Below are 227,767 nucleotides of genomic sequence, written 5' to 3'. Positions count from 1 at the left end.
TAAACCGGTGCTGCGGTGGGCCTTACGTGTCGTGTGCCGGGTTGCGTTCATACCTGGACGGTGCGACGCGTCGCACCGTCCAGGTATGACAACGGTGAGCCTGGATGTCGCGCAGGTCCGCATCGCGGCTTTGACCGCGGAACTAAACATTGCCCAAAGTGACCTACGCCGCCTCGACAACGCAGGGTCTGACTTGGATAACGACTACCGGGGCCACCTGTCGGCCCGGATCGCCGCGATCCAAGCAGACCTGGACATGTGGAGGATGCTTAGAACCGCACAGCCGTGACCACCACGTTGTCTTTGTGGTGCCCGCCTCGCAGGATGACTCCGCCGCAGGTGACCAGTTCCAACTTCATCGAGTCGCGGCCATAGAACACGTCCGCCGGTAGAGCAGACTTCGTCATCTCGGCGCGAACGGTCACAAGGAAGCGGTAGACCCTTCCGGCAGAATCGCTGACGTAGATGACCGTGCCCTTGGTCGCACGAGCAATCGGGGCCAACGCGCCCTTGTACCGGCCGTAAGACAGGGTGTGTCCCGCGATGACAGCCCGTCCGGTCTTTGCGCCATAACCAACCGAGCCGGTCCACCGACCCACCTTCGTCGCGCCGGGGACGACCAGTGCTCCAGCCTTGACCGGTGCCGCGACAATCGACGTGTTGATCCCCAACTTCGGCACGTAGAGCCGGTTGGCACCGAGCCTGGGCAGTTCGGAGGTGACGTTCATGACGGCGAAGCCGCCGCTGCTCCCGGCTGGGGCGCTACCGATAGCCACGACCGATGTCTGGGCGGTGGGCGCCTGAGTCGCTGCCCCAGTGGGATTGCTCGGAACCGGGGGTTCTTTCACGCTGCTGGGCACAGGAGTGGACACCTCGCTCGGCTCGGCCTGCGATGTCAACCTGGGTGTCGGTGTCAGGACGCGCGTGACCGTGGTCGCTGAGCTCGTTGGGTCGGCAGTCATTGGGGTCGTGTCCCCGGCAGTCGTGCGGGCCGAGCTCGAAACCACCACAGGCGAGGAGGTGCTGTGCGACGCGGTGGTGACGACCGGCCGCGAGCTGATGTTGCTGGTGGGTCCGCAGGCGGACAGTGCCGCGACCGAACACACTCCTACTGCACCGCCCAGAATGGACTGGTAGCGCTTCATCGGGAGACCTTCATACTTTCGGACTCGGAGGTACGTTCGTTGGGCACCAAGGCGCGGAACGCGTTGCGTAGCGCGCCGTCCCAGGTGTCGAGTGCTTGGTCAGGTGCCAGGCCGGCGTCGGTGAGTCGCTTGATCGCGTCGTCACGGGCGGCGTTCAAGTCAACGTTCAGGTCACCGGCCGCATCAAGAGCGCAACGTTCGACCTCCGCTGTCGCTGCGTCGATTTCAGGAACGTCGACCAGGCAAATATCGTCCGCCTCGCCAGCAACGTGGCCAGCGAACCGCCCGTCGGCGGCGTGGATCGCGCCAGTGGCATCAACTTTGTTCATCGCGGCTCACCAGCCCAGGGCATGGGTGGGATTCCGGCAGGTGGCCGCATCAAGCGGTGGGGCGAACCATGGGTCATGCCGGTTTGGTTGGCGGGCGTCGCAGTTTTGCGCCACTGCGTTTTAAGCCGCGCCATCGACTTGCACCGGCACGGCGCGCTGATCGACCGCTTCCAAAGGGGTGACGACGATCGTTGCGCCTTCCCGGACCGTGCGGTCGCACCAGCCCTTATCGGCGATGATGCGGACGACCTGGGAGTCATCGATATACACCCTGGCTGCGGTCAGGGCGTCAAGTACGGCTCGCCCCAGCTTGTCGGCGTCTCCGATAGCACGACTGGTGCAGTAGTCGGGGGCGGAGGGCCTCAGCCGGTGCTGGTTGCGGCCCGTTCCGTAGTGCGACTTGGGTCGGCAGAAGCTGAATCTGGCGGTAACGATGACGGCGCCAGTGAACGGCTGCCTCCCGGCGAGTGCCTCGACGGCAGCGTCGACGATGGTGCTGCGCCACGTCTTGACGTCGGAAGATTCCACCAGGACGCCCTTGCCAACGTGTCGCTTGGATCCCTGTGGCCGTGGATGCCCGACGGCTCGAAACGAAAACTCGGCCATCAACCGACATCCCTGCTGAGACCGTCCGAGCACGTCAGAACGATCCGAGGGCCAAGGCTGTGCACCAGGGCGTTGATGCCAGCCAAGGCGACAGCGACCGGGTCGATGTCATTCAGCACCCAGGTGACGGTGGCTGGATCCAGCCCGCGACGGCGCATCGAGATCGCCGCAGCCACCGGCAAAACCCCGGCGCCGCAGGCTGGATCGGCGAAGGTCTCGCCCTCGCCCAACGGGTTCATTTCGGCGAGCAACGAGGCCAGGTGCATTGGGGTGTAGAACGCTCCGCTGGAGCGTTGCGAGTTCGGGGAACGCAGGCTGCTGTAGACCGGCCCGAGGAGTTCGCCGCCGACCTGGTGGGCCGAGGCGGACCCGATCAGATCTACCTGAGCAAGCTCTGTGAAACAGGCCCGAGCGACCAGTGCGGCCTGGGCGTCGGGGCGTCCCGCCCAGCCAGTCAGGTGCGGCAGATGCTGGCGAAGGAAGGGCACCGATGATGCGGCCACCGTCCACAGTTCGTCCAATGCGACTGTGTCCGGCGCGGACGAGAAGGACGCCATCATGGGGCGAACCAGGTCCGGGCCGGTGCCGAAGAACAGCGCGCCAGTGGCTACCGCGGTCAACTGGATCGCCACAGCTTCCCGGTGGCCACCGACCACGGCGGTCGCGGTGCTCAGTCGCTGCGCCAAAACGTCCGGGGAAAGTACCGGCGCAGACTCCTTACCCTGCTTCACCCCTGGACGGTGCGACGCATCGCAGGCGTCGAGTTTTCCTCGCTCGCGCAAGCCGCCCATCAGTGCGCTCCGCAGGACGGCGACGAGCCAGTGTGGACGTATTTGGCGAGCAGCCGCTCCTGCAGGTCGTCAAGCTCCGCCACGACGACTTCTTCGTCGGGCACCGGATGAGCAACCTGCTGGGTTTTGGCTATTGCGGCGAGCTGGGCACGGATACGCCGGACGATGGCCGGGTCGACGTCGAGGCGGGCGCTGAGTGCCGCCAACGTTGCTGCCGCCTGCTTCGGTGCATCGGAAAGCATCTTGTGGGGCAACGGCTCGACCAATGTCGTCGTCATATGCGGGGCATTGCCACCACAGGCGAACGTGAGGCGGGGAAGCGTCACCTGGTCAATCGTCGGTTGCCACGACTCGCAGGTGATCCAGGCTCGGCCCAGCTTGTGCGCGACGGCGGCGGTGACACCGGACCCGGCGAACGGGTCGAACACCAGGTGGTCGGGGTCGGTGGCGATCTGGATGATCCTGGTGAGGAGTGCCTCGGGCTTCGGGGTGGTGAACCGAGCGCCGGTGGCGCGCTGGACTTCGTCGCGAGCGTCGCGGACGGTTCCGGCGAAACGGGCGTCCCACACGCTGGCGGGCGCAGCGCCTGTGGCCGGCAACGGGACTTTGCGGCGCGGACGGCCGCCCCCGGTTCGTCCGAAAAAGACCTCCGGCCAGGTGCCCGCAGCCATCCGTGCGGTGGCTTGACGCTGTGCCTGCGCCAGCCCGCCGGTCAGCATCAGTGCAGGACTGTCACCGACGTCGGAGCCGACGATGCGGCGGCGAGTCTCGGCGTCGGGCAGATGCTGCGGGAGATAGACCCCCCACGCGGCCAGCCGGGCCGTCATTTCGGTGCGGTTGTAGACCCAGTGCCGTCCCGGACCCGGGTAGTGCACGGTTGCGGTGAAGGGTGACTGGATCCCGTACACCAGGTCGGGGTGCCGGTCACCGCGTGGCCCGGTCAAGTCACCTGAACTCCATGGGACAGGGTCTCCGTCCCAAGACTTGAACCAGGTGTTTTCGTCATCGGTGCGCGGCGGACGACGCACGGTGAAAGCTGGCGACTTGGCCAGCACCAGGATGGGGTCGTGTTGTTCCCGGAAGCCGGTGTTGGCCACGGGAGCCGACCCGGTGCGTTGCCACCAGATAGTGCTCCGGTGCGCGGCCGACCCGAACACCCTCAGGGCGGACTGTTCGGCGTATCGGAGCATCGACCGGTTTCCGTCTCCGACGCCCAGGTGCAACCACAGGCTGCCGTGTTCGGGCAGGATCTCGAACGCGCCAGCGATGAGCCGGTTGATCATGGTCTGCCACGCCTGCCCAGCCGGGTCGGCGTAGTCGCCTTGGTGTCGGCCGGTGCCGAACGGCGGGTCGGCGTAGATCAGGTCTGGTTGTACGCCGAGCTGACGCAGCCGATCCATCGCCGTCAAGCCATCACCGGAGATCAACAAGCCCACGTTGATTTACATGGGCCATGTTCGCGAGGTCAGGGCTGAGGAAACATGACGCGAGGTTGACAGGGTCAGACCCCTACGCGCGTGCGCGCGCGAGGGGTGTGACTCTTCACCGGTCACGAGCCCGGCACCCGACCCCGCAGATAGTTGAAATCGAAAATAAAAGGGTCGACCCCCTCGCGTACACGCGCGCGAGGGGTATGACCCTACGCATCTTTTTCCGAAAACGTTGCTCGCAGCCCCGCCAGGAGAACCTAACCTGGACCGGATCGAAGGGGGATACCCCTCGCGCGCACGCGCGCGTAGGGGTCTGACCCTACCCATCGCGTCGCCAAAACCGCAACCGAGACCTTAGGAAACCGCGTCATTCCGGGAAACATCACCGTTTCTGGCTGCAACTGGCTGCAACTGGCCACACCGTGTGGTCAGATTTCGGCGGAACCTCGAAACACAAAACCGCAGGTCAGAGCCCTCTACTACTACTACTTACTACTACTTTTTACTGATCTGACCACTTGACCACACCGTATATACCCCCTTATGAGGATTCGCATACATTACTTCCGGGGAGATATATATATCCAAATCCCCTTATGGGGTTGTTGCGGGCGTGGCCATGTGGCCAGATTGCCGTTTTTTGACCCTCGAACCACCTCTGACCTGCGCAAACGTCGCTGAATAGTCTGACCACACGCGTGGTCAAGTGGTGGCGGATGCAGCCAGAACACCCACCCATCCCCGTTTTCGCGACACCAGGGGCAGGGTCAGACCCCTACGCGCGCGTACGCGCGAGGGGTATCCCCCTCCAACATTCCACGATCCGGAACTATTGGCAGCCGCGCAACCAGCCGACACGAACTGGCACCGAGAACTAAACCGACCCTGGCTCGCAGCCAGTGGCCCATGTTGGTGAGTGAACAGACTCTCGTCTTCGTCCTTCACCGAAAGGCACCCTCGCCATGCACCAGAGGCGCCCTGGGCTTAGTCCGGGCACATCGTTGATTCTGCCCAGCAATGTCGTCGACTACGTCGTCGCCTTCGATGACTTCGCCAGCGCTATCAGCGTCCCGGCCCCGTTCTTGATGGCGAGCCCGTTGATCGGGTTGCCGCTGCCGCCAGCAGGGTGGAGCCCACGGGATTTCGCACCCGAACTTTTGTGGCACCCGATGGCCTGGCTGCCGGAACGGTTGAAGCGGCCGTTGACCAACGGCGGCGACGTTGAACCCGACAACGGCTGGGTGTTGCGTGTAGGTCTTGAACTCCAAGAGTCCGGCCTGTACGACCAGGTGTCCGGGTCCTGGTTCGACGTTCTGACGCACCTAGGGATCGACCCAGTCAACCCCGACGACGCCCAACGCCTTTCCGCGTGGCTGGCTGGAGGCGCCGATCAGCAACTGGACGAGTTCGACCTGGACGAACTGATCTTCGTCCAAGATGCCCCCGAGTGGTCGTTGGAAGCCGCCATTGCCAGCCTGGAGCCGTTGGAGGTCGTCGCTCGCACCAAAGCCGCGCGACAGTTGCTGGCGATGTGCAACGAGACACTCACCGGCGATGGAGTCGATCCTGACGAGCAAGCCGAGATGGTCGAGATGATGCTCACCCTCGGCGTCTGGGCGACGTGCGGAGACGAGGCATTGAACACCCGCATCGAGCAGATCCGTGGACGCTTGGATTCATACACCGGAGGGCTGTCAGACGCAGGTTCGCCTGTGTTCGCTCTGTCCGCGATTTTCGCCGACATGGTCGACGCTGGAGAGCCGATCGAGAACGACCTTCTAGCGCAGTTCGAGCGGGTGCGCCGCGAAACCGGCCTGTCCGAGTTCGCCGCCAGCTAACGACGACAGGCGTCGCACCGTAAGCCCATGGCCGATTTCGTACACCTCCACAATCACACCGAGCACTCGCCTTTGGACGGCTTGCAACGGGCACGGGAGATGGTTGCTGCGGCCGCCGCGGACGGTCAGCGTGCGATCGCCGTGACCGACCACGGTTCTCTCGGCGGCACGATGGCCTTGGCCAGGGCGGCCGATGAGTTCGGGCTAAAGGCAATAGGCGGCTGCCTCCTGCGAGGTCAGGAGATCTACACGTCGGCCGGCGTGAAGGCGGTGGAGGATGTGGAGGTAGGGGACCTCGTGCTCACGCACCGCGGACGCTTCCGTCCAGTAGTGCGGACAATGACGCGCCGCTACGAAGGCCGCGGATTCAGGATGCACCTGTCGGGTCGGTACTCCCGCACGCTGACGCTGACCGAGGAGCATCCGATCCTTATCCGCACGCGCGACGGACGAGTCGATTGGACGAAGCCTGGTGAGATTGTTGCCGGCAGGCCCGGCAAACGCGAAGGCGCCTCCGCGTGGAACTCCTGGGTGTGCCTGCCAAAACTAGAGCAGAAGACGTACATCATCGACATGGCGACAGTCCTGCTCGCGTCTGACGGTTGGTCATTCCGACCAAACGCCGTGAAGTCCTATCGGCGTCAGCACGCTCCCTGTGAGTGGCCGGTACCTCGCATGCTTGAGATCGACTCGGATCTGGCATACCTCATGGGTGTGTATGCCGCTGAGGGGCACCTGGGCGTCAGGCAAGGCGAACCAAACGGACGGATCGGGACAACGCACCACATCAGCGAACAATTCATCGTGGATCGGATTGCTCGCGTCGCAAACCGGTTCGGTGCTCAACTCATTAGCCGTCCCCGGGGTGGCTATCGTGAACGCACGATCAACGCCGAGTTCAATTGCCTCCCCATCGCACTCCTGCTTGCCGACACCGTGAAGCGCGGAGCTTCATCCAAAACGGTACCTGCTGGAATCATGACGGCACCGCTCGATGTAAAACGATCTTTCGTACGGGGGCTGCTCGACGGAGACGGTCGAACCGTGGGTCTCCCAAGCAACACCAACAACCGTGCCGACCTCCGAACTACCTCTCCGCACCTCGCGTGGGGGCTGCGCGCGCTCTTGGCGGACGAGGGGTTCTTCCCCCACGTCGGACGCAAGTCCCGAGCGCCATTCCAGGACATCTACCAAGTTCCGTACAACCCACTAAGGAGTTACCCCTACGGGAAGCACGATGAGAGCTTCAGCTACCGTCCGGTGGCTCGGGTAGACGAGATCCGGATCGAAGACGATGTCTTCAACTTTGAGGTGGAAGAAGACAATTCATACGTCTCAGATTTCGTTCTCCATAATTGCGAGGGCTACCTGGCCATTGGCTCCCGGTTCGAGCAGAACACCGCCACGTCAGAGTCCGGCTTCGAGGGCTCCAAGGTGCGGCGCTACCACCACCTGACGATGCTGGCCGCGAGTCGAATCGGCTGGACGAACCTGGTGACGCTGTCCAATGAGGCCGCGAAAACGGTGTGGTACCAGCCGCGGATGGACTACGACCTGATGGCGCAACACAGCGACGGCCTGATCTTGGGCACCGGCTGCTTGGGTGGCCCGGTGATCGCCGCGATGCTGGACAACCCCGACGATGCCCTGGCCCGCGGCATCGCCGAGACCGAACGGCTGCTGGCGTGCGTCGGCGGCGACAAGGACCGGTTGTTCGTGGAAGTCATGGACCACGGCATTCCCGCTCAACGGGCCGTGATGGACAACCTGACCGCGATCGCCGCGCACTTCGGGTTGCGCATGGTCGCCACTAACGACGCCCATTTCACCCACGAGCACGAGCAGGCCGACCACGACCGACTACTGGCCGTCGGGGTCAACAAGTCGTTCGACGACCCGGACCGTTTCCGGTTCAACGGCACCGGCTACTGGCTGCGCACTGGTGCTCAAATGCGCCAGGTGTTTCCTGACCGGATTGGCGGCCAGGATGTCGTTGCGAACTCTCTGGCCATCGCCGAGCAGGTCGAAGACACTCTGTCGGCGTTCCTGCCGACCAGCCGGATGCGGCTGCCGAAGTTTCCGGTGCCGGCCAAGATCCAGCGGGCCAGCGAACGCCGCGGTGACCCCAGTCCGCAGGACACGCTGCTGCGGCTGTACGTGCTCGACGGCGCCAAGCAGCGCTTCGGGGAAACCATCCCGTCCGAGGTGACCGAGCGCATCGACTTCGAGCTCGGCGTCATTTCTGGATTCGGGTTCGCCGACTACTTCCTGATCCTCACCGAGTTGGCGCACTGGGTGCGTTCGCAAGGCCACAACCTCGGCCCCGGTCGCGGGTCGGCTGCCGGAAGCATGGTGGCGTTCTGCCTGACCATCACCGACGTTGACCCGATCGAGCACGGCTTGTTGTTCGAGCGATTCCTGGACGTGACCCGCAAGGGCATGCCGGACATCGACCTGGACTTCCCTCAGGAGTTGGTCGGGGATGTCGTCGCGCATCTACAGGAAGTCTGGGGCGAGAGGCACGTTGCGCAGATCGGCACCTACGGCACCAAGAAGGCTAAGTCGCTGGTGCGCGACATGACCCGGCTGGGCGGAGACCCGAGCCTGGGGGAGAGGCTGTCGGAGGCGATCCCGAAGATCAATAAGGGCCTGGCTGTATTGATGGACCCCACCCACGCCGATGGTGCCGCACTGCGCGACCTGGTGGGAGCGGACCCCAAGGCGGCCGCTGTCATCCAGCAGTGCCTGCCGCTGGAGGGCGTCAAGGCCAGCCCCGGCATCCACGCCTGCGGCATCGTGCTGTGTGACGAGCCCCTGGACGACCTGATCCCGATGCGTGTGGACTCCAAGACCGGCCAGTGGGTGACTACATGGGAGGCGGGCGAACTGGAGTCGGTCGGCTTCGTGAAGTTCGACCGACTGGCACTGAAAAACCTCGACGTCATTGCCGGGTGCACAAAGATGATCCAGGCAGCAACTGGTGAGATCGTCGACACCCGCTACGGGCACCTTCCGATGGATGGCGCGAGCGACCCTCGGGCCAAAGCCGCATGGGATCTGTTGGCCGCCGGTGACACTGCCGGCTTGTTCCAGGTGTCCAGCTCAGGCATGACGAAGCTGGTGAAAGGCATTGCACCGCAGAGTCTTTCCGAACTCTCCGATGCGGTGGCGTTGTACCGTCCCGGGCCGATGAGAGCGGGCATGCACGAGCGGTACGTGGCGCGTAAGCGCGGGGACGAACCAGCCACCTACGACTACCTGACCTCCGACCCAGCAGAGCAGGCCGCGTTGACGAGCGTCCTGGACGGGTCGATGGGGTTGATCGTGGTCCAGGAAGACCTGATGGCCTTGTCGCGGGCTGTGTCCGGCTTTGGCCCTGGCCGCCGTAACCGGCTGCGCAAGGCGTTCTCTAAGAAGCTGAAAGAGGAGATGGACGCGCTGTACGACGAGTTCATCGCGGGCGGTCTGGCTGTGACCGTGGACGATCCGGACAAAGATACCGAAGCTTCAATCCGATTCTCCCGCAAAACTCTTGACGCTTTGTGGACGACATTCTCAGCTTCGGCAGAGTATTTGTTCAACCGCTCGCACTCGGCGCCGTACGCCTACATCGCCTACCAGACGGCGTTCCTGAAAGCCAACTGGCCGGCGCACTACGCCGCCGCGCAGTTGGCCGTAACCGAGAAGGACTCCGACCGATTGCCGGTGCTGCACTCGATCCGTCACAGCGGTATCTCGGTGCTCGGGCCTGACCTATTGGGCGGCGGGTTGGACACTGCTGCCGTTGACGAACGAACGATCCGGATCGGTCTGTCGGAGATCGTGGGTGTCAAGGACAACGCTGCCGCCCTGCTGGCAGCCCGAGACTGCGACGGTCCTTTCACGTCGCTGGGCGACGTCGTCGCCCGAGCCAAGGCTGCCGATGGACGCAAGCTGCCGATCAACGTGATCGAAGGACTCATTGACGCCGGCGCACTCGACGGTCTCGGCCACCCGCGGATGGGCATGCTGGCCGTCGTTCGCGCGTTCGGTGCCGATGTAGCGGGCGACGATTTCGACGTGCCGGTGCCGGACATCGAGTTCTCCACGACCGAGCGAGCGGAGCGTGAACGAGCCCGGCTCGGGGTCGTCATCGGAACGCACCCGCTGACCGTCATGCAAACGCACGTCCGTGAATGGAACCCGACCGGCGACCAGAGCCCGTGCGTCCCGGTTGCGGGCCTGCGTCCGGCCGCGAACGTCGTCACGAAGGCGGTCGTGTCCGAATGGGTCGAGCGGCCCGCGCGAAACGGCGGCATGCGGGCCAACTTCACGCTGGAAGGATCGACCGGCGCGATCACCGGTGTGATCTGGCCGAACCGGCTGGCGGTTGCCACCGCAGCTAGTGGTGGAAGGCACCCGGTGCCCGGCGACATCATCGCCATGCGCGGACGGGTCAAAGTCGTCACGATGCGCAAGGACGACAACGACGACGTCGATGGTGAAACCGACGACGAGATCATCGAAGACTCGCAGGTGGAAATGGTCGGCGCCAACTTCTGGCTGGCCGACTTCGACGACCCCGCCAGGGACCAGTTGCCGCCGTGGCAGGCGCTTCGCCGACCGATCGAACTGGCTCCACGGCCGACGATCGCAGGCAACGCCGGCACGGTCACCATGACCGCGGCAGACACAGTGCTGGAGCTCGACGCCGAAATGGTCGACTCGACGGTCACGCTGCGCCGCCGAATGCGTCTGCGGTTCGGTCGGGTCGTCACTCGTGACGAGATGACCCGGGTCAGTCGGTTGTGGACGGACATGGAGCCAGGCGAAGCGATCGACCTGTCTACCAAAGGCTTTGAGGTTGCGCACGAGGTGCGGCTGATCCGGATGTAGTCGGCAGCGCCGGGACGCCGCAATCGGTCTCGTCTGTTCGTGCGAAGCCTGTGCGACGTAGCAAGCGCTGCGTCGCACCGTGCACGAGTGAGTGACTTTCCCACACTGATCGGCCTGTCCGGGTACGCCCGGTCAGGCAAAGACACGGCCGCGGCCTGCTTGAAGCCCTACGGCTACACGCAGGTTGCGTTGGCCGATCCGATGCGTGCCATCGCCTACGATCTGGACCCCTTGATGCCGTCCGGATTTCGGCTTTCCCAGCGCGTAGACGCCGTCGGCTGGGAAGGCATCAAGGCCGACCCGGTGGATGCTGCGGAGTTGCGCCGTCTGCTAATCCAGGTTGGGTCTGGTTGCCGACAGCATCTCGACCCGTTGGTGTGGGTAGGAGCCTTGCGGGCCCGGTTCGCTGCGCGCGGTCCGGGGGAGCGGTTCGTGGTCTCCGACGTGCGAATGGCCAGCGAAGCGCAGGCCGTGCACGACCTGGGTGGCGTTGTCATCCGGGTAATGCGTCCAGGGGTCGGGCCGGCGGTGCGGCATGTGACCGAGCAGCCGTTGCCGGAAGGCATGGTGGAGGCCACGGTCGTCAACGACGGCAGCGTGACTGACCTCGCCGGCCGACTGGTCGAGTTGCTCGATGCCATGTCGCTGGCAGGCTGGAAGGCACACCTCTAGCTGAAGGACCGGTTCTCGGCGAAGTGCCGTCGCACCGTACAGGTATGAATCCGTTCACCAGCCAGCCAGTCCTCGACGTTACGACCCCGGACACCACCACGGCCACCTTCGACGCTTCCGCGACTCCGGTGCTGATGGAGGCGCTGTACGCCCTCTACAGCGATCCGGTGGCCGCCGTCACCCGCGAACTCATCTGCAACGCGGTCGATTCGCACTTCGCCGCCGGGCAGCACGAACCGGTGCGTGTTGAAGTGCTGGATGCCGACGCCGGCCCGGACGGCCGGCCGCGGTGCGTACTGGTGGTCACCGATACCGGTCTGGGTTTGGACCGCGGCGGACTGATCCGCACGTTCTCTAGCTTCGGCGGTTCCGACAAGCGGGAAACCACCGAGCAGATCGGCGGGTTCGGACTCGGCGCGAAGTCTGCGCACGCCGTGACGCCAACCTTCACTGCGGAAGGCGTCAAAGACGACCGCCGCACCGTCGCGATGATGTCACTGTCGCCGGAGGGCGTGAGTCAGGTAAGCATCCTGGTGAACGCAGCACCGACAGGTTCGCCGAACGGGGTGACCGTGCGGGTCCCGATGGAGCGCAGCGCGCTCACGTTGGCGCAAGCGGTCGAGTCGGTAAGTAAGTGGCTGCCGACCGGCTCGGTCGAGTTCGACGGCGTGCTCAACGTCTGCACGCTGGACTCGGGCATCCGCCTGTCAGGCACGGTGACCCTGGTGCGGGATCAAACTCCGGCGGTGGTGATGGGCGGTGTCCGCTACCCGCTGACCAGTCGGCAGCGGAACGCGCTGGCCGAGTCGCTGGGCAACTGTGGTGTCCCCGTGAAGTCCTACCTGACCGGGCTGATCATCACATTGCCGTTGGGCGCGGTCCGCCCGGCGCCGGCGCGGGAAAGCATCCGGGACACCGCCGACACCGACGCGGTCCTGTTGGAAGCGACCCGCGATATCGGGACGTTAGTCAACGCCCTGGCGGACACGATGGACAACCCGGCGCCCCTGATCGACACCGCGCCGGTGCAGGTGACCTGGCGGGGAATCAAGACCTGGGACCGGGGCGACCCAGCGTTCGCCGGAACGGTCGTGGAACGCCGTACCGGCAGCGGGTTCGTGCTGCGCAGCAGCAACCTCGATCACCAGGGCGCGGTGAGGTCGCGGGTCCACGACACCGTTTCCGATCAGGTCCGGGTGTTTCTGACCTCCGGCGCGAACACCGTCGCCGTCGTCACCGACGGCAGCGTTGAGCAGGTGAAATACCTGCGGATCAACGCCCACCTGGTCTCGGCCGGGGCGGGCTCCACGCAGCGGTACGTCGTGGTGGACCAGCCCTGCGGCTACATCGGCTACTTGCCGTACGGACCGGGCGAGAACCAGATTACGACGTGGACCTTCGAGGAGTTCCGCTCGAAGGTGGTGCGCCCGACCCGCACAACCACGACCATCTTCCAGACCTGGCTGCCCGGCGGCGACGATGCGCAGCCGATGGACACCGCGAGCGTCAACGCGCTGTCCGGTCGGCTGTACGTCGTCGGGGAGAGCTTTGCGCGGTACAACAACGCCTGGCTGCGCGAGGCGGCAGACCACCTGGGCTGCCCGATCGTGGCCAACGGGGCCAAGAAGCCGTCACCGGGCCGGTTCGGCAAAGGCAAGAAGTCGACCCTCGACGTGCGGGTGCTCGACCTTGGCCTGGTCCGCGACAGCGTGTTCACCACGATCCCGCAGACGCACCTGGACAAGACCGCCATCGGCGAGGTGTTCTGCCGGGTACACCGCAGCGACTACGACAAACTGCTCGACCCTGTGGTGCGCGACGCGCTGGTGGACGCCCCCGACTTGACCCAGTTGACCCGGTTGCAGCGATGGGCACTGGAACAGAAGGCCGGGGCCACCGTGCGCGGCGGGGTGCCGCAGTGCTACGCGCACCTGCCACGCGGCTATGGCGCACGGCAGCTTGGGTCGGCGCAGTTCGTGGAACTCGCCAACGGGCTGTGGGCGCTTGACCAGTTCCGCCAGCATGACGCCGACCACGACCACGACAACCAGGAGGACGCCGCCTAATGTCCCGACCCGCCAAGACGACCTACGTCGCGCTCGACATCGAAACCGACACCAGTCCGCTGACCGAAGCAGAGCGAGCCGCTGGACTCGGCCCGCGCGGACTGGACCCTGGCCACACGCCGGTCACCGATGTCGCGTTCTGCGGCAAGGACTTCCACGAAGTGTTCACCGGCGACGAGGCCAGCGTGCTGGCCGACACCATGGAACTCATCTCGATGCTGGACGCGCACGAGCACCTGGTGACCTGGAACGGTTCGGTGTTCGACCTGCCGTTCCTGGCGGCCAGGGCTGCGGTGCACGGCATCGACGTTCCCTACGACCTGGTGCTCGACCCGGCGATCGTGCCCAAGTACGACCCGTGCCCCGGATTCGACGGCGGCTACCGGGCGCTGGTCGACGGGCGAGATCGGCACACCGACCTGGCCTATGTGGCCAAGCCGTTCGCGCAAGCCCTCGGGGTGCCGTGGTCGTTGAAGCCGTTCGCCGAGCACTGCCTGGGAGAGCCGCTGCTGTCGGTCGACCGGACCAGGATGCACGAGTTGAGTCAGACCCAGCGTCGCGCCTACGTGGCTAGCGACGCCGACGGGACATACCGGCTGGTGCCATTCCTGTTGGGGCGCAGGCAGATTCCGCGCCTCGACGCCAGCGCCCGTCTGTGATTGCCTGGTTGCGGCGCGACCCACTGGCTGCCGGGTTGTGGTCGGCGTGCGCAGTCCTACTGGCGATCAGTCTGACCTGCGGTGGAGTCCTGGCGTGGCAGTTGTGGGGTACGAACGTGGTTGCGGCACAGGAACATTCCGACGAGGTCAAGGCTCTACAGCGGCAGTGGAAGAACGGCGGCACTGCCGAACCGGGCAACGACCCGCGAGTCATGGCTCAACCGGACGCCTACGGCACCCCGTTCGCGATCATGCGGGTGCCGCGGTTCGGGGCGGACTGGATCCAGCCGATCGTGCAAGGCGCGAACCTGGATGAGTTGGCCGCCGGCATCGGCCACGCGGCGGGGTCGGCGATGCCGGGCCAGGTCGGCAACTTCGCTGTCGCCGGGCATCGAACCACGCACGACAAGCCGTTCAACCTAATCGCGACGCTACGGGCAGGCGACCTCATCACGGTTGAAACCGCCACGGACACCTACACCTACAAGGTCACCAGTCACGAGGTCGTGCAGCCAACAGATGTTGCCGTATTCGACCCGGTGCCAGGCAAGCCCGGCGCTCAGCCAACGGTGGCGATGCTGACGATGTCCAGTTGCCACCCGGAGTTCAGCGCACGGGAACGGTACGTCGTTCATGCAGTCCTGGTCGGTTCGCGCACGAAGACCGGCTAGCGGAAAGCGCCAAACCTGGCAAGAACCTGGAAGTTTGCCCCCAAGATCTGGTGGGCCGGTCACAGCGCCAACTTCACTGTTAGGTTCTGCAGCAGGTTGTGAGAATTGATGCCTCAAAGGTGGTTGCCTTGAAAACGCTTGGACTTGTCACAGTCGTTCCAGTCGTCGCCGCCGCTGCGATCTCGTTGTTGCCTTCCACCGCCACAGCCATCACCCCAATCGCGTCCCGAGACGCTCTACTGGCGGGTCGAATCCTCGGATCAGATGGCTCGGCGGCGAGCGGCACCCGCGTTCAGCTTCTGGCGTGGCCGCAGTCAATTCCTGTTGGGGGCAAGTCACTGCGGCTTCAGCAGATTGCTACCGCCACAAGTGGCGACAACGGCGCGTTCCGACTGTCCGTGGCCGCGGGAGACCTCTCTGGCGTTGCCGACCCCGCGCAGCAATCGTCGGAGATCAACGTCGACGTGGTCGCGTCCAGCAAACAGCAACTCAGCGTCTACGCCACGACGATCTACGTCCATCACACATCTGATGGTGAAAGTCTCTCGTTTGCGTCCGAGCCGGACCCCGCGAGCGAGGCGTCAGTCGGGTCGGCGCACCGCTTTGCTGAGGCGACTACGCAGCGCTCAACTGCCTTCACAGGCAGTCCAACCAACCAGGGCTTAGTCCTGCGGCTGGGGGTTAAGGCCCAGGGCCGAACCGGCAGTACACCCACAACAAGGAGCGTCCAACCATTTGCCCAGGGCAGCAGTCTCGTCGCGAACTTGGGAACAAAGGAGGTCATCGTCGGTGACCTCAGCAGCACCACGGGAGCGTCCGGCTATTCGGCTTACTGGACCTATGAGAAGTCCAGCACTTCGACCTTGGGTGTAGCGGTGAGTGACGACAAATACACCGGGTTTTCGTCGTCCGGACATTCAGTCGAATCGAGTACGGTTACTATGCCGTTCCCGAGCTTCCATACGCCGGGGATCCGCTACGCTCGCACTGGTATGCAGTACGGTAAGTTCCTCGTCTTCGATGACGGCGGCTCAGGTTACGTCAACACTTGGTACGAAGTTCGCGCCTACAAGTGGATTGGCGGCAGCAGCCAGGACACGCAGGCTGCGACAGCATTTTCACACTGCCGCAGGTATGTCGGGGGTGGTTATGGCCGCCCAGTCGAGAAAACTTCATCCTCTGCTACGACCTGGACAAACGCCGTCACCATTCCCGAGATTGGCATTAAGCTTTCCGCCGAGACTGGATTTAGTGGGACTGCTAAGGCAGACTTTGCTTTAGTGAACGGTCGCGTACTATTCCTGTGCGGCCGGAACGACTACTTCGCGTCTAACGACGCCTATTCAGTTGAGATTCGTGGGAGCTAAGAGTCGATTGGCCGTGGCTGTCATTGCGGTGGCAGTTGCCGTCATAGCAATGGTCGGTTGGCAGGCGAGTCAAGCATCGAGGGATGCTAGCGACAACTCGTTGCACTCGTTGGTCAGACAGGACGCTGGAGCAGACGTTACGACCCCGCTGTTGTTGTGGAACGGTCGCATTGCCGATGAGTCCGCTACCGTCCAGAACACCTCGTCGACCGTAGTGACAATCTCCTCAGTACGGTCAGCAAGCAAATCTGTCCATGTCACGAACTGGCAGGTGCTGACGGACGCACAAGCTGACCAGCGGGGAATCGGTTTCGTGTGGAAACCATTTGAGCCCTCGCCTGCGCCTTCGGTGCCCGGTGGGCAGCGACGCGTAATTTACGTAGAACTCGCGAGTGATAATCCGAACGATGTGGTCACGGTCGACGGACTCATCATCAGCTACCGTCAGGGTGGTGCTTCCGGCTCAGTCAACGCCGGGGTGAGGTTGACTGTTGGCCCGAATCGGAGCGGGCCAGCCCCGACCCTTTAGCGGGCACCTGCGAGGCGCAAGCATGATCGAAACCAGCCAACCCAGACCCGCTTGGGCTCTACCTCGTCAAGGCTGAAGCCGGGCGCTTCCCGCCTCAGTGCCCATCACGTAGAAGTTACATGCGACGGCGAGCAGGCCCGGGTCCGGCGCTGGGTCTAGTTCGAGTCGCCGGCCTATGAGGAACCTCGTCGCACCGTAGGGGTGGAAGGCAAACCCGCCGACCAAGTGCAGTGCCTCTACCAAAGGAATCCTCGAATGAGCAGCAACACCATCAACATCGCCGGCAACCTGACCAGCGACCCGGAGACCCGCTTCCTGCAGTCCGGTGTCGCCGTCACCAGCTTCACGGTGGCGAGCACGGACCGGAAGTTCGATCGGGACTCGGGCGCCTGGGTTGACGGCGACACCGTCTTTCTGCGCGTCTCGGCCTGGCGCAAGCTCGGCGAGAACGTCGCCGCGTCCCTGCGCAAGGGCAACGCCGTCATCGTCACCGGCAAGTTGAAGTCGAACGTCGTCGAGAAGGACGGTGCCAAGATCACCTACTTCGAGATCGACGCCGAGACGGTGGGAGTGTCTCTGGCGAACGCCACGGCCGCGATCACCCGTAACGCCCCCGCGGGCGGCGCGTCGGGAAACGCACAGGCCCAGCAGGCTTCGGCCGCTCCCGCTGGGCAGCAGTACGCGCAGCCGCAGCCCGTTCAGCAGGCCGCGCCGGTCGCAGCGTCGCAGCCCGCGTACACCGGCGGGCAGGACTTCTGATCGGAGGGTAGCCCGCAGTCGCCAACCGCGTCCGAGAAACACTCGGGCGCGGTTGGTTTGCGTCGCACCGTGCCTCGGTGAACGTTGACTCCCTCCTGCACCGCTGGCCGCACACGACTGGCGCGTTGTGGTGCGCCGCCGCGCTGGTGGTGTCGATCGTGCTGGCGTGCGCAGTCCGTCGAGTCCGGTCGCACCGCAGTTACCAGCGGGATCCGTTGCGAGTGTTCAGCCAGCAGGACAAAGCGACCGTCTCCGCGTGGTGCGGTGGCCGATGCGAGCACAAGCCGTTGTTGCTGCCCCGTTGCCGGGCGCGTGGGACCGCCGGCGATCACCTGGTCCCGCACTCCAAGGGCGGCCCGACCACGTTGGAGAACCTGCAGATGCTCTGCACGCGCCACAACCTGCGCAAGTCCAACAAGACACCGTCTCGGTTGTACCTGTACCGGTTGGCTGCTCGTCGGCACGCCTACTTTCCGGACGGACAACCCAGACTCCCTCGCCGCTAGCCCGCCGATCGGTGCGACGCGTCTCGGTGGTGCCCGCCAACCAACAAGGCGAGGAAAGCAGTAACTCGACCCTGGGTGTGCGGACCTGGCCCATGTAGGTCAGTGAGGCCGCAAAAAGGGGGCCGACCACCGACACGGAGGAAGTCTCGTGCGCATCACCAAAGTCCAGACCCTGGCCATCCAGGCCGAAGGTTCCACCTCGAACATGTCCGGTGCCTGGTCCGGCGTGTGGTCGAAGCTGACCAGTTCCGTGCCGAACCTCGGCACGCTGCTGACGTTGGTGGCGTTGGCGCTGGTCGCGTTCGCGATCATCAAGTACCTGATGGATCGGCGTCGCGGCGGCGGCGGCAACGCACAGCACTTGGCGTGGACGCTGGTGGCTGCCGGTGTGTTTGCCGCTCCCGGGTTGCTGTTCCCGCTGTTCCTGAAACTGGCCGATGGCGCGATTAACTGGGGTGGCTCAGTCCTGGGCGGCTGAATGGAAACGGTTCCCGCATTGGCTGTTTCGGGAACGGACGGCGCGATCAATTGTCGACGACCCTGCCCTCTCTCCGGGCTCGTTGACCAGACCAAGACATCAGTGATTTGGAGGTGACCAAGATGTCTACGTTGCACACGGGTGCGCGAACCCACCGGCGGGTGCTTCCTCAGCCTGCCGCTCTGGAATCGGTGCCAGCAGACAACCCCGGGGTAGGGACGAAACGGGGCACCGACATCCCGCGCACGGCGCAAGCCGGGCGGCGGGACACCGGTGTGCAACATGGTCGAGGGGAGACCACCGGGGGCGCACCTGTACCCGGCGGCGTAGCAGCAGTACCCGCAGGGCGTAAGCCCAGCAGCACCAAGCAACACAGCGCCACCCAGCAGAACCGCACCACCCGCATCACCAGCAGCCCCAAGCAGTCTCGGTTCACGGCTGACAACGCGGTCGTGTTCGTGCTGGACCGGCACAAGCGGCCGTTGATGCCGACCGATTGCAAACGAGCCAAGAAGTTGTTGGCGCGGGGTCGGGCGGTTGTGCACCGCAAGGTGCCGTTCACGATCCGGTTGAAAGACCGCACGGTCGATCAGTCGATGCTGGAACCGCTCGGACTGGGGATCGACCCCGGCTCCCAGCACACCGGACTCTCCCTCGACAAAACCGTGGAGGCTGTTGACGAGAGTACGGGAGAAGTGACCACGACCCGCACCGGGCTGTGGCTTGGACAGTTGGACCATCGCGGCCAGCATATTCACCTGCGTTTGGTGGCACGGGCCCAGCGGCGTCGGGGTCGACGTGGGCGAAACCTCCGCCATCGCGCAGCCCGCAATAGGAACCGGAGCGTGCGCGTTGGCTGGCTGCCGCCGTCGGTGCAGCACCGGGTGGACTCCACTATGACGTGCGTAACGCGACTCCAGTCGCTCGCACCGATCGCAAGTCTGCGGTTGGAACGCGTCAGCTTCGACACTCATGCGATGACCGCACCGGGCATTAGCGGTTTGGAATACCAGCAGGGCACGCTGGCCGGGACCGAAATCCGTGAGTACCTGCTAGCGAAGTTCTGTCACCGGTGTGTCTACTGCGACGCCACCGGCGTTGGAACGGGCTCGGTGCCGTTGAACATCGACCACCTGTTGCCTCGTGCCCGCGGCGGGACTAACCGAGTCAGCAACCTTGTCCTGGCCTGCGTCCGATGCAACCAAGCCAAGGGTGCCCGGTCGGTGGATGCGTTCGTAACTGACGGAGTGAGACGCGCTCGGATCAAAGCCGAGGCCAAAACGCCGCTGCGGGATGCGGCAGCCATGAACGCTTGCCGCAACCGGCTCGCGGCAGAACTAGACGCGACCGGGCTGCCGGTGGAGTGGGCCAGTGGCGGACGCACCAAATGGAACCGCGTGCGTAACGGTGTGCCGAAAGACCACAGCTTGGACGCGCTCTGCGTTGGCGCCGTCGACGTGATCGTCCGATGGGTACCCACAGTGCTGCACATTCAGTGTGTCGGGCGTGGCCGGTACCAGCGCGTAACGACAGACAGGTTCGGCTTCCCTCGTTCCCACCGGCCACGGCGGAAACAGCACTACGGGTTCATCACCGGCGACCTTGTGAAGGCTGTGATCCCAACGGGGCCGAAGGCGGGTGTCTACCGCGGCCGGGTCATCGTGCGATCCACCAGGACGTTCCGGCTTGTGACCCCAACGCACCGGTACGACGGGATCAACTGCAGATACATGACAACTATGCAGCGAGGTGACGGCTACTCATACAAGGCCAGACCGTCGCTGCAGCGCCGCCTCGCCCCGCATGGCGACCAAACGAAAGCAGCCTGACATGTACGTCTACGACCTTTCCGGGTTGACCCGGAGCCGCTCCGAAGACCGCCGGATGACCTGGCGCGGGTGGGATATGCCGCGCCGCACCTTCTACCTGTTGCTGGCCGTGTCGATTCCGATGCTGCCGATTACCGCGTGGGGTTACACCCTGATGGGCATTTGGGTGGTTGTTCCGGTGCTGGCCGCGTACGGGCTCATCTACTGGCTGGTCGAGACTCGCACCGCAGACGGCATGCGGCTGCGGCGCTATCACGCGCTCATGGACTACCAGCGATCCAACCGCGGCAGTTTCATCATGTGCGGCCAGCAGATCTCGCCCGGTGCCATTCGGCTGCACGTTCTACGTCAGGCCAATCGGCCCGCGTACGACGACACCGCCGAGGCGCTCAGCTCTGCCCGGGAACACACCGCTCCGGAGACAGTTTTCGGCTGACCCCACCACTGCCTCCCACTGCACCAACCAAAGGACCAGATCTTGTTGTCACGCAACGCGTTCCGTCGGGCTACTCGGTGGCTGACGCTGTTCGCTGTCGTCTTCACCGTCCTGCTGAGCACGGTCGGCGTCACCTCGGCCGTTGCGTCAGCGCCCAGCCACACGCTGGCGATGGGAACCGAGACCGTTGCAGGGCAGGAGACTTCATACCTGCCGGCGTTCCGCCCGATAAGCCCTGACGAAGGAAACGCGACCGCCCCGGTGTGCTCATCCAGCGGTAGTAGCGACGGCAGCACGAGCAGCGACCTACTGGCCGTGAACCGTTGGGCTCCAGTCACGTCCAACCTGCATTCCCGATTGGACGCGGACGCTTGGGGTGACATCAGCAACAAGGTGCAGCGCAACCAGGTCGACTCCACCATGCTCAGCGTGGGCAACACGATGTGGCAAGCCTCGACATCGCTGGTGGAGTTGTCGAACAACTTCTGCATCGCCGACGGCATCGGCTACACCATCGACAACAAGGCTGGCGAACTGGCCAAGACGTTGTGGGGTGACGGGTCGGCCGGCGGCGTCACGATCGTCCTGCTGCTGCTGATCGGTGCGATCGCGATGGCCGTGATGAGGGCACGCCAGTCGCCGGGGCAGTTCGGCAGAGCGGTCATCAAGCCGGTCATGGTCCTGGCCCTGTTTGCTGTCATGATGAACGGCGCGCTGAGCACGGTTCCCGGCAAGTTTGGCACGATGAGCCCGGGCTGGATGGTCAACGCGGCCAGCAACGTCGTGTCCGGGGTTTCTGGCGCGGTCGCGGCACCGATCGCCGACAACGCCTACGCGAACAGCTTCGCTACCCAGAACGCGCGTGATTCTGCCTCACAGAACGATGCGTCGTGCATCAACTACCTGTCGGCCATGCGTTCGCAGTATGAAAAGAGTTTCGGTGGATCCAGTGCCTCGTTGAGGTCGTCAGCGGCTGTGCCTCTGGCAATGGACTCGATGTGGCAACTCAGTGGGTTGTCCAGCTACGTGCGCGCCCAGTACGGGACGGACAACAACTACGGTTGGGCCAGCTTCTGCCGAGGACTTGAAGTCAACGCGGGATCCTCACTGGTCGACGACGCAAAGACAGGTGTCTCAGTTCCGGAACTGCTGGCGGCGCAAGGGATGAACGTGCCCAGCAGTGTGACGACGTCGTGGGCGTTCGCACCGGCCGACGGCACCACATGGGACGAGATGGCAGTCTTCTGGGCTGCCTGCCAGACCGGTGACGGTGGCAAGAGCTGGTCCGTTGCGCCGGGTTGGGAGACGGTGTCCAACAGCCACACAGACGCCAAAACTCTGGACGCCAAGCAGTGCCTGGACTTCTTCAACGGCACGGGCAGCAAAGACGACATGTTCTTCAACTGGCAGGACGATGCCAGTGCTGTCCAGACTGGGACGAAAGACGTCAGTTCGGCCGCGATCAGCAGTGGCAACAACCCGCGAGACTTCCTGAACGTCCTGCACGGCACCAGCACCGGTTCGGCGTCCACCGCGGCGATGCTCTATGCCATGTTCAGCGTCATCAACCTGTTCATCTTCGGGGTGATGGCCGGGATGATCTTCGTGCTCAAAACGCTGCTACTGGCGTTCGGCTTGTTCGTGTTCTTCGTGTTGCTGGTCGACGTCCTGCCGATCCACCGCGAGAGTCAGACGCTGCGCTATTTCAAGACGACGCTCGGCTTCGTCGTCGTCGCTTTCGGCTACAGCTTGGCGTTGTCGGTGATGATCCTGCTGACCAGCTTCATCCTGTCCATCGGCAACGCCATGGGGCTGTCTGGCTTCTTCGACGTCCTGTGGGTGTCGGCCGCCCCGATCATCGCGATCGTGGCGATGAAGTTGATCTGGAAGAAGATCGCCAAAGCACCGGACCCGTTCAGTGTCCGCGGAGCCAAGGGGTACATGTCCAGCGCCGCCTCGGGCATGATCGGCGGTGCCGCGGCGGAGGGCGTGTCGGGACTGTTCCAGCGTGGCAAGGAAGCGATACCGGGCATGGGTCGCAACCCGAACGCCGGTGGCGTCATGGGTGGTGCTGGCAGTGGATCGACGGTGGCCGGCGGCACCACCAACCCGCAGGGTGCTTCTGCTCGTTCCGGTGGTGCCGACCCGCTGGCGCGTGAAACCGACGGCAACGCGGCCGGGGGCTCATCCAGCGGGGGAGTCGACCCAGAGGTCGCCGAGCGTGCCGGTGCCGCAGGGTACGAGCTGGACAGCAATGGCCGGCCGGTCGCTGGCACCGGAGACGGCAGCCTGGATGATGAACTAGCCGCTGGCGCAGGCGTTGCGAGTGGTGTCGGTGCAAGTAGCGCCTACGACCACAGCAGCGTCGAACGTCGTTACGACCCGAAGGCTCAGCGCAAATCGCGTCGCGAGGGCGCCGCTCAGCGCCGCCAGTGGTACGGGGGCCGCGACGAGGTCGCCGGGGGAGCGAAGGCGAAGGTCGCCAACGAGCTCGCCGCTCGTCGTCAGCGTGCCATCCAAGCTCTACGCTCCAACCCGGTGAAGTCGACGCTGCACAGTCGCGGAGCCTGGACCGCCGTTGGTGCCGCGGGGCTCGCTGCCGGGGCCGTCACAGCGATGCCTGCGGCGTTTGCTGTGGCTGGCGCCGCGGGCCTGGTGGCTGCAGGGTCAACCCTGTCGCGCCGTGGCCGGGCACACCGTCAGTCGCGCAAACTGCTCGACAACCGAGAGAAGAACGCGTTCTTCGACTCGATGAACCGTCAGGCATCCGAGCGCAACAAGGAAGCAACCCGTCGCGCCGAGGAAGCCACGCAGCAGCGACAGCAGCAAGCCGCTGGTGGAAAGCCGAACAATGAGACTAGTGGAGGCCAGAGTCAGGGCGAGTCGGACAGTCCCGGAGGCCAGCAAACTCAGCATGGTGGCGTCGATCACGAGACTGACAAGCGGGCCCTGGCAGAAGATCGAGGGGTTGGAGGAATGAACCCTGCGGAGACCGCGTCAGGCCAGATCCCGGCGGGGGCCGACGCTCAGTCCGGACCACCCCGAGATGGCGCGTTGCCGAACGCCGACGATGGGGGAGACGACCAAGTCCCAGCGACAGTGGGGGCGCCTCCGGAGTACCTCGATGAGCGCGGTGGCGATACCTACACACCTGATCCAGCGGTGCCGCAGCCGAACAGCGCGCCGTCAACGGGCGGTGGTCCGGCCAAGAGCGAACCCGTGGGGGTGAAGCCCGGTGCCCAACACGCGCCATCTCGACCTGGGGAGACGCTTTCGCCGTCGGCAGAACCTAGCCAGTCCGCTCCGGAAGCGCCGCGGGACACCTCCGTCGCGCCGGCTCCGCCGACTCGGGCAGCGCGGCGCGAGTCGAAGCGGTGGTTTGGTGGTGACCGTCCCGCGGCGCCGCCTCGCGATGGTGGAGGCCAGGTGCCGCCAACCAATGGGGCATGAGCGAGGTGTTTGAGCCGTGACGACAGTCGATCAGCCGAGAGTCCCCGCAGGCGATCCCAACGGCGGTAGATTCGCGGCCGTGATTAGACCTGAGTCGCCAATCGAGTTGTCCGGTCCGCACGCGGGCGGAACATACAAGTTCCCGCCGAGGATCGTGGACGTCGACGAGTTGCTCGCTTTCTGGACTTCGGTCCCGATCTCCGACGAGGACTGCGAGACCTTCTGCGCCAACTACAAGGAGTACCGGGACCGTCAGGCTGGAGCAGCCAGCGCAAGGTACGGCGAGGCCAACCCGTATCCGCAGGCTGAAAAACCGTCCAAGAAGTACGCGGACGGAGTCAGCCCACAGGTCGCCGAGGCGCGCCGAATCTGGAAGGAAGGTCGCGACCTCGCGGTTACGGAGGAACGCAAGAAGGACCGGACCATCTATGACGTCGCCGCGCGAGACCTCTGTCGACTCCGCGGCCTCTGGGAGAACACCTGGGCGCTGAGTCCCGACGACCGAGAACTGCTGTCGCGACAGATGTTCGTCATCGGCGACGGGACGCAGGCGACGCTGGCCGATTTCGCGTCACGGTACGAGTTCGAGAACTTCGGCATCGCCTACAACGTGAAGAAGCGCCGCGCCGAGGAGGAAGCCCAGCGCCTTGCTCGGGAGACAGCCGCGGCGACGAAGGACGCCGCGTTCTGGACCAAGGATTCCGCGAGCTACCTGGGAGCGATCAACACCAACCAGGTGTCGCAGATGAACCCGTACTAAGCCACCGCGAAGACCCGAGAAGCGGCGCACCGGACTGGTCCCTGGTGCGCCGCCTCTCGCTGGGTGGCAGTAGTCGTGGGCTGATCTACTTCCCGTACACCCCGACGGCTGGGAAGTTTTTTGCACCTATGACGGCCCCGCCGTCTTCGAGGAAAGCGCTCGGCGCGTCGGAGTAGTCCGAAATCTCGGCGTTAGCGGCCGGCTCCGACGCGGCCAGGTAGAACGCCTTGACAGAACCGCCGCTACCCACGATCCCGTAGACGTCGCCATCGTTGCTAATTGCGGTGGCGACGGCTCCTGTGCTGTCGCCGGCTTTGACGTCGTGAAGGCATCGCGACTTAGCCAAGTCCTTGATGTTGAACGCAGCGCCCCCGAAGCCGAACCATTCACCGTTCGGGCTGACGGGTGCCAACGATCCCGCAGGAGAGTAGTAGCAGGCGAATCCTGAATCGACCTGCTTGCCGGACGAATCCACGATCAAGTAGTTGCGCGTCCCGTCGTTTGGCTTCTGCCAGTACGCGAGGAACTTGCCTTTGACCAATGGGAGGACAGCAGATACTCCTGCAGAAAGGTTGCTGTGGGACAGGTGGGCGAAGTCCACCTCGGGAACGGCGTCTACTACAGATCCGTCTGACAGCAGGCTGCTGACGTCGTTGGGATCGCCGTGAGGTGAAAACGTGACACCCATTGGCGTGTTGCTCACGCTATAGGCCCCCTTCAACGGGTTGGGCTCGGTTGGTCCGATCTGTTTGCCGGTCGCCGGGTCGTAGAGCGCCACTAGGTCAGTAGCGCCGCTCCAGGTCACGGCGATGGCCGTACCAGCGGGGAAAGCAGTGATCGTCGCGGTGCTGTCTGAGGCAGAGTTTCCTGGTGGAGTGGATACGTCGACCGAGCGGCCACTGCCGTCGTTCCAGACCAGCTTGTGGGGCCCTCCGATCTTGTCGACGAACGTAACCACGGCGTTACCATCGGCGCCGGCGAAAGAACCCTCATATGCGGACTTCATGGTCCCGGCCGACTTCGGCGCGTAGACACTGGTGGACAGTTCCGACTTCAATGACGCGTTTGCAGAAGGGGTCGTGGGCGCCGCCGACGCAGCCGTTGACGCGGTTGTCGTGCTGCTCGGCGGGTTGCCGCCACTGCCGCTGGCCGAGCCTCCGCTGCACGCGGCCATCGAGAGGCTGGCAGCGATAGCCAACGCCGTCACTGCCAACTTGGCGCTCGTCTTCATCTCGAACGGTCCTGCCTGGTCGTGGGCGGACCCGGTGGCCCGTCCTAGTTGGTTGTGGGCATCTGCGGGGCGGCTTCTGGCCGTTGTAGATGCTCCATGCGCTGGACGGTGCGACGTGGTGTTGCCGGGCTCCCGCGCGGGGCCCGGTTGGTGGTGTCCTGACGGTGCGACGCGAATAGTCGCCGGGAGCGTCGGTTCGAGCGATTGCATGACTAGTCCTTTCGACCATCCCTGGGGGTGAGGGTGGCCGCGGCAATCCTGCCTGCCGCTCGGGTTCGTGGGTCTGCGACGCGCCGAGCGCGGTCCGGTCGGCTTCCTTTCTTGGCGTGATCTACGGCGCAAAAAGTGCACAGAGCCGATCTTTCGATCGCGGCTGTGGGAACCTCTGCGCTCTGATCGATGACGCTGAGCACGGGGACCTGGCAGCCCTGGCCGAACTGACCCGCGTGCTCACCTTCCGCAACCTACGACTGCTTGAACTTGTGCGACAGGCCGAGGCGCCGGCGCTGCCTCGCGATCTTGGATACACCGCGGGCGACTTGAACGCCGCTGAGAAACTCCGCATCCTCGCCCGAGTGGGCCTGGTTCGCCCGGTCCCGACGAAGCCGCTGCGTTACATGATCGAGCCGGGTGTCCTGCCCCGGCTTGGCAAGCTCGTGGCTCGACTGGGCGCGAAGCAAGCCGTGGCGGTGGGGTCTGTTGCGGGCGCGTCTGGACCCACGAAATAGTTAAGGGGCTTTTACCTTGGGAATCGCCGACCCCCACGAAACGCCCACAAAACCCCCGCATATCTGCGCCGATCGGTAGGGTTGTAGCGGTTTCCCGAACCACCACAAAGCGCGGCATAGCGCGGTAGAGCGGCGATGACTCGTTCATGGCATGGAAGAGGTCAGGGGTTCGAATCCCCTATGCTCCACCAGATGACCGCAGGTCAGGGGCCGTTGGGCCCCTTTTCTTTGCCCGTTTTGTGGTGGTCGGTCCCACGGAATCATCCACAAAACTGCACCGCAGCGCGGCGACTGCAGCACCGGTGTCGCCGCTGCGGATCGTGAACTCGACGCGTTTCGTGGTGGCGGATGAGGCTGGTGCGGCCGACACCAGCCCACCCGCCGCCGCCATTGCGACAAGCACCGAGGTAAACGCAGGGACCATCGACATGGCGCCTCGTCCCCAGGGCTCATTCCGTGGCAGTGAGCGTAGGGGAGTCGGCGTACGGCGTTGGCTCCGTTGGGGTGTCCGCGGCTACGCGAGGTAGATCTTGCGCAGCGTTTCCCGGACGGTCCAGGTCGTGTGCTCACCCTCGTACAACCGGACCACCGAGCCGGGGCCGAGTTCGACGGCGGTGCCGTCCTCGAACTGGACCGTTGCGGACCCGCTCAACACCACGAATACCTCGTCAGTCTCCACGTCGGTGCACACGCCTGGCGTCATCTCCCAGACCCCCACCTCGGTATCCGCCACCGTGGTGAGCGGCACCGTCCCCGCCAACGGACTTCCCTGCAGGACCTGGTCGGCTGGCAGGGGTTCGAGCGGCATCGTCTGAGGTAGGGCTAGTTCGTGGTCCACCAACGCATTCTCTCCGATGACCGATCACGTAGGTTGTCGCCCATGACTGACTACTCGGGGTACTCCGACTACGGGCCGCCCCCGCCACAGCAGCCCGCGCCGTACGGGTTCTCCGGCCCGCCGGGTCCACCGTTCGTCGCAGGCAAGGTGCGCTCCACCGGAATGTGCTTCCTGTGGATGGTCGTGACCCTGGGTTTCTACTCCTGGTACTACTGGTACTGCGTCCACGATGAGTTGAAGACCCAGCGGGGCGGGCGCGGTCTCGGTGGAGGCCTGGCTCTGGTGCTGGCGATCTTCTTCCCGATCGTCCTGTACTTCATGACGCCGGACGAAGTCGGCAACGCCAGCCTGGAGCGGGGCCTGGGCAAACTGGTCAGCGCGATCTACGGCCTGTGGGTCTTCCTGCCGTTCATCGGCAACATCATCTGGTTCATCCAGGTCAACGATGCTCTCAACCGCTACTGGCGCTCGCTAGGCGCGGTTGGCTGAACGCTGCCCGCTCGCATCGGACCTCCCGGCCGGTCGTTCCAGCTGGCCACCACCTCGGCCAGCACCGAAAGCGCAATGGCCCCAGGGGTTTTCCCGCCGATGTTCAGTCCGGCCGGGAGGTGCAGGCGCGCCAGGTCGGTGTCGGTGAAGCCTTCGGAGCGCAACTGCGCCAGCACGGCGGCGCTCCGGGCGCGGCTGGCCAGCATCGCGACGTACCCGCATCCGGTCTGGAGCGCCGATCGCAGGACGAGGGACGCGTCGGGGGCGTCGTGATCGCAGAGCACCACGGCGTCAGCCGCAGACGGTGACAGGTCAGCAACGGCCGCCGCACCCGCTCCGTTCTCGTCCACGCCGACCAGCCGGGTCGGTACGCCGACGACGTCCGCCAGTGCCACCAGCGCGAGTGAGACGGGATTCTCGGTGAGCACGATGAGGCGTCGGTCGAGCGCCGGCTCATCGACCCACGGTTGTTCACGAGAGTTCTGCTGAGACATCGCCCCAGCCTAGATGCGTGGCTAGAGTCGACGATGTGAGTCGTCCGATGCCCGTACGTCGATCCGTCGCCCGAGGTCTGCTGAAAGCCGCCCGCTGGCGGCTGGTCGGCGACATGCCGGACACCGGGATCATGGTTGGTGCCCCGCACACCTCCGCCTGGGACTGGGTTGCCATGGTGGCGATCTCCTGGGCCAACTCCCGCCGTCCGCAGGTGCTGATCAAGAGCAGCTACTTCAACGGGCCCGCCGGCGCGGTGCTGCGGCACACCGGCGGCATCCCGTTGGATCGGGACAACCCCGGCGACACTATCCGGGCGCTCCTGGCCCAAGCGAAGAAGTCCGATTCCTTCCTGCTGGTGATCGCCGCCGAGGGCACTCGTAGCAAAGGGGAGTACTGGAAGCCGGGTTTCCTGCGGATCGCCCTGCAGACCGGCCTGCCGGTGACCATGGGCTTCATCGACGGACCGACCCGGACCATGGGCATGGGACCCACCTTCACCCCCTCCGGGGACGTCGCCGCGGACATGGACATCGTGCGAGCCTTCTACGCCGACAAGCATGGGATCCACCCGCAGAACCGCACCGAACCCCGACTGCGCGAAGAACTCACCGGCTTCCCCGAGTCCAAGCAGGTGTCCTAACCCAGGATGTTCGCGGCCGCGCGCTGACCGGAGCACATGGCCGCCGTCACCGTCGCCGGGTCATCGGTCCAGGTCGCCTCGCCGGCCAGGTGCAGCACGCCGTCACCGATCGGCGTGGCCAGCGCGTCGTGGTCGGCGGGGGAGCCGCCCACGCGTAGGTAGGCGTACGAGCCACGCGCGAATTCGTCGTCACGCCAACGGGTTGCGTCGATCTGAACCGGTGAGGGTACCGGCGCGCCGTAGATCTCACCGAGCGACGTCAGCACGGACTCTGCGATCTGCTCATCGGACCACGACCGCACCGCCTGCGCGCACGGTCCGGCGGCGAAGGTCAACAGCGTCGGCTCACCGTGCAACCGGGTCAGGTCGTAGAACGAGTGCCACCAGCGAGCGGCGGGCCCCTGTCGTCGGATTGCGTAGACGTCCGCATCCCAGAAACGCTCGTCGAACCGCAGGAACACCTTCTCGAAGTCGTTCATCGCCAGGTTCGACAATGCCGCAGTCACCGGCGCGGGCAGCGGGGGAGAGATCACCAGGTCAGCCGACTGCAGGACCCCGACCGGGACGGTCACCACCACGTGCCGTGCCGCCAGGCTCAGGTCCGTTGTCGTCACCCGGGCACCGGACGGGGACCAATCGATCCGCGTGACTGGCTGCCCCACGCGGATGTCCAGTCCGGTTGCGAGTCCCGTTGCCAATTGGTCGTATCCGTCTGGAAAGACCACCTCATCACCGTTGGTCTGGTCATCGTCCAAACCGTGCGCGTCCATGTCGGCGATCCACACGCCGTACTGCTCCTCGGTGCGATGTTGCAGGAACTCCCGCGCCCGCTGCACGCGGTCCGGTGCCCAGTCCAGGGCGTCCAGCGCGCGGTCAGCCACCTCGGCGTACGACGTGCCCGGACCGACCGAAGCCAGCAGGACTCCCAGTCGATCGTCAACGGTCTGCACGTCATCGATGAACGCGTCGGCCTGCTCCTGGCTGAGCCGGTCGCCCTCGGGTCCGTAGTAGGTGATCGGTCGGCCACCGGCCTGGTAGCTGCCGACGGTGAACTCGGCCGCTCGCATCCCCAACGCCTGCGTTGCCGCCCAGACCGGGCCGTCGTCGATGCCGTGGATCCACGATGCGCCCAGATCGGTGATGCGCCCATCGACCCGCGAGGTGTGCACCCGCCCGCCGATCCGTTCCCGCGCCTCGAGCACGACGACGCGTTGTCCGGCGTCGGTGAGTAGGCGGGCAGTGGTCAGGCCGCTGATGCCGGCCCCGACGACGACGGTGTCGATGTGGGCGTTCACCCCTGCAGTGTGGCAAAACAGGACCGGTCGGCGCTGCTCATGCCAGCCTTGTCCCAGTCGCGTCGGAAGGAGCACCGTGCTGGGCCTGGAGTTGATCGTCGTCCTGGGTGTGGCGCTGCTGTTATGTGGTGCGCTCGCGCGGCGTTACCCGGTGGCGCCCGCGATCCTGTTGCTGGTCGCCGGGATCGTCATCGGCTTCGTACCGCGGTTCCGGGAGGCGCAGTTGCCGCCGGAGGTCGTGCTGCTGGTCTTTCTTCCTGCCCTGCTCTACTGGGAGAGCCTGACTACCTCGTTGCGCGAAATCCGCAGCAACCTGCGAGTCGTGGTGCTGACCAGTACCGCGCTGGTCGTCGCCACCGCCGGCGCTGTCGCGTGGGTCGCGCACGCGCGCGGTTTGCCGTGGGGGCCGGCGTGGGTGCTGGGTGCCGCCGTCGCGCCGACCGACGCCACGGCCGTCGGGGTGCTCGCCCGGGCCTTGCCGCGGCGTACGGTCACGGTTCTCAAAGCCGAGAGCCTCGTGAACGACGGCACGGCACTGGTGATCTTCGCCGTGGCCGTCGGTGTCACGGTCGGGCAGGAGACACTGGCGCCGCTGCATCTGACCTGGTTGGTGGTGCTGTCCTACGCCGGTGGCATCCTGGCGGGCCTGGTCGTCGGCTGGGTCAGCAGCACCGTCCGCAAGCGGATCAGCGACCCCACCCTGGAGAACATCGCGGTGCTCGTCACGCCGTTCGCCGCCTTCCTATTGGCCGAATTGATCGGTGCCTCAGGGGTTCTCGCGGTGGTCACCTGTGGCCTCTGGATGAGTCAGAGCGCACCTCGCATCACCAGCGCAGCGGCCCGCCAGCAGATGGTCGGATTCTGGTCTCTGGCCACCACCGTGCTCAGTAGCGCGCTGTTCGTCCTGGTCGGACTGCAAGCGCAGTCCGCCGTCCGCAACCTGCGCAGCGAGTCCTATCAAGGCGCCGTCGTCGACATCCTCCTGGTCGGTGCGGTCGTGATCGGGACACGTTGGGTGTGGACCTACACCACGCCATACGTCATCCGGTTCTTTGACCGGCGCCCGTCCCAGCGGGCACGACGGGTCGGTGCCCGAGGGCGGATGGTGACGGCCAACGCCGGCTTCCGCGGTGCCGTCTCCCTGGCCGTCGCGCTCGCGATCCCGCAACGGCTCGACTCCGGTGCGCCGTTCCCGGGTCGGGATCTGATCATCGTCATCACCTGCGGCGTCATCGTGCTGACCCTGCTGCAGGCGCTGTGGTTGCCGCTCATCGTGCGGGCCGCGCGGTTGCCGCGGGACACCTCGGTCGACGAGGAACGCAAACTTGCCGAAACCACCACCGCCGACGCGGCGTACGACGCGATTGACGAGGTGGCCGCCGATCTCGGGAGCGACCAACACGTCATCGACCGGGTCCGGCACGAGATGGACAAACGGCGCCGGCTGCTGTCCGCGGCCGACGAAGGCAACGACGCCCTGGTGCAGCATCACGATCAATACACAGCGCTGCGCCTGGCACTGCTGGCGCGCGAACGCGAGACGCTGATCCAGTTGCGCGACGAGCGGCAGATCGATGACATCGTGCTGCGGCAGGTGCAGGCACGGCTGGACCTCGATGAGGTGCGTTTGTCCCGGTCCGCGCCCGCCGAGTGATCAACCCACCCGCACCGACAGGATCCGGTCGTCACCTTCGCGTGGCTCGCCGCGCCCGTCGGTGTTGTTGGTCAGGACCCACAGGCGCCCGTCCGGCGCCTGGGCGACATCCCGCAACCGACCGTACTCACCGGTCCAGATCGATTGGGACTGTGCGGGATTGGCTATCGGTACGGCGCGTAGCCGCTCTCCCCGAAGGTTGGCCAGGTAGATGGTCGAGCCTGCGATCGTCAGGCCGCTGGGGCTGGCTTCGTCGGTCGGCCACTGCTGCACCGGATCGACGAACCGGTCGTCGTCACTGCGGCCTTCGACCAGCGGCCAGCCGTAGTTGCCGCCTTTGTGGATCACGTTCAACTCATCCCAGGTGTTCTGGCCGAATTCCGATGCGTACATCGTGCCGTCCGCGGCCCAGGCCATCCCTTGCACGTTGCGATGCCCAAGGCTCCACACCGCAGACCCCGGGAACGGGTTGTCGGCCGGTACCTCGCCGGTGTCGGTGATTCGCAGGATCTTGCCACCCAGGTAGTCCCGGTCCTGCGCCCGCTCGCGCTGCTGGGCGTCGCCGACACTGACGTAGAGCAGGTCGTCCGGTCCGAACGCGATTCGTCCGCCGTTGTGGGTGCCGGAAGCGGGCAGCCCGGACAGGATCGTCACCGGGTCACCCAGGCGCAGCGCACCCGCGGACCCGGTCACGTCGTACCACTGCACGCGGTTGCCGTCCGCGCCGGTGGAGTACGCGAACAGCCGTTGGTCGCTCGGGTGCACCGCCAGTCCGAGCAACCCGCCCTCACCGCCGTGGACCACGCCACCAACGGTCCCGATCGATCGGCTGGTCCCATCCGGACGTAGTTCGAGGATGCGGCCGGAGTCGCGCTCGCTGACCAGCGCGATGTCGTGCCACCAGACCACCGACCAGGGCGCCTGGAGTCCGGTGGTGACCTCGGTCGGCGTACTGCGAAGGGCACTTTCAGTGCTGGGGGACGGCGACGGCGTCGACGTACAGCCGCCCAGCGCCAGGGCGGCAGCGACGAACAGCGCCGGCCAGCCTCTCATTCGTTGAGCTTAGTTCGCGCCCGGGCCGCCGTTCCCGCGAAAGGCGGTCGGTGCCAGGAGGGCCAGAATGCCCACGGCGAGAAGCAGAGTGGCCGCCACCACGGGCAGCCAGCCGATGCCGGCGTGCGACAGGACGAAGCCACCCACCACGGAGCCGCCGGCGATGCCCAGGTTGGCAGTGGAGTTGATCCACGCGCCCGCGACATCGGCCGACGCGACACCCGCGCGCACGGCAAGGGCCTGGAACAGTGACGGGATCGACCCGAAGGACCCGGTCCACAAGGTGACGCCGATCAGCACCGGTGCCAGCGCGGGGTAGCCCACGGCCACCACGATCAGGCCGATGGCCAGCAGAGCGGGGATCAACCGGGCACTACCCAGCGGACGCTGGTCGAGGTGCTGCGCGCCGATCCGCAGACCGATCAGGCCCATGACGCCGAAGACCAACAGCGCCGGACCGATCCAGTCCTGCCGCAGCCCGGCGGACTGCAGCAGCGAGGAGATGTAGGTGTAGGCGGTGTAGTGGCCCAGGAAGGCCAACCCGCAGGCCAGGATCACGATGACCAGTGGGCGCGGATCGCGACGGACGCGATGCTGCTCCACCGGCGGGACGGTCACCTCGGGCAGCACCCGCCACGCGACGGCGGCAATCAGCAGCACGCCGACGGTGAGGATCGCAAAGGCGGCACGCCATCCCCAGGCCGTGCCGATGACCGTCCCCAACGGCACTCCGAGCACGAAACCGGCCGAGCCGCCGACCGACATCAGTGCCATCGCCTTACCGGTGTGTGACGGCGGCGCCAAGCGGGCGGCATATCCGATGGAGATCGAGAAGAACAGGGCGTGTGCGATGCCGCCGAGTCCACGCGCGATCGCGAGGACCGCGAATCCGCTTGCGGTCGCGGCTAATACGTTGCTGACTGCGTATCCGAAGAGCGTCGCCAGCAACAACGGCTTACGCGGGAGGCGACGGGTGAGCACGGTCAACGGGACCGCCAGCACCGCGACCATCAGGGCGTAGACGCCGACCAGAAGTCCGGCGTGCTCCTCGGCGATCCCGAGCGAGTCGGCGATCTGCGGCAGCAGGCCGACGGGCAGCATCTCCGTGGTCAGTGCGCCGAACGACGCCAGGGAAAGCGTGACCAGGCCGACCCGGGCAGCGCGGAACGCCGCGTCACCCTCAACCAGGACCGATGGCGACCGGTCGGCCGTGGTGGATGGTTGCACTGACACTCCTGATGGCACCGGATAGTATTTCCTCGTGGTCCGAGAATATTCGCCGATGGGCGGCTCTGCCAAGTCGGCCGAGCCTGCCCCTGCGGTGATTCCTCGCACAGTGCAGCGCCGGTGGGAGGTCGCCGGGGAGGTCCTTCGCCTCATGCACACCGTCTCCGGCGTGACCCGATCGCACGCCGTCGAGATCCTCGGCATCTCCAGTGCCAGTGCCAGCGAACTGTTCGATCGCCTGCGGCAGTACGAGTTGCTGACCGAAACCCATGCTCCTGCAACGGGACCCGGCCGGCCCACCACGACGCTGGGTGCTGCGCCGCAGGGTCCGTTGATCGGCGTACTCGATCTGGCCGGCGACTCCTGGCAGATCCTGGTGGCCGATCTGGCCGGCGACGTCACCCCTCTGGAGGAGGGCACGTACGCCGATGCGACGCCCGCCCGCTTCATCCCGCACCTGGCGCGCCGGCTGGCCAAGGCGCTGTCGCCGTACGCCGATCGCGTCCTGGTCGTGTCCGTTGCCGTGGCGGGCACGGTGACCGGCGACCGCTTGCTGCAGTTCGCGGGGGAGCAACCACAACCAGCGGACCTGGCTCCGCTGCTGCGCGGACTGCCGCCGCACGCGTCGCTCCTGGTGGGTAACGACGCGACGCTGGGAGGTCTGGCCGAAGCCCGCACCGGTGCGGCGCGCGGCGCGGGCAGTTGTTTGCACCTGCTGCTGACCGGAGGCATCGGCGGAGTGATGGTCATCGACGGCGCGCCTGTTCTCGGCGCATCGGGGCCGCGGGAGAGTTCGGGCATCTGCCGTTCGGCGACCCCGCGTCGGCGTGCCCGTGTGGGGCTTTCGGCTGCTGGTCGCGACAGGTGGAGGCGACGGTCCTGGGCTCCGGCGATGCGATGGCGATCGCGACCACCGCCCGGGCGTTCGGTCGGGGGGTGGGCGCGTTGGTGAACGCGCTGGACCCCCAGGTGGTCACGGTGGGCGGGCTGGCGCCGGACCTGATTTCGGCCGATCCGACCGCTTTCGAGCGGGGGTACCAGAGCGGTTTGATGGCCTTCCGGCGTTCCGATCCGCCGCCGGTGCTGGCCGCGCTGCACCCCGACGGCCCCGTGACCGGCGCGATCAGCCGGGCCATCGACGAGCTGACCACCCCGGCCGTGTTGGAGCGGTGGATCGCGCGATGATGGCCAGATGAGTACCGCACTGCGTGTCGTCGACAACCCAGACCGGTCGCGGTATGAGGGGTGGTCCGGCGACGCCCTGATCGGGCTTGCCGACTACCGGTCGGCGGCTGATGGCGTCGTCGCCATCCCGCATACCGAGGTCGACCCCAGCCGTCAGGGCCAGGGGATCGCTGGGGCCATCGTGCAATTCGCGTTGGATGACCTGCGGGAGAAGGGTTTTCGCGTCATCCCGTCCTGTCCGTACGTGCGGCATTGGATCAACCAACACCCGCAGTACGCCGATCTGGTGGCCTGATCACCTGGTTTTGCCCTGGCGCGGATCGAGGCGTATAATTTCGATATAGAAATGTTCGGACTGCAACATATGTGGTCTGGATCACCGTATTGAAATCTGAAAGCAGAGCCCTAGCATGTCCCGCCTCACCCGCACCTTTGCCGCCCGCCGCGACGCCGCCCGTTCCATGCGCGCATTGCAGCGCGCGATCGACTCGGCACCGAGCCAGGGTGCCCGCGACGATCTGGTCGCGGCGTGGCAGCGCTCCGAGCTGCGGCACTGAAGCACTAGGTAGCCGACGCCGCCAGGAGGTCGGCCAGCGCGGCAGCGGTCGGGATGCTGTGCCCGTGGGTGCGCACGACCCGTGGCCATGCGTTGGACCAGGGCAGTCGGTCGTCACCAGCGGCACACACCAGGATCGCCTCCGGGTTCGCCAGGAGTGCGGCGCGCACCGTGTCGTCCTGGACCGGGTCCACGCCGAGGGTGCCGGTGAGCACGAGGTCGACTTCGGGGGAGGCCGGCAGTACGGAATCCGGTGCCGCATCGTCACCGTGGCCCTCTGGCGACTGATCCCGGGCGAAGGCGCGGATGACCACGGAGCCGGGCAGTCGGCGTGCGACCTCATCGAGCAGAACGTCGTTGAGCGCGCCCGCGGCGATGTTGCGCGCACGGCGCGCGTCCAGGATGCGTAGTGACGCAGACCGCAGTGCGCCGCGTGCGGTCAAGGATGCTGCGGCCCAGGCTCGTTCCTGCTCTGCGCTCGCCGCTGGCAGCGGCTGATGCGGCCCTGCGGCCCAGTCCCGCAAGGCCTGGAGCCGTCTGGCCGCGTGGTGCAGTTGCTCCAGGGCTAGCCGGCCGCTCTCCAGGGCAGTCGTGACCGCCGAAACCGCCTCTTGCAGAATGCCCTCCGGGCCTGCGGGGCCGCCGTTGAAGACGGCATTGCCGAGCGCGATCACGTCGGCGCCGGCCGCCAGGGCGCGCACGCAGCCCTCGCCCATCCCCATCCCGTCGCGAATGGCGCGCATGTCCAGTGCGTCCGTCACGATGACTCCTTCGAAGCCGAGGTCGTCACGCAACAGCGACAACGCCGCCGGGCTCGTGGTCGCTGGCTGATCGGGATCGACGGCTGCGAAGACGATGTGCGCGGTCATGATCGCCTGCACACCGGCGTCGACGGCCGCTCGGAACGGGACCAGCTCGACGGTGTCCAGGCGGGCACGGTCATGGTCGATCCGGGGGAGGCCGAGGTGGGAGTCGACGGCGGTGTCGCCGTGTCCGGGAAAGTGCTTCGCACATCCGGCTACGCCTTGTGATTGCAACCCTCGGACGTACGCCGCGATTTGCTCGCCGACCCGCGCCGGATCTGCGCCGAAAGACCGGATGCCGATGACCGGATTCAGCGGGTTGTTGTCGACGTCGGCGACGGGAGCGAAGTCCAGGTCGATACCCAGCGCGTGGACGTCCCTGCCGATGGCCGACGCAACCGCGGTGGTGACCGCGAGGTCATCGATGGCGCCCAGGGCTGCCGCGCCCAGGTGAGGGCTGCCGTGGTGCGTGCCCAAGCGACTGACCGTGCCGCCCTCCTCATCGACCGCGATGAGGCCAACGCCGCGCGCATGCAGGTCGTCCGAAAGTGCCCGGGTGTCAGCGGGTTCGGGGCTGATGTTGTGCCCGAAGTAGCAGACGCTGCCCAACCCGTCGTCGATGGCACTCTTGAGCCAGTCAGGAGCGGTGCGGCCGTCGAATCCGGGCATCAGCACCGAGAGGGCGAGCCGACGCAGGTCGCTCACTTGACCGACCCGGCCACCAGTCCGGCACCCATCCGCTTCTGTGCGAGCACGAAGATCACCACAACCGGGATCGTGACGATCGTCGAGGCGGCCATCAAACCGTTCCAGTCGTTGGTGTTCTGGCCGAAGAAGGATTGCAGGCCGACCCCCACGGTCAGGCGGTCGTCGCGGGAGAGGAAGGTCAGCGCGAAGGTGAACTCCTCCCAGGCCAGCACGAACGAGAACGCGCCGGTGGCGATCAGTCCGGGCGTGACCAATGGCAGCAGCACCGAGCGGAACATCCGCCACCAACCGCACCCGTCCAGATACGCAGCTTCCTCCAACTCCACCGGCACGGCCGCGACGAACCCACGCAGGTTCCAGATGGCGAACGGCAGCGAGAAGGCGATGTAGACCACGGCCAGCCCGATCAGCGAGTTCAGCAGGTGCCATTGCTTCATCTGCAGGAAGAGTGGGATGACCAACGCTTCGGCCGGCAGCATCTGGACGATCAACACGAGCACCAGAACCGTTGTGCGGAAACGGAATCGAAATCGGGCGATGGCCACCGATCCCAGCAGAGCCAGGAAGACCGACACGACCACGGTGATGACGGTGACGATCGCGGAGTTCACCAGGTAGGTGCTGAAGTGGCCCTTGGTCATCACGTCGGTGAAGTGCCGGAAGGTGAATGACGTCGGCAGCAGACTGTCCGCGCCCGAGGTGTTGGTGTTGCTCACGGCGGTCGTGAGCATGAAGTAGATCGGGAACAGCGTGAAGACCAGTAGCGCGATCGCGGCGGCGTACTTGCCGACCTTCATCGCAGGGGTGGAGTGGCTGTTCATTGCAGGTCGTCCTCCCGGAAGAGCAGTCGCAGATAGACCAGAGTGATGGCCAAGAGCACCAGGGTGAGGAGGACGGCGATCGCCGAGCCCAGCCCGTAGTTGGTCTGGTTGATACCCGTGATGTAGGACCAGACGCCCATGTTGAGGACGTCGGGGTTGCTGCCGTCACCGCCGGGCATCAAGTAGATCTGCGCGAACACCTTGAAGTTCCAGATCGTCGACAGGATCGTGACGACAGCGAAGACCGGGCGCAGGATCGGCAAGGTGATGCTGGTGAAGCGTTTCCAGGCGCTGGCGCCGTCCAATGCCGCTGCCTCGTAGAGGTCGTCGGGCACGGTGAGCAGACCTGCGTAGATGGTCAGCGCCACAAATGGATAGCCGTGGTGGATCACGTTGAGGGCGGCGATCGCATAGAAGCTGAGCCGGTCGAGGAACCAGTTGTAACCTTCTGGACCCAGCAGCCCCACACCTTGCAGCGCTTGGCGCACGATGCCGGCGTCGGGGTCGAAGATCCATCGCCAGATGTAGGTGCCCGTCACGGCAGGCAGCGCCCACGCGATGAGCATCGCGCCGATGATCACGCTGCGCCACTTCGGACCGAGGGCACGCAGCAGCAGCGCAACGAGCGTGCCCAACACCACCGTCCCCACGACGGTGATCACCGCGAAGACGACGGTGTTGGGCAGGATGATGCTCCACAGGTAGTTCGCCGGCAGCCCGGGGGAGCCGGAGAACACCTGCTTGTAGTTGTCCAGGCCGATCCACCGCGGGACGCCCGAAATGATCTCCTTCAGCCCGTAGGCGTGGAACGACAGGTAGATGACCCGATAGATCGGATAGAGCAGGAGGGCCGCGATGACCAGCAGGGGCGCGGCCAGCAACAGCCACGGACGACGAGTGGTACGGCGCATCTCAACTCTCGTTCAAGGTGGCAGTCAGCTGCTGGTTGGTAGTGTTCGTCGCCTCGTCGACGGAGGTGCCGGTCAGGATCGACTGCAACATCTGGGGGATGATCTTCTTGCCCTCGGCTGCGCCCCATTGCGGTGCGCTCGGCAGTGCACGGCCCTCTTCCAGCATCGCCTTGGCGAACGGCGCGGTCAGCGAATCGTTACTATCCGCAAAGCTTTTCAGACCTGACTTGGTGCTGGGAAAGAAGCTGCTCTCTTCAGCGAACTGCTTCGCGAGGGGGCCGGTCGTCATGAGCTCGATCAGTTGCCAGTCGAGGTCCTGGTTCTTGCTCGTGGCCATCGCCGCCAGGTTGGAGCCACCCACCAACGTCGGAGCAATACCGCCGTCTTTGCCGGGGATCGCGAAGGCGCCGATCTTGTCTTTCAGACTCGGGTCGGCCTGAACCGCCGCCTTGGGTGTCCAGTTGCCCTGGATGACCATGGCCGCTTTGCCCTTGGTGAAGGCGTCCAGCAGGTCGGTCTCCTTCCAGGTCGACGCGCCGGTGGTAGATGAGCCGTCCTTGGTGGCCAGGCCGGTGTAGAAGGACAGCCCCGCCCTCGATTGCGCACTGTCCAGGTGGCCGGTCCACCTGCCGTTGCGGTTGGTGGCGAAGTCGCCGCCCGCGCCCCAGATGAACGGTGCGGCGGCGTACTGCGAGGCGCCTGCGATCGGCATGGGAGCCATGCTCGGCTCCTTCTGCTTCAGGTCTTTCACCGTGGCTTCCAGTTCGGCCCAGTTGGTCGGAACCTTGATGCCGTCCTTGGCGAAGATGTCCTTGCGATAGACGATTCCGCGGGTCCCGGCGTACCAGCCCACGCCGTACTGCTTGCCGTCGTAGGTGGCTGAGTCCTTCAACGCCTGCAACTCATCGCTGCCCAACCCGGAGGAGGCGATCTTGCTGGTCAGGTCGGCCAGACCGCCGGCGGAGGCGAATTCGGAGTTCCAGGTGGCGCCGATCTCCGACACGTCGGGGCCGTCACCGCTGGCGAAGGAGCGCACCAGTTTGTCGTGGGCATCGGCCCACTCGACCTCGGTGATGTTGACCGTGGCACCGGTCTTGGCCTTGAACGCGCTCTTCAACGCGGTGTAGTAGCCGGACGAGTCGGGGTTGGTGCCCTTCATGACCCACAGGTTCACCGTCTTGCCGCCACCGGAAGCGCTGCCCGCAGCTGCCGGGTTCGACCCGTCGTCACCACAGCCAGCCAGGAGCACACCGGTCACCGCGATACCGGCGACCACCGTGGTCAGACGGCGGGCGGTGGTACGGCGCGTGGATCGAGTCATGTCTGCTCCTGGCTGGCGTGGATCGGCGAATCAGTTGGCGTTGAGGGTCGCGGTGATCGCCTCGCTGGCCTTGCTGGTCGCGTCATCGACCGAGGTACCGGTCAGAATCGACTGCAACATCTGGGTGATCGTCTTGTTGCCCTCGACCTTGCCCCACTGCGGAGCGTTGGGGACGTTGCGGCCGGCTTCCAACATCGCCTTGGCGAACGGCGCGACCAACGGGTCGGTGCTGTTGGCGTACGGCTTGAGCGCACTCTGGGTGCTGGGGAAGAACCCGGTCTCGTCAGCCCATTGCTTGGCGAGTTTGTCGGAGGTCATCAGGTCGATGAGCTGCCAGTCGAGGTCCTGGTTCTTGCTCTTGGCCATCACGGCCAGGTTCGAGCCACCCAGGAAGGTCGGAGCGATGCCACCATCCTTGCCCGGCACGGCGAACGCACCGATCTTGTCTTTCAGGCTCGGGTCGGCCTGAACCGCCGCCTTGGGTGTCCAGTTGCCCTGGATGACCATGGCGGCCTTGCCCTTGGTGAACGCATCGAGCAGGTCGGTCTCCTTCCAGGTCGACGCGCCGGTCGTGGACGAGCCGTCCTTGGTGGCCAGGCCGGTGTAGAAGGACAGACCGGCTTTGGACTTGTCGCTGTCGAGAGCCCCGGTCCACTTGCCTCCGCTCTCAGTGCCGAAGTCACCGCCAGCGCCCCAGATGAACGGCGCAGCGGCGTACGACGAGGCACCCGCGATCGGCATGGGAGCCATGCTCGGCTCCTTCTGCTTCAACGTTTTGACGGTGTCCTCCAGCTCGGCCCAGTTGGTCGGGACCTTGATGCCGTCCTTGGCGAAGACGTCCTTGCGGTAGACCACGCCGCGGGTGCCGGCGTACCAGCCCACGCCGTACTGCTTACCGTCGTACGTCGCCGAGTCCTTCAGCGCCTGCAGCAGGTCGTTGCCCTTGCCGGAGGAGGCGATCTTGCTGGTCAGGTCGGCCAGACCGCCGGCGGACGCGAACTCCGGAGTCCACGTCGTGCCGATCTCCGACACGTCCGGGCCGTCACCACTGGCGAAGGAACGCACCAGCTTGTCGTGTGCGTCCGCCCATTCGACTTCCTGGATGTTCAGCGTCGCACCGGTCTTGGTTTTGAATTCGCTCTTGAGCGCGTTGTAGTAGCCAGAGGCGTCCGGGTTGGTGCCCTTCATCACCCAGAGGCTGACGGATTTGCCGCCACCGGAGCCGCCGCTGGCTGCGCCGGTGGATCCCGTGCTCGAGCCGTCGTCACCGCAGCCGGCCAGGAACAGGCCGGCCACCGCGATCATGCCGACGGCGCTGAGCGCCGTCCGCGTCCGGCGGGTGGTGGTGCGAAGCTGATGTGTCATGAACGGTGCTCCTGCTCTGGTCCGGATGGTCTGGCCGACGCATTGACGCGCCCCCCGATGGAGAGCATACGTAAAGAACTCTCCGTATCGTGAACATGAATGGTAAAAACTTTCGCGTGCGGTGTTGCGGGCGTCAAACGTGCGTTCGCGGACGTGAGTCGGCCCACCCCGGAGGATCCGGGGTGGGCCGTCTCGGCGAGACGAGGTGCGACTACTTCAGTTCGCTGGAGGACAACTCCAACAGCCGTCGGGCGACGACGAGCAACTGGATCTGCTGGGTGCCTTCGAAGATGTCCAGGATCTTGGAGTCACGCGCCCACTTCTCCAGCAACTCCGTCTCGGCGTACCCGGTAGCACCGCAGAGCTCGACGCACTTCAGGGCGACATTGACACAGGTGCGGCCGGCCTTCGCCTTGGCCATCGAGGCCTCCATCGAGTTGGGCTGTCCGTTGTCGGCCATCCAGGCGGCGCGCAGCGCGAGCAGGTAGGCCGCCTCGAAGTCGGCTTCCATCTCGATCAGGCTCGCCGCGGCGTACGACTGGGTCGTGATCGGCGCATCCAGGTCAGGCTTCACGCCCGCTTGCGCGAGCAACTCGGTGGCGAGGTCAAGGGACGCGCGGGTCAGACCCACGGCCATCGCGGCCACCAGCGGCCGGGTGTTGTCGAAGGTCTGCATGGCGCCGCCGAAGCCGCCCTCGGTCTTGATCTCCGGATCACCCAGGAGGTCGACCGCGGGCACCCGGCAGTCCTGCAGGCTGAAGGCGGCGGTGTCCGACGCGCGGATACCCAGCTTGTGTTCCAGGCGGACCAGCTTCAGGCCGGGGTTCGAGCGCTCGACCACGAACGACTTGATGGCTTTCTTGCCCAAGGTGCGGTCCAGAGTCGCCCACACCACGACGAGTTCGGCGCGCTCACCGGCGGTCACGAAGATCTTCTCGCCGTTGAGCACGTACTCATCGCCGTCTTTGGTGGCGGTGGTGCGGATGGCACCCGAATCCGATCCGACGTCCGGCTCGGTGATGGCCATGGCCGCCCAGCGACCGGCGTACCGCGCCTTCTGCTCGTCGTTGGCGACAGCGGCGATCGCCGCGTTGCCCAGACCCTGGCGCGGCAGGGACAGCGTCAAGCCGACGTCACCGCGGCAGGTCTCCATGATGGACAGCACTGACGACAGATTGGCGCCGTTCTTGGCGCCGCCCTCGTCGACCTTCTCCGCGGCAGCCGCCTCCTTGGTCGCTCCCGTGGCACCGGCGCCCTGGGTGGCGCCGCTCTGGGACATGCCATCGATCAGCGCGGACATCAGATCCAGTTCGACCGGGTAGTCGTGCTCGGCAAGGTCGTACTTGCGGCTGATTGGCCGGAAGACCTCATCGGCCATCGATCCGGCCTGCTTGACCAGCGGCACGAACTTCCGGGGGATCTCGAGGTTGATCATGTTCTTCTCCTGAAAGTGGTGGGCCGGTCAGACGTAGAGCGTGCCCTCGAGGACACCGGTGGCGCGCAGATCGCGATACCACCGCTCGTTGTCGAATTCCTTGACGAAGCCGTGACCGCCGAGCATCTGCACCGCATTCGATCCGACCTCGGTCAGGTGGCGGGCGGCGAGGGAGCGGGCATGGGCGATCTGGGCGGAGGGGTCCTTGCCGGCGTCCAGTAGCGCGGCGGCCCGCAGCACAACCAACCGCAGCCCATCGACCTCGATCGCGATGTTGGCCACCGTGAAGGCGACCGCCTGCCGGTAGGCGATCGGCTCGCCGAAGGCCTTGCGCTCGCGGGTGTAGGACTTCAGCTGGTCAAGGACCGCCGTACCGGTGCCGACCGCCGCCGCCGCCCAGGCCAGGCGGGCTCGACGTACGGCGTCCACGTGGTCCTGCTCGGTGCCCAGGACGTTGCTCGCGGGGACGGTGACGTCCTGCAACACCAGCTGGCCGGTCTTGGCCGCCCGAATGCCCATGGCCGGGTTGTCGTCGTAGTGCAGGCCAGCTGTGCCCGCTTCGACGATGATCAGCCGGGCGGCCCCGTCCAGCAATGCGGACACGATGAACAGGTCGCTGCTGTCGGCACTGGGCACCAACGCCTTGCTGCCGTTGATCACCACCGTGTCGCCCTGGCGGATCGCGGTCGTCGCCGGTTTGGCCGGGTCGAAGAGCGGCTGCGGTTCCTGGATCGCCAGCGCCCCGGTGGCGGGGTCCTTCTCATCGGTGAATGGCGGCAGGAACGTCGCCTGCTGAGCCGCGTCACCGTAGTTCGCGATCGCGCCCGCAACTGCGGCACTGGACATCAGCGCAACGGCCAGGCCCATGTCGCCCCGGGCCAGTTGTTCGAGCACCAGCACACCGGTGACGGCCGAGGCTTCCTCGGCGATTCCCCCGAGCTCAGCGGGTACGCCGACCAAGGTCAGTCCCATCTCGGCGGCCTGCGCCCGCACCTTGTCCGGCAGCGACCGCTCCGTGTCGGCCTGAGCCGCGGCGGGCCGCAGCACTTCGTCGGCGATTTCCCGGGCGGCCCCGGCGATCATCGCCTGGTCCTCGGTCGGGTTCAGATCGAAGACAGCTCGCGGTTTGGTCGTTGTGGCGCGCACCGGAGCGCCGGAACCAGACTTCTTGGCGAACGCCTTGCCCGCCACCGTCTGCGCCTTGAAGCCCTGCTTGGCGCCGGCGAACAGGATCTTCTCCAGTCGCTTGCGCAGCGCGTCGTTCTTGACCGCATCCAACCCACCAGCCTTGGTGAGCAGCCGCATACCGTAGGCCTGGGCCTTGTCGGTCGGCGTCAGTTTGGTGTTCAGGATGCTCATGGCACACCTTTCAAATAAGCCGGGAACGTAGCGGACGATGCCCGGACTCGGTCCGCACTTACGACAGCGTAACCGATAATGGGTACGCACGGTACCGGGAACACCGAGTTACAGGTATTTAGCCCCTACGATCGACGACATGGCTTCTTCGGGTTGGCGTTCAGTCTTCGAGTCAGTGCTCTCATCGGTCAGGAAAGCGACCCAGGGCGCCGGGTCGCCGCGATCCGGGCGCGGTCCGGCCGCTGCGCAAACGCCGCCCGCCAGCGACTACCCCGGGGACTTCACGGGCATGCCGCCGATCAGCTACGCACCGCACGCGGACAACCGGTTCGATCCTGGTGAGATCGTGTGGGCGTGGGTGCCGTTCGAGGAGGACTACAGCCAGGGTAAGGACCGCCCCGTCCTGCTGATCGGCACGGACGGGCCGTGGCTCCTGGCGCTGCCGCTGACCAGCAAGGACCACGACCGCGACGCCGCGCAGGAGCGTCGTGCAGGTCGGTTGTGGATCAACATTGGGTCCGGGTCGTGGGACAGCAGTGGCCGGTCCAGCGAGGTGCGGGTCAACCGGACGCTGCGGATCGATCCGGCCCGGGTACGCCGGCAGGCGTGTGCGCTGCCGTCCGACCGCTTCCAGCAGGTGGCCGATGCAGTACGGGCGGCCTACCAGAAGTAGACCGCCCGTCCGCGCCGATGAGCCGCGGCAGGTCAGGACGCTGACTTGGCCAGGTCGGCGATCGAGGTGAGGTTGTACTTCTCAGCGGTGGCCTTCGTGACGACGATCGCGTCGGAATCCTGCGCCGGGGAGGACTTGAGGGCTTCCAGGTTGCTGGGCAGCGCCTTCGCCAACGCTACGTCCACCTCTTCGGTGCTGGTGGCCGTGGAGTCTTTGTCCAGGTAGCTCAGCAGTGCGCCGTTGTACTCCGGGAAGACGTCGATCGAGCCGGACTTCAACGCCGGGAAGTACTTCTCGCGGCTACCGATGTTCAGCTTCGTGGTGATGTTGGCTCCAGCCGCCTTCAAAGCATCGGCGTAGATCCAGGCGAGCACGACGTTCTCCGGGAAGTTGGCCGATCCGACCGTCAAGGTGACCCCCGAAGCGGCATTGGCCGGCGTGCCCAGCGGGTGGTCGGCCAGCCACTGCTTGGCGACCACCTCCGGGTCCTTCTTGTCGTTCTGGACGGCGCCGACCAGGTTGCCGAGGTCGGCGGTGGTCAGCTTCGCCGAAATGGAGTTCAGCACGTCCTTGACGCCCTGGGTCGCCTTGGCCTTGTTGACGATCGGGGTCACGTTCTGCGCCGCGAAGTTGGACTTCGGGTCGGTCAGGATGACGAAATCGTTGGCCTTGATCGAGGGGTCGGTGGTGAACAGGTTCGCGGCGTCGATCCGGCCGTTCTTCAGTGCGGTCACGGTGACCGGCCCGCCCGTGTCGGTCGTGATGAACTTGCTGAACGTGACGCCGTAGTGCTTGGTCAGTCCGGGCAGACCATCGGCGCGGGTCTGGAACTCGGCCGGACCGCCGAAGATCATCTGCGAGGCGATGGTGGCGCCCCCTGACCCGCCGGGCGAGGCAGAGTTGCCAGCGGCGCTGTCCTTGCCGCAGGCGGCCAGACTGAGGGCAAGTCCGGCGATGGTCGCAGCGGCGAGCGAACGTTTGATCATGACAACTCCAGGGCTAATTCGGTGGGGTCGGTTGACCCCTTCTGGTCCGAGGCGGTGGCCCGACGGAAGCGGCCGGATACCCCGGGTGAAACTACATAACGTTGGATTATGGCGAGCAAAATATCGGTGACCAACGCTAGTCCAGCGACCAAGACGCCACCACCGATCATCTGGGGGTAATCCTGTTGGGCCAGGCCGTCGTAGATGAACCGGCCCAGACCCCCGAGCGTGACGTACGCCGCGATCGTGGCCGTGGCGATGACTTGTAGTGCCGCCGAGCGCAATCCGGAGAACATCAACGGCAGCGCGTTGGGCACCTCCACCTTCCACAGCACCGACCGGCCCGTCATGCCCATCCCGTACGCCGCGTCGCGCACGCTGTCGTCGACGTTGTCGATGCCGGAGTAGGTACCGGCGAGCAACGGGGGAATCGCCAGGATGACCAGCACGATCAACGTCGGGATCAAGAAGCCGGCCGAGGTGCGACCGGTGAAGTGCGGCGCGATCATCACGACCAGCAGGATCAACAGACCGACGGTCGGGATCGCGCGCAGTGCGTTGGCAGCCGACACGACCCACTTGGCCCGGCCGGTGTGCCCGATCCACAGACCCAACGGCACCGCGATGAGGACACCGAAGAACATCGCGATCAGGCAGTACCAGATGTGGGTCAGCAATTGGGTGCGGATGCCGGTGTACGGGCCGATGTTGCGCCAGTGGGCCGGATCGTTCAACCACTCGAGGACCTGGCCGATCATGCCGGCGCTCCGATCGCTGAGTCTGCGCCGCGCCGCCACGGCGTGAGCAGTCGGGTGATCAGCACCACCAGCGCGTCCAACACCAGCGCCAGCAGGATGCACAGCACCAGGCCGAGCAGGATCGGCGGGTAGTAGGGCCCGTTGACCGACAGTTGGTAGCCCTGATCGAACAGCGAGCCGAGGTTGGTCATGCCGATCGTGCCGGCGACCGCCACGATGCTGACGTTGGAGACGACCGCGACCCGCACCCCGGCGCTGATGACCGGTACGGCGATCGGCAGGTCAACGGCGAAGAATCGCCGCGGACCGGTGTATCCGATGGCGGTCGCTGCGTTGGTGGTCGTTTCGCTCACCGAGCCCAGGCCGTCCGCGACGACGCGCACCAGCAACGCCACCGAGTAGATGGTCAACGCGATCGGAACCTGCAGCGGTGTCAGGGGATCCAGCCCCAGCAGCGGTGGGATCAGCACGAACAACGCGATCGACGGGATCGTGTAGAGCAAACCGGTCACGGTCATGATCGGCGGGTAGGTGAACGAATACCGTCGCGCGATCCAGCCCAGTGGCAGCGCCAGCAACAGCCCGATGACCACCGGCACGGTGGACAGCCAGGTGTGCGCCCACAACTCGGTCATCACCTCGGCGAAGTGATCGTGGAAGTAACTGAACATCAGGTCGGCACCTCCTGCGACCCGGCGGCATCGGCCTCGATCCTGGCGATGACCGTCTCCAACCGCAACGTGCCGACGAAGCGGCCGGCGTCATCGACGACGACGCCACGGCCGGACGGGGAGGACAGGCAGGCATCCAGCGCGCTGCGCAACGAACCGCCCTGTGTCGCAAGGGTTCCGCCCCGACGCAGAATGTCCGCGGTGACCTGGCCACTCGTCGTACGTCGATCGATCCAGCCCTGGGGCGCGTCGCCGTGATCCAGCACGAGCACCCACTGCGCACCGGAGCCGACATCGTCACCCAGCCGCACGGTCGGTTCGCCCGAAACCGGAAGGTCGGCATCGGCGAAACCCAATGCGCGGTAGCCCCGGTCGCGCCCGACGAAGCCGGCGACGAACGCGTCACCGGGTCTGGTCAGAAGCTCGTGCGGCGACGCGAGTTGCGCAAGGGTGCCGCCGACGCGCAGCACCGCGATCTGGTCGCCGAGCTTGATGGCCTCGTCGATGTCGTGGGTGACGAAGACGATGGTCTTGCCCAATTCGGCTTGCAGGCGCAGGAATTCGTCTTGTAACTGGTCGCGGACCACTGGGTCCACGGCAGAGAACGGTTCATCCATCAACATCACCGGTGGGTCTGCCGCCAGGGCCCGCGCGACACCGACCCGCTGTTGCTGCCCGCCGGACAACTGGGCGGGGTAGCGCTTGGCGAAATCGGGGGAGAGGCCGACCCGTTCCATCAGCTCCAGCGCCTGCGTGCGCGCCTGCCGACGACTGACTCCGTTCAGCACGGGCACGGTGGCGATGTTGTCCACGATGGTGCGATGCGGGAAGAGCCCGGCGTGCTGGATCACGTAACCGATCCCGCGCCGCAGTTTCGCCGCCGGCAGCGAGGCGGTGTCCTGGTCGTCGATCAACACCGTGCCCGAGGTCGGGGTGATCATCCGGTTGATCATCCGCAGGCTGGTCGTCTTCCCGCACCCCGACGGGCCGACCAGCACCGTTATCTTGCCCGTCGGCGCCGTGAGGTCGAGGTGGTCGACGGCGGTGGTCCCGTCGTCGTACTTCTTGGTCACTGCCTCGAAGCGGATCATGGCTGGCAGTCTTGCCTATTGGTCGGACACTTCGCGGGAGTCCGTGCGAAACCACTAAGAAGGGGTGGACATGCGCACCATCGTGCCGGGCGAACTCGATCTTCCTGGCGTCGCGGCCATTGCGCGGCGAGAGGCGACTCTGGTGCTCACCGACACCGCCCGATCGGCGATCCGCCATGCACACGCCGAAGCCGGGCGGATCAGTGCGCAGCGCCCGGTCTATGGGCGTACGACGGGGGTGGGCGCCCAGCGGATCGCGGCGGTCACCGACGACGAGGCCCAGCTACGCCGTCTGCTCACCTCCCACGCCACGACCACCGGAGCGATCCGGTCCCGTGAGCGGGCGCGGGCGTTGGTCGCGATCCGGATCGCCCAGTGCGCCGGCGGGCACGGCGGGGTACCGCTGGAGGTGGTGGACCGCTTGGTGCAGGCGCTCGCCGAGGACGACCTACCCGACGTGCACGAGGGTACGGCGATCGGTACCGGTGACCTGTCGGTGTTCGCCGAGATCGGCGTCTGGCTGCTGGCCGACCGACCGGGCCTGTTGCAGCCGGGGGACGGGCTGCCGTTGATCTCGAGTAACGCTGCCACCTTGGCCGACGCCGCGCTGGCACTGGAGCAGCTGCGCCACCTCAGTGACGCCTGGTTGGCGGTGACCGCGCTCAGCGCCCGCGCCAGCCGCGCCAATCCGGAGGCGTTCGGTCCGCAAGCGGCGACCGCAGCGCCGTACCGCGGGGTCTCGGTCGTCTGTGAGGTGCTCACTGCGCTCTGGCCGCAGGATCGCCGGGGTGCGCGGATCCAGGACTCGTATTCCTTGCGCACGGTTCCGCACGTGCACGGACTGTTGTTGGACGAGTTGGACTATGCGACGTTTGTCATCCAGCAGGCCATCCGCACCGGAAGCGAGAATCCGATGTTCGCGGCCGGGACCGTGGTTCATCACGGTGGCTTCTACACCAACTACTTGCGCGCCGCGCTGCGAGCGGTGGTGAATGCGCTCGCCGATGCGGCCCGGGCGGGCACCGCTCGCATCTGCGCCCTGGGTCAGCCAGCGGTGACCGGACGTTCGGCGTTCCTGACCGATGGCACCCCGGGGGCCAGCGGCACGATGCCGTTGGAGTTCCTGGCTGCGGCAGCCGCGGCGCAGGTGGCCGGGTGGGACGCGACGTACGGCGCCCTGTCGGTGCCGCTGTCGGCGGGGGTCGAGGAGTTCGCGCCCTACACCAGCCAGCTGGCCGCTGCGATGGTGTCGGGCACTGCTCACCTGAGCACGCTGATCGGCGCGGAGCTGGTCATCGCCGCGCGGGGGCTCGCCGACGCCGCCGATTGGCCGGAGTGGGCTGAGCTGGAGGGCCTGCGCACGGCGGCGCAGGACCGTGGCGACCGGGACCTCACCGCAGATGTGGTCACGGCCGAGGCGTGTCTGCCGCGTCTGGCCGCGCGGGTGGTCGACACGCGAACGGCGGGGTCGGTGCGGTAGGACCGCACCAACCCCGCCGTCGGGGAAAGCAGACTCAGGCGGCTGCGCCCAACGCGATGGTCACGTCGTTGCCCGGGCCGCTCGCGATCGCGTTCAGCAACGGGGTGAGCAGCAGACCACAGTTGGCGAACGCCGGGATGTCCAGCGTGCCCTTGAGGTTGATCGGGCCGAAGATGTTCAACGCCCCTTCGTCGTCCAAACCGATCGGTGCGGTCAGGTTCAGGGACGCCGGCTTGCTGCTGATGCAGGTGTTCGGGACGAGGTTGATCTCCTTGATCCCGATCGGCTCGACCCGCTGGATCTGGATCTTCAGTTTCTGGGTGACGGTGAGGTTTCCGCCGGAGCCGTCCGGGTTGAACGTGGTCTGGCCGGTGGCCGGACCGTCCGGCAGGATCGCGACCTGCATGGTGACGACTCGGATGACGCCCCCGAGGTCGATGCTGCCGCGGGCGGTCCCCGGAGTGATCGTGGAGCTCACCGCGAACGTGTTGGCGTCGACTTTCGTCACCTCGCTGGTCGGGAAGACCAGGTCCTGGTTCAGGGTCTTGAGGTGCGTGGTGATGGTGCCGGTGTGCTTCAGCGTCAGAGTGGCAGCGTCGGCGCCGGGCGAGAACGCCACGGCCGAGGCAACTGCCGCGACCGCGCTGGCGCCGACGACGACGGCGCTGCGCCCGGTCATTGTGGGACGAGCCATGAGGTGAACTCCTTCGTTCGGGGCTTAGTTACGGATCAGTAACCCGCCCTCGCACCATATGTGATGCCAGTCACCTTTTCAACCGAATCGCAGTAGTTGGCTCCGTTGGGTCTGCCCGGCGATCGCGGGCCGGGCGCCGGCAGGTCCGCTGCCGCCGCCCGGCCCGCTCAGGTCACCGGAATCGTCGTGCTCAGGATGCAGCGCCCAGTGCCACCGTCACGGCGTTGCCGGGGCCAGAGGCGATCGAGCTGACCAGGCCGTCGAACCCGTTGCAGTTGGTGAACTTGGGGATGTCCAGCGTGCCGGTGAGAGTCAGCGGTCCGAAGATGTCCGAGGCTCCCTCGTCATCGAGGCCGACGGTGCCGGACAACCGCAGCGTGGTCGTGGTGGCCGTCTTGCAGTTGTTGCCGACCAGGTTCGCGTTCCAGCCGAACGGCAGGACCTGCTTGACCTGGATGTTCAACGGCTGGTCGATCGTCAGATTGCCAGTGCCATCGGGGTTGAAGGTCACGCCACCGGTGGCCGGGCCGGTGGGCTGGATGGAAATCCAGAACTTGGCCAGGTTCAGGCCCACCGGCTTGAACCAGGCGCTGCCGTCGCTGGGGGTGATGGTGGAAGTCACGGCGAACGTGTTGGCGTCGACCTTCGTCTTCTCGGTGGTCTGGAAGACGATGTCCTGGTTTTGCGAGGCCAGGTGGGTAGTGATGGTGCCGGTGTGGTTCAGCGTCAGGGTGGCGGCGTCGGCGCCGGGCGAGAACGCCACGGCGGAGGCGACCGCGGCGACCGCGCCCGCCCCGATCAGTGCTGCCCGGGAGCCGGTGGGGATGCGTGATGCCATGGGAGGCCTTCCTCCATCGTTACCTACGGATCGGTAAGTCCGACCGCGCGCTGACACGTTAGGTGATCCAGATCACGTCCGGCAATACTCATGAGCGCAATTGTTCGGGCAGGGTGACTAGTGCTTTATTGGCAACGGGGCCCGGCATGGGACGATGGAGCCTTACCGGCCGAGTCGTCCCGAGGTGTTTGTTGTCCCCGTCCGCCCGTCACTCCCTTCCTCCCGCGGCAACCCCGCCGGAGGTCATTCGAAACTTCTGCATCATTGCCCACATCGACCACGGCAAGTCGACCCTGGCCGATCGGATGCTGCAACTGACCGGTGTGGTGGACGACCGCGCGATGCGGGCCCAGTACCTCGACCGGATGGACATCGAGCGCGAGCGCGGGATCACTATCAAGAGCCAGGCCGTCCGGATGCCCTGGGAAGTGGCCGGATCGACGTACTGCCTGAACATGATCGACACTCCGGGGCACGTCGACTTCACCTACGAGGTTTCCCGGTCCCTCGCCGCCTGCGAGGGCGCGGTCCTGCTGGTGGACGCCGCGCAGGGGATCGAAGCACAGACGCTGGCCAACCTGTATCTGGCCATGGAGAACGACCTGGCGATCATCCCGGTGCTGAACAAGATCGATCTGCCGGCAGCGCAGCCCGAGAAGTACGCCGAGGAGTTGGCGGGCCTGATCGGCTGCGAACCCAGTGACTGCCTGCAGGTCTCGGGTAAGACGGGTATGGGCGTCGAGGCTTTGCTGGACCAGATCGTCGCGGATATCCCTGCGCCGCAAGGAGATCCGTCGGCTCCCGCACGCGCGATGATCTTCGACTCGGTCTACGACAGCTACCGCGGCGTGGTCACCTACGTGCGGGTCGTCGACGGCGCACTCACTCCCCGTGAGCGCATCGCGATGATGTCGACCAAGGCGACGCACGAGTTGTTGGAGATCGGCGTCATCTCACCCGAGCCGGTGCCGTCCAAGGGCCTGGGTGTCGGTGAGGTCGGCTATCTGATCACCGGGGTGAAGGACGTACGGCAGTCGCGCGTCGGTGACACCGTGACCAACGCCGCCAAGCCCGCGACCGAAGCACTTGGTGGCTATCGCGACCCCAAACCGATGGTCTTCTCCGGGCTCTATCCGATCGACGGATCGGACTACCCGTTGCTGCGCGACGCCCTGGACAAGCTGAAACTCAACGACGCGGCGCTGGTCTACGAGCCCGAGACCTCCGCGGCGCTCGGCTTCGGTTTCCGGGTCGGCTTCTTGGGCATGCTGCATCTGGAGATCGTCCGGGAGCGGCTCGAGCGGGAGTTCGACCTGGACCTGATCTCGACGCTGCCCAGTGTTGTCTACGAGGTGAGACTCGATGACGGCACCACGGTCACGGTGACCAACCCGAGTGAGTTCCCGGACGGGAAGGTCGCCTCGATCACCGAACCCATCGTGCGGGCAACGATTCTCGCTCCTGCGGAGTTCATCGGCACGATCATGGAGTTGTGCCAGTCCCGGCGCGGCACGCTGCGGGGGATGGACTATCTGTCGCCGGAGCGGGTCGAAATGCGCTACACCCTTCCGCTGGCGGAGATCGTCTTCGACTTCTTCGATGCGCTGAAGTCACGGACCAAGGGCTATGCCTCGCTGGACTACGAGAACGACGGCTCGCAGGAAGCCGACCTGGTGAAGGTCGACGTCCTGCTGCAGGGCGACACCGTGGACGCGTTCAGCACCATCGTGCACCGGGACAAGGCGTACTCCTATGGCGTGATGATGGCGAACAAGCTCAAGGACCTCATCCCGCGTCAGCAGTTCGAGGTCCCGATCCAGGCGGCCATCGGTGCCCGGGTGATTGCGCGCGAGACGATCCGGGCGATCCGCAAGGACGTCTTGGCCAAGTGCTACGGCGGTGACATCACCCGCAAGCGCAAGCTGCTGGAGAAGCAGAAGGAGGGCAAGAAGCGGATGAAGATGGTGGGCTCTGTGGAGGTCCCCCAAGAGGCGTTCATCGCGGCGCTGTCCCAGGACGGTGGCGCGGCCGACAAGGCCAAGAAGTAGCCGATGTCTGCTGCGCCGCAGGTTGACTCGCGCCCGCCAACACCGACCCGCTCCTACACCCGCCGCGGCGGCCGGATGCCGCAGCGGCATCATCGTGCGCTGCAAAACCATTCGCAGGCCTACCTTCTCGACGTCCCGATGGACGGTACGACGGTCGCGGCGGGGGCGCCGTTCGACCAGCTGGCGGCGTTCGGGCGTCGGGCTCCACTGGTGGTCGAGGTCGGGGGCGGCGCGGGCGATTGCATCGTGGCAGCGGCAGCAGCTGACCCGGGTCGCGACTTCTTGGGGATCGAGGTCTGGCGTCCCGGCATCGCCCAGACCGTGGCGAAGGCCGCCCACGCCGGTGTCGAGAACCTGCGGTTGTTGCCGGCCGACGCGCTGCCCACGGTGCGCGACTTCCTGCCAGCAGGTGCTGTCGATGAGCTGTGGACCTTCTTTCCCGATCCCTGGCCGAAGACCAAGCATCACAAGCGACGCCTGGTGCAGGCAGAGTTCGCCGCCGTGGTCGCCCGCGTTCTCGTCGATGGCGGTAGCTGGCGGCTGGCCAGCGATTGGGCCGACTACGCCTGGCAGATCCGAGACGTCGTGGAGGGTGATCCGGACTTTGAGAACCCCTACCGCGGCCGCCTCGCCGACCCGGGCGACGGCGAGGTCGACCCGCGCGGCGAGCACGGCGGTTTCGCGCCGCGCTTCGACGGACGGGTGATGACGCGGTTCGAACGCAAGGGCCTACAGGCCGACCGCATCATCCGCGACGTTCACGTCCGCCGTATCCCACGAGAGAGAATCCAGTGACCGCCGTTTACGACGCTTATCGCAAGGCCTGTGCCAAACCCTTTGGTCGGCAGGCGTTTTCACTGGCCTACATGTTCAAGGCGCCGTACTTCTCAACCGTACGACCGTGGATCCAGCAGATGGAACCCAACCGGGCCGTCGTGCGCATCCGCAAACGGTGGCACGTGCAGAACCACATCGGCACGGTGCACGCGCTCGCCATCGCCAACGCGATGGAGGCGGCCATGGGTCTGGTCGCCGAGGCCACCATTCCGGCGGATCTGCGGTGGCTGCCGCGCGGGATCGAACTGGACTACCTGACCAAGACTCCGGGCGACGTCACCTGCACCGCGCAGACCGACCCCGCCGACTGGGCCAAGGAACCACCCTTCGACGTCCCGGTGCGGGTGACGGCCACGCTCGACGACGGGACGGTCGTGGTGCGCGGGGTGATTCCGATCTACGTGTCGCAGATCAAGACGGCGACCGAGAAGGCCGCCCAGCCCGCCTGATGCCGATCCTGCCCGAGGGTGAACCGGTGCCGGCCGACGGCTCCCTGCCTACGCACGCGTTGGACGGTTTGGCACAGCGCTCGTTCGGCATCTACCTGCACGTGCCGTTCTGCTCGGTGCGCTGTGGCTATTGCGATTTCAACACCTACACCCTGGGCGAGCTGGGACCAGGAGCCTCAATTGCGTCGTACGCCGATTCAGCCCTCGCCGAGGTCCGGTTGGCTCACCGAGTACTTGGCCAAACACCCCCCGTATCAACGGTATTCATTGGCGGCGGGACACCGACGATGCTCGCCGCCGACGACTTGGTGCGGCTGCTGGACGGGGTGCGTCAGGAGTTCGGCCTGAGCGAGGAGGTCGAAGTCACGACCGAGGCGAACCCGGACTCGGTGACGCCCGAGAGTCTGCAGCGGTTGGCCGACGGTGGCTTCACCCGGGTGAGTCTGGGGATGCAGTCGGCGGTGCCAGAGGTCTTGGCTACGTTGGATCGCACGCACGACCCGGCGGGGGTGGGCCGGGCGGTCGATGCCGCACGAACCGCCGGGCTGCAGGTCAGTCTCGATCTCATCTACGGCACGCCGGGGGAATCGCTGGCGGACTGGCAAACAAGCCTCGACGCCGCTGCTGCGTTGGAGCCCGATCACATCAGCGCGTACGCGTTGACGGTTGAGGACGGGACGGCGCTGGCGCGCAAAGTCCGTCGCGGGGAGTTGCCGATGCCGACGGGCGACGATGAGGCGGACAAGTATGAGCTCGCCGAATCAGTCCTGTCCGCAGCGGGTTTCGGCTGGTATGAGATCAGCAACTGGTCCCGCTCCGAGGCGACACGATGCCGGCACAACGAGGCCTACTGGTCGGGCGGCAACTGGTGGGGCGTCGGACCGGGGGCGCACAGTCACGTCGGGGGAGTGCGGTGGTGGAACGTCAAACACCCCGTGCGCTACGCGGCGCTGGTGCGCGACGGCGACAGCCCAGGTGCAGGGCGCGAGATCCTCGATGAGCAACAACAGGAACACGAGCGGGTCCTGCTCGGTATCCGCCGGATCGAGGGACTTGCTTTGCAATCCCTTGACCCGCAGGCGCGTTCGGCGGTCGCGGAGTTGATCTCGGACGGCTTGGTCGTCCCTGGTCCGGCGCTGCGTCGGCCGGGACGGGTGGTCCTGACCGTCCGCGGTCGACTATTGGCGGACACCGTCGTGCGTCGGCTGCTGGGGTGGTGACGGCGCATGCTCAGCATCGTTGACGCGGACTTCACCGACCCGCTATGACTCATCCGAGGTCGCGCAGGTCGAGACCGAGGTCAAGGCAGCGGACACTGTGGGTGAGCGCACCGACCGAGATCACGTCGACGCCGGCTTCGGCGAGCCCGCGCACGGTTTCCTCGCGTACTCCGCCGGAGGCCTCCACGACCAATGGCGCTGCGTGCGCCCGGACCATGCCGACGCCCTGGGCCAACTCTTCCGGTCCCATGTTGTCCAACAGCACGGCGTGCACCACGGGAGGACGGTCATCGGCGAGCCGTTGCGCGTCGTACTTCAACAGGGTCGCCAACTGATCCAGGGTGTCGACCTCGACCTCGACCCGCACCAGGTGCGATGCGTGCGCGGCGAGCCGATCCAGCACGGGAACCAGCCCACCGCCGAGGCCGATGTGGTTGTCCTTGACCAGGATCGCGTCATGCAGACCGAACCGGTGGTTGACGCCACCGCCCGCCACGACGGCCGCCTTCTCCAGGGCGCGCAGTCCGGGCGTCGTCTTGCGGGTGTCCGCAATGACCGCTTTGGTGCCTGCCACGAGCTCGACGAATCCGGCTGTGCGCGTGGCGATTCCAGTGAGGTGCCCGAGCAGGTTGAGTGCGGTTCGCTCGCCGGTGAGGATGGATCGGGCGCTCCCGGTGAAGGATCCGATGACGGTGCCAGCCTCGAAACGGTCGCCGTCCTGCACCTGCCAGTCGACGACGACCGAGGGGTCGACCTCTGCGAAGGTCGCGACACCCGTGGCAGTCCCGGCGAGCACACCGGGTTCACGAGCGACGACGTACGCCGTGCCGTGGGCCTCGGCGGGAACTGTCACCTGGCTGGTCAGATCGCCGACCAGTCCCAGGTCCTCCGCCAGTGCCGTTCGCACAACCCGCTGAAGTTCGGCGCTCATGCGCTCACCGCCAGCACCGGCTCGTCGGTGCGCCGATGGGCGCCGACACTCAACGGGTGGGCCAGGGCCGAGCGGGCGATCAACCACCCGACGTACGCCGCATCGCTGGTGCCGGTGAGCGGCGCCAATCGGTCGACCGCGAGTTGCAGCCCCTCGGCGTCACGCAGCACACCGCAGTAGGTGTCCAGCGTTTCGCGGACCGCAGCGAGCACGGCGGGGTCATGCTGCGAATCACTCGACGCCACAACGGAGTCCGGGTCAGCGCCGGCGCGGACCGGCCAGGTGCCATCGAAGGCATCGGCCGAAGCAGCCGCCGCTTGCCCGGTGACGACGGCTTCGAGTAGTGAGTTCGACGCCAGGCGGTTCGCGCCGTGCAGGCCGGTGCGGCTGCACTCTCCGACCGCCCACAACCCGGGCACGCTGGTGCGCGCAGCCGCGTCCGTGGTGATGCCACCCATGCTGAAGTGCAGCGCGGGCCGGACAGGCAGCAGGTCCGTCGCGATGTCCAGGCCATGCTCGGCCGCGAGAGTCGTGACCGAGGGGAATCGCGTTGTCACATCGGCGATCTCGCGAGCATCGAGCACGACGCGTCGACCCTCCGTCAACTGCTCCCAGACGGCCGCAGCGACGATGTCTCGGGGCTGCAACTCATCGACGAACCGGCGTCCGTCGGCCAGCAGCACCGCTCCGGCGCCCCGCAGCGCCTCGGTGAGCAACGGCATCGGATCGGCGCCGACGTCGAGGGCCGTGGGGTGGAACTGCACCAGGTGCAGGTCGTCGGTGCGGGCGCCGATCCGCGCGGCCAGCGCCACGCCGCGACCGGTGGCCGTGATCGGATTGGTGGTGTGTGCGAATAGGCCACCCACTCCACCGGTGGCGAGGACGACCCGGTCGGTGGGCAGGTGTTCGACAAGGCCAGTGCGTTCGTCGCGCACGTCGACCCCAGTGATACGACCGGCGTGAGTGGCAAGGGAGACGGCCGTGCTGAACTCGCGAACCGTCACGGACGGCAGGTCGGCGACGAGGCCGGCCATCACCCTGGTGATCGTGGCGCCGCTGTGATCACCAGCGTGGGCGACGCGGTGCCGGCCGTGGCCGCCCTCGAGGGCGAGGTCGAAGTCTCCACTCGGCGTACGGTCGAATGGCACTCCCAGCCGGGCGAGTTCGCGCACAACGTCGGGCGCGGCGGCGGTGATGCGGTCGATGACCTGCCGGTCGCCGTACCGCGCGCCGGCCACGAACGTGTCCTGCGCGTGCAGGGTGGGTCGGTCGTCGGCGCCCAAGGCCGCGGCCACGCCGCCCTGCGCCCACATTGACGCGGCGCCGCCGGTGAGTGGGCCGCTGGTGATCAGGACGCACGGCTGGGGAGCGAGCGCCCAGGCGGTGGTCAGTCCGGCCAGCCCGGACCCCACGATGACGACGGGTTCCATCAGCGCACCTCCAGCATCCGCTCGATGGCCCGCCGCGCCGGAGCCTCCAGCGCGGGGTCCAGGGTGATCTCGTGCTGACCGAGTTCCAGGCTGCGCCGGATCGCGGCCAGCGTGTTGCGCTTCATGTGCGGGCACAGGTTGCACGGTCGGACGAACTCGACGTCCGGGTTGTCGGCGGCCACGTTGTCGCTCATCGAGCACTCGGTGATCAGTGCGACCCGGCGCGGCTGGTTGCGGACCACGAAGTCCTGCATCTGCGCGGTGGATCCGGCGTAGTCCGCCTCGGCGACGACCGGCGGCGGGCACTCGGGGTGCGCCAGCACGGTCACGCCGGGGAAGTCGTCGCGGATCTGGCGGATGTCAGCGGGCGTGAAGCGTTCGTGGACCTCGCAGGCACCGGGGTGCGTGATGACCTCGACACCGGTGCGGGCGGCGATGTTCCGCGCCAGGTACTGGTCGGGGATCATGATGACCTTGTCAACGCCGAGGGACTCGATGATCTCGACCGCGTTGCCGGACGTGCAGCAGATGTCGCTGGCGGCTTTGACCGCGGCGGAGGTGTTGACGTAGGTCACGACCGGGACGCCCGGGTGCTGGCGGCGCAGCTCGGCAATGTCTGCAGGAGTGATGGATTCGGCCAGCGAGCAACCGGAGCGAAGGTCGGGCAACAGCACCCGCTTGCTGGGGTTCAGCAGTTTGGCGGTCTCGGCCATGAAGTGCACGCCGGCCAGCACGATGGTGCTCGCTTCGACGGTCTGTGCTTCGCGGGCCAGGGCCAGGGAGTCCCCGACGATGTCCGCGACACCGTGGAAGACCTCCGGGGTCATGTAGTTGTGCGCCAGGATCACCGCGTCGTGCTCGCGCTTGAGGGCCTCGATCGCCCGGATCTCCGGCTCGACCATGGCCCACTCGACCGGCGGGATGTGGCTACGGACCTTGTCGTATGTGGCGATGGACATTGCGCCCTCCTCGGCGACATGTGCTCAGTGTGAGCATTTGCTACGAGTGAGCATAACGCGGCCGGGTTCGCGCTGGCCAATCGGGCCGCCCGGTGCGTGTCGAGTGGTGGGCTGTGGTCGCGCTCGCCGACAACGGTCAGCGGGGCAGCGGCAGCTTGGTCCCGGCCTGCTCGCGCTCGGTGAAGACCTCGCGCCGGAACCGGTAGAGCGCTGCCGGTCGCCCGCCGGTCGAGCGGGTCGAGCCACCCGTCGGCTCGACGAGTTCTTGAGCGGCGATCGCGCGGCGGAAGTTCTGTTTGTGCACCCGGACACCGCCCAGCGCCTCCAAAACCTCCTGCAACTGACCGAGGGTGAACTCCGGGTCCATCAGCTCGAAGACCAGCGGCCGGTGCTGCAGGCGTGAGCGCAGACGCGACAGTGCCGTCGCGAGAATGCGCCGGTGGTCGGCCTTCATGGTGGGCCCGGTGAGGCTCAAAGCACCTGTGCCACAGGGGGATTCGAGAACAAGACCGGCTTCCCACAGCAGTTCGTATCGTTGCAGCGCGAGCTCGCTGCGCCAGCCGGAACCGTCCAGCCCGAACTGGTAGGCCACCCGCTCCTGCCGGACCACGTCGGTCCCTGCCCATCGGCCGAGCGCGGTGTGGATCTCCTGGGACAGCCGGTCGGCCGGTGCGTCGTCGGCCAGGTGGCGGCGATCCTCCCAGGGCAGCAGGTCGTAGATGCTGGCCCACCCGTCCTGTTGTTCGTCGGCGCGCGTCAGACCCAGATAGCTGATCGAGATCTCTCGTACCGCGTCGTCGGTGCGGCCCAGGTCGGCGAAGGTGTAGAGCTGCTCGACGTAACCCAGGGTCGCGCCGGTCTGGTCCCGGACGAAGGCGCGTGCGCCCTCCTGCAGCGAGTCGTGATCCGTGCGCAGCGGTCCCGACGGCAACGCGGGGGGACGGCCGCCGGCCAGGACTCGTGGCACCACCGCGCCGGTCGTGCCACCGGTGACCGCGACGACGACCGCAACGAGTTCGGCGCGAATGCCGGCGGCCGGGTCAGCCATCGCCGGGGTCGGTGACGAAGTCGATGAGTTCCTCGACCCGGCCGAGCAGTTCCGGTTCCAGGTCGGAGTAGCTGCGGACCGTGCCGAGGATCTTCTTCCAGCCGGTCGCCACGTCCGCCTGGGAGGAGTTCGGCCAGCCGAGCTGCGCCAGAACACCCTTCTTCCATTCGATGGAGCGGGGGATGACCGGCCAACTGGACCAGCCGAGGCGGTCGGGGCGGACCGACTGCCACACGTCCACGAACGGATGACCGACGACCAGGACGTCCGAGCCGCCGTACGCCGCCAGCGCCGAGCGCACCAGGCGATCTTCTTTGCTGCCGGTCACGAGGTGATCCACCAGCACCCCCATCCGGCGGCCGGGGCCGGGGGAGAAGGCGGCGATCACGTCCTGGAGATGGTCGACACCTTCGAGGAGTTCGACGACGACACCTTCCACCCGCAGGTCGTCTCCCCACACTTTCTCCACCAGTTCCGCGTCGTGGCGTCCCTCGACGAAGATCCGCGAGCCCACCGCGACGCGGGCGGCGGTGTCGACGGCCACCGAGCCACTCGCCGTACGGGACGGACGCGCGGGAGCCGAGGCGGCCCGGGGGGCGGTGAGGACCACGGGTTGCCCTTCGACCAGGAAGCCCGGACCGAGGCGGAACGCGCGGGTCTTCCCGTGCCGGTCCTCCAGGTGCACCACGTGCATGCCACCAGCCTTCTCGACGCGTACGACGGCGCCACACCAGCCGGTCTCCAGGTCCTCCACGACCAGGCCCGGATCGGCGCTCTGTTCGCGGGAGCGGGTTCGCCCGTGCGCCCGCCAGTCGCCGGAGAGGACGTCAGCGCCGTACCGATCGGAGGTCACGACGGCAACGGTAGAGCAACGCAGCCCTTTTTCAGACGTAGACTTGGCACTCGAACAACACGAGTGCCAACGACCAACTGGCGAAGGAGGATGCCGTGAGCGAAGAACGCCGTCTGGAAGTGCTGCGGGCCATCGTCCAGGACTACGTGGCCACCTCGGAACCGGTCGGCTCCAAGGCCCTCTTGGAGCGCCACCAACTCGGGGTGAGCGCGGCCACGGTGCGCGGCGACATGGCCGCACTGGAGGACGACGGGCTGATCAGTGCCCCGCACACCTCCGCCGGGCGAATCCCCACGGATGCCGGCTACCGGCTCTTCGTGGACCGGCTCAGCACCGTCAAACCGCTCAGCCGCGCGGAGAAGTCCGCCATCCAGACCTTCCTGGCCCAATCGGTGGACCTCGACGACGTGGTCGACCGCAGCACCCGGCTGCTTGCGTCGCTGACCAATCAGGTCGCCGTGATGCAGTACCCGTCGGTGACGTCCGCGAGCGTGCGGCACGTGGAGCTGGTCCCGATGGCCGGCAACCGGCTGCTGGTGGTGCTGATCTTGTCCACCGGGCGCGTCGAACAACGCGTCGTGCCGGTGCCCTCGGACCTCACCGATCAGACCGACCTGCTCGCCCAGCTTCGTACCCGGGTCAACGAGGCCGTCGTCGGCCGACGACGCACCGACGCGGTCAGCGCGATCAACGACCTCGCGGTGCCGCTGGCCCAGCAGCTGCCGCAGGCCGACCAGGGCATGCTCGGCCAGATCCTGGCCGAGGTGACCTCGGCGCTGCAGATCCTGGGCGACGAGCGGGTGGTCATGGCGGGCCGGGCCAACCTGGCCAAGTCCGCGACCGACGTACGCACCTTGGCGCCGGTGCTGGAGGCCCTGGAACAGCACGTCATCCTGCTGAAACTGCTCGGCCACCTCGAGGCAGACGGTGACAACTTGGTGATGGTGCGGATCGGCGCCGAGAACGACGTCGCCGACCTGCAGAGCACCTCGGTGATCAGCACGACTTATCAAACCGGGGGTCTAGGCGTCGTCGGACCGACGCGGATGGACTACCCCGCCACGATGGCCGCCGTCCGCGCGGTCGCCCGTTACGTCTCAGAGATTCTGGAGTGACATCAGTGAACGACTACTACGGCGACCTGGGCGTCTCCCGGGACGCTTCGCCGGAGGAGATCAAGCGCGCCTACCGGCGGCTGGCCCGCAAACTGCACCCGGACGTCAACCCGGGCGAGGATGCCGCCGAGCAGTTCAAGAAGGTCTCGCAGGCCTACGAAGTCCTGTCCGACCCCGAGAAGCGCCAGTCCTACGACATGGGCGCCGACCCGTTTGCGGCCGGCGGCGGCGGACCGGCCGGCTTCGGTGCCGGATTCTCCTTCTCCGATGTGATGGACGCCTTCTTCGGCGGCGCGGGCGCCGCCGGTGGTGGCGCCGGCCCGCGCTCGCGGGTGCAGCGCGGTCAGGATGCCTTGCTGCCGTTGGACATTGACCTCAAGGTCGCCGTCTTCGGTGGCGCCGAGGACCTGACCTACGACACCGCCGTGGTCTGCCAGACCTGCCACGGGGACGGTTCACGGCCCGGCACCGGTCGACGTACCTGCGACGTCTGCAAGGGCGCCGGGCAGGTCCAGCAGGTGCAGCGCACCTTCCTCGGCCAGGTCATGACCGCCCGGGCGTGCCAGGCGTGCCGCGGCTACGGCGAGGTCATCACCGACCCGTGCTTCGACTGCTCCGGCGAGGGCCGGGTCCGCGACCGCAAGACCATCTCGATCAAGGTGCCCGCGGGCGTCGACACCGGCACCCGGATCCAGTTGTCCGGGCACGGCGAGGTCGGCCCGGGCGGGGGACCGGCGGGCGACCTGTACGTCGAGATCCGGGTCACCAAGCACCCCACCTTCGAACGGCGCCGGGACGACCTGCACTGCAGCGTCGATCTGCCGATGACCGCTGCCGCGCTGGGCACGACGCTCAGCCTGGACACTCTGGACGGGCCGCGCGACGTCGCGGTCAAACCGGGCACCCAGGCCGGCGACGTCGTGACCCTCGCCGGGCTCGGCGTGACCCACCTGCGGACCACCAGCCGCGGCGACCTGATGGTGCACCTCAATGTGCGCACGCCCACCAAGCTGGACCCCGAGCAGGAGGAGTTGCTGCGGCAACTGGCCAAGGTTCGCGACGAGGAGCGACCCGAACCGGTCTTCCAGCGCGCCGACAAGGGTCTGTTCGGCCGGTTGAAGGACGCCTGGAAGTAGTCCGGTGACCGCACCGCTGTTCTTCGCCGACGACCTTGCCGGTTCCCGGGTCGGCGACCTGGTGCTGCTGGCCGGGGAGGAGGGTCGGCACGCTGCGGTCGTGCGACGGCTGACGGCCGGCGAACCCATCCAACTCGCCGACGGTGGTGGGCTGGTGCTGACCGGCGTGGTCGAGACCGTCGACGGACCGAGTCTGCAGGTGCGGATCCAGCAGGTACGCCGCGAGGCCGACCCCGCGCCCGCGTTCACCTTGGTGCAGGCGCTGGCCAAGGGTGACCGCGACGACCAGGCCATCGAGGCCGCCACCGAACTCGGCGTCGACACGATCGTGCCGTGGCAGGCCGACCGCAGCATCGTGCAGTGGCGCGGACCCCGCGGTGAGCGGGCCCTGGCCAAGTGGCGCAGTGTGGTGCGCGCGGCCGCCAAGCAGTCGCGTCGCGCGACCATCCCCGTCGTGGAGGCGCCGGTGGACTCCAAAGGCCTGGCCCGGCGTACGTCGAGTGGTCGGCTCACGCTCGTCCTGCACGAAGAGGCGACCACCCCCATCTCGGCCGTTGACCTACCTGCGGACGGGGAGGTGCTGGTCGTGGTGGGCCCCGAAGGCGGCATTTCACCTGCCGAACTGGCTGCGCTCACCGAGGCCGGAGCGATCAGCGTCCGGCTCGGACACACCGTGCTGCGCTCGTCCAGCGCCGGTCCCGCCGCGCTGGCGGTGCTGCTCGCGCGAACCCGGTGGACTGACGCACCGCATTAGAATGACGAGACGATGACCGATCAGGATCAGCCGAAAACACCCACCCACACCGTCGAGATCCCCGCCGGTGTCTCGATGGTCGCGCTGCTGGGCCCGCGCGATGAGTTGCTGCGGACCATGGAGCAGGCCTTCCCGCATCTGGGAATTCACGTGCGCGGCAACGCCTTCCGGTTGGAGGGGGACAGCGCCGACATGGCCCTCGTCGAGGAGCTACTCGACGAACTCGTCGCGATCGTGGACGCCGGCCAGCCGTTGAACCGGGACGCGGTCGAACGCTCCATCGCGATGTTGCGCGGTCAGACCCGCGAGCGGCCCGCCGATGTGCTGACGATGAACATCGTTTCCAGCCGCGGCCGGACGATCCGGCCGAAAACGCTGGGCCAGAAGGAATACGTCGACGCGATCGACGCCAACACGATCATCTTCGGCATCGGTCCGGCCGGCACCGGCAAGACCTATCTGGCGATGGCCAAGGCCGTCGCTGCGTTGCAGGCCAAGCAGGTCAACCGGATCATCCTGACCCGTCCGGCGGTCGAGGCCGGCGAGCGGTTGGGGTTCCTGCCCGGGACCCTCAACGACAAGATCGACCCCTATCTGCGACCGCTGTACGACGCGCTGCACGACATGGTCGACCCCGACTCCATTCCGCGGCTGATGGCCTCCGGCACGATCGAGGTGGCACCGCTGGCCTACATGCGCGGGCGCACCCTCAACGACGCGTTCATCATCCTGGACGAGGCACAGAACACCTCGGCCGAGCAGATGAAGATGTTCCTGACCCGCCTCGGGTTCGGCTCGAAGATGGTCATCACCGGTGACGTCACCCAGGTGGACCTGCCCGGCGGGACCACCTCCGGCCTGCGGATCATCCAGGACATCCTCGGAGACGTCGACGACATCCACTTCGCCTATCTCAGCGCGCAGGATGTCGTGCGCCACCGGCTGGTGAGCGCGATCGTCGAGGCGTACGGCTCCTGGGACGCGCACCATCCGCCGGCCTCGCTGCGACCGGCCGGTAAGCGCTCGTGAGCATCGACGTCCTCAACGAAACCGACGCAGACGTCGACCTGGAGGAGTTGCGCGACTGCGCGGCGTTCGTCATGACGCAGATGCGGGTGCATCCGCACGCCGACCTGTGTGTGCGGGTCATCGACGAACCGGCCATGGAGACCCTGCACGTGCAGTGGATGGATCTGCCGGGTCCGACCGATGTGATGAGCTTCCCGATGGACGAGTTGCGCCCCGGTCGCGACGGCGAGGACCCCGAGCCGGGCATCCTCGGGGACCTGGTCCTGTGTCCGAGTGTGGCGGCCAAACAGGCCGCCGAAGCGGGTCACAGCACCGAGGAAGAACTGTTGCTGCTGACCGTGCACGGAATCCTGCACCTGCTCGGCTTCGATCATGCGGAACCGCAGGAGCGGCAGGAGATGTTCCAGTTGCAGCGGACCCTGCTGTTGACCTTCCTGGCCAGTCAGGAGCGGCGCGAACCCACTCGGATCCAGCCGCCATCAGGGGAGTGAGCAGGTCGTGATCGTCCTGTTGGTCGTCGCGTTCGCCTCTGTCGTTGCCGGATTCTTCTTGGCGGCGATGGAGAGTTCGCTGGTCCGGATCAGCAAATCCCAGGCCCACGAACTGCTCGAGGACGGCCGCCGCGGCGCGGTCCAACTGGTGCGTCTGGTCGACCACCGCGGTGCGGTGGCCATGGTGCTGGCCTTTTTGCGGGTCGGCGCCGAGGCGACCGCAGCGGTGTTGGTCACGTTGGCGGCCGACCGGCTCTTCGACGACTTCTGGGTGACGCTTCTGGTCGCGATCGGGGTGATGGCGCTGGCGTCGTTCATCCTGGTCGGGGTCTCTCCGCGCACCTTCGGTCAACAGCACGCCACCGCGATGGCGTGCTTCGGCGCACCGATCATCAGCTTCTTCCTGACGGTCCTCGGGCCGGTCGCGCGCGGTCTGGTTGCTGTCGGCAACGCCGTCACCCCCGGCCCGGGCTTCCGCGACGGGCCGTTCGCCTCGGAAGAGGAGTTGCGCGACTTCGTCGACATGGCCACCGACTCCCAACTGATCGAGGCCGACGAGCGGCGGATGATCCACTCCGTCTTCGAACTCGGCGACACCGTGGCGCGCGAGGTGATGGTGCCGCGCACCGACATGGTGATCATCGAGAACACGAAATCACTGCGCTCGGCGATGTCGCTCTTCCTGCGGTCCGGCTTCTCCCGCGTCCCGGTCGTCGATGACGGCCCCGACGACATCGAGGGCCTGGTCTTCCTCAAGGATGTCGCCCGGCGGCTGACTCTCAATCCGGACAGTGCATCGCTACCGGTGACCGAGGTCGCCCGCGAGGTCGCGTTCGTCCCGGACAGCAAACCGATCGATGACCTGCTGCGCGAGATGCAGACCAGCAGGCAGCACTTCGCGGTGGTGATCGACGAGTACGGCGGCACGGCCGGCCTGATCACCCTCGAAGACATCATCGAGGAAGTCGTCGGCGAGATCGACGACGAATACGACCGCGTCGCACCGGGAGTCGAAGAACTGCCCGACGGCAGCGTCCGGATCCCGGCGCGAATGCCGGTGGACGACCTGGCCGAGTTGATGGACGTGACCTTGGAGGACGACGACGTCGACACCGTCGGCGGTTTGCTGGCCAAGCTGATCGGCCGGGTACCGATCCCGGGAGCGACCGCGCAGATCGCCGGTCTGCAGCTAACGGCTGATGAGATGGCCGGGCGCCGGCACCAGATTGCGACCATTCTGGTGTCACGGGTCCGGTCCGATGACGAGCCGTCCGTCGAGCATGAGGAGGTGGCAGCGCCGTGAGTGAGAAGCCGAGCGAGGACTACCACGCTGGATTCGCCTGTCTGGTGGGTCGGCCCAACGCGGGCAAGTCGACGCTGACCAACGCCCTGGTGGGGCAGAAGGTCGCCATCACCTCCAGCAAACCGCAGACCACCCGGCACACCGTGCGCGGCATCCTGACCACCGACCACGCGCAATTGGTGCTGGTGGACACTCCCGGCCTGCACAAACCGCGCACGCTGCTCGGGCAGCGCCTGAACGACGTGGTCCGAGAGACTCTGCTGGACGTGGACGTCATCGGCTTCTGCCTGCCCGCCGACCAGCGGATCGGCCCGGGGGACACCTTCATCGCCCGCGAACTCGCCGAGATCCGCCAGGGTCGGCGCCGCCCGGTCGTCGCGATCGCGACCAAGAGCGACCGGGTCGACAAAGACCGGCTCGCCCAGCACCTCGTCGCCATCGATCAGTTGGGCGACTGGGACGACATCGTGCCCTGCTCGGCGACCCGCGGCGACCAGGTCGATACCGTCGCCGAGGTCTTGATGTCACATCTGCCGGTGTCACCGCAGCTGTACCCCGCCGATGTGCACACCGACGAACCCGACGCGGTCATGATCGCCGAACTGGTCCGGGAGGCTGCGCTCGAAGGAGTGCGCGATGAGCTGCCGCACAGTCTTGCGGTGGTGGTCGAGGAGATCACCCCACGCGAAGGCCGGCCGGCCGATAAGCCGCTACTCGACGTACGGGTGAATGTGTTTGTCGAGCGCTCCAGCCAGAAGGCGATCATCATCGGCCGCGGCGGCTCGAGGCTGCGCGAGGTGGGCACCAACGCGCGTACGGCGATCGAGGAGCTGCTCGGTCAGCGCGTCTACCTGGATCTGCACGTGAAGATCGCCAAGGACTGGCAACGCGATCCCAACCAACTCAGTAAGTTGGGCTTCTGATGGCTGAAGATCCAGACACGCTCGCCTGGGCGGAGTTCGGGGAGTTCCTGCGCCAACCGGAGTCGTCCGAGGACTACATCGACCATGTTCCTTGGGACACAGCGGGTTTCGACACCACGCGTCCGTTGCTCGACATCGGTTGCGGTAGCGGTCTGACCACCCAGGTCCTTGCGCACCGCTTCACGGGCACCGAGGTCGTTGCGGTGGAGCCCGACCCGCTGATGCGCTCGCTGCTGATGCGACGGGTCGCCGACGATCAGTTGTTGCGCGAACAGGTGACGGTCGTGCCCGAGCCGATCACCGAGTGCTGGTTGCCGGCGGAGTCTGGTGGCGCGCTGCTGTTCAACGTCATCTACTTCCTGTCCGAGCCGGCTCGCGAGGCCTTCTGGGAGCGCATGTCGCAGGTGATGGTTCCGGGGGCGCCGATCCTGCTCAGCCGCTCCTACGGTGGCGTGCCGGTCACCGAGGTCCCGATGACGTTGTTGCGCAAGGCGACGATCGGCCGACAGGAGTACCAGCGCTGGTTCGCGGCCCGGCCGTTCTTCGACCAGCGCTCGCGGGAGGACCGCGTGGAGATCACCAACACCTACCGGGTGCTGCGCGACGGTGAGCAGGTCCGCGAGGTCGTCACCCGCATCACCCCGCAGGGACTGGACGAGGAAACCGTGCTGGGTGAGATCCCGATCGGTCGATTCAGTATCGAAGAGTTGGACGATCGCTACGTCGCCGTTCGCAGGGCCCCGGATCTTCGCCGCTGACGGGTGCGGAGCACACTGGGTGCATGACCGACTCCTTCATCGCGACCACATCCCTGGCCACTGCTGACGGCTCTCGCGACCTGCCTTTGGTGGGCCTGGGCACCTATCCGATGAAGGGTCAGGAATGCGCGGACGCCGTCGCTTCCGCGATCGGCGTCGGGTACCGGTTGATCGACACCGCCGCGCAGTACGGCAACGAGGACGGCGTCGGGCAAGGTATCCGTGACAGCGGTGTCGACCGTGAAACCCTCGTCGTGGCAAGCAAATTGCGAGGCAGCGACCATGGCACCGACTCGGTGCGACGCGGGTTGGAGAAGAGCCTGACCGCCCTTGGACTAGACTACCTGGACCTCTACCTGATCCATTGGCCCAACCCCAGCCAGGGCAAGTACGTCGAGTCCTACGCGACCATGCTGGAGCTGCAGTCGGAAGGTCTGATCCGGTCGGTCGGCACCAGTAACTTCGTGCAGGAGCAGCTGGCCGCGCTCTACGACGCGACGGGGGTGTGGCCAGCGATCAACCAGATCCAGTGCAGTCCGATGTTGGCCCGCACCCACCTGCGCGATTTCATGACCGACCGCGGCATCCTGACCGAGGCGTGGGGTCCGCTGGGTCTGCGGGAGAAGCTGCCGGAGTCACCGGTCGTAGCGGAGGTCGCCGCGGAGGCCGGTCGCTCGGTGGGCCAGGTCATCCTGCGCTGGCACGTCCAGCAGGGCATCATCGCGATCCCGAAGTCGGGCAACGCGCAGCGGCAGAAGGAGAACGCCGACGTCTTCGACTTCGAGTTGACCGACGCGCAGATGGAGAAGTTGTCGGCACTCGACCGGGGCGAGGACGCCGCCTGGGACTCCCGCACCCACGAAGAGTTCTAGCGTATATCCGCCTGGATATACTCGAGTATGTCCAAGGTGCTGGTCTCACTTCCCGACGACCTGTTGGCTGAAGTCGATGCCGAGGTACGCCGCCGGTCGACAAGCCGCAGCGCGTTTCTCGCTGCTGCTGCTCGTCGTGAACTCGGCCGACGCGATCCCATCGCTCTCGAGGCGGCGATCACTCGGTCGCAACAGCGCTTCGCGGAGACGGGTGCTTTTGAGTCCGCGGATCTGGTCCGCGGCGACCGTGATCGGCTTGGATGAGCAGCGTCCTTGTCGATACCTCGGTCCTCATCAAGTGGTTTCACGAGGAGGGCGAGCAGGAAGTTGCGGCAGCACGTGCACTCCGCGACGCGCACGCTGCGGGCGCGCTGGACGCGTATGTGCTCGATCTGGCGGTCTACGAGGTCGGCAACGTGCTAGCACGTGCCCTGGGCTGGGCCGGGCAGCGAATCCACGACCAGTTACTTGATTTGCTCGCGATCGTGGGTCCCCCGGTGTCGATGGACCCCTCGTGGCTGCGGACCGCAGCTGCCATCTCGGAGCAGCATCGCATGTCCTTTTACGACGCGAGGTGGGCTGCCTGCGGGCAGGAACTGGGTATTCCGCTGGTGAGCGCGGACCGGAGGCTCATCGCATCCGGACTCGCACTTGAACCCACCGCGGCCGAGCACCGTCTGCTGTCCTGACAACGCCGGGCCGTTGATCTGGACGCGGTCACAGCACTTTGACTGTTTTCCACGCGTCGCCGACTGCGTCCCGCTGACTGCTGCTGGCCCCAAAGAGTTGACCGGCGGTGTCGATGGTTGCCTGCGCAAACCCTTTGAAGTCAACGTCTTTGGCGAGTTTGCCGCCAGTGAGTACGGCGTACCAAACGCGCCCGGCGCCTTCCCAGCTGTTGCCCCCGATGCCGGTGGCGGCCAGGTAGAACGCGCGGTTCGGGATCCCGGAGTTGACGTGCACGCCGCCGTTGTCGTGCGCGGAGTCGTGCGGTAAATCCTGGTAGCCGGTCATATCGGCCGGCTGCGGGTCCTTGCCCAGGTGCGGATCGTCGTACGCCGTCCCGGGGGCCTTCATCGAGCGCAACGCCACCCCCTTCACCTTGGCGGTGAACAGGCCCTGGCCGATCAGCCAGTCCGCTTCGGCAGCGCTCTGGCCCAGCACCTGCTGTTTCACCATCGACCCGAAGCAGTCCGACATCGACTCGTTCAACGCCCCGGGCTGGGCGACGTAGGTCAGACCGGCGGTGTACTGGGTGACACCGTGCGTCAACTCGTGCCCGATGACGTCGACGGAGTCGGTGAACGAGCTGAAGTAGACACCGTCACCGTCGCCGAACACCATCTGCTGACCGTCCCAGTAGGCGTTGTCGAAATCCTTGTCGTAGTGGACGGTTGCGATCAGTGGCAGCCCGTTGCCGTCCAGCGAATTGCGCTGCAAGGCTTGCCAATACAGTGCGAACGTGTCCCCGAGGCCGTCGTACGCCTCGTTGGCCGACTCATCGGCCACGGGCCCTTGGCCTTCGGAGCGCACCTTCGTGCCCGGCAGGGTCGTGCCCTGCCCGGCGGTGTAGATCGTCCGCTGCGGTGCTGGCTCATCGGCTGCGGCTGGGCTGGTGACGTCGCGCAGTTCGGTGCCGGTGGTGCGGTGGGAGCGGGCGCGTTCGCGCAGCTGGGGTGGGATCAGTCCGGACTGGTCGGCGCGGGCCGCGCGGTACTCGCGCTGCACCGAGATGTCGACGCTGAGCTCGAGGGTGCGACGGGCCGCCTCGGCGACCTCGGCGTTGGCCGAGTCGGCCAGGTGTTGCAGCAGGTGTGGGGGGACGATGCCGTGCGGTTGGTGGTGGCTCATATCTCGAGCATGAACCACACCACTGACACTTCGGGGTCAGCGCGTCGCCGACTCCTCGTCGGCGACCTCCGGAGCGTTCGGGGTGACCGTGATCTGCCGCCCGTCGTCGTTGGTCAGGGTGATCTCGGCGAAGTCCGCCCAGGCGGGGTCCCAGCCTCCGTCGATCAGCGCCTGCCGGGCCATCTCGCGGGCATGGTCATCGCGGGTCGTCTCCGTCTCCCGCTGGCGCTGCTGGGTGAACTCCTCCGTCCAGATCAACTGGCGCAACGGGCCGATACCGGTGACCGCCCCGTTGCCGAGCGGGTGGTCGGCGTCGATCAGCGTGCCAGCGGGGGTCCCGTCACCGCCGATCGCCTTGTAGAACGTCATCTGCGGGTCGTACCACGCGTGCTCCAGCAGCGGCTCGAACTCGGGGAACATCGCGAACTGCTCCGGGGTGCCGGTGAAAACCGGGACCAGGTCGTAGCCGTCGGCCATCGCATGCGGCCACCAGCGGAACTCCTGTACCGTCTGAGAGCAGGCACCACAACCGGCCGAGAAGAACACCACGTAGGACGGCGGATCTTGCAGGTCCTTGATGGGCAACTGCTCGCCGTCGCGGTTTTGGACCGTGAGGTTGTCGATCAGGTCACGCTGCCCGCGGTTCTCTGCCCCGTTGCGGTAGAGCACCAGACCACCTGCGATTGCTGCCGCGAGGACCGCCGGGAGCACGTAGGCCCACCCGCCGAGCCGGTCGGCCGCCACGGTCGCCGGGGCGGCGTGCAGGATCAGCGCGAGCACTGCCAGCGCCACCAGTGCGATGTTGCGGGCGACGGTACGCGGCCCCACCTCGTCGGCGCCGAGACCGCCGAAACAGTTACACGAGGCAGGTACGGCGGAGCGCACCACCCGCACGATCACCACCAGGAAGGCGACGTAGAGTGCGGCCGCCAGCGCCAGCGGGACCATGTGCCACGACGTGGGCAGCAGCACGATCAGGGCGCCCAGGCCGATCTCGAGGAACGGAAACGCCTTGGCGAACGTGTAGTCGCGCAGCAACCAGGCGGGCAAACCCAGGGTTTGCATACTCTTGAAGAAGTCGCGGTGCCGACCGAGTTTGAGCGCGCCACTGCAGATCAACACGGTGGCAACGGCCCACGAGATGATCGCGCCGAGGATGTCCATCGGACCAGATTAAGTGACGGCGGCCACGCGCGGTGGTAGGTGCGCTAGTCTTGGGGACGTGCGTGCGGCGTACCAGCTCCTCGGTTGGGGACTTCTTGACTGCCGCGGCGAGGCCTAGTTCGACTCGGTCATCCTCGCCGCGGAGGTTTCCGTTGCGCGAGTGAGCAACGGCACGGACCGGGCGCCCCCTTCTTCGTTCAAAGGCGATACCCGTGATCCATCCCCAGCAGAACACCACCATGCCGATCGGCAAGTACGTGCCGTTCCACGAGCAGATCAAGGTCGACCTGCCCGACCGCACCTGGCCGGACAAGATCATCGACAAGGCCCCGCGCTGGTGCGCGGTGGACCTGCGTGACGGCAACCAGGCGCTGATCGACCCGATGAACTCCGAGCGCAAGCTGCGGATGTTCAAACTCCTGGTCCGGATGGGCTACAAGGAGATCGAGGTCGGGTTCCCCTCCGCCAGCCAGACCGACTTCGACTTCGTGCGTGAGCTGATCGACGGCCACCACATCCCCGACGACGTCACGATCCAGGTGCTGACCCAGTGCCGCGACGAGTTGATCGAGCGCACCTTCGAGGCCATCGCGGGCGCACCGCAGGCCATCGTGCACTTCTACAACTCGACCTCTGTGCTGCAGCGCCGGGTTGTCTTCGGCAAGGACCAGGACGGCATCATCGACATCGCCACCCAGGCGGCCCGGTTGGTGCGCAAGCTGGAGGAGACCGTCCCGGAGACGAAGGTCTACTACGAGTACTCCCCGGAGTCCTACACCGGCACCGAGTTGGAGTTCGCCGCACGGATCTGCAACGCGGTCATCGAGATCATCGACCCGACCCCGGACCACCCGATGGTCATCAACCTGCCGGCCACCGTCGAGATGGCGACCCCGAACGTCTACGCCGACTCGATCGAGTGGATGTCGCGCAACCTGGACCGCCGCGAGTCGATCGTGCTGTCGCTGCACCCGCACAACGACCGCGGCACCGGCGTGGCTGCCGCCGAACTGGGCTACCAGGCCGGTGCGGACCGCATCGAGGGCTGCCTGTTCGGTAACGGTGAGCGCACCGGCAACGTCTGCCTGGTCACCCTGGGTCTGAACCTGTTCGGCCAAGGCATCGACCCGCAGATCGACTTCTCCGACATCGACGAGATCCGCCGCACGGTGGAGTACTGCAACCAGTTGCCGGTACCCGAGCGCCACCCGTACGGCGGCGACCTGGTCTTCACCGCCTTCTCCGGCTCCCACCAGGACGCCATCAAGAAGGGCTTCGAGGACATGGAGCGGCAGTCCGCCGCAACCGGCAAGTCGATCGACGAATTGGTCTGGGGCGTGCCCTACCTGCCGATCGACCCGCACGACGTCGGCCGCTCCTACGAGGCCGTGGTTCGGGTCAACTCCCAGTCCGGCAAGGGCGGGATGGCCTACATCCTCAAGACCGAGCACCAGTTGGATCTGCCGCGCCGGTTGCAGATCGAGTTCAGCGGTGTCGTGCAGCGTCGCACCGACGAGGCGGGCGGAGAGGTGTCGCCGGAGCAGCTGTGGCAGGCGTTCAGTGACGAGTACCTGCCCGGCACCGGGGTCGGTGAGGCCGCGTGGGGTCGGTTCGCGCCGATCAACCACCGGGTCGAGTCGATCGACGACGAGCGGGACCGGATCGTCGCGACGGTGACCGATCGCGGCGAGGAGAAGGTCATCACCGGAGAGGGCAACGGCCCGCTGGCCGCCTTCATCGATGCGCTGCACTCGGTCGGGGTCGACGTACGCATCCTGGACTACAACGAGCACGCCCTGACCTCCGGCGGTGACTCGGCCGCAGCCGCCTACCTGGAGTGCGCGGTCGGTGACCGTGTCCTGTGGGGTGTCGGGATGTCCAGTTCGATCGTGAAGGCCTCGCTGACCGCGATCCTGTCGGCGGTCAACCGCGCCGACCGCGAAGCACGCTGAGTCCGACAACGTCGAAGGGGCCCGCCGGTCGGCGGGGCCCTTCGTGGTTGTCTCACCAGTTGCTGAGGGACTCCTCGAAGATCGCGGCGATGTCGTCCTCGGTGACCTCGCGCGGCGAAATCGACAGCAGCCGTTGCTGTTTCATCGTCCCGGGCACCAGCTCGGGGATGTCGGAGGCTTCGAAACCGACGCCCGAGATGCCGTTGGGGATACCGATGTCGCGCATCAGGTTGATCAACGCGGTCGGCAGCTTCTCCTCGTCGGGGGTGTTCGGGTCGAGGTCGGGCTGCAGCATCAGCGCCGCCTGCACGTGCCGCTCCGGCGCGCTGGGGTAGGTGAACCGGAACGCCGCCGGCGCGGTCAGCGACACCGACATGCCGTGCGGCACCATCGCCTCGTCCTGCGGGTAGTCCACCGGGTGGAAGTCCTTGACCATGCCGGCGATCGGGTAGGCGTTGGCGTGCGGGATGTGCACGCCGGCGTTGCCGAAGCCCATCCCGGCACAGGTCGCGGCCAGCATCATGTCCGAGCGGGCATCGACGTTGGCGCCGTCGCGCACCGCAGTCCGGAACGAGCGCGAGATCAGCGACAGCGCCTTCTCGCACCACAGATCCGCGACCGGGTTCGAGCCGCAGTAGGGCACGCGCTCCTCGGCCTTCTTGGCCGGGTAGTCCTCGAACGGCCGGGCGGTGAACGACTCCAGTGCGTGACACACGATGTCCATCCCCGACGACGCGGTCACCCCGGCCGGCAGACTGAGGGTGACCGTCGGGTCGATGACTGCCATGGTCGGTCGCAGCCGCCAGTGCCCGATCCCGGTCTTCACCCGCAGCGACAACACGTCCATGACGCACGTGCCGGTGCTCTCCGATCCCGTTCCGGCAGTGGTGGGTACGGCGATCAGCGGCATGAGCGGGCCACTGGGCGCCCTGCCGTCCCCGACCGGCTTGTTGAGGTACTCCGTGAGCTCACCGCCATCAGTGAGCAGGAGGTTGACGGCCTTGGCTGTGTCGATGGACGAGCCGCCACCAACGGCGACGTATCCGTCGAACGGTCCCTTGTCCTTGGCGAAGTCGACTGCTTCGCCCATGGACTTGTCGGTCGGCTCGACGTGACTGTGCTCGAAGACCTCGGTCTCGATGCCGTAGCGGTTCAGGGACGCCACCACCCGGTCGGCGATACCCAGGTGGGCCACGCCCGGATCGGTGACCACCAGCACGCGCTTGGCGCCGTGGGTGCTGATGTCGTAACCCACCTCATCGAGGGCGCCGGCACCGAATTTCAGTGGCGGCGCACCCCAGGTGAAGACGGTCTCGTTGGCCTGGCTCATCCTGACTCCCTTGTCCGGTAGGTGATGTCTGTTGTGATGTAGGTCTCAATCGATATCTTCAGCAACAGCGTAATCAAGGCTCCTCAGCGCATCCGGGTCGCCCGCGGTATCCACGGGTCCGGCCGGCCGATTCCACAGCCACAGCAGCAGATCCGCGCTGGTGCCACTGACGGTGGCGCTGACGTCCGGGCTAGCGTCCACGCGCTGGAACCCGTGCTCGTTGACCTCGACACCGTCCGGGGTGACCCCGCCGAAGCGGCCCAGTTGCAGGGTCCATCGACGCGGCACGTCCGTCGCGGTCAGCTCCACGATCCTGTCCGCGGCCGGCGTGAAGGACGCCCAGTCGGGGATCGCCCCGCCGCGGATGACGTCCACGACCTCATCGACGCCATCGGCGGCGAGTGCCGGATCGATCGGCGCGGTTGGCACGGCAGCGGTCAACTCGGCGTCCACCCGGTGGATCAGCGCTTCCAGCGCCTGGCGGCGGCTGATGTAGCCGACCGTGTGCAGCGCCGGGTCATGAGCCCACATGTAGCGCTGCGTGTCCGCGGGGTAGCGGCCCAACGTGCGGACCAGTTGGGCACTGGCTTCCTCCCCGAAAGCCAGCAACCCGGCGTACTCCGCAGGTCGCTCGGGGCGCTCCACACCCTCGGCCCGGTCCTCATCGGTGATGTCACGGCGTACGACGTTCTCCCAGAAGCTCTGCACCTCGCCCAGGTGCCAGACCAGGTCAGCCGCATCCCAGTCCGGACAACTCGGGACCTGTGTGGTCGGTGGGGTGTCGCGCAGCACGGACAGGAACCGGCCGGACTGCTCACGCACGGTGGCCACATAGTCGATCGCCATGGGCACCACTGTGCCCCATCAGCAGCGCCCGATAGCGTCCCCCTATGGGCAACTTCTGGCACCCCTTCTCGGATATGGCATCGGTCGAGGCGAACGGTGAGTTCGTCATCAGTCACGGTGAGGGCGTTCACGTGTGGGACGCGGACGGCAACAAATACCTCGACGCGACGGCTGGTCTGTGGTTCACGAACGTCGGGCACGGTCGTGTCGAGCTGGCCGAAGCCGCCGCGAAGCAGATGAAGCGGCTGGGGCACTACAGCACCTTCGGCGACTACGTCCCGGACGTCACGCTGGAGCTGGCCGACCGGTTGGCCGGTATCGCGCCGGTGCCCGGATCCAAGATCTTCTTCACCTCTGGCGGCTCCGACTCGGTCGAGACCGCGGCCAAACTGGCCCGTCGCTACTGGGTGGAGATGGGTCAGCCCGACCGGCGCTATATCGTCGGGCGGACCAAGGCATACCACGGAATGCATTACGCCGGAACGTCATTGGCGGGCATCCCGGGCAACATCGAGGGCTACGGCACGCTGGTCGCCGACCAGGCGCACGTCGTCTGGGACGACCCGCAGGACTTGCGGGCAACCATCGAGCAGTTGGGGGAGGAGAACGTCGCGGCCTTCTTCTGTGAGCCGGTGATCGGTGCTGGCGGTGTGTACCCGCCGCCGGCGGACTACCTCACCGAGGTGCGCAAGATCTGCACGGAGTACGACGTGCTGTTCATCGCCGATGAAGTCGTCACCGGATTCGGCCGGATCGGTGGATCCTGGTTCGCCTCAGGGCGATTCGGTCTGGAACCGGACATGATCACCACGGCCAAGGGGCTGACCTCCGGCTACCTTCCGATGGGTGCGGTCTTCGTGTCGCCGAAGGTTGCCGACCTGTTCTTCGAGCCCGGTGCGGGGCGCTGGTTCCGGCACGGCTACACCTATTCGGGCCACGCCGTCGCGTCCGCCGTGGCCCTGGCCAACCTGGACATCATCGAATCCGAGGGCTTGCTCGAGGAGTCGGCCCGCCTGGAGCAGACGCTGCACACCGCGTTCGCTGCGCTGGCCTCGCATCCGGACGTGGTCGAGATCCGTTCTGGCACAGGTGCTGTCGCAGCCGTGCAGCTGGCAGATGCGCCGACGGCGATGGCGTTCGCTACCAAACTGCGCCGGTTCGGCGTCGCGACCCGCGCAGCGGGCGCTGGTGCGATCCAGATCTCGCCGTCCTTCACGATGACCGATGCGCAGGTAGGGGAGTTGGTCGCCGCGATCGGCGCTGCGCTGGAGGCAGATCAACCGACTGGTTGACGCGGTGCGGCGTTCGGCGCCGCAGGCTGGAGTTATGGAACCAGCCATCACAGTGCGCGGCTTGCGCAAGGAGTATCCCGGTGGCCGCGGCGTGCAGGACGTGTCGTTCGACGTGGCCGCGGGTGAGATCTTCGGTGTCCTTGGCCGCAACGGAGCGGGCAAGTCGACGACCGTCGAGTGCATCGCGGGTCTGCGAGAGCGGGACGCCGGTCAGGTCACCGTGTGCGGAATCGATCCGGCCGCCGACGAGCCCGCTCTGCGAAGGGTTCTCGGGGTGCAGCTGCAGGATGCCGCTCTGCCGGAGAAGCTCACCGTCGACGAAGCGCTGAATCTGTACGCCTCCTTCTACGACGACCCGGCACCGATCGACCAGTTGCGCGATCGGCTGGGACTGACCCAGGTTCGCGGCAGCTACTTCGGGCGGCTGAGCGGGGGCCAGCAGCAACGGCTCTCGGTGGCCCTGGCGCTGATCGGTCGACCCAGAGTGGCGATCCTGGACGAATTGACGACCGGCCTCGACCCGCAGGCGCGCCGGGAGGTGTGGTCGATCCTCGAGCAACTGCGCGACACCGGGACGACCTTCTTGCTGGTGTCGCACTTCATGGAGGAAGCGCAGCGATTGTGCGACCGCGTCGTCGTCATCGACGACGGTCGCGTGGTCGCGCTCGACACACCGGGCCGGTTGGCGGCGACCCTCGAAGCCGGCCAGCGGATGAGCTTCACGCTCGACGCAACGCCGCCGATCGACGTACTGCAAGCCCTGCCCTCCGTGCGCGCGGCACGGGCCGAGGGCGGGGTTGTCCACGTGGAAGGCGACGCCGACGTCGTCACCGACGTCATCCTCGCGCTGGACGCACACGGCACCCGCGCACGGGATCTGCGGGTGGACCAATCGAACCTCGAGGACGCCTTCGTGGCGTTGATGGAGAAGCAGGAGGTACGCCGATGACCGGCTTGCGTGGACTGGTGCGCAGTGAAGCAATTCTGTTGCGGCGCAACCCTGCTGTGGTGCTGTGGGTGGCGATCTTGCCGCTTGTCGCCGCCATCGTGCTCGGCGCGATCCCCGCGACGCGGAATCCGGTGAAGGATCTGGGCGGGCTGAGTTGGTTCTCGACGTACCAGCCGATCTTGCTGTTCTTCGCGGTCGCGCTACTGGCGATCCAGGCGTTACCCGACGTGCTGACCCGGTACCGCGAGCAGGGTGTGCTCAAGCGGTTGCGGGCGACCCCAGCGTCCCCATCGGCGCTGTTGAGCGCCCAGTTCATCCTGACGGCAGCGGTCTCGTTGGTTGTCGGGCTGCTGATCGTGGTCGTGCCAGCTCTGCTGGGTGCCGGTTGGCCGGGCAATCCGATCGGGCTGCTGGTCGCCTTCGCGGTGATGACGCTGTGCTTGTTGTCGATCGGAATGGTCGTTGCCAGTGTCTTCACGCGCAACAAGGTCGCCGCGGCGGCAGGGACGGTGCTGTTCTTCGTGCTGGCCTTCCTCGGCGGATTGTGGTGGCCACGGCAGACCATGCCCGGCTGGATGCAGACCATCTCCGACCTCAGCCCGGCCGGTGCGGCTGTCGGGGCGCTGCAGGATGCCCTCGCTGGTGGCTGGCCCGGGTGGTCGCATCTTCTGGTGATGCTGGTGTGGACCGCCGGACTGTCCCTGCTCTCGGTGCGGTTGTTCCGCTGGGAGTGATGTCACGATGGAGGTCATGACATCGCAGACGGAGTCCGTGCAGGGACCGTACTGGGATCGGGTAGAAGGCCCGGTGACCGCGGTCCGATGGGCCCCGCTCGTGCTGCTGTCAGGCTCGTTGCTGTGCTCGATCGTCGTGCCCGTGGCTTCCGGCCGGCTCGGCTACCTGCTGCTGATCGTTCTGTCGGTCGCCAGTGCGCTGTTGGCCGGGTGGTGGATGCGGCGGCGGGAACTGTCGACGTCGTCACGGGTTGCGATCTGTGCAGCGCATCTGAGTATGACCGCCGCGATGATCGCGATCTCGCCGGTCTACGGCATCTTCGGGTTCTTCGGCTACATCATCGCGATGCTGCTCTTCGACGGCCCTGCCCTGATCGTGGCGCTCGGCCTCAACGCGCTGATCATGGCCGGGTCGCAGGTCGGCGGATTCGGGCAGGCGGTGTCGGACTGGCGGGCCTTCCTGGCTCTCAGCCTGGTCAATGCGGGTGTGGTCGCGGTGATCGTGCACTTCGGCATGAAGCGGGCGCGCGAGGTGCAGCAGCGGGAGGCGGCGGCGGACGCGTTGGCCGAGGTCAGTCGACGTAACCAGGAGCTGCAGGACCAGCTGCTGGAGCGGGCGCACGAGCAGGGCATCCTGCAGGAGCGGGAGCGGTTGTCCCGTGAGATCCACGACACCGTCGCCCAGGATCTGGTCGCCATCGTCAGCCAACTGGAAGCCATTGATTCGGAGGGGGATTGGCGCCCGCGGGTGGACGCGGCGAAGTCACTCGCGCGCGATGGGCTCGGGGAGGCGCGCCGGGCGGTCTCTGCGCTGCGCTCGCCCTTGCTCGACGATGCCTCTGCTGCGCAGGCGGTGCGTGCGCTGGTGGACGATTGGTCGTCCCGGCACCACATCCGGGCCCGGTTGACGGTGCATGGCACGCCGGCCCGCACCGAGCAGGACCAGGTCATTCTGCGGGTGTGTCAGGAGGCGCTGTCCAACGTCGCACGCCACTCCGGGGCCAGTTGCGTCGAGGTCGAGTTGCAATACACCCAGGACGGTCTGTTGCTCCAGGTCCGAGACGACGGTCGCGGTTTCGATCCGCTCCTGGCTCAGGCGGGGCACGGTTTGCGGAACATGCGTGAGCGCGTCGAAGCTGTCGGCGGCTCACTCGATGTCGAATCAAACTCCGGCGCAGGGTGTTTGATCGGTGTGGCGGCACCTGCGTGACAACTCACGATGTGGTCACTGTCCTGATCGTCGACGATCACCCGATCGTGCGCAACGGTATCCGCGGGATGCTCGACAGCCATTCCCAGATCGAGGTGGTCGCCGAAGCAGGGGGCGGGCCGGAGGCGGTGGCTCTCGTGCAGCGCCATGATCCGCAGGTGGTGTTGATGGATCTGCGAATGCCGGCGGGGGATGGTGTCGATGCCATCCGGGCGCTGCGCGCGCAGGACCCGGCCCGACCCGCGATCCTGGTGCTCACGACGTACGAGACCGATCGGGACATCACGGCGGCGATTGACGCTGGTGCTGACGGCTACCTGCTCAAAGCGTTGGGCCGAGAAGAACTCATCCAAGCCGTGCTGGACGTTGCTGCCGGTCGCACCGTCCTCGCGCCGGTCGCAGCGGAACGGCTGGTGGCCCGCCGCCGGGAGGAACAGCTCAGCGACCGCGAGGTCGAGGTGCTGCGAGCGATCGCGGACGGCGGCACGAATCACACTGTGGCGCAACAACTCTTCGTCAGTGAGGCGACGGTCAAGACGCACTTGCTGCACGTCTACAGCAAGCTCGGGGTGAGTGACCGGGCGGCCGCGGTGCGGGTGGCATTCGAGCGTGGTCTGCTGTAATCGTCACCGTGCGAGATCATTTCGACGACGTGACGCTAGCCGGTGACGGATTCGTTCTGCGGCCGGTGGAATTGTCCGATGCCGACGCCATCGTCGACGGTGCTTCGGATCCGCAGACGCTGCAATGGCTTCCGCTGCCGCGGCCCTATGAGCGTGAACACGCGGTGGAGTGGATCAACAACCACACTGCGCCCCCGGCGTTCCCGCGAGTGATTGGGGTGGGCAGTGCGTTCGCAGGAGTCATCGATCTGAAGAAGACCGACTGGCGGGGACGTACGACGGAGATCGGCTATTGGTTGCACCCCGCCTTCCGCGGCCGTGGGCTGATGGCCGATGCGGTGCGGCTACTGGGCGATTGGGCGCTGCGCACGCAGGAGATGGAACGGGTCGAGATCCGGGTGGCCACTGGCAACGTGGCTTCACAACGAGTTGCCCGCTCGGCCGGGTACGTGCAGGAGGGGACGCTGCGCAACGCCGGCTTCCTGCACGAGGGTCGGGTGGACCTGATCGTGTTCAGCCGGATCCGGGCCGACCTGAACTGATCAGACCTGTGCCACGCCCACGGTCAGGGCGCCGAACGACTTGGGTCGTGCTCCGTAGAACTGCTTGCTCTGAATGATGACCAGTCCGGCACGGGTGAGCTCTGCCGCGATGTCGCGGGTGAGATGGCAGCCGCCGGCGACGCGTTGCTCGATCGGGTCGAGGCGGTGCTGCCAACGGCGGACGTTCTCATCGGGGGCCAGACCGTGCTCCAGGAAGTGCACCGCACCACCGGGTTTGACGACCCGTCGCACTTCCCCGAGAGCCGTGGGCAGATCGGGCACGGTGCACAAGGTGAATGTGCTGAGGGCTGCGTCGAAGGTGTTGTCCGCGAACGGAATTCGGGCCCCGTCGAGTCCACCGCGCTGGATGGGGATCTTCGCGGTGGCGAGGCGGTCTGCGGCCATTGCCCAGGCGGCATCCGACGGCTCGATAGCGGTCACCTGAGTCACGGCGGCGGGGTAGACACCGACGTTCGCGCCTGAACCGAAGCCGAGTTCTACGACATGCCCCGTCAGCCCTTCGCAGGCCCAGCTGCGAATGGGGCGCAATTTCGCCGACCCGCAGGTCACGTCGACCAGGCGGGGCAGGATGCGTTCCCCGTAGAAGCCCACGTTGGCCACCTTAGTGGCGCACGCGGTTGGCCAACGCTCGCTCGATCGCGGCCGAGCCCGCGGCGGCCACCATGGCCGGCCCGAGCATCGCGGCATCCATCCGGGTCAGCTCGAAGACCAGCAGGATCGCCGTGGCCGGCATCCGTTGCGCCGCTGCCAAGAACGCCGCCGCGCCGATCAGCGCGTACGTCGTGACGATCGCCCCCGGGTTCAGGCCACTCCACAGCGTCCCGACCAGGGCGCCCAACAGGGAGCCGTTCGCGATGGCCGGCGTCAGCAGACCGCCCTGGCCGCCGCCGAGGAGGGCGAGACCGACGGCAACCACCCGCGCTGCCAGCAGGGCCAACAGCATCCAGAACCCGACCGTATGGTCGAAACCGACCTGTGCGGCGGCCTTGCCGTTTCCCAGGATCTGCGGCAGCACCATCGAGATGATCCCGACAGTCGTGAACGCAGCAAACGCCCGGGGGATGAGCTGCCAGTCCCGAGGAGCGGACGCCGCGCATCGCCGGGTGAACCAGCGGAACGCCCACGCGGCCAGACCGCACAGCGGTCCGAAGACGACCGCCCAGAACCACACCGACGTCGTGACCGGTGTGTGCCCGACGGTGTATTGCAGGTCGTCGGGCACGATGGCGGCGGCCACGCCGGCGGCGATGGCACTGCACGCCAGGGCAGGGATGACCGCCGACCACGCGAACGACACCAACAACACTTCAAGGGTGAACACGGCGCCACCCAGGGGTACGCCGTACACGGCGGCCAGACCGGCACCGGCCGCACTGGCAATCAGGACCCGCCGCGGATGCCCGAGGACGCCGAGCCACTCGGTGACGCGGTCGGCGATCGCTGCGGAGATCTCTCGCGGTGCGACCTCACGGCCGAGCGGAGAGCCGAGCGCGACGGTGACGATTTGCAGCAGACCGTGAACAACTGTGGGCCAGAAGGGCATTCGGCGGCCCTCAGTGTCTTCCCGCCCCAGGGCGGAACCGATGGAGACCAGAGGTTTGAACCACCGATACACCGCCCACCAACCGACGCCAGCGATCAGACCGGCCAGCATGAGGCAGACCAACCGGCGCCACGCGGGGGCTTGTTCGGAGCCGTAGAGGAAGAGGCCCTCGGAGTAGCCGAAGGCGAGGTGTTGCACCGCGTGGAGCAGGATGACGAGCAGGCCGCCGACCACTCCGGAGGTGACGCCGAGGACGGCGACGATCGCGGACATCCGGGCGAGGGCACGCACGGATCGATTATCTAACCCCCGCGGGACGGAACTGGATGCTGATCCGGGGACCGGTCGGCGTACTCGATTTGGGCACGGCGTGATCCCACGTTCGCTGGCAGCTGCCACCCATCACGATCAGGTCGCCGTGGCCGAGCAGGAACCGGCGGGACGGTCCGCCACCGGCCGGCCGCAGCAGCAGCGCGCGAGGTGCGCCGACCGACACGATCGCGACCATGGTGTCGTGCGTGGCACCGCGGCCGAACCGGTCGCCGTGCCAGGCGACGGAGTCGCGATGGTCGCGGTAGAGGCACATGCCGACGGTCGCGAACGGTTCGGCTCGGTAGTAGGCGGTCAGCGCCTCGCGTGCCTGCTCGATCACCGGATCGGGCAGGGGTTCGCGCTCGCGGTAGAACCGCAGCAGGCGTGGGGTGGGCAGTTCCTTGTCCCATATGACCCGTCGTTCGCCGCGCCATTCGACGCCGGCGCTGCCGCCGAGGTTGAGGCGCTCGAACAGGGTGTCCGCGCCGGTCACCCAGCCGGGCCGCAAGTCGATCCAGGCACCGTCGGTGAGTTCGATGCGCTGCACGGCACCGCCCAGTGTGCGCAGGCCGACTTCGTCGATCTGGTCCCAGAGCGAGCCCTGCAGCGCATGCATGTATCGACCATATGTTCGAACCTTTGGCCTGTCGAGAAGGCGGGTCATGTGTCATCTCTCAGGACATCGGTAACACTTCGGCCGGTCTTGGTGGTGACACTTGTGATCTCAGGCTTCGGGGGTGACTGGTACTGAACCCATTGATCCTCGTGTCCGTCTTGCGATCTCGCAGTGGCCTGATGACGCGCCGCGTGGCGCGGTGTCGACGTTCTGCGCGGAGCACGGCATTTCCCGTAAGTCGTTCTACGTCCTGCGTAACCGGGCGTTGACGGACGGTCCGGCGTCGGTGCTGGAACCACGGACCCGCCGCCCAGCATCGAGCCCTACCCGGCTCGACGATGAGGTCACGAAGCAGGCGTTGGAGGTTCGGGCCGCGTTGGAGGCTTCCGGGTTGGATCACGGCCCGATCAGCGTGCACGACAAGATGCACGCGATGGGCCTGGACCCGGTGCCCTCGACCGCGGCGTTGGCGCGGGTCTTCCGCCAAACCGGTGTGGCCCGGGTGGAGCCGCGCAAGAAGCCCCGCTCGGCGTGGCGACGGTTCGTGTACCCGGCCCCGAACGCGTGCTGGCAACTGGATGCCACCGAGTACGTCCTGACCGGTGGACGCAAATGCGTGATCTTCCAGCTGATCGATGATCACTCCCGGTACGCCGTGGCCTCCCATGTCGCCGACAGTGAAACTGCGCAGGCCGCGATCGCCGTGTTCGACAAAGCCGTCGCGGCGCACGGGGTGCCGCAACGGTTGCTGTCCGACAACGGGATGGCGCTGAACCCTTCCCGGCGCGGGATCCTCGGGCAGCTGGTGGAACACGTCACCGCGCTGGGGTTGCAGGCGATCACCGGTAAGCCGTATAAGCCCACCACGCAGGGTAAGAACGAGCGCTTCCACCAGACCCTGTTCCGGTACCTGGACAAGCAACGCTTAGCCAACACGTTGCAGGAGTTACAGGGTCAGGTCGATGCGTTCGACGACCTCTACAACACGATGCGCCCGCATCAGGGGCTGCCCGGGCGGGTGACACCGCTGGTGGCGTGGGAAGCAACAGCCAAGGCAGATCAGCCGCGGCCACGACCCGATACCTGGGAGGGCTTCGCTGCTCGCCGGCCGCCGAGCCGCTACCGGCGACCCAAGCAAGCCGTCCCGGCCGATCTGCCTGCTGACACGCGCGTGCGGAGTGTGGGCACACCCGGCACCGTGAGCGTGGACTCGGTGAGCTACAAGATCGACCCCGGCCACGTCTTCGAGAAAGTCCTCGTCATCACCGATGGCATCAACCCCGGCGACCGGGTGATCATCTCGACCCTGGACGGCGAAGTCATCGCGGAACACACCCGCCCCGCCCCAGGCATCACCTACGTCGGCAACGGCAAACCCCCAGGACCTCGGCCCAAAACGGCACAGCCCGCCCAGGCTCCCGGCAACAACGGCTGACAGCCAGTTTCACGACGGAAGAGGCGTGGCTCGACAGAGTATTGTTTGGTGGTTTACCGGCGTCGCACGATATCTGCCTGGAGCAGGGAAGGCACCTCTAGCCTTCTTCATGTGCCCAAAGCTGTGGCGATTCACGCGCATCCCGATGACGAGGTCTTCGCGAACGCTGGTGGCATCCTCGACCGCGTCAGCAGTGGTTGGAATGTCGTCGGGGTAGTTGCTACCGGCGGAGAAGCAAGTGAAATCAGGAGAGTCTCGGATGTGACCGAAGCTAGACGCACGAGACTCGCGAAATACGAGCGGAGCCTTGACCTACTAGGGGTTTCATCATGGGCGTGGCTTGGCGACGAGGCCGAATGGGAGGACCTGCCAGGCGGCCACACGGTGGCCTCTGAGGATCCCGACAAGTTGATCGCCGCCGTGATCCACGCCATCGAACGCACACAACCTGATGAGATTCTCACGGTCGGAGTCGACGGCTTGACCGGTCATCCAGACCACGTAGCCATTGGCCGAGCAGTGCACAAGGCAGCACACATCTACGGCGACGTGTCGGTGCACGCCGCCAGTCTGCCGAGGGCAGCCGTAAAGGCTGGCTACCGCCTCCTTGCGCAACTCGGTCACACGAATGCTGGGTCCGGGCGGGTCCGCGGGACCCATGCGGCCCTCGACCCGATCAGCGTCGGCCAGTGGGAAATCACGCGGCGCGCAGCAATGGACACCTACCGCACGGGTCTCGGCACCGCTGACATCGACTCGTTGGTGAACACGGGCAGCGTCGGCGACTCGCTCGTTATGCGGGCCATCTTCGAGTCCAATCATTGGGCTGATGAGTTCTACCAGCGCACTGTCGAAGAGAGCCATACGAATCACTCGCCCTGATCGTGAGGATTAGACGTCCAACTTCGCTGAGGGGTCAGGCCCCACTAGAGCTCGTTGGGACCAGACGCGGACGTTCGACAATGCTTCATGGCGGTTCGGCCCTGACCCCGCGAGCACCACGACCGGCGGGGTGGGCTGACCACGCACTGATCAGAATTCGTGAGGTTGAGTCCATAAGAGTGGTGTACGAGTCGGTGACCGTGTCGCTCCACCTGGGAGCGGTCCGCGAGAGAGGCGAATTCGTCGTCCGTCAGATGGGCGAGAGCAGGTACGCCGAGGGCGATCAGTCGGTCCAGGTCATCGGCGAGAGTCACGGAGAGTCAACGAGCTGGCCCCGTCGTGAGTTCCTTAGCGCCCAAGCGCCGCCATCGCTGCGTGGTAGCCACCGAGACCGGAAACCCCTCCGCCCCGGCGTGATCCGGCTCCCGCGATGAGGACCCCGTCGTACGGCGAGGTGACCCCCCAGCGCGCGGCCGGCGTACCCAGGTCTTCGTCGTCCTCCGCGAACGGCCAGGTGAGCGGCGCGTGGAAGATGTTGCCGCCGGGCATGCCGAGAGTCTCCTGAAGATCGCCGGTCGTCTTGGCTTCCACGCACAACCGCCCGTCGGGTTCGCGCATCAACACCTCCTCGATCGGCTCGGCCAGCACGCTCGATAGCGAGTCCAGGACCCGTCGCTCGAATTCCGCGCGCACCACGTCGGGGTTGCGACCGTCGAGCAGCCGGTGTGGGGTGTGCAGCGCGAAGATGGTCAGCGTCTGCGCGCCCGCCTCCTGCAACTGCGTCGACAGGATGCTCGGATCGGTCAGGGAGTGGCAGTAGATCTCTGCTGGAACAGGCGAGGGTGAGCGGCCGGAACTCGCTGCAGCATAGGCTGATTCGAGCTGTTCGAACGACTCGTTGATGTGGAACGTGCCGCCGAACGCCGCCTTCGGATCGACGCCGTCCTTGAGTTGCGGCAGGCGCTCCAGCAACAGGTTGACCTTGACCTGGGCGCCTTCAACGGTCGGCGGCTCGGCTCCCATGACCTGGTCGAGCACCGCGGGCGCCGCCGCCCACAGGATGGTCGGCGCCTGCGCTTGCCCGCCGTCCCAGGTGACCGTGCCGTCGCTGATCGAGTCCACGCGTACGCCGGTGCGCAGGTCCGCGCCGGCTTCCCGCGCAGCGCGTTCGAGGTCGCCGCTGACCGTTCCCATGCCGCCGACCGGCACATCCCAGTCGCCCGTGCCGCCGCCCATGACGTGGTAGAGGAAGCAGATGTTCTGGCGTAGATCCGGCTCGTACGCCGAGGCGAACGTTCCAATCAGACCATCAGTGAGGATCAGGCCGCGCACCAGATCGTTCTGCACGGACCGCTCGATGACCTCACCCAGGGGCCGCTCGACGAAGTCGGTGACGATCGAGTCGTCGGCGACCAATCGCCGTACGTCGCTGCGTGTCGGCAACGGACCGGTGACGGTTGGCCACAGCGCACGGCCCAGGACGCCAACCCGGTCGTAGAACGTGCGCCACCCGTCGATGTCGTCCTCGGCGCCGATCGCGGCGAACGATGCAGCGGTCGCGTCAGCGTCGCCGTGGTCGATGAGCAACCCGCGGTCGGTCCCGGGAAGTGGGGTGTAGGAGGAGAATCGCCTGCGCCGCAACGTGATTCGCAGACCAAGGTCGTCAATGATCTGTTGGGGGAGCAGGCTGACCAGATAGGAATAGCGGGACAGTCGAGCATCAAGGCCCTCGAACGGTCGCTGCGACACACTGGCGCCACCGAGGTGATCCTGGGCTTCGAGCAGCAGCACGCGTTTGCCGGCCCGGCCCAGGTAGGCGGCGGCGGTCAGGCCGTTGTGCCCGCCGCCGACGATGATCGCGTCGTACCTGTCGTTGGTCATGGTTCCACGGTATGCGGCGGTGATGAGTTCCATACGATCTGACCATGACGTGGTGGATCCTGTGTGCGCTCAGCGTTGTCGCGGCGGTGGCGAGCTTCCGCAAGGATCGACGGCAGTTGCGCATCGGGGTCGCGGCTGTTTTCGCGGTGCTCTTTGCGTGGATCGCTATCGGCCACTCCAACAGTAGGTTCGCGCAGATCTTGGTGGTGGTCCTCGCTGCCGGGCTGTTGCTCCTGACCCTCGGCACCGCGGTCTTCCTCATCCTCAACTCGGTGATCGTCATCCGTCGTGAGGGTCGATCACTGGCGAATCTGCTTCCGGCAGTCGTCGGGCTGTTCCTGATTGCTCTGCCGTTGCTTGCGGCGTTGCTGCTGATCCAGCGCTCGATCTGGTCGATCGGTCTGCTGGTGGCGTGCCTGTTGGTGGCGTTCTACATCACGCTCGTCTTCGCTGCTTTCCTCGCCTTTTCTGTCATCTATCGCGCATCCACCCGTCGACCCACGGCAGACGTGGTGCTGGTGCTCGGGTCAAAGATCTTCGACGGCAAACCGCCACCGCTACTGCAGCGCCGCATTGATCGGGCCATCGACGTCTACCGACAGCGTGAGGCAGCCGGAGAGTCGCTCCCGGTCCTGGTCTTCTCCGGCGGACAGGGCGCCGACGAATCGCGTTCAGAGGCGGCAGCCATGGCGGAATACGCTGAATCGCAGGGCATTCCGGCGGACCACGCCGTGCTGGAAGACCAAGCAGTCAACACCCGCCAGAACCTGCAGTTCGGGGTCGCCATCGCCCAACAAGTCCGCCCCGGCGGGTCAATGCTGATCGCCACGAACGACTATCACACGTTCCGCGCGGCGCTGATCGCCCGCAGCCTCGGACTGCGCGCCGAGGTGATCGCGGCGCCCACCGCTTCGTACTACGTGCCATCGGCGTACTTGCGTGAGTTCATCGCGGTCCTGCGTGACTACCTCTGGTGGCACATCGCGGTCGTAGTGTGCCTGGTCGGTTTCGTCGGATTCCTGGTGTGGGAGTCCTCTCGGCACTAGACCTCACGCTGGCCGCCACGTGCGATAGCCGGGTGCGCCAGGCTCGCCGCAGGTGCCACCGCGGGTGCTGACGAAAGCGCCACCAGTCGTGGGCTGGCCCCTTCTGGTTGACTCGTGGCGTGACAGAGCGGATCTCAATCGCCGTGGCGGCGCTCGTCCACGACGGCCGACTGCTGCTGGTTCATCGACATCCGCAGCGGGCCAACTATCCGGACTGCTGGGACCTCCCCGGCGGCCACGTCGAGCCGGGGGAGACTCCTCAGGAAGCGATCCGCCGCGAATGCCGGGAAGAACTCGCGATCGAGATTCTTGATGCCAGTCCCGTGCCGATGACGGTGTCTGACCCAGCCCTAGAGAAACACGCGTTCATCGTGACGACCTGGCAAGGCCAGCCGATGAACGTCGCGCCAGAGGAACACGACGATCTGCGGTGGTTCACTGCGGATGAACTGCCGTCACTGACGATTTCTGATCCCGCCAGCCTGGCCGACCTCGTCAACGCCTTTGGGGTCGCCAAAAGGCCGACCGCCGGCCGCTAGTCAGTCCGATGTGACGACACCAACTGGCTCGCTCGCTGAGGCGAGATCCCCATCAGTCGACCGATGTCTCGGACGGTCAAACCTGACTCTGCAAGAGCGCTGGCTGCCTTCCGGTTGGCGGCCGCTGCCTGTGCTTGAAGTAGTTCGGCTTGTGCGCGCAGGTCGGCTGCCTGACGTTTCGCTTGCTCGAACCCCTCCGGCAACACCGGTACGACCTCAATCTCGATATCCGCATCGGGGATGCCGGCGAGGTGAGCTACAGCTTCGCGAATAGCACCGTCGGCATGCTCAAGCCGTCGCACCTGGTCGACTGCGCCGTTCTCCGATTCGAGCATCCACCATCCGCGCGGGCTGCGTTCGGCTGTGACTCTGACCTTCATCGCCGCCATCCCTTCCCGCCGAGTTCTTCAGCGAACTGATCGAAGAACTTCCTCGCGGTCAGGTCGTCGATCTCGTGATGGCGGCCAATGGTTCGCGTTGTGCGACCCACTCTGACCGCCGTGTGGCCGGTGAGCTCGAACTGCTGGAACTCCACGTCGGCAGCTTTTGCTGCGCTACGAATTTTCTTGAGCACGGCAATGCGCTTCATACGTCAGTGCCTTTGGGATCTGTGTGCGAAGGAGATGGAGGGCGGCGTTGGCCTCGCGATGTACGTCAACAAAGTCACGAGTCGTGGGCTGAGATGGCGGTGGCACAGCGGGTGGTGACCAAAGAGCCACGAGTCGCGGTCTGGTCCGTAGATTGCCCGTCGGCCGATGATGGAGCTATGCCAGCGAACTTGACCTTCCGCGGGATTTCGATCGACGCAACCGACGTCGCCGCCCAAGCGCGCTTCTGGAGCGAGGTGCTGGGCTGGAACGCCCACCCGGCGCCGGACGGGACGGTCACGCTGGCACCGACCGACGGGTCGGCGTACGTCATCACGATCCGGCCGGTCGACACCCCCAAGCCTGGGCAGAACAAGATCCACTTCGACCTCACCACCGACTCCCCGGTCGCGATGGCCGCGACCGTGCAGCGGGCGCTCGACGCTGGCGGCCGGTTGATCGACATCGGGCAGACCGAAGCCGACGGCCACGAGGTGCTGGCCGATCCCGAAGGCAACGAACTGTGCATCATCGAGCCCGGCAACCGCTTCCTGGCTGACACCGGCACCATCGGTGCGATCAACTGCGACGGCACCCAGGCGCTCGGCTACTTCTGGAGTCAGGCGCTGGGATGGCCGCTGGTCTGGGACCAGGACGAGGAGACGGCCATCCAGTCGCCGGCCGGAGGTTCGAAGATCACGTGGAGCGGGCCGCCGCTGTTGCCGCGCTACGAGCGTGATCGGATCCGATTCGATGTGAGTACGACGGACCTGGACCAAGCGCGCACAGCACTGAGCGCGCTGGGCGCCACCGAGATCGATGCCAGCACGATGCGCGACCTCGACGGCAACGAATTCACGCTGACCCAGGTGCCGCCCGCAGGGTGATTCGTGACGACACCGCCATCAGTTGCTGGGTCGGTGGGCTGGAACACCACGATTGGTGACGACATCGCCAGAAGTTGCAGGTGAATCTGATTTCGCGCTCGCAGCACGTCGGTGATCGAAGTTGTCGGTGCGCCGCGCGACAATAGATGGATCATGCCCCTTTACCGTGATGCCGCCATCGTGCTGCGGACCCACAAACTGCGCGAGAGCGACCGCATCATCACGATGCTGACCCGCGACCACGGCAAGATCCGCGCGGTGCAACACGGTGCCCGCAAAACCCGCTCCCGCGCCGGTGCTCGCCTCGAGCCGGGGATGCTCGCCGACGTCCAGTGCTACACCGGCAAGACGAACCTGGACACGGTCAAAGAGACCGCGATCCACGCGGCGTACGGCGATCACATCGCCCGCGACTACGGCGCCTACACGGCGGCCAGTGCCGTCCTCGAAACCGCGGACCGGTTGACCGAGGAGCGCGAGACCAGCCGGCCCCAGTTCACCCTGCTGACCGGGGCGCTCGCAGCCCTCGCGCGCGGCGACCACTCGGCCGGCCTGGTGCTGGATTCCTATCTGTTGCGCGCCCTGGCGATCGGTGGCTGGGCGGCCAGCTTCACCGACTGCGCCGGCTGCGGGCAGCAAGGTCCGCACCGGGCGTTCAACCTGGCCAGCGGGGGAGCGGTCTGTGTGCAGTGCCGCGCACCCGGTTCAGCGGCGCCCCGCACCGAGACCTTCGCGTTGTTGGCCGCGTTGCAGACCGGTGACTGGGAAGCAGCGGACGCCAGCGACGAGCCGGAGCGACGTGAGGCACGGGGTCTGGTCGCGGCGTACGTGCAATGGCATCTCGAACGCGGTGTGCGATCCTTGCGCCTGGTGGAAACAGGATGACGAACAAACCCTTCCCGCACGTCAGCGGCGCGACGCCGCCGCAGATCCCGGCGCGGTTGATCCCCCAGCACGTCGCGATGGTCATGGACGGCAACGGCCGCTGGGCCAACCAGCGGGGTCTGCCGCGCACCAAGGGCCACGAGGCCGGCGAGGCGCAACTGATCGACGTCATCGCCGGCGCCATCGAGATCGGCGTGCCGAATCTGTCGGCGTACATGTTCTCCACGGAGAACTGGCGGCGCTCGCCGGACGAGGTCCGCTTCCTGATGGGCTTCAACCGAGATGTGATCCGCCGCCGCGTGGACCTGCTGCACTCCTGGGGAGTGCGCTGCCGCTGGAACGGCGAACGGCCGCGGCTGTGGCGCTCGGTGCAGCGGGAGTTGCAGCGCGCCGAGGAGCTCACCGCCGGCAACACGGTGATGACCCTGCAGATGTGCGTGAACTACGGCGGCCGGGCCGAGATCGCCCAGGCCGCGCGCCGGATCGCCGAGCAGGTGCAGCGCGGGGAGTTGAAGCCCAGCCGGATCGACGAGAAGACGATCGCGCGCAACCTCACCTGGCCGGATATGCCCGACGTCGACCTGTTCGTGCGCTCCTCCGGCGAGCAGCGCACCAGCAACTTCCTGGTCTGGCAGTCCGCGTACGCCGAGATGGTCTTCCTCGACACGTTGTGGCCGGACTTCGACCGCACCCACCTGTGGCAGGCGATCCAGACGTACGCCGAGCGCGACCGCCGGTTCGGCGGTGCGGTTGATCGGGCGACCACCCCCGCACCCGCTGACGCGGAATCCGCTGTCTGAGGGCGTCTACGCAACGGTTTCCATAGGGCGAGTCCATCAATTGGTTACGGATTTGTTGCGGGTGGCCCGTTTTCTGACAAAACCCTGAGTCGTCAGTCAGGCTGGGCGCACACCACCAGTCTGATTGAAGGGTCATCCATGTCGCGTTCCCGTCCGCCGGCAGATCCCCAGGTTCGCGCCGTCCTGGAAGCAGCACGCGGGAATCTCAGCCGCCGTACCTTGCTCGGTGGCGGAGCGGCCGCTCTCGTTGCCGGGCTTGCCGCCTGTGCCCCGCCGACCCCGCCAGCCTCTGGTGGTTCCGCGACCACCCAGGCGCTGCCGACGGACGTTTCGTCGACGGAGAAGATCGTCCGCTGGGCGAACTGGACCGCCTACCTGGACTACGACGACGCGACCAAGACCTACCCGACGCTCGAGGCGTTCAAGAAGAAGTACGGCATCAACGCGACGTACTCCGAGGACATCGAGGACAACGACAGCTACTTCAACAAGATCGCCCCGCAGTTGCGGGCTGATCCGCCGCAGGACATCGATCGCGACATCTTCGTCTTCACCGACTGGATGGCCAACCGGGTCGTGCGCGAACAGTTGGTGCAGCCCCTGGAACTGATCCGGATGCCGAACGCCAGCAACCTGCTGGACACGCTCAAGGACGTCAGCTTCGACCCCGGCCGAACCCACTCGTTGACGTGGCAGTCCGGGTTCGCGGGCATCGGCTACCACAAGAAGAAGGTCGGCCGGGAGCTGAAGAGTCTGGACGACCTGTGGGCCGATGACCTGAAGGGCAAGGTGGTCGTCCTCTCCGAATTCCGCGACACGCTCGGGTTGGTGATGCTGCGCGAGGGAGTCGACCCCTCGGGGCCGTTCACCAAGGCACAGTTCGAGACCGCGCTGGACGAGATCAACAAGCGGATCACCGACGGCAACATCCGCCGTGTGAAGGGCAACTCCTACCTGGAGGACCTGAAGTCCGGCAACGCGATCGCTGGAATCGTTTGGAGCGGTGACCTTTTTGTGCTGCGCTCGGAGACCGAGGATGACGACTGGGACTTCGTGATCCCGGAGTCCGGCGGCACGCTGTGGAGCGACAACATGATGATTCCGATCACCTCCACACACCGCCGCAACGCGATGACGTTGATGAACTACTACTACGACCCGGCCGTCGCCGCTCAGGTCGCTGCCTACGTGAACTACGTCTGTCCGGTCGTGGGTGCCCAGGCCGAGATGGAGAAGATCGACAAGGACCTGGCCGAGTCCCCGCTGATCTTCCCCTCCGCCGACTGGATCAAGAAGAACAACATCAAGGGGTTCCGGGCACTGTCGCCCACCGAGGACGCCGACTACAGCGCCCAGTGGGCGAAGGTCGTGGGGAACTGATGAGCCTGTTCACTGCCCAGAAGAGCGAGACCGGTCTGCGCGCCGCTCAGGGCGACCTGAGGTTGGAGGCGGTCACCAAATCGTTCGGCGATTTCACCGCCGTCGACGATCTGACCCTACGGGTGCCGCGAGGCTCGTTCTTCGCGCTGCTCGGCCCGTCCGGCTGCGGCAAGACCACGACGCTTCGGATGGTCGCCGGCCTCGAACAGCCCACGAGCGGAAGCATTCTCATCGGTGACACCGATTTGACCGGCTCGCGGCCCTACCAGCGACCGGTGAACACTGTGTTCCAGAGCTACGCGCTCTTCCCGCACCTGACGATCCGGGAGAACGTCGCGTTCGGGCCGAAGCGCCACGGTGAGAAGGACGCGATGGCCCAGGCCGACCAGGCCCTGGAGTTGGTGCAGTTGACGCATCTGGCCAGTCGTAAACCGGCCCAGCTCTCCGGTGGACAGCAGCAGCGGGTTGCGGTGGCCCGCGCGATCGTCAACAAGCCGGAAGTGTTGCTGCTGGACGAACCCCTGGGCGCCCTCGACCTGAAACTTCGCCGGCAGATGCAGGTGGAACTCAAGCGCATCCAGTCCGAGGTCGGGCTGACGTTCATCCATGTCACCCACGACCAGGAAGAAGCCATGACGATGGCCGACACCGTCGCGGTGATGAACGCCGGGCGCATCGAGCAGATGGACGATCCGGTCGCGCTCTACGACCTGCCGAAAACGGCCTTCGTGGCCAACTTCGTGGGTCAGACCAACATGGGGATCGGTGACATCACCGGCACCGACGGCGACTTCCTGGTGGCCGACATTTCCGGAACGACGGTCCGAATCCCCAAGTCCCGCAGCTCTGTTCAGGACGGGAAGGTCGCACTCGGCGTACGTCCGGAAAAGGTCACGATCCACGGCAAGCAACCCGAGGGTGCCGGTGACGACGTGCGCGCCACGGTCGTGGACGTGTCCTTCATCGGTGTCGCCACGCAGTATCTGGTGACCACCGCCAGCGGCTCCACCTGGAGCGTCTACGCGCAGAACCTCGACGTCGAACCGGAGAGCCTACGACCCGGCAGCGAGGTGTGGCTGCGTTGGCAGTCCGCACACGCCTTCGGGGTGCCGGTCGACGACGACGCCATCGCTGCGACGAAGGGCCCGGTCGTCGAGGACGAGTCGTGACCGCGCTGGCGCACACCGGCAGTACTGCGCCCGCTGGCGACCCGCCGAAGCGGAAGCGGTCCTGGGCGGCCTACCTGTTGCTGCTCCCGGCGACCATCTGGCTGATCGTCTTCTTCGTGGTCCCGCTGATCCAACTCTTCACGGTTTCGCTGCAGAGCGGGTATCCGGGCAACCCGGGCTACTACTACCGGGATCTGAACTTCGGGAACTACCTGACGGCGTTCACGCAGTACTGGCCGCATTTTGTCCGGTCGCTGCTGTTCGCCGGTCTCGCAACGTTTTTCGCCTTCGTGCTGGCCTACCCACTGGCCTATGCGATGGCGTTCAAGGCGGGCCGTTGGCGCAACGTGATGCTGATCTGCGTCATCGCCCCGTTCTTCACCTCGTTCATCCTGCGCACGATCGCCTGGCGGCAGATCCTGGCCGACGGGGGTCCGGTGATGGCGACCTTCCACTCGCTGCACCTGACCTGGATGCTGCCGGACGGCCGGATCACCGAAACGTGGATCGCTGTGGTGGCGGGGCTGACCTACAACTTCCTGCCGTTCATGGTGCTGCCCATCTACGCCTCGTTGGAGCGGGCCGATCCGCGGGTCATCGAGGCCGGGGGAGACCTGTATGCCAACGGTTTCACGACGTTCCGCACCGTGACCTTGCCGATGAGCATGCCGGGCGTGCTGGCCGGGACGCTGCTGACCTTCATCCCGGCGGCTGGTGACTACGTCAACGCTGACCTGCTCGGCTCGGACCGCAGCACCAAGATGGTCGGCAACGTGATCGAGTCCCAGTTCTTCAAGGTGCCGGGCGGATTCCCCACGGCCGCAGCACTTTCCTTCACGTTGATGGCGCTGATCCTGCTGTTGGTGTTCTTCTATGTGCGCAAGTTCGGGACGGAGGACTTGGTTTGAGCGCCGACCAAGCCGAGGAAACGAGCGCAGCGAGGCCCGGAGGCGAAGGCAGAGGCGCGACCATGAGGATGACGAGCGCAGCTATCTCCGCGCCCCGGGCAGGTGTCTCGCGGGGTCGGCGGATCAAGAACTGGTTTGCCGACCACTTCGCGATCCTCGCCGCGATCCTGGTGCTGATCTATCTCTTCGTGCCGGTCGCCTACACGTTCGTCTTCTCGTTCAACAACTACCGCAAGTCCAACATCACCTGGGTGTCGGAGGGCAGTCCGACGCTCAAGCACTGGCAGAACCCGTGTGGTGCGCCCGGCGTATGCGATGCGCTGGTGACATCTCTGAAGGTCGGCGCCATTGCCACGCTGGCGGCGACGGTGCTGGGCACGATGCTGGCCTTCGCCCTGGTGCGACACGTGTGGCGCGGTCGCGCGGCGGCCAGCACACTGGTCTTCATCCCGATGGCGACGCCCGAAATCGTCCTGGGTGCAAGCCTGTTGACCATCTTCGTGCAGGGTTTCAGCCGGTTCGGGCTGGACCTCGGCTTCTGGACGATCACCATCGCGCACATCATGTTCTGCATCAGCTTCGTGGTGGTCACGGTCAAAGCCAGGCTGCAGAGCCTCGATCCACGGTTGGAGGAGGCGGCAGCCGATCTCTACGCCGGGCCGGCAGCATCCTTCTGGCGGGTGACCTTCCCGCTGGTGCTGCCCGGAATCGTGGGAGCGGCGCTGCTGAGCTTCTCGCTGTCCTTCGACGACTTCATCATCACCAACTTCGTGTCCGGTGACGAGACGACGTTCCCGAAGTTCGTCTACGTGTCCTACCTACGAGGTATCCCTGCGCAGGCCAATGTGATCGGTTTCTCGATGTTCCTGATCGCCGTGATCCTGGTGATCCTCGGCCAGACGATCAGCAGCAGGCGCAAGAGTTAGCCGGCCGCCATCACCACGGCCACCGCCACGGTCAGTAGCAGCACCGAGAACCGCATCAGCCGTTCCAACGGCGTCAGCCGCGGCCAGCCCAGGTACAGAACGCAGACCAGCAGCAGGGCGATGATGCCGAAGGCGATCGCACCGATGACGTGTCGGGTGAGCACCCCGATGACCAGCAGGGCACCGACGACAACGAGCGGGATGGCCGGAGTCTGCATGGTGCGTTCGACGACGGGCGCCGCGAGGTGCTCCAGGCGGGCACGCCGCGGCGATACGCGGACCTCGGGCTGGGGTTCGTGGGACGGTGAGGACACCGCAGCAGCGTAATGGCTGAGGGTATGAGGTTTGTCATGCCCAGGTGATGACGTCCGCGCCAGGTCCGGATCGACGTACGGCGACAGGCTGGTCGCTATGAACTCCACTGTCACTCCACTGCACCGGTCCGGCGCTACGCCGACACCGGACGCGATCAGCCTGGACGGGGTCACCAAGAGCTTCGGTGACGTCCACGCCGTACGCGGTATCGACCTGCACGTCGCCCCCGGCGAGGTCGTTGCCTTTCTCGGTCCCAACGGTGCCGGCAAGACCACGACGATCGACATGATCACGGGTTTGTCCCAGCCTGACGCGGGTCGGGTCGAGGTCTTCGGGATGGGTCCGCGGGCAGCCATCGAGCGGGGCCTGGTGGCCGCGGTCATGCAGACCGGCGGTCTGTTGAAGGACCTCACCGTCGGGGAAACGGTCGATCTGACGGCCAGCCTCTTCGCCCAGACCCGCTCGAGGCAGGAGTGCCTGGAGCGCGCTGGCATCGCCGACATCGCCGACCGGCTGGTCGCCAAGTGCTCCGGTGGCCAACAGCAGCGGCTGCGCTTTGCGATGGCGCTGGTGAGCGACCCGGCGCTGATCATCCTGGACGAACCCACCACCGGCATGGACGTGACCGGGCGACGCGACTTCTGGTCGGCGATCCACGCCGACGCTCAACGCGGACGCACCGTGCTGTTCGCGACGCACTACCTGGAAGAAGCCGACCAGTACGCCGATCGCGTCGTTCTCGTGCGCCATGGCCAGATCGTGGCCGACGGCACGGCCAGCGAGATCAAGGCTCTGGCTTCCGGGCGGGTGGTCAAGGCCACGCTGCCGGAGGCGAATACCGCCGTGCTGAGCGCGATTCCGGGCGTCGAGAGTGTGGACGTGCGCGGCGACGTGGTCACGTTCGGGACCAAGGACTCCGACGCGCTGGCGCGTCACCTGCTCACCAACACCACGGCGTACGACCTGGAAATCACCAGCCAAGGCCTGGAGGCGGCGTTCATCGCGCTGACCGGCGACGACTTCGAAGGAGCATCGGCATGAGCACTGCAGCCATCACCCCGGGCGACGACCCGATCACCCTGGAGCGGCGAGTCCCCGCGCACGGCGGCCTCAATCTGCGCCTGCTGCGCATCGAAGTCCGCCGGCTCCTGCGCAACCGACGCACCATCATCTTCGCGACGCTCATGCCGCTCGCGTTCTTCCTGCTGTTCTCGACCGGCTCCTCCGGGCGGATCGGCCGGGGTGACTACAACGCCTACACGATGATCAACTTCGCGTTGTACGGCGCGCTGGTCGCCGCGTGTGCCATCGGCGCCAGTGTGTCGATCGAGCGGGCGCAGGGGTGGAGCCGCCAGCTGCGTCTGACCCCGCTCACGGGACGGGCGTACATCGCCACCAAACTCCTCACCGCTTTGGTGGGCAGCCTGGCTCCCGTGGTCATCCTCTTCATCGCCGGTGCGCTACGGCATTCGAGTCTGCCGACGGATGCGTGGCTCACCTCGTTCCTGTTGACCTGGCTGATGGGCGGCCAGTTCGCTTCGTTGGGGCTGTTCATCGGCTACCTGGTGCCCACCGAGAACGCCATGCAGATCCTCGGCCCGTTGCTGGCGATCCTGGCCTTCGGGGGTGGCCTGTTCGTCCCGTACGACGTCTTGGGCTCCACGATGCAGACCGTCGCCCGCTTCACCCCGATGTGGGGAGCCGGTGAGATCGCCCGCTGGCCGCTGATGGGCGGATCCTTCGAGATCGGCTGGTTGGTCAGTCTGGTGCTGTGGATCGGCGCGTTCTTCCTGGGCGCAACGTACTTCTTCCGCCGCGACACCAAGCGCGTCTGAGACGCTGGTCCTCGTGAAGCAGCACGTGAAAGCCGACGCCCTGGCCGACCGCCAGGGCGCCGGCGTGCGAGAGGACCGGGTCGGGCGCTTCTTCGGTCTCTTCTGGTCCTGCATCTGGCTGTTCTGGTTGTTGCCCGCGTTCGCGCAGACGTGGCGGCACCGCACCGAACCCTCGGCGTGGATCGGTGCCGCGGCGGTCCTGGCCTTCATGGCTCTGCACGTCGTCCACTTCTGGGCGAACAGCGCGGTCTTCGGCCCGGAGGACAAGGATCCGCGCTTCACGGGCGCGAACGCGCTGCGCTATTTCGCCCTGATCGCCCTGGCGGTGATCGCGTGTGCCACGTTGGGGCAGAGTGCTTCTGCGACAGTCGCGTTCGTCGGCATCGTTGCGTTTTGGACGATGCGGTACCGCTACGCGATCGCGGTGGCGATCCTCGTCGCGGCGGCCTACCTGTTCGCGTGCGCGCACGTCAGCGGCTGGACGGCGGACACCGGGACACTGGTCGGTCTCGCCTTCGGTTCGATCGCCGTCGGCTTCGGCCGCCTGGCCGGCCAGCGGCAGGACGCACTGCGGCGCAGTCGGGTTGAGAACGCCGACTTGCGGGTGCGCGAGGAACGCAACCGGATGGCCCGCGATCTGCACGACATCCTCGGGCACTCCCTGACGGTGATCACCGTCAAGGCTGAGCTCGCGAACCGGTTGATCGATGTGGACCTGGACCGGGCACGGGCTGAACTCGCAGACCTGGAGACGTTGTCCCGTTCGGCGCTGGCCGACGTACGTCGCGCGGTCGAGGGATACCGCGAGATCTCCCTGGCCGGTGAATTGGCCCGCGCCCGTGAGTCGTTGGCCGCCGCCGGGATCAAGGCCGAGTTGCCGAACACCGTCGATGAGGTGCCGGAGGATCTGCGTGAGCCGTTCGCCTGGGCGGTGCGGGAAGCCGTCACGAACGCGATCCGGCACAGCGGCGCATCGACGTGCCGCATCACCGTCAGTCCGCAAGCCGTCGTGATCTCCGACGACGGGCGCGGCATGGCGGCCACGGGAAGTGGCAACGGCTTGCGCGGTCTGCGGGAGCGAGCCGCCGCGGCCGGCGCAGTGCTGATCACCCGCTCAGCGAGGCCGCACGGATTCGAGTTGGCCATGGCCACACCCCAGGTCGCCGATGACCTGCCGTCCGTGACGATGAGCGAGGCATCGTGATCAAGGTGATGCTGGTCGACGACCAGGCGTTGGTCCGTGGCGCGCTGGCAGCCCTGCTGGAGTTGGAATCCGATCTCGAAGTGGTTGGCGAGGTCGGTCGTGGTGATGAGGTCGTCGCGGCGGCCCGGTCTGCAGCCCCGGACGTCGTCCTGATGGATGTGGAGATGCCGGGGATGGACGGCATCGAGGCGACGGCGGCACTACGGGCGGCGCTGCCGCAGATCCGGGTACTGATCGTGACGACGTTCGGTCGGCCCGGCTTTCTGCGCCGCGGGTTGCAAGCGGGCGCAGCCGGTTTCGTCGTGAAGGACACCCCCGCGCGCGAGCTGGCGGACGCCGTACGTCGAGTGCACCAGGGCCTGCGCGTCGTGGACCCTGCGTTGGCCACCGACTCGCTGGTCGCGGGGGAGTCGCCGCTGACGCAGCGGGAGACCGAGGTGCTGCGCACCGCCCGCTCCGGCGGAACGGTCGCGGACCTGGCCGGCACGCTGTTCCTCTCCGAGGGGACGGTGCGTAACCACCTGTCGTCGGCGATCGGCAAGACCGGCGCACGCACCCGCGCCGAGGCCGTCCAGATCGCTGACAACAACGGCTGGCTCTAGCCCGAGACAGATGGCCCGGACTCAGGTGAACGGGCTACGAATCTCGACGCCCTCGATGACTTGACCGGCGTTGAGATCCTCACTCCACAGCACGTCACACTCCATGCGGCTGGCGCTGAGCAGAATCATGGAGTCCCAGAATGAGAGTTGATGTGAATCCGCGAGGCTTGCTGCTGCCACGACATCATGGGCGGCGGGTGTATGCACGGCCCAGCGACTGAGAACACGCAGTCGGCTCTGCGCGCTGGAGGCAGTCAGCGGCACCGCGCACTTGCGGGTGACGTTGACGTAGAACTCCTGCAGCACCTGCACGCTGATCGCGCCGCGCCGCGACGTTCCCAACCTCTCGACAAGGTCGATTGCCATGCTGCGACGTTCGCCCGCGCCCTCGTCGTAGGCGTACAGAAGAACGTTGGTGTCGACGAACTCCAGCGTCACCGTTCGTGCAACTCGTCTCGGGACCAGGTGACGTCTCCGACCTGCAGTCCGCTGCCGCTTCTCATCAGCGCAACCTCGTCGCGCCATGCTGTGTCGAAGCGGGCTTCGCCGCTAGTGAGGCCCTCCACGAGTTCGGCGAGCAGGGCGGAAACCGAGGTGTCTCGCTCGGCGGCGATGATTTTCGCCTTGCGGACCAACTCCTCGGGGAGTGAGACCGTGAGGTTTCTGGTGGCCATGTGATCCAGTGTGGCACGGGATCACGGACGGCTCGAGTTTTTCAGCTGGGACATGGCGCACGCCAGTGTGCGGATGAGTCTTCGCCGCCCGCGCCTGGCGGAATGTTCCAGGCATCGCTACCGTTGAAGTAGTTGAAATCGCAACTACCTAGCGAAAGGCATGCACCATGCAGTTCGGAATCTTCACCATCGGTGACATCACTCCTGATCCGCTGACCGGTCGCGTGCCGACCGAGCACGAACGGATCATGAACACCGTGGCGATGGCCCAGAAGGCCGAGGAAGTGGGCCTGGATGTGTTCGCCACCGGGGAACACCACAACCCGCCGTTCGTCGCGCCGGCCAACCCCACCGTCTTGCTGTCCTACATCGCGGCGAAGACCAAGAACATCCAGTTGTCCACGTCGACGACCCTGATCACCACCAATGACCCGGTCCGGATCGCCGAGGACTACGCCTATGCCCAGCACCTGGCTGGCGGCCGGCTGGACCTGATGATGGGCCGCGGCAACACCGGTCCGGTCTACCCGTGGTTCGGTAAGGACATCCGCGAGGGCATCAACCTGGCCGTGGAGAACTACCACCTGCTGCGCCGTCTGTGGCGCGAGGAGGTCGTGGACTGGTCCGGTAAGTTCCGCACACCGCTGCAGGGCTTCACCGCCACCCCGCGCCCGCTGGACGGAGTGCCGCCCTTTGTCTGGCACGGTTCGATCCGCAGCCCGGAGATCGCCGAGCAGGCCGCGTTCTACGGTGACGGCTTCTTCCACAACAACATCTTCTGGCCGATGTCGCACACCAAGCAGATGGTCGACCTGTACCGCCGTCGCTTCGAGTTCCACGGCCACGGCGCCGCCGACACGGCCATCGTGGGCCTGGGTGGCCAGGTCTTCATGCGCAAGAACAGCCAGGACGCGATCAAGGAGTTCCGGCCCTACTTCGACGTTGCCCCGGTCTACGGCTACGGCCCCTCCCTGGAGGAGTTCGCCCGCGAGACCCCGCTGACGGTGGGTTCGCCGCAGCAGGTGATCGAGCGCTACGGCGCCTTCCGTGAGCAGGTGGGTGACTACCAGCGCCAGTTGTTCCTGATCGATCACGCGGGTCTGCCGATGGAGACCGTCCTGGAGCAGATCGAGATCCTCGGATCGGAGGTCGTTCCCGCGCTGCGCAAGGAAGCCGAGTCGCACCGCCCCGCACACGTGCCGTCCGACCCGCCCACCCACGCCTCGTTGGTGGCCGCCGGATCCGACAGCCCCAACGCGCACGTGCTGCCCGCCCGTCAGGGACAGGAGGCCACCAAGTGAGCCGTCGTATCGTCGCCATCACCGCTGGCCTATCGCAGCCGTCGTCCACCCGGCTGCTGACCGACCGCATCGTCGCGTCGGTGCAGCGGCAGGCCGGTGACGGTGTCGAGGTGCAGGTCATTGAGGTCCGCGACCTCGCGACCGACATCACCTCCCACCTGCTGACCGGCTTCCCGTCACAGCGCCTGGGTGCCGCCCTGGATGCGGTCGCCAGCGCGGACGCGTTGATCGCCGTCACCCCGGTCTTCACCGCGTCCTACTCGGGGCTCTTCAAGTCCTTTGTGGACCTGGTCGACAAGGAGGCGCTGCACGAGGTACCGGTGCTGATCGCCGCGACCGCCGGCACGTCCCGGCATTCGCTGGTCACCGAATACGCCCTGCGACCGTTGTTCAGTTATCTGCGGGCGCAGGTCCTGCCGACCGCAGTCTTCGCTGCGACCGATGATTTCGCCGACGACGCGTTGTCGCGCCGGATCGACCGGGCCGCGGGGGAGTTGGCCCGGGCGCTCGCCGTCGAGACACCGCGGGCGCGGGTGAACTCATGGTCGCTCGACACCGGGCCGGCGATTGCTGATGTCCCGGGCGCACCGGCCAGCACGCCGTACGACGAGGTGCCCGACTTCCGCGCATTACTGGGTGAGCAGGCTCGCTAAGTAGACTGGCCGACCGTGACCCTTGCTCCTGCCGTCGCGCCGCCGTTGCGCCTTGGTGACCTCACGATCGCGACACCCGTGGTGCTCGCGCCGATGGCGGGGATCACCAACCGGGCGTTCCGGCGGCTGTGCCGGCAGTCCGGCGGGGCGGACAGTCTCTACGTCAGCGAGATGATCACCTCGCGGGCTCTGGTCGAGCGCACCCCGATCACGATGAAGCTGATCGAGCACGACCCGGATGAGTCGCCGCGCTCGATCCAGCTCTACAGCACCGACCCGCTCACCACCGCCAAGGCCGCACATATCCTGGCCAGCGAAGACCGTTGCGATCACATCGATCTCAACTTCGGCTGCCCGGTGCCGAAGGTGACCCGCAAGGGCGGCGGCTCGGCGCTGCCCTGGAAGACCGAGTGGTTCCGAGCGATCGTGGCGGCGGCGGTCCGGGAGGCGTCGCCCTACGGGATCCCGGTCACCGTCAAGATGCGCGTCGGCATCGACGCGGAGCACCAGACCTACTTGGACGCCGGCCGGATCGCCGAGGCTGAGGGGGCGGCTTGCGTTGCGCTGCATGCGCGTACGGCGGCCCAGGCCTATTCGGGTACCGCCGACTGGTCTGCCATCGCTCGCCTGAAGGAAGCAGTCACATCCATCCCGGTACTGGGTAACGGGGACATCTGGTCCGCTGACGATGCGCTGCGAATGGTTGCCGAAACCGGTTGCGACGGAGTCGTGGTCGGCCGCGGCTGCCTTGGTCGCCCGTGGCTGTTCGCTGACCTGGCCGCGGCCTTCACCGGGAGCAGCGAGCGGGTGAGTCCGACCCTGCGCGAGGTGACGGACACGCTGCGCCGGCACGCGGCGTACCTCGTGGAGTTCTATGGCGACGAGATCAAGGGTTGCCGGGACATCCGCAAGCACATCGCGTGGTACCTCAAGGGTTTCCGGGTCGGGTCGTCCCTGCGCAACCAGTTGGCATTGGTGGATTCCCTTGCGGCACTAGACGATCTGATCGGCACGCTCGAGTTGGACCAGCCGTGGCCGGGGGAGGCCGCCGATGGTCCGCGTGGTCGCGCTGGCTCCGAGCGCCATGTCGTGCTCCCGGAGGGCTGGCTCGACAACCGTGACCTCTCACCGAAGCAGCAGGCCGAGGTGGCGGCGGCGGAGGAACACAACTCGGGAGGCTGACGAAGAGCGAGGCCGGAGGTGTCGCGAGCGCAGCGAGGGGCGCCGGAGGTCGAGGTCGAGGAAGCCGACCAATAGGTTCGGGAGGCTGACGAAGAGCGAGGCCGGAGGTGTCGCGAGCGCAGCGAGGGGCGCCGGAGGTCGAGGTCGAGGAAGCCGACCAATAGGTACCGGCGGTTGACCGTCGCTGTGCGACATGTGGCGTAGTCGTCGCCAGTTGAGGTGCTGGGGCTCGGGAGGGCCTCGATTGATGGCGGTTTCGTCGATTGTTGACCGATGATCGAGGCGCCACCGAGGTTGGTGAGTGATTGCCTGTTGTGAACCCCGAAGCGGGTCATCGGTATCAAACCCGTCCGGGGAAGGGACCGACCAGCTACGTCGCCACTGGGCGGTCTGGGTTGGTGATCCAGTCCGACCAGGAGCCGAGGTAGACCCCGACCGGCGACTGCACCCCGCTGGCTTCCAGGGCCAACGCCAGATGAGCGGCCTGCACCCCGGACCCGCAGTAGACGCCGACCGCTTCATGAGTCTCGACACCGAGTGCCGTGAACCGCAGGGCGAGGTCGTCGGCATCGAGGAACCGGCCATCGGGCCGCAGATTCGCCAGCGCGGGCGCACTCACTGCGCCGGGGATGTGTCCGGCGACGGGATCGATGGTCTCCTCGCGACCGTGGAAGCGCGGCGCCGGTCGACCGTCCAGCAGCAGTCCGGTGCGCGCCAACTCGCCGGCATCGTCGGCCGTCAGCAACACCTCCGCGCCGGGCGACGCCACGAAGTCACCCGATCGCTGTGGCGAGGGGCCGCTCTGGCTGGGTAGTCCGGCAGCCAGCCACGCGGCGTACCCGCCATCGAGCACTCGCACGTCCTGGTGGCCGAAGTAGCGCAACAGCCACCAGCAGCGCGACGCGGCCAACGAGTTGCCTGCGTCGTAGACCACCACGGAACTGTCACCGGACACACCGGCGGTCCGCATTGCCTCCTGGAAGGCCTCCAGTGTCGGCATCGGGTGCCGCCCACCACCATTGCCGTGGCTGGACAGGGCGGTCTCCATGTCGATGAAGGCGGCATCGGGAAGATGGCCCGCTTCGTAGACGCCCCGCTGGTCCTCGTCGCCGAGTGCCCACCGCACGTCGAGAAGGAGCGGCGCAGACTGCGTCTGGTTCGCCAGTTCGGCAACGCTGATCAGCGGAGTGGGAGTCGCAACCATGACCAGCACTGTGGCACCCTTCCCTGTCCGGTTGGAGCACGTCTCACACCACGAACCGAGGGGAGGTCCCCGTCGTGGCTGGTGTCCCGATAGCGTGGCGAGGACACGTTCATCTGACCGAGGAGTTGCTGATCCATGCTCGTACGACGTCTCGCCTACGCAGCCCAGGGCGCCCTGTTCATCCTCAGCGGTTTCGACGCGGTGAAGAACCCCGGCGGCCGGGCGCAGATGGCCGGGCCGTTCCTGGAGAAGGCAGTCAACGCGGCGCCGGACAAGATCTCCGACCCGCTGCCGAGTTCCCCGGAGCAACTGGTGCGGCTCAACGGCGGTGTCCAGTTGGTCGGCGGCAGCCTGCTGGCCATCGGCAAGTTCCCGCGGATCAGTGCGTTGGCATTGGCGGCGTCGTTGGTGCCCACCACGGTGGCGGGGCACGCGTTCTGGTCGGCACCCAAGGACCAGCAGGGTGCTCAGCGCAGCCAGTTCCTAAAGAATCTGGCCATCTTCGGCGGTCTGATCATCACTGCGGTCGACACCAAGGGGCAGCCGGGGTTGGCCTGGCGCACCGGCCACGCGGTTGAGTCGGCCAAGAGCAGCATCGGCGACCTGACCCAGTCCGCGACCGACACCGTCAGCGAGTTCGCGCACTCGGCGGAGAAGGCAATCGTCGATGCACAGTCCGCGGTAGCCGACAAGCTGCCCGGCTAGCGGGCTGCGCGCCACATTGCTTCACGCGCAGCCCACGAGATGTGGAACGCTAGGTGACATGTGTCGCAACATCCGCCCCCTGAACAACTTCGCACCCCCCGCGACAGATGACGAGATCGCGGCAGCCGCGTTGCAGTACGTCCGCAAGGTCGGTGGCTCGAGCCATCCGTCGGCCGCCAACCAAGCGGCGTACGACCATGCGGTCGAGGTGATTGCAGCCGCCACGCGGGAGTTGGTCGACGCCCTGGTGACCTCGGCGCCGCCGAAGGACCGGGAGACCGAGGCAGCGAAGGCGAAGGCACGGGCCCAGGCCCGCTACGGCGCTGCCTGATGGGCGTCCCGCTCACTGCGGGCCAGCGCATCCGGGCGATTGTCAACGCCGTCAACGGCTCGACCGCCACTGGACTGATGGTCGCGGTCGCGGGCCGCGCTGCCCTGCGCCGCGGGCCCCGTGGGTTGATCCTGGCCCAGGGCTACCGGCTGCCCGTTCCGCCGGCACCTGCGTTCACCCTGGGCAACGTGATCGTCGCCCGCTACGACTGGGATCTGCTGAACGAGCACCGGCCCCAGTTACTGGTCCACGAGGAGAAACACACCACGCAGTACGCCGTGTGCGGGGGCCTGCTGTATCTGCCCCTTTACGTGGCGGCCAGTGGGTGGTCGTGGCTGCGGACCGGCGACGTTGCCTCGCGCAACGTCTTCGAGCGCGGTGCCGGGTTGGTTGACGGCGGGTACCGAGAGCAAGCAGTGCGGCCGTTGTTCCGCCGGGACCGGCTGGCATGAGTCAGTACTCGCCCACCGACCGAGAGCGGTATCTCGGGGAGGATCCGGCGCAGAAGAGTGCTGACCGGGACGACTTCGCCCGGGATCGGGCACGCGTCCTGCACTCGGCTGCGCTGCGCCGGTTGGCCGCGAAAACTCAAGTGCTGCAACCAGGTAGCGATGATTTCATCCGCAACCGGTTGACCCATTCGTTGGAAGTCGCCCAGATCGGCCGTGAATTCGGAGCGGCCCTGGGCTGCAATGCCGATGTCGTCGACACCGCCTGTCTGGCGCACGATCTGGGCCATCCGCCGTTCGGGCACAACGGCGAGGACGCCCTCGCCCGGTTGAGCGCCGACATCGGCGGGTTCGAGGGGAACGCGCAGACGTTCCGGATCCTGACCCGGCTGGAGCCGAAGCGGAGCCTGCCCGACGGCCGTAGTGTCGGACTGAACCTCACCAGAGCGAGTCTGGATGCGGCGACCAAGTATCCGTGGGGGTCCGGCGAAAACCCCTACGGTGCAGTGAAATTCGGCGTCTACGAAGATGACCGCGACGTTTTCGACTGGGTGCGCAACGAAGCACCGATCAGCCGCGCCAGTCTCGAGGCGCAGGTGATGGACTGGTCGGACGACGTGGCTTATTCAGTGCACGACGTCGAGGACGGCGTCGCTGCCGGCCACATCGACCTGGTCGGGCTGCGCGACCAGGGACTGGCGGAGCAACTCCTCCCGTTGGCCCGGGAGCACTACGCGCCGGACCTGAGCGATGAGGTGTTGCGCGAAGGGTGGACCCAGCTGCTGGCCAGCGGCGTCCTGCCGCAGTCCTACGACGGAACTCGTGCCGCGCAGGCGCGGTTGAAGGACATGACCAGCCGATTGATCGGGCACTTCGTCGGGTCGGCGGTAGCGGCAACGCAGGAGGTTTACGGACACGGTCAACTCACGCGGTACGACGCCGATGTGGTCGTACCTGATCTGGTGCGCGCCGAGTGCGCCATGTTGAAGACGACTGCCCTACTCTTCGTGATGCTTTCGGATGTACGCGCTGTGTTGTTGGGCAAACAGCAGGAGATCGTGGCGGGACTGGTGACGGCGTACCAGAAAGATCCAACCCGGCTGGATCCGATGCAAGCAGAAGCATTTTCAAGCGCAACCAGCGATGCGCAGGCGCTGCGAGCGATCGTGGATCAAGTCGCCTCGCTCACCGATGTCCGCGCACATCTGTTGGCGGGGGAGTGGCTGTGACCTCACTGCTGCAGTCACTTGAACGGCGGGTCGTCGCCGCACCCATGGCCGGCGGTCCCACGACCCCCGAACTCGTCGCCGCGGTGGGCGCTGCCGGCGGATTGGGCTTCCTGGCCGGCGGCTACCTCACCGCGGACGCCCTCGCCGATCGGATCGCTGACACCCGCGACCTGACCGCCGTCCCGTTCGGCGTCAACCTCTTCGTCCCCGCGGACCTCGATCGAGACCGGGACCGGGCAGCGGTCCAGGAGTACGCCGATCGGTTGCGGTTCGGTGCCCGTCGCCTTGGCGCGAAGTTGGGCAGCATCGACTGGCACGACCGGGATCACTTCGAGGACAAGGTCACGCTGCTCCTGGATGATCCTGTCGCGGTCGTCTCCTTCACCTTCGGGATCCCCCCGAAGCACGTCATCGAAGCCCTGCACGCGTGTGGCACCGAGATTGTCATCACCGTGACCGACCCCGACGAGGCGCTCGCCGCCGCGCGCGCCGGTGCCGACGCCTTGTGCATCCAGGGCGCGGCGGCCGGTGGTCATCGCAGTACCCACGATGCCGCGGCCATTCCGAACGAGGACTCGTGGACGGAGTTGCTCCGCCGGTGCCGCAGTGTCTCGGCGCTGCCGTTGATCGTGGGTGGCGGGATCATGACGCGCGCGCAGGTCGAGTTCGCGGTGCAGTCCGGCGCTGCTGCCGTGCAGTGCGGCACAGCGTTCCTGCTCACTGACGAGGCGGGGACGTCGGCAGCGGCCCGAGCGGGCCTCAGCGACCGGACCCTCACTCAGTCCGTGGTCACCCGGGCGTTCAGCGGTCGGCCCGCGCGCGGCGTACGTAATGAGTTCATCGAGCAGTTCGATGACTTCGCGCCGCCGGTCTATCCCGTCGTCGACCAACTCACCAAACCGGTCCGCGCTGCGGCGGCCGCGGACGGGAACTATCAGTGGGTCTCGCTGTGGGCGGGTACGGGCTGGGAGGCGGCCCGCCCCGGGCCTGCGGCGGCGGTGGTCGAGGCGTTGCACCCGACCCGGTTGGTTCGTCCACAGGCCGTCAGCTCCGGTGGCGGCGCTGACCTAGACTGAGGCGGTGCCGGGGCGGATCCGAGCCGAGGACATCGAGCTCGTCAAAGAGCGCACCTCCCTGGAGAGTGTGGTGAGCGAGCACGTCACGCTGCGCCCCGCGGGCGGCGGATCGCTCAAGGGGCTGTGCCCGTTCCACGACGAGAAGTCACCGTCCTTCAACGTGCGTCCGCAGGTGGGTTACTACCACTGCTTCGGCTGCGGCAAGAGCGGCGACGTCATCACCTTCGTGCAGGAGATGGACCACCTGTCGTTCAGCGAGTCGGTCGAGCGGCTGGCCGCGAAAGCGGGCATCATCCTGCGCTACGAAGAAGGTGGTGCGCGGGAGGAGACCGGCGGGATCCGCCGCATCCGACTGGTCGAAGCACACCGTGCGGCAGCCGAGTTCTACACCGCGGCACTGCTCTCACCGGAAGCCCGCCCGGCCCGGGACTTTTTGCGCGCCCGCGGCTTCGATTCCGCCGCCTGCGAACCGTTCGGCGTCGGGTTCTCCCCGCGGGACGGTTCGGCGCTGGTGCGTGACCTGCGCCGGCGGGGGTTCACCGAGGAGGAGATGACGGTCGCCGGTCTGGCTTCGCAGGGTCGCGGGCTCTACGACCGGTTCCGCGGCCGGCTGATGTGGCCGATCCGGGACACGACCGGCGACACGATCGGTTTCGGCGCGCGCAAGATCTTCGACGACGACCGGATCCAGGCGAAGTACCTCAACACCGCCGAGACGCCGATCTACAAGAAGGCGACCGTTCTCTACGGGCTCGACCTGGCCAAGAAGTCGATGGCCTCGACACGGCGGGCGGTGATCGTCGAGGGGTATACCGACGTGATGGCCTGTCATCTGGCCGGCGTCGACCAGGCGGTGGCGACTTGCGGCACGGCGTTCGGCGCTGATCACCTCAAGACCCTGCGGCGGATCGTGCGCGATGAAGCCGACCAGGCGCCCGCCCGGATCATCTTCACCTTCGACGGCGACGCGGCCGGCCAGAAGGCCGCGATGAAGGCGTTCGAGCTGGACCAGCAGTGGGCGGCGCAGTCTTACGTCGCCGTGGCGCCGGAGGGTCAGGATCCGTGCGAGTTGCGACTGTCCGCCGGAGACGCAGCCGTGCGCGGGCTGGTCGAGGACGCGGTGCCGCTGTTCGAGTTCGCTGTGCGTACGACGATCGCCCGGTTCGATCTGACCGCCGCCCAGGATCGGGTGGCGGCGATGCGCGCGGTCGCCCCGATCCTTGCCGGAATCCGCGACGCCGCACTGCGCCCGGAGTATGTGCGGGCTGCGGCGGGTTGGCTGGGGGTCGACATCGAGCCGCTGGCCGCCGAAGTTGCCAAGGCCGGGCGAGTCACCCGGCGTGCCGAACCGGCCGCTGAGCCGCCACCGGAAGAGCAACCGACTGAGCCTGCGGGCATCCCGGCGCCGGACTTGCGCAACCCGGCGGTGCAGTTGGAACGCCAACTGCTGCAGGTGCTTCTGCAGTTCCCGGGCGCCCTGACCGTGGAGCAACGTGCCGAAGTCGGCCCGCAGGACTTCGCCGCACCGGCGCACGCGATGGTGTGGGGCGCGGCCGGTGATCCCACGGGGTTGTCGGGCAGTGCGTGGGTGCAATCGGTGATCGAGCGGGCGCCGCATCTGCAGCCACTGGTGGCCGATCTGGCGGTTGCCCCGTTACCGATCCGGTTGGCCGCGAACGGCGAACCCGATTGGCGCTACGTGCAATCGCTGGTCACCGGTCTGCACGAGGCCTCGTTGAAGCGCCAGATCGACGAAGCCATGAGCCGACTACGGCGCACGGAGGATCCGAGCGCGAGCCGGGCGATCGCCGTACGTCTGGCGGGTTTGCAGCAGGAGTTGTCCGCGCTGAAGGAACGGTCTGAGCCGTGAGGTGGCGCCGCAAGGGTCGGGTCGTGGAGCTGCCGAACGACGTACGTGCCAATCTCGGGTTGGGCCGCAAGGAGCGGGTGCTGGCCCAGGGGCAGGACGACAACACCGCCGCGTACGTCGTGGTGACCACCACTCATCTGGTGGTCGCCTCCGATGTGGGGCTGGTGCTGCGTCGACCCTGGCATGAGGTGGACGCGGGCTCGTGGTCGCCGGACACCTGGACGCTGTCGGTCACCTGGGTGGACGGTTCGCGGGCGCGGCAGTGGACCTTCCGGGACCAGACCGGGATGATCGCCGAGACCTTCCACGAGCGGGTCCAGGCCAGTGTGGTGCGGTCCGAACCGCTGGGGCTGAAGGGCCCGAACGGCAACGGTCGCGTCGTCGTACGTCGTGACCTGGCGACCGGCGAACTCTTCCTGCAGACGGTGCTCGGGCGGCGGGTCGACACCTCCAATCCAGCGGTCGATGCGGCCATCGAACGGGTCAGTGCGGGACTGCGTGACGACGTCGGCCTGTGAGCCGGATCGGTTTTAGCATCCGCGCGGGTTTTTGCTAAGGTTGCGGGGCTGCCACGGCAGCATGATCCCCTGTAGCTCAATTGGCAGAGCAGCCGGCTGTTAACCGGCAGGTTGTTGGTTCGAGTCCAACCGGGGGAGCGCAACGTGAAGGGCCCGACCAACTGGTCGGGCCCTTCGTGCGTCCTGTCGCTCAGGCGGTCTTGATGTAGCCGTTGGGGTTCAGGACGTACTTCTTGGCAGCGCCTTGATCGAATTCGGCGTAGCCCTGTGGGGCTTCGTCCAGGCTGATGGGGGTGGCGTTGACTGCCTTGGCGATCTGCACCTTGTCGTGCAGGATCGCCATCATCAACTGTCGGTTGTACTTCATGACCGGGCATTGTCCGGTCGTGAACGACAACGACTTCGCCCAGCCGAGGCCCAGGCGTAGTGACAACGATCCGACTTTGGCGGCCTCGTCGATGCCACCGGGGTCGCCGGTCACGTAGAGGCCGGGAATGCCGAGGGCACCACCGGCGGCGGTGAGGTCCATCAGCGAGTTGAGCACGGTCGCCGGCGCCTCGTGGCTGGCATCGCCACCGTGGCCGCGCGCCTCGAAACCGACCGCGTCCACACCCGCATCGACTTCGGGTACGCCGAGGATCTGCTCGATCTGCTCCTTTGGATCGCCCTTCGACACGTCCACCGTCTCGCAGCCGAAGGAGCGAGCCTGGGCGAGGCGATCCTCGTTCAGGTCACCAACGATGACGACTGCGGCGCCCAGCAACTGCGCACCGACTGCCGCCGCGAGACCGACCGGACCTGCGCCGGCGACGTAGACGGTGGAGCCCGGCCCCACCCCTGCAGTCACCGCACCGTGATAACCGGTGGGGAAGATGTCGGATAGCATCGTCAGATCCAGGATCTTCTCCAGCGCCTGATCCCGGTCCGGGAATTTCAGCAGGTTCCAGTCGGCGTACGGGACCAGCACGTATTCGGCTTGGCCTCCGACCCAGCCGCCCATGTCGACGTACCCGTAGGCGCTGCCGGGCCGGTCGGGATTGACGTTCAGGCAGATGCCGGTCTTGCCCTCCTTGCAGTTGCGGCAGCGGCCGCAGGCGATGTTGAACGGCACGGAGCAGATGTCCCCCACCTTGATGAACTCCACGTCCGGGCCGACCTCGATCACTTCACCGGTGATCTCGTGGCCCAGGATCAGACCTTCCGGAGCGGTAGTACGGCCCCGGACCATGTGCTGGTCCGAACCGCAGATGTTCGTCGACACGGTGCGCAGGATCGCGCCGTGGCCGACCTTTCGTCCCACGTTGGCCGGGTTCACCCCAGGCCCGTCTTTGAGTTCGAACTCCGGGTACGGCGTGTCGACGACCTCGACTACTCCCGGACCTTTGTACGCAACAGCTTTGTTGCTCGTCATCTGGCTCTCTCCTTGAAATTGACCCCCGAGGACCGCATCACGTGATGCTCCTCACACGTTTCCTTGCGGGTTGGGAGGCGTCAAATAGCGCGCGCCAATGGGGTGATAGGCATATCGATCACCCGGGTTTGCGCCCCACGGGAGCCGCACGCTCTGATCTGATGAGCCCATGAGTTCACCCTCGCTATCGGAATTCCTCACCCAGCCCGAGGTTGCGGGCCGGCCGCGGACCAGCAGCGCGACCGCAGCCGGGGTCGTGGCGGTGTCGCAGGCGTGCCGGGCAGTTGCCGGTCAGCTCGGCTTCGGAGCCCTACGCCCGGGGGATGCTCCCGTCGGTGAGGTGAACGTCCACGGCGAGCAGCAGCAGGCCCTCGACGTACTGGCTCATGGCTTGTTCGTCGAGGCCGCCGAGGGGTGCTCGCAGTTCGCCGGTGTGCTCTCGGAGGAGAGCGAGGAGGTCATCTCAGCCGATCCCGCGGGCACGCTGCTGCTGGCCTTCGATCCGCTGGACGGCTCGTCCAACCTGGAGATCAACGGCCCGGTGGGAAGCATCTTCTCGATCGTGGAACGCACCCGCACCGGCCCGGTGACGGCTGAGGAGTTCCTCGGGGTTGGGACTTCCCAGGTCGCTGCGGGGTACGCCCTCTACGGCAGTCATACGGTGCTGATGATCAGTGTCGGCGACGGCGTGCACGCCTTCACGCTCGACCCGGCCACAGGGCAGTTTCGGTTGAGCGGATCGAAGGTGCGGATCCCGGCCGCGACCCAGGAGTACGCCATCAACGCGGCGAACAGCCGGTTCTGGGAGCCGCCAGTGGCGCGATACGTCGCGGAGTGCTGCGCCGGCGCCACTGGACCACGCGGCAAGGACTTCAACACCCGGTGGATTGCGGCGGTTGTCTCGGACACCCATCGGATCCTGACCCGTGGCGGTGTCTTCCTCTACCCACGAGACGATCGCCCGGCGTACCGCGAAGGTCGGCTCCGCATCGCTTACGAAGCCAATCCCATCGCCTTCCTCGTCGAACAGGCTGGTGGGCTGGCCACCGATGGTTCCACGCGAATTCTCAGCCTTACCCCCACGACGGTCCACGAACGGGTGCCGTTGGTGTTCGGCAGCAGCGAGGAAGTGGCGTTGATCAGCGAATACCACTGCGAGGCATCGCGTTCCGGGTCAGCCGGTGCCGCGCAGCAAGCCAACGGCCGCTCGAGGGAGCCCAGCTAGGTGGTCGGTTCTGCGGCCGCCCCCTGGGTGGTGGGTTGTCCCGCCGTGTGGCCGCGACGCTTCAACCGTCGTTCCAGGTACTCGGCCAACTTGGTCAGCGAGTAGTTGATGAGGATGAAGATCACCGCGACCACGAAGACCATCGGGACCAGGTTGCTGTAGTTGCTGGCCGCGGTGTTTCCGGCGTTGAGCAGCTCCAGGTAGGTGATGTTGTAGCCCAGCGCGGTGTCCTTGAGGATCACGACCAGTTGGCTGACCAGGGTCGGCAGCATTGCCGTGATTGCCTGCGGCAGCAGGATGGTGCGCAGGGTCTGCCCAGGGCTCAGGCCGATCGACAGGCCGGCCTCGCGCTGGCCGCGGGGGAGTTGGTCGACGCCGGAGCGCAACACCTCGCACAGCACGGCGCTGTTGTAGAGCACGAGGCCGGTGACCGTGGCGGCTAACGGATTCAGCTCGGCGGTGAACACCCCGTTGTAGGCGTAGATGCCGAAGAAGAAGATCATCATCAGCAGCACCGGGATCGCGCGGAAGATCTCCACCCACACGGTTGCGATGGCCCGCAACCAGCGCATCCCCGACATTCGCGCCAGCGCCAGCAACGGCCCGAGGACACAGGAGATCACGATCGCCAGCGCGGCCGCTTTCAACGTGCCGAAGAGGCCGGGTAGCAGGTAGGCGTCCCAGAGTTCGGCGGTCAGGAACGGCTTCCACTTGGCGGCCTCGAACTGTCCCTTGCTGGCCAGGGTGCGGATCACCAGTACCGCGATCGCCAGTGCGATGACGCCACCAATGACCGTCAGGATCCGGTGGCGCGCCCGTGCCCGCGGACCGGGGGCGTCGAAGAGAACGTTCGCCTCGCTCATCGCTGCACCGCCCATCGCTTGGCCAGCCAGCCGGTGGCCACACCCATCGGCACGGTCAGGATCACGAAGAACGCCGCGACGACCGCGAAGGCGAGATTGAGCTTGTCCGTGGCGTCTTCGTTGACCTGATTGAGCACGTACGCCGACTCGACGACCCCGATCGTGATCACCACCGTGGTGTTCTTGGTGAGGGCGATCAGCGTGTTGCCCAGGGGTGTGATCGCGCCGCGGAACGCCTGCGGCAAAATGACCTGCCGCATCGACTGGCCGAAGGACAGTCCGATCGAGCGAGCGGCCTCGGCCTGGCCGAGCGGGATCGTGTTGACCCCACTGCGCAACGCCTCACACACGAACGCCGCGTGGTAGACGGCCAGGCCGAGAACGCCCATCCGGAAGTTGTTCTGCGTGACGAAGTCGGCGGCCTTGTCGTCCGCGAACGAAATGCCCAACTGCACGTAGAGCACGTAGACGCTGGCGAAGATGATCACCGTCAGCGGCGTATTGCGGAAGATGGTGACGTACGACGTGCCGATCGCCCGCAGCGACGTCACCGGTGACAGGCGCAGGATCGCGACGACCGTGCCGATGATGAGGGCGCCGATCGCACCGAACACCGTCAGCTGGATCGTCATCCCGAAGGCGCCCCAGAAGTCGAACTGGCCGAACAGTTCGCCCATATCAGCTGCAGGCGGCGGGGGTGGGCGGGTTCTTTGCGGTGTCGTACTTGTAGTCGGTGCCCAAGTTCTCCTCGACGATCTTCTTCCAGGTTCCGTCGTCGATCATCTTCTTGATCGCGTCGGTGACCTTGTTGCACATGGCGGTGTCACCCTGCTTCAGGCCGATCCCGTAGTTCTCGGTGGAGAAGGTGCCGCCGACGAGTTTGAACTTGCCCTTGTACGCCGCTTGGTTGGCGAAGCCGGCCAGGATCGTGTCGTCGGTGGTCAGGGCGTCGATCGCACCCGAGGAGAGCGCCTCAACGCACTTGGAGTAGGTGTCGAACTGCTGGGGGACAAGGCCGCTGACCTTCTCCTCGAGGTTCTTCACCGAGGTGGAACCGGTCACCGAACAGACCTTCTTGCCCTTCAGCGCATCGACGCTGTTGATGTCGCTGTCGCTACGAACCAGAACTGACTGTCCGGCAACGAAATACGGCCCCGCGAAGGACACCTCCTTCTTGCGCGCGTCGGTGATGGAGTAGGTCGCGACCACCATGTTGACCTGGCCGGACTTGATCAAGGTCTCGCGCTGTTTGGACGGCGCCTGGATCCACGAGATGCTGCTGGGCTCGTAGCCCAGTTCCTTCGCGACGTACGTGGCGACGTCCACGTCCATCCCGGTGTAGTCATTGCCGGACTTCAGGCCCAGACCGGGCTGATCGAACTTGATGCCGATCTTGATGGAGCCGCCGACGGAGGTTCCATCGCCGGAGGACGAACCTCCGCCGCACGCGGCAAGCAACAGGGCGACCGAGGCGGCGCTGGCGGCTACCGCGGTGGTGTGACGAAACATCTGATTCCTCCTGATTGGTGGGTGTGCGAAGTCAGTGGGCGAGGATCTTGCTGAGGAAGTCCTTCGCGCGGGCTGTCTGGGGGTCGGTGAAGAACTGCTCCGGGGGAGCCTGCTCGAGGATCTGACCGTCGGACATGAACACGACGCGGTCAGCGGCTTTGCGGGCGAAGCCCATCTCGTGGGTGACCACGATCATCGTCATCCCGTCCTTGGCCAACCCGGTCATGACGTCGAGGACCTCGGTGATCATCTCCGGGTCGAGCGCCGACGTGGGTTCGTCGAAGAGCATCACCTTCGGCTTCATCGCCAATGAACGGGCGATGGCCACCCGCTGCTGCTGACCACCGGACAGTTGCGCCGGATACTTGGCCGCCTGGTGCTGCACGCCGACGCGCTCAAGGAGTTCCTTGCCGAGCGAATCTGCCTCTGCCTTGGGCATTTTGCGGACCTTGACCGGTCCGAGGGTGACGTTCTCCAGGATCGTCTTGTGCGCGAAGAGATTGAACGACTGGAAGACCATGCCCACGTCGGCGCGTAGCTTGGCCAGCTCAGCGCCCTCTTCGGGCAACGCCTGCCCGTCGATGGTGATCGTGCCGGACTCGAACGTCTCCAGCCGGTTGATGACCCGGCACAACGTCGACTTGCCCGAACCGGACGGACCGAGCACCACCACTACCTCACCGCGCCCGACGGACAGGTTGATGTCCTGGAGCACGTGCAGATCGCCGAAGTGTTTGTTGACCGAGTCGACGACGATCAGCGGGCCGTCGCCTGGTGCAGGTGAGGTCATGGACGAACTGTAGACACCGTATTCAGCAAAATGACAGGAAGACGCAGGTTATTTTCAGGATCGTGATGTAGCCGTGTCGCGCGACGAGGCGCCGAGCAGCCGTAGAACACGCCCTCGGGGCGGCCGGATAGGGTTGGGCGCTGGTCGTGACGGTTCACGGCCAGGGGGCGGTAGCTCAGCCGGTTAGAGCAGCGGACTCATAATCCGTCGGTCCTGGGTTCAAGCCCCAGCCGCCCCACGGGTGTGTGTGCAGGTCAGAGGCGGTCGAGCCGTCCACGCCAGTGTGTGGCGTCGGCCGATCTGCTAACAGATTGCTAACCGCGGCATGAGTTGTGGTCATGAGAGGCCATCCGACCCATCTTCGACTGCGCCTAGTGCGTCGTACTCGGCTCGTTGCTGCGGGGTGAACGTCCGACCCCAGGCGTAGGTGACGCCGACGAACCACCGTGGATCATGGGTGTGTGGGCAGCGACGACGACCAGGACTGCGTGGAGCACATCTGGTCGCTGACCGGTGCGTCGTTCGCTGCGGACGGGGCACACCTGGAGTACCAATGCGCCGGCTGCGGAGCGGTCAGGCTCGTCGGGCCAGGTGAACGCGGCGGGGACTGGGTTAGCTAGCCGGGGCGGGATCGATGGGCGTCGCTGGTTGCCAGACCTGCTCGTAGTGGCTTCGCAGCATGGCGGACGCGTCTTCGCCGCGGGTTCGGGGACTTGGCGTACGCGTTGCTGCAACAGGGCGACGACGCAATGAAGACCGCGGCGTCCCTTGCACGGGGGTCATTGTCGGATCTGACGGTGGCTTCGAAGGGGTTGGCGAGGTCGAAGTCGTTGCAGCAGCAGTTCGATTCGTTGACGGGCCAGTTGTCGGGCACGGAAATTTCGGCCCGTCGCGACGCGAACGCGCAGTTGATGGCGTTGCAGGCCGCGAAGAACCAGTTGCGGGTTGGGTCTCAGACGATCGTGCATTCGCAAGGCATCACCGCCGACCAGGTGCAGCGGATCGTCACTGAGGTGGTGCAGCAGATTCCTTCGAGAGACATCTACATGGACAGCGAGAAGGTCGGGCATCGGGTCGCCGCCCCGGTTGCCCGGCAGCACCCGGATGATTACCGGCGCGCTTCGACGAGGCCGTTCTGATGGGTGAGTTCGACGAAGCAACGCGATCCGCTATGGACGCGGCAGCTCGGATTGTGAGTGCTTGCCAGGAACGTGGCTTGGACAGCGACACCTTGCGTTGATCCTCGACTCGCTCGAATCGGTCGAAGCTGCTCGCATGATGTGGTGGATGGCATCGCTGACGGTGCAGGCCGTCAACCAGTGGGCGCGCGAGACCAGCCGGGACGCAGGGAAACTCACTCGGCTGCTGTGCTCCTACTACCTCGGTGCGCTCGATAGCGACCAGGTCGACGATCCGGGCGCTTCCGAGTAGAGCGCTAGTAACGGCCGGCCCCGTGCGTCCGGTGTCGGACGAGGGGTAGCGCCGTCCATTGTTGTCGGTGGCCGACGTTACTGTCTCGGCATGGCAAGCGTGATCTACGAAGGCAAGTGGTCGAAGCTCCTCTGGACCGGGCGTCACGCAGCGCCCCAGTCGGTCGATCAGGCGTTTGAGCTTGCAGCGAAGGCGGCCGGCGGCGAAGTGCTGGGAGTCGTCGCGCAATGCACGATTAGCGAGGGTCATACGGCGTGGCGGGTCGTCGCCGCGGCCGGCCGACGGTTGGTCGTTCTAGATGCGGATGCACCCGTGGACGACTGGACGCGCGACAACGACGGTTACCGGAATGGGTCCCAGTCCTACCTCAACCTTGATGGACAAAGCATCAAGGTTCGGCTCCTACCCATCTCGAGCATTGCGGCTATCGAGGTGGCCGATCCGATCGGCAGGGTAATCAGCCGGACCAATAGCGAGCGCAGGCTGACAGGGCAGTGGACGATCGTCTTAGCGGACGAGAGATTAGTGCTCCCTCCCGCAGAACCGCATTCGCTGGACGGAGCCGACCCAACGGCCGATTTGGTGCAAGCGTTGACGCCGATGGTCTCGTGACCGGGGACACCTTCAGCTGCTTCTGGCGCGCACCCACTCAATGAGTAGCCCCATTATCTCAGGCTTCGTGATCGCGCACCCGCGGGAGGTGCTCCTGCTTGTCGGGATGGCCGTCGTCGACGCCATCGAGGACGGACAGACGCCAAGCGACGCACGTGCGTCTGCGGCCTCACCGAGGTCGACTCCTGCGTCGATGCCGTCGACTAAACTGATGGAGTGCTTCCTGGGGCATTACGCAGGCGGTGACGGCGCGGTCGGTGACCAAGCTTGGTCGTGGCCGAAGCAAACCCCAGGACCGAGCAGGGTGAGACGCCGGATGTCGACGGACCAGAGGGCGGGGCATAAGTGGCAGATGCATTCATGCGCCAGTTTCACTACAAGTGTGATCGGTGCATTGAACCGACGACGCCGCCAACCGATCGCATCGGGCCTTATGAGTACTACTGGCAGCAGCGGACGCGGCTCTGTCGCGGTTCCATTGTGGACTTCAACTTTCTCCTCTACTTCGCAATGCCAGGCGGCAAGCGCCGCGACATCAAGCAGCTCCGCATCTGCACATCCCCATTTCATGGAGGTACGGTGCATGTGCACCCGCATGAAGATGGGGTGGAGCTTGACGACATCTGGGACACTGGCATCAAGGCAACGCCTCGACAGATCCCGCTGGTGTACCAAGGTGTCGTAAATGCAGTTGCGACGCCGCCAGAGATACTCATCGCATGGAAGGAGCAGCAATGGATAAGCGCCCTCGGTCCTGGGTTGTGACATCGCTGCTAGCCGATGAGAGTTTTGTCAACTGGTTGAACCAGGTTTCCTCCTTGAACGATGGCGGTCAGTGCTTGGCTTTTGGGTTCGACAGCGATCAACCCGCGCTGGCCATCAAGCACGCGCTGCAGGCCCACGAGGGCGTCACATGTGCAGTGATCATGATCGACAAGGGTGCGATCGAGGCGCGCATAATCGTGCATCACAGCGGTGTAGAGGCGGCAGAGGCGTCCGTGTTGGATCCGGGGACCACCGTAGGGGACTTCTTCGGACTGATGCGCCTTTACGAGGGCGAAGAGCATGCATGGGAGGTCGCCGAAGGCCTGGCGGCTGTCGGCGCATCTGAGTTCACATCGCGAATTGCGACACCCGCCTGAGTCTGTCGGTGCTGCAACCTACCGTCTGGTGGCATGCTGCATCCGTGACCATGCCTTGGCCCGACGCCGACCTGTGGCGGCGTCGAGCCAAGGCGATCTGACGATCAGCGTCCACGGTCCTCTATGCGCCGTCGTGCGGTGGCCTTCTTGATGTCGTTGATCAGGGAGTCCGGTAGCGGGCCGCGTTCGCGCAGGATCCGGTCGGCGGTTGCCTTGGCTGCTTCCCGGATCACTTCGTCCTCGGTCTTCTTGGCCGGGGTGCCCTTGCGCGTGGTCATTTGTTCCTCCGGGGTCGGTTGCTGGTGGAATTGAGGTAGGCGTCGAGGTCGGTCTGGGTAGTGCGCCATCCGACCCTGGTGGAGGATGCTCGGATTTCGCCGCGGGCGAACATGATGCGCACGGTCTTCGGGGAACACCTCAACTGTTCTGCGACGTCTTGGACCGTCAGAAGCGGGTCAGTCATTTGGGCCACCCTCATCCGCAGGTCGACGCAGGTCGACGCAGGGCGACGTCTTGAAGGCGCGTCTCATGAAACGTGTTGTTCGCGTGTAGCAGACCCTGGATCATCCGGATCACCTGATCGTTGTCGAGATAAGCGATCTCGTCCGCGATGCGCAGCTGAACCTGCCAGTCGCCGTTGTCGTCGAAAGCAACGGCTCCGACCGCCCACAGCAATGGGTCGCCTTCCTGCGAGTAGTCCCGCTCCGATTTCCAGCCAACGTAGTGCCCTAACCGTCGTGATTGATACGGCGGTAGGCGCTATCGCACGGGAATCGGTGGCACGCGGCAGATGTGCTCATCGGGTGACCCCCCCATGTCGTTCAGAGCTGCGACGCCGGCCAGCAGGGCCGCAGCGGTGGCGACCGCTTCACCAGCGGTCACCTGCTGCAGACTGTCGTCGAGCGTGACCGTGGGCGCGTCCTGCGTGGGTGAACCGTCGGGCCAGGTCGTGAGCGCCAGGTGCGCTCCGGCGACCTCTCCGAGGTGGATGCAATGCCCGTCGAACTCGTTGAGCTGTTCGAAGTGCCACGCCCCGTTGTAGCGGCACCAGTCCGGGCAGACCACATCCTCCGGCGCCACGGGCGGCACGCCGAGCCAGAGCCCGGACCACTCGCGGGCCAGAGCACTGGCCGAGGTGATCGTTTCGCCGATAGCGGCCGCCACGCCCGGGTGGAGGGTCTCCGCGCCCGGGATTTGAATGAACACCGTTGCCGGGTCGGGCAGTTCGTTGTCGTCGAATGGTTCGCAGATCTGCACCTCAACCAACCACTCATCGCCGCTCTGGTTGCTGCCCTGGCCGGTGATGGCTCGGTGGAAGTACCAACTATCGCTACCGCTAGCCCGTTCCTCGTCGTGGTCGGTCGAGATGCACCCGGGCGGGCAGCACGGTGCTGGACGTGCGGCGATCTGTGCGGGTGTGTCCCTCATGCCTGCTCACCGCCCGTCGCGGCCTCGAGGTCCGCAGCGGCGAGGATCAGCGCCTCAGCGAGCTGGCGTGCCTCATCGGCGGTCAACTCGAATCCGGTCGCTTCACCGAGCCCGAGGTGCACGAGATGGTGCCTCGGTCCGAGGCGGGAGAAGGTGGCGTAGGTGGTGAAGTAGGCGTCAGCCCAGTCGTCGTCGCCGTAGCGGTCACGGTGGTAGCGCGTCGCCGGCACCCGGCGTTCGGTGCTGTGGCATGCCTCGTCGCTCGGGTCCTGGTACACACACCAGGACGGGCAGGGGATCACCCGGGGTTCACCGACGGTGCCTTGGTAGCGGCTCATCGCGCCACCCCCAGCGTGCGCTCGAAGGGACGCGCCAGGTCGTGCTTGCCGGCGCGGCGTAGCACGCGAGCGAGGCTGGCTTGGGTGGTGTAGCCGAGCCGGGCCACGATCATCTCTCGGCTCTCGCCGGCGGCTAACAGCCACTGGATGTCTTCGACCAGGTGGTCGAGGTTGTGCATGGTCCGCCTGCTCGAGGCGGTGGGTACGGTTGTGCTCATGATCCAGCCCTCCTGTGGCTGGTCATGGACCCTCGATCGGCGGCTACCGGTCGGGGTCGCATTTTGTTGGGGTGGTGGTGACGCTAGGTGCGTGCACCGACAACAGGCAGTCGTCGTGTTGCCGGTTTGCTAACGGCTTGCTACGCAACGCCCACGCACAGGCCGCTACGGGACGGGACGGGACGGGGGAGGACTCCGACCGCACCACTCCGGGCAATTCAGCACCCACCGCGACAGGTCAGGATGCCTTCGAAGCGACTCATAATCCGTCGGTCCTGGGTTCAAGCCCCAGCCGCCCCACGGGTGTTTGCGCAGGTAGAGCAGGGCTTGGAGCCTGTCTCGCGAAGGTCTCCGACAGTCCTCTGAGGCGAAATCCCCGTCAAAACCCCGCCACCCGTTCCCGTGCTTACCTGCGGCGATGTGCGCGACTGTGGATAACTTCTGCGGTCTGTCGGAGCTCCGGACTACATTGGTGTAGTTAGCTCGGACGTCTGTCCGGGTGGCCGCCGTTGCTCAAGGAGGCCCGCCGTGGCCGATATCGAAACCCTCCACCGACCCGTCACCACCGATTGCCGCTGCTGCGGCCTGCCGCGAGAGTTCATCTTCAAGTCCACGACCGATCAGGTGGTGTGCGACTTGTGCCTCCGCCACCAAGGCGACCAGACCGCCCGCGTCCTCCGCCGCGACCAACAGCACAAGAACTGGTGGGCGGAGTACCTGGACCAGCTAAGGCAGGAACGCACCGACGTCGTTGAGAACCTGGACGCCAGGCACGCCGCCAAGGTGGAGGCGTTAACCCAAGAGCTTAACGCCGAACGTCTGCGCGCATCCGCGATGGAAGCGGCGGTCAAAGACGGTTTCAAGCAGGTCAATCCGGTGGTGGCGGTTTGGCTGGACCAGGTGGCCATCGCCGCCGAGCGCGAGCAGAAGGAAAAAGCTCACCGATTCATCGCGGTGTTGTTGCGGGTGCTCTGGTACATCGACCAGAACCACCACACGCCCGAGAACTCCGACGACCGTGACTGTAGCTGCGGGGTACGGGCAGACAAGTGCCTGGACTTCTCGGCGTTAGCGTCGATCCGCAGCCGTCTGTACGAGTGGGAGGCGAACGAGACAGCCCGCGCCAAGCTCGGTCAGCACAACGAGTTACCTCGTGACCATCCCGAGGCTCGCCACTATGGCCCGAACGGGTGGCGCCGGGGAGCCTGAGGGCGCTCGGCCCGTCAGCCCTGGGCGGTGAGCGGGCGCAACGAAGTAGCGGGTGTCGCCGGGGCTGACCCCGCCACGAGCGCGCCGTACTGCGCGGCCTCGTCGGAGTAGTCGGCGGGGTACAGGTGCGAGTAGGTGCTGTCTGTGGTGGCGAGATTGGCGTGGCCCATCCACCGACTCACCTTGTAGGGCTCGATGCCCGCTGCGAGCCACCCCGAACACGCTGAATGCCGTAGGTCGTGCCAGCGCACCGCGCCCAGCCCCGCCCGCTCCACCGCAGGCCGGAAGTAGTTGCGGTTGAAGCTGCCCTAGTTGTACTGCCCCGGGACGTTAGGAACGGTTCTCGGCCTGTCGGCGTGACTTGAGGAAGACCTCCGGGTGAGGTGTGAAGCGACGAAGCAAACACATCCCCAAACCCGGAGGTCCTCATGGTCCACGCTAATGCCCCGCTTTCTGCGACTGGTCGCCTGCGCCTGGCGCGGTGCGTGGTGGACGATGGGTGGCCGTTGCGGCGGGCCGCAGACCGGTTCGGGGTCTCGGTCACCACCGCGCACCGCTGGGCGGCCCGGTACCGCCAGCATGGTGCGGCGGGGATGTGCGATCGTCCCAGCCGGCCCCAGTCATGTCCGCACCGCACCAGTAGGCGCCGGGAACGGCGAGTCCTGGGGTTACGGGTTTCGCGGCGGTGGGGGCCGGCCCGGATCGCCTACCACCTGGGGATGAATCCGGCCACGGTGCACCGCATCCTGACCCGGTACCGGTGTCTTCGGTTGTCCTGGACGGACCCGGCCACTGGTGCCCCGGTACGGGCCGGTCGTCGAAAGGTGGTGCGCTACGAACGCGACGCCCCGGGTGATTTGGTCCACGTGGACATCAAGAAGCTGGGCCGCATCCCCGATGGGGGTGGACACCGGGTCCATGGCCGCGCTGCGGGGAAAGCTAACTCCCGTGCTACCTCCAGCAGTGGGCGGGGGTATGCCTACCTGCACCACGCGGTCGATGACCACTCCCGGTACGCCTACTCAGAGATCCTGGCCGATGAGAAGAAGGAGACCGCGACCGCGTTCATGCAACGGGCGGTGGCGCACTTCGCGCAGGTCGGGATCACCACGGACCGGGTGATGACCGACAACGGGTCCTGTTACCGCTCCCACCTATTCCGGAACATGCTGCAGGACCATGGGATCACCCATAAACGCACCCGCCCCTACACCCCGAAAACCAACGGGAAAGTCGAGCGGTTCAACCGGACCCTGACCGAGGAGTGGGCCTACGCCCGCCCCTACACCAGCGAGACCGAACGCGCCGCCGCGTACGAGGACTTCCTGCACATCTACAATCACCACCGCGCACACACCGCGCTCAAAGGTGGCTCACCCGCAGACCGCGTACCCAACCTGGCGGGGCACTACACCTAGTCCCATTGCCGGGTGTAGTCCACGCGGGTGCGTGCCGGGTTCGCGGCCGGGCCACAACCGCGCGGCGGGGTCGGTGCGGGCGGGGTGCTCCGCCAGGAACGCCGCCAGGTCGTCTAGCAGCCCCGGATGCAGAATCGGGACGGTCCGCCGCGACCGCAGCGACTTCGGGGTGCCAGTGACCCACTCGCCCCGAATCCGCTGCACTGTCCGCTCCACCGAGACGGTGCGCTTGAACAAGTTGACGTCTCGGATCTGCAACCCTGTCATCTCCCCAGCGCGCAACCCCGTGAAGCTCGCAAACCGCACCATCAACGCCGCTGGGGGAGCGTCGGCCAACTCAGCCGCCACCCGCTCCACCTCGACCACCGTCAAGAAGCGCGGCTCAAACCGCTGCGCCCCGGCGGCGCTGGGCGACGGCAGCGCGTCCCGCCGGCGCCCTGGCGCACGGGCTCACCGCTATCCACTTGCGACGAACGGCCATCTAAATCGCCTTGTGCAACGCGACGAACACGTTGCGCACGGTCGCGTCGGCGAGGCCCGAGCTTCGCAATGCATATACCCATTTGTCGCCGTCCTCGGTGGTGAGCGCGTTCACGCGTCGCCCGCCGAACGCCGGCAACACATGCTGCGCGTACACCGCAGGTGAGGAATCCGGCGTGCGGGGTGTCCTGGCCAGGTCGCGCTAGCGGGCAGGGCCAAAACAGCCCGCCGCGCTCAGCGACGGGCGAGGGAGCTAACCGGATGCTAGCTGACGACCTCACGCCCCGCGACGATTGCGACGCGGGCGTTCGGATCGCGCGGGGCGCGGGATGCAGTGATCAAAGGTTCGGCAGCGGGGGCCGACTCAGCGGCGGCCACGGTGACAGCCGTCAACGCAGCCACGGCAGCGAGGTGAGTGGCGGGATCGGCCGCGTTTAGCACGGCGACCGCCCGGCGGTGCTCAGCGAGCAAGTCAGCCGTACCCAGCACGTTCAGCGTGCGGTAGGTCTGCTGCCGGCCAGCGGGTCAACCGCGCTGCGCCCCAGGCGTTGCGGGCCGCCAGCCCGCTCGTCCAAGGTGCGCACGTGCGAGTTGCGACGGGTAAGAGTCTGCATCGGTCCGGTCACCTCCTCGGCGCGTCTGGTCGGTTCGTTAGTGGGGACCGTACAGGCCCCCGGTTGGTCGCTGACAAGAACTCTACGCCAGCGTGCGCCCCGGTGCGCCAAGAACTTTCGCCGTGCGCCCCGCGACGCCGAATCGTGTTGCTGGACATGGCAACTCACCCTCCCAAACACGCGTATGGGGTTTTCCCGGGCGTTTGAACGCGTCTCAGTGCCGTTGCCCAGACCGGCCTGGAACTCTGGCGAGGATCGCGTAGGCGTGATCGGAGGGTCAGCGCGCGGCTGGTCGGTGAGCGGGTCAGGCTTGGGGGAGTGAGTTGGGTGGGACTACTCGACTGCAAGGTCTTTGCGGATGGCACGCACGTATGCGTCGCGGGCGGTCTCAAGATCGCGAATCTGCGCGCTGAGGTCATCCATGCCCACGTGGCGCTCGGCGAAGGCGTGCGCTTTGCTGCGGACAGCGTCGACTGCATCGATGACTTTCCTGTCGCCGAACATCTCGATGGGCGCACTGAACGGAGTTAGTCCGCCGTCGAAGAACTCGTCATTCGGGTGTGGCTCAGGCTCTTCGCGGAAGTTCGCGTTGTTGAGTGTCCACAGCAGACCGTCTGTGCGAGTCAAGAAGTTTTGGTAGGCGCCCAATCGCTGGTCCCGCACCCATCCCTGATGCGCGCGGCGGTCGGAGAGGGTGCCAGCGGCAATCTGTGCGAACCCGCCAAGGATCGCACCAACAATCACACCGACCAGTGCCCAGACCTCTGTGCTCATCCCAAGAGTCTGCCAGCGCGGGCCGGTGTGGAGAAGACCCCGCGAAATCCCCTCCAGAACTGCCACGCCCCGGCGATTCGGCGCGCGTCGAGGCGAGCCGGAATCCATTGTGCAGCAGACAGTTTCGGCGCTCCCCGGTGCGAGGGGGCGCAAACGGAAACAGTGGCGACTCAGGGGCAGCCCCGGCTCATAATCCGTCGGTCCTGGGTTCAAGCCCCAGCCGCCCTACTCACCTTCGATGCTTGCCCCGGTCCTCAAGTGTCTGAGACTCTCAGGCATGGACATCTCTAAGGGGTTGGCAGGCGCGGCCGACGCGGCCGCCCGCGGACACGGCGCGTTACCCCAGCGGGCTCTGCCCGATGCGGTGGCCGACCCGTCCCACGCCCTCGTGGTGCAGACGAACTCGTTGGCTATTCCGAGCACGACAGCGAGGACTCCGGCGCCAGCGACTCAAGACGTTGATCTGTCCCTCTACGAGCCCATCGCCGGACCGCGAGTCCACCAGGTAGGCAAGGGTCTGATGGTTCTGCTCGGGGCGCTTGCCGCGCTGCTGATCGTCGGTTTTGGCGTCGTCCTGTTCGCGTCCGGGGTGCCCGACACGATCAGTGAGTTCTTCAAGTAGAGCCGGCCACCGACGCCGTCTCCTGGGATCGGATGTCGGCAGCGGCAGTCTCCTGACGATCGCGACAGAGGCGCTAGTTTGATGCTGTGGGTACCTCGTCGGGCAAGGACATGGTCACCGAACTATTGCCGCTTCTCGGGCGATCAATGCAAATCGGCTTCAACGTCTTCGACGTGATGCGCCACGGCAGCCACGAGAAGCAGCTCTCCAACGTGTTCGCCTGGTTGCTGAATCCTGACCTGAAGGCAACGCACGGTCTGAAGAACCTGCCCCAGCAGATTTTCCTCTCGGAGATCAACCGCGGGCTTCCGGGTGCACGGCAGTTTCGGAAGACGTTCGAGATCGTCGTCCAGGAGCTCAACACGGCCGATGACGGCAACCCCTGGGACATCGCCGACATCGTTCTGGAGAACGACACCGAACGCGTCGTGATCGAGAACTACTACACCTCCGATGGTCACGGCCACAGCTACGCCGGCTACCTGGCGCACGCGGAGAGGGACGGCAAGCGTGGCGCGGTGGTCCTGCTCTGCCGGGACCAGGACAGCTCTCTGCAGAGCGATGGTTGGGAGAACGCCCACGTGGTCACCTACGGCGCCGTCGTGACGGAACTGCATCGGACTCTGTCGACCAACCATGGCTACCAGCGCGACCATCCCGACGCCTATTCCTTTATCGACCAGATGTACCGACGATTCGTAAAGGGCAGAGGACGCGTGGAAGACCGCCAACTTCTGGAGTTCATGACCGCTATGTGTGCAACGGGAGCCGCAGGCCGATATGCGCGGCAGGCACAGCAAGCAGCAGCTGAGGAGTTCGGCGACGCTATCCGAGACCAGGCCATCGAACGCTTCGGCGAAGGCCGAGAAGTTCTACAGCGAGTGAAGAACAAACTGAGGAGTTACAGCGAGCAAGTGCTGGGTCCTGCTCTGAACGAAACGTTCGGCGACGACTTCGTCCGCGGAGTCTCCGCGAACTACCGGTATAGCTACCAGTGGACTATCAACTTCGATGTTGACAGTGAGGGCGAGGGAAACAGCGAGGCCCCGCTGCAGCTGAAGTTCGGACCGTCCGCCTGGTTCGCCAACGAGAAGGACTCGGCGTCATGGAAGCGAGTGGTCGAGGATCCTGACTACTCTCGGGTGTTCATCACGCGGGCCAGCCGCTATGAAATCCGCCAGACGTCGGTCTCCCTCGCCGAAGTCCTCGACGGCCTACCGGCCAACGACCGCCGGTTGCACGACGCGATCATCGACCTGTGGCGGAGTCCGGGCGACGAGATGCACTGAAGAATCACAGCACCGGACAATCGCTCGGACGCCTTCCGGACCGCGAGTCCACCAGGTAGCCAAGAGTCTGATGGTCCTGCTCGGAGCGCTCGCCGCGCTGCTGATCGTCGGTTTCGGCGTCGTCCTTTTCGCGTCTGGAGTGCCCGACACAATCAGTGAGTTCTTCAAGTAGAACTGGCCGCTAGGCCTGGCCCGCGACGCCGGTCGGGTCGGTGCTCACGTATCTCATCGACACGGTTACGAATTCTGAGCGTGACGGCTCCCGCGGGTCTGGGGCAAGCCCATACAGCGCCGATCTGCACCGGGTGCGCCGGAGTCCAGGACGTCGCCCCAGCCACCCTCACGTCCACAGTCACAGTGCTCTGGCTGAAACCCACTGCAACGTAGTGGTCTGGGCGCAGGACAAGTTCGTAGGAGAACAGTTCCTCCGGCGGATCGCACCACGACTCATCGGCGCTCGTCGTCAGGTCGTTGGGAAAGCCGAGGCGATAGTTCCCCGAACCATCGACCTCCAGGACCACACCGGTATCGCCGACCGCAGCGCGGCGAACCAAGCGGGCCACGGCGGCTACTGGCTCGCGCTCAGCCCGGAGTGGATCACGCACGAGGACGTGGCACCGGACGCCGGGAAAGCGTTGGCCAAGGCACGCGCGATCCGCTCAGCGCGCTCCCGATAGCCGTGGCTGGTGTAGTGGATCTTGTCCGCCGGCTGGTACCAGCTGGTCTGCACCTCGCTGCGCCAGTCGAAGACCCGCAGGTTCGGGTACTTCTGGCAGGCCGCGATCAGCGCGCTCGACAGGGCCGGGAAGTTGGCATCGGTGTACGGACCCGAGGTGCGCAGCGTGCGACTGGTCAGCCACATCACCGGATTCGACCCGGCGTGTTGCATCATCAGGTCGATTCGCATGGACATCGGGCCGGCGCCGCCGACACTCATATTGGCCAGGTCGTTGTTGCCGATCGCCAGCACGTAACAGCCCTGGTAACCCTGCTTCTCGAACTTCTCGATCGCATCCAGGGAGTTCGGCTGGTTGTTCCAGTGCTCGATGATTGCCCGGGCACCGGAGATGTCGGTCGTGACGTTCTTGACTCCGACATCCTTGTACTGCGCATCGACGTCCCACGCCGGATTCTTCAGGAATCCGCCGGATGCGACCAGGCCGTCCGAGGTCGAATCCCCGATGTGCACCACCGAGGTGCACGACGTCTGCGGATACGGCACGGCGGCGGTGCTGGCTGTCCCCGTCGCGGTCGAGGAAGCCGACGGCGACCCTGACGCCGTGGCGGAGGTCGTAGACGACGGCGTGCTCGAGGTGCTGGTCGCCGAAGGCGACGAGACCGACGATGACGATGCCGACGACGAGACTGATGAGGACCGAGCAGACGATGTAGTGGACGTCGTCGACGTTGACGATGGTGCCGCCGACGTCCCGCCGCCACAGGCGCTCAGTCCCAGGGCCGCCACGGCGAGGACGGCACCAGAGCCGACCATCGACGTACGCCGAGTCACGCCTTTCCGGGTAACCGCCGTGTTCACTGGTTGGCCTTCAAACCCGAGTACACCAGGCAGGTTGAGGCTGGTTTGCCGTCCTTGGGGAAGGCGTTCGCCAAGGCGAGGGCGATGCGCTTGGCCCGCTCCTGGTAGCCCTTGGTCGTGTAGTGGATCTTGTCGTCGGGCAGGTACCAACTGGTCTGGACCTCACTGCGCCAGTCGAAGACGCGCAGGTTCGGCCACCGCTTGCAGGCGTTCTGCAGCGCTGTCGACAACGCGGGAAAGCCCTCGTCGCGGTAGGGGCCGACCGTGCGCAACGTGCGGCTGGTCAGCCACAGGGTCGGTTGGTTGTTGGTGTGCTTCATGACCATGTCGATGCGCTGGTCGAGAGAGTACGCAGCGCCGACGGACAGGTTCGCGACGTCGTTGTTGCCCAGGGCGATGACGTAGCAGCCCTTGTACCCGCTCTTCTGGAACTTCTCGATCGCGTCCTCACCGTTGGGCTGGTTGTTCCAGTGCTCCACGATGGCCCGGGCCCCGGAAATGTCCTCCTTGACCGTGGTGACGCCGACTTTCTTGTATTGCGCCGTGATCCGGTCGGCGGCATTCGGCAACGAGGCAGGGGACTCAAGTCCGATCGACGTGGAGTCACCGATGTGCGCAACCGACGTGCATGAGGTCTTGCCCGGGATGCCGTTCTTGACCGGTTTGCCGGTCTTCGTCGGGGGAGGGGTGTTGATCGCTCCCGGTTTGTCCGGCCCAGGGTCCGCAACCGCAGCGCCGCGGCCGAGTGCGGAAGCGCTGCCCAGCCCGACACTGGCGACCAGGCCGAGGGCGGCGAAGCCGGACACGATGACGGGCACGGCGCGCCGACGACCCTCGGCGTTGGCTGGCCGTTTGAACGCGGCGCGGAAACCGTTGCGCCGGATCGGGTCCTCCAGCAGGGTCCAACTCAGGGCCGACAGGATCAGCGTGATGGCCACCTGGCCGATGCCCACCAGCACCGCATGTGCGTCGATCCAACTCTGCGGGGTGAAGTAGATGACCGGCAGGTGCCACAGGTAGATGCCGTAGGAGCGCTCGCCGATCCACCGGAACGGCTGCGCACCGAGCAGGTTGCGCACGATCATCGAGCCGGGGTGGATGGCGCTGATGACCAGGATCGCGGTCAGCAACGACTGCGCGAGGATGCCCCAGGAGTACAGGGATTGCGGGTGCGAACCGCTGAAGTAGATGATCCAGCCCAAGCCGACCAGGCTGGCCAGACCCAGGATGTCCACCGGCACCTTCCAGGCACCCTGGGTCGCCCGGAAGGGTCGTTCGAAGAGCACGATGGCGAAGATGGCGCCGATGAGCAGGCCGCCGGCCCGGGTGTCGGTGCCTTCGTAGGCACGCGTGGTGCTCCACAACGCGGGCATCACATCAGCCGGCCGGATCGAGAATTTGTAGAGCAGCACGAAGCTGATCGCCGACAACACACCCGTTGCGACGGCCACGACGCGCAGGTTGCCGCGGAAGAGCACGATCATGCCGATCAGCAGCAACGGCCAGACGAAGTAGAACTGCTCCTCGACGGACAGTGACCACAGGTGATCCAGTGGGCCACCGTTACCGGCGGTGATCGCGAAGTAGTCTCCGCCCGCGGCGATCGTGTGCCAGTTGGCCACGTAGAACAGCCCGGCCAGGCCGTTGCCGACCGTGGCGCCGAGGTTGTCCCGGTCGGCAATGAGCGTGGCCACGATCACGACCGCAATCACCAGGACGACCGCCGGGAACAGGCGCCTTGCCCGGCGCAGGTAGAAACCGACCAGTCCCACTGAATTGGTGCGCGCCCAGGCGCGCAACAGAATCGTGGTGATCAAGAAGCCGCTGAGGGTGAAGAAGATGCCAACCCCGAGCAGGCCGCCGGACAGTCCGGGGACGTTGAGGTGGTAGAGCACCACCGCAGCCACCGCGATGGCGCGGATGCCGTCGAGGCCGGGTAGATAGGTGTCCTTGGCGGATACTGGGCGTGGCACTCGCTGGGGCTCCTGTAGCTCCGGAAACACGCAGCAACAGGGATCGTGCTGCCGCAAACCGGCGAGGTCGCTCCGCGTCCGGGACCACCTCGTTGTATTCCGATCCCGGCCAGTGTAAATGGCCCGCCGGAATCCGCCGCGCTGTTGGTTGCGGCGCGTCGAAGGCGGTAACGCCGTTGCCCTGTGTCAGCGCCGATAGCATCAGGGCATGTCGACAAACTCGCTCGGTCTTGGCGCAGCCGCCCGCAACACCGCGCTCAAACTCGAATACCCGATGTCCCTGGCCACCTACGCCACCTACCCGGAGGCGCAGAAGGCGGTCGACCTGCTCTCGGACAAGCAGTTCCCGGTGGAGAACTGCTTGATCGTCGGCTCCGATCTGAAGCAGATCGAGCGGGTCACCGGCCGACTCAACTGGAGCAAAGTCATCACCGCCGGCATCCTGTCGGGAGCCTGGTTCGGTCTGTTCATCGGCCTGATCTTCTCGCTGTTCGTCAAGAACATCACCGTCTGGCAGGTCGTGATCTACACCGCCCTTTGGGGTGCCGTGTTCGGTCTGATCTGGTCGGCGATCGGCTACGGGTTCACCCGCGGCCAGCGTGACTTCAGCTCCGTCAGCGCCATTGTCCCGAGCAGCTTCGAGTTGCTGGTCGAGCACAAGTTCGCCCAGCAGGCGGGCACGTTGCTCGACGAGGCGGGCCTGCGGGGACAGTCGGCGGGCACCCCCGTGCTGCCGAGCACACCGGCGGCGCCCAGCACCCCCACCGATCCGCCGGCCGCGCCGCCCACCGCGTAGGAGCGTCAGAATCGCATCGCCCAGGAGCACCAGTGGCTGTTGTGACCACTGGTGCTCCTGTGGCGTGTGGGGCACAATGGGGGAGTCCTTCACTGTTCGAGGCGTAGGGGAAGACGTCCTCGGTCCCGTGAAGGAGGCAGGTTATGTCGGCATCGCGCACGCGCGCCGTCGCTCGGGGTGTGGTGTTCATCCACTCCACCCCGGTTTCGTTGTGCCCGCATATCGGCTGGGCCTTGGAGAGCGTCCTGGGTCAGCCGGTCCATCTGGAATGGACCAAACAACCGGTGTCGCCCGGGTCGGTCCGCACCGAGTTCTCCTGGGCCGCCGAGCCCGGCACGGGCGCGCGGCTGACCACTGCGCTGCGGGGCTGGGAGGGCGTGCGCTACGAAGTCACCGAGGAGCCGACACCGGGATGCGATGGTTCGCGCTGGGCCAGCACGCCCGATCTCGGCATCCATCACACCTGGACCAACGCCTCCGGGGACGCCGTCGTCAACGAGGATCGGTTGCGGTCGGTGGTGATCGCCAGTGGCGGGGACCCCGAGCGGTTCCGGGCCGAGGTGGCCGAGTTGCTGGGCACGGCCTGGGACCAGGAACTCGAACCCTTCCGCTACGCCGGGGACGGCGCGACCGTCCGCTGGCTGCACCGCGTCTCCTGAACAAGCGCACTGCGCTCAGCGGGGTACTGCTCGCGCTGCTGATCGCCGTACTTTCGACCTGGGCTCCAGCCTCCGCCGCTAGCCAGGCGAGTACGACGACCGACAGCCAGGCGCAACAACTCGCCGACCGCTACGCGCCGGTGTTGGTCGTCCGCAAGCACACCACCCCCTGCGGCGACGGCGAGCCGTATCTGCCGATCTCGGTGGACGCGGTGCTCGGCCGCCAGGACGTCACCCTGCGCACGCCACACGGCACCATCGACGCGCCGACCGCCAGTCAGCTGGCGACGGCGGGTCCGGACAGTTATCTCGATCTGCCCGGTAACGCACTGCGGCCCGGGTGCAGTTACGAGAAGTGGTACGACCAGATTCGCGAGGGTCACAGCCCGAGCATCTACGCGCGCGTGGTCACCGACCAGGGCCACGTCGTCGTGCAGTACTGGTTCTACTACGTCTACAACGACTGGAACGACCGGCACGAGAGCGACTGGGAGATGATCCAGGTCGACTTCGATGTGCCAACGGTCGCGGCGGCGCTGCGCACCGAGCCGGTCCAGACGGCGTACGCCCAGCATGAGGGTTCCGAGGTCGCCGACTGGGGTGAGGACAAGCTGCGCCTGGTCGATGGCACCCATCCGGTGGTCTACCCCGGCCAGGGTTCGCACGCGTCGTACTACAGCCAGGAGCACTGGCTCGGCCGCGGCGCAGCGACCGGGTTCGGTTGCGACAACACCACGGCCCCGGGCACTCAGATCCGTCCCCAGGTGATCCTGCTTCCCAGCACGGTGCCGACCGACCCGAACGATCCGTTCGCCTGGCTGGCGTTCACCGGGCACTGGGGTGAGAAGCAACCGACCTTCAACAACGGACCGACCGGTCCGGCGACCAAGACCCAATGGAGTACGCCGATCGCCTGGGTCGACGACGAAGGTCGCCCGGCGTCGGTCGACCTTCCGCAAGTGCCGACCATGGCGACGACCGCTTTCTGCGGGATGGTGTCCCAGGGCTCGACGCTGTTCCTGAAGCTCCTGGCCCAGCCCGTGCTGACCGGAGGCCTGATCCTGGCCGCTGTGGCGCTGGCCATCTGGTTGGCAGCGCGCACCAAGTGGCGGCGCAGTGCACCCGGGACCGTTGACCGCGAGCGGAGCGTCGGCCAGATCCTGGCGGCGATGTTCGCGATCGCGTGGCGGTTGACGGCGCAACTGCTGCCGGTCGCGGGGGTGCTCTTCGTGAGCACCTACATCGTGCGGACCCTGACCCGTCTGGCCATCCACATCGGACCGAAGGGCACCATCACCGACCTGGATCCAGGGGTGAACGCCTGGTGGACCTGGGTGATCGCTGGCATCGGATGGGTGCTGGTCGCGATCATCGACGCGGTCTGTGCCGCCATCGTTCTCGATCTGCTGGAGCAACTGCGCGACGGTCACACGCCTGATGTGCGGGCCGCCGCCCGCGAGGTCAACGAGCACCGGACACCGGTCTACGTCTTCCTGGTGACGGTGCTGCTGGTCGGGACCGCGTTCATCACCTTCTGGCTCGCGCCGCTCGCACTGGTGATGCTCACGCTGTGGTCGGTGGCGATGGCCGCTGCGGCGGTGGAGGAGCGGCCACTGCGGGCCGCGTTCAAGCGCAGCGCGCAACTGGTCCGCACGCGACCGGTGAAGTCAGCGATCGTCGCGATGTTGCTGGTCCTCACCGCCGCCGGGGTGGGCCCGGTCATCGGCGGGGCACTGTTGTTGCTGACCGGCTGGCCGATCTGGATCGAGGATCTGATCGGCGGCCTGATGACCGCGGTGGTGATTCCCGCCGCGGTCATCGGCCTGGGTCTGCTCTTCTTCGATCTGCGCCGGCGCGCTGACCAGACGCAGTGATTCGCTCAGAGCGGGATGTTGCCGTGCTGTCCCCGTTGCGCCGGCGCGGCAGCCAACGCGGCTGCAACTGAGGTGCGGGTAGCCGAGGGCTCGACGACCTCGTCGATGACGCCGATCTCGAGGGCACGGGTGAGTCCGCCGGCGAGGACAGCGTGCTCTGCAGCGAGTTGGTTCTCCATCTCGGTGCGTTCCTCGCCTTCGGTCTCCGCGAGGCGACGACGGTGCAGAATCCGGACCGCAGCGACGTGACCCATGACGGCCAACTCGGCACCGGGCCACGCGAATACCTTTGTCGCACCGAGCGATTTGGCGTTCATCGCGATGTACGCGCCGCCGTACGCCTTGCGGGTCACGACCGTCACCCGCGGGACCACACACTCAGCGAACGCGTGCAGCAACTTGGCCCCACGGCGTACGACACCATCCCACTCCTGGCCCACGCCGGGTAGGTACCCGGGCACGTCGACCAGAACGATCAGGGGCACACCGAATGCGTCGCACATCCGCACGAACCGCGCGGCCTTCTCCGCCGACGAGGCATCAAGGCAGCCGCCGAGGCGGATCGGGTTGTTCGCCACGACACCGACGGTGCGCCCGCCCACACGACCAAGGGCGGTGGTGACGTTGGGGGCCCATCGGGGATGCAGTTCGACGCTGGTCTGCGGGTCGTCGAGGAGCTGCTCCACCAGCGGGTGCACGTCATACGCGCGCTTGGCGGATTCCGGCAGCAACGCGGCGAGGTCGCGGTCTTCGACCGAACCCCAATCACCCTGTGCGCCGAGCAGATTCGTGATCAGGCGACCGCGCTCGTAGGCCTGCTCCGAGGAGTCGGTGACGACATGGACCACACCCGAGCGCCGACCGTGCGGTTCCGGGCCGCCGAGCCGCAGGGCGTCGACGTCCTCGCCGGTCACCGAACGCACGACGTCGGGACCGGTGACGAAGATACGTCCCTCCGCCGCCAGGATGACGATGTCGGTCAGGGCCGGCCCGTAGGCGGCGCCGCCGGCTGCGGGACCGATCACGACGGAGATCTGCGGGATCTTCCCGGAGGCGCGGGTCATGATCGCGAAGACGTGGCCGACGGCGTCCAAGGACAGGACGCCCTCGGCCAGCCGGGCTCCACCGGAGTGCCACAGCCCGACGACCGGCACCTCGTCGGCCAATGCCCGCTCGTACGCCGCGACGATGACCTTGCAGCCAGCGTCACCCATCGCGCCACCCTGGATGGTCGCATCCGTAGCGAACGCGACCGCGGCCGCGCCATCGACCAGGCCGCGGGCCGCGAGGGCGCCGCTGGAGTCCTGCTCGGTAATCAGCTCGACAGTGCCAGGGTCGAAGAAGCTTTCCAGCCGCAGCAACGGGTTGCGCGGATCGTCGGCCGCGATGGTCCGTGCGCGGGCATGCGCCTCGCTGGAGGCGAGAGACGGTTGTCGGGTCACGAGACACTCCTGAGGACGGACGCCACGTTGTGACCGCCGAACCCGAACGAGTTGTTCAGCGCGGCCGTGGTGTCGGGCAACTTCCGGTGGTCGCCACGGACAACGTCGAGATCGACTGCAGGGTCGAGGTTTTCGATGTTGGTGGTGGCAGGGATGAGCCGGTGATAGATGCTCTGGATGGTGATGAGGGTCTCCAGGGCTCCCGCGGCGCCGAGCAGGTGGCCGGTCATCGACTTGGTCGCGGTCACGGGCATCGAATCGGCGGCGCTGCCGAACGCGCGTCGGATCGCCGCCACCTCAGCGACGTCACCGACGGGAGTCGAGGTGGCGTGCGCGTTGATGTGGTGGATGTCGGCGGGGGTCAGACCCGCCAACTCAACCGCCTCGAACATCGCGCGGGACGCACCGGCACCCTCAGGTTCCGGAGCCGTGATGTGATGCGCGTCCGCGGACATCCCGACCGAGGCGAACTCGGCGTAGATCCGGGCGCCCCGGGCGACCGCGTGCTCGTACTTCTCCAGCACGATCACCGCCGCACCCTCGCCCATCACGAATCCGTCGCGGTCGGTGTCATAGGGACGTGACGCGTGGGCAGGGTCGTCGTTGCGGGTCGACAGGGCTTGCATGGAAGCGAAGCCCGCCAGCGGAAGAGCGTGGATCGCGGCCTCGGCGCCACCAGCGACGACGACGTCGGCCCGACCCTCGCGGATCATGTCCGCCGCGTAACCCATCGCCTCGGCACCGGAGGCGCAGGCCGACACCGTGGTGTGGGCGCCGGCGCGGGCTCCGAGATCGAGCGAAACGCTGCCGGAGGCCGCATTCGGCATCAGCATCGGAACCGTCAACGGGTAGACCCGGCGCGGCCCCTTCTCCTTCAGCACGTCGTACTGGGCCAGCAGGCTGTGCACGCCGCCGATCCCGGTACCGATGGCGACGGCCAGCCGCTCGGGTTCGACATCGGGGCTGCCCGCGTCCTGCCAGGCTTCGCGCGAGGCGATCATGGCGTACTGCGCGAACGGGTCCAGCCGCCGCGTCTCCACCTTCGCCAGCCGCTCGGCCGGGTCCTGCTTCAACGACGCGGCGAAGGTCACCGGCAACTCGTACTGTGCCACCCAGTCCTGGGTGAGAGTCCGTGCGCCGCTGACCCCCGCCAGCAGCGCATCCCAGGTCGCGGGCGCGGTCTCCCCGATCGGGGTGGTCGCGCCGAGCCCCGTGACAACGATGCGCTGCGTCGAGGGCATCAGGCCTGAGCCTGCTGGATGAAGGAGATCGCGTCGCCGACGGTGTTGAGGTTCTTGACCTCGTCGTCGGGAATGCGCACGCCGAACTTCTCCTCGGCGTTGACCACGATGGTCATCATCGACAGCGAGTCGATGTCGAGGTCGTCGGTGAAGGACTTCTCGGGCTGGACCTGCGCGGTGTCGACACCGGTCTCTTCGTTCACGATGTCGGCAAGGCCGGCGAGGATTTCCTGGTCGCTGAGCGCCATCTGAGTGTCTCCTATGGGTTGTGGACGTTTACCTGGAACCGCCAGGTGCGGGGGATCAGGGGAGTACGACGACCTGGGCCGCGTAGGACAACCCGGCACCGAAGCCGATCTGCAGGGCGAGGCCGCCGTGCGGCGCCTCCCCTTCGCGCAGCATGCGCTCGGCGGCCAGGGGTATCGAGGCTGCCGAGGTGTTGCCGGTCTGGGCGATATCGCGGGCGACCGCGATGTCGGCGGGCAGGTGCAGTTGTTTGATCATCGCGTCGATGATCCGCATGTTCGCCTGGTGGGGGATGAAGGCGTCCAGGTCCTCGGCGCGGATGCCGGCCTTGTCGATCGCCTGCTGTGCGACCGGAGCCATCGACCACACCGCCCAGCGGAAGACCGAGGGTCCGGCCATGCTCATCGTGGACGGGTCGAGTCCGTCCTCGGACGCTGCGCTGTGGTCGCGGATGTCCCAGTACGACTCCCGCTGCCGGATCACGTCCCACTGCTGTCCGTCCGAGCCCCACACGGTGGGTCCGATACCGACGCTCCCGGAGGGTCCGATGAGCGCGGCTCCAGCGCCGTCGCCGAAGATGAACGCTGATCCTCGGTCGTGCGGGTCGACCAGTGAGGACAGCTTCTCGGCGCCGACGACCAGGACGTATTCCGCGCTGCCGCCGCGCACCATGTCCCCGGCCATCGCAACGGCGTGGCAGTAGCCGGCACAGGCGGCCGAGATGTCGAAGGCGGCGGCGTCCACACAGCCGAGGCGGTCGGCGACCAGCGGGGCGGCGGCGGGCGTCTGGAACGGGTGGGTGATCGTCGCGACGATGACAGCGCTGACCTGCTCGGGCCGGACACCGGCCTGCTCGAGGGCGGCGACGGACGCTGGCACCGACATGTCGACGACCGTCTCGTCCGGGGCCGCCCAGTGGCGGGTCACGATGCCCGAGCGTTCCCGGATCCACTGGTCGCTGGAGTCGATCCAGGTGCACACCTCAGCGTTGTCGATGACGCGCTGCGGCCGGTATCCACCGAGGCCGAGGATCGCCGCGTGGCGGGCGCCCTGCGGCTCGACGAGTTGACCAGTTCCCTTGGGCTGCATCACAGTTCGCTCGTTTCGGGGTGCAGTCGGAGCAACACCTGACCGGGGGACACCGGGTCGCCTTCTTCTGCGAGCCGTTCGATGACCGTGCCACCGTGCGGGGCGGTGACCGGGGTCGAGGAGCGGGGGGTCGAGACAGTTGCCACGACGGCGCCAGCCCGGACGTTCGCGCCGGTCTGCAGTTCGGCGTACTCGACGATGCCCTTGGCGGGAGCGACGATCAGCCGCCACGCCGGATCGAAGCTGCTACGCGGTTCACCGTGCTCACGCACCATTCGGTGCGCTGCCTCCAGGTCGTCGGGGGTCTTCAGGGCGAGGGTCTCCACACCGGGCATGCCGCGCTTGGCCAGCCCGGCGAGGGTGCCGGCCGGCGGGATCTCGATCAGGCCGGTGACGCCCATCTCGGTCATCGTGCGCATCGTGAGGTCCCAGCGCACCGGGCTGCTGACCTGCTGGACGAGGCGACGCAGCAGGTCGCGGCTGTCGTGGACGACGTGGCCGTCCTTGTTGCTCACCACGGGGACGCGCGCATCGTGGGTGGAGATGGCGCGCGCGTAGCGGGCGAGGTGCTCGACGGCCGGCGCCATGTGCTGGGTGTGGAACGCTCCGGCCACGCTCAACGGCACCACCCGGACCTTGGCGGGCAGGTGCTGGGGCAGCGCGGCGAGTTGGTCGAGCGTGCCGGCGGCCACGACCTGGCCGGCGCCGTTGCGGTTGGCCGCGGTCAGGCCGGCGGCCTCGATCGCGGCGTCCACCTGCTCGGGGTCGCCGCCGACGACGGCGCTCATACCGGTGGGGGTGACGGCGGAGGCAGCCGCCATGGCCCGGCCACGTTCGCGAACGAAGACCATCGCCTGCTCGGCGGTGAGTACGCCGGCCGCGGCCAGGGCGGTGATCTCCCCGACCGAGTGGCCGGCACCGACCCCGGTGACCCGGAATCCGTCGGAGGGATGCTCGAACAGGGCGAGCGCGGCAACCAACCCTGCGCCGACGATCAGCGGCTGCGCGACGGCCGTGTCGCGGATGGTGTCCGCATCGGAGGAGATGCCGTGTTCGACCAGGTCGACATCGGCGACGGCACCCAGCCAGCCCAACCGGTCCCGGAAGCCGGGCAGTTCCAACCAGGGAGCAAGGAAGCCGGGGGTTTGCGCACCCTGGCCGGGGCAGACAATCGCAAGCACGATCTCTACCCTGCCGAGGTGACCCCGCGATCAGCGACCGGTGACACCATGAGATTCGTCCGACGAATCTGTGGGGTTCCTACAAAGCCGCTCAGCGCTCGTCCCAGGCGGCGAAGGCAAACGCGATCCGGACCACGAAGGCCTCCCGCACATCGGTGAGGTCGTAACCGGTGGCCTCGGCGAACTGTCCGAGGCGGTAGCGCACGGTGTTGGCGTGCACGAAGAGCGCTCGCGCGGTGGCTTCCAGGCTGGGCTGGGCCAGGAAGCCGAGAGCGGTTTCGCGAAGGGCGTCTCGGTCGCGCAGCGGGCGCAGCACCCGATCCACCAGGGTGCGGCGGGCGTGGCTGTCGCCGTGCAGGGCACGTTCGGCCAGCAATTCGTCGGCCGGACACAGCCGCGGTGCGTCCGGCCAGGCGGGAGCAGCACCGTAGCCCGACAGGGCGGCCCGGGCGCTGCGGCCGGCGGCGAAGACGTGCGGGACGGTCGGCCCGAGCACGATCGGCCCGGGCGCCCAGTGCTCGGTCAACGGCTGGAGCTGGGCGAGGGGGTCGGTGACCCCGCCGATGATCGCGATCAGCGTGCGGCCCTGCACCGACACCAGTGAGTCGAGGTCAGCCCGGCGGGTATCGCGCCGCAGACCGTCCACGATCGCACTGTGGGCACCACTGGGTGCGCGGCCGACCGCGACCAGGACGTGGTGCACCTCATCCCAGCCGAGAGCGGCCACCCGCGAGCGGAGCGCTTCATCGGCCTCTGCGCGCAACACGGCGTCGATGACGTGCGCCTCCAGCCGGGCGTCCCAGGCGCCGCGCGCCTCCGCAGCCTGGGCGTAGACGGTCGCCGCCGCGAACGCGATCTCCCGCGAATAGATCAGGACTGCTTCGCGCAGCTCAACGCGGTCGGCGTCGTCGGCCAGCAGCGGGACCCGGTCCTCCACGACGCCGATGCTGGTCCGGATCAGATCCAACGTGTGGCTCAGGCTGATCGTCCGCGCCAACTCGGCCGGCGCCGGGTCGAAGATGTCGGTGGCCGAAGACGGCTCGGTCCCGTTGGTGCGGTACCAGTCGATGAAGCCACCGATACCGGCCTGGGCCACCATGCCCACCCAGGAGCGCTCCTCGGCGGACAACTCCCGATACCACGAGTGCTCCGCCTCCATCTGCTGGATCGCGGCGGTCGCCATCGCCCCGGCGGCCCCTTGCAGACGGCGCCAGGTGTGTTCCCGAGTGTTCGATGTGATTGTCATCTCAGCTGCACGATACCGGCCGCTGTTTGTGGATTCCCTCCACAGGACCTCTGTGCGCGCGGGCAGTGTTCACCAGCGGTTCCCTCCCGCGGCACCCTGGTGATGCCTCGACGTCGCGTTGGGCCGGTGAAGTCTGATCATGGTGGCCTACCGGCTGGACGAACCGCCGCTCGTGATCGGTCATCGCGGTGCGAGCGGCTACCGCCCCGAACACACGTTGCCCGCCTACGAACTCGCGGCGCGGCTCGGCGCGGACAGCCTCGAGGCAGACCTGGTGATGACGGCCGACGGCGTGGCGATCTGCCGGCACGAGAACGAACTGTCCCGCACCACGGACGTGGCCGCTCGCCGGGAATTCGCCGATCGGCGTACCTCCCGGGTTGTTGACGGCGTGGAGCGCACCGGTTGGTTCAGCGAGGACTTCACCCTTGCGGAGATCAAGACGTTGTGGGCCGTCGAACGACTACCCCGGTTGCGCCAGGCGAACACGATCTACGAACGCCGCCTGCGGATCCCCACCTTCGATGAGTTGCTGGCGCTGCGGCGTTCGCTCTCGCAGGAGTTGAGCCGCATCGTCGGGGTGAGCCCGGAACTCAAGCACGCGGCGTACTTCCGGGCTCGTGGACTGGATCTGGAGGGCGCCGTGACCCACGCGCTGCGTGATGCCCGCCTCGATGCGCCGAACGCACCGGTCTTCGTGCAGTCCTTCGAACTGACGAGCCTGATCCGGCTACGGGAGGATCTGGGGTTGCGCACCCCGCTGCTGATGCTCACCGAGCGGGAGGGCGCGCCATCGGACTTGGCCGGCACCGCGGACGCGCGCACGTACGCCGATCTGGTGACTCCGCGCGCGCTGCGCCTGATCTCCACGTGGGTCACCGGCATCGGCCCGAGCAAGGACCAGGTGATCGTGCGCCGATCCGACGGGTCCCTGGGCCGGCCCACCGACCTGGTGCGCCATGCGCACGACGTCGGCCTGCGCGTGCACGTGTGGACCTTCCGGACCGAAAACACTTTCCTGCCAGTCGATTTGCGCTCCAGCCGGGTCCCGCAGGAGTTCGGTGACGGACTGGCGGAGCTGGCGATCTTCGCGCGGGCCGGAGTGGATGCCCTGATCACCGACCACCCGGACGTCGCGGTGCACGCCCGGGCGGAGGTGTTCGCCCACGCCGGCTGATCAGGCCCGTCGACGACGCGGCAGCAGCACCGTCGGCACCGGGGAGGTGCGCACGATGCGGGTGGCGGTCGATCCGAGGAACACCCGGGCCAGTGGAGCGTGCTCGCTGGACCCCAAGACCAGCAGGTCGCCGGGCGACCAGTCGAACTGCTCGGTGGTGCGCGACCACCGTGATCCGACGAGCACTCCAACCCGAGAAATCGTCACCCCGGACTGCTCCAGCTCGTCGCTGATGCGTTGCTGGGCCGCCACGGCATCGGCTCGCCAACTGTCGAAGACGCCCTGGTCGGCGAACACCGTCAGGGCCGCCGAGTCACGGACCGCGAAGGTCACCAGAGTCGCCGGCACTGCGAGCCAGTTGCACAACGCGGCGGCTTCGTCGCTCAGGGCCAGGTCGCTGTGCCCTGGTCGCACGGCGAGGACGACCCGTTTGACGGTGTCCTCGCCGGGGCGGTAACCCCGCGGCGCCAGACCCACGGGCAGCGACGAACTGTGCACCAACCGGTCCGATGTGCTGCCAAGACTGATCTGACCCAACGGACCGGACGTCGAGGAACCCACGACCAGCACGCGGGCGCGCCGGGCGTCGCCCTCTCGCTGCAGAATTGCCGGGACCGACCGGCCGCTGCGGACCACCTCGGTCACGGGCAGGTCCGCGGGCAATCGATCTCGCGCAGCCGCCAGCGCTTCGGCGGCGGCTTCCTGGATCCGATGCTGCCATTCGCTGTCGATGCCGGCCGGGTCCCGCATGGCCGGTGACTCCGCCAAGCTCTGGATGATGCAGCACAACACGAGTTCGTCACCGGTGGTCCTCGCCAGTTGCGCGGCGAGGTACAGCCCCGAATTGGTCGAGGGGTGCGGTCCGAACCCGACAACGATGCTCATTGCGGACTTCCCGGGATGGTGCCGTCCTGCGTCAGCTCACCTGCGATGTCGATCTTCGCCAGCCGGGCGTGCTTGCGGCCGTAGGAGAAGTAGACCAGCAGGCCGATGGCCAACCAGACCAGGAAGCGGATCCAGGTCTCGACCGCGAGGCTGGCCATCAGGGCCAGACAGCATGCCGTAGCCAGGATCGGCACCAGCGGCACCAGGGGAGTGCGGAACGGGCGCTTCATGTCCGGCTGGGTCTTGCGCAGGACGATCACCGCGATCGAGACCACCACGAAGGCGAACAACGTTCCGATGCTGACCATCTCGGCCAGCACGCTGATCGGGACGAACCCAGCCAACACAGCCACCGTGCCGATGGTGAGCGCGGTCATCAGCACCGGGGTACCCCACGAGGGGTGCACCTTGCGGAAGATCGGCGGCAGCAGACCGTCACGGGCCAACGCGAAACCGATGCGACCCATGGCGATGATGTCCACCAGGATCACCGAGCTCAGTCCGGCAACGGCCGCGATGCCGATCAGGATGCCGGCCCAGCCGACCCCCACCTGGTGGAAGACGTCGGCGACGGCGTCTGCCTCGGAGAGGTCGCGGTAGTTGACCATTCCGGTCATCACCAGACAGACCCCGACGTACAGCAGGGTGCAGATGCCGAGGGTGCCCAAAAGGCCCAGCGGCATGTCGCGCTCGGGCTTCTTGGTCTCCTCGCCGAGGTTGGCGACCGCCTCGAAACCGGAGTAGGCGAAGAACACCACAGCCGCCGCGACGAGCACGCCGGCGATGCCGAAGTGGCTGGGGGTGACGCCCGTCAGGAACTGCCACAGCGGTGCGGTCAGTTCGGCGCCCGAGGACTTGGCGGGCTGGGCGGGCGGGATGAACGGGACCCAGTTGTGGGTCTTGACGTAGAACGCACCGACCGCGATGACGAAGATGCAGACGATGACCTTGATGGCCACCAGGCCGTTGGTGACCCACTTGCTCTCCCGGATGCCGCGTAGGGCGACGTAGCCGAGCAGCAGGGTGATGAAGATGGCGCCGATGTTGACGACAGATCCTTCTTCGGCGAACCACTTGGACGGCAGGTTGAACACGCCGGCGATATAGCCCGACCAGCCGCGCGCGACCACCGCTGCGCCCAAGGCGAATTCGAGGATCAGATCCCACGCGATGATCCAGGCGAAGATCTCGCCGATCGTCGTGTAGGCGTAGGTGTAGGAACTGCCGGCGGTCGGGACCGCGGCGGCCAGTTCGGCGTAACACAGCGCGGCCAGCAGGGATACGCCACCGGCAATCAGGAAGGAGATGACGATGGCGGGGCCGGCGTTGTTCTTGGCCTGGACACCGGTCAGCGTGAAGATGCCGGTACCGATGACGATGCCGATCCCGAACCCGATCAGGTCCCAGACACCGAGACTTTTGCGCAGACTGCCGCCGTGTTCTTCGGCTGCTTCCGGGTCCTCGTCGTTCTGGTGGATGACGTCGTCGACGCTCTTCTTGCGGGTGATGTCCATCGGTTCCCCTTCGGTTGACGGCCAGAGACCCTGAGATCAGCCGACGTTAGGGGAACTATCCACCGCAGTGGGCTACTCCACCCTTACGGGCGGGGACATGCAGAGCGCGACCAGCGGTCAATGACCGCCGGTCGCGCTCTGCCGGTCGAGCCCGGTTAAGACTCCCCACCCGCGTTGCCGGAGGTGCCTGCAGTGACATCCAACAACCGGTACTTCTCGGCGGCCTGCGCCGCCAGGGCGGGATCGACCTCGCCGCGGCGGCCCAACTCCTGCAGCGTGCGCACCGCCAGCGACGGTCCGTCGATGTGGAAGAACCGCCGCGCCGCGGCGCGGGTGTCGCTGAAGCCGAACCCGTCCGCGCCCAGCGTGACGTAGTCGCCGGGCACCCATTCGCGGATCTGGTCCTGGACGCCGCGCTCCCAGTCCGAGGTCGCCACGACCGGGCCCTGGGTGTCGGCCAGGCGCTGGGTGACGTACGCCGTGCGCGGCTCCTCCTGCGGGTGCAGGAAGTTGTGCTCGTCGCACGCCAGGCCGTCCCGGCGCAGTTCGTTCCAGGACGTCACCGACCAGACGTCGGCCGCGACACCCCAGTCGTCCTTGAGCAGTTCCTGCGCCTCCAGGGCCCACGGCACGCCGACGCCAGAAGCCAGCAACTGCGCCCGCGGCCCGTCGCCGGAGCCTTCGCTGATGCGGTGCATTCCCTTGAGAATGCCCTCCACGTCAACGTTTTCGGGCTCAGCCGGTTGGACCATCGGCTCGTTGTAGACGGTCAGGTAGTAGTACACGTTCTCCGGCTGATCGCCGTACATGCGGCGCAGACCGTCCTTGACGATGTGCGTCAACTCGTAGACGTACGCCGGGTCGTAGGCCACGACGGCCGGGTTGGTCTCCGCGAGCAGATGCGAGTGACCGTCCGCGTGCTGCAGACCTTCACCGGTCAACGTGGTCCGCCCGGCGGTCGCACCGATCAGGAAGCCGCGGGTCATCTGGTCCGCTGCCGCCCACAGGTAGTCCGCGGTCCGCTGGAAGCCGAACATCGAGTAGAAGATGTAGATCGGCACCATGTGGATCCCGTGCGTCGCGTACGACGTGCCCACCGCGGTGAAGGCTGCCGTCGAGCCACCCTCGTTGATCCCCAGGTGCAGGATCTGCCCGTCCACGGCTTCCTTGTAGGACAGCATCAACTCGTGGTCCACCGAGGTGTAGTGCTGGCCGTGCGGGTTATAGATCTTGGCGGTCGGGAAGAACGAGTCCATCCCGAAGGTGCGCGCCTCGTCTGGGATGATCGGCACCACGTGCTTGCCGAACTCCTTGTCGCGCATCAGATCCTTCAGGACCCGCACGAAGCCCATCGTGGTGGCGATCTCCTGCTTGCCAGAGCCCTTCTTACCGATCGCGTACGCCGCGTCGTCCGGCAGTTTGATCGCCGCCGCCCGGGTGCGCCGGTTGGGTAGCCCGCCACCGAGTTTGGCGCGGCGCTCCTTGAGGTACTGGATTGCCGGGTCGTCGTCGCCGGGGTGGTAGTACGGCGGCAGGTAGGGGTCAGCCTCCAAGACCTCGTCGCTGATCGGGATCTTCAACGAGTCCCGGAACTGCTTGAGGTCCTCCAGAGTCATCTTCTTCATCTGGTGGGTGGCGTTGCGCCCGGCGAAGTGGGTGCCCAGGCTGTAGCCCTTGATGGTGTGCGCCAGGATGACCGTCGGCTGACCGACGTGTTCGGTCGCAGCCTTGTACGCGGCGTACACCTTGCGGTAGTCGTGGCCACCGCGCTTGAGCTTCCACCAGATGTCGTCGTCGGACCAGTCTTCGACGAGTTTGCGGGTGCGCGGGTCGCGGCCGAAGAAGTGCTCGCGCACGTAGGCGCCGTCGTTGGCGCGGAACGTCTGGTAGTCACCGTCGGGCGTGGAGTTCATCAGGTTGACCAGGGCGCCGTCGCGGTCGGCGGACAGCAGCGGATCCCAGCCGCGGCCCCAGATGCACTTGATGACGTTCCAGCCGGCGCCCCGGAAGAAGGACTCCAGCTCCTGGATGATCTTGCCGTTGCCGCGCACCGGACCGTCGAGCCGCTGCAGGTTGCAGTTGATGACGAACGTCAGGTTGTCCAGGCCCTCGTTGCCGGCCAATTGGAGTACGCCGCGCGCCTCCGGTTCGTCCATCTCGCCGTCGCCGAGGAAGGCCCAAACCCGTTGCTGGCTGGTGTCTTTGAAGCCCCGGTTGTGCAGGTACTTGTTGAACTGGGCCTGATAGACGGCGTTCATCGGGCCGATGCCCATCGAGACGGTCGGGAACTCCCAGAAGTCCGGCATGTTGCGCGGGTGCGGATAGGAGGGGATGCCCTTGAGCTCACCGTCGACGATGTGTGACTTCTCCTGGCGGAAGCCGTCGAGCTGTTCAGAGGTCAACCGACCCTCGAGGAAGGCGCGGGCGTACATGCCGGGGGAGGCGTGACCCTGGAAGAAGATCTGGTCACCGCCGCCCTCGTGGTCCTTGCCGCGGAAGAAGTGGTTGAAGCCGACTTCGTAGAGGGTCGCGGCGCTGGCGTAGGTGGAGATGTGACCACCGACGCCGATCCCGGGCCGCTGCGCACGGTGCACCATGATGGCGGCGTTCCAGCGCAGCCAGTTGCGGTAGCGCCGCTCGGTCTCCTCATCGCCGGGGAACCACGGCTCGGCCTCCGGGCCGATCGTGTTGACGTAGTCCGTGGCGACCAGCGACGGGACCCCGACCTGCTGCTGACGGGCTCGTTCGAGCAACTTCAGCATCACGTAGCGGGCGCGGTTCTTACCGCCGTGTTCGATGACCTGATCCAGCGATTCCAGCCATTCGCTGGTCTCGTCCGGATCAGTGTCGGGTAGCTGACTCGGAATACCGTTCAGCAGTGGGCCCGGGTTCGCCGGGGTTACAGGGTCAGGTGTCATGAGTGGCTCCTCTCGTGCGACACCGTGAAGAGGCTTCCAACCATCGAAGCACTCCGAGAGTCCAGCGTGCAGGGCCGGGTGGGTTACTCGCCGGTAGTTCCCATTCTTCGGGAAATAGCGGCTCAGGGACCCTTTTCGCGCCGGTCGGGTTGCGAACGCCGGTGATACCTAGTGGACTACGCCCATGGTGAATAACGCCATCGACGTGGCCTTCTGGGAGAAACTGGGATTTGCGGACGGTCAGATCGTCCAGGAGATCGGCTGGGACGAGGACAGCGACGATGATCTACGCGCGGCAATCGAGGACGTCGTCGGCGCGTCCTTGGAGGACGAGGACTTCGACGGGGTCGTGGACGCCGTCATGTTGTGGTGGCGTGACGGCGACGGTGATCTCATCGACGACTGCGTCGACGCACTGACCAACCTGGCCGACAAGGGCTTCGTGTTGCTGTTGGTGCCGAAGGCCGGTCATCCCGACCACGTCGACGCTGCCGACATCCAGGAAGCCGCGCAGACCGCCGGGCTCAAGGTCGGTTCGACCAGCAAGGCCGGCCCGGAGTGGATCGCGGTCAAACTGGTCCAGGCCGGTCAGAGCAAGCAGCGATGAGTCTCGCCGTGGGGGACACCGCTCCCGACTTCACCCTCAAGGACCAGTTCGGTGCGCCGGTCACGTTGTCCGCTGTGCTCAGCACGAAGGCCGCGCTGGTCGTCTTCTATCCGTTCGCCTTCTCCGGCATCTGCACCGGTGAATTGTGCGGGGTCCGTGACGATCTGACCCGCTACCAGAACGACGCGGTGAGTTTCCTGGCGGTCTCCTGCGACCCGATGCCCGCGCTGAAGGCCTGGGGTCAGCAAGAGGGCTACGAGTTCCCGTTGCTGTCGGACTTCTGGCCGCACGGGCAGGTGGCCCGCGACTACGGGGTGTTCCACGAGGAGGCGGGGTTCGCCGTACGCGGATCGTTCCTGATCGACCAGGGCGGGGTGCTGCGCTGGTCAGTGGTCAACGGCCCCGGCGAGGCACGCGATTTCGGCGAAGCAGCGGACGCGATCGCGGGTTTGTAGCGCGGCACTGTAGTCTTGGGCGCCGCCCATCAGGGCCTGTAGCTCAGTTGGTAGAGCACCGCGTTTACACCGCGGGTGTCGTCGGTTCGAACCCGGCCGGGCCCACCCTTTCGATCCGCGTCTGGCTCACCGTGGCGATGCCTGCGGGTATCCGCGGCGGACCGTGCGATCCAGAATCCCCAGGGTGCCCTTCAGATTGGCCTCGGAGATCACCGGGAAGATGCCGGCGTCCCGCCACGTGGGCGCGATCTGCGACCAGTCGTAGAACGAGGTCACGAGGGTCGAATCGCCCTGCGGCTGCAGCGAATATCCGTAGACGTGACCGATCGGTGGGCGCACCGTGCCCAGGATGGTCCACGCGATCAGCGCATCCGGGACGAACTGGGTGATGGTGACCGTCACGTCGTACTCGCCCATGGGCAGGTCGCCCAGGGCCTCGCGGTCCATGTGGACGACGAACTCATCGCCCACGGCGGTCACGCGCTGCCCGTCGGCGCTCATCAGCATCCCGGATGCGTCGATCGCGACGTGCCCCTGCGGGTCGGTCAGCACCGCGAAGATCCGCGATGCCTCGGCCGGGATGGTGCGGGTGACTTCCAAGCGATCGCCCGTAGCCATCAGAAGGTGCCGGTGTCGTTGTAGGTGCCGTCGAGGTTGCCGCTGCTGGCGAGGGTGATCATGCCCACGATGAACAGCACCCACAGCGCGGTGACGATGATGCCGACGATGATCCCGGCCAGCGCCTGACCCGATCCGCCCTGCTGACCGCCCGTGCGGTCGATCTCCCGGCGGGCCAACACGCCCAGGATGACCGCTGGCACCGCGAGGAACGGTCCGAAACAGAAGATGCTGACGATCGCACACACCAGTGAAGCGGTGGCCTTGCCGTTCGTCGGCGCGACCGCGTAGGGCTGGTAGGGCCCGCCAGCGGGGTAGGGGTTGTACGCCGGTCCGGTCTGCGCGGCGTACTGCCCGTACTGCGGCGGCTGCTGCTGGTACTGGGGGTACTGATCCCACGGATTGGGGTACGTCGGATACGGGGACGACGTCGGTGCCGGTGCCGTCGGCGGCGTCGTCGGCACCGCCTGCGTCGCGGCCGGGTCGTAGGCCCACGGGTCTTTCGGATCGGACGGAGTGCTCACGCAGCAATCATGACTCAGGACTGCAGCAGTCCGCAGAAGGCCTCGACGCCTCGTTTGGGCCCGGACACGATCAACTCGTCGGTCGCCTCCAGGGTGGTTTGCGCGCTGGCCTGCTCGAACGCGGCGTCGGCGTGTTTGACGCCCAGGATGGTCACGCCGTACTTGCTCTCGGTGTCCAACTGCCCGAGTTGCCGGCCGGTGATGCGGGGGACGGCTCGGGTGCGAGCGATCGCGAAGTCGTCGTCGAACTGCATGAAGTCGATCATCGCGCCGGTGAGCTTGTGCGCGACGCGTTCGCCCATGTCCGACTCCGGTCGTACGACGTGGTGGGCCCCGACGCGTTCCAGGATGCTGGCGTGTTTGCGGCTGACGGCCTTGGCCCAGATCTCGGTGATCCCGAGTTCGGCCAGGCTGAGCACCGTCATCACGCTCGCCTCCAGATCGCTACCGATCCCGACGACGACGCGGGTGAAGTCGGCGGCACCGATCTGCTGGAGAGCCTCGGTGTCGGTCGAGTCCAGTGCCAGACATTGGGTGAACTCGTTGGCGTAGCGCTGCACGACGGTGGCGTCTTCGTCCACGGCAAGGATCTCGTGGCCCATCGAGGTCAGTGATGAGGCGACCGAGTAGCCGAACCGGCCGAGGCCGATCACCAGCACGGGGTCGACGGTGGGGTTGGAATCCTTGGGCACGGACACTCCTAGCCGATGATCGGCTGCTCTTCGGGCAGCCGGAAGCGGGATTTGCGGCGGCGCATCGCGAACGCGGAGGCTGCGGTAATCGTGCCCACTCGACCGACGAACATCAAGGCGATCACGACCAGCTGGGCGGGAATGCTCAGGTGTGGCGTCAAGCCAGTGGACAACCCCGTCGTGCCGAAGGCCGAGGTGGCCTCGAACGCGGCGTCCGGGAGCGTGCTGTCCGAGAGCAGCAGCAGCGCGAGCGTGCCGCCGACGGCCAGAGCGACGCCGATCAGGGCAATGGACAAGGCGGTGCGGATCGTCTGGGCGCTGATCGCCCGCCGGCCGATCCGCACCTGCTCGTCACCACGGATCTCGGCCAGCACGACGTAGGCCAGCAGGAAGAAGGTGGTCACCTTGATACCGCCGGCGGTACTGGCCGAGCCACCACCGATCAGCATCATCGCCACCGTGACCAGCATGGTCTCCGGTCGCACGTCTCCCCAGTTGAACGTCGCGAGCCCACCGGAGCGTGGCATCACACTGCCCTCCAGGCCGGTCATGATCTTGTGCGGCACGGATTGGGCGCCGATGGTGCCGGCGTTGGTCCACTCGAACCACAAGAAGAGCACCCAGCCGATCGCGACCAGCAGCAGGCTGCCCCACACGGTGAGGCGGGTGTGGATCGTCCAGGTGTCCGGCCGCCGCCACCGGTCCCGCAACTCGGCCAGCACGGGGAAGCCGACGGTGCCGAAGAGCACGGCGAAGGTGATGGTCAGGACGATGATGGGATCTGCGGCGTAGGCCGCCAGGCCGGTCGGTTGCAGGCTGAGGCCGGCGTTGTTGAAGGCCATGACGGAGTCGAAGATCCCGTGCCAGGCGGCGGTCGTGAAGCGGTCGAAGTACGTCATCCGATAGCGGACGACCAGGATGATCGCCGTCACGCCCTGGAAGAACAACGTGGTGAGCAGGATGCGCCGGAACAGCGGCCCGACCTGGCCCAGGCCGGTGACGTGCAGGTCGGTCTGGCTGGCCAGTTTCATCCGAAGGCCGATCCGGCCGCCTACCAGCACGCCCAGCGTGGTCGCGACCAGGATGATCCCGATTCCGCCGAATTCCGCCAGCAGCAGGATCACCAGTTGGCCGGGCCAGGAGAAATGGCTGCCGATGTCGACCGTCGCCAGACCGGTCACCGTGACCGCCGACGTCGCGGTGAAGAACGCCTGCATGAAACTCACCGACGCACCGGGGTCGTGGCACCAGGGCAACAACAGCAGGCCGGTCCCCAACAGGATGAACACGGCGAAGACCAGTGGGACGGCGCGCACCGGGGACAGGAGGGCAGCGGGCACGTGCCAGCGGTCGCGCAGACTCACAGCGGGAACGCTACCGGCGCCGAGCCCTCGGACACGGGAGCGGCGCCGGTAGCGTGGTGCGGGTGGATCAGCCGATCAACTGGGTATTGCCGAAGATCGCGGTCTGGTTGTAGCAGAAGATCGCGTGCTGATCGCTGGGGTCCAGCTTGTTCAGCACGATCTGCGCGACGTTCTTGGAGTAGGGCAGGCTGATGTGCTCGGAACCGTCGTTGGAGCAGACGTTCTGGATCGTGATGTTGTCCACGCTCGCACCAGGTCCGGCGGTGATCGCACCTTGGGTGTAGGGCGTGACCACCTCGTCGTTCTTGGTGAGGATGTTGGTGTATCTGATACCCGGGATGGTTTCCCCGGCGGCGCCGTTGACCTGTTGGTAGAAGGGCGCTTGCGGATTCGGGCTCTGGTCGGCCTGTTGGACGGCCGCGGGCATCTTGATCGCATCCAGCAGATTCATCGCTGGCGTGAACAGTCCGATCGTCTTGCCGAACTCGGTGATCCCGGACAGTGTGCTGGGATGGTTGGACGGTGCGAGGCCGATGACCTGGTCGACCTTGGCCGCACCCCCGATCTTGTTGGCGTAGTAGCGGATCAGGGATCCGCCCTGGCTGTGGCCGATCAGATCGACCTTGGCCGCGCCGGTCTGCGCGAGCACCTGGTCCACGAACGGCGCGATCTGGTTGGCGGACTCGATCATGTCGCCGGTTCCGTTGAGGAATGCGATGCCGGTGGTGTTGCCGTAATTGAGCGCGTAGACGCAGTACCCCTCGGCTTTGATCATCGGGGACAGGCCGTTCCAGTTGTCGTAGGCGTTCTCCCAGGTGCCGTGGACCAGCACCACCGGGTAGGGGTGTTTCGTGCTGGGTTTGCAGGACCAGTCGTTGGCGCCGGCGGGGCTCTTGGTGGGGTTGGCGATTGAGGTGGTGAGGGCGGCCGGGAACGAGTTGTCCTGGCCGATCGCGCCGTACTTCAGGACGCGCGGGATCGGACTGGTCCAGGCCTGGGCGGTGCCCGCTGACGCAGCGAACGCTCCGAGGGTGGCGACGACTGCGACGCCAGTGCGGAAGTACTTCACCGAAGCTCCTTTGGTCGGGAACGCGCGGGGGTCGGATGTGATGCGCGTCACGCAAACCTACCGAACAGTAAGGAGCCGGTCGAGATGCCAGCGCTGCGAACCGTTGTGGGCATCACACACTGAAGGCGGTACGACGGGTGGGCGCCTGCCGGTCGCGACCTACGGTTGTGGCATGACTGAATCCCCATCGAACGTCCCTGGAATCCAACTCAATTCAGGCGGCGTGATCCCGCAGCTGGGACTGGGCGTGTGGCAGGCCGACGACGACGAGTGCGCCCGCGCAGTGCAGTACGCGTTGGAGGTCGGCTACCGGCACGTCGACACCGCGGCTGCCTACGGCAACGAGGAAGCCGTCGGCCGCGGCTTGAGCGCAAGTGGCGTCGAGCGTGACGAGTACTTCGTGACGACGAAGCTCTGGAACGCCGACCAGGGGTACGAGCAGACGTTCCCTGCGTTCTCGGCCAGCCTGGACAAGCTGGGCCTGGACTACGTCGATCTGTACCTCATCCACTGGCCGCTGCAGGACGCCGAGCGCCGGCACCGCACCTGGGATGCCTTGGTCGACATCCAGGCGTCGGAGCGCGCCCGCTCGATCGGGGTGTGCAACTTCGAGCCGCACCACCTCGCCGAACTGCTCGAGCACACCGACGTGGTGCCGGCCGTCGACCAGGTCGAGCTGCACCCGCACCTGCCGCAGCAGGAGATCCGCGAGTTCGCCGGCCAGCACGGCATCGCAGTGGAGTCCTGGAGCCCGCTGGGCGGTTCGCCGCGTAACGGGAAGGCCAGCTCACTGCTGAGCGACCCCGTGATCACCGCGATCGGCGACCGGTACGGCAAGTCGCCGGCCCAGGTGCTGATCCGCTGGCACCTGCAGCAGGGCTTGATCGTGATCCCGAAGTCGGTCCACGAGGAGCGGATCGCCGCCAACATCGAGGTGTTCGATTTCGAACTGGATGCCGATGACCTGGCCAAGATCGACGGCCTGGACGACGGCCAACGGTTCGGCGCGCACCCGGACACCGCGAACTTCGGCGCACCCGACTGACCGGGCCGCCGGCTGTGCAAGGGTGAGCCCGTGGCCACCCTTGCTGATGTCGTGCAGGCGCTCGACGAGCTGTACCCGCCCGCCACGGCTGCGTCGTGGGACCAGGTCGGGCTGGTCAGCGGTGACCTGGCCCAGAGCGTCGGGCACGTCCGGTTCGCGGTCGACCCGACGTTGGAGGTCATCGAAGCGGCCCGCGACGACGGCGTCGATCTGCTGGTCACCCACCACCCGTTGCTCTTGCGCGGGGTGCACTCGGTTGCGACCACGCACGCCAAGGGCGCGGCGCTCACGTCGCTGATTGTCGCGGACGTCGCGTTGTACTGCGCGCACACGAACGCCGATGTCGCCCGGCCCGGGGTGAACGACGCGCTCGCGCAGGCGTGCGGGCTCACCGAGCTGCGCGGTCTGTCGCGTGAGGGCGACCAAGAACTGGGGTTGGTCGGCGACCTGCCCGAGTCAATCACCTTGCGAGACTTCGCGATCGGCCTCGCGGCGGCCCTTCCGCCCACCCCGGTGGGTCTGCGAGTGGCTGGCCCCGCGGATGCGCAGGTACGCCGAGTGTCCGTCCTGGGTGGCGCTGGCGACGACCGCTTCGAGCAGGTCCGATCCTGTGGCGCGGACGTTTACGTGACCGCGGATCTTCGCCACCATCCCGCACTGGAGGCGCGGCAGGAAGCCAGGGGAGGCGCGCCGTACCTCATTGACGCCGGGCACTTTGCCACCGAGTCGTTGTGGCTGGCACCGGCGGCGGCCCGGCTGGCAACGATGTTGGAGCAACGGGGCATTACCGTAGAGACTTCCGTGAGCGCGGTGCGCACCGATCCCTGGGACTTCCTGGTCGGGCAGCGCCCGGAGGATGTCGGGCAGCGCCCGCAGGACAAGGAGTCGCAGTGAAGGCAGAGCTGACCCGGCAGTGGCGGCTACTGGATTTGCAGCAACTCGACACGCGGCTGGCGCAGTTGGAGCATCGCGCTCGCAACCTGCCGCAGATCGCCGAGCTGGCGGCCGTGTCCGAGCAGCGTGACCGCGCCGCGGAGGACGAGGTGCTCGCGCGGGTGGCCGTCAGCGACGCGGAGCGTTCGGTGGCCAAGGCGGAGACCGACGTGGAGCAGGTGCGGGTGCGCACGGCTCGGGACCAGGAGCGGCTCGCGGCTGGGACGGGTTCGGCCAAGGACCTGCAGGGGTTGCAGCACGAACTCGAGACCCTCGCCCGCCGGCAGAGCGAGTTGGAGGACGTCGAGCTGGAGTTGATGGAGCAGGTCGAGTCGCTGCGCACGGACCTGGACCGGCACAGCGCGGCGGTAGCGCAGTTCGACGCCCGCATCGCGGAGTTGAGCGCGGCGCGCGACCAGGAACTGGCCGCGATCAGCGCCGAGCAGGACGTGGCCACGGGCGAGCGCGCGAACGTCGCGGCCGGCGTCGGCGCTGATCTGCTGGCGCTCTACGAACGGCTGCGCGACCAGCGCGGCACCGGCGCGGCCGCCCTGGTGGCCAAGCGGTGCACCGGCTGTGGTCTGGAGCTCAACGCCAGCGAATTGGTGCGGATCAAGGCGGCGGCCGAGGATGAGGTGCTGCGCTGCGAGGAATGCGGCCGGATTTTGATCCGGACGGCTGAATCCGGGCTATGAGCGCCGGCCGAGGTGAGGAAACGAGCGCTAGCGAGGCCCGGAGCCGAGGGGAGAGGCGCGACCAGAACGCACTGAGCCGGGCGCTTCGTCTTGAGGCGGACGGCGGGTCGCGCGGCAACCCCGGTGTCGCCGGTTACGGAGCGGTGGTCTTCGACGCGGTCAGTGGTGACACCCTGGCCGAGCGGGCCGCGCCGCTGGGGAAGGCCAGCAACAACGTCGCGGAGTACAGCGGTCTGATCGCCGGGCTCGAGGCAGCGATGGAGATCGACCCCAGCGCCCGGATCGACGTGGCCATGGACTCCAAACTGGTCATCGAGCAGATGGCCGGCCGGTGGAAGATCAAACACGAAGACATGCGCCGACTGGCGTTGCAGGCGCAGGACCTCGTGCGGCGGATCCGCGAATCCGGCGGCGAGGTCACCTGGACCTGGATCCCGCGGGAACGCAACAAAGCGGCCGACAAGCTGTCCAACGACGGGATGGACGGCGAGGTGATCACCTCGGACTACTGGCGGGACAGCCCAGCTGAAGCCGGAAGTCCCGCCCCTGAGCAGTTGACCCTGCTGATGCCGGACGAGGACGGTGAGCGGGCCGTACCCGAACCGCCGGTGGTCGTGCCCGTGCGCACCCCGCCCACCCCGCGCCGGATCGTGTTGCTGCGGCACGGCGTCACCGATCTCACCGTGCAGGGCCGCCTGGACGGTCGCGGCGGCATCGACCCCGAGCTCAATCCCGAAGGTCGCCGGCAGGCGTTTGCCGCTGCACAAGGTGTGCGCGACCAGATCCTGGGCGACATCCCGTACGTCGTGACCTCCTCCCTGGCCCGGGCGGAAGCCACGGGTGCGGCGGTGGCCCAGGCACTCGGCGTACCTGCACGGGTCGACGCGGACTGGGATGAACAGTCCTTCGGCGCCTGGGATGGCTTGTCCTTCAGTCGGATTCGCGACTTGGCCCCCGACGGTCTGACGTCGCTGCGTTCGGATCCGGACTTCTGCGCGCCGGGCGGGGAGAGTCATCGCGACTTCGTCGCCCGGGTGCTTGCGGCGTACCAGCGGCTGCTGGCCGATCTGGAGGAGGGTCAGACGGTCGTGGTCGCGACCCATCGCAAGCCGATCATGGCGGTGCTCGCCCACGTGCTGGATCTGGACATGGCCACCGGGTGGCGCCTGGGCTGCGGGCCGGCGTCGTTCACGGTCGTCGACGTCTTCACCGGTGCCGTCACGATCGAACGTCTCAACGACCAACACCACCTGTAACCAATCCCACCCGTTGTGGGAGAGTTTTTCCATGACTGAGTCCGCGCCGACGTACGCCGGGGACGTGACGCCCGCGGAGGCGTACACCCTGCTGGAGCAAGAGCCGAACGCCACGTTGGTCGATGTGCGCACCCGGGCCGAGTGGACCTACGTGGGTCTGCCCGACCTGTCCGGCATCGGCAAACAGGTCGTCACGGTGGAGTGGCTGAGCTACCCCGACGGTCAGGTCAACCCGGACTTCGTGGAGCAGGTGCGTGCGGCGACCCCGGACGGCGGGCCACTGCTGTTGCTGTGCCGCTCCGGAGTTCGCTCTGTCGCCGCGGCCGAGGCGCTGTCGGCCGCCGGCCTGCCGAACAGCTACAACATCGTCGAAGGCTTCGAAGGCGGCCTGGACGAGGACGGTCACCGCAGCGTCAACGGTTGGAAGCTGGCGGGTCTGCCGTGGCGTCAGTAGAGGATTGGGGCCGGGACACGCTCAGTGTCCGAGGAGGATTGGCGCGCAGCGGTTTTGAAGAGACGGCCGAGGCGCTCTATCTGACCTCGGGATACGTCTACGAGACCGCCGAGGACGCTGAGGCGGCCTTCAAGGGTGACGTCGACCGCTTCGTCTACAGCCGGTACGGCAACCCGACGGTCGCGGTCTTCGAGGAGCGGTTGCGCCTGCTGGAAGGCGCGGAGGCGTGTTATGCGACCGCCTCCGGCATGGGTGCAGTGTTCACGGCGCTGGCTGCGCTGGTAGGCGCGGGGGACCGGTTGGTCGCGTCCCGGGCGCTGTTCGGTTCCTGCTTCGTGATCGTCGACGAAATCCTGCCGCGCTGGGGTGTGGAGACCGTGCTCGTCGACGGCGCGGACCTGACCCAGTGGGAGGCGGCGCTGTCCGAGCCCACCGCGGCTGTGTTCTTCGAGACGCCGTCGAACCCGATGCAGGAACTGGTTGATCTCGACGCGGTCAGTGCCCTGGCGCACGCCGCCGGCGCGAAGGTGGTCGTCGACAACGTCTTTGGCACCCCGGTGATGTCACGGCCGCTGGAGCACGGCGCGGACATCGTGGTCTACTCCGCAACCAAGCACATCGACGGCCAGGGCCGCGTCCTCGGTGGCGCAATCCTCGGACCGCAGGACTACATCCACGGGCCGGTCGAGAACCTCATCCGGCACACCGGGCCAACCCTGTCGGCGTTCAACGCCTGGGTGCTGGTGAAGGGGCTCGAGACGTTGCGTTTGCGTGTCGAGCAACAGGCCCGATCGGCGTACGCCGTGGCGCAGGCCCTGGAGGCCCACCCGGCTATCCGCCGGGTCTGGTACCCGTTCCTGGCCTCGCACCCGCAGTACGAACTGGCCAAGAAGCAGATGCTCGGCGGCGGCACGGTCGTGACCTTCGAGCTCGACGGTGGCAAGGACGAGGCGTTCGCGCTGATGAATGCCCTTGCGATCGTTGACATTTCGAACAACCTGGGTGACTCCAAGTCATTGATCACCCATCCGTCAACCACCACCCATCGTCGCCTCGCAGAGGAGGACCGGCTCAAGGTCGGCATCACCGACGGCGTGCTGCGGATCTCGGTCGGGTTGGAAGATGCCGATGATCTGGTCGCTGATCTAACCCAGGCGTTGAAGGTTGCTACTGGTCAGTGAGCCCGGCTGCGACCGCTTCTGCGGTCTGCGCGTGCTGCAGGTAGCGGACCGGGTCGTGCGGGTCGGCGCCGTTGTCGACCTGGTGGCTTACACACGTTACGTCAGCGCCGGGGAAGTACGGCGCGAGGTCCAGGCGGGTGGCGATCAGATCGTCGGGATCGGCCAGGTTGGTCCAGGCGGTCTCGGTTGCCGGGACGTGCGGCGGTTGGACCGTCAGCCGCTCGTAGAACACGGTCGACATCCCCAGCGGTGAGCCGATCGTGACCAACGCGACCGGTTGGTTGAGCTCGTGCAGCACCTCGTAGGCTGCCACCGAGCCAAGCGAGTGCGCGACGACCACCTTGGTCTGGGCGCCGATTGCTGTGTGGATCCGTTGTTGCACAGCGGTTTTGACCTGAGCGTTCGCGCTGTAGAGCGCGGCCTCGCGCAGCGCGCGGTCGACCACACTGGCCGCATCGACGACGCCGGGGCGGAAGAAGTGCAGGTCGTTGAGGGCGTCGCTGAGGATGCGTAACCGATCCCAGAGGGACTCCTCGGTGGCGCCGAAAGCGAGGGCATCCTCGGCGGTCTCCCGGTCGCTCGGGTCACTCGACCGCGAGGCGGCCGTTTCCAACCACTGCTGGGTGAGTTCGGCGACCGGCTCGGTCAGGTCGGGATCGGTGGCCAAGGCCATGGCGTGCGCCGACTCGTAGGGTGCGAAAACGTCTGCGTAGTAAGCCATCTCGACGCCCCGGTCGCCGGGCCCGACCCGTAGCTCGTCGGCCAGATCTGAAGCCCCGGCGGCGCGAAGACCGGTCTGCAGTGCGGGCAGCCACTGCTGCGCCAGCTGCTGCGCGGTCGAGCCCGACTCGCCGATCCCGTGCACGAGCACTACGGCACTGCTGACATCCTCGTCGCTCATGGGTCGGTTCTACCAGGAAGGCCCGTCAGACGTACTGGACCGTCAGCCGCCATGGCTGGCCGCTGCGGCTGGGTTCCTCGAGATCCGCCGAAAACGCTGCTGAGACCACCGAATGCAGCGCCTCGGGCTGCGTGGCGTCCACTCCCGCCAGACACAGGTGTCGCGCCACGAGTCCGCGCGTGTGCTTGGCCATGTGGGTTGCTCCGAGGACGTTGACCTGCACCCAGCGATCGGCCAGGGCGCCCTGCGGACTCCAGGCCGCGGCGTACGTGCTGGACCGGCAGTCGACGATCACGCCACGGGCCAGGGTCGGCATCACGGTGTTCAACGCGGGCCGCCAGTAGCCGGCGAGCGGGCCGACGCCGGGCAAATTGACGCCCATCGACAGCCGGTAGGGCGCGACGCGGTCGGTCAGCCGCAGCACGCCGTACAGCGCCGATTGCACGGCGACCCACCGGTTAGCCCGACGCCGTGCGGCAGTCTCGAGCGAGGGCAGATCCAAGGCGTCGTAGAGGACCCCGGAGTACAGCTCACCGGCTGGCAATGCAGGGGCGGCGAGTAGCTCGACGTTGCGGGCGATTTCGTCGGTGAGGTTGGCGCTGACCTTCAACACGGATGCGGCATCGGGCCGGGCGCTGACCTCGCCCAGGGCCTCGATCGCTTGCTCGCGCAACGGGGTCAACTCCGGTGAGCTCAGCGTGTCCAGGTCCATGACCCGCCCGCGGCGACGGGTGGTCTTACCCTCCGACGGCGGCAACAGGATGAGCACTGCCGCAGATTACTGGCCTGCTGGTGGCGCGCCGTCGGTAGGGTGACTGCGTGCTGGCCCGCATCGTCAACGAAGACCCAGAGCCGGGAGCGCCCCTCAACGAGGCATTCGCGGCAATCCGCGCCGAGGTCGAGGTGTCGACCGACTACCCGGCTGATGCCCTCGCAGAGGCCCAACAGGCGGTCGCGAGCGTTCAGTTGCCCGACCGCGACGAGACGGCGGTGCCGTTCTTCACAATCGACCCGCCGGGTTCGACCGATCTGGACCAGGCGATGTTCCTGGAGCGGGACGGCGACGGGTACCGCGTGCGCTACGCGATCGCCGACGTGCCGGCATTCGTCACTCCGGGCGGGGCTCTGGACCGCGTGACCCGCGAACGCACCCAGACCCTCTATTTCCCCGACCAGCGGGTGCCGCTGCACCCGGCGGTGATCAGTGAGGACAAGGGCAGTCTGCTGCCGGATCAGGAGCGCGGCGCCTTCGTCTGGGACGTCCGGCTGGACGGTTCCGGCCAGCAGACCAGCGCGGAGGTCTACCTCGCGCGGGTGCGTTCGGTCGCGCGGCTGGACTACGACGGCGTGCAGGCATCCATCGACGACGGCAGCGCGCCGCAGGGGCTGATGCTGCTCAAGACGATCGGTGAGTTGCGGATCGCGTTGGAACGGGAGCGTGGGGGAGCCGACCTGCCGATCCCCGCCCAGGAGGTGGAGCGCGACGACAACGGGGACTACCACTTGCGGCTGCGGCCGCCGGTGACCTCCGAGGACTGGAACTCCCAGATCTCGCTGCTGACCGGGATGGCGGCGGCGGGCATCATGCTCGATGCCAAGGTGGGCATCCTGCGGACCATGCCGGAGGCGCCCCAGTTCGCGGTGGACCGCTTCCGGGGTCAGGCCAGGGCGCTGGGCGTGACCTGGCCGAAAGGCTTGGCGTACGGCGAGTTCCTGCGCACGCTGGACCGCAACGACCCGCACCACCTGGCGTTGATGTACGCCGCGGGCAGCCTCTTCCGCGGCGCCGGGTACACCGTGTTTGACGGCTCCGTGCCGGACCAGACGATGCAGGCGGCGGTCGGGGCGCCGTACGCACATGTCACGGCTCCACTGCGGCGGCTCGTGGATCGGTTCGGGTTGGTCATCTGCGAAAGCATCTGCGCGGGCCGGCCGGTGCCGGATTGGGCGCGTCAGTCGCTGCCCGAGCTGCCCAAGATCATGGCGGCCGGTGACCAACTCGCGCACAAGGTGGATCGGATGTGCACCGACGCCGTCGAGGTGGCGGTGATGTCGCATCACGTGGGGGATACCTTCGCCGCGACCGTGGTTGCCCGCACCAAGACCGGCGTCGAGGTCCAGCTCACCGACCGACCGGTGATCGCGACGCTGCCTGGTGATGCAGCGCCGGGGGATTCGGTGCAGGTGCGGGTGGGCAGTGCCGATCTGTCGACGCGGACGCTGGAGTTCGCGCTGGTCTGAGCATTCGCCTCGGCGGCGGTAGACTCTGGCCCGGATGAGCTGGCCAGGCGGCCGCGTCGAGACTCGTTCTCGCCGAGGAACGTCCGGGCTCCGCAGAGCACGGTGGTGGCTAACGGCCACCCGGGGTGACCCGCGGGACAGTGCCACAGAAAACAGACCGCCGGCCGCTTGCGGCAGGTAAGGGTGAAACGGTGTGTGTAAGAGACCACCAGCGGTGCAGGTGACTGCACCGGCTCGGTAAACCCCACTGGGAGCAAGGTCAGACAGCGTGCGTCCGAGGGCTGCTCGCCCGAGCACGCGGGTAGACCGCTAGAGGTGGCTGGCAACAGTCACCCGAGATGGATGGTCGCCCGCCGTCGTCAGTTCGCTGACGACGGTGACAGAACCCGGCGTATCGGCCAGCTCATCCTTCACCACGGGCCGAGCAGCGTGCTCTGGGCCAGCGTGTTCGCTAGTCGAGCGTTCGGATTCATCGGCTCTATCCACAGATTTGTTCGTGGCCGGTTGGCTGTCGGTGCTGGGTCGTAGGGTGGTTTTCAGGGGCAGGTTCGGGGCGCCGGGGAGGGGTGTGGCGGGCGTGAAGATCGATGAAAGCCGTTTGGGCAGTGGGCGACTCGGTGGGCCTGTGGTCGTGGCGTGTGCTCCGTCGAGGGTGGTACGACGCTCGGATGCCGCTGGTGATCCGGTGGGCGCATTGTTGGATGAGTTGCACGACGTGCTGGACCGGTTCGCCGCGTTGGATTCGTGGGACGGGTCTTCGGTGGAGGATGCGCGTCGGGCGTCGGGTCGGTTGGCGTCGGCGAAGGCGCGGATCGATGGGGTGCTGGTGTCGGTGGCGTCGGCGTTGCGGTCGGCGGTGACGTCGGCGGGTGGTTCGGTGGCTGAGGTGTCCTCGATCATGTCGGGTGAGTTCGGTGGGGACCGGCGGGATGCGCAGGCATTGGTCAACCTGGGGGAGCAGTTGCAGCACGCGCCCGCGACCGGATCAAGGTTGAGTAGCGGTGGGGTGTCTCGGGAGCAGGCGGGGGTGATCGCCCGGGGGCTGGCGGCGTTGCCGGACAGTGTGGCGCAAGCGGACCGGGACGCGGCGGAACGGGCGTTGTTGGAGGCGGCGCCCACGATGACGTTGGTGGATTTGCGGCGGCGGGCGACGCGGATGCGGGAGGCGTTCGAAGACGTTGCGCAGGCCGACGCGCACGAGGACGCGGTGTTGGTGGATCAGGAGCAGGCTGCGTGGGCGCAGGCGTCGTTCTGGATGCGTGAACACAAACCGGGATTGTTCAAGGGTGGGTTCACGCTGCCGGAGCTGCAGGCGCAGATGCTCAAGACCATGTTGGAGGGGATCAGTGCGCCCCGCCGGTTCCATCTGGAGACTGGCAACCACGGTGGCGGTGCTGGTCGCGCTCGGGCCAGCGGTGGTCGCGCCAACGGTCGTCGGGCCACGGGTTCGGGGGCTGCGGGCGGCGAGGGTCACGAAGGCGGACCCGTTCCGCCGGACTGGGCGCGCGGCAGCGAGGATGCCGTCGCGGAGCCGGCGCGTGGCGGCTGGGCGCGGACCGGGGCGCAGGCGGACGCCGAGATCGACGCCGCTGAACTGGCGGAGGCGGGTGGGTTGCCGATGGACACCGCACACCGCGAAGGTCGCGCCCTGGCGCAGTTGTGTGAGCACTTGCCGTTGGACAAGCTCCCGGGTGCCGGGGGTATCTCGGCGGTGCTGACGGTGAACCTGGACTATGAGACGTTGGCTGTGGGTGTGCGGGCGGCGACGTTGTCTACCGGGGGCAGGGTCAGTGCTGGTGAAGTGCGGCGACTGGCGTGCGGCGCCTCTTTGATCCCGCAGGTTTTCGACGGGAAGTCGTTGCCGTTGGATCTTGGCCGGGCGAGGCGGTTGTTCACGAATCATCAGAGACGGGCGGCGGAGAACCGGTACGGCGGGTGTGCTTTTCCCGGGTGTGATCGGCCACCGGGGTGGACCGAGGGGCATCACTGGCGAGAACCGTGGGCTGCTGGTGGCACCACGAACCTGGATGATCTGGCACCGCTGTGCGCTTCGCATCACCGCCGGGTTCATTACGAACACATTCCTGCCCGGCTGCGGGACGGGGTCCTGGAGTTCTTCGTGGCGCCCAGAGGCGGTGGCCCCAAGGAATGGCGAAGCAACAACCGGTGGCGCGTCGGCCCGCTCGCCCGGTGATTCGTGCAACCGGGGGCCCGCTCGGGTGGTGACCGTGGAGACGGTCCGCTCGCGCGATGACTGCAACCGGGGTCCGCTCGGGTGGTCTGCCCTCGTCGGATATCGCCACGCCCGGACGCATCACGCACGGCGCTTCACAACGACGGCGTACCGGCCGGCTGATGCGCACGATCGATCCACGCCGCCGGCGGCGTTACTGCCGTGTTACCGCGCGCTGATGGGGTGAGGGCATGAGAAATTCAGCGGCCAGCCTCGTAGCCGGCGTAACCCTTCTGACCTGCACCTGCCTGACCATGACCGCCTGCGGAGGTGGAAGTAGCGCGAGCGGCTCATCTGCCGGAGGCGGTGCGAAGCCAGCCGTGTCGTCGGCGCCATCCGCCGGCGGTGGTCCGGCATCCAGACTTGCCGGATGGTCGCCGAGCGCGGTCGCGGCCTGCGCCAGCACCTGCAACGCCCGCACTGCGAGGTCGTCGAGCGCGACGCGGTAGGGCGATAGCCAGGGCGCGTCTTCCTCTGGCAGTAACGCTGTGCCACGTACCGCGGCGACGGGCGCCGCGCAGTCCCGAGCCGCCGTGAAACGGCGCTGGGCAATCAGATCCTCAGCACGACGTACGGCGGCCTCGGCTTCGGTGACATCAACCGTCACGCCCGGCGCGAGACAGTACCCCGAAGGCACGGTCGCGACGACGCGTTCGCCATCGCCACCCACCGGCGCCAGGGCGGTCCGCAGGGCACGCACCGCTCCTCGTAGCGCGGTCGGCCACGTCGGCGGCGCGTCGTCAGCCCACAACGCTCGAGCCAACGTGTCACTGGAGGCGGCATGCTCGTTCAACGCGAGCACGGCCAGGATGACGCGCGCCCGGCGGCCGCCGAGATCCGCGCCGCTCACCACGCGGTCACCGTCTTCGACCGCGACGACATCGAGCAACTTCAGGTGCACACGCTGGAACTTATCGACCCCACCTGAACAGATGCCGCTCTCGCGAAAAGTGCACAGCGGCGCACACCGGGGCAGCAGAACGGCGTGGCGGACAAGATTGTTCGCCACGCCGTTCGTGCAGGTTCAGGCGACGAACACGCTCGCCTTGCGGGTCGCTGACTGCAACTGGTCCCACACGTCGACGGTCGAAGCTCGCAGGGAGCGGTAAACCTCGAAGAACTCGCTGTAGAGCGCCGCACGCTGCGGGTTTGGCTCGTACTCACGGGTGATGGTCACGGTCGCGTCGGCGCCCGCCTCATAAGAGTCGTAGATGCCCAGGCCCACGCCGCCGACGATGGCCGCACCCTTGGCGCCGAACTCGGTTCCAGCGGGGATGATGATCCGCCGGTTGAGCACGTCAGCGAAGATCTGGGACCAGACCGGGCTGTTCGCACCACCGCCAGCCATCCGCACGGTGTCCACCGGGGTCGGGATCGCATCGAGGCAGTCCCGGATGCCGTAGGCAACGCCCTCGTAGACCGATCGCAGCATGTGCCAGCGGTCATGGCCACCGGTCAGCCCGTTGAAGGAGCCGCGCGCGCTGGGCTTGACGAACGGCGCACGTTCACCACCGGGAGCCAGGTATCCGTGGAAGATGACACCGCCGGAGCCGATCGGAGTCTGCGCGATCTTCTGGTCAAGGTAGGAGAACAGCTGGCCGCCGGGTTGCGCCGCGGCCTCGCTGCGGAACGGCTCACCGAACTCGCGCAGGAACCAGTCGACGTTTGGTGTGCAGCAGTTCATGCCCAGCCCCCGGATCCAACTATCTGGGCCGTGCGGGATCACCCAGCCGACGTCCGGGGCAGAATGTCGCCGGATAGATCGTTGGTCGCCACCGTGACGATCCCCGCCGTACCGATGACCGCCATGCAGTCACCGGGCCTGGCCACGCCGACGCCCAATGAGGACGCGGTGATGTCCATCTGTCCTTTGAACACCGGCGTGCCCTCGATGAGGCCCGTCACGCCAGCCGCGTGGCGGGTGACCGTGCCGCACTGCTCGGTGGGGTTGCGCAACTTCGGGAGTACGTCACGGGTGCGCTGGTCGATGCCCAGGATGTCGAACACGTCCTCGGACCAGGTCCGGGCACGTACGTCGATGCCCGCGAGGCTGGCATCCGAGGGATCGGTGCTGAGGTCGCCGGTGAGGCCGTACTCCACCCAGTCCTTGCACCACAGGTTGGTGTTGCCCGGGGCAAGTAGCGACGGCTCGTTGTCCTGGCGCCAGCGCAACAGGGCGGAGGTGGTGCCGGCGTACGGACCGGTTCCGCTGATCGGGAATTGCTTGGCCACGGCCCCGCTGTCGTACCACTGGTCCAGCAGATCACCGGTGCGTCCATCGGTCCACAGGATCGCCGGTCCGGCGGGCTTGCCATCGGATCCGACCATCCAACTGCCGTCTCCTTGCCCGGTGGCGCACACGCCCAGAATCTCTTCGGCGCGTACGGATCCGTTGACCAGGGCGTCCTGGATGGCCCCCGCAGCGGCTTCCCACACCAAGTCCATGTCCTCCTCGGCGAGGTGCGGTTGTGGGTTGACGATGGGGACCGTGCGGGCCCCGCGACTCATCTCGTTGCCAGCCTGGTCGAAGATCGCTGCCTTCACGACCGAGGTGCCGGCGTCCAGTCCCATCAGGAACCCGTTGCTGGTTGGTGCGTTCATTTCGCCTCCGGAATTGATTGCGGTCGTGGGGAATTGCCCGGTTCTAAGAGGGCTACGAGGCCGCGATTCCGAAAGTGTGCCAGGTCACATCTTGTTAGTGCAATAGACAACCACTATCTTGTACATACTTGTATGACTCTTGGCCGCACACATCGCGGAAGGATGGCGCATGCGCGCGTTGCGAAAGACGGCTCCCGGGCCGGGAAATGTCGAGCTGGTCGAGGTGGACCCGCCGACGCTGAAGCCCGGTCAGATTCTTCTCGACGTCGCGGCGGTGGCGCTATGCGGCACAGATCGGTCCGCGATCACCAGATCCAGCGCGTACCCCGTCCCTCGGACGCTGGGTCATGAGGTCGCCGGTCGAGTGGCGGCAATCGCATCCGATGTGCAGACCGACCTCAAGGTCGGCGACCCCGTGACCGTTGAGACTGACGCCTATCGGTGCGGTCAGTGCGCGTATTGCCTTGTCGGACAGGCCAACCGGTGCCCTCACCGCAAAGGGATCGGCACGACCGTCGACGGCGGGCTGGCCGAGCAGCTCGCGATGCCGGCCGAGACCGTCCACCGGCTGCCTGACGACCTTGCCCTCACGGCCGGTGCGTTGACCGAGCCGCTGGCCATCGCCGTACACGCCGTCATCGAGCGCAGTCCGTCGCTGGCGGGAGAGGTAGTAGTGGTGGTCGGTCCGGGGGCCGTGGGGATGTTGTGCGCCCAAGTGGCACGGGCAGTCGGCGCGACGGTCGTCCTGGTGGGTCGCTCACGCCACCAGGCGCGGTTGAACCGAGCGCGTGCGATGGGTATCGACCACGTGGTGGCTTCCGATCAGGTGGACGTTGCTACCTACGTCGCCGATCTGACCGGCGGCTACGGCGCGCACAGCGTTTTCGAGTGCAGCGGCGCCGCATCGGCGTTGGAGGGCAGCGCCGACTACTTGCGAAAGGGGGGGCGCCTGGTGTTGGTGGCGTTCTACCACGACCGCCCCGCGGTCGACGTCACTCAACTGATCGAGCGTGAGTACGAGTTGGTTGGTTCGCGCGGGAAGGCGCCGTCCAGTTTCCGAATCGCACTGCGCCTCATGGCTTCTGGTCAGGTGGATCTCGACAGTGTTATTGGCGAGGTGCTCCCAGTGGCCGATTGGGAACATGCGCTGGAGTTGATGGCCGACGGTGTCAAGGTCGTCTTGACGATGGGGCCGAGGGAGGCACAGCCGGTCCGTGGACTGGCCACCGCCGTCGCGGGATAGCGCGCGACGACGAGGTCTCATAACAGTCACAAACCGCCACCGGCAGCGGCAGCGCGCTCCAGGACGCGATCAATGACGGCGTCGTCCCACCGACCGGTGAAGTAGAGCACGTCAGTCAGTGTGAACCGGTCACGCATGAGCGGCAGCGTCCGTAGTACCCACCGCACTCGATCCTCATCGACCGGCGGCGTCAGGTCGCGGAACCGGGTCGGAGCGCCCCACCGCCGCAGCACGGCCACGACCTCCTCGGGCGTGCGAACCAACGAGCGCAGCGCAGTTTCGTATCGTGCCCAGTCCGACCAGACCCGGCGCAGGGCACCGGAGCTGCGATGCTGGTCCCAACTGGCGGCCTTTCGAAGAACCGCGGTCAAGCACTCCTGACCTACCCGTCCGCTCTCATCGACAACCGACCACGAGGACAGCACCGCCTGTTCCAGGCCAGGTGGTGTCCCACAGAGGTCGGGGGACACGGCCCCGAGGTCGAGCTCGTCCAGGCTCACCTCCCAGAGGGCTGCACTCAGCACACTGGCGACGCCGACCTGGGCACCGTGCAGATCATGGTCTGTACCCCTGGCCATCGCGGCCATGTCCAGCAAATGACTCACGAGGTGTTCGGTGCCCGACAGTGTTGCTGTCGTGCCCGTGACGCCGATCGCCAGGCCACCGAGGGTCAGTGTCTCCGCCAGCGCCGCAAGGCCGCTCGGGCTTTCGGGGTCGACGGCCTCGAGTCGAGCAGCAGCGGACAGCACCGCATCCACCGCGTCCGATCGGTAGGCCGCGGAATCCAATCCGGTGGCGCACGCCAGATACCAGTCGGCCGGCGCACACCACGCCGCTATAGCATCGCCGACACCGGCACGGGTCTGTCGGTGTGGCGCCCCCGCCAGGATGTCGTGGTCGATGATCAGCGTGTGCGGCCAGGTCGACGGTATGGTCCGCTTCGCCCCGGAACGCACCAACACCGACAACGAATCGGAGTAGCCGTTCACCGAGGCAGCGGTCTGTACGAGGATCACGGGTACGTCGAGCGTCGCGCCAAGCTGTTTGGCCAAGTCGCAGATGGTGCCCGAACCAACCCCCAGGACCAGGTCGACGCCGGCGGCCCGAGCGACGACCGATTCCACCACGGTTTCATCGAGCGTGAGGCCATGGTCACCGGTCTGTACGACCAGTTCCCGGATGTTTGGCCCAGCGGGTAGCGCGCGACGTACGCAGTCCAGCACGTCACCGCCAGCGAACGTCTTGGCGACATCGTCGGTCAGCAGCGCCACCCGCGTGAACGGGCCGGCGCTGTCGAGAATCGTCGCGAGGTCGTGCACGGCGCCGGGCCGCGCGAGAACATGCATCGGCACCTGAGCGCCCGGGATGTCGAGTGCATGGCGGGAGGGGACCTCATCGCCGGCAATGGTCGATCGGAACATGGTCGTGCCTCCTTCAGGCGGGGCCCCGCAGCTTCGTCAGCCGCAGATGGTTAGTAGCTCGTCGATCCGGTCGAGAACGACATCGGGCGGATCATCGGCACCGTTGCGCGCTAGTAGAGCTCGATCGGTCTCGCCGGTCAGAACCAGGGCCGACGTCATGCCGCCCCGGTTCGCAAAGCGAATGTCAGTGGCGAGGCGGTCTCCGAGCATCACGGTCGATTCGGGGTGCAACCCGGTGAGGCTGATCATGATGTCCAACAGTCCTTGCTCGGGCTTGCCGAACACCGCCTCGCATCGCACCTGGGCGCAGGCCTCGATCGCCGCGATCACCGACGCGGCATCCGGCTCACCGCGGCCACCGGGGAAGGGGCAAAAGCGGTCAGGATTGGTGGCGACCAGACGAGCGCGCTTGTGAAACCACAACGCGTCGAAGGCAATCTGCAGTTTCCGGTAGTCGAAGGCCCGATCGTACGAAGCGATGACGACGTCGATCTGCTCCGGGTCGTCGCTCAGTTCGACGCCGGCATCGGTCAGCGCAGACTCCAGCGGCGCCTCCCCGATCGCAAAGACCTTGGCACCCGCCGCGTTGTCCTGGACCCACCGCACCGTTGCCGTCAGGCTCGTCACGACATCGGCAGGGTCAGTGGGCACTCCCAGCCGGGTCAGCTTCTCGGCGTACTCCAACGCCGTCTTCGTGGGGTTGTTGCTACAGAAGACGGTGCGCTTGCCGGAAGCGCGCAGCGCATGGATCGTTCGCTGCGCGCCCGGCAGGAGCGCGTCGCCGAGGTAAACGGTGCCATCCAGGTCGAAGACGGCCGTATCGACTCGGTCCAGCAGTAGCCCGGGCGCCGACGCGGTCATACCAGGAGCAACATTGGTTGTTGGAGCAACTGCTTGAAGCGGGCGAGCCACTGCGCCCCGAGGGCGCCGTCCACCGGGCGGTGGTCCACCGAGAGGACGACGGACATCACCGTGCCGACCTCGAGTTGGCCGTCATCTGCGACAACCGGCTTCGGGACGGCGGCGCCCACGGCGAGGATGCCGGCGTGCGGCGGATTGATGATCGCATCGAATTCCTCGACGCCGTACATGCCCAGATTGCTGACGGTGAGAGTGCCACCTTCCAGTTCGGACTGGTTGAGGCGACCTTCGCCAGCACGGTTGGCTGCATCCCTGATCCGGGCGGAAAGCGTTGAGAGGGAGAGCGATCCGGCGTCAAGGATGACCGGCGTGACCAGACCGCGCTCGGAGGCCACTGCGACGGCGACGTCCGCCCGCGGTGCCTGCAGGATCGCGTCGTCGGTCCACACCACGTTCATGCCCGGCACATCGAGCAGGGCAATGGCGGCCGCTTTGACGATGAAGTCATTGACCGAGATTCGCTGGTCGCGACTGTCGTTGATCTCGGCCCGCAGTGCGAGCACAGCATCCATCCGCACGGACGCGCGAAGGTAGAAGTGCGGTGCCGTCTGCTTGGACTGTTGAAGGCGGCTGGCCACGAGGCGACGCAGCTTGGTGTGCGGCACCGCCTCCCACCCGTCGTACGCCGACGAAACCGTTTGCGGGCTTGGCGCCGGCTGGGTAAACGGTGCAGCTGATGGGGCAGCGGTTTCCGGAGCGCTGCCGGCGGCCGCGGCCGCCTCGACGTCGGCACGCACGATCCGACCCCGCGGTCCGCTGCCGTCGACCCGATCGATGTCGACGCCGAGCTCGCGAGCAACCCGTCGCGCAGATGGGCTCGAGAACCGCCGTCCGCCGACCCCGACCAGTTCGCGCTCCGGGACCTGCGGCGCAGCGGCCGGTGGCGCGGGAGGGGCAGGCGCCGCAGCGACCGGCTGGGCCGGCATTGCGGGCTCGGGCGGTGCAGGCACCGCGAGCTCCGCCGCAGACGTGGGCTCGCTACCGAGCGCCGCGACCAACTCCTCTGCGGCAGCGGCAGGTTCGCCCACCGCCAGGATCACCGCAATCGGGTCACCGACAGGCACGGTCGCGCCGCCGTCGACCAGCAGGGTGTGCACGATGCCGTCGCTGTCGGCGGACACCTCGACCAGCGCCTTCTCGGTCTCAACCGTTGCGATCGTCTGATCCTTGCTGATCTCAGCGCCCGCCTCTACCATCCACGATTCGAGGATCGCCTCATCGGAGTCGGCTGAGACCCCTGGCATCCGGAAGTAGCTAGCCATCTGTCAATTCCTTTGTCGTTGAGGTAGATACGCGGGTCAGGCGGTGACGCGCCGTAGGCCGACGACGATGTCCGCCTCGTCCGCGAGCGCGGCGGCTTCCAACACCTTGGAGATGCTGGGTGATGACTCGCTGCCGTGGACCCGTTCGATCGGGGCATCCAACCAGTCGAAGTAGCGCCGCTGGATCTCATCGGCCAACCAGCCGCCGTACGACGTCTGCAGGGACCCCTGCTCGACGATCAGAACACGGTTGGTCTTCTTGATGCTGGCCTCGATGGTGTCCCAGTCGATACTGGCCCGGTCCAGCCATCGCAAGTCGACGACCTCGGCATCGATGCCACTACTGTCTGCTGCGGCGACTGACTTGTTCACCATGGACAGGTAGGACAGCACCGTCACCGCGGCGCCTATCCGGCGAATGGCGGCCCGACCCGGCGGCAGGATGAAGTCGAAGTCCCGCAGCGGTGCAGGGCCGACGGACTTGTAGAGGTCGGCGTCGTGCTCGAGCACCGCCACTGGATCCTTCAGGGCCATCGCGGCGTTGAGGAGGCCGACGTACTCCAGAGGTGACGACGGGGCGATGATGCGCCAACCGACGGAGGTGGCCAGAATGCCCGCTGGGTCCATGGAGTGTTGGGAGCCGTAGCCGGTGCCGGTGCCAATTTTGATCCGCAGCAACAGGGGCATGTCGTGATCGCCGCCGAACATGTGGCGCGCCTTGCCGATCTGGTTGAACAACTGGTCGGCAGCCACCCAGATGAAGTCGGCGTACATCAGTTCCACCACCGGATAGAACCGGCCATCTAGGGCCAGTCCGCCGCCCAGTCCGGTGAACGCCGCCTCAGATATGGGCGTGCCCAGCACCCGGTCCTCGAACTTCTCGGCCAGCCCCTTGGTGGCACCACGCGAACCGCCACTGAGTTTATGGACGTCCTCACCCATCACGACGATGCTCGGATCGGCGTCCATGCGTCGCCCCATCACCTCGGCGATAACGTCGACGAACTTCTGGTCACCGACCTCATCGGCGCCGAAATCCTTCTCCTCGCGGACAGTCCGGCCCTCGAGGGTCGTCAGGTCGCCGCGGATGCCGACGTCGATGCGAGCAGGATCCGGCCATAGCTCGGGGCGGATGCGGTTCTGCCCGGGCTTGCCCTGTGGGTCCTGCTCGATCAGACCGGCTCCGATCGTGGCCAGCTCCGCGCGGATTGCGCTGCGGATGGCGCTCAACTCATCGATGGTTCGCAGATTGCGGCGGACCAGGTGCGACTCGACCAAGGCGATCGGATCTCTGTCCCGCCAGTGGGTTTCCTCGTCCTTGTCGCGGTAGCCGAAGGCGCTCCCAGGGAACGGGCCGTTCTGGTGGAAGTAGCGATAGGTGTCCGCCTCTACGATCGTTGGACCGCCGCCTGCTCGCATGTGCGCGACCGCCTGCTCCATGGCCAACTTCACCGCGAGCACGTCCTGGCCGTCGACGCGCCAGCTGGGGATACCGAAGCCAAGACCGCGACCGGAAAGGCGTGCCTCGCCCGTGGCTTCCTGCACCGTGGTGGACACCGCGTACTGGTTGTTCTCGATGAAGAAGCAGACGGGAAGGTTCCACGCGGCAGCGAGGTTGAACGACTCCAGTACTGAGCCGATGTTGACTGCACCGTCACCGAAGTAGGTGACTGCGACGTTGTCGGTATCGGCGTGCCTGTCGGCCCAGGCGAATCCGGTTGCAAAGGGGACAGCCCCGCCCACGATGGCGTTGGTGCCCATCGCACCGGCTTCCTTCCACTGCAGGTGCATCGAGCCGCCGCGACCATGGCAGTACCCGTCGGCGAGACCGGCGATCTCGGCCATCGAACGGTGGAGGACCTCGCGCACTGCTGCGCCCAGCGGCTGCGCCGGATCGATACCGTCGGGAGCGACGAACCCCAAAGCTTTTGCGAGGAATTGGTGGTGGCCTCGGTGTGAGCCGTTGACCTGGTCGCCGGCGTTCAGAGGTAGACCCGACCCCACGGCACCGGCCTCTTGTCCGATGCTCGAGTGCGCCGGACCATTGATCAGCTTCTGGCCGGCCAGGACGAGTACTTCCTCCTCGAACGACCGGATGATGTTGAGTTGGGCATACATGGTGTCCAGTTCGTGCGGCGTGGCTGCGTCCCAGTCCGCGGTGGTGGTGGCGAGCTCGACCCAGGGGGCCAGGGGGTTGAGCGGCGTGGTCTCGGGCATCGGGATTACCTTCCGGTGTTCGCGTGGTTCATCAGGAGTAGCGCATCGATTTCGATTGTGGGGAGGAGCGGGGACGGCCAAGTACACACAGGTACAGCGTGGGTGCAGCCAAGCAAGCGCTCAGCCTGGTACCGTCGGCGAGGCCATGACTTCTTCTGCCGCCAGTGAGCTGCCCACATCGGCCACGATCCCGACCGTGCTCGATCGCGACGGCGCGACGCCGATCTATATCCAACTCGCTCAGGTGCTGCGTGCGCGCATCGAGAACGGCGAATGGCAACCGGGGCAACGCATTCCGTCCGAGAACGAGCTCAACCGGATGTACGGGGTGAGCCGGATGACCGCACGACAGGTCCTGGCGCAACTGGTCAATGAGGACCTCCTCTTCCGGGTCCAGGGCAAGGGCACCTTCGTCGCGCACCGCAAGATCTCCACTCGCTCGCCCGCCTACATGGGCATCCGCGAACAGTTGGAGGGAATGGGCTACGCGGTCCAGACCAAGATCCTCAAAGAGGGCATCGTGCCGGCCGACGGTCGGGTTGCCGAGGCGCTGAGGCTGATGCCGGGGGAGGACGTCTACGAGATCCGCCGGATCCGGCTCCTGCCGGACGACGAGCCGATCAGCATCCACACGTCGTACGTTCCGGCGGCGCTGGCTCCCGGACTTGAGGCGGCGGACCTGACGAGTCGGCAGTTGTGTGTCGTGCTGGAGTCGGAGCATGGCCTGCGAATGGGTCACATCGACGAGACCCTCGAGTCCACGCTGCCCTCGCCGGCCGCCGCGTCCGAATTGGGCATCAAACGCAGCACACCGCTGTTGTTGCTGAGCCACCAGATCTCCGATCCGGGCGGGAAACTCTTCGAATACTCGCGAATCCTCTTCCGGGGCGACAAGATTCGGTTGCAGTTCCACTACGACCTCTGAGTTCGAGGTGGTCGCCAGGCTGGTCACTGGGGCCACGGCCGGTCGGCCTTGTCGAGAATCAACTGAAGCGATGGCACGGTCACTGTGCCGTCAACGTCGCGGACGTCCAGACCCGAGCGATACTGCGCTGGTGCGTCGGGTTCGCCGAGGTCGCTCACTACGGTGGCCGCGGCCGGGAAAGAATCGTCGGCTGTCAACGAGCTGATTGTGACGATGTGCCGCAGCCCGGCAGCTGCTGCGGCGCGGGCACCTGACTCCGAATCCTCAACAACCACAACCATTTCCGGATCCTGATCCAGGTCCGTGAGGGTGCGCAGATAGATGTCTGGTGCTGGCTTCTTGGCGGCGACAATGTCGCCAGCCCACACGCCAGCCAGTCGGGACCGGGTTCGTTCGCCGACGGTTGCTCTCAAGACAGCTTCCACGCTGCGTTCGGCCGAGGTTGAGGCGACCGCTACCCGCCAACCGTCATCAAGCGCACTCTCGATGAGGCGGCGCACCCCCGGGCGTCCAGGCAACCGGCCAGCCTCCACCAGCCTGACGTAAAGCAGGCTCTTGCGCCGGTGCAGATCGGCAACGGTCTCATCCAGGTCAGCCTCGGAGACGCCGGCCTCAGGGTGGGTCCGCAGGTAGTGGCGCATGCGTTCCTTGCCACCGCCGATCTTCACCAGGTCGGCGTACTGCGCCACGCCCCACTCGATGTTCAGGCCCGCTTCCGCGAATGCTTGGTTGAAAGCGACCAAGTGACCGTCGCGTTCGGTATCGGCCAGGACGCCGTCGCAGTCCAGGATGAGCGCGGGCGAACTGGTTGTCATGCGCCCACCCCGGCGAGCGCCTGGGCCTTACCCGCTGAACCGAAGTGTTCGAAGTGCTCGGTGACCGTCGCGGCGACCGCCGCGGAGATCTGGTCGAACATCTTGACCGGCTCCCATTTGCCAGTCTCCTCCGCAGTGGCGATGTGCGCCTGGGCGGCCTTCATGTAGGCCAATTTGACTGTCGTGGAGATGTTGATCTTTGCGATCCCGTTGGCGATGAAGCGGTCGAAGTCGGCCTGCGACAGGCCGGTGCCGCCGTGCAGCACGATCGGAAGGTCGGTCAGCTGTCCTAGCTCCAGGACCCGATCGAAGGCCAGCACCGGCGAGGCCTTGTACAGACCGTGCGCCGTACCCAGTTGGGGCGCCAACAGATCAACACCGGTGTCGGTTGCCACGTCGACGAGTTGTCTGTTGGTGTAACTGTGCAGTGCTTCATCGGAGCCGACGCCGTCTTCCACGCCGATGATGTTCTCGATCTCGCTCTCGACGCCGACTCCGGCGGCGTGCGCTTCTGCGACGACTTCCGCAGTCTCGCGCCAGGCCTGTTCCAGCGGTCGGTCGGATGCGTCGAAGAGTACCGAGGACCAGCCCGTGCCGATGACCTCGGTGATGACCGCGCGGTCGGGACAATGGTCGAGATGCAGGCTGACTGGCACCGTCGCGGCCTCAGCCGCGTGCCGGAACGCATCGAAAAGGGGCTGTGCTCCCGTCGCTTTCACGGTTTTGACCGAGGTCTGGATGATCACGGGGGACTGGGCGGCCTGCGCTGCCTTCAGCACGGCGCGGAGCGACATTTCGTCGACGATGTTGACCGCGGGAACCGCATAACCGTCGGCACGGGCGGTTGTCACGAGGTCGACAGTGTTGGCGATGGCCATGAGCGGTCCTAACGTCGGGAGACGGGTACGGTCGGAGCGGTCAATAGGACAGCCCGACCCGCGATCGTGCAGTTACCATACATGTATATACGACCCTAGACAACCAGTCGCTCGCGGATGTTCCATACCTCGGCAGCGACCTTGGCGAAGCTGTCGGGATCAACGCCGGCGCGGCCGAGAAAGACGCCGTCCGGCACTGCCTGCGCATCGCACTGGGCGGCCTCGGCGATGGCGGTGAAGGTCCCCGGCTGTGCGCTGCCGCCGTACAGGACCCGCACCGAATCACCCCGGGGCGCAAGCAGATTCCGTAAGGCTCGCACAACGGCCGCGATGTGCTCGGCTGGTGCGGGACGGTCCCGTCCAATCGCCCACGCGGGCTCGTAGGCCACCACCAATCCGCCCGGGCAATCCGTATTGCCAACCACGGCTTCGATCTGAGCGCTGACGGCCGCGATGGCGGATTCGCCTTCTATCGCCTCACCCACGACGACCACCGGGGCCATCCCTTCCTGGGCCGTCACTCTCACCTTGGTCGAGACCGTGTCGTCGGATTCGGCGAAGAGTCGTCGGCGTTCGGGGTGGCCGGCCATCACCATCCGCGTGCCCAGTTCAGCCAGTAACGGTGCGCTGACCTCTCCGGTGAAGGGACCTGGGGGATAGGCCGACACGTCCTGGGCTCCGACCACACCGCCGCCGGCGCCGAACCCGTCTCGCAACAGCGGGATCAACGCGGACGCGGGGCAGATGTAGGTGCTTGCCGGGTCCACGCCAGCGGCCTGCAACCGGGCCAGGACAATCGGGCCCCAGGACCGGGCCGCCTCAGCCCCGAGATACGACTTCGTGCTGGTGCCGATCAAGGTCCTCGGCAAGGGCGGAAACCGGGTGGTCATACCGGCACCGTGTCGCGTGCCGGCTCAAGGCCCCCGCGCAACCGCCGCTCGACGTACTCGCGATTCATCCGCACCTCGCGCTCGACTTGGGCGCAGTCCCACCCCATCAGCGGCGCGGCCACCTCGGCGACGTCGCGAGCCAGCGAGCATCCCAGGGCCGGTTCAAGGCCCACCATGGTGCGGCGGTGCAACAGATCCGTCAGGTGCGTAGCACCTTCGTCGTGGATCGCGACGTCGATCTCGGCGGTCAGCACGGCGTCCCGTCCCTCGCCGATCACACGGCCCGCCGCCGGGTCGCGCCGGATGAGGTCAATGAGGTGGCGGCACCGCCCGCCGTACACCTTGATCAGGCGGCGCACGACGATGTCCGGCACTCCCTGAGCGCGAAGCTCGTCGGCCAATTCCGTTGCGGTAGAGGCCCATTGATCAGTTGCGCCGGGGAGGCGCGTGCTGTCGGCGTGTGACGGCGGGGTCGATACGCCGAGGAGTTTTGCGACGACGTCCACCGTTTCGGTCCCAAGGGAGAGGTGCGGCGTCAACTTGCCGCCGACGATGCTGACCAGCCGCTCGACCTGCGGGTGGGTCACGATCAGATGTGATCGAGGGATGGCACCGGTCGAACCGTCGGGGCGGTACGGCAGCGGCCGCACGCCGGCGTACGTGAACAAGACACTCTCCCGGCGGAGGCCGGCGCCGGGGATCAGTGCGTTGGTTTCGCGGATCAGATAGTCAACGTCGTCTTCGTCGGCGGCCGCCGCCCCCGGGTCGCCGGTGAACCGCTCATCGGTTGTGCCGATGAGATAGCGGTCGTTCCACGGGATGACCAGGATCGCTCGATTGTCCGAGCGCGCCTCGTAGTAGATGCACTCGGCGGGCGCGCCGGGAAACGGGTCGACCACCAGGTGGGCGCCTTTGGTGCCGCCCACCATGCGTTCCAGCGACGCGGCACCGGCCAACTCATCCAGCCACGGCCCGGCCGCGTTCACCACCACGTCTGCGGTGAGGGTGTGTTCAGCGCCCGTGGTCAGATCGGTGTAGCGGACGCCGGTGGCGCGACCGGAGTCGCAGGTGATCTCCTCGACGGCGGCATACGTCTGAACGACCGCGCCGGATTCGACTGCGGACAGGACGGTTTCGAGGACCAGACGCTCGGCGTACTCCACCTGACCGTCGTAATAGTGCAGCCCACCGGTCAGCCCATCGGGGTCGAGGGAGGCCAACTCGACGGAGGCTGCCTTCTTTCCGATCGTTCGGTGGCGCGGCAACGACTTTCCGGACGACAGCGCGTCGTAGAGCACCATTCCAATCCGGAACATCCAACCGGGCTTGTGGTTGTGCCGGTAGATGGGTACGACGAACCCCAGTGGTTTGACCAGGTGCGGCGCGATGTGGAGGAGCCGCTCGCGATCGTGCAGAGACTCGTGCACGAGCCGCAACTCACCGTGCTCCAGGTAGCGCAGACCGCCGTGGATCAGTCGGCTCGACCAGGAGGAGGTGCCCGATCCAATATCCGCACGCTCCAGCACTACTACCGAAAGGCCCCGCAAGGCAGCCTCACGGGCGATCGCTGCGCCGTTGATGCCGGCGCCCACGATTGCCACGTCGTAGTGTCGCGCTGCGAGTTGTTCTGCGTCGGTTGCTCCGAGTACGGCCATTGCCCACCCTCACTTGTCTGATTGTGTGCCGATACCAGCACCGGGAGCCGGTGCTGGTATCGGTTCGTGCGCTGGTTGTCGGGTCATGTGGGTCAGGCGGACACCACCCGGTTGGTCCAACCGCGAGTCAGATCGCGCGCGGCGCGCCAGCCGTCGTACATCGCGTCGGCCTGGTCGCGGCTCATGGTCGGCTCGAAGCGGCGGTCGACCTGCCATTTGGAAGCGACCTCGTCGAGGTCGGCGAAGATTCCCGTGGATAGTCCGGACAACAGCATGGTTCCGAAAATCGTGGCCTCGGCGACCTTGGGGCGCACGACCGGGATGCCCAGGATGTCAGCGGTGAGCTGGCACAGAAAGTTGTTCTTCACCGCCCCGCCGTCCACGCGCAACTCGGCGATGTCCACGGCGCTGGTGCCCTGCATGGCGGCCTCGACCACGTCCCGGGTCTGATAGGTCATCGACTCCACTGCTGCGCGAATAATGTGCAGGCGGCTGGTCGCGTTGCTCATCCCGATGATGGCTGCCCGCGCGTACGGATCCCAATCTGGTGCCGACAGGCCGGTGAATGCCGGCACGAGGTAAACCCCGTCGGTGCTCGGGACCTGGCCCGCGTACCACTCAGAGTCGGGGGCAGCGTGAATGAGTTTCAGGTCGTCCCTCAGCCACTGCATGGTCTTGCCCATCGCGAAGAGGACCCCCTCGATCTCGTAGGCGACCTTGCCTTGCACGCCCCAGGCGACGCTCGGGGTCAGGCCGGGAATCAGTTGGGGTTTGTCTCCGCAGTTGATATTGAGCACACCGGCGGTGCCATAGGTCATCTTGGAAAGACCCGGCTCATAGGCGGCTTGGCCGAACAGGCCCGCCTGCTGATCGCCGAGGTTCGCGGCGATCGGGACCGCTGACCCGAAGGTCGCTGCGATGTCGCCGACGACCGCGTCGGACGGGACGATCTCGGCCAGCATCGTCTTGGGGATGTTGTAGATCGCCAGGAGATCGTCGTCCCAACGCAGGGTTTGCAGATCCATCATCATCGTGCGAGACGCGTTGGAGTAATCAGTGACGAATGACTGGCGCCCAGTGAGGTTCCAGATCAGCCAGGTGTCAACGGTGCCGGCGAGGAGCTCTCCGCGCTCTGCTCGCTCCTGCGCGCCCGGGACCGCGTCGAGGATGAAGCGGATCTTCGAGGCGGTGTAGTAGGCATCGGGAATTAGTCCGGTTCGGGACTGGATCAGATCGCCGTGACCGGCCTGCACCCACCGCTCGACCACCTCGACGGTCTGGCGGGAGGCCCACACGATCGCGTTGTGAATAGGCCGGCCGGTGTCCTTCTCCCAGACGATGCCGGTCTCGCGCTGGTTGGTCAGCGCCACCGCCGAGAGATCCGACGGGGCGAGGTTGGCATCGCGCAGGGCAGCGCGAATCACCTCCAGTTGGGTGTTCAGGATCTCCGTTGCGTCATGCTCGATCCAGCCCGGCTTGGGATAATGCTGGGTCAACTCCTGCTGGGCGAATCCGACAATCGTGCAGTCTTGGTCGATGACGAACGATCGTGCACTCGTGGTGCCTTCGTCGATTCCGAGGATGTACTTGGCCATGGTCTATCCGTCCTGAAGGTGAGATCGCCACGGGGGGCAGCGGGGGCAGAGCAGGCGACTCGAGGTGATTCGGGTCACGCGGAATGATCAGAAGGTAGACCGCTCGTACAAGTACGGTCAAGTACTTGTATAAACTTGTATAGCCAGCTAGTGTCCCGACCATCATTGAGAGCCAGGTCACAGTTCCGTGCTGTGTTTGGTGCTCACCAGGCAGTGCGAAAGCACAGCTCCCGGAAGGTCAACTGGAATGACATTCGATGCACTGATGCTCCTGCTCGCAGCAGGTGGGGGCTTCTTGGGCGCCGCGATCGGCGGCCTCAACGCGTTCATCTTCACCGGACTGGCGGTGTTGCTCGGTAACGCGATCATGATGGCGGGCGGCTCGGCCGGCTTCTTGAACACCGTGGCGTTCGGTCCATTTCTCGGCCCGCACGTTGCCTTCGTCGGCGGTGTCGCCGCCGTCGCGTACGCCGGGCGGAAAGCAGCCCGGGTAGCGGAAGAGGCCGCCGATCTCGCGGTCGCACCCGCCGCGGTAGCGGCGATGGCCGGCGCGGGCGCGGCCGACTTGGACCGACCCCGTGACGTGTCGGTCTTGGATCTGGAGAACGCTGGTCCAGCACCGGATGATGCTCCCGTCATCGGGGGTAAGGACATCGGCGTACCGCTGATCTCCTTGGAGCAGTGGGACGTTCTGCTCGTCGGTGTCATCGCGGGCATGCTCGGCTACTGCGTCAACCAGGTCGTCTCCGCGATCGGGTGGTTCGGTACCCACACGGACACCATCGCCTTCACCGTTGTCGTGATGGCCATTGCCACCCGATTGCTGTTCGGTCGGTCCGGGCTCTTCCCCAAGTCCGCTTCGCGGCCAGACGGGGCGAGCGGCTGGGGCCGTTTTGCACCGTACGATGAGGCTCGCTGGATCAAATACCACGAGCGCTTCCTGCCTGCCACCATGCTCGGGGCTTTCGTGGGTCTATTCGCCGCCGGGATCACGGTGTTGCTGTCCACTGCCTACCCGGGCCTGGGCGCTACCGCCAAGACGTTCGCCTTCGGGTTGTCCGCGTTGTCGCTGATCTTCCTGGGTCTCGGCGTGTCGTTCCCGGTGACGCACCACATCACGTTGCCCGCGGGTGTCGCAGCCGTCGCCTTCTTGCCAGTCGTGCACGGCAACCACACAGCGGCAATCCTCATCGGTGCCGCGGGTGGCGTTCTCGGTGCGTGGTTGGGTGAGCTGTTCGCACGGCTTTGGTACAACCAGGGTGACACCCACATCGATCCTCCGGCGGCCGCGATCTGGCCGGCGACGACGATCATCTTGGTGGCCGCGGCACTCTTCAGCTGACCAGCTGAATGTCCGTTCGTCCCCGACCAAAAGGAGAACCGTGCCGGCACCCGTAGGCATCCCGGCCGCACTTGTTGCGGACGTTGACGGAACTATCGCGGGCGCAGATCATCAGGTCTCGCCGCGGACGTTGGATACCCTCGCCGCTCTCGAGCGGCGGGGTGTCCCCGTCATCTTGGCGACCGGTCGTTCCGAGGCCAACGTTCTGAGCATCGCCCGCGAAGCGGGTCTGACGACCCCGGCCGTCGCCTGTAACGGTGCGCTGGTGGTCGACCCTGTGACCGGTGAGAGGTTGCGCGTGCGGACAGTCGCGGCTCCGGAGGTCTCGACGATGATCGACCTGCATCGGCGCACCGGGGCAGCCCTCACCTGGTGGACGCCGGAGCAGATCTTCGTGACGAGTGAGAGACTGCAGGCCGAGCTCGCGCAACTGGGGGACGGCGCCATCGAGGTTGTCGCCGCGCCGTCGGAGCCACCCGAGAATGTCTTGAAGATCATGCTGAACGGGACACCGGCGCAGCTGGATGCCATCGGTGACATCGTGACCGAATCCCTTCCCCGGGTGACCCGTTCACTCCCGACCTTCTGGGAGCTGTCGGCGCACGATGCTGACAAGTGGGGCGCGCTCGACTGGCTGTTCCGGCGGCTCGAGATCGACCCTGAGCGGGTGCTCGGGATTGGTGACGGCGGCAACGACGTGCGATGGTTGGCTCGCGTCGGGCGTCCCGTTGCGATGGCCAACGCGCATCCGTCGGTGCGTAAGATCGCGGTAGCCGTCGCTGGACATCACGCGGCGGAAGGAGCGGCCGAATTCCTTGTGCAAGAAGCGAATTTCTGGCCGGGGGTGGCCTCATGACAGCAACGGGCCGGGATGTCTTCTCGCTGCCGGAGCAGCTGGCCGTGATGGACCAGGAGTATGTCGTCGGCAGCTACTATCTTGAACTCCCTTCTAATGCCGACGTTCTGGCTCGTGCTGCTGGGTTCGCCGTGGGTCAGAGTATCGGGACCTGGGTCGAGGTACCCGGAGTGACAGCTCATATGCGCGACCGGCACGTTGGCCGCGTGATCGGCGTACTGCCCTGTCCGCCAGTGGATCTCACGACTCAGCAGCTTGAGGTCAGCGGATATGTTGTCCAGGTGGCCGTACCCACCGTCAACATCGGCCCCTCCATCCCAATGCTCCTCACAACGATCCTCGGCAACGACAGTTCCACGTCGGTACAAGCGAAACTGATCGACCTGCAGGTGCCACCGGGATATGCCGCTGCTCTTGGCGGGCCGCGCTTCGGGGTCAAGGGAATCCGTGACCTGCTCGGCGTTGCCGACCGTCCCTTGCTGCTGAACATGATCAAGCCCTGCACGGGGCTGACGCCCGAAGCGGGCGCAGAGATCTTCTTCCAGACGGCTCTCGGCGCGGTGGACATGATCAAAGACGACGAGCTCATGGGCTCACCGGACTTCTCCCCGGTCGAAGACCGGGTCAAGGCCTACACCAGGGCCGCCGAACGGGCCCGGGAGGTGACCGGCCGGGACGTCCTTTACATCCCCAACATCACCGACCGGCCTGATCGGATGCTGGAACATGCCAAGGCGGCTAGGGATAACGGCGCCAAAGCCCTCATGGTTGCCTTCGCCAGCGTCGGGTACGGCGCGGTCCAGGCTCTCGCCGATGTCGCCAACGTTCCCATTCTCGGCCACTTCGCCAGCGTGGCCCCCTTCTATGAAGGTTCGGGTTCGGGTATGGCGTCGCCGATCGCGGCCGGGCTGCTACCGCGCCTGGCCGGTGCCGACTTCGTCCTCACCGCAACGCCATACGGCGGGTACCCGCTGGCCCGTTTGCAGTACCTGAGGACCGCGCAGCAGATTTCCTTGCCGAGACCAGGGGTCAAGTCCGCGATGCCCATCGTTGGTGGTGGAGTGCACCCGGGTGTGGTCGCAACCTATGTCGATGACCTCGGTCCGGACATCGTGCTAGGTGCCGGTGGTGCCATCCAGGGACATCCCGACGGACCTGCTGCGGGTGCCGATGCGATGCGTCAGGCAATCGATGCGGCGATAGCGGGAGTACCGGTCACGCAGGCTGCCCGTGAACACGTTGAACTCGCCAGCGCCCTGCGCGCCTTTGCCTGATCACAGACCGTCCGAGACAAACACGAGGAACAACCACGATGACCGACAGCGCCTCTCTCACCACCAAGGTGGTCGTCCTCGGTGGCGGCCCCGGCGGATACACGGCGGCCTTCCGCGCTGCTGACCTCGGATGCGAGGTCGTCCTGATCGACGATCGCGGCACGTTAGGCGGCGTATGTCTCAACGTGGGGTGTATTCCCTCCAAGACGCTGCTGCATGCGGCGAAGGTGCTATCCGAGGCTCGTGAGATGCACCAGCGGGGGATCGGCTTCGGTGCGCCGAACATTGACATCGACGCGTTGCGCGGCTGGAAGGACGAGGTCGTGGGCCGGCTGACCGGCGGTCTCACCGGTCTGGCCCGAAAGCGGAAGGTTCAGGTGATCGTCGGCCAGGGGCGCTTCACGGGGGCGCACACGATCCAGGTGACCAATGATGCGGGTCGGGTCACGACTGTGAATTTCGAGCAAGCAATCGTCGCGGTGGGTTCCCGTCCGGTGCAGTTGCCCTTCGTCCCTTATGACGACCCGCGGGTCCTCGACTCAACCGGTGCCCTTGAGCTGAGACAGGTTCCGCGACGGCTGCTCGTCATCGGCGGCGGAGGAGCTGGCACCGCAACTGGTGCCGGGCGCCGATGCCGATCTGATCGCGCCTCTCGCGGCACGTATCACCCAGCAGTACGCCGCGGTCTGGACTTCGACCAGCGTCACGGGGGTCGAGGCCACGCCGAGCGGCATCACAGTCTCCTTCAGTGGTGAATCTGCCCCGGAGACAGCGGAATTCGACGCGATATTGGTCTCGGTGGGGCGGGTGCCCAACGGTGGTCTGATCAACGCCGGAGCCGCGGGAGTGCAGGTGGACGACCGCGGCTTCATCTCGGTGGATTCTCAGCAGCGCACCAACGTGACGCACATCTATGCGATTGGCGACGTGGTCGGTAACCCGATGCTGGCTCACAAGGCCGTGCACGAGGGTCGTGTGGCTGCGCAGAACGCTGCCGGGCAGCCGAGCGGTTTCGACACCACGTTGATCCCCAGCGTTGCGTACACCGATCCGGAGGTGGCGTGGGTCGGGATGACCGAAAACGCTGCAGCGGCAGCGGGTGTCGAGGTGCAGTTGGGTGTTTTCCCGTGGGCTGCCTCGGGTCGGTCCCTGTCGCTGGGGCGCGACGAGGGTCTGACCAAGCTGGTGGTGGAGCCGCAGACCGGGCGACTGCTCGGCGCTGGCATCGTTGGTCCGTCTGCGGGCGAGTTGATCGCCGAAGTCGCCCTCGCCATCGAATTGGGTGCTTTGGCCGAGGACGTCGCCCTCACAGTGCATCCCCACCCCACCTTGTCTGAGAGTCTGGGGATGGCAGCCGAGGTGTGGGAGGGCACCATCACCGACCTCTACCTTCCGCGCAAGAAGGTGTAGGAACGCGCTGAAGCGTCGGCGGCTCGTAGTTACCAGGAAGTCTCGCGCGGCCTGCCCTCGTCGTACCCACTGGCCGACTGCACGCCCACGGTCGCCCGCTCGTGGAACTGCGCGATAGTGCGGGCGCCGGCGTAGGTGAAGGACGAGCGCACGCCGGCGATGATCTGGTCGATCAGGTCCTCGACACCGGGACGATCGGGGGCGAGGAACATCTTCGAGGAGGAGATGCCTTCTTCGAACATCGCCGACCGGGCCCGGTCGTAAGCCGACTGGGTCGACGTGCGGTTGCGAACGGCGCGGGCCGAGGCCATGCCGAAGGACTCCTTGTAGAGCCGGCCGTCGTGATCGCGGTTGAGGTCGCCGGGGGATTCCCAGGTGCCGGCGAACCACGAGCCGATCATCACGTTGGCACCGCCCGCGGCAAGCGCCAGGGCCACATCCCGCGGGTATTTGACCCCGCCGTCGGCCCAGACGTAGGCACCGAGTTCCGTTGCCGCCGTGGAGCATTCGAGGACTGCCGAGAACTGCGGGCGGCCAACACCGGTCATCATCCGGGTCGTACACATGGCGCCGGGTCCGACGCCGACCTTGATGATCTCCGCGCCCGCGCCGACCAGATCGGACACGCCGTCCGCGGTCACCACGTTGCCCGCGGCGATCGGGACATCGCTGCGTCCGGAAGCGTCACGTACGCCGCGCACCACTTTCAGCGCGTCCAGCATCTTGTCCTGGTGGCCGTGTGCGGTGTCGACGACCAGCACATCGGCGCCGGCTTCGAGCATTGCCTCGGCCTTGCCTTGGACGTCTCCGTTGATCCCGATCGCGACACCGAGCCGAAGGCGGCCCTGGGCGTCGACGGCGGGGGTGTAGATGCCCGACCGCAGGATGCCGCGCTTGGTCAGCACCCCGAGCAGCTTGCCGTCGCCGACCACCGGCACGACGTCCAGGTGCTTGTCGGTCAGCAGGTCGAAGGCGTCCGCCAGGCTCGAGCCGTCCTGCACGGTCACCAGGTCACGGGTCATGACGTCACCGACCGTCTCGAAGCGGTCGCGCTCCAGCAGGTGACGCTCGGTGACGATGCCCACCGGCTCCTTGTCCGGACCGACGACGATGGCCGCCCGGTGGGCCCGCTTACCGAGCAGCGCCAGCACCGAGGACACCGGGACCTCCGGCGTGACAGTCACGGGCGATTCGTAAACGGTGTGCCGGCTCTTGACGTAGTCGATGGTCTCGCGCACGGCGTGGATCGGGATGTCCTGCGGCAGAATCGCGATTCCGCCCCGGCGGGCGACCGTTTCGCTCATTCGGCGTCCCGAGACGGCGGTCATGTTGGCCACGACCAGGGGGATCGTCGTGCCGGTGCCGTCCGCTGTGGACAGGTCGACGTCCAGGCGGCTGGTCACGTCCGAGCGCGACGGCACCATGAAGACGTCGTTGTAGGTCAGGTCATAGGCCGGTGAGGAGTGCAGGAACTTCACGGGAGTCCATCGTACGGTTGAACTTATGGAATTGACGCATCTTGGCCACGCGGCCGTCCTGATCGACACCGGTTCGACCCGCGTGCTGGTGGATCCCGGCGGATTCTCCGATGTGAGCGGTCTGGCGGACCTGGACGCCGTCTTCGTCACCCATCAGCATCCCGACCACGTGACCAAGGAGCAGTTGGCGACCCTGCTCGCTGCCAACCCCGACGTCCCGGTGTACGCCGACCCGCAGACCGCCAGCCAGTTCGGTGAGCAGGCGGCGATCACGGGCTGGTCTGGCGGCGACGAACCGGTCGTGGTGGGCGACCTGACCCTGACTCCGGTCGGCGCGCAGCACGCCGAGATCCACCCCTATATCCCGCGGATCGACAACACCGGGCTGGTCATCAGCGGCGGGGGAGTCACGCTGTTCCATCCCGGGGACGCATTGGACGCCGATCCGGGTACGTCGATCGACATCCTGGCCGTGCCCGTCACCGCCCCCTGGTCGGCGGTGAAGGACACGATCGCGTTCGTTCGGCGGATCCAGCCGCGTCTGCTGGTCCCGATTCACGACGGAACGGCCAGTGAAGCAGGCCGGGGTATGTACCTGAACCACATCAGCAGCTATGGCCTCGATGGGGGAGTGCACCTGCAGGACTTCCGTGGCCAGGGTGCAGTGACTCCCGAACTGGACTGATCGACGTACGCCGATCAGAAGTAGCGCGCGGACACATCGGCCAACGCGTCGTATTGGCCGGCGTTGGCCATGGCCTCGTACATACCCCGGTACACCTGGTGCAACTCGTCGTAGAGCTTCGCAGTGGACTCGCTCGGGGTGAATTCGCCCTCGACGTTGACCATCGCCTCGACAGCGTCGTCGATCGACGTGAACGCGCCCGCGCCGTATGCCCCCAGGATCGCTGCCCCGAGCACGGTGCATTCGCGCTCGCGGGTGACCTTGGTGGGCAGCCCGATGATGTCCGTCATCAACTGGGCGAATCCGTCGGACTTGGTGCCGCCACCGGTCAGCCTCAGGTCGGTGATGCCTCCGACGATGTCGCTGCGGAAGGCATCCACGACCATGCGCATTTCGTGTGCGCAGCCTTCGAGCAGGGCGCGCAGCATATCGGCGCGGGTGTGGTGGATGCCCAGCCCCAGCCAGCCGCCCTTGGAAGCGGCGTCGTAGTACGGCGTCACCTGGCTGGTCAGGAACGAGTGGAAGAGCAGCCCGTTCGCACCGGCGGGCGAGGTCGCCGCCTTGTCCACCATCACCGAGTACACGCTGCGGCCCTGCGCCTCGGCCTCGCTCAGCTCGTCGCTACCGAAGTTGTCCCGCCACCACTTGAGGTTCGCGCCGAGGGCGAAGGCCCCGCCCTCGATGTCCCACGCGCCAGGCACGGCGTGGCCGCCCCACCACAGGTTGCGTCCCTGGATGCGGTCGAGGCCGTCCAGGTGGGCGACCATGATGCCGGAGGTGCCCACGGTGAACTCCGCCATGCCCTGGCGTACGACGCCGGCCCCGATGGCGGCGCATTGCTGGTCCCCGGCGCCGCGGCACAGCGCAACTCCGGCGGGTAGTCCCGTTGCATGGGAGGCGGCGGCGGATACGACGCCGGCCTGGCCGGAGGGTATGCCGACCGGGGGCAGCCGGTCGCGGTCGACTCCGCACAGGGCGAGGACCTCATCGCTCCAGTCCAGTTTCTCGATGTCGAGCATCCCGTTGAGGGTGAGCGAGGCGGGATCGGTCACCCACTGGTCGGCGCCGAGACGGTACAGGAAGTACTCCTGGCCATTGGCGAACCACCGGGTGCGAGCGAACAGATCGGGTTCGTTGTCCCGCAGCCACGCGATCTTGGCGGCGGACCACAGCGGCGACAGCTGCATGCCGGTCAGCGTCTGGTAGTCCTCCGGACTGATCTGCTCACCGAAGATGGCCTGATACTTCAGGGCACGGCCGTCGTTCCAGACGATGGAGTTGGCCAGCGGGTTCTTGTCCTCGTCCAACAGCAGGAAGGTGCCGCGTTGGCTCGAGAACCCAACGGATTGGTACGCCTCGTCAGGCAAACCGGCCGCGGTGACGGCCTGTTTCGTAGCGGCGCAGATGCCCCGCCAGACGTCTTCCACGTCTTGTTCGACCCAGCCCGCGCGAGGGGAGATGCAGGGGTATTCCTGGTAGCCCTCGCCGAGACGGTTTCCGTGTTCGTCAAAGACCATCACCGTGCACCCTGTAGTGCCGGCGTCGATTCCTACGAATGCGCGGACAGCGCTCATTTCTGCTCCTTAGACACCGCGGACGGCAGTTGCACTGTGACCGCGAACACACTTGGTGTGGAGCAGCGTAAAGCAAGTTGTTGGTACTTGTACATACATGGCTACAGAAGCATTTTAGAGTGTGTTAGGAGACGAAAATTTCAGAAACAAGGAAAGGCTGCCCTAAGGTGTGGAGGTGCCCGTCGTCAAGACCAAGAAGAAGTGCTGCAAGTCCAGCACGCGCTGCAAGAAGTGCCCCGTGGTGTGGCACCGCTTGGCCAAGCAGGGGCACGCCGAGCGGCAGGACAAGCGCACCTTTGAAGTGACCGGCAAGGTCGACAAGAAGTCCTTCAAGGCGGCGCGAGCACGCTGACCGCACGTGACTAGGGTTGTCTTCATGAGCCTGCAGGTCACCATTGTCGAGGACGAGGCCGCTTGGAACGGCATCGTCAACGACGCGGGTGGTCACCCGCTGCAACTGTGGGGTTGGGGCGCGTTGAAGGCCCGCTACGAGTGGGACGTCACCCGACTGCTGGTGCACGACGACGAGAAGGTCATCGGGTCCGCCCAGGTGCTCTTCCGCAAACTCCCGGTCAGTTGCTTGGCCTACATCCCCCGCGGACCGCAAGCCGCTGAAGGCGACCGCGTCCGGGTCCTGCAGGCGATCGCGGAGCATGTGAAGGCCACCCGTAAACCGCTCGCGCTGACGATCGAGCCGGACTGGCCCGAGTCCTTCTCCCCGGTCGCCCAACCGGGGAAGGGTGACCCCGGCCCGAGCGCCGATGAAGTCATCGAGCAGAAGCTCACCGAGCCAGTCAGTGGATGGTTGGTTGGACTGGAGTCCGCTGGGTTCACCCGTTCGCAGAACACCGGTCTGATCCCGCACACGCTCATCGTCGATCTGGACCCCAGCGAGGAGGACATCCTCGCGTCGTTCACCTCGACCACCCGGCAGAACGTCCGTAAGTCGTTGCGTAACAAAGAAGTTCGCTTCGGTGAGGTCGTGCACGACAAGGATCTGGACGCCGTACTCGCAATCAACCGGGCGACCGGCGAACGCAACGGGTTCGCCGTCCACGACGACGGCTACCACCGCGGGATCCGGGACCTGATGGGCGGGGACTCTCATCTGTTGGCGGCCTGGGAGGGCGACGAGGTCGTCGCGTTCGTCTGGCTGGTCGCCTCCGCGCGCACCGCATTCGAGTTGTACGGCGGGGTGTCACCGCGCGGCCAGAAGCTCCGGCTGAACTACGGGCTGAAGTTCTACGCGATGCAACAGACGAAGGCCATCGGCGTGCAGCGCTACGACTTCAACGGTCTGCTCAACGACGGCATCTCCGACTTCAAGCGGCAGTTCGCCAAGCACGAGGACCAGTTGATCGGCACCTGGGACAAGCCGCTGTCGGCGCTCTACACGCCGTACAACAAAGCGTTGCCGGTCGTCCGCAAGACGGCGAAAACCTATCTCCCGCAGGCGAAGTCGCAGGTTTCTTCGGCGCTGGGCAAACTGCGCCGCAAGTAGCGGTTACTTCTTCTTCGCGCTCTTGGCTCGTGCGTCGGCCAGCCAGGCGGCACCGACGATGCCGGCGGCGTTCTCCAGTTGGGCCGCCACGATCGGTGCCCGAAGGTGCAGCAGCGGCAGGAACTTCTCGGCCTTCTTGCTGACGCCGCCGCCCACCACGATGAGGTCGGGCCACAGCAGGTCCTCGACGTGGCTGTAGTAACGCTGCAACCGACCGGCCCACTTCTCCCAGGACAGGTCCTCGCGGTCGCGTGCGCTGTCCGCGGCCTTGTGCTCGGCATCGTGGCCGTCGATCTCCAGGTGGCCCAGCTCGGTGTTCGGGACTAGAGCACCTTCGTTGAGCAGCGCGCTGCCGATACCGGTGCCCAACGTCGAGACCAGGACCAGGCCCTCGTGATCGCGGGCTGCGCCGTAGTGCAACTCGCCGACGCCCGCGGCGTCGGCGTCATTGACCACGGTGACCGGGTGCCCGAGCTTCGCGCTGAGCATCTCCTCGGCCGCCATCCCGATCCAGCCGGAGTCGATGTTCGCGGCGGTGCGCACGACGCCGTGGGTGACGACGGCCGGCAGCGTGATGCCGATCGCTTCACCGCCGATCTTGTCCTCGAAGTGCTCGACGATCTGCGCGATCACGTCGGCGACGGCCGCCGGAGTCGACGGCTGCGGGGTCTCGATGCGCAACCGGTCGTCGGCGAACTCCCCGGTCGACAGATCGACCGGGGCGCCCTTGATGCCGCTGCCGCCTACGTCAATGCCCAAGGGGTACGTCGCGCTCATAGTTGGTGAGTCTATGGCCCGGCGCCGCTGTGGGCGGAGATGGACGCGACGCATAGGCTGGCCCCAGATCCGCTGAGCCGTAAGGAGCCGTCATGCAGTACTGGTACAACGTCGACACCGCGCAGGTGGAGTCGGACGACGACCGCTCGCCCAACGCCAACGTCATGGGCCCGTACGACTCGCCCGAGGCGGCGCAGAACGCACTGCAGACCGCGCACGAGAAGTCCGAGCAATGGGACGAAGAGGACCGGCGCTGGAACGACGAAGGACAGCGCTGATCTGAACGCCTACCGCCGCCTCCTAGCCCTTCCCGGAGCGCGCTCGTTCGTCGTCAGCGCCGCCGTCGGTCGCCTCGGCAACGCGATGTTCGGTGTGGCGATCGTCGCGATGATCTCCGGCCGGACCGGTTCCTACGGACTGGCCGGCGCAGTCTCCGCGGTCGGGCTGATCGTCTTCGCCATCACCGCGGTGATTGTCGGTCGCCTCATCGACACCCACGGCCAGCGCACCATCGCGCTGCCCCTGGTCGCGTGGGGCGTGTCCTGGTCGATCATGACCGTCCTCGCTTCGGTGCTGTCCTGGCCGACCTGGACGCTGTTCGTCACGTATTCGTTGAGCGCGATCGTCGTCGAGATCGGCACCATGTCTCGCGCTCGCTGGGTGCACCTGGCCCCCGACGATCAGCGGCACGCGGCGATGGCACTGGAACAGGTGGCCGACGAGATCTCCTTCGTCATCGGACCCGCGCTCGCCGCCGCGCTGGCGACCATCTTGTTCCCCGAATCCGGATTCATCCTGGCGGTGGTGCTCTACGCCAGTGGCACCGTGCTGCTGATGGCCAACCGGCGTACCGAGCCGCCCGCCCGCGCTGAGCACGTGCACCAACCCACCCTGGCGATCGCTCAACCCGGTATCCAGGTGCTTGCGGTCTGCCTGTTCCTGGTCGGTGTCATCTTCGGCAGCAACGAGATCGTCACGATCGCGGTGAGCAAACAGTTCGGTCATGCGAGTCTGGCGGGCATCGTCCTGGGCACCTTCGCGCTGGGGTCGGCGATTGCGGCGCTGGGTTTCGGTTCGCGCACCGTGCGGATGCCGATGCGCCGGGTCCTCTTGGCCTCCGCACTGATTCTCGTCGTGATGCAGGCGCCGATCCTGCTGGCTCACTCGGTCGGCGTACTCGCCGTCCTGATGTTCCTGGCCGGGCTGGCTGCCGCGCCTGCGCTCGTGACCTCGATGAACCTGACCCAACAACTGATCCCGGTGCACCAGATCAACGAAGCGCTCAGTGTGGTCCTGACCGCCATGCTGGTGGGCGTCGCCGCCGGTTCTGCGGTGGGCGGGGTGGTGGCCGATCACGTCACCGGCGCCCACGCCTACCTGGTGCCGCTGCTTGCTGGAGCATTGCTCGCACTCACCGCGGCCCTTGGCCAGCGGACCCTGGCGCACCCGCGCGAAGGCGTCGCCGCCGACTATATAGAGACGGTATAAAATTGGCCGGGTGGTGAACCTGTCGCAACCGACCCAGCCGGCCACCACGTACGACAACCCCGCGGATCTGCGCAGGCTCGCCCTACCGATCTACGGCCCGAGCTTGCTGTTCGGGCTCGGCGAAGGTGCGATCCTGCCGGTCGTCGCCTTGTCCGCGCGGTCGTTCGGTGCGTCCGTCGCCGTGGCCGCCCTGATGGTGATGCTGATCAACGCTGGGTCCCTGGTCTTCAACGTGCCCGCATCGATCATCTGCGACCGGTACGGCGAGCGGTTGGCAATCGTCGGAGCCTCGGCTCTGGGGGTCCTGGCGACCGTGCTGTGCCTGGTCGCCGGCAACCTCGCCGTCTTCTCCGTCGGTGTCTTCCTGATCGGCATCGCCAGTTCGGTGTTCCTGCTGGCCCGCCAGACGTATCTGACCGAAGCCGTGCCCGCCCAGTACCGCGCGCGGGCCCTGTCCACCCTGGGCGGGGTCATGCGGGTCGGTGTCTTCATCGGTCCGTTCCTCGGCGCCGCGGCCATGGCGGTGTGGCACCTGCAGGGGGCGTACGTCGTGTGCGTCGTCGCGCTGCTGCTGGCCGGCATCCTGGGGGCGACATTGAAAGACCTGCCCGGGCACGGCCGGGCGGCCCGCACAGCGCCGGATGCCGCCCCGGCACCGACGGTTCGCGCCATCCTGCGCGAGAAGTGGCCCGTCTTCATCACGGTCGGTGTCGGCATCCTGCTGGTCTCGGCCGTCCGGCAGTCCCGCCAGGCGGTCATCCCGTTGTGGGCAGAGCACCTGGGCCTGAGCCCCCAGGTCAGTTCGGTGATCTACGGCGTCTCCAGCGCGATCGACATGCTGGTCTTCTACCCGGCCGGCAAAGTGATGGACGTCCGCGGTCGGCGGTGGGTGACGGTGCCCTCGATGCTGGTCATGGGCCTGTCCATGCTCGCCATGCCGCTGACGCACGGCGTCGCGACGCTGACGCTCGTCTCCTGCATCCTCGGCTTCGGCAACGGGATCGGTGCCGGCATGGTGATGACCCTCGGTGCGGACTTCGCTCCCGAGTTGGGCCGGGCGCAGTTCCTCGGGATCTGGCGCGAGATGTCGGACATCGGTGGCACGGCAGGGCCGCTGCTGCTGGCCGCCTTCACCGCCCTGCTCGGTCTCGGCCCGGCCATCGCGATCTCCGGGGTGATCGGACTGGTTGCCGCGCTGCAGATGTGGCGCGCCGTCCCACGGCGATCCGGGTGACCCGCGAGATCAGCTGTCGAAGGAGTGCTCGGGCCCCGGGAACGTCCCGGCTTCGACCTCGGCCTTGTACTCCTGCGCGGCTGCCAACAGGGTGCCGTGCAGATCGGCGTACTGCTTGACGAAGCGCGGCATCTTGCGATCGTTCAACCCGGCGAAGTCGTACCAGACCAACACCTGCGCGTCGCAGCCGACACCGGCGCCGATCCCGACGGTCGGGATGGTCAGTTCGGCCGTGACCTGGGCCGCGATCGGCGCGGGCACCATCTCCAGCACCACGGCGAACGCACCCGCGTCCTGGACCGCATGCGCAGAGCGCAGCAATTCCCGGGCCTTCTCCTCGCCGCGGCCCTGCACCCGGTAACCACCCAGGGCGTGCTCGCTCTGCGGGGTGAAACCGATGTGCGCCATCACCGGGATGCCAGCAGCGGTGATCGCCTCGATCACGGGCGCCATCTCGGCGCCACCTTCCAGCTTGACCGCGTGCGCCTGGCCTTCCTTCATGAAGCGCACCGCGGTCTCCAGTGCCTGCTGCGGACTGACCTCGTAACTACCGAACGGCAGGTCGGCGACGATCAGCGTGTTGGGGGCGCCACGCACCACGGCCCGCACCAGCGGTAACAATTCATCGGTCGTCACCGGCAACGTGGTGTCGTAGCCCAGCGCATTGTTCGCGGCCGAGTCGCCCACGAGCAGCACCGGAATCCCGGCCTCCTCGAAGATCGCCGCCGAGGCCCGGTCGTACGCCGTCAGCATCGCCCACCGCTCGCCGCGCTGTTTGGCTTCCAGCAGATGCACGATGCGGGTCCGCCGCGGACGGGTCTGCGGTGGCGTGCCGGCGCCGTACGGCGCGGTCTGTTCGCTCATGGACGCATCGTAGTTCCTGATATTTATCTGTCAGTTTCCCACCAAACGACCGGAAAACCTTGCAAAATCCTCTCAGGCGTGCGTAACCCCGCCGCCGATCCGACTCCCACACGGAGGAATTGTGAAAGTACGTTTGGTGGGCGCTCTCACGGGTGCCACCGCGATCAGTCTGGGTCTGACCCTGACGGCTACCGGCGCAGGTGCCCTCTCCGTCCCCGCGGTGGGTCCGGCCGGGCCGGACCAGCAGCAGGCCCAGAAGGACAACTACTCCAGCCCGCGAGCCGACGCCGCGTCGGCGCTGCGCCAGGAGGCGGTGACCAAGCTGGTCCAGGGCAAGGCCAGCACCAAGGAGGTGAACGGCAAGACCGTCATCGAGGTGCAGTCGGAGACCAATGGTTCCTCGGGCAAGAAGGGGTCCAAGGGCACCAAGGGCAAGCAGAGCCGCTACGTCGAGTACGACGTGGACCGCACCGCCTCGATCTTCACCGTCCTGTCCCAGTTCGGTACGGCGACCAAACCCGCCGCCGGCGGCACCGCCGGTCCGCTGGTCAATCAGATTCCCCAGCCGGATCGCACCCAGAACAACTCGACGTACTGGGAGTCCAACTTCGACCGCCAGCACTACCTGGACATGATGTTCGGGACCAAGGGCGAGTCGTTCAAGAACTTCTACAAGGCACAGTCGCAGGGTCGCTTCGACGTCGAAGGTGACGTGTCGGACTGGGTGACTCTGCCGTACAACGAAGCCGCCTACGGCAGCAACAAGTACGCCAATGACGCCATCGGCTACTGGGCGTACATCAACGACACGCTGACCGCTTGGTACAACCAGCAGAAGGCATCGGGCAAGACCGACGCGCAGATCAAGGACTACCTGTCGCAGTTCGACAAGTGGGACCGCTACGACTACGACGGCGACGGCAACTTCGATGAGCCGGACGGCTACATCGACCACTTCCAGGCCATCCACGCCGGTGAGGGCGAGGAAGCCGGTGGCGGTGCGCAGGGCGATGACGCCATCTGGAGTCACCGCTGGGCGGTCGGCTACGGCTACGGCACGACCGGCCCGGGCACCAACAAGGGCGGCGGTGTGCAGATCGGCAACACCGGCATCTGGGTCTCGGACTACACCACCGAGCCGGAGAACGGTGGCCTGGGAGTCTTCACCCACGAGTTCGGCCACGACCTGGGTCTGCCGGACCTGTACGACACCACCAACCAGGCCACCAACTCCACGTCGTTCTGGACGCTGATGAGCGCCGGTTCCTGGGGTAACCACGGCAAGGACTCCATCGGCACCACCCCGACCTACATGGGGGCTTGGGAGAAACTGCAGCTGGGCTGGTTGGACTTCAAGACCGTGTCCTACGGATCCCGCGCGCTGGTCAACCTCGGCCCGGCCGACCTGGACAACCGCCGCAAGCCGCAGGCCCTGGCGGTGACGCTGCCGAACAAGACGGTCGTCACCGACTACAACACGCCCAAGTCCGGATCGTATGAGTGGTGGAGCGGTCGCGGTGACAACTACGTCTCCTCGCTGACCCGTGATCTGGACCTGACCAGCGCCACCTCGGCGTCGTTGTCGGCGGCTATCTGGTACGACATCGAGGACGGTTACGACTACCTGTATCCGCAGGTGTCGGCCGACGGTGGCGCTACCTGGACCAACGTGGGCGACGCCGTGACCGGCTCTGCGCCGCAATGGGGTTCGGTCAACTACGACCTGTCGGCCTACAAGGGTCAGAAAGTGAAGTTCCGCTTCCTGTACCAGACCGACGGTGGTGTCAACGAGGCCGGCGCGTTCCTGGACGACCTGGCGCTGACCGTCAACGGCACGACCACCGTGGACGACGTGGAATCGGCCACCAGCGCGTGGACCGCTTCCGGGTTCTCCCGGATGACCGGTTCGACGTCCAAGCAGGTCTCGCACTACTACCTGGCGGAGTACCGCCGCTACTCCGGCTACGACAAGACGCTCAAGGAGGGGCCGTACAACTTCGGTTGGTACCCGACGCCCAAGCCGGACTACGTGGAGCACTTCCCCTACCAGGACGGTCTGTTGGTCTGGTACATCAACAACGAGTTCGATGACAACAACGTCTTCACCCACCCCGGCGGTGGCCAGGTGCTTCCGGTGGATGCGCACCCGACCCCGTTGAAGTGGTCGACCGGTCAGTTGATGTCCAACCGGATCTCGCCGTTCGATGCCACCTTCGGCACCGAGCGCACCGACGCCCTCACCCTGCACCGTCAGGGTGTGGAGACCAAGGTCCCGTCGCAGGCGGCGGTCCGCACCTTCGATGACTCCAGTGCCACCAAGTACTGGAGCGCCGAGAGCCCGTATGCCTCCACCAAGACGGCTGGGTCCGGGACGAAGATCTCGGTCCTGACCAAGCTGGGTGACGGCATGGTCTTGTGGGTGGACGCCACCAAGAAGCGGTAGTCACCGCTGACGATGGTCCCCGGATGCCTCCCGCATCCGGGGACCATCGGTTTTCAGGCACAATCTGCGGGTGAGCACTGACGGCGACCGCTACGTCCTGGTTCTCGGCTGCCCGGACAGCACCGGCATCGTGGCCCGGATCGCCGGGTTCCTCGGGGAGATCGGCGCCTGGATCGTCGAGGCCGCCTACCACTCCGACCCGGACACCGGCTGGTTCTTCACCCGGCAAGCGGTCCGGGCCGACACGCTGTCCCTGAGCGTGCAGGAGTTGCGTGATCGTTTCGACCGCGAGGTCGTGCGACACCTCGGCCCCGGCACGTCATGGCACGTGACCGACACCAGCGTCCGCAAGCGTGCCGTGCTGTTGGTCAGCAAGGAAGGGCACTGCCTGGGGGATTTGCTGGGACGGGCCTATCGCGGTGAGCTGCCGGCCGACGTACTTGAAGTCATCGGGAACCACCACGACCAGGAAGACTTCGCGACCCGGATGGGTGTGCCGTTCCGGCGCATCTCCTTCGGGGACGACCCACAGGAGGCGTTCGCTGCGCTCGCGGACCGGGTGGACGCGCTGGATCCGGACGTCATCGTGCTGGCGAAGTTCATGCGGGTCCTGCCGCCCTGGCTGTGCGAGCGGTGGGCCGGCCGGGCGATCAACATCCACCACAGCTTCCTGCCCTCGTTCGTGGGGGCCCGGCCCTACCACCGGGCCTACGAGCGCGGCGTGAAACTGATCGGCGCCACCTGCCACTACGTCACGGCAGACCTGGACGCCGGACCGATCATCGAGCAGGACGTGATCCGGGTCGACCACGCCGACTCGGTCGCGGATCTGGTGCGGCAGGGCAGGGACATCGAGAAGCTGGTGCTGGCGCGCGGGCTGCGCTGGCACCTGGAGGACCGGGTGCTGGTACACGGGAACAAGACCGTCGTCTTCGACTGAGACCGATGTCCTCGGCGCGGACCAATAGGGCAGGATCGGGGCTATGGATCGTCAGCAAGAGTTCGTTCTGCGCACCATCGAGGAGCACGACATCCGTTTCGTGCGGTTGTGGTTCACCGATGTCCTCGGCACCCTCAAATCCGTGGCCGTCGCGCCCGCCGAACTCGAGGGCGCCTTCTCGGAGGGCCTGGGTTTCGACGGCAGCTCGATCGAGGGGCTGGCCCGGGTCTTCGAGTCCGACATGTTGGTGCGCCCGGATGCCTCCAGCTTCCAGATCCTGACCTGGCGCGGCGAGCGCCCTGGCACCGCAAGGATGTTCGCCGACATCCGACTGCCCGATGGCAGGGCCAGCATGGCTGATCCCCGCAACGTGCTGCAGCGGGTGCTCACCGGCGCCGCCAAGGCCGGCTACACGTTCTACGTCCACCCGGAGATCGAGTTCTACCTCTTCGACAAGAAACCGGCCAGTGGCGAGATCCCGGTCCCGGTCGACAACGCCGGATTCTTCGACCACGTGCCGCACGGCACCGGCCAGGACTTCCGCAAAGCCGCGATCATGCTGCTGGAGACGATGGGCATCTCGGTGGAGTTCAGCCACCACGAGGCCGGCCCGGGTCAGAACGAGATCGACCTGCGCTACGCCGACGCGCTGACGATGTCGGACAACATCCAGACCTTCCGCGCGATCATCCGCGAGGTCGCGCTGGAGCACGGACTCTTCGCGTCGTTCATGCCCAAACCCCTTGCGCACCAGCCCGGTTCGGGGATGCACTCGCACGTTTCGCTCTTCGAGGGTGACAACAACGCCTTCCACGACCCGGCGGGCCGCTACCAACTCTCGCAGACCGGGCAGCAGTTCATTGCGGGGATCCTGCACCACGCGCCGGAGCTGAGTGCGATCACCAACCAGTACGTCAACTCCTACAAGCGACTGTGGGGCGGCGCCGAGGCCCCGGCCTACATCTGCTGGGGACACAACAACCGCAGCGCGATGGTCCGGGTTCCGATGTACAAGCCGGGCAAGGGCGCCAGCACCCGGGTGGAGATCCGCTCGATCGACTCGGCAGCCAACCCGTATCTGACGTACGCCGTGCTGCTGGCTGCGGGGATGCGCGGCATCGAGCAGGGCTACGAACTGCCGCCGGAGTCCGAGGACGACGTCTGGAACCTGTCCGATCAGGAGCGCCTGGCGATGGGTCTGCGCCCGCTGCCGGCGTCGCTGGATCACGCGATCCATCTGATGGAGGAGAGCGAGTTGGTCGCCGAAACCCTCGGCGAGCACGTCTTCGACTTCTTCTTGCGCAACAAGCGCGCTGAGTGGGCTGCCTACCGCGACCAGGTCACGCGCTTCGAGCTCGACGAGTACCTCAGCCTGCCGTGACCGGGCCGGGAGCGCTCTGATGGCCACCCCCCGCGCCGAGTCGCCACGCGCCGCGTTGGTGCGGGCTGGCGTCCTGGACACCGATCGCGGTCTGGCGTTCGTCGAGGAGCTCGGCGACTGGGCCCCGGGCCTGGTCCGGTGCCTGGCCAAGGCACCCGATCCGGATCAGGCGCTGCTGACGCTCACCCGCCTTCGGGAGGTGATGGACGACCAGCAGCGTACGGCGGTGGCGGACGTGCTGGGCACGTGCGACGTCCGCGTGCACCGGCTGATCGCGGTTGTCGGTGCATCCGCCGCGTTCGGTGATCACCTGGTCAAACACCCCCAGTCCTGGGTCGAGGTGGTCAACGCCGAGCTGGATCCGGCGGACGTCGTCCGGGCCGACATGGTTGCGGCGGTCGAGGGGGTCCTGCCGGCCACGGGGGGTGCACCGGAAGCGGCGTACGACGCGCTGCGAGTCGCCTACGACCGGCGGGTGTGTCGGATTGCCGCGATCGACCTGACCTCCGATCCGTTCGAGGCGTTACCCGCGGTCGCGGAGGCGCTCGCCGAAGCGGCGGGGGCTGCGCTGGAAGCGGCCCACCGGATCGCCGCTGCCCGCGTCGCGGACTCCGATCAGGTCCGCCTCGCGGTGATCGCGATGGGCAAGACCGGCGGGCGGGAGCTGAACTACATCTCCGACGTCGACGTGATCTTCGTCGCGGAGCCCGCACCCGGCGTACCCGAACCCGACGCGATGCGGATCGGGGCGGAGGTGGCCAGTGAGCTGATGCGCGCCTGCTCGATCCGTACCGCGGAGGGCAGCCTGTGGCAGGTCGACGCAGCGTTGCGGCCCGAGGGCAAGGCGGGGCCGCTCGTGCGGTCGGTGGAGAACCACCGGTACTACTACGAGCGCTGGGCCAGCACCTGGGAGTTCCAGGCCTTGCTCAAGGCCCGTCCGGTCGCCGGGGACCCGGAGGTCGGCCAGGCCTACCTGGATGCGGTGCAGCCGTTCGTGTGGCAGGCGAGCAGCCGCGACAACTTCGTCTCGGACGCCCAAGCGATGCGTCGACGGGTCGAGCAACTCCTGCCGCCCGGCGAAGCCGAACGCGAGCTCAAACTCGGCAAGGGCGGCCTACGGGACATCGAGTTCAGCGTCCAGTTGCTGCAGATGGTGCATGGCCGTACCGATCCGCGGTTGCGGGTGCGATCCACGCTGTCTGGTCTGGAGTCGCTGTCCCGCGGCGGGTACGTCGGGCGTACCGACGCCCACGACCTGGACGACGCCTATCGGGTGCTGCGCGTGCTGGAGCATCGGATCCAGATGTGGCGGATGAAACGCACCCATCTGATGCCGGTCGCCGAGCACGACCTGCGCCGGCTGGGGCGGGCGGTCGGTTTCACCGCCGACCCGGTCGGCCAGGTGCAGACGCTCCGGGCCGAGGAGTCGCGCAAGGCCCGCCGGCTGCACGAGCGATTGTTCTATCGGCCGCTGCTCAGCGCGGTCGCCCGCCTCACCGATGACGACGCCCGCCTGACCACCCAGGACGCCGAGCAGCGACTCGCGGCCCTGGGCTACCGCGATCCGGCCGGCGCGATGCGGCATATCGAGGCGCTGACGGTCGGGGTCAGTCGGCGCGCTGCGATCCAGCGCACCCTGTTGCCGGTGCTGCTGCGCCGGTTCGCCGACGAGGCCGACCCGGACATGGGTCTGCTGGCCTTCCGCAAGGTCTCCGATGCTTTGGGTTCGACGCACTGGTATCTGAAGATGCTGCGCGACGAAGGCGGCGCCGCAGACATTCTGGCGCGGGTTCTGGCCAGCAGTCGGTACGTCGGCGGGCTGATCGAGCGGGCGCCCTCGACGGTGGCGATGTTCGGTGACACCGACGCACTGCGACCTCGTCCTCGCCCGGAGATCACCGAGTCGATGCACGTGGCGGTCGAGCGGCACCGCGGCGACGACCAGGAGGCGGTGACGGCGGTGCGCACCATCCGTCGCGCCGAACTCATCCGGATCGCCACCGCCGACCTGGCCGGGCGCTTGGAACTGTTGGACATCGAGGACGGACTGACCGACCTCACCGCCGCGACACTGCAGGCTGTTCTCGACGTCGCTATTCGGGCCGCACAGCGAGCACAGGGCACGATCGTCACCAGGGTCGCGATCATCGGGATGGGCCGGCTCGGTGGTGGGGAGACCGGTTACTCCAGTGACGCGGACGTCCTGTTCGTGCATGACCCGTTGCCGGGAGTCGATGCCCAGCTGGCGCAGAGCCAGGCCGAACGGATCGTGACCGAGGTACGCCGCTGGCTCAGCGGCGCCGGCCCGGATCCGGCGTTGGGCATCGACGCCGATCTGCGGCCCGAAGGTCGGTCCGGTCCGCTGGTGCGGACCCTCGAGTCGTACGCCGCCTACTACGCCCGGTGGTCGGAGGGCTGGGAAGCCCAGGCCCTGCTGCGGGCTACGCCGGTCGCCGGCGACGCCGATCTGGGCCAACGGTTCATCGCGCTGATCGATCCGTTGCGCTACCCCGCCGACGGCATCTCCGCGTCCGCGATCCGCCAGATCCGCCTCCTCAAGGCGCGGGTCGAGGCCGAGCGCATCCCGCGCGGCGGCGACCCCCTCACGCATCTGAAACTGGGCCGCGGCGGGCTGTCCGACGTGGAATGGACCGTGCAGTTGATGCAGCTGCGGTACGCCGGGCAGTTCCCGCAGATCCGCAACCCCGCGACGATCACCCCCCTGCACGCCATGGTCGACTGCGATCTGATCAGCGCGGAGAACGCCGAAGCGTTGGAGCAGTCCTGGACGATGGCGACCCGGATCCGCAACGCCTCGGTGTTGTGGCGTGGCCGCGCCGTCGACTCGCTGCCGTCGGACATCGTGGACGCCAACGGCATCGCGAGCGTCCTGGGAATGGGCCAGGGGGCGGGGGAGATGTTGCGCAACGACTACCTGCGGATGGCCCGACGGGCCCGCGGTGTGATGGAACGGGAGTTCTACGAGCACGATCCAGACGCCGGACGGGACCGGGAACCGACCAGGTAGTTCCCTAGAATGGGACCGTGATCTCCCGTATCGACCTGCGCGGTGATGCGCTGGCGCGCCTTGACGCCCGCCAGCTGCGCACCGTGCTGCCCCGCGCCGAGTTCGATGTCGACGCCGCCCTCGGGACGGTGCGCCCGATCTGTGAGCAGGTCCGCGAGCATGGCGCCGAGGCGCTGCGCGACCTGGGGGAGCGTTTCGATCACGTCCGTCCCACGCAGCTGCGGGTGCCCGCCGAGGTGTTGGCCAGCGCATTGCGCGACCTGCCGAGCGACGTACGTTCGGCGCTGGAGGAGTCCATCCGCCGGGCCCGCCTCGTGCACGAGGATCAGCGGCGCGTGGACACCGTCACTCAGGTCGTCCCCGGTGGTGTGGTCATCGAGCGGCACGTGCCCGTCGAGCGCGTCGGGCTCTACGTGCCCGGTGGCCGGGCGGTGTACCCCAGCAGCGTGGTCATGAACGTCGTGCCGGCCCAGGTCGCCGGCGTCGGGTCGCTGGCCGTGGCCAGCCCGCCCCAGGCCGACAACACCGGTGCGTACGCCGGGTACCCACACCCCACGATCCTGGCCGCCTGTGAGTTGCTGGGTGTCGATGAGGTCTACACCGTCGGTGGTGCTCAGGCGATCGCGATGTTCGCCTACGGCGCGCGCGAAGACGACGGCACCGTGGTGTGCGAGCCGGTCAATCTGGTGACCGGGCCCGGCAACATCTACGTCGCCGCCGCCAAGCGGCTCCTGCAGGGGGTCATTGGCATCGACGCCGAAGCCGGCCCGACCGAGATCGCGATCCTGGCCGACGACAGCGCTGATGCGCAGTACGTCGCGGCGGACCTGATCAGTCAGGCCGAGCACGACCCGTTGGCGGCTTCGGTCCTGGTCACCGATTCGCCCGAGCTGGCCGATGCGGTCGAAACCGCTCTGCAGGAACGAGTTTCGCGCACCAAACACGAGATCCGCGTCAAGGAAGCGCTCAGCGGTGCGCAGTCCGGAATCGTCCTGGTGGACGATGTCGAGGCCGGCGTGCGGGTCGTCGACGCGTACGGCGCCGAGCACCTGGAGATCCAGACCCGCGACGCCGCTGAGGTCGCGGCCGGGATCCGCAACGCCGGGGCGATCTTCGTCGGTGACTACGCGCCGGTCAGTCTCGGCGACTACGCCGCCGGCTCCAACCACGTCCTGCCGACCGGTGGGTGTGCCTGCCACAGTGCCGGTTTGTCGGTGCAGTCGTTCCTGCGCGGCATCCACGTGGTCGACTACACCCGCGAGGCGCTCGCGGACGTCGCGGCAACCGTGGTGACCCTGGCCAACTCCGAGGACCTGCCGGCGCACGGCCAGGCCGTGACGGCGCGCTTCGGTGACGCGCTGCCATGAGCGAGGACATCCAGTCACGCAGCCGGCTGACTGATCTGCTGCGTCCGGACCTGCGCGGCCAATCGGCGTACGGCGCGCCGCAGCTTCCCGTGGCCGTCGCCTTGAACACCAACGAGTCCTCCTACTCCGTGCCGGACGACGTCGTCGAGGCGATCACCGCACGCGTGGCGCAGGTTGCTCCGGACCTGAACCGCTACCCCGACCGCGAATTCGTCGCTCTCCGAACGGCGTTGGCGGGTTACCTACAGATCGCCACCGGCGTCGAACTGTCGCCGGAGCAGTTGTGGGCCGGCAATGGCTCCAACGAGGTGCTCTCACACATCGTTCAGGCGTTCGGCGGTCCCGGTCGGGTCGCGCTCGGCTTCACCCCGGCGTACTCCATGCACCCGATCATCAGCCGTGGCGCAGGCACCGGCTGGGTCGACGGGCTGCGCAACGCCACTGGCGCGGACTACGACGTGGACGCCGAGCTCGCCGTGCAGCAGGTCCGCGAGCACCGCCCGGACATCGTCTTCCTGTGCTCCCCGAACAATCCCACCGGCACCGCGATCGGCCTCGACATCGTGGAGGCGGTCTACGACGCGCTGCCGGACGGCATCGTGGTCGTCGACGAGGCGTACGCCGAGTTCGCGCGGCCGGGCACACGCAGCGCGCTGACCTTGCTGCCCGGGCGCGAACGGCTGGTTGTGACCCGCACGATGTCGAAGGCGTTCGCGTTCGCCGGCGTGCGGTTGGGCTATCTGGCCGCTGATCCCGAACTCACCCAGTTGCTGCGGCTGGTGCGGTTGCCCTACCACCTGTCCTCGGTCACCCAAGCCGTTGCCGAGGCGGCCCTGGAACACGCGGGCACGATGCTGTCCATGGTCGAGGACATCAAGGCCACCCGCGACGAATTGGCCGCGGTCACAGGCCAACTCGGCCTGAAGCCGGTTCCCTCGGACGCCAACTTCGTCTTGGTCGGCGGATTCGCGGATGCCGCGGCCGCCTGGCAGGTGCTGCTGGATCGCGGGGTCCTGGTCCGCGACGTCGGCATCCCCAACCATCTGCGGATCACCGCCGGCACACCGCAGGAGACGCAGACCGTGTTGCGGGTACTGCGCGAGAGCATCGAGGACGGCAGCATCGTGCTGCAGGAGGAGACACTGTGAGCCAGCAGCACCGGACCGCGCACCTGCAGCGGTCCACCAAAGAGAGTTCGGTCGATCTGTGGCTGGACCTTGACGGCACCGGCGAAGCGGAAGTCAGCACAGGGGTGCGGTTCTACGACCACATGCTCGACAGTTTCGCCCGGCACAGCCTGATCGACCTGAAGGTCACCACGACCGGTGACATCGACATCGACGCGCACCACAGCGTCGAAGACACCGCCATCGTGCTCGGCGACGCGGTCCGAGAGGCGCTGGGGGACAAGAGCGGGATCAGCCGCTTCGGCGATGCGCTGGTGCCGTTGGACGAGGCCCTGGCGCAAGCCGTCGTCGATGTCGCGGGTCGGCCGTTCTTCGTGCACGAGGGGGAGCCGGACGCCCAGGCGTACGTCATCATCGGTGGCGCTTACACCGGTTCGTTGACCCAGCACGTCTTCCAGAGTTTCGCGACGCACGCCGGGATCGCCCTGCACGTGCGTCTGCTGTCCGGCCGCGATCCGCACCACATCGCCGAGTGCCAGTTCAAAGCCGTCGCGCGCGCTCTGCGCTTCGCCGTCGAGCGGGATCCGCGGGTCGTGGGCATCCCGAGCGCCAAAGGCGCGCTCTAGCGACGATGACCGCGGACACCCTGCTGCTGTTGCTGCGCAGTGACACCCACCGGGTCACCGCGTGGTTGCGGCGCGGGTCCGTGCCGGCCTACGTGGTGCCGGTGGGGGGCTGGACCGCAGTCGTGCCGGCCGGCGCGGAGGCTCGCACGAGCGCGCCGTACGACAAATCGGTCCCGATGTTGACCAACCGGCCGATTCCCTCCGGTCTGCGCGCCGCGTTGTGTTTCGCCGTGATCGACGCGCGCGCCGTTCTCGTCGTGCACCCGCCCGGATGGCGTGCGGTGCCGCGCTGGCTCATCTGGCAGACCGGCCAGGGGCCCAGCGGACCGACACCCTTCCCGGCGGTGCGTCCGGCCGACCTGGTCAACGTCGCGGGCATCGTGCGCGAAGACCTGCCCCACGTCGAAGGGGTCCTGCGAGACACCGCTCTTGCTCCCGATGAGCTACTGCACGATCTCATCGACGCGCTGGGTCTGCCCGGCGCCGAGTTGTTGGAACCAGGTGCTGTGCGGCACGCTTCCGGCGCTGCGCTCGTCGAACCCGACGAGCGGTCGGTCCGCCGGTTCGAGAAGGTGACCCGTGAGGAGCGCGACATCGCCGAGGAGCTGAAGTCCTCATGACGGCAACGGTCGCCGTACTCGACTACGGCAGCGGCAACGTGCACTCGGTCTTGCGGATGCTGACCCGGGTGGGCGCGCAGGTCACCTTGACTGCCGACCCCGACGTCGTACGCCGGGCCGACGGACTCTACGTGCCGGGCGTCGGCAACTTCCACGCCTGTATGCGCGGCCTGCTGGAGGTCGGCGGCGACGCGCTCATCCGGCAACGACTCGCCGATACCGCACCGGTGCTCGGCGTCTGCGTCGGCCATCAGATCCTCTTCGACGGCTCCACCGAGCCCGCAGGCGAGCCGCTCCCGGGGCTGGGTGTCGTCAACGGTCTGGTCAGCCGCCTGCAGGCTCCGGTCGTCCCGCACATGGGCTGGTCCTTGGTGACGGATGCCGCGGAACTGCCGATGTTCGACGGGATCGCCGACCAGCGGTTCTACTTCGTGCATTCCTACGCAGCCACCGATTCGAGCGCTGCACAGATCGCCCACGCCGAGCACGGCCAACCCTTCGTCGCCGCCCTCCAGGACGGCGCCCTGTGGGGCACGCAGTTCCACCCGGAGAAGTCCGGGGATGCGGGAGCGGCCCTCCTGCGCAACTGGATTCAGAGCTTCAACTAATCATCGTCACGTTCGGAAGGACCCATTGTGAGTGAGGCACGCCTCGAGTTGCTGCCGGCGGTCGATGTCGCCGGCGGCCAGGCCGTCCAGCTGGTGCAGGGGGTGGCCGGCACCGGTGGCCAGTTCGGCGACCCATGGGAGGCGGCGAAGGCGTGGCAGGACCAGGGTGCCGAATGGCTGCACCTGGTTGACCTCGACGCGGCGTTCGGGCGGGGCAGCAACGCACCGTTGCTCGCCGACATCGTCGGACGCCTCGACATCAAGGTCGAGATGTCCGGTGGCATCCGGGACCAGGAGACCCTCGAGCGGGCGTTGGCCACCGGATGCCGGCGGGTCAACCTGGGCACAGCCGCTCTGGAGGACCCGGAGTGGACCGCGGCCGCGATCGCCCAGTACGGCGACCGGATCGCCGTCGGCCTCGACGTGCGGGGTACGACACTGGCGGCGCGGGGCTGGACCAAGGAAGGTGGCGATCTGTGGGAGACCCTGGCCCGGCTGGACAGCGAGGGCTGCGCTCGGTACGTCGTCACCGACGTCGCCAAGGACGGCATGCTTCAAGGGCCGAATATCTCTCTACTGCAACAGGTTTGCGACCGAACGGACCGACCGGTGGTGGCCTCCGGCGGCGTGTCCACCCTCGCGGACATCGAAGCATTGCGAGCGATGGTTCCTGCTGGGGTCGAGGGGGCGATCATCGGGTCGGCGCTCTACCGCGGCGCGTTCGGCCTGCCCGAAGCTCTCGACCTCGCGGGCCGCCCGTGACTGATTCGGCCGGGCTGCCCTGGGGCGGCCGCGAGGTCACCGACACCGGCTTCGGTGCGGACGACGGCTCGGCGGATCCTGCCCTTCGGGCGTCGCTGACCCAGGATGAGCGCTGCTGGATGAGCGCCCTGGCTGACGCCCGGGTGTTGGTCCCGGTGGTGGCGACCGAAGAAGGTCGCGATGAGCACGGCGGCGATAAGGCCGCGTCGATGGCGACGGTCATCGTGCAGGGCCCGCAGGGGGAGCGGGCATTGCCCGTCTTCACCGGGCTGGACTCGCTGGCGGCGTGGAGCAGCGACGCGCGGCCCTCGCCGGTGTTGGCTCCTGTCGCGGCCCGGGCTGCGATCAGTGAGCAGTGCGATGTGCTGGTCGTCGATCCCGGCACCGCGACACAGGTGGTCGTTCGACCCAGCATGCTGTGGGCTCTTGCGCAGCAACAGGATTGGCTGCCAGCCCATGCGGACCCGTTCGTGGCCGAGAAGGTTCGGGTCGCCGTACGTGATCTCGATGCGGTTGTCGATGTGACCCTCGAGGACGGCTCCGACGTCGGACCGGGCGTGCTGCGGTTGGGGATCGTTCTTGCGCCGGGTCTGACCCAGGAGCAGGTGCAGAAGGTGGCCACCACGATCGGCGAGCGATTGGCCACCGACGGTGAGGTGCGAGCGCGGATCGACGGGCTTACGTTCGCTTTGCGCGCCGCGACGACGCCCGCAACTGAGTGAGGAATGACCGCGTGGTGATCTGCTCGGTATAGAGCGGGCGTTCGCCCGGTGTCGCCGGGTGGTGACTGATCTGCCGGGACCAGTCGTCCAACTCGCCCCACTCGTCGTAGAGGTAGTCCTTCAGCGCCGCTCCGGTGGGCACCGGACGACGCTCGGTGAAGCGGACGTGCGCGGGTTCCCGCAGGGGGATCGCGGCCCAGACCGCCTTGAGGGTGTGTAGGTCCTCTACGCCCGCGTGCCAGATGCAGATCACCCGCAGACCTGGCACGGCGTCGATGAAGTTGGCCGCGGCGCCGACCCGCGGCGTCAAGACGGTGGGGTGGCGTTCCAACCAGGCGACGCGCATCGCGGCCTCGGGATCGTCACTGGCGCGGTCACTTTCGATCGCCGCCGCGTGCCGGGCCGGCGTCCAGTTCTGGCCCTCCGGGAAGACCATCGCACCATCGTGCGGACCCATGGATGCGCAGAACGCCGTGAGCGAGGCTTTGCGCTGCGCGGCCGGTGTGCCCTTGGGCGGCAGGAAGTAGCCATCGAGACGGTGGATGATCAGATCGATCGCCGGATCCCACATCAGGAAGCGTTTGAGCACCACACGCGGTGCCCGGTGCAACTCGTGCGAGATGAGCCAGGCGATGAGCAGCGAGTCGCCCGGTCCTGCGTGCCGCGCGAGGAAGAGCACCGGTTCGTCGTCGTAGAGGGGCTGGGTCAGGTCGGTGGCGGCAACGCGGAAGCCCACCACTCGTTGCGCAACGCGCACGTATCTGTCCAGGGTGTCGCCGAGCAGGCGGATGTGATCGGTGCGCCAGGTGGCCGGGTCGCTGCGACCGAACCTGCGCAGGAGCCACAGCCGCCAGCACCCCAAGGTGATGAACAGGTCGAGACCGATCAGTCCGGTGGCCATGATGCACAGCCGGATTGCTTTGCGGGCGAAGGGAAACATGCCCAGCAGGACCATCAGGCCGCTGAAGGCTCCGATGATGATGAGGAAGGCGATCTCCAGCAGCATGATCAACGGCTGGAACGTGCGACGGACCGGCGTCGGCGCAACGGGCAGGTTCATCGCTCCTGCTCGAGATAGCTCAACGCAGCACGGTGGGCCGCATCGATGCGGCCGGTGACGAATTCGGTGTTCAGGTGTAGCAGGGACACCATCGGCGCGTCGTCCGTGCCGGAGGGCATGACGTGCAACTCGATGTCGGCCGGAGTCTCGGCGATTTCCTCCATGTAGCGGTGCCGACGGGCGATCTCGAACGCGACGGTGCCGACCTCCCAGGGCCACTCCGGCGGTTCCAGTGGCTGCTCGACCCGGCCGACGTGCAGCACGTAGATGCGGGTGGCGCCCAGCGCGATGGCCCGCCCGATCGGGATGGAGTGCACCAACCCGCCGTCGTAGTAGTGCTCATCCCCGATCCGGAAGGGCGGGAAGAGTCCGGGCACCGAGCACGAAGCCATGACGGCCTCCGCCAACGGTCCACTGGTAAACCACTGCGCCACAGCGCGTTCCACTGATGCAGCCACGCACTGGAATGGCAGTTCCAGGTTGTCGAAGGTCTGCGTCGGCAGCGTCGATCGCAGCATCCGCAGGAACGGCCCCGCTGGATAGAGGTAGGACGGTCGGCGCAGGCCGATCCGGCGGCGACCGAATCGGCGCGGGCGTTCCGCACCGGGGTCGGTCGGAGCGACCGTGCGGAAGTCGCGCAGGCTGCGCGCGCTGGACAGGCGCACCCAGTGCTCCGCCAACGCGTCGAGGGTCTCGACGGTGGGCGAGAAGGCGATGTGTGCCCCGTTGATCGCACCGATGCTGGTGCCGACGACCAGATCGGGGTGTACGCCGCTCTCCAGCAGAGCGCGCATCCCACCGATCTGGGTCGCTCCCAACAGACCGCCCCCGCCGAGGACGAAGGCCGTCTTCATGTGCCGGACTACAGGTTGATCATGTGGCCGACGATGCCTTCGACGGCCTCCTTGACCGACTCACCCAGCGTGGGGTGGGCGAAGACGTTGCGGGCCACCTCGTCGGCGGTCAGATCCCAGCGCTGAGCCAGGGTGAGCACCGGCAGGAGTTCGGTGACGTCCGGCCCGATCAGGTGCGCGCCGAGGAACTCGTTGTGCTTGGCGTCGGCGACGATCTTGACGAATCCGACTGCCTCGCCGAGGCCTTGGGCCTTGCCGTTGGCGGAGAACGGGAACTGCGCGGTCTTCACGTCGTACCCCAGGTCCTTGGCCTGCGCCTCGGTGTACCCGAAGGAGGCCACCTGCGGCTGGCAGTACGTCGCGCGCGGGATCATCACGTACTCCAACGGCATGGTCTCCGCGCCCGCGATCGTCTCGGCGGCGACGACACCCTGCGCTTCGGCGGTGTGCGCCAGCATCAACTTGCCCGTGACGTCGCCGATCGCGTAGACGTCGGGGACGTTGGTGCGGCAGTAGTCGTCGATCTCGATCGCTTTGCGTTCGGTGATCTTGACCCCGGTGTTCTCCAGGCCGTAGCCGGTCAGGCGCGGTGCGAAACCGATGGCCTGCAACACCTTGTCGGCCTCGAGCACCTTCTGCTCGCCGCCGTCGGCGGGGGAGACGGTCACCTTGACGCTGGAGCCGGTGTCTTCGATCGACTCGACCTTGGTCTTGGTCAGGACCTTCACGCCGAGCTTCTTGTAGTGCTTGGCCAGTTCCTTGGACACGTCGGCGTCCTCGGTGGGCACCATCCGGTCGAGGAATTCCACGATGGTGACGTCAACGCCGAAGTTCTTCATGACGTAGGCGAATTCGACGCCGATGGCACCGGATCCGGCGATGATGATCGACTTCGGCAGGACCGGGTCGAGGATCTGCTCTTCGTAGGTGACGACCCGCTCGGACAGTTCGGTGCCGGGGATCAGTCGGGTCGTGGCGCCGGTCGCGATGATGATCTTGTCGCCGGTGATGGTGTCGGTGCTGCCGTCGTTGAAGTTGACCTCGATGGTCTTGGCGTCCTTGAAGGTGCCCCAGCCGTCGATCTCGGTGATCTTGTTCTTCTTCATCAGGTAGTGCACGCCCTTGACGATGCCGGCCGACACCTGGCGGCTGCGGGCATGCGTGGGCTCGTAGGACATCGACGCATCACCGGTGATGCCGAACTTGTCCTTCTCGCTGGTCAGGATGTGCGACAACTCCGCGTTGCGCAGCAATGCCTTCGAGGGGATGCACCCGACGTTGAGACAGACACCACCCCAGTACTTCTTCTCGATCACTGCAGCCTTCAGGCCCAGTTGACTGGCACGGATGGCGGCGACATACCCGCCAGGTCCGGCTCCCAGGACGACGACGTCAAAGTGTTGTGCCACGGTTTCGACTCTATCCAGTTGCGGTGCGTGCGCGGAATCGGGTCCGCCTTCAGATCGCGGGGCGCCCTTCGGTGGCCAGCTCGGCTTCCCGGCGCATCGGGCGGAAGGTGAAGGTCGAGTCGCGGTCGTTTCGCGGGTGGCTGATCAGCGTGCGCCGGTGCGTGCGGTGCAGTAGCGCGGAAGTGGTCGACCGGACGACGGGGGAGGTGCCCATGGTGGTTCCTTTGCGTTCGTGCGGAGGCTTACTCCGGTTTTAACGGAGGGCGTCTCCGGATAATTCCCGACCCCGGAAGATTTCTTGTCGCAAGCACACGGCGAGGGGTACGTCGACCCCTCAGTCGACGTACCCCTCGCGTTTTCTAGGGACATGAGAACGGCAGACGGGTACGCCGGTCGGCGTACCCGTCTGCCGGTGGTGGGTACTCAGTGCGCGGCGTTCGAGGCGTCTTCCTTGATCGGGTCGTTGTCCTTGGCGGCGTCGGCTTCGCCACCAGGGTTCGGCGCCTTCGAGTCGGCTTTGACCTTGGCTTCGATCGCAGCGCCGGTGTCGGCGTCGACGTTCTTCCAGTAGTCGAACGCCTTCTCCAGCACCGGTGACTTCACGCCGCCCAGTAGGTGGCCGGCGACAGTGTCGACGAAGGCGGCACGCTGCTCGTCGTTCCACACCTCGCGCACAAGGGCGCCGGCCTGGCTGTAGTCGTCGTCGTCGCGGCGCAGGGTGTACGCCGCGCGGACCATGGCGCCGTCGGTTTCCCAGCCGTCCTCGACCTCACCGACCACATCGGCGTACCCACGGCCGGCACTGTTGGGGGCGTAGACCGGGTCGTTGCCGCTGTGCTCGTAGGCCATCGGACCGTCGAAGGTGTACGTGTTGAGGTTCTCCACCCGCGGCTGGTTGACCGGCAACTGCAGGTAGTTGGGGCCGATCCGGTAGCGGTGGGTGTCGGAGTAGGCGAACGCGCGCCCGAGCAGCATCTTGTCGGGGGAGAAGCCGATGCCCGGGACGATCGCGGAGGGTTCGAAGGCCGCTTGCTCGATCTGGGCGAAGAAGTTGTCCGGGTTCTTGTTCAGGGTCATCGTGCCGACCTTGATCAACGGATAGTCGCTGTGCGGCCAGATCTTGGTCAGGTCGAACGGGTTGAGGTGGTAGTCCTTGGCGTCCTCGTACGGCATCGCCTGGATCGACAGGGTCCAACTGGGGAAGTCACCGGCGTCGATCGCCTCGCGTAGGTCGCGACGGTGGAAGTCGGCGTCCTCACCGGCGATCCGGGTCGCGTCCTGTCCGGTCAAGCCTTCGACACCCTGGTCGGAGTGGAAGTGGTACTTGACCCAGTGCTTCTCGCCGGCCTCGTTGATCCACAAGTAGGTGTGCGAGCCGTAGCCGTTCATGTGCCGGTAGCTCGTGGGGATACCGCGGTCGCCCATCAGGTAGGTCACCTGGTGCGCCGACTCCGGGTTCAGCGTCCAGAAGTCCCACTGCATGTGGTTGTCGCGCAGACCCGACCCGCCGAGCCGCTTCTGGGAGCGGATGAAGTGCGGGAACTTCATCGTGTCGCGGATGAAGAAGACCGGGGTGTTGTTGCCGACCAGGTCGTAGTTGCCTTCGGTGGTGTAGAACTTCAACGCGAAACCGCGCGGGTCGCGCCAGGTGTCCGGCGAACCCTGCTCGCCGGCAACGGTGGAGAAACGCGCCAGCATGTCGGTCTTGGTGCCCTTCTGGAAGAGCGCCGCCTTGGTGTACTTGCTGACGTCTTCGGTGGTCTCGAAGACGCCGAACGCACCGGAACCCTTCGCGTGCACGTTCCGCTCCGGGACGCGCTCGCGGTTGAAGTGCGCCATCTGGTTCAGGAAGTGCACGTCGTGCAACAGGATCGGACCGTCGTTGCCGATCGTGAGGGAGTTGCGGTCACTGACAGCGGGTGCGCCGGTGTCCGTGGTGGAGCCCAGGTTCGCCTCTGGGCTGGGCGCGGTTTCGATGGACGTCTTGGTGCTGTCCGACATTTCGGATCTCCTTGCGCTCGAGTGATTCCAACCAATCGCGCAGTCTGGAATCATTCAAGACAGCCCTACCTAACTCTTCCCCCCTAACGGGTGGCTGGCGTGGATGTCGGTGCCGGCGGGAATGATCCCAGGTGATCCACTGTTCCGCATCCTGGAAAACAGTTGCACATCGAAGTTTCGAAATGGAAGTATGACCGTCATGTCCCTGCAGCCCTACCAGAGCGTCCTGTCCATCCGGGACGCTCGCCGCGTGTTGTTGCTGGGATTCCTGCTGCGGATGCCGATCTTCAGCGCCGGCATCATCCTGACCCTGCACGTCGTGACCCACCTCGGTCACAGCTACGCCGACGCGGGTCTGGTCGCGGCCGCGGCGACGATCGCCATTGCGATCTCCGGCCCGTGGCGTGGTCGGCTGCTGGACCGGATGGGGCTGCGCCGGGTGCTGGTGCCGTCGATGATCGTCAGTGCGGTCTGCTGGTCGATCGCACCGTTCGTCGGCTACGTCCCGCTGCTGGTGCTGGCCGTGATCGGCGGGTTGTTCGTGGTTCCGACGTTCTCGATCATCCGCCAGGGCGTGATTGCGGCCGTTCCCGACGACCAGCGCCGCACGGCGTTGTCGCTGGACGGTATGTCGGTGGAGTTGGCCTTCATGGTGGGTCCGGTCATCGTGGTCTGGCTGACCACCTTCCTGCCCACCTCCTGGGTGCTGTTCGGGATCGAGATGCTCGGCGTCGTACTCGCTGCGCTTCTGTGGTGGGCCAACCCGGCTCTTCGTTCGGCCGAGGTCGACGAGTCCGAGGTGGGTGCCACCAGCCGCCGCTCGTGGTTCAAGGTCCCGTTTGTCGCGATCTGCCTGGCAGCCACCGCCTCGACGATTGTGCTCGGCGGGTCCGACGTGGCGATCGTTGCGGCCATGCGGCACTGGGATGCCGTATCGCAGTTGGCCGTCGTGCTGATCCCCTGGAGCTTCGGATCGCTGGTCGGCGGCCTGGTCTACGGCGCGATGTCGCGCGGGTTCTCCCCGTTCATCCTGCTGCTGATGTTGGCGCTCACGACCGTGCCGATGGCGTTCGCGCCGAACATGTGGGTATTCGCCATCCTCGCGGTGTTCTCCGGGTTGTTCTGCGCGCCGACGATCACCGCCACGGTGGATGCGGTCAGTCGAGTCGTTCCCGCGGTGGCGCGTGGCGAGGCAATGGGCTGGCACGGCTCCTTCATGACCGCTGGCTCGGCGCTGGGTGCACCGCTGGCCGGAGTCGCCATCGACGCGGGTGGCTTCGGCGCCGGCCTGCTGTTGGTGTCGGCCATCGGCGCGGCGATCGCCGTGGGCGGCGGCGCTGCGATGCTGGCCCGCTCGCGGGTGCTGCGCTCACGCCACGCGCTCGTCGCCTGACCGCCACCACGCGCAGCCAGCTTTGGTAGCGGATGCCCCTGTCTCAGCCCGAAAATGGGGCAGCCGTTACCAAACCGCCGGCAGAGTCGCCCCGTCCAGCGCCGCCAACAGCCCGTCGCACCACTCGATCCGGCCGCGTCGGAAGATGATCCCGGCCTGCACGGTCGCGTAACTGGCGAAGTCCGGATGCGCCGGGTCCGCGCTGTGTCCATCGACCGCGATCTCCTGCGCGATGGCGGTGTAGTACGCCAGCCGCTCGACGCTGTCAGCCCGGGCCTGCTGGAGGAGCGCGGTCGCTGCAGCACGATCCACCGTCCACAGCGAATGCACCCGCAGCAGCAGGGGATCGCGGTCATCGTGGGCTTCGGGTGTCGTCCCCACCCACGTCGTCAACGCCCGCCGACCCGCTGCGGTCAGCGAATACCGCTTCGTGTCCCGCGGACCAGCGCCGGCGATGACTCGGTGCCGGATCAACCCGTGCTCGTCGAGCTGACGCAACGCGCCGTAGATCTGGCTGTGCTGCCACGTCCAGTAGAAGCTGATCGTGCGCTGCATCCGCTGCGACAGGTCGTAGCCGGTCCCGGGCGCACGCGCGAGCATCCCGAGGAGGGCATGCCCCAACAAAGAGGTCGATCCTCTCGCGCGCTGATCCTCCATATGTCAATCTTGACATATGCGCAGGCTCTGGACGTTGATCCTCACCCTCACCCTCGGGTTGGTCGCCGGGTGCGGGTCCCCGAGCGGCGCACCATCCAGTTCGTCCACCGCTGCAGCCATCACGACATCGTCGGCTTCCTCGAGTTCGGCTGCGGCCGTGACGAATCCGGCGCAACGGTGCGGAGTGACCACGAAGAGCCCGTCGGCAGCGACACGGCTTCCAGTCGCCGGTGGTGACCTGTCCGTTGCGTCGGTCGGGACAGGCGGGCGAGTGGGGATCCTCTTGCACCAGTCCGACGGTGACCTGTGTCAGTGGTGGCCGTACGCCGCCCGCTGGGCCACCGGCGACGTCCGGCTGATCGTTGTCGACCAGTGCGGATTCGGGCCGTCGAACTGCACAGCGACACCACGACAACAGGTGGCTGCGCTGGTCGCGTACGCCCGGCGCAGCCCCACGACGTCGGTGACGCTGGTGGGCGCTTCCATGGGTGGCACGATCGCTCTGGCCGAGGGACAGGACGCGGGCGCGAGCGCCATCGTCGACCTGTCCGGGCCACCCACGTGGTACGACGAGACACCCGCCGAGCAGGCCGCCGCGCGCACCACGATCCCGCTGCTGATCGCGTGCAGCAAAACCGACTCCGACACCTCACCCAGCACACTGCAGGCCGCGGTCAAGAAGTCGGCCGCCAAGCCCGCGTTCTTCACCGACGATCAGCGCGGGCACGGCGTCGACATGCTGACCAGTCTCGACGGCCAGCCGACCCCGCTGGCAGCCCTGGTGCGCGACTGGATCTCCGGTGATCGGCGTACGTCGATCTGAGGCTGTCAGGGGTCGGCGTTACGTTGACGGGGTGAGCGGTGAGATCTCGTTGGCCCAGGCGCGACGGATCGCCCTGGCGGCCCAGGGATTTCTGGACAAGCCGCACGCCGCGCCGACCATGCGCACGCTGGAACGAACGGTTGCACGCACCGGTGTGCTGCAGATCGACTCGGTCAACGTGCTGGCCCGCGCGCATCTGATGCCGCTGTTCTCCCGGATGGGTCCCTACGACACCCGGCTGCTGCACCGGGCGACGTCGAGCTCGCCGCGGCGCCTGGTGGAGTACTGGGCGCATTGCGCCGCCTATATGCCGGTTGACCTGTGGCCGCTGATGCAGCACCGGATGGCCCGCTACCGCGCGAAGGGGTCGCGGGTCGAGCGCGAGCAGCCCGATCTGCTCAAACAGGTGCTCTACCGGATCCGGACCGAAGGCGCGGCCACTCCACGACAGCTCGACGACGGCAGCGAACGCAGCAAGGAGAATTGGGGTTGGAACTGGTCGGCCACCCAGGAGGCGCTGGACTATCTGTGGATCACCGGTGAGCTGGCGGTCGCCGAGCGCAACGCCCAGTTCGAGCGCATCTTCGACCTGCCCGAGCGGGTCATCCCACCCACCGTTCTCAACCAGTCGACGCCGAGCGACGCGCAGGCGCACCGCGAGCTGATCCGCCGTGCCGCCCGATCCCTGGGCGTCGCAACCGAGCTCACACTGCAGGACTACTACCGGATGCACCACACCCAGACCAAGCCGGCCATCGCGGCGTTGGTGGCGTCCGGCGAGTTGCAACCGGTGCGCGTCGAGGGCTGGAAGCAACCGGCCTATCTGGATCCGCAGGCCCGCGTCCCGCGCCGGGTGAGCGCGCAAGCGCTGCTCAGCCCGTTCGACCCGGTCGTCTGGTACCGCCCGCGCAGTGCGGCGCTCTTCGATTTCCACTACCGCATCGAGATCTACACCCCGGCTGCCAAGCGCGTGCACGGTTACTACGTGCTGCCCTTCCTGCTCGGTGACCGGATCGCGGCACGGGTCGACCTGAAGGCGGACCGGCGCGCGGGCCGGCTCCTGGTTCACGCGGCGTACGCCGAGCCGAGCGCCCCAGCGCACACCGCCGACGCGTTGGCTCAGGAGTTGCACCGACTGGCTCGTTGGCTGGGTCTGGACGAGGTGACGATCGCGTCGCGCGGCGATCTTGCGGCACCGCTGCAGGCGATGATTTCAGCGCAGGGGGCCCTCGCTGGTAACCTTGAGTCACCGACCGGTGCGTAAGCATCGGTGTGCAAGAGAAGTCCCGAACTTCCACCTGAGTCGACAGGCATGTTGCCAGGTCCGGTGCGAGCAGCAGTGCGCCCCTCGGCGTACCTGATGTTTGCATGCTTTTGGGCTCCTCGCGCACTCCGGTGACGAGGAGCCTTTCTTCGTCTCTGGGCGGAACATCGCGAACGACGAAGGAGTAGACATCAGCGTCGAGCCTCGTATTAACGACCGCATCCGGGTTCCCGAGGTGCGGTTGGTTGGGCCGAACGGCGAACAGGTCGGCATCGTCCGTGTGGAAGATGCGCTGCGCCTGGCCGCGGAAGCAGATCTCGACCTGGTCGAGGTCGCCCCGATGGCAAAGCCTCCCGTTGCCAAACTCATGGACTACGGCAAGTTCAAGTACGAAGCCGCAGTCAAGGCACGGGAAGCCCGCAAGAACCAGGTCAACACGGTCATCAAGGAGATCAAACTCCGGCCGAAGATCGACCCGCACGACTACGGCACCAAGAAGGGTCACGTCGAGCGGTTCCTCTCCGCCGGTGACAAGGTCAAGGTGACGATCATGTTCCGCGGTCGCGAGCAGTCCCGCCCCGAGTTGGGTTTCCGGTTGCTGCAGAAGCTGGCCGAGGACGTTGCGGACCTGGGCTTTGTCGAGAGTTCGCCCAAGCAGGACGGACGCAACATGGTGATGGTGCTGGGTCCGACCAAGAAGAAGGCCGAGGCCCGCGCGGAGAACCGCCGCCGTCGCGAACAGCACGAATCGGCGTCCACCCCGGACACCGCCTCGAGCGAGCAGAACCAACCGGCCTGAGCCGGACAGACCTCCCGACCCCGGTCGGTAGACACACACCGCAGCCCACCGGCTGCGAGTTAGCACGAGCCAGAAGGAGATCGGCCCATGCCGAAGAACAAGACGCACAGCGGTGCGAAGAAGCGGTTCCGGGTCACCGGTTCCGGCAAGATCATGCGCCAGCGCGCTCGCCACGTGCACAAGTTCCAGGAGCGCAGCAGCAGCGACGCTCGCCGGTTGGTCAACGACGTTGTCGTCGCACCGGCCGACACCAAGGCCGTCAAGCGTCTGCTCGGCAAGTAATCCCGATCTTTACCAGCTAGAAGGAGTACTCACGTGGCACGCGTGAAGCGGGCGGTCAACGCCCAGAAGAAGCGCCGGACAGTCCTGGAGCAGGCCAGCGGTTACCGCGGTCAGCGCTCGCGGCTCTACCGCAAGGCCAAGGAGCAGGTCACCCACTCGATGGGTTACAGCTACCGCGACCGCCGGGCGCGCAAGGGCGACTTCCGTCGTCTGTGGATCCAGCGCATCAACGCTGGCGCCCGCGCCAACGGCATCACCTACAACCGGTTCATCCAGGGTCTGAAGGCCGCCGAGATCGAGGTCGACCGTCGCATGCTGGCCGAGCTGGCCGTCAACGACGCCCCGGCGTTCGCCGCGCTGGTCGAGATCGCCAAGGCCAACGTTCCGGCCACCGCGCCGGCTGCCTGAGCCTGCAGTTCTCTTTTCGAACGCCGGCCCACCCCGTGCTGACCAACCCCCGTGCTGAGCGGGTGCGGTCGGTCCGGGCGCTGGGCCGGCGTTCGGCACGTGAGCGGGCCGGTCGGTTCGTCGTCGAAGGCCCGCAGGCCGTCCGTGAGTTGCTCGCGTTCGCGCCGGAGAGCGTGCTCGAGGTGTACGTCGATTCCAGCGTCCCCGAGCGCACCGCCGAGTTCCGCGCGGCGCCCCTGACCGTCCCGCTGCACGAATGCAGCACCGAAGTCTTCGCTGCTCTGGTCGACACCACCCACCCGCAGGGGATCCTCGCGGCGGCCCGGCCGATCGACGTACCCCTCTCGGACGCGCTCGCCGCCGACGGCGGGTTCGTCGTCGTGCTGTCCAACGTGCGCGACCCCGGTAACGCCGGCACGGTCATCCGCGGCGCTGACGCTGCGGGCGCCGCCGCGGTCATCGTCAGCGACGCCAGCGTGGACATCTACAACCCCAAGGTGGTTCGCTCGACCGCCGGGTCGCTGTGGCATCTGCCGATCAGCATCGGACACCCCGTCGAGTCGATCATCGACGCCTGCCGCGACGCCGGGCTGCGGGTGCTGGCCGCGGATGGTGCCGGTGAGGTGCTGCTGCCGGATGCCGATCTCACCGGCCGGCATGCGTGGCTGATGGGCAACGAAGCCTGGGGTCTGCCGCAGGAAGTCCGCGACCAGTGCGATGCGGTGGTGCGGGTGCCGATCTACGGTCACGCCGAATCCCTGAACCTCGCGATGGCGGCCACGGTGTGTATGTACGCCAGCGCTGATACTCAGCGGCGAGGCACCTCGGCGGTTCCGTAGACTGGCTGATCGTGTCCGGTCCCAATACTTCTTACGACCCGGTCGAGGTCTCCGTGCTTGATCCTGCAGCGATCGACGAGGCGGTGTCGGCCGCGCTGACGGCGACCGCCGCGGCCAGCAGCCTCGACGATCTCAAGGCAGTGCGCACGGCGCACGCCGGTGACAAGTCGCCGCTCGCGCTGGCCAACCGGGAGATCGGTGCGCTGCCCCCGACGGCCAAAGCCGAAGCCGGTAAGCGGGTCGGGCAAGCCCGCGGTCGGGTGGGTCAGGCCCTCAAGGAGCGGCAGGCCGAGCTCGAGGAAGAGCGCGACCAGCGGATCCTGATCGACGAGGCCGTCGACATGACCCTGGTGCCGCACCGCGAGCCGCTTGGTCACCGGCACCCGATCGAGCTCATGGGCACCCGGATCGCCGACATCATGGTCGGGATGGGCTGGGAGATCGCCGAAGGCCCGGAGATCGAAGCCGAATGGTTCAACTTCGACGCACTGAACTTCGACGTCGACCATCCGGCCCGCCAGATGCAGGACACCTTCTACGTCGACCCGCCGTCGGCTGGTCTGGTGCTGCGAACCCACACCTCACCGATCCAGGCGCGCGCCATGCTGGAGCGGGGCGCACCGCTGTACGTCGCCTGCATCGGCCGGGTCTTCCGCACCGACGAACTCGACGCCACCCACATGCCGGCCTTCCACCAGGTCGAGGGCCTGGCGGTCGACGAGGGCATCACGATGGCCCACCTCAAGGGCACCCTGGACCGTTTGGCCAGCGAACTCTTCGGGGAGGGCATCACGACCCGCCTGCGCCCGTCGTACTTCCCCTTCACCGAGCCGAGCGCCGAGATGGACCTGCGCTGCTTCGTGTGCCGGGGCACCGACCCGGACTGCCGGGCGTGCAGCGGCACCGGCTGGATCGAATGGGGTGGCTGCGGCATGGTCAACCAGAACGTCCTGCGCGCGTGCGGTATCGACACCGACCGGTTCAGCGGGTTCGCCTTCGGGATGGGTGTGGACCGGGCGCTGATGTTCCGCACGGGGGTGGCGGACATGCGCGAAATGATCGAGGGAGACGTGCGCTTCGACGCGCAGTTCGGGATGGAGATCTGATGCGGGTTCCGCTCGATTGGCTGGGGGAGTACGTCGATCTGGCACCGGGAGTGCGCGGCGCGGACGTCGCTGCTGCCCTGGTGAAGGTCGGCCTGGAGGAAGAGGGTTTGCACGGCGGCGACCTGACCGGCCCGTTAGTGGTCGGCAAGGTCCTCACCCAGGACCCCGAGCCGCAGAAGAACGGCAAGGTCATCAACTGGTGCACCGTCGACGTCGGCGATGCCAACGGGACGGGTGAGCCGCAGGGCATCGTCTGTGGTGCACACAACTTCGGCGTCGGCGACTTCGTGGTCGTCGTGTTGCCCGGCGCGGTGCTGCCGGGTGGTTTCGCGATCGCCGCCCGCAAGACCTACGGCCACGTCTCGGCCGGAATGATCTGTGCCGCAGACGAACTCGGCCTTCCCGACGACGGCTCCGGTGGCATCATCCAACTGGCTGAGCGGCTGCCCGGTGTGGACCTGACGCCTGGTCAGGACGCCATCGCGTTGCTCGGGTTGGACCGTGAGACCGTCGAGATCAACGTGACGCCGGACCGTGGCTACTGTTTCAGCCTGCGCGGTGTGGCCCGGGAGTATTCGCACGCGACCGGCGCGAAGTTCACCGATCCGGTCACTGCACTCGCGCAGCGCGCCCCGGCGGCGGGTGGCGCAGGCTTTCCGGTCCGGTTGGCGGATGACGCTCCGATCCGCGACCGCGTCGGATGCAGCCGGTACGTCGCGCGGATCGTCCGCGGCATCGACCCCTCCGCGCCGTCCCCGGCCTGGCTGGCGACCCGACTCACGGAGGCCGGTATGCGGCCGATCTCGCTCCCGGTCGACGTCACCAACTACGTCATGCTCGCCCTGGGTCAGCCGCTGCACGCATTCGACCTGGCAACCCTGAACGGCGGCATCACCGTGCGGCGTGCCGCACCCGGTGAAACGCTCAAGACTCTCGATGGCGTCGAGCGGAAGTTGTTCGAAGAAGACCTGGTCATCGCCGACGATCAGCGCGCAATCGCGATCGCCGGGACGATGGGCGGCGAGGCGACCGAGGTCACCGATGCGACCACCGACATCCTGATCGAGGCTGCGCGCTTCGACCAGACGACGGTCGCGCGGTCGGCCCGTCGGCACAAGCTGCCCTCGGAGGCCGCTAAGCGCTTCGAGCGCGGGGTGGATCCGGAAATTGCTGCTGCGGCAGCACAATTCGCGGTGGAACTCCTCGTCGAGGACGGCGGTGGCCGAGTCGATGACGGCGTCACCGACGTGGAGTTGCCGTTGCCGCAGGTCGTCATCGACTTCGACCCAGCCGACGCCGGACGACTCGTCGGGGTGCCGTACCCGGCCACCGACGTGATCGACGTACTGCGCGAGATCGGATGCACGGTCGATGGGTCCGGCGACACGTTGCACGTGACGCCGCCCTCGTGGCGGCCGGACCTGACCACCGGGCCGGATCTGATCGAAGAGGTCGCCAGGATCCGCGGCTACGAGCAGATCCCCTCGATCCTGCCCACCCCACCCGGCGGTCGCGGCCTGACACACGGCCAGCAGGTGCGCCGCCTGGTCGCCAACGTGCTCGCAGCCCGCGGGTTCGACGAAGTGTGGTCCGCGCCGTTCGTCGGCGACGACGTCCACGAAGCGTTCGGTTGGGATCCGGAGCAGGCGCGTGCCCGCACCGTCGCGCTGGTCAACCCGCTGTCGGACGAGCAGCCGCTCTTCCGGATCAGTCTGCTGACCACGATGGTGGACGTCCTACGCCGGAACGTTTCCCGTGGGTTCTCCGATGTCGCGCTCTTCGAGATCGGGCTGGTTGCCGCCATCGACGGACCGCTCACCCAGGCCCCGTACAGCCCGGTCGGTGTCCACCCCTGCGATGAGGCCCTAGCCGCGATCCGCGGTTCGGTACCGCCGCAGCCGCGGCACCTGGCCTTCCTGCTCACCGGCAACCGCACGCCCGCGGGCTGGACCGGCGCGGGGCGCCCTGCGGACTGGACCGACACCCTGGAGACCGTGCAGGCCATCGGCGAAGCGCTGGCCGTTCCGTTGACTGTCACGCCCGAAGCGACCGCGCCGTTCCACCCGGGGCGCAGCGGCCGTGTCACGGCGGCCGACGGGACCTTCGTCGGCCATGTCGGTGAGCTGCACCCCAAGACGCTGCAACGGCTCGGCCTGCCGCCGCGAGTCGTGGGGGGTCAGCTGCTGCTGGACGAGCTCATCCGCCTCAGCGAGGCAACTCCCCAGGCGACCGCGCTGTCGGTGATGCCGATGGCCGATTCCGACGTTGCGTTGCTCGTGGACGCTGCAGTGCCGGCCGCAGCGGTCGAGACCGCCCTGCGGAAAGGGGCCGGCGAGCTGCTCGAGTCGATCGAGTTGTTTGACGTCTACGAGGGGGAGCGGATCGAAGCGGGCAAGAAGTCCCTGGCCTACCGGCTGGTCTTCCGGGCGCCGGATCGCACCCTGAAGACCGAGGAGGTCAACGCCTTCCGCGACGCAGCGGTCGCACGGGCGGCTGATGCGGTCGGCGCCGTTCAGCGGTAGCTGCATGAAACTGCATGAATGTGTATAGTCATGCAGGTGTTTTCAGTCGCCGTAGCAGGAGCCAGCGGATACGCCGGCGGTGAGATCCTGCGTCTCCTCCTGGCCCATCCGCAGGTGCGCATTGGTGCGCTGACCGCTGGATCCTCGACTGGTTCACGCCTGGGCGACTTGCAACCGCACCTGGCCCCGCTGGCGGATGTCGTTCTGCAGGAGACGACTCCGCCGGTCCTTGCCGGTCATGACGTGGTCTTCCTGGCTCTTCCGCACGGCACATCGGCCGCGGTTG

Annotated in this window: 226 protein-coding genes, 3 tRNA genes, 1 other RNA gene and 2 pseudogenes (1 of these 232 cut by a window edge); 134 read left to right on the top strand and 98 right to left on the bottom strand. The window is 66.7% G+C overall.

Features of this window, described 5'->3' with window-relative positions; genetic code table 11:
• Positions 1-269: 269 nt before the first annotated feature.
• A complete protein-coding gene (locus tag DR843_RS20050; RefSeq protein ID WP_170119800.1) occupies positions 270-776 on the bottom strand; it encodes a class F sortase in 507 nt (168 codons plus the stop codon).
• A 40-nt stretch (positions 777-816) separates the two neighbouring features.
• On the opposite strand from DR843_RS20050, the gene DR843_RS20045 reads away from it, so the two are divergent.
• Positions 817-1,137, top strand: a complete 321-nt coding sequence (locus DR843_RS20045) for a hypothetical protein (protein WP_170119799.1) — start codon at positions 817-819, stop codon at positions 1,135-1,137.
• A 4-nt stretch (positions 1,138-1,141) separates the two neighbouring features.
• Here DR843_RS20045 and DR843_RS08660 read toward each other — a convergent pair whose 3' ends face one another.
• The 4 genes from DR843_RS08660 to DR843_RS08645 all read right to left on the bottom strand — a co-directional run bounded on the left by DR843_RS08660 (position 1,142) and on the right by DR843_RS08645 (position 4,271).
• Entirely contained in the window at positions 1,142-1,474 is a 333-nt protein-coding gene (locus tag DR843_RS08660; RefSeq protein ID WP_109685007.1) for a hypothetical protein, read from the bottom strand.
• A 120-nt stretch (positions 1,475-1,594) separates the two neighbouring features.
• Positions 1,595-2,080: a RusA family crossover junction endodeoxyribonuclease gene (locus DR843_RS08655; RefSeq protein ID WP_109685005.1), complete on the bottom strand. Its 486-nt coding sequence runs from the start codon at positions 2,078-2,080 to the stop codon at positions 1,595-1,597.
• Entirely contained in the window at positions 2,080-2,811 is a 732-nt protein-coding gene (locus DR843_RS08650; protein WP_170119798.1) for an N-6 DNA methylase, read from the bottom strand. Before DR843_RS08650 ends, DR843_RS08655 begins: the two co-directional genes overlap by 1 nt.
• Positions 2,812-2,870: 59 nt before the next feature.
• On the bottom strand, positions 2,871-4,271 hold the full coding sequence (locus tag DR843_RS08645) for a DNA methyltransferase (protein ID WP_146202524.1): 1,401 nt from the start codon (positions 4,269-4,271) through the stop codon (positions 2,871-2,873).
• 1,031 nt (positions 4,272-5,302) lie between these two features.
• Between DR843_RS08645 and DR843_RS08640 the strand changes: the two genes are divergently transcribed.
• From DR843_RS08640 to DR843_RS08575, 14 genes are all read left to right on the top strand, one after another.
• On the top strand, positions 5,303-6,139 hold the full coding sequence (locus tag DR843_RS08640; RefSeq protein WP_109684999.1) for a hypothetical protein: 837 nt from the start codon (positions 5,303-5,305) through the stop codon (positions 6,137-6,139).
• A 27-nt stretch (positions 6,140-6,166) separates the two neighbouring features.
• The gene (dnaE, locus tag DR843_RS08635; protein ID WP_109684997.1) at positions 6,167-11,014 is read left to right on the top strand and encodes a DNA polymerase III subunit alpha; all 4,848 of its coding nucleotides are present in this window, start codon (positions 6,167-6,169) and stop codon (positions 11,012-11,014) included.
• An 87-nt stretch (positions 11,015-11,101) separates the two neighbouring features.
• A complete protein-coding gene (locus tag DR843_RS08630; protein ID WP_109684995.1) occupies positions 11,102-11,686 on the top strand; it encodes a deoxynucleotide monophosphate kinase family protein in 585 nt (194 codons plus the stop codon).
• 44 nt (positions 11,687-11,730) lie between these two features.
• Complete coding sequence (locus DR843_RS08625) at positions 11,731-13,752, top strand: hypothetical protein (protein ID WP_109684993.1); 2,022 nt, start codon at positions 11,731-11,733, stop codon at positions 13,750-13,752.
• Positions 13,752-14,411 (top strand): 3'-5' exonuclease family protein, encoded by a 660-nt coding sequence (locus tag DR843_RS08620; protein WP_109684991.1) that lies wholly within the window; start codon positions 13,752-13,754, stop codon positions 14,409-14,411. Before DR843_RS08625 ends, DR843_RS08620 begins: the two co-directional genes overlap by 1 nt.
• Complete coding sequence (locus DR843_RS19780; RefSeq protein ID WP_245934063.1) at positions 14,408-15,082, top strand: class E sortase; 675 nt, start codon at positions 14,408-14,410, stop codon at positions 15,080-15,082. The genes DR843_RS08620 and DR843_RS19780 overlap by 4 nt, the downstream gene beginning before the upstream one ends.
• Positions 15,083-15,210: 128 nt before the next feature.
• Complete coding sequence (locus DR843_RS08610; RefSeq protein ID WP_146202522.1) at positions 15,211-16,449, top strand: hypothetical protein; 1,239 nt, start codon at positions 15,211-15,213, stop codon at positions 16,447-16,449.
• Between the two features lie 784 nt (positions 16,450-17,233).
• Positions 17,234-17,737: a single-stranded DNA-binding protein gene (gene ssb, locus DR843_RS08605; protein ID WP_109684988.1), complete on the top strand. Its 504-nt coding sequence runs from the start codon at positions 17,234-17,236 to the stop codon at positions 17,735-17,737.
• 77 nt (positions 17,738-17,814) lie between these two features.
• Positions 17,815-18,243 (top strand): HNH endonuclease, encoded by a 429-nt coding sequence (locus DR843_RS08600; RefSeq protein ID WP_109684986.1) that lies wholly within the window; start codon positions 17,815-17,817, stop codon positions 18,241-18,243.
• A gap of 148 nt (positions 18,244-18,391) precedes the next feature.
• Positions 18,392-18,721 carry a hypothetical protein gene (locus DR843_RS08595; protein WP_109684985.1) on the top strand — a complete coding sequence of 110 codons (330 nt, stop codon included), beginning with the start codon at positions 18,392-18,394 and terminating at the stop codon, positions 18,719-18,721.
• A gap of 122 nt (positions 18,722-18,843) precedes the next feature.
• Positions 18,844-20,550: an RNA-guided endonuclease IscB gene (gene iscB / locus DR843_RS20540; RefSeq protein ID WP_109688753.1), complete on the top strand. Its 1,707-nt coding sequence runs from the start codon at positions 18,844-18,846 to the stop codon at positions 20,548-20,550.
• A 1-nt stretch (position 20,551) separates the two neighbouring features.
• Positions 20,552-20,986 (top strand): hypothetical protein, encoded by a 435-nt coding sequence (locus DR843_RS08585; RefSeq protein WP_109684982.1) that lies wholly within the window; start codon positions 20,552-20,554, stop codon positions 20,984-20,986.
• Between the two features lie 42 nt (positions 20,987-21,028).
• Positions 21,029-24,436, top strand: coding sequence for a hypothetical protein (locus DR843_RS08580; protein ID WP_109684980.1), 3,408 nt, complete (start codon positions 21,029-21,031; stop codon positions 24,434-24,436).
• A gap of 79 nt (positions 24,437-24,515) precedes the next feature.
• Positions 24,516-25,196 (top strand): hypothetical protein, encoded by a 681-nt coding sequence (locus tag DR843_RS08575; protein ID WP_146202521.1) that lies wholly within the window; start codon positions 24,516-24,518, stop codon positions 25,194-25,196.
• A gap of 85 nt (positions 25,197-25,281) precedes the next feature.
• Here DR843_RS08575 and DR843_RS08570 read toward each other — a convergent pair whose 3' ends face one another.
• Positions 25,282-26,409, bottom strand: a complete 1,128-nt coding sequence (locus DR843_RS08570; RefSeq protein WP_146202520.1) for a hypothetical protein — start codon at positions 26,407-26,409, stop codon at positions 25,282-25,284.
• A 344-nt stretch (positions 26,410-26,753) separates the two neighbouring features.
• Between DR843_RS08570 and DR843_RS08565 the strand changes: the two genes are divergently transcribed.
• Positions 26,754-27,155: a hypothetical protein gene (locus DR843_RS08565; protein WP_109684977.1), complete on the top strand. Its 402-nt coding sequence runs from the start codon at positions 26,754-26,756 to the stop codon at positions 27,153-27,155.
• A 514-nt stretch (positions 27,156-27,669) separates the two neighbouring features.
• On the opposite strand, the gene DR843_RS08555 is transcribed toward DR843_RS08565, so the two are convergent.
• Positions 27,670-27,963, bottom strand: a complete 294-nt coding sequence (locus tag DR843_RS08555) for a cupin domain-containing protein (protein WP_109684976.1) — start codon at positions 27,961-27,963, stop codon at positions 27,670-27,672.
• A 72-nt stretch (positions 27,964-28,035) separates the two neighbouring features.
• Between DR843_RS08555 and DR843_RS08550 the strand changes: the two genes are divergently transcribed.
• The gene (locus DR843_RS08550) at positions 28,036-28,482 is read left to right on the top strand and encodes a DUF4234 domain-containing protein (RefSeq protein WP_109684975.1); all 447 of its coding nucleotides are present in this window, start codon (positions 28,036-28,038) and stop codon (positions 28,480-28,482) included.
• Here DR843_RS08550 and DR843_RS08545 read toward each other — a convergent pair.
• Positions 28,452-28,976, bottom strand: a complete 525-nt coding sequence (locus DR843_RS08545; protein WP_109684974.1) for an XdhC family protein — start codon at positions 28,974-28,976, stop codon at positions 28,452-28,454. The genes DR843_RS08550 and DR843_RS08545 overlap by 31 nt on opposite strands.
• A gap of 35 nt (positions 28,977-29,011) precedes the next feature.
• On the opposite strand from DR843_RS08545, the gene DR843_RS08540 reads away from it, so the two are divergent.
• Positions 29,012-29,617 carry a 1-acyl-sn-glycerol-3-phosphate acyltransferase gene (locus tag DR843_RS08540; RefSeq protein WP_245934062.1) on the top strand — a complete coding sequence of 202 codons (606 nt, stop codon included), beginning with the start codon at positions 29,012-29,014 and terminating at the stop codon, positions 29,615-29,617.
• Here the strand turns inward: DR843_RS08540 and DR843_RS08535 are convergent.
• The gene (locus tag DR843_RS08535) at positions 29,614-30,912 is read right to left on the bottom strand and encodes a flavin monoamine oxidase family protein (RefSeq protein ID WP_170119795.1); all 1,299 of its coding nucleotides are present in this window, start codon (positions 30,910-30,912) and stop codon (positions 29,614-29,616) included. The two genes, DR843_RS08540 and DR843_RS08535, sit on opposite strands and share 4 nt — an antisense overlap.
• Before the next feature lie 76 nt (positions 30,913-30,988).
• Here DR843_RS08535 and DR843_RS08530 point away from each other — a divergent pair, with 76 nt between their 5' ends.
• A complete protein-coding gene (locus tag DR843_RS08530) occupies positions 30,989-32,566 on the top strand; it encodes a Na+/H+ antiporter (RefSeq protein ID WP_172461488.1) in 1,578 nt (525 codons plus the stop codon).
• Here DR843_RS08530 and DR843_RS08525 read toward each other — a convergent pair whose 3' ends face one another.
• Both DR843_RS08525 and DR843_RS08520 read right to left on the bottom strand, forming a co-directional pair.
• On the bottom strand, positions 32,567-33,619 hold the full coding sequence (locus DR843_RS08525) for a PQQ-dependent sugar dehydrogenase (RefSeq protein WP_109684972.1): 1,053 nt from the start codon (positions 33,617-33,619) through the stop codon (positions 32,567-32,569).
• 9 nt (positions 33,620-33,628) lie between these two features.
• A complete protein-coding gene (locus DR843_RS08520) occupies positions 33,629-34,846 on the bottom strand; it encodes an MFS transporter (RefSeq protein ID WP_211310208.1) in 1,218 nt (405 codons plus the stop codon).
• 34 nt (positions 34,847-34,880) lie between these two features.
• On the opposite strand from DR843_RS08520, the gene DR843_RS08515 reads away from it, so the two are divergent.
• The 4 genes from DR843_RS08515 to DR843_RS20040 all read left to right on the top strand — a co-directional run bounded on the left by DR843_RS08515 (position 34,881) and on the right by DR843_RS20040 (position 36,588).
• Entirely contained in the window at positions 34,881-35,798 is a 918-nt protein-coding gene (locus DR843_RS08515) for an ROK family protein (protein ID WP_211310207.1), read from the top strand.
• Positions 35,783-36,031: a hypothetical protein gene (locus DR843_RS08510; RefSeq protein ID WP_146202519.1), complete on the top strand. Its 249-nt coding sequence runs from the start codon at positions 35,783-35,785 to the stop codon at positions 36,029-36,031. The genes DR843_RS08515 and DR843_RS08510 overlap by 16 nt, the downstream gene beginning before the upstream one ends.
• A gap of 7 nt (positions 36,032-36,038) precedes the next feature.
• On the top strand, positions 36,039-36,326 hold the full coding sequence (locus tag DR843_RS08505; protein ID WP_109684970.1) for a GNAT family N-acetyltransferase: 288 nt from the start codon (positions 36,039-36,041) through the stop codon (positions 36,324-36,326).
• Between the two features lie 115 nt (positions 36,327-36,441).
• Positions 36,442-36,588, top strand: a complete 147-nt coding sequence (locus DR843_RS20040; protein ID WP_170119793.1) for a hypothetical protein — start codon at positions 36,442-36,444, stop codon at positions 36,586-36,588.
• A gap of 4 nt (positions 36,589-36,592) precedes the next feature.
• Here DR843_RS20040 and DR843_RS08500 read toward each other — a convergent pair whose 3' ends face one another.
• From DR843_RS08500 to DR843_RS08470, 7 genes are all read right to left on the bottom strand, one after another.
• Positions 36,593-38,095, bottom strand: a complete 1,503-nt coding sequence (locus tag DR843_RS08500) for a glycoside hydrolase family 3 protein (protein WP_211310206.1) — start codon at positions 38,093-38,095, stop codon at positions 36,593-36,595.
• Positions 38,092-38,919: a carbohydrate ABC transporter permease gene (locus DR843_RS08495; RefSeq protein ID WP_109684969.1), complete on the bottom strand. Its 828-nt coding sequence runs from the start codon at positions 38,917-38,919 to the stop codon at positions 38,092-38,094. The genes DR843_RS08500 and DR843_RS08495 overlap by 4 nt, the downstream gene beginning before the upstream one ends.
• Positions 38,916-39,830 carry a carbohydrate ABC transporter permease gene (locus tag DR843_RS08490; protein ID WP_109684968.1) on the bottom strand — a complete coding sequence of 305 codons (915 nt, stop codon included), beginning with the start codon at positions 39,828-39,830 and terminating at the stop codon, positions 38,916-38,918. The genes DR843_RS08495 and DR843_RS08490 overlap by 4 nt, the downstream gene beginning before the upstream one ends.
• 1 nt (position 39,831) lies before the next feature.
• Complete coding sequence (locus DR843_RS08485) at positions 39,832-41,151, bottom strand: sugar ABC transporter substrate-binding protein (RefSeq protein WP_109684967.1); 1,320 nt, start codon at positions 41,149-41,151, stop codon at positions 39,832-39,834.
• Positions 41,152-41,181: 30 nt separating this feature from the next.
• The gene (locus DR843_RS08480) at positions 41,182-42,516 is read right to left on the bottom strand and encodes a sugar ABC transporter substrate-binding protein (RefSeq protein WP_211310205.1); all 1,335 of its coding nucleotides are present in this window, start codon (positions 42,514-42,516) and stop codon (positions 41,182-41,184) included.
• A 211-nt stretch (positions 42,517-42,727) separates the two neighbouring features.
• Entirely contained in the window at positions 42,728-43,951 is a 1,224-nt protein-coding gene (locus DR843_RS08475) for an acyl-CoA dehydrogenase family protein (protein ID WP_109684966.1), read from the bottom strand.
• A 27-nt stretch (positions 43,952-43,978) separates the two neighbouring features.
• Positions 43,979-45,310 carry an acyl-CoA dehydrogenase family protein gene (locus tag DR843_RS08470; protein ID WP_109684965.1) on the bottom strand — a complete coding sequence of 444 codons (1,332 nt, stop codon included), beginning with the start codon at positions 45,308-45,310 and terminating at the stop codon, positions 43,979-43,981.
• A gap of 139 nt (positions 45,311-45,449) precedes the next feature.
• Here DR843_RS08470 and DR843_RS08465 point away from each other — a divergent pair, with 139 nt between their 5' ends.
• Positions 45,450-45,983 (top strand): type II toxin-antitoxin system PemK/MazF family toxin, encoded by a 534-nt coding sequence (locus tag DR843_RS08465; RefSeq protein ID WP_109684964.1) that lies wholly within the window; start codon positions 45,450-45,452, stop codon positions 45,981-45,983.
• A gap of 32 nt (positions 45,984-46,015) precedes the next feature.
• Here DR843_RS08465 and DR843_RS20365 read toward each other — a convergent pair whose 3' ends face one another.
• From DR843_RS20365 to DR843_RS08445, 4 genes are read right to left on the bottom strand one after another with little or no spacing between them, the layout of a single operon-like run.
• Positions 46,016-46,969: a glycine betaine ABC transporter substrate-binding protein gene (locus tag DR843_RS20365; RefSeq protein WP_211310204.1), complete on the bottom strand. Its 954-nt coding sequence runs from the start codon at positions 46,967-46,969 to the stop codon at positions 46,016-46,018.
• Complete coding sequence (locus DR843_RS08455) at positions 46,966-47,727, bottom strand: ABC transporter permease (RefSeq protein ID WP_109684963.1); 762 nt, start codon at positions 47,725-47,727, stop codon at positions 46,966-46,968. Before DR843_RS08455 ends, DR843_RS20365 begins: the two co-directional genes overlap by 4 nt.
• Positions 47,724-48,398 (bottom strand): ABC transporter permease, encoded by a 675-nt coding sequence (locus DR843_RS08450; RefSeq protein ID WP_109684962.1) that lies wholly within the window; start codon positions 48,396-48,398, stop codon positions 47,724-47,726. Before DR843_RS08450 ends, DR843_RS08455 begins: the two co-directional genes overlap by 4 nt.
• On the bottom strand, positions 48,398-49,489 hold the full coding sequence (locus DR843_RS08445) for an ABC transporter ATP-binding protein (protein ID WP_109684961.1): 1,092 nt from the start codon (positions 49,487-49,489) through the stop codon (positions 48,398-48,400). Before DR843_RS08445 ends, DR843_RS08450 begins: the two co-directional genes overlap by 1 nt.
• Before the next feature lie 70 nt (positions 49,490-49,559).
• Between DR843_RS08445 and DR843_RS08440 the strand changes: the two genes are divergently transcribed.
• Positions 49,560-50,969, top strand: coding sequence for an aromatic amino acid lyase (locus tag DR843_RS08440; RefSeq protein WP_109684960.1), 1,410 nt, complete (start codon positions 49,560-49,562; stop codon positions 50,967-50,969).
• Positions 50,970-51,003: 34 nt separating this feature from the next.
• On the opposite strand, the gene DR843_RS08435 is transcribed toward DR843_RS08440, so the two are convergent.
• Positions 51,004-51,663 carry a hypothetical protein gene (locus tag DR843_RS08435; protein WP_146202518.1) on the bottom strand — a complete coding sequence of 220 codons (660 nt, stop codon included), beginning with the start codon at positions 51,661-51,663 and terminating at the stop codon, positions 51,004-51,006.
• A 190-nt stretch (positions 51,664-51,853) separates the two neighbouring features.
• Positions 51,854-52,501, bottom strand: a complete 648-nt coding sequence (locus DR843_RS08430; protein WP_109684958.1) for a hypothetical protein — start codon at positions 52,499-52,501, stop codon at positions 51,854-51,856.
• 191 nt (positions 52,502-52,692) lie between these two features.
• Between DR843_RS08430 and lepA the strand changes: the two genes are divergently transcribed.
• Genes lepA through hemW form a run of 4 tightly spaced genes read left to right on the top strand, consistent with a single transcriptional unit; the run spans position 52,693 to position 57,055 of the window.
• Positions 52,693-54,549, top strand: coding sequence for a translation elongation factor 4 (gene lepA / locus DR843_RS08425; protein ID WP_245934061.1), 1,857 nt, complete (start codon positions 52,693-52,695; stop codon positions 54,547-54,549).
• Between the two features lie 3 nt (positions 54,550-54,552).
• Positions 54,553-55,344, top strand: coding sequence for a tRNA (guanosine(46)-N7)-methyltransferase TrmB (gene trmB / locus DR843_RS08420; protein ID WP_109684956.1), 792 nt, complete (start codon positions 54,553-54,555; stop codon positions 55,342-55,344).
• Complete coding sequence (locus tag DR843_RS08415; protein ID WP_109684955.1) at positions 55,341-55,835, top strand: hotdog fold domain-containing protein; 495 nt, start codon at positions 55,341-55,343, stop codon at positions 55,833-55,835. Before trmB ends, DR843_RS08415 begins: the two co-directional genes overlap by 4 nt.
• Complete coding sequence (hemW, locus tag DR843_RS08410; RefSeq protein ID WP_109684954.1) at positions 55,835-57,055, top strand: radical SAM family heme chaperone HemW; 1,221 nt, start codon at positions 55,835-55,837, stop codon at positions 57,053-57,055. Before DR843_RS08415 ends, hemW begins: the two co-directional genes overlap by 1 nt.
• Before the next feature lie 49 nt (positions 57,056-57,104).
• Here hemW and nadC read toward each other — a convergent pair whose 3' ends face one another.
• The 5 genes from nadC to DR843_RS08385 form a co-directional block, all read right to left on the bottom strand.
• Positions 57,105-57,986 (bottom strand): carboxylating nicotinate-nucleotide diphosphorylase, encoded by an 882-nt coding sequence (nadC, locus tag DR843_RS08405; protein ID WP_109684953.1) that lies wholly within the window; start codon positions 57,984-57,986, stop codon positions 57,105-57,107.
• Positions 57,983-59,416: an L-aspartate oxidase gene (locus DR843_RS08400; protein ID WP_109684952.1), complete on the bottom strand. Its 1,434-nt coding sequence runs from the start codon at positions 59,414-59,416 to the stop codon at positions 57,983-57,985. The genes nadC and DR843_RS08400 overlap by 4 nt, the downstream gene beginning before the upstream one ends.
• Entirely contained in the window at positions 59,416-60,375 is a 960-nt protein-coding gene (gene nadA, locus DR843_RS08395; RefSeq protein ID WP_109684951.1) for a quinolinate synthase NadA, read from the bottom strand. The genes DR843_RS08400 and nadA overlap by 1 nt, the downstream gene beginning before the upstream one ends.
• A 136-nt stretch (positions 60,376-60,511) precedes the next feature.
• The gene (locus DR843_RS08390) at positions 60,512-61,423 is read right to left on the bottom strand and encodes an NUDIX hydrolase (protein ID WP_109684950.1); all 912 of its coding nucleotides are present in this window, start codon (positions 61,421-61,423) and stop codon (positions 60,512-60,514) included.
• A complete protein-coding gene (locus DR843_RS08385) occupies positions 61,416-62,276 on the bottom strand; it encodes a DUF3097 domain-containing protein (protein ID WP_109684949.1) in 861 nt (286 codons plus the stop codon). Before DR843_RS08385 ends, DR843_RS08390 begins: the two co-directional genes overlap by 8 nt.
• Before the next feature lie 95 nt (positions 62,277-62,371).
• Between DR843_RS08385 and hrcA the strand changes: the two genes are divergently transcribed.
• The 11 genes from hrcA to DR843_RS08330 are packed head-to-tail and all read left to right on the top strand — an operon-like array spanning position 62,372 to position 71,346.
• On the top strand, positions 62,372-63,391 hold the full coding sequence (gene hrcA / locus DR843_RS08380; RefSeq protein ID WP_109684948.1) for a heat-inducible transcriptional repressor HrcA: 1,020 nt from the start codon (positions 62,372-62,374) through the stop codon (positions 63,389-63,391).
• Between the two features lie 5 nt (positions 63,392-63,396).
• Positions 63,397-64,527 (top strand): molecular chaperone DnaJ, encoded by a 1,131-nt coding sequence (dnaJ, locus tag DR843_RS08375; RefSeq protein WP_109684947.1) that lies wholly within the window; start codon positions 63,397-63,399, stop codon positions 64,525-64,527.
• 4 nt (positions 64,528-64,531) lie between these two features.
• A complete protein-coding gene (locus DR843_RS08370) occupies positions 64,532-65,281 on the top strand; it encodes a 16S rRNA (uracil(1498)-N(3))-methyltransferase (protein WP_109684946.1) in 750 nt (249 codons plus the stop codon).
• A 12-nt stretch (positions 65,282-65,293) separates the two neighbouring features.
• Positions 65,294-66,310 (top strand): PhoH family protein, encoded by a 1,017-nt coding sequence (locus DR843_RS08365; protein ID WP_109684945.1) that lies wholly within the window; start codon positions 65,294-65,296, stop codon positions 66,308-66,310.
• The gene (gene ybeY, locus DR843_RS08360; RefSeq protein WP_109684944.1) at positions 66,307-66,801 is read left to right on the top strand and encodes an rRNA maturation RNase YbeY; all 495 of its coding nucleotides are present in this window, start codon (positions 66,307-66,309) and stop codon (positions 66,799-66,801) included. Before DR843_RS08365 ends, ybeY begins: the two co-directional genes overlap by 4 nt.
• Positions 66,802-66,808: 7 nt before the next feature.
• A complete protein-coding gene (locus tag DR843_RS08355; protein WP_109684943.1) occupies positions 66,809-68,104 on the top strand; it encodes a hemolysin family protein in 1,296 nt (431 codons plus the stop codon).
• A complete protein-coding gene (gene era, locus DR843_RS08350; protein WP_109684942.1) occupies positions 68,101-69,027 on the top strand; it encodes a GTPase Era in 927 nt (308 codons plus the stop codon). Before DR843_RS08355 ends, era begins: the two co-directional genes overlap by 4 nt.
• Complete coding sequence (locus DR843_RS08345; RefSeq protein ID WP_109684941.1) at positions 69,027-69,785, top strand: class I SAM-dependent methyltransferase; 759 nt, start codon at positions 69,027-69,029, stop codon at positions 69,783-69,785. Before era ends, DR843_RS08345 begins: the two co-directional genes overlap by 1 nt.
• 23 nt (positions 69,786-69,808) lie before the next feature.
• Positions 69,809-70,657, top strand: a complete 849-nt coding sequence (locus tag DR843_RS08340) for an aldo/keto reductase (protein ID WP_109684940.1) — start codon at positions 69,809-69,811, stop codon at positions 70,655-70,657.
• Positions 70,658-70,684: 27 nt separating this feature from the next.
• Positions 70,685-70,921 (top strand): CopG family ribbon-helix-helix protein, encoded by a 237-nt coding sequence (locus DR843_RS08335; RefSeq protein ID WP_109684939.1) that lies wholly within the window; start codon positions 70,685-70,687, stop codon positions 70,919-70,921.
• Positions 70,918-71,346 (top strand): type II toxin-antitoxin system VapC family toxin, encoded by a 429-nt coding sequence (locus DR843_RS08330; RefSeq protein ID WP_109684938.1) that lies wholly within the window; start codon positions 70,918-70,920, stop codon positions 71,344-71,346. The genes DR843_RS08335 and DR843_RS08330 overlap by 4 nt, the downstream gene beginning before the upstream one ends.
• 28 nt (positions 71,347-71,374) lie before the next feature.
• Here the strand turns inward: DR843_RS08330 and DR843_RS08325 are convergent, their stop codons facing one another.
• Together DR843_RS08325 and DR843_RS08320 are read right to left on the bottom strand one after the other, a co-directional pair.
• Positions 71,375-72,508 carry a M4 family metallopeptidase gene (locus DR843_RS08325; protein ID WP_109684937.1) on the bottom strand — a complete coding sequence of 378 codons (1,134 nt, stop codon included), beginning with the start codon at positions 72,506-72,508 and terminating at the stop codon, positions 71,375-71,377.
• Between the two features lie 36 nt (positions 72,509-72,544).
• Complete coding sequence (locus tag DR843_RS08320) at positions 72,545-73,672, bottom strand: TlpA family protein disulfide reductase (RefSeq protein WP_109684936.1); 1,128 nt, start codon at positions 73,670-73,672, stop codon at positions 72,545-72,547.
• Between the two features lie 212 nt (positions 73,673-73,884).
• Between DR843_RS08320 and leuA the strand changes: the two genes are divergently transcribed.
• Positions 73,885-75,624, top strand: a complete 1,740-nt coding sequence (leuA, locus tag DR843_RS08315; protein WP_109684935.1) for a 2-isopropylmalate synthase — start codon at positions 73,885-73,887, stop codon at positions 75,622-75,624.
• A 52-nt stretch (positions 75,625-75,676) separates the two neighbouring features.
• On the opposite strand, the gene DR843_RS08310 is transcribed toward leuA, so the two are convergent.
• Both DR843_RS08310 and DR843_RS08305 read right to left on the bottom strand, forming a co-directional pair.
• The gene (locus DR843_RS08310; protein ID WP_109684934.1) at positions 75,677-76,954 is read right to left on the bottom strand and encodes a hydroxyacid-oxoacid transhydrogenase; all 1,278 of its coding nucleotides are present in this window, start codon (positions 76,952-76,954) and stop codon (positions 75,677-75,679) included.
• Between the two features lie 45 nt (positions 76,955-76,999).
• Positions 77,000-77,800, bottom strand: a complete 801-nt coding sequence (locus tag DR843_RS08305; RefSeq protein WP_109684933.1) for a maleylpyruvate isomerase family mycothiol-dependent enzyme — start codon at positions 77,798-77,800, stop codon at positions 77,000-77,002.
• A gap of 44 nt (positions 77,801-77,844) precedes the next feature.
• On the opposite strand from DR843_RS08305, the gene DR843_RS08300 reads away from it, so the two are divergent.
• The 6 genes from DR843_RS08300 to DR843_RS08275 are packed head-to-tail and all read left to right on the top strand — an operon-like array spanning position 77,845 to position 83,150.
• Positions 77,845-79,092 carry an aminotransferase family protein gene (locus tag DR843_RS08300; RefSeq protein ID WP_109684932.1) on the top strand — a complete coding sequence of 416 codons (1,248 nt, stop codon included), beginning with the start codon at positions 77,845-77,847 and terminating at the stop codon, positions 79,090-79,092.
• Positions 79,093-79,126: 34 nt separating this feature from the next.
• Positions 79,127-80,041 (top strand): ABC transporter ATP-binding protein, encoded by a 915-nt coding sequence (locus DR843_RS08295; RefSeq protein WP_109684931.1) that lies wholly within the window; start codon positions 79,127-79,129, stop codon positions 80,039-80,041.
• Complete coding sequence (locus DR843_RS08290) at positions 80,038-80,775, top strand: ABC transporter permease (protein ID WP_109684930.1); 738 nt, start codon at positions 80,038-80,040, stop codon at positions 80,773-80,775. The genes DR843_RS08295 and DR843_RS08290 overlap by 4 nt, the downstream gene beginning before the upstream one ends.
• A 16-nt stretch (positions 80,776-80,791) precedes the next feature.
• A complete protein-coding gene (locus DR843_RS08285) occupies positions 80,792-81,985 on the top strand; it encodes a sensor histidine kinase (RefSeq protein WP_170119792.1) in 1,194 nt (397 codons plus the stop codon).
• Positions 81,982-82,608: a response regulator gene (locus DR843_RS08280; RefSeq protein ID WP_245934060.1), complete on the top strand. Its 627-nt coding sequence runs from the start codon at positions 81,982-81,984 to the stop codon at positions 82,606-82,608. The genes DR843_RS08285 and DR843_RS08280 overlap by 4 nt, the downstream gene beginning before the upstream one ends.
• An 8-nt stretch (positions 82,609-82,616) precedes the next feature.
• A complete protein-coding gene (locus DR843_RS08275; protein WP_170119791.1) occupies positions 82,617-83,150 on the top strand; it encodes a GNAT family N-acetyltransferase in 534 nt (177 codons plus the stop codon).
• On the opposite strand, the gene DR843_RS08270 is transcribed toward DR843_RS08275, so the two are convergent.
• Genes DR843_RS08270 through DR843_RS08260 form a run of 3 tightly spaced genes read right to left on the bottom strand, consistent with a single transcriptional unit; the run spans position 83,151 to position 85,642 of the window.
• Positions 83,151-83,762, bottom strand: a complete 612-nt coding sequence (locus DR843_RS08270; protein WP_109688738.1) for a class I SAM-dependent methyltransferase — start codon at positions 83,760-83,762, stop codon at positions 83,151-83,153.
• A 10-nt stretch (positions 83,763-83,772) separates the two neighbouring features.
• A complete protein-coding gene (locus DR843_RS08265; protein ID WP_146202517.1) occupies positions 83,773-85,005 on the bottom strand; it encodes a chloride channel protein in 1,233 nt (410 codons plus the stop codon).
• A gap of 7 nt (positions 85,006-85,012) precedes the next feature.
• Positions 85,013-85,642, bottom strand: a complete 630-nt coding sequence (locus DR843_RS08260) for an alpha-ketoglutarate-dependent dioxygenase AlkB (RefSeq protein ID WP_109684925.1) — start codon at positions 85,640-85,642, stop codon at positions 85,013-85,015.
• A 121-nt stretch (positions 85,643-85,763) separates the two neighbouring features.
• On the opposite strand from DR843_RS08260, the gene DR843_RS08255 reads away from it, so the two are divergent.
• Entirely contained in the window at positions 85,764-87,077 is a 1,314-nt protein-coding gene (locus tag DR843_RS08255) for a DDE-type integrase/transposase/recombinase (protein ID WP_109684924.1), read from the top strand.
• A gap of 111 nt (positions 87,078-87,188) precedes the next feature.
• Complete coding sequence (locus tag DR843_RS08250) at positions 87,189-87,959, top strand: PIG-L deacetylase family protein (RefSeq protein ID WP_170119790.1); 771 nt, start codon at positions 87,189-87,191, stop codon at positions 87,957-87,959.
• Positions 87,960-88,307: 348 nt separating this feature from the next.
• Here DR843_RS08250 and DR843_RS08245 read toward each other — a convergent pair whose 3' ends face one another.
• Positions 88,308-89,840: a phytoene desaturase family protein gene (locus DR843_RS08245; RefSeq protein ID WP_109688736.1), complete on the bottom strand. Its 1,533-nt coding sequence runs from the start codon at positions 89,838-89,840 to the stop codon at positions 88,308-88,310.
• A 44-nt stretch (positions 89,841-89,884) separates the two neighbouring features.
• On the opposite strand from DR843_RS08245, the gene DR843_RS08240 reads away from it, so the two are divergent.
• Positions 89,885-90,886 (top strand): YdcF family protein, encoded by a 1,002-nt coding sequence (locus DR843_RS08240; protein ID WP_109684922.1) that lies wholly within the window; start codon positions 89,885-89,887, stop codon positions 90,884-90,886.
• Between the two features lie 119 nt (positions 90,887-91,005).
• A complete protein-coding gene (locus DR843_RS08235; RefSeq protein WP_109684921.1) occupies positions 91,006-91,425 on the top strand; it encodes an NUDIX domain-containing protein in 420 nt (139 codons plus the stop codon).
• Here DR843_RS08235 and DR843_RS08230 read toward each other — a convergent pair.
• Together DR843_RS08230 and DR843_RS08225 are read right to left on the bottom strand one after the other, a co-directional pair.
• Positions 91,422-91,805 (bottom strand): hypothetical protein, encoded by a 384-nt coding sequence (locus DR843_RS08230; RefSeq protein WP_109684920.1) that lies wholly within the window; start codon positions 91,803-91,805, stop codon positions 91,422-91,424. The two genes, DR843_RS08235 and DR843_RS08230, sit on opposite strands and share 4 nt — an antisense overlap.
• Entirely contained in the window at positions 91,802-92,014 is a 213-nt protein-coding gene (locus DR843_RS08225) for a ribonuclease PH (RefSeq protein ID WP_109684919.1), read from the bottom strand. Before DR843_RS08225 ends, DR843_RS08230 begins: the two co-directional genes overlap by 4 nt.
• 177 nt (positions 92,015-92,191) lie before the next feature.
• On the opposite strand from DR843_RS08225, the gene DR843_RS08220 reads away from it, so the two are divergent.
• The 7 genes from DR843_RS08220 (at position 92,192) to DR843_RS08190 (ending at position 98,967) form a co-directional block, all read left to right on the top strand.
• A complete protein-coding gene (locus tag DR843_RS08220) occupies positions 92,192-92,899 on the top strand; it encodes a VOC family protein (protein WP_109684918.1) in 708 nt (235 codons plus the stop codon).
• 153 nt (positions 92,900-93,052) lie between these two features.
• Positions 93,053-93,784: a DNA repair protein RecO gene (gene recO / locus DR843_RS08215; protein WP_109684917.1), complete on the top strand. Its 732-nt coding sequence runs from the start codon at positions 93,053-93,055 to the stop codon at positions 93,782-93,784.
• A complete protein-coding gene (locus DR843_RS08210) occupies positions 93,781-94,584 on the top strand; it encodes an isoprenyl transferase (protein WP_109684916.1) in 804 nt (267 codons plus the stop codon). The genes recO and DR843_RS08210 overlap by 4 nt, the downstream gene beginning before the upstream one ends.
• A gap of 138 nt (positions 94,585-94,722) precedes the next feature.
• Positions 94,723-95,964 (top strand): ABC transporter substrate-binding protein, encoded by a 1,242-nt coding sequence (locus DR843_RS08205; RefSeq protein ID WP_109684915.1) that lies wholly within the window; start codon positions 94,723-94,725, stop codon positions 95,962-95,964.
• Positions 95,964-97,133 (top strand): ABC transporter ATP-binding protein, encoded by a 1,170-nt coding sequence (locus tag DR843_RS08200; RefSeq protein ID WP_109684914.1) that lies wholly within the window; start codon positions 95,964-95,966, stop codon positions 97,131-97,133. The genes DR843_RS08205 and DR843_RS08200 overlap by 1 nt, the downstream gene beginning before the upstream one ends.
• Positions 97,130-98,041: an ABC transporter permease gene (locus DR843_RS08195; protein WP_109684913.1), complete on the top strand. Its 912-nt coding sequence runs from the start codon at positions 97,130-97,132 to the stop codon at positions 98,039-98,041. Before DR843_RS08200 ends, DR843_RS08195 begins: the two co-directional genes overlap by 4 nt.
• Positions 98,042-98,109: 68 nt before the next feature.
• Positions 98,110-98,967, top strand: coding sequence for an ABC transporter permease (locus DR843_RS08190; protein WP_211310203.1), 858 nt, complete (start codon positions 98,110-98,112; stop codon positions 98,965-98,967).
• Here the strand turns inward: DR843_RS08190 and DR843_RS08185 are convergent.
• Positions 98,964-99,281, bottom strand: a complete 318-nt coding sequence (locus tag DR843_RS08185; protein WP_109684911.1) for a DUF6703 family protein — start codon at positions 99,279-99,281, stop codon at positions 98,964-98,966. The two genes, DR843_RS08190 and DR843_RS08185, sit on opposite strands and share 4 nt — an antisense overlap.
• A 97-nt stretch (positions 99,282-99,378) precedes the next feature.
• Between DR843_RS08185 and DR843_RS08180 the strand changes: the two genes are divergently transcribed.
• From DR843_RS08180 to DR843_RS08165, 4 genes are read left to right on the top strand one after another with little or no spacing between them, the layout of a single operon-like run.
• On the top strand, positions 99,379-100,323 hold the full coding sequence (locus DR843_RS08180) for an ABC transporter ATP-binding protein (protein ID WP_109684910.1): 945 nt from the start codon (positions 99,379-99,381) through the stop codon (positions 100,321-100,323).
• Positions 100,320-101,117 carry an ABC transporter permease gene (locus DR843_RS08175; protein WP_109684909.1) on the top strand — a complete coding sequence of 266 codons (798 nt, stop codon included), beginning with the start codon at positions 100,320-100,322 and terminating at the stop codon, positions 101,115-101,117. Before DR843_RS08180 ends, DR843_RS08175 begins: the two co-directional genes overlap by 4 nt.
• 13 nt (positions 101,118-101,130) lie before the next feature.
• Entirely contained in the window at positions 101,131-102,321 is a 1,191-nt protein-coding gene (locus DR843_RS08170; RefSeq protein WP_109684908.1) for a sensor histidine kinase, read from the top strand.
• Between the two features lie 8 nt (positions 102,322-102,329).
• Positions 102,330-102,923, top strand: a complete 594-nt coding sequence (locus DR843_RS08165) for a response regulator transcription factor (protein ID WP_172461515.1) — start codon at positions 102,330-102,332, stop codon at positions 102,921-102,923.
• A gap of 21 nt (positions 102,924-102,944) precedes the next feature.
• Here the strand turns inward: DR843_RS08165 and DR843_RS08160 are convergent, their stop codons facing one another.
• Entirely contained in the window at positions 102,945-103,361 is a 417-nt protein-coding gene (locus DR843_RS08160) for a PIN domain-containing protein (RefSeq protein ID WP_109684906.1), read from the bottom strand.
• Positions 103,358-103,597 carry a DUF6364 family protein gene (locus DR843_RS08155; RefSeq protein ID WP_109684905.1) on the bottom strand — a complete coding sequence of 80 codons (240 nt, stop codon included), beginning with the start codon at positions 103,595-103,597 and terminating at the stop codon, positions 103,358-103,360. Before DR843_RS08155 ends, DR843_RS08160 begins: the two co-directional genes overlap by 4 nt.
• A gap of 167 nt (positions 103,598-103,764) precedes the next feature.
• On the opposite strand from DR843_RS08155, the gene DR843_RS08150 reads away from it, so the two are divergent.
• Genes DR843_RS08150 through dusB form a run of 3 tightly spaced genes read left to right on the top strand, consistent with a single transcriptional unit; the run spans position 103,765 to position 106,733 of the window.
• Positions 103,765-104,898 carry an LLM class flavin-dependent oxidoreductase gene (locus DR843_RS08150; protein WP_109684904.1) on the top strand — a complete coding sequence of 378 codons (1,134 nt, stop codon included), beginning with the start codon at positions 103,765-103,767 and terminating at the stop codon, positions 104,896-104,898.
• Positions 104,895-105,551 (top strand): CE1759 family FMN reductase, encoded by a 657-nt coding sequence (locus DR843_RS08145; RefSeq protein ID WP_109684903.1) that lies wholly within the window; start codon positions 104,895-104,897, stop codon positions 105,549-105,551. Before DR843_RS08150 ends, DR843_RS08145 begins: the two co-directional genes overlap by 4 nt.
• Positions 105,552-105,566: 15 nt before the next feature.
• Positions 105,567-106,733 (top strand): tRNA dihydrouridine synthase DusB, encoded by a 1,167-nt coding sequence (gene dusB, locus DR843_RS08140; RefSeq protein WP_109684902.1) that lies wholly within the window; start codon positions 105,567-105,569, stop codon positions 106,731-106,733.
• Positions 106,734-107,103: 370 nt separating this feature from the next.
• Here the strand turns inward: dusB and DR843_RS08135 are convergent, their stop codons facing one another.
• A complete protein-coding gene (locus DR843_RS08135; protein WP_109688734.1) occupies positions 107,104-107,937 on the bottom strand; it encodes a sulfurtransferase in 834 nt (277 codons plus the stop codon).
• A gap of 135 nt (positions 107,938-108,072) precedes the next feature.
• On the opposite strand from DR843_RS08135, the gene DR843_RS08130 reads away from it, so the two are divergent.
• The 8 genes from DR843_RS08130 to DR843_RS08095 all read left to right on the top strand — a co-directional run bounded on the left by DR843_RS08130 (position 108,073) and on the right by DR843_RS08095 (position 114,253).
• The gene (locus tag DR843_RS08130) at positions 108,073-108,642 is read left to right on the top strand and encodes a DoxX family protein (RefSeq protein ID WP_109684901.1); all 570 of its coding nucleotides are present in this window, start codon (positions 108,073-108,075) and stop codon (positions 108,640-108,642) included.
• 58 nt (positions 108,643-108,700) lie between these two features.
• Positions 108,701-108,973, top strand: a complete 273-nt coding sequence (locus DR843_RS08125) for a DUF2277 domain-containing protein (RefSeq protein ID WP_109684900.1) — start codon at positions 108,701-108,703, stop codon at positions 108,971-108,973.
• Positions 108,973-109,425, top strand: a complete 453-nt coding sequence (locus DR843_RS08120) for a hypothetical protein (RefSeq protein ID WP_109684899.1) — start codon at positions 108,973-108,975, stop codon at positions 109,423-109,425. The genes DR843_RS08125 and DR843_RS08120 overlap by 1 nt, the downstream gene beginning before the upstream one ends.
• Positions 109,422-110,651 carry a deoxyguanosinetriphosphate triphosphohydrolase gene (locus tag DR843_RS08115; RefSeq protein WP_109684898.1) on the top strand — a complete coding sequence of 410 codons (1,230 nt, stop codon included), beginning with the start codon at positions 109,422-109,424 and terminating at the stop codon, positions 110,649-110,651. Before DR843_RS08120 ends, DR843_RS08115 begins: the two co-directional genes overlap by 4 nt.
• A complete protein-coding gene (locus tag DR843_RS08110; protein WP_245934059.1) occupies positions 110,648-111,727 on the top strand; it encodes a nitronate monooxygenase in 1,080 nt (359 codons plus the stop codon). The genes DR843_RS08115 and DR843_RS08110 overlap by 4 nt, the downstream gene beginning before the upstream one ends.
• Positions 111,728-111,731: 4 nt before the next feature.
• A complete protein-coding gene (gene dnaG / locus DR843_RS08105; RefSeq protein ID WP_109684897.1) occupies positions 111,732-113,597 on the top strand; it encodes a DNA primase in 1,866 nt (621 codons plus the stop codon).
• The gene (locus tag DR843_RS20035) at positions 113,594-114,115 is read left to right on the top strand and encodes a hypothetical protein (RefSeq protein WP_170119788.1); all 522 of its coding nucleotides are present in this window, start codon (positions 113,594-113,596) and stop codon (positions 114,113-114,115) included. The genes dnaG and DR843_RS20035 overlap by 4 nt, the downstream gene beginning before the upstream one ends.
• Before the next feature lie 65 nt (positions 114,116-114,180).
• A tRNA-Asn gene (locus DR843_RS08095) sits at positions 114,181-114,253 on the top strand.
• A 52-nt stretch (positions 114,254-114,305) separates the two neighbouring features.
• Here the strand turns inward: DR843_RS08095 and fdhA are convergent.
• Positions 114,306-115,526 (bottom strand): formaldehyde dehydrogenase, glutathione-independent, encoded by a 1,221-nt coding sequence (fdhA, locus tag DR843_RS08090; protein WP_109684896.1) that lies wholly within the window; start codon positions 115,524-115,526, stop codon positions 114,306-114,308.
• A gap of 169 nt (positions 115,527-115,695) precedes the next feature.
• Here fdhA and DR843_RS08085 point away from each other — a divergent pair, with 169 nt between their 5' ends.
• On the top strand, positions 115,696-116,751 hold the full coding sequence (locus DR843_RS08085) for a class 1 fructose-bisphosphatase (RefSeq protein WP_109684895.1): 1,056 nt from the start codon (positions 115,696-115,698) through the stop codon (positions 116,749-116,751).
• Here DR843_RS08085 and DR843_RS08080 read toward each other — a convergent pair.
• From DR843_RS08080 to DR843_RS08065, 4 genes are read right to left on the bottom strand one after another with little or no spacing between them, the layout of a single operon-like run.
• On the bottom strand, positions 116,748-117,614 hold the full coding sequence (locus DR843_RS08080) for an amino acid ABC transporter permease (protein ID WP_109688730.1): 867 nt from the start codon (positions 117,612-117,614) through the stop codon (positions 116,748-116,750). The genes DR843_RS08085 and DR843_RS08080 overlap by 4 nt on opposite strands.
• Positions 117,611-118,291: an amino acid ABC transporter permease gene (locus tag DR843_RS08075; protein ID WP_109684894.1), complete on the bottom strand. Its 681-nt coding sequence runs from the start codon at positions 118,289-118,291 to the stop codon at positions 117,611-117,613. Before DR843_RS08075 ends, DR843_RS08080 begins: the two co-directional genes overlap by 4 nt.
• Before the next feature lies 1 nt (position 118,292).
• On the bottom strand, positions 118,293-119,123 hold the full coding sequence (locus DR843_RS08070; protein WP_109684893.1) for a glutamate ABC transporter substrate-binding protein: 831 nt from the start codon (positions 119,121-119,123) through the stop codon (positions 118,293-118,295).
• Between the two features lie 31 nt (positions 119,124-119,154).
• A complete protein-coding gene (locus DR843_RS08065) occupies positions 119,155-119,913 on the bottom strand; it encodes an amino acid ABC transporter ATP-binding protein (protein ID WP_109684892.1) in 759 nt (252 codons plus the stop codon).
• A 164-nt stretch (positions 119,914-120,077) separates the two neighbouring features.
• Here DR843_RS08065 and DR843_RS08060 point away from each other — a divergent pair.
• The 6 genes from DR843_RS08060 (at position 120,078) to DR843_RS08030 (ending at position 123,098) form a co-directional block, all read left to right on the top strand.
• Positions 120,078-120,151, top strand: a tRNA-Ile gene (locus tag DR843_RS08060).
• Between the two features lie 559 nt (positions 120,152-120,710).
• Positions 120,711-121,052, top strand: coding sequence for a hypothetical protein (locus DR843_RS08050; RefSeq protein ID WP_146202516.1), 342 nt, complete (start codon positions 120,711-120,713; stop codon positions 121,050-121,052).
• Positions 121,053-121,200: 148 nt separating this feature from the next.
• Complete coding sequence (locus DR843_RS20030; RefSeq protein ID WP_170119787.1) at positions 121,201-121,344, top strand: hypothetical protein; 144 nt, start codon at positions 121,201-121,203, stop codon at positions 121,342-121,344.
• Between the two features lie 90 nt (positions 121,345-121,434).
• A complete protein-coding gene (locus DR843_RS08040) occupies positions 121,435-121,956 on the top strand; it encodes a hypothetical protein (protein ID WP_109684888.1) in 522 nt (173 codons plus the stop codon).
• A 360-nt stretch (positions 121,957-122,316) separates the two neighbouring features.
• Positions 122,317-122,721, top strand: a complete 405-nt coding sequence (locus DR843_RS08035) for a hypothetical protein (RefSeq protein WP_109684887.1) — start codon at positions 122,317-122,319, stop codon at positions 122,719-122,721.
• Positions 122,718-123,098 (top strand): hypothetical protein, encoded by a 381-nt coding sequence (locus DR843_RS08030; RefSeq protein WP_109684886.1) that lies wholly within the window; start codon positions 122,718-122,720, stop codon positions 123,096-123,098. Before DR843_RS08035 ends, DR843_RS08030 begins: the two co-directional genes overlap by 4 nt.
• 104 nt (positions 123,099-123,202) lie before the next feature.
• Here DR843_RS08030 and DR843_RS20025 read toward each other — a convergent pair whose 3' ends face one another.
• The 6 genes from DR843_RS20025 to DR843_RS08005 all read right to left on the bottom strand — a co-directional run bounded on the left by DR843_RS20025 (position 123,203) and on the right by DR843_RS08005 (position 125,082).
• Positions 123,203-123,376 (bottom strand): hypothetical protein, encoded by a 174-nt coding sequence (locus DR843_RS20025; protein WP_170119786.1) that lies wholly within the window; start codon positions 123,374-123,376, stop codon positions 123,203-123,205.
• On the bottom strand, positions 123,373-123,561 hold the full coding sequence (locus DR843_RS20925) for a helix-turn-helix domain-containing protein (protein ID WP_170119785.1): 189 nt from the start codon (positions 123,559-123,561) through the stop codon (positions 123,373-123,375). Before DR843_RS20925 ends, DR843_RS20025 begins: the two co-directional genes overlap by 4 nt.
• 11 nt (positions 123,562-123,572) lie before the next feature.
• Entirely contained in the window at positions 123,573-123,773 is a 201-nt protein-coding gene (locus tag DR843_RS08020; RefSeq protein WP_109684884.1) for a hypothetical protein, read from the bottom strand.
• Between the two features lie 84 nt (positions 123,774-123,857).
• Entirely contained in the window at positions 123,858-124,526 is a 669-nt protein-coding gene (locus DR843_RS08015) for a hypothetical protein (RefSeq protein ID WP_109684883.1), read from the bottom strand.
• On the bottom strand, positions 124,523-124,864 hold the full coding sequence (locus DR843_RS08010; protein ID WP_109684882.1) for a DUF6907 domain-containing protein: 342 nt from the start codon (positions 124,862-124,864) through the stop codon (positions 124,523-124,525). Before DR843_RS08010 ends, DR843_RS08015 begins: the two co-directional genes overlap by 4 nt.
• The gene (locus tag DR843_RS08005; RefSeq protein WP_109684881.1) at positions 124,861-125,082 is read right to left on the bottom strand and encodes a hypothetical protein; all 222 of its coding nucleotides are present in this window, start codon (positions 125,080-125,082) and stop codon (positions 124,861-124,863) included. Before DR843_RS08005 ends, DR843_RS08010 begins: the two co-directional genes overlap by 4 nt.
• A 528-nt stretch (positions 125,083-125,610) precedes the next feature.
• Here DR843_RS08005 and DR843_RS08000 point away from each other — a divergent pair.
• The gene (locus tag DR843_RS08000) at positions 125,611-126,291 is read left to right on the top strand and encodes a hypothetical protein (RefSeq protein ID WP_109684880.1); all 681 of its coding nucleotides are present in this window, start codon (positions 125,611-125,613) and stop codon (positions 126,289-126,291) included.
• A gap of 14 nt (positions 126,292-126,305) precedes the next feature.
• Here the strand turns inward: DR843_RS08000 and DR843_RS20780 are convergent.
• Positions 126,306-126,572: pseudogene (locus tag DR843_RS20780) on the bottom strand (tyrosine-type recombinase/integrase); the annotation flags it as partial.
• A 147-nt stretch (positions 126,573-126,719) separates the two neighbouring features.
• Between DR843_RS20780 and DR843_RS07990 the strand changes: the two are divergent.
• The gene (locus DR843_RS07990; protein WP_109683852.1) at positions 126,720-127,709 is read left to right on the top strand and encodes an IS481 family transposase; all 990 of its coding nucleotides are present in this window, start codon (positions 126,720-126,722) and stop codon (positions 127,707-127,709) included.
• Here the strand turns inward: DR843_RS07990 and DR843_RS07985 are convergent.
• The 3 genes from DR843_RS07985 to DR843_RS07975 all read right to left on the bottom strand — a co-directional run bounded on the left by DR843_RS07985 (position 127,665) and on the right by DR843_RS07975 (position 129,577).
• The gene (locus DR843_RS07985; protein ID WP_170119784.1) at positions 127,665-128,057 is read right to left on the bottom strand and encodes a site-specific integrase; all 393 of its coding nucleotides are present in this window, start codon (positions 128,055-128,057) and stop codon (positions 127,665-127,667) included. The two genes, DR843_RS07990 and DR843_RS07985, sit on opposite strands and share 45 nt — an antisense overlap.
• A 133-nt stretch (positions 128,058-128,190) precedes the next feature.
• Entirely contained in the window at positions 128,191-128,346 is a 156-nt protein-coding gene (locus tag DR843_RS20020; protein WP_170119783.1) for a hypothetical protein, read from the bottom strand.
• A gap of 790 nt (positions 128,347-129,136) precedes the next feature.
• Positions 129,137-129,577: a hypothetical protein gene (locus DR843_RS07975; protein ID WP_109684876.1), complete on the bottom strand. Its 441-nt coding sequence runs from the start codon at positions 129,575-129,577 to the stop codon at positions 129,137-129,139.
• A 277-nt stretch (positions 129,578-129,854) separates the two neighbouring features.
• Here DR843_RS07975 and DR843_RS07970 point away from each other — a divergent pair, with 277 nt between their 5' ends.
• Together DR843_RS07970 and DR843_RS07965 are read left to right on the top strand one after the other, a co-directional pair.
• The gene (locus DR843_RS07970) at positions 129,855-130,199 is read left to right on the top strand and encodes a hypothetical protein (RefSeq protein WP_109684875.1); all 345 of its coding nucleotides are present in this window, start codon (positions 129,855-129,857) and stop codon (positions 130,197-130,199) included.
• A gap of 110 nt (positions 130,200-130,309) precedes the next feature.
• On the top strand, positions 130,310-131,488 hold the full coding sequence (locus tag DR843_RS07965) for a PD-(D/E)XK nuclease family protein (protein ID WP_146202514.1): 1,179 nt from the start codon (positions 130,310-130,312) through the stop codon (positions 131,486-131,488).
• A 568-nt stretch (positions 131,489-132,056) separates the two neighbouring features.
• Here the strand turns inward: DR843_RS07965 and DR843_RS07960 are convergent.
• Both DR843_RS07960 and DR843_RS07955 read right to left on the bottom strand, forming a co-directional pair.
• Positions 132,057-132,710, bottom strand: coding sequence for an SGNH/GDSL hydrolase family protein (locus DR843_RS07960; RefSeq protein ID WP_109684873.1), 654 nt, complete (start codon positions 132,708-132,710; stop codon positions 132,057-132,059).
• Between the two features lie 311 nt (positions 132,711-133,021).
• Positions 133,022-134,998 carry an acyltransferase family protein gene (locus DR843_RS07955; protein WP_170119782.1) on the bottom strand — a complete coding sequence of 659 codons (1,977 nt, stop codon included), beginning with the start codon at positions 134,996-134,998 and terminating at the stop codon, positions 133,022-133,024.
• Between the two features lie 208 nt (positions 134,999-135,206).
• Between DR843_RS07955 and DR843_RS07950 the strand changes: the two genes are divergently transcribed.
• From DR843_RS07950 to DR843_RS07940, 3 genes are all read left to right on the top strand, one after another.
• A complete protein-coding gene (locus tag DR843_RS07950) occupies positions 135,207-135,794 on the top strand; it encodes a YflT domain-containing protein (RefSeq protein WP_174888827.1) in 588 nt (195 codons plus the stop codon).
• A 143-nt stretch (positions 135,795-135,937) separates the two neighbouring features.
• Positions 135,938-136,453, top strand: coding sequence for a DUF3145 domain-containing protein (locus DR843_RS07945; RefSeq protein WP_109684871.1), 516 nt, complete (start codon positions 135,938-135,940; stop codon positions 136,451-136,453).
• A 143-nt stretch (positions 136,454-136,596) separates the two neighbouring features.
• Positions 136,597-138,327 (top strand): hypothetical protein, encoded by a 1,731-nt coding sequence (locus DR843_RS07940; RefSeq protein WP_146202513.1) that lies wholly within the window; start codon positions 136,597-136,599, stop codon positions 138,325-138,327.
• A 5-nt stretch (positions 138,328-138,332) separates the two neighbouring features.
• Here the strand turns inward: DR843_RS07940 and DR843_RS07935 are convergent, their stop codons facing one another.
• The 6 genes from DR843_RS07935 to DR843_RS07910 form a co-directional block, all read right to left on the bottom strand.
• A complete protein-coding gene (locus tag DR843_RS07935; protein ID WP_109684869.1) occupies positions 138,333-139,769 on the bottom strand; it encodes a carboxyl transferase domain-containing protein in 1,437 nt (478 codons plus the stop codon).
• Complete coding sequence (gene fabF / locus DR843_RS07930; RefSeq protein ID WP_109684868.1) at positions 139,766-141,010, bottom strand: beta-ketoacyl-ACP synthase II; 1,245 nt, start codon at positions 141,008-141,010, stop codon at positions 139,766-139,768. The genes DR843_RS07935 and fabF overlap by 4 nt, the downstream gene beginning before the upstream one ends.
• Entirely contained in the window at positions 141,010-141,258 is a 249-nt protein-coding gene (locus DR843_RS07925; protein WP_109684867.1) for an acyl carrier protein, read from the bottom strand. Before DR843_RS07925 ends, fabF begins: the two co-directional genes overlap by 1 nt.
• A 55-nt stretch (positions 141,259-141,313) precedes the next feature.
• Entirely contained in the window at positions 141,314-142,345 is a 1,032-nt protein-coding gene (locus DR843_RS07920) for a beta-ketoacyl-ACP synthase III (RefSeq protein ID WP_109688728.1), read from the bottom strand.
• On the bottom strand, positions 142,345-143,526 hold the full coding sequence (locus tag DR843_RS07915; RefSeq protein ID WP_109684866.1) for an ACP S-malonyltransferase: 1,182 nt from the start codon (positions 143,524-143,526) through the stop codon (positions 142,345-142,347). Before DR843_RS07915 ends, DR843_RS07920 begins: the two co-directional genes overlap by 1 nt.
• A 91-nt stretch (positions 143,527-143,617) precedes the next feature.
• Positions 143,618-144,772, bottom strand: coding sequence for a PucR family transcriptional regulator (locus DR843_RS07910; RefSeq protein WP_109684865.1), 1,155 nt, complete (start codon positions 144,770-144,772; stop codon positions 143,618-143,620).
• A 139-nt stretch (positions 144,773-144,911) separates the two neighbouring features.
• Here DR843_RS07910 and DR843_RS07905 point away from each other — a divergent pair, with 139 nt between their 5' ends.
• Positions 144,912-145,949 carry a glycerophosphodiester phosphodiesterase family protein gene (locus tag DR843_RS07905; protein ID WP_109684864.1) on the top strand — a complete coding sequence of 346 codons (1,038 nt, stop codon included), beginning with the start codon at positions 144,912-144,914 and terminating at the stop codon, positions 145,947-145,949.
• On the opposite strand, the gene DR843_RS07900 is transcribed toward DR843_RS07905, so the two are convergent.
• The 3 genes from DR843_RS07900 to aceE form a co-directional block, all read right to left on the bottom strand.
• Entirely contained in the window at positions 145,950-146,834 is an 885-nt protein-coding gene (locus DR843_RS07900) for a universal stress protein (protein WP_109684863.1), read from the bottom strand.
• Positions 146,831-148,348, bottom strand: coding sequence for an APC family permease (locus tag DR843_RS07895; RefSeq protein ID WP_109684862.1), 1,518 nt, complete (start codon positions 148,346-148,348; stop codon positions 146,831-146,833). Before DR843_RS07895 ends, DR843_RS07900 begins: the two co-directional genes overlap by 4 nt.
• Positions 148,349-148,503: 155 nt before the next feature.
• On the bottom strand, positions 148,504-151,266 hold the full coding sequence (gene aceE, locus DR843_RS07890; protein ID WP_109684861.1) for a pyruvate dehydrogenase (acetyl-transferring), homodimeric type: 2,763 nt from the start codon (positions 151,264-151,266) through the stop codon (positions 148,504-148,506).
• A gap of 184 nt (positions 151,267-151,450) precedes the next feature.
• Here aceE and DR843_RS07885 point away from each other — a divergent pair, with 184 nt between their 5' ends.
• The 3 genes from DR843_RS07885 to DR843_RS07875 all read left to right on the top strand — a co-directional run bounded on the left by DR843_RS07885 (position 151,451) and on the right by DR843_RS07875 (position 152,433).
• On the top strand, positions 151,451-151,873 hold the full coding sequence (locus tag DR843_RS07885) for a DUF3052 domain-containing protein (protein WP_109684860.1): 423 nt from the start codon (positions 151,451-151,453) through the stop codon (positions 151,871-151,873).
• Positions 151,870-152,328 (top strand): peroxiredoxin, encoded by a 459-nt coding sequence (locus tag DR843_RS07880; RefSeq protein ID WP_109684859.1) that lies wholly within the window; start codon positions 151,870-151,872, stop codon positions 152,326-152,328. Before DR843_RS07885 ends, DR843_RS07880 begins: the two co-directional genes overlap by 4 nt.
• A gap of 32 nt (positions 152,329-152,360) precedes the next feature.
• A tRNA-Val gene (locus DR843_RS07875) sits at positions 152,361-152,433 on the top strand.
• 21 nt (positions 152,434-152,454) lie between these two features.
• Here DR843_RS07875 and DR843_RS07870 read toward each other — a convergent pair.
• From DR843_RS07870 to DR843_RS07850, 5 genes are all read right to left on the bottom strand, one after another.
• Positions 152,455-152,946 (bottom strand): SRPBCC family protein, encoded by a 492-nt coding sequence (locus DR843_RS07870; RefSeq protein ID WP_109684858.1) that lies wholly within the window; start codon positions 152,944-152,946, stop codon positions 152,455-152,457.
• Positions 152,946-153,470, bottom strand: coding sequence for a DUF4190 domain-containing protein (locus DR843_RS07865; RefSeq protein ID WP_146202512.1), 525 nt, complete (start codon positions 153,468-153,470; stop codon positions 152,946-152,948). The genes DR843_RS07870 and DR843_RS07865 overlap by 1 nt, the downstream gene beginning before the upstream one ends.
• Before the next feature lie 14 nt (positions 153,471-153,484).
• Entirely contained in the window at positions 153,485-154,162 is a 678-nt protein-coding gene (locus DR843_RS07860; protein WP_211310202.1) for a potassium channel family protein, read from the bottom strand.
• A gap of 8 nt (positions 154,163-154,170) precedes the next feature.
• A complete protein-coding gene (locus tag DR843_RS07855) occupies positions 154,171-155,526 on the bottom strand; it encodes a TrkH family potassium uptake protein (protein ID WP_211310201.1) in 1,356 nt (451 codons plus the stop codon).
• 67 nt (positions 155,527-155,593) lie between these two features.
• Positions 155,594-156,646, bottom strand: coding sequence for an esterase/lipase family protein (locus tag DR843_RS07850; protein ID WP_109684856.1), 1,053 nt, complete (start codon positions 156,644-156,646; stop codon positions 155,594-155,596).
• Positions 156,647-156,767: 121 nt separating this feature from the next.
• Between DR843_RS07850 and DR843_RS07845 the strand changes: the two genes are divergently transcribed.
• From DR843_RS07845 to DR843_RS07820, 6 genes are read left to right on the top strand one after another with little or no spacing between them, the layout of a single operon-like run.
• Positions 156,768-157,640 (top strand): aldo/keto reductase, encoded by an 873-nt coding sequence (locus tag DR843_RS07845; protein ID WP_109684855.1) that lies wholly within the window; start codon positions 156,768-156,770, stop codon positions 157,638-157,640.
• 30 nt (positions 157,641-157,670) lie between these two features.
• The gene (locus DR843_RS07840) at positions 157,671-158,534 is read left to right on the top strand and encodes a Nif3-like dinuclear metal center hexameric protein (RefSeq protein WP_342767174.1); all 864 of its coding nucleotides are present in this window, start codon (positions 157,671-157,673) and stop codon (positions 158,532-158,534) included.
• The gene (locus tag DR843_RS07835; RefSeq protein WP_109684853.1) at positions 158,531-159,268 is read left to right on the top strand and encodes a zinc ribbon domain-containing protein; all 738 of its coding nucleotides are present in this window, start codon (positions 158,531-158,533) and stop codon (positions 159,266-159,268) included. Before DR843_RS07840 ends, DR843_RS07835 begins: the two co-directional genes overlap by 4 nt.
• Complete coding sequence (locus DR843_RS07830) at positions 159,265-160,524, top strand: bifunctional RNase H/acid phosphatase (protein WP_109684852.1); 1,260 nt, start codon at positions 159,265-159,267, stop codon at positions 160,522-160,524. The genes DR843_RS07835 and DR843_RS07830 overlap by 4 nt, the downstream gene beginning before the upstream one ends.
• Positions 160,525-160,555: 31 nt before the next feature.
• Entirely contained in the window at positions 160,556-160,978 is a 423-nt protein-coding gene (locus DR843_RS07825; protein WP_109684851.1) for a rhodanese-like domain-containing protein, read from the top strand.
• The gene (locus DR843_RS07820; protein WP_109684850.1) at positions 160,966-162,159 is read left to right on the top strand and encodes an O-succinylhomoserine sulfhydrylase; all 1,194 of its coding nucleotides are present in this window, start codon (positions 160,966-160,968) and stop codon (positions 162,157-162,159) included. Before DR843_RS07825 ends, DR843_RS07820 begins: the two co-directional genes overlap by 13 nt.
• Here DR843_RS07820 and DR843_RS07815 read toward each other — a convergent pair.
• Both DR843_RS07815 and DR843_RS07810 read right to left on the bottom strand, forming a co-directional pair.
• Complete coding sequence (locus DR843_RS07815) at positions 162,146-163,060, bottom strand: hypothetical protein (protein ID WP_109684849.1); 915 nt, start codon at positions 163,058-163,060, stop codon at positions 162,146-162,148. The genes DR843_RS07820 and DR843_RS07815 overlap by 14 nt on opposite strands.
• A 25-nt stretch (positions 163,061-163,085) precedes the next feature.
• The gene (locus tag DR843_RS07810) at positions 163,086-163,829 is read right to left on the bottom strand and encodes a YaaA family protein (RefSeq protein WP_109684848.1); all 744 of its coding nucleotides are present in this window, start codon (positions 163,827-163,829) and stop codon (positions 163,086-163,088) included.
• 50 nt (positions 163,830-163,879) lie between these two features.
• Here DR843_RS07810 and DR843_RS07805 point away from each other — a divergent pair, with 50 nt between their 5' ends.
• The 3 genes from DR843_RS07805 (at position 163,880) to DR843_RS07795 (ending at position 167,495) form a co-directional block, all read left to right on the top strand.
• A complete protein-coding gene (locus DR843_RS07805) occupies positions 163,880-165,301 on the top strand; it encodes an RNB domain-containing ribonuclease (RefSeq protein WP_109684847.1) in 1,422 nt (473 codons plus the stop codon).
• A 35-nt stretch (positions 165,302-165,336) separates the two neighbouring features.
• Positions 165,337-165,711, top strand: an RNA gene (gene rnpB / locus DR843_RS07800) — RNase P RNA component class A.
• A gap of 275 nt (positions 165,712-165,986) precedes the next feature.
• Entirely contained in the window at positions 165,987-167,495 is a 1,509-nt protein-coding gene (locus tag DR843_RS07795) for an HNH endonuclease signature motif containing protein (protein WP_170119780.1), read from the top strand.
• Positions 167,496-167,688: 193 nt separating this feature from the next.
• Here the strand turns inward: DR843_RS07795 and DR843_RS07790 are convergent, their stop codons facing one another.
• From DR843_RS07790 to DR843_RS07780, 3 genes are all read right to left on the bottom strand, one after another.
• Positions 167,689-168,435: an AfsR/SARP family transcriptional regulator gene (locus DR843_RS07790; protein ID WP_170119779.1), complete on the bottom strand. Its 747-nt coding sequence runs from the start codon at positions 168,433-168,435 to the stop codon at positions 167,689-167,691.
• Positions 168,436-168,558: 123 nt separating this feature from the next.
• Positions 168,559-169,260: a xylulokinase gene (locus DR843_RS07785; protein ID WP_146202511.1), complete on the bottom strand. Its 702-nt coding sequence runs from the start codon at positions 169,258-169,260 to the stop codon at positions 168,559-168,561.
• Positions 169,257-170,135 (bottom strand): FGGY family carbohydrate kinase, encoded by an 879-nt coding sequence (locus DR843_RS07780; protein ID WP_109684843.1) that lies wholly within the window; start codon positions 170,133-170,135, stop codon positions 169,257-169,259. The genes DR843_RS07785 and DR843_RS07780 overlap by 4 nt, the downstream gene beginning before the upstream one ends.
• 169 nt (positions 170,136-170,304) lie before the next feature.
• Between DR843_RS07780 and DR843_RS07775 the strand changes: the two genes are divergently transcribed.
• On the top strand, positions 170,305-171,378 hold the full coding sequence (locus tag DR843_RS07775; protein WP_109684842.1) for a zinc-binding dehydrogenase: 1,074 nt from the start codon (positions 170,305-170,307) through the stop codon (positions 171,376-171,378).
• A 26-nt stretch (positions 171,379-171,404) separates the two neighbouring features.
• Here the strand turns inward: DR843_RS07775 and DR843_RS07770 are convergent, their stop codons facing one another.
• The 4 genes from DR843_RS07770 to DR843_RS07755 are packed head-to-tail and all read right to left on the bottom strand — an operon-like array spanning position 171,405 to position 177,199.
• Entirely contained in the window at positions 171,405-172,799 is a 1,395-nt protein-coding gene (locus DR843_RS07770; RefSeq protein ID WP_109684841.1) for an iron-containing alcohol dehydrogenase, read from the bottom strand.
• Positions 172,800-172,835: 36 nt separating this feature from the next.
• The gene (locus DR843_RS07765; protein WP_109684840.1) at positions 172,836-173,660 is read right to left on the bottom strand and encodes an HAD-IIA family hydrolase; all 825 of its coding nucleotides are present in this window, start codon (positions 173,658-173,660) and stop codon (positions 172,836-172,838) included.
• Positions 173,657-174,982 carry a dihydrolipoamide acetyltransferase family protein gene (locus DR843_RS07760; protein WP_109684839.1) on the bottom strand — a complete coding sequence of 442 codons (1,326 nt, stop codon included), beginning with the start codon at positions 174,980-174,982 and terminating at the stop codon, positions 173,657-173,659. The genes DR843_RS07765 and DR843_RS07760 overlap by 4 nt, the downstream gene beginning before the upstream one ends.
• Positions 174,983-175,018: 36 nt before the next feature.
• Positions 175,019-177,199, bottom strand: a complete 2,181-nt coding sequence (locus DR843_RS07755; protein WP_109684838.1) for an alpha-ketoacid dehydrogenase subunit alpha/beta — start codon at positions 177,197-177,199, stop codon at positions 175,019-175,021.
• 145 nt (positions 177,200-177,344) lie between these two features.
• Between DR843_RS07755 and DR843_RS07750 the strand changes: the two genes are divergently transcribed.
• Positions 177,345-178,124 carry a GntR family transcriptional regulator gene (locus DR843_RS07750; protein ID WP_109684837.1) on the top strand — a complete coding sequence of 260 codons (780 nt, stop codon included), beginning with the start codon at positions 177,345-177,347 and terminating at the stop codon, positions 178,122-178,124.
• Positions 178,125-178,147: 23 nt separating this feature from the next.
• On the opposite strand, the gene DR843_RS07745 is transcribed toward DR843_RS07750, so the two are convergent.
• The 5 genes from DR843_RS07745 to DR843_RS07725 all read right to left on the bottom strand — a co-directional run bounded on the left by DR843_RS07745 (position 178,148) and on the right by DR843_RS07725 (position 183,957).
• Positions 178,148-178,939, bottom strand: coding sequence for an HAD-IA family hydrolase (locus DR843_RS07745; protein WP_109684836.1), 792 nt, complete (start codon positions 178,937-178,939; stop codon positions 178,148-178,150).
• Complete coding sequence (locus DR843_RS07740) at positions 178,936-179,817, bottom strand: class II fructose-bisphosphate aldolase (RefSeq protein ID WP_109684835.1); 882 nt, start codon at positions 179,815-179,817, stop codon at positions 178,936-178,938. The genes DR843_RS07745 and DR843_RS07740 overlap by 4 nt, the downstream gene beginning before the upstream one ends.
• A 95-nt stretch (positions 179,818-179,912) precedes the next feature.
• A complete protein-coding gene (locus DR843_RS07735) occupies positions 179,913-180,707 on the bottom strand; it encodes a triose-phosphate isomerase family protein (protein WP_109684834.1) in 795 nt (264 codons plus the stop codon).
• On the bottom strand, positions 180,704-182,362 hold the full coding sequence (locus DR843_RS07730) for a glycerol-3-phosphate dehydrogenase/oxidase (RefSeq protein ID WP_109684833.1): 1,659 nt from the start codon (positions 182,360-182,362) through the stop codon (positions 180,704-180,706). The genes DR843_RS07735 and DR843_RS07730 overlap by 4 nt, the downstream gene beginning before the upstream one ends.
• A gap of 92 nt (positions 182,363-182,454) precedes the next feature.
• On the bottom strand, positions 182,455-183,957 hold the full coding sequence (locus DR843_RS07725; RefSeq protein WP_109684832.1) for an FGGY family carbohydrate kinase: 1,503 nt from the start codon (positions 183,955-183,957) through the stop codon (positions 182,455-182,457).
• Positions 183,958-184,204: 247 nt separating this feature from the next.
• On the opposite strand from DR843_RS07725, the gene DR843_RS20015 reads away from it, so the two are divergent.
• The 5 genes and pseudogenes from DR843_RS20015 to DR843_RS20840 all read left to right on the top strand — a co-directional run bounded on the left by DR843_RS20015 (position 184,205) and on the right by DR843_RS20840 (position 188,839).
• The gene (locus tag DR843_RS20015; RefSeq protein ID WP_170119778.1) at positions 184,205-185,299 is read left to right on the top strand and encodes a DUF7973 family transport facilitator; all 1,095 of its coding nucleotides are present in this window, start codon (positions 184,205-184,207) and stop codon (positions 185,297-185,299) included.
• A 40-nt stretch (positions 185,300-185,339) separates the two neighbouring features.
• Positions 185,340-186,155, top strand: a complete 816-nt coding sequence (locus tag DR843_RS07720) for an HAD-IIB family hydrolase (RefSeq protein WP_170119777.1) — start codon at positions 185,340-185,342, stop codon at positions 186,153-186,155.
• Positions 186,152-187,429 (top strand): RuBisCO large subunit C-terminal-like domain-containing protein, encoded by a 1,278-nt coding sequence (locus tag DR843_RS07715; RefSeq protein ID WP_109684830.1) that lies wholly within the window; start codon positions 186,152-186,154, stop codon positions 187,427-187,429. The genes DR843_RS07720 and DR843_RS07715 overlap by 4 nt, the downstream gene beginning before the upstream one ends.
• Before the next feature lie 38 nt (positions 187,430-187,467).
• Positions 187,468-188,341, top strand: a pseudogene (locus DR843_RS20845) (FAD-dependent oxidoreductase); the annotation flags it as partial.
• Between the two features lie 30 nt (positions 188,342-188,371).
• The gene (locus DR843_RS20840; protein WP_342767196.1) at positions 188,372-188,839 is read left to right on the top strand and encodes a hypothetical protein; all 468 of its coding nucleotides are present in this window, start codon (positions 188,372-188,374) and stop codon (positions 188,837-188,839) included.
• 29 nt (positions 188,840-188,868) lie between these two features.
• On the opposite strand, the gene DR843_RS07705 is transcribed toward DR843_RS20840, so the two are convergent.
• Positions 188,869-190,317: a GuaB1 family IMP dehydrogenase-related protein gene (locus DR843_RS07705; protein ID WP_109684829.1), complete on the bottom strand. Its 1,449-nt coding sequence runs from the start codon at positions 190,315-190,317 to the stop codon at positions 188,869-188,871.
• Between the two features lie 25 nt (positions 190,318-190,342).
• Here DR843_RS07705 and DR843_RS07700 point away from each other — a divergent pair, with 25 nt between their 5' ends.
• Positions 190,343-191,002, top strand: a complete 660-nt coding sequence (locus DR843_RS07700; protein ID WP_109684828.1) for an MBL fold metallo-hydrolase — start codon at positions 190,343-190,345, stop codon at positions 191,000-191,002.
• Positions 191,003-191,016: 14 nt separating this feature from the next.
• Here DR843_RS07700 and DR843_RS07695 read toward each other — a convergent pair whose 3' ends face one another.
• On the bottom strand, positions 191,017-192,576 hold the full coding sequence (locus DR843_RS07695; RefSeq protein ID WP_109684827.1) for an FGGY-family carbohydrate kinase: 1,560 nt from the start codon (positions 192,574-192,576) through the stop codon (positions 191,017-191,019).
• Positions 192,577-192,751: 175 nt separating this feature from the next.
• Here DR843_RS07695 and DR843_RS07690 point away from each other — a divergent pair, with 175 nt between their 5' ends.
• On the top strand, positions 192,752-192,928 hold the full coding sequence (locus tag DR843_RS07690) for a hypothetical protein (protein WP_211310200.1): 177 nt from the start codon (positions 192,752-192,754) through the stop codon (positions 192,926-192,928).
• Positions 192,929-192,952: 24 nt separating this feature from the next.
• On the top strand, positions 192,953-194,077 hold the full coding sequence (locus tag DR843_RS07685) for a lipid II:glycine glycyltransferase FemX (RefSeq protein ID WP_109684825.1): 1,125 nt from the start codon (positions 192,953-192,955) through the stop codon (positions 194,075-194,077).
• Between the two features lie 3 nt (positions 194,078-194,080).
• Here the strand turns inward: DR843_RS07685 and ppgK are convergent, their stop codons facing one another.
• The gene (gene ppgK / locus DR843_RS07680) at positions 194,081-194,854 is read right to left on the bottom strand and encodes a polyphosphate--glucose phosphotransferase (protein WP_109684824.1); all 774 of its coding nucleotides are present in this window, start codon (positions 194,852-194,854) and stop codon (positions 194,081-194,083) included.
• A 92-nt stretch (positions 194,855-194,946) separates the two neighbouring features.
• On the opposite strand from ppgK, the gene DR843_RS07675 reads away from it, so the two are divergent.
• From DR843_RS07675 to DR843_RS07665, 3 genes are read left to right on the top strand one after another with little or no spacing between them, the layout of a single operon-like run.
• A complete protein-coding gene (locus DR843_RS07675) occupies positions 194,947-195,132 on the top strand; it encodes a methionine aminopeptidase (RefSeq protein ID WP_109684823.1) in 186 nt (61 codons plus the stop codon).
• 1 nt (position 195,133) lies between these two features.
• A complete protein-coding gene (locus DR843_RS07670; RefSeq protein ID WP_281268893.1) occupies positions 195,134-196,342 on the top strand; it encodes an MFS transporter in 1,209 nt (402 codons plus the stop codon).
• Between the two features lie 19 nt (positions 196,343-196,361).
• Entirely contained in the window at positions 196,362-197,576 is a 1,215-nt protein-coding gene (locus DR843_RS07665) for an MFS transporter (protein WP_109688721.1), read from the top strand.
• A 9-nt stretch (positions 197,577-197,585) separates the two neighbouring features.
• Here DR843_RS07665 and panB read toward each other — a convergent pair whose 3' ends face one another.
• Positions 197,586-198,440: a 3-methyl-2-oxobutanoate hydroxymethyltransferase gene (panB, locus tag DR843_RS07660; protein ID WP_109684821.1), complete on the bottom strand. Its 855-nt coding sequence runs from the start codon at positions 198,438-198,440 to the stop codon at positions 197,586-197,588.
• 121 nt (positions 198,441-198,561) lie between these two features.
• Here panB and DR843_RS07655 point away from each other — a divergent pair, with 121 nt between their 5' ends.
• The 11 genes from DR843_RS07655 to DR843_RS07605 all read left to right on the top strand — a co-directional run bounded on the left by DR843_RS07655 (position 198,562) and on the right by DR843_RS07605 (position 212,064).
• Positions 198,562-200,883 (top strand): immune inhibitor A domain-containing protein, encoded by a 2,322-nt coding sequence (locus tag DR843_RS07655; RefSeq protein ID WP_245934055.1) that lies wholly within the window; start codon positions 198,562-198,564, stop codon positions 200,881-200,883.
• A 70-nt stretch (positions 200,884-200,953) separates the two neighbouring features.
• On the top strand, positions 200,954-201,823 hold the full coding sequence (purU, locus tag DR843_RS07650) for a formyltetrahydrofolate deformylase (RefSeq protein ID WP_211310199.1): 870 nt from the start codon (positions 200,954-200,956) through the stop codon (positions 201,821-201,823).
• A 43-nt stretch (positions 201,824-201,866) separates the two neighbouring features.
• Positions 201,867-203,204, top strand: a complete 1,338-nt coding sequence (locus DR843_RS07645; RefSeq protein WP_109684819.1) for a glutamine synthetase family protein — start codon at positions 201,867-201,869, stop codon at positions 203,202-203,204.
• 19 nt (positions 203,205-203,223) lie between these two features.
• A complete protein-coding gene (locus DR843_RS07640; protein ID WP_109684818.1) occupies positions 203,224-206,232 on the top strand; it encodes a bifunctional [glutamine synthetase] adenylyltransferase/[glutamine synthetase]-adenylyl-L-tyrosine phosphorylase in 3,009 nt (1,002 codons plus the stop codon).
• Positions 206,233-206,249: 17 nt separating this feature from the next.
• Positions 206,250-207,599 (top strand): histidinol dehydrogenase, encoded by a 1,350-nt coding sequence (hisD, locus tag DR843_RS07635; protein WP_109684817.1) that lies wholly within the window; start codon positions 206,250-206,252, stop codon positions 207,597-207,599.
• Positions 207,596-208,747, top strand: a complete 1,152-nt coding sequence (locus tag DR843_RS07630) for a histidinol-phosphate transaminase (RefSeq protein ID WP_109684816.1) — start codon at positions 207,596-207,598, stop codon at positions 208,745-208,747. Before hisD ends, DR843_RS07630 begins: the two co-directional genes overlap by 4 nt.
• Positions 208,744-209,352 (top strand): imidazoleglycerol-phosphate dehydratase HisB, encoded by a 609-nt coding sequence (gene hisB / locus DR843_RS07625; protein ID WP_109684815.1) that lies wholly within the window; start codon positions 208,744-208,746, stop codon positions 209,350-209,352. The genes DR843_RS07630 and hisB overlap by 4 nt, the downstream gene beginning before the upstream one ends.
• Positions 209,353-209,357: 5 nt before the next feature.
• On the top strand, positions 209,358-209,972 hold the full coding sequence (locus tag DR843_RS07620; RefSeq protein ID WP_109684814.1) for a hypothetical protein: 615 nt from the start codon (positions 209,358-209,360) through the stop codon (positions 209,970-209,972).
• Positions 209,969-210,580: an imidazole glycerol phosphate synthase subunit HisH gene (gene hisH, locus DR843_RS07615; RefSeq protein WP_109684813.1), complete on the top strand. Its 612-nt coding sequence runs from the start codon at positions 209,969-209,971 to the stop codon at positions 210,578-210,580. The genes DR843_RS07620 and hisH overlap by 4 nt, the downstream gene beginning before the upstream one ends.
• A gap of 24 nt (positions 210,581-210,604) precedes the next feature.
• Positions 210,605-211,342 (top strand): bifunctional 1-(5-phosphoribosyl)-5-((5-phosphoribosylamino)methylideneamino)imidazole-4-carboxamide isomerase/phosphoribosylanthranilate isomerase PriA, encoded by a 738-nt coding sequence (gene priA / locus DR843_RS07610; RefSeq protein WP_109684812.1) that lies wholly within the window; start codon positions 210,605-210,607, stop codon positions 211,340-211,342.
• Positions 211,339-212,064 (top strand): SseB family protein, encoded by a 726-nt coding sequence (locus tag DR843_RS07605; protein ID WP_109684811.1) that lies wholly within the window; start codon positions 211,339-211,341, stop codon positions 212,062-212,064. The genes priA and DR843_RS07605 overlap by 4 nt, the downstream gene beginning before the upstream one ends.
• Here the strand turns inward: DR843_RS07605 and DR843_RS07600 are convergent.
• The 5 genes from DR843_RS07600 to DR843_RS07585 all read right to left on the bottom strand — a co-directional run bounded on the left by DR843_RS07600 (position 212,021) and on the right by DR843_RS07585 (position 217,388).
• The gene (locus tag DR843_RS07600; RefSeq protein ID WP_109684810.1) at positions 212,021-213,124 is read right to left on the bottom strand and encodes a 1-acyl-sn-glycerol-3-phosphate acyltransferase; all 1,104 of its coding nucleotides are present in this window, start codon (positions 213,122-213,124) and stop codon (positions 212,021-212,023) included. The two genes, DR843_RS07605 and DR843_RS07600, sit on opposite strands and share 44 nt — an antisense overlap.
• Entirely contained in the window at positions 213,121-213,978 is an 858-nt protein-coding gene (locus DR843_RS07595) for a patatin-like phospholipase family protein (RefSeq protein WP_109684809.1), read from the bottom strand. The genes DR843_RS07600 and DR843_RS07595 overlap by 4 nt, the downstream gene beginning before the upstream one ends.
• A gap of 8 nt (positions 213,979-213,986) precedes the next feature.
• On the bottom strand, positions 213,987-215,387 hold the full coding sequence (gene lpdA / locus DR843_RS07590; RefSeq protein ID WP_109684808.1) for a dihydrolipoyl dehydrogenase: 1,401 nt from the start codon (positions 215,385-215,387) through the stop codon (positions 213,987-213,989).
• Positions 215,388-215,436: 49 nt separating this feature from the next.
• Complete coding sequence (locus tag DR843_RS20010) at positions 215,437-215,601, bottom strand: hypothetical protein (protein WP_170119776.1); 165 nt, start codon at positions 215,599-215,601, stop codon at positions 215,437-215,439.
• Positions 215,602-215,810: 209 nt separating this feature from the next.
• Positions 215,811-217,388, bottom strand: a complete 1,578-nt coding sequence (locus DR843_RS07585; protein WP_109684807.1) for a catalase — start codon at positions 217,386-217,388, stop codon at positions 215,811-215,813.
• A gap of 199 nt (positions 217,389-217,587) precedes the next feature.
• Here DR843_RS07585 and DR843_RS07580 point away from each other — a divergent pair, with 199 nt between their 5' ends.
• The gene (locus DR843_RS07580) at positions 217,588-218,781 is read left to right on the top strand and encodes an MFS transporter (protein WP_109688717.1); all 1,194 of its coding nucleotides are present in this window, start codon (positions 217,588-217,590) and stop codon (positions 218,779-218,781) included.
• Positions 218,782-218,847: 66 nt separating this feature from the next.
• On the opposite strand, the gene DR843_RS07575 is transcribed toward DR843_RS07580, so the two are convergent.
• A complete protein-coding gene (locus DR843_RS07575; RefSeq protein WP_109684806.1) occupies positions 218,848-219,438 on the bottom strand; it encodes a PadR family transcriptional regulator in 591 nt (196 codons plus the stop codon).
• Between the two features lie 16 nt (positions 219,439-219,454).
• Between DR843_RS07575 and DR843_RS07570 the strand changes: the two genes are divergently transcribed.
• From DR843_RS07570 to argC, 9 genes are all read left to right on the top strand, one after another.
• Entirely contained in the window at positions 219,455-220,261 is an 807-nt protein-coding gene (locus DR843_RS07570) for an alpha/beta fold hydrolase (RefSeq protein ID WP_109684805.1), read from the top strand.
• Positions 220,262-220,292: 31 nt separating this feature from the next.
• Positions 220,293-221,525, top strand: a complete 1,233-nt coding sequence (locus DR843_RS07565; RefSeq protein ID WP_245934054.1) for a winged helix-turn-helix domain-containing protein — start codon at positions 220,293-220,295, stop codon at positions 221,523-221,525.
• Positions 221,526-221,760: 235 nt separating this feature from the next.
• Positions 221,761-222,324 carry a translation initiation factor IF-3 gene (gene infC / locus DR843_RS07560; protein WP_245934053.1) on the top strand — a complete coding sequence of 188 codons (564 nt, stop codon included), beginning with the start codon at positions 221,761-221,763 and terminating at the stop codon, positions 222,322-222,324.
• 87 nt (positions 222,325-222,411) lie between these two features.
• A complete protein-coding gene (gene rpmI / locus DR843_RS07555) occupies positions 222,412-222,606 on the top strand; it encodes a 50S ribosomal protein L35 (protein ID WP_109684804.1) in 195 nt (64 codons plus the stop codon).
• 33 nt (positions 222,607-222,639) lie between these two features.
• Positions 222,640-223,014, top strand: a complete 375-nt coding sequence (gene rplT, locus DR843_RS07550; RefSeq protein WP_109684803.1) for a 50S ribosomal protein L20 — start codon at positions 222,640-222,642, stop codon at positions 223,012-223,014.
• A gap of 35 nt (positions 223,015-223,049) precedes the next feature.
• Complete coding sequence (locus DR843_RS07545) at positions 223,050-223,853, top strand: TrmH family RNA methyltransferase (RefSeq protein WP_109684802.1); 804 nt, start codon at positions 223,050-223,052, stop codon at positions 223,851-223,853.
• Positions 223,854-223,864: 11 nt separating this feature from the next.
• The gene (locus tag DR843_RS07540; RefSeq protein ID WP_109684801.1) at positions 223,865-224,959 is read left to right on the top strand and encodes a phenylalanine--tRNA ligase subunit alpha; all 1,095 of its coding nucleotides are present in this window, start codon (positions 223,865-223,867) and stop codon (positions 224,957-224,959) included.
• Complete coding sequence (gene pheT / locus DR843_RS07535; RefSeq protein WP_109684800.1) at positions 224,959-227,481, top strand: phenylalanine--tRNA ligase subunit beta; 2,523 nt, start codon at positions 224,959-224,961, stop codon at positions 227,479-227,481. Before DR843_RS07540 ends, pheT begins: the two co-directional genes overlap by 1 nt.
• A gap of 30 nt (positions 227,482-227,511) precedes the next feature.
• A protein-coding gene (gene argC, locus DR843_RS07530; RefSeq protein ID WP_109684799.1) for an N-acetyl-gamma-glutamyl-phosphate reductase crosses the window boundary here: on the top strand, positions 227,512-227,767 show its 5' portion. Its footprint extends 791 nt past the window's final position; the window shows 256 of its 1,047 coding nt (coding positions 1-256); it begins with the start codon at positions 227,512-227,514; its stop codon lies beyond the right edge, outside the window.

Source organism: Branchiibius hedensis (assembly GCF_900108585.1).
GTDB classification, from domain to species: Bacteria; Actinomycetota; Actinomycetes; order Actinomycetales; family Dermatophilaceae; genus Branchiibius; species Branchiibius hedensis.
Note: the sequence above shows the minus strand (reverse complement) of the source record. Positions and strands in the feature narration are given on the sequence as shown.

What these genes read in the sequence shown, in the direction of transcription:
- DR843_RS08660 (WP_109685007.1), bottom strand. Translation starts at nt 1,474, where the DNA reads ATGAACAAAGTTGATGCCACTGGCGCGATCCACGCCGCCGACGGGCGG.
- DR843_RS08655 (WP_109685005.1), bottom strand. Translation starts at nt 2,080, where the DNA reads ATGGCCGAGTTTTCGTTTCGAGCCGTCGGGCATCCACGGCCACAGGGA.
- DR843_RS08645 (WP_146202524.1), bottom strand. Translation starts at nt 4,271, where the DNA reads ATGGATCGGCTGCGTCAGCTCGGCGTACAACCAGACCTGATCTACGCC.
- dnaE (WP_109684997.1), top strand. Translation starts at nt 6,167, where the DNA reads ATGGCCGATTTCGTACACCTCCACAATCACACCGAGCACTCGCCTTTG.
- DR843_RS08625 (WP_109684993.1), top strand. Translation starts at nt 11,731, where the DNA reads ATGAATCCGTTCACCAGCCAGCCAGTCCTCGACGTTACGACCCCGGAC.
- DR843_RS08620 (WP_109684991.1), top strand. Translation starts at nt 13,752, where the DNA reads ATGTCCCGACCCGCCAAGACGACCTACGTCGCGCTCGACATCGAAACC.
- ssb (WP_109684988.1), top strand. Translation starts at nt 17,234, where the DNA reads ATGAGCAGCAACACCATCAACATCGCCGGCAACCTGACCAGCGACCCG.
- iscB (WP_109688753.1), top strand. Translation starts at nt 18,844, where the DNA reads ATGTCTACGTTGCACACGGGTGCGCGAACCCACCGGCGGGTGCTTCCT.
- DR843_RS08585 (WP_109684982.1), top strand. Translation starts at nt 20,552, where the DNA reads ATGTACGTCTACGACCTTTCCGGGTTGACCCGGAGCCGCTCCGAAGAC.
- DR843_RS08555 (WP_109684976.1), bottom strand. Translation starts at nt 27,963, where the DNA reads ATGCCGCTCGAACCCCTGCCAGCCGACCAGGTCCTGCAGGGAAGTCCG.
- DR843_RS08550 (WP_109684975.1), top strand. Translation starts at nt 28,036, where the DNA reads ATGACTGACTACTCGGGGTACTCCGACTACGGGCCGCCCCCGCCACAG.
- DR843_RS08545 (WP_109684974.1), bottom strand. Translation starts at nt 28,976, where the DNA reads ATGTCTCAGCAGAACTCTCGTGAACAACCGTGGGTCGATGAGCCGGCG.
- DR843_RS08525 (WP_109684972.1), bottom strand. Translation starts at nt 33,619, where the DNA reads ATGAGAGGCTGGCCGGCGCTGTTCGTCGCTGCCGCCCTGGCGCTGGGC.
- DR843_RS08505 (WP_109684970.1), top strand. Translation starts at nt 36,039, where the DNA reads ATGAGTACCGCACTGCGTGTCGTCGACAACCCAGACCGGTCGCGGTAT.
- DR843_RS20040 (WP_170119793.1), top strand. Translation starts at nt 36,442, where the DNA reads ATGTCCCGCCTCACCCGCACCTTTGCCGCCCGCCGCGACGCCGCCCGT.
- DR843_RS08495 (WP_109684969.1), bottom strand. Translation starts at nt 38,919, where the DNA reads ATGAACAGCCACTCCACCCCTGCGATGAAGGTCGGCAAGTACGCCGCC.
- DR843_RS08490 (WP_109684968.1), bottom strand. Translation starts at nt 39,830, where the DNA reads ATGCGCCGTACCACTCGTCGTCCGTGGCTGTTGCTGGCCGCGCCCCTG.
- DR843_RS08485 (WP_109684967.1), bottom strand. Translation starts at nt 41,151, where the DNA reads ATGACTCGATCCACGCGCCGTACCACCGCCCGCCGTCTGACCACGGTG.
- DR843_RS08480 (WP_211310205.1), bottom strand. Translation starts at nt 42,516, where the DNA reads ATGACACATCAGCTTCGCACCACCACCCGCCGGACGCGGACGGCGCTC.
- DR843_RS08475 (WP_109684966.1), bottom strand. Translation starts at nt 43,951, where the DNA reads ATGATCAACCTCGAGATCCCCCGGAAGTTCGTGCCGCTGGTCAAGCAG.
- DR843_RS08470 (WP_109684965.1), bottom strand. Translation starts at nt 45,310, where the DNA reads ATGAGCATCCTGAACACCAAACTGACGCCGACCGACAAGGCCCAGGCC.
- DR843_RS08465 (WP_109684964.1), top strand. Translation starts at nt 45,450, where the DNA reads ATGGCTTCTTCGGGTTGGCGTTCAGTCTTCGAGTCAGTGCTCTCATCG.
- DR843_RS20365 (WP_211310204.1), bottom strand. Translation starts at nt 46,969, where the DNA reads ATGATCAAACGTTCGCTCGCCGCTGCGACCATCGCCGGACTTGCCCTC.
- DR843_RS08455 (WP_109684963.1), bottom strand. Translation starts at nt 47,727, where the DNA reads ATGATCGGCCAGGTCCTCGAGTGGTTGAACGATCCGGCCCACTGGCGC.
- DR843_RS08450 (WP_109684962.1), bottom strand. Translation starts at nt 48,398, where the DNA reads ATGTTCAGTTACTTCCACGATCACTTCGCCGAGGTGATGACCGAGTTG.
- DR843_RS08445 (WP_109684961.1), bottom strand. Translation starts at nt 49,489, where the DNA reads ATGATCCGCTTCGAGGCAGTGACCAAGAAGTACGACGACGGGACCACC.
- DR843_RS08440 (WP_109684960.1), top strand. Translation starts at nt 49,560, where the DNA reads ATGCGCACCATCGTGCCGGGCGAACTCGATCTTCCTGGCGTCGCGGCC.
- DR843_RS08435 (WP_146202518.1), bottom strand. Translation starts at nt 51,663, where the DNA reads ATGGCTCGTCCCACAATGACCGGGCGCAGCGCCGTCGTCGTCGGCGCC.
- DR843_RS08430 (WP_109684958.1), bottom strand. Translation starts at nt 52,501, where the DNA reads ATGGCATCACGCATCCCCACCGGCTCCCGGGCAGCACTGATCGGGGCG.
- trmB (WP_109684956.1), top strand. Translation starts at nt 54,553, where the DNA reads ATGTCTGCTGCGCCGCAGGTTGACTCGCGCCCGCCAACACCGACCCGC.
- hemW (WP_109684954.1), top strand. Translation starts at nt 55,835, where the DNA reads ATGCCGATCCTGCCCGAGGGTGAACCGGTGCCGGCCGACGGCTCCCTG.
- nadC (WP_109684953.1), bottom strand. Translation starts at nt 57,986, where the DNA reads ATGAGCGCCGAACTTCAGCGGGTTGTGCGAACGGCACTGGCGGAGGAC.
- DR843_RS08400 (WP_109684952.1), bottom strand. Translation starts at nt 59,416, where the DNA reads ATGGAACCCGTCGTCATCGTGGGGTCCGGGCTGGCCGGACTGACCACC.
- nadA (WP_109684951.1), bottom strand. Translation starts at nt 60,375, where the DNA reads ATGTCCATCGCCACATACGACAAGGTCCGTAGCCACATCCCGCCGGTC.
- DR843_RS08390 (WP_109684950.1), bottom strand. Translation starts at nt 61,423, where the DNA reads ATGGCTGACCCGGCCGCCGGCATTCGCGCCGAACTCGTTGCGGTCGTC.
- DR843_RS08365 (WP_109684945.1), top strand. Translation starts at nt 65,294, where the DNA reads ATGACCGATCAGGATCAGCCGAAAACACCCACCCACACCGTCGAGATC.
- DR843_RS08345 (WP_109684941.1), top strand. Translation starts at nt 69,027, where the DNA reads ATGGCTGAAGATCCAGACACGCTCGCCTGGGCGGAGTTCGGGGAGTTC.
- DR843_RS08340 (WP_109684940.1), top strand. Translation starts at nt 69,809, where the DNA reads ATGACCGACTCCTTCATCGCGACCACATCCCTGGCCACTGCTGACGGC.
- DR843_RS08335 (WP_109684939.1), top strand. Translation starts at nt 70,685, where the DNA reads ATGTCCAAGGTGCTGGTCTCACTTCCCGACGACCTGTTGGCTGAAGTC.
- DR843_RS08330 (WP_109684938.1), top strand. Translation starts at nt 70,918, where the DNA reads ATGAGCAGCGTCCTTGTCGATACCTCGGTCCTCATCAAGTGGTTTCAC.
- DR843_RS08325 (WP_109684937.1), bottom strand. Translation starts at nt 72,508, where the DNA reads ATGAGCCACCACCAACCGCACGGCATCGTCCCCCCACACCTGCTGCAA.
- DR843_RS08320 (WP_109684936.1), bottom strand. Translation starts at nt 73,672, where the DNA reads ATGGACATCCTCGGCGCGATCATCTCGTGGGCCGTTGCCACCGTGTTG.
- DR843_RS08310 (WP_109684934.1), bottom strand. Translation starts at nt 76,954, where the DNA reads ATGAGCCAGGCCAACGAGACCGTCTTCACCTGGGGTGCGCCGCCACTG.
- DR843_RS08305 (WP_109684933.1), bottom strand. Translation starts at nt 77,800, where the DNA reads ATGGCGATCGACTATGTGGCCACCGTGCGTGAGCAGTCCGGCCGGTTC.
- DR843_RS08300 (WP_109684932.1), top strand. Translation starts at nt 77,845, where the DNA reads ATGGGCAACTTCTGGCACCCCTTCTCGGATATGGCATCGGTCGAGGCG.
- DR843_RS08295 (WP_109684931.1), top strand. Translation starts at nt 79,127, where the DNA reads ATGGAACCAGCCATCACAGTGCGCGGCTTGCGCAAGGAGTATCCCGGT.
- DR843_RS08290 (WP_109684930.1), top strand. Translation starts at nt 80,038, where the DNA reads ATGACCGGCTTGCGTGGACTGGTGCGCAGTGAAGCAATTCTGTTGCGG.
- DR843_RS08285 (WP_170119792.1), top strand. Translation starts at nt 80,792, where the DNA reads ATGACATCGCAGACGGAGTCCGTGCAGGGACCGTACTGGGATCGGGTA.
- DR843_RS08260 (WP_109684925.1), bottom strand. Translation starts at nt 85,642, where the DNA reads ATGCATGCGCTGCAGGGCTCGCTCTGGGACCAGATCGACGAAGTCGGC.
- DR843_RS08245 (WP_109688736.1), bottom strand. Translation starts at nt 89,840, where the DNA reads ATGACCAACGACAGGTACGACGCGATCATCGTCGGCGGCGGGCACAAC.
- DR843_RS08240 (WP_109684922.1), top strand. Translation starts at nt 89,885, where the DNA reads ATGACGTGGTGGATCCTGTGTGCGCTCAGCGTTGTCGCGGCGGTGGCG.
- DR843_RS08230 (WP_109684920.1), bottom strand. Translation starts at nt 91,805, where the DNA reads ATGAAGGTCAGAGTCACAGCCGAACGCAGCCCGCGCGGATGGTGGATG.
- DR843_RS08225 (WP_109684919.1), bottom strand. Translation starts at nt 92,014, where the DNA reads ATGAAGCGCATTGCCGTGCTCAAGAAAATTCGTAGCGCAGCAAAAGCT.
- DR843_RS08220 (WP_109684918.1), top strand. Translation starts at nt 92,192, where the DNA reads ATGCCAGCGAACTTGACCTTCCGCGGGATTTCGATCGACGCAACCGAC.
- recO (WP_109684917.1), top strand. Translation starts at nt 93,053, where the DNA reads ATGCCCCTTTACCGTGATGCCGCCATCGTGCTGCGGACCCACAAACTG.
- DR843_RS08210 (WP_109684916.1), top strand. Translation starts at nt 93,781, where the DNA reads ATGACGAACAAACCCTTCCCGCACGTCAGCGGCGCGACGCCGCCGCAG.
- DR843_RS08205 (WP_109684915.1), top strand. Translation starts at nt 94,723, where the DNA reads ATGTCGCGTTCCCGTCCGCCGGCAGATCCCCAGGTTCGCGCCGTCCTG.
- DR843_RS08200 (WP_109684914.1), top strand. Translation starts at nt 95,964, where the DNA reads ATGAGCCTGTTCACTGCCCAGAAGAGCGAGACCGGTCTGCGCGCCGCT.
- DR843_RS08190 (WP_211310203.1), top strand. Translation starts at nt 98,110, where the DNA reads ATGACGAGCGCAGCTATCTCCGCGCCCCGGGCAGGTGTCTCGCGGGGT.
- DR843_RS08180 (WP_109684910.1), top strand. Translation starts at nt 99,379, where the DNA reads ATGAACTCCACTGTCACTCCACTGCACCGGTCCGGCGCTACGCCGACA.
- DR843_RS08175 (WP_109684909.1), top strand. Translation starts at nt 100,320, where the DNA reads ATGAGCACTGCAGCCATCACCCCGGGCGACGACCCGATCACCCTGGAG.
- DR843_RS08165 (WP_172461515.1), top strand. Translation starts at nt 102,330, where the DNA reads ATGCTGGTCGACGACCAGGCGTTGGTCCGTGGCGCGCTGGCAGCCCTG.
- DR843_RS08155 (WP_109684905.1), bottom strand. Translation starts at nt 103,597, where the DNA reads ATGGCCACCAGAAACCTCACGGTCTCACTCCCCGAGGAGTTGGTCCGC.
- DR843_RS08150 (WP_109684904.1), top strand. Translation starts at nt 103,765, where the DNA reads ATGCAGTTCGGAATCTTCACCATCGGTGACATCACTCCTGATCCGCTG.
- DR843_RS08135 (WP_109688734.1), bottom strand. Translation starts at nt 107,937, where the DNA reads ATGGTTGCGACTCCCACTCCGCTGATCAGCGTTGCCGAACTGGCGAAC.
- DR843_RS08130 (WP_109684901.1), top strand. Translation starts at nt 108,073, where the DNA reads ATGCTCGTACGACGTCTCGCCTACGCAGCCCAGGGCGCCCTGTTCATC.
- DR843_RS08125 (WP_109684900.1), top strand. Translation starts at nt 108,701, where the DNA reads ATGTGTCGCAACATCCGCCCCCTGAACAACTTCGCACCCCCCGCGACA.
- DR843_RS08120 (WP_109684899.1), top strand. Translation starts at nt 108,973, where the DNA reads ATGGGCGTCCCGCTCACTGCGGGCCAGCGCATCCGGGCGATTGTCAAC.
- DR843_RS08115 (WP_109684898.1), top strand. Translation starts at nt 109,422, where the DNA reads ATGAGTCAGTACTCGCCCACCGACCGAGAGCGGTATCTCGGGGAGGAT.
- fdhA (WP_109684896.1), bottom strand. Translation starts at nt 115,526, where the DNA reads ATGACGAGCAACAAAGCTGTTGCGTACAAAGGTCCGGGAGTAGTCGAG.
- DR843_RS08085 (WP_109684895.1), top strand. Translation starts at nt 115,696, where the DNA reads ATGAGTTCACCCTCGCTATCGGAATTCCTCACCCAGCCCGAGGTTGCG.
- DR843_RS08080 (WP_109688730.1), bottom strand. Translation starts at nt 117,614, where the DNA reads ATGAGCGAGGCGAACGTTCTCTTCGACGCCCCCGGTCCGCGGGCACGG.
- DR843_RS08075 (WP_109684894.1), bottom strand. Translation starts at nt 118,291, where the DNA reads ATGGGCGAACTGTTCGGCCAGTTCGACTTCTGGGGCGCCTTCGGGATG.
- DR843_RS08070 (WP_109684893.1), bottom strand. Translation starts at nt 119,123, where the DNA reads ATGTTTCGTCACACCACCGCGGTAGCCGCCAGCGCCGCCTCGGTCGCC.
- DR843_RS08065 (WP_109684892.1), bottom strand. Translation starts at nt 119,913, where the DNA reads ATGACCTCACCTGCACCAGGCGACGGCCCGCTGATCGTCGTCGACTCG.
- DR843_RS20030 (WP_170119787.1), top strand. Translation starts at nt 121,201, where the DNA reads ATGGCATCGCTGACGGTGCAGGCCGTCAACCAGTGGGCGCGCGAGACC.
- DR843_RS08040 (WP_109684888.1), top strand. Translation starts at nt 121,435, where the DNA reads ATGGCAAGCGTGATCTACGAAGGCAAGTGGTCGAAGCTCCTCTGGACC.
- DR843_RS08035 (WP_109684887.1), top strand. Translation starts at nt 122,317, where the DNA reads ATGCGCCAGTTTCACTACAAGTGTGATCGGTGCATTGAACCGACGACG.
- DR843_RS20025 (WP_170119786.1), bottom strand. Translation starts at nt 123,376, where the DNA reads ATGACCACGCGCAAGGGCACCCCGGCCAAGAAGACCGAGGACGAAGTG.
- DR843_RS20925 (WP_170119785.1), bottom strand. Translation starts at nt 123,561, where the DNA reads ATGACTGACCCGCTTCTGACGGTCCAAGACGTCGCAGAACAGTTGAGG.
- DR843_RS08015 (WP_109684883.1), bottom strand. Translation starts at nt 124,526, where the DNA reads ATGAGGGACACACCCGCACAGATCGCCGCACGTCCAGCACCGTGCTGC.
- DR843_RS08010 (WP_109684882.1), bottom strand. Translation starts at nt 124,864, where the DNA reads ATGAGCCGCTACCAAGGCACCGTCGGTGAACCCCGGGTGATCCCCTGC.
- DR843_RS08005 (WP_109684881.1), bottom strand. Translation starts at nt 125,082, where the DNA reads ATGAGCACAACCGTACCCACCGCCTCGAGCAGGCGGACCATGCACAAC.
- DR843_RS07990 (WP_109683852.1), top strand. Translation starts at nt 126,720, where the DNA reads ATGGTCCACGCTAATGCCCCGCTTTCTGCGACTGGTCGCCTGCGCCTG.
- DR843_RS07975 (WP_109684876.1), bottom strand. Translation starts at nt 129,577, where the DNA reads ATGAGCACAGAGGTCTGGGCACTGGTCGGTGTGATTGTTGGTGCGATC.
- DR843_RS07970 (WP_109684875.1), top strand. Translation starts at nt 129,855, where the DNA reads ATGGACATCTCTAAGGGGTTGGCAGGCGCGGCCGACGCGGCCGCCCGC.
- DR843_RS07965 (WP_146202514.1), top strand. Translation starts at nt 130,310, where the DNA reads ATGGTCACCGAACTATTGCCGCTTCTCGGGCGATCAATGCAAATCGGC.
- DR843_RS07950 (WP_174888827.1), top strand. Translation starts at nt 135,207, where the DNA reads ATGTCGACAAACTCGCTCGGTCTTGGCGCAGCCGCCCGCAACACCGCG.
- DR843_RS07945 (WP_109684871.1), top strand. Translation starts at nt 135,938, where the DNA reads ATGTCGGCATCGCGCACGCGCGCCGTCGCTCGGGGTGTGGTGTTCATC.
- fabF (WP_109684868.1), bottom strand. Translation starts at nt 141,010, where the DNA reads ATGCCCTCGACGCAGCGCATCGTTGTCACGGGGCTCGGCGCGACCACC.
- DR843_RS07925 (WP_109684867.1), bottom strand. Translation starts at nt 141,258, where the DNA reads ATGGCGCTCAGCGACCAGGAAATCCTCGCCGGCCTTGCCGACATCGTG.
- DR843_RS07920 (WP_109688728.1), bottom strand. Translation starts at nt 142,345, where the DNA reads ATGCAGCCCAAGGGAACTGGTCAACTCGTCGAGCCGCAGGGCGCCCGC.
- DR843_RS07910 (WP_109684865.1), bottom strand. Translation starts at nt 144,772, where the DNA reads ATGACAATCACATCGAACACTCGGGAACACACCTGGCGCCGTCTGCAA.
- DR843_RS07905 (WP_109684864.1), top strand. Translation starts at nt 144,912, where the DNA reads ATGGTGGCCTACCGGCTGGACGAACCGCCGCTCGTGATCGGTCATCGC.
- DR843_RS07900 (WP_109684863.1), bottom strand. Translation starts at nt 146,834, where the DNA reads ATGAGCATCGTTGTCGGGTTCGGACCGCACCCCTCGACCAATTCGGGG.
- DR843_RS07895 (WP_109684862.1), bottom strand. Translation starts at nt 148,348, where the DNA reads ATGGACATCACCCGCAAGAAGAGCGTCGACGACGTCATCCACCAGAAC.
- aceE (WP_109684861.1), bottom strand. Translation starts at nt 151,266, where the DNA reads ATGACACCTGACCCTGTAACCCCGGCGAACCCGGGCCCACTGCTGAAC.
- DR843_RS07885 (WP_109684860.1), top strand. Translation starts at nt 151,451, where the DNA reads ATGGTGAATAACGCCATCGACGTGGCCTTCTGGGAGAAACTGGGATTT.
- DR843_RS07880 (WP_109684859.1), top strand. Translation starts at nt 151,870, where the DNA reads ATGAGTCTCGCCGTGGGGGACACCGCTCCCGACTTCACCCTCAAGGAC.
- DR843_RS07870 (WP_109684858.1), bottom strand. Translation starts at nt 152,946, where the DNA reads ATGGCTACGGGCGATCGCTTGGAAGTCACCCGCACCATCCCGGCCGAG.
- DR843_RS07845 (WP_109684855.1), top strand. Translation starts at nt 156,768, where the DNA reads ATGACTGAATCCCCATCGAACGTCCCTGGAATCCAACTCAATTCAGGC.
- DR843_RS07830 (WP_109684852.1), top strand. Translation starts at nt 159,265, where the DNA reads ATGAGCGCCGGCCGAGGTGAGGAAACGAGCGCTAGCGAGGCCCGGAGC.
- DR843_RS07825 (WP_109684851.1), top strand. Translation starts at nt 160,556, where the DNA reads ATGACTGAGTCCGCGCCGACGTACGCCGGGGACGTGACGCCCGCGGAG.
- DR843_RS07815 (WP_109684849.1), bottom strand. Translation starts at nt 163,060, where the DNA reads ATGAGCGACGAGGATGTCAGCAGTGCCGTAGTGCTCGTGCACGGGATC.
- DR843_RS07780 (WP_109684843.1), bottom strand. Translation starts at nt 170,135, where the DNA reads ATGAACGCACCAACCAGCAACGGGTTCCTGATGGGACTGGACGCCGGC.
- DR843_RS07775 (WP_109684842.1), top strand. Translation starts at nt 170,305, where the DNA reads ATGCGCGCGTTGCGAAAGACGGCTCCCGGGCCGGGAAATGTCGAGCTG.
- DR843_RS07770 (WP_109684841.1), bottom strand. Translation starts at nt 172,799, where the DNA reads ATGTTCCGATCGACCATTGCCGGCGATGAGGTCCCCTCCCGCCATGCA.
- DR843_RS07765 (WP_109684840.1), bottom strand. Translation starts at nt 173,660, where the DNA reads ATGACCGCGTCGGCGCCCGGGCTACTGCTGGACCGAGTCGATACGGCC.
- DR843_RS07760 (WP_109684839.1), bottom strand. Translation starts at nt 174,982, where the DNA reads ATGGCTAGCTACTTCCGGATGCCAGGGGTCTCAGCCGACTCCGATGAG.
- DR843_RS07755 (WP_109684838.1), bottom strand. Translation starts at nt 177,199, where the DNA reads ATGCCCGAGACCACGCCGCTCAACCCCCTGGCCCCCTGGGTCGAGCTC.
- DR843_RS07750 (WP_109684837.1), top strand. Translation starts at nt 177,345, where the DNA reads ATGACTTCTTCTGCCGCCAGTGAGCTGCCCACATCGGCCACGATCCCG.
- DR843_RS07745 (WP_109684836.1), bottom strand. Translation starts at nt 178,939, where the DNA reads ATGACAACCAGTTCGCCCGCGCTCATCCTGGACTGCGACGGCGTCCTG.
- DR843_RS07740 (WP_109684835.1), bottom strand. Translation starts at nt 179,817, where the DNA reads ATGGCCATCGCCAACACTGTCGACCTCGTGACAACCGCCCGTGCCGAC.
- DR843_RS07735 (WP_109684834.1), bottom strand. Translation starts at nt 180,707, where the DNA reads ATGACCACCCGGTTTCCGCCCTTGCCGAGGACCTTGATCGGCACCAGC.
- DR843_RS07730 (WP_109684833.1), bottom strand. Translation starts at nt 182,362, where the DNA reads ATGGCCGTACTCGGAGCAACCGACGCAGAACAACTCGCAGCGCGACAC.
- DR843_RS07725 (WP_109684832.1), bottom strand. Translation starts at nt 183,957, where the DNA reads ATGGCCAAGTACATCCTCGGAATCGACGAAGGCACCACGAGTGCACGA.
- DR843_RS20015 (WP_170119778.1), top strand. Translation starts at nt 184,205, where the DNA reads ATGACATTCGATGCACTGATGCTCCTGCTCGCAGCAGGTGGGGGCTTC.
- DR843_RS07715 (WP_109684830.1), top strand. Translation starts at nt 186,152, where the DNA reads ATGACAGCAACGGGCCGGGATGTCTTCTCGCTGCCGGAGCAGCTGGCC.
- DR843_RS20840 (WP_342767196.1), top strand. Translation starts at nt 188,372, where the DNA reads ATGCTGGCTCACAAGGCCGTGCACGAGGGTCGTGTGGCTGCGCAGAAC.
- DR843_RS07700 (WP_109684828.1), top strand. Translation starts at nt 190,343, where the DNA reads ATGGAATTGACGCATCTTGGCCACGCGGCCGTCCTGATCGACACCGGT.
- DR843_RS07695 (WP_109684827.1), bottom strand. Translation starts at nt 192,576, where the DNA reads ATGAGCGCTGTCCGCGCATTCGTAGGAATCGACGCCGGCACTACAGGG.
- DR843_RS07685 (WP_109684825.1), top strand. Translation starts at nt 192,953, where the DNA reads ATGAGCCTGCAGGTCACCATTGTCGAGGACGAGGCCGCTTGGAACGGC.
- ppgK (WP_109684824.1), bottom strand. Translation starts at nt 194,854, where the DNA reads ATGAGCGCGACGTACCCCTTGGGCATTGACGTAGGCGGCAGCGGCATC.
- DR843_RS07675 (WP_109684823.1), top strand. Translation starts at nt 194,947, where the DNA reads ATGCAGTACTGGTACAACGTCGACACCGCGCAGGTGGAGTCGGACGAC.
- panB (WP_109684821.1), bottom strand. Translation starts at nt 198,440, where the DNA reads ATGAGCGAACAGACCGCGCCGTACGGCGCCGGCACGCCACCGCAGACC.
- DR843_RS07645 (WP_109684819.1), top strand. Translation starts at nt 201,867, where the DNA reads ATGGATCGTCAGCAAGAGTTCGTTCTGCGCACCATCGAGGAGCACGAC.
- DR843_RS07640 (WP_109684818.1), top strand. Translation starts at nt 203,224, where the DNA reads ATGGCCACCCCCCGCGCCGAGTCGCCACGCGCCGCGTTGGTGCGGGCT.
- DR843_RS07630 (WP_109684816.1), top strand. Translation starts at nt 207,596, where the DNA reads ATGAGCGAGGACATCCAGTCACGCAGCCGGCTGACTGATCTGCTGCGT.
- DR843_RS07620 (WP_109684814.1), top strand. Translation starts at nt 209,358, where the DNA reads ATGACCGCGGACACCCTGCTGCTGTTGCTGCGCAGTGACACCCACCGG.
- hisH (WP_109684813.1), top strand. Translation starts at nt 209,969, where the DNA reads ATGACGGCAACGGTCGCCGTACTCGACTACGGCAGCGGCAACGTGCAC.
- DR843_RS07600 (WP_109684810.1), bottom strand. Translation starts at nt 213,124, where the DNA reads ATGAACCTGCCCGTTGCGCCGACGCCGGTCCGTCGCACGTTCCAGCCG.
- DR843_RS07595 (WP_109684809.1), bottom strand. Translation starts at nt 213,978, where the DNA reads ATGAAGACGGCCTTCGTCCTCGGCGGGGGCGGTCTGTTGGGAGCGACC.
- DR843_RS20010 (WP_170119776.1), bottom strand. Translation starts at nt 215,601, where the DNA reads ATGGGCACCTCCCCCGTCGTCCGGTCGACCACTTCCGCGCTACTGCAC.
- DR843_RS07585 (WP_109684807.1), bottom strand. Translation starts at nt 217,388, where the DNA reads ATGTCGGACAGCACCAAGACGTCCATCGAAACCGCGCCCAGCCCAGAG.
- DR843_RS07580 (WP_109688717.1), top strand. Translation starts at nt 217,588, where the DNA reads ATGTCCCTGCAGCCCTACCAGAGCGTCCTGTCCATCCGGGACGCTCGC.
- DR843_RS07575 (WP_109684806.1), bottom strand. Translation starts at nt 219,438, where the DNA reads ATGGAGGATCAGCGCGCGAGAGGATCGACCTCTTTGTTGGGGCATGCC.
- DR843_RS07570 (WP_109684805.1), top strand. Translation starts at nt 219,455, where the DNA reads ATGCGCAGGCTCTGGACGTTGATCCTCACCCTCACCCTCGGGTTGGTC.
- rpmI (WP_109684804.1), top strand. Translation starts at nt 222,412, where the DNA reads ATGCCGAAGAACAAGACGCACAGCGGTGCGAAGAAGCGGTTCCGGGTC.
- pheT (WP_109684800.1), top strand. Translation starts at nt 224,959, where the DNA reads ATGCGGGTTCCGCTCGATTGGCTGGGGGAGTACGTCGATCTGGCACCG.